This is a genomic window from Streptomyces sp. iso_384, assembly GCF_056172905.1.
This window is the reverse complement of record NZ_JBWBTT010000001.1, coordinates 3,680,454-3,906,752: the sequence shown is the minus strand read 5'-3', so window position 1 is coordinate 3,906,752 and position 226,299 is coordinate 3,680,454. Positions and strand designations below refer to the sequence as shown.

General features: G+C 72.2%; 190 protein-coding genes and 11 pseudogenes (2 of these 201 running past the window's edge). 92 read left to right on the top strand and 109 right to left on the bottom strand.

Going from position 1 to position 226,299, the window contains the following annotated elements:
* A protein-coding gene (locus AC0VY3_RS17425) for an MFS transporter (protein WP_475549974.1) crosses the window boundary here: on the top strand, positions 1-1,103 show its 3' portion. 616 nt of this gene lie to the left of the window's left edge; 1,103 of the gene's 1,719 nt are visible here — the last part of the coding sequence; its start codon lies beyond the left edge, outside the window; its stop codon occupies positions 1,101-1,103.
* A 59-nt stretch (positions 1,104-1,162) separates the two neighbouring features.
* On the opposite strand, the pseudogene AC0VY3_RS17420 reads toward AC0VY3_RS17425, so the two are convergent.
* Positions 1,163-2,505 (bottom strand): annotated as a pseudogene (locus tag AC0VY3_RS17420) (MFS transporter).
* 125 nt (positions 2,506-2,630) lie between these two features.
* On the opposite strand from AC0VY3_RS17420, the gene AC0VY3_RS17415 reads away from it, so the two are divergent.
* From AC0VY3_RS17415 to thpR, 5 genes are all read left to right on the top strand, one after another.
* Positions 2,631-3,566, top strand: a complete 936-nt coding sequence (locus AC0VY3_RS17415) for a LysR family transcriptional regulator (protein ID WP_103511104.1) — start codon at positions 2,631-2,633, stop codon at positions 3,564-3,566.
* A 132-nt stretch (positions 3,567-3,698) separates the two neighbouring features.
* Positions 3,699-4,418: an HD domain-containing protein gene (locus AC0VY3_RS17410; protein ID WP_103511103.1), complete on the top strand. Its 720-nt coding sequence runs from the start codon at positions 3,699-3,701 to the stop codon at positions 4,416-4,418.
* On the top strand, positions 4,415-5,161 hold the full coding sequence (locus tag AC0VY3_RS17405) for a GlxA family transcriptional regulator (RefSeq protein WP_475549973.1): 747 nt from the start codon (positions 4,415-4,417) through the stop codon (positions 5,159-5,161). Before AC0VY3_RS17410 ends, AC0VY3_RS17405 begins: the two co-directional genes overlap by 4 nt.
* Positions 5,143-5,424: a helix-turn-helix domain-containing protein gene (locus AC0VY3_RS17400; RefSeq protein ID WP_475549972.1), complete on the top strand. Its 282-nt coding sequence runs from the start codon at positions 5,143-5,145 to the stop codon at positions 5,422-5,424. The genes AC0VY3_RS17405 and AC0VY3_RS17400 overlap by 19 nt, the downstream gene beginning before the upstream one ends.
* 263 nt (positions 5,425-5,687) lie before the next feature.
* Positions 5,688-6,317 carry an RNA 2',3'-cyclic phosphodiesterase gene (thpR, locus tag AC0VY3_RS17395; protein WP_103511102.1) on the top strand — a complete coding sequence of 210 codons (630 nt, stop codon included), beginning with the start codon at positions 5,688-5,690 and terminating at the stop codon, positions 6,315-6,317.
* Positions 6,318-6,589: 272 nt separating this feature from the next.
* Here the strand turns inward: thpR and AC0VY3_RS17390 are convergent, their stop codons facing one another.
* The 4 genes and pseudogenes from AC0VY3_RS17390 to AC0VY3_RS17375 form a co-directional block, all read right to left on the bottom strand.
* Positions 6,590-6,904 (bottom strand): hypothetical protein, encoded by a 315-nt coding sequence (locus tag AC0VY3_RS17390; protein WP_475549971.1) that lies wholly within the window; start codon positions 6,902-6,904, stop codon positions 6,590-6,592.
* Between the two features lie 160 nt (positions 6,905-7,064).
* Complete coding sequence (locus tag AC0VY3_RS17385; protein WP_475549970.1) at positions 7,065-7,205, bottom strand: hypothetical protein; 141 nt, start codon at positions 7,203-7,205, stop codon at positions 7,065-7,067.
* Between the two features lie 117 nt (positions 7,206-7,322).
* Positions 7,323-7,995 (bottom strand): annotated as a pseudogene (locus AC0VY3_RS17380) (maleylpyruvate isomerase N-terminal domain-containing protein).
* A 51-nt stretch (positions 7,996-8,046) separates the two neighbouring features.
* A complete protein-coding gene (locus AC0VY3_RS17375) occupies positions 8,047-8,673 on the bottom strand; it encodes a hypothetical protein (RefSeq protein ID WP_103512240.1) in 627 nt (208 codons plus the stop codon).
* Positions 8,674-8,824: 151 nt separating this feature from the next.
* On the opposite strand from AC0VY3_RS17375, the gene AC0VY3_RS17370 reads away from it, so the two are divergent.
* On the top strand, positions 8,825-10,333 hold the full coding sequence (locus AC0VY3_RS17370) for an MFS transporter (protein ID WP_475549969.1): 1,509 nt from the start codon (positions 8,825-8,827) through the stop codon (positions 10,331-10,333).
* Between the two features lie 123 nt (positions 10,334-10,456).
* Positions 10,457-11,041 carry a TetR/AcrR family transcriptional regulator gene (locus AC0VY3_RS17365; RefSeq protein WP_475549968.1) on the top strand — a complete coding sequence of 195 codons (585 nt, stop codon included), beginning with the start codon at positions 10,457-10,459 and terminating at the stop codon, positions 11,039-11,041.
* Here the strand turns inward: AC0VY3_RS17365 and AC0VY3_RS17360 are convergent.
* Positions 11,035-11,523, bottom strand: a complete 489-nt coding sequence (locus tag AC0VY3_RS17360; RefSeq protein ID WP_103512243.1) for a MarR family winged helix-turn-helix transcriptional regulator — start codon at positions 11,521-11,523, stop codon at positions 11,035-11,037. The two genes, AC0VY3_RS17365 and AC0VY3_RS17360, sit on opposite strands and share 7 nt — an antisense overlap.
* Before the next feature lie 112 nt (positions 11,524-11,635).
* Here AC0VY3_RS17360 and AC0VY3_RS17355 point away from each other — a divergent pair, with 112 nt between their 5' ends.
* Positions 11,636-12,046 carry an Ohr family peroxiredoxin gene (locus AC0VY3_RS17355; protein ID WP_475549967.1) on the top strand — a complete coding sequence of 137 codons (411 nt, stop codon included), beginning with the start codon at positions 11,636-11,638 and terminating at the stop codon, positions 12,044-12,046.
* Between the two features lie 121 nt (positions 12,047-12,167).
* Here AC0VY3_RS17355 and AC0VY3_RS17350 read toward each other — a convergent pair whose 3' ends face one another.
* Positions 12,168-13,700: an alpha/beta hydrolase gene (locus AC0VY3_RS17350; protein ID WP_475549966.1), complete on the bottom strand. Its 1,533-nt coding sequence runs from the start codon at positions 13,698-13,700 to the stop codon at positions 12,168-12,170.
* 93 nt (positions 13,701-13,793) lie between these two features.
* Between AC0VY3_RS17350 and AC0VY3_RS17345 the strand changes: the two genes are divergently transcribed.
* Complete coding sequence (locus tag AC0VY3_RS17345) at positions 13,794-14,765, top strand: MerR family transcriptional regulator (RefSeq protein WP_475551692.1); 972 nt, start codon at positions 13,794-13,796, stop codon at positions 14,763-14,765.
* Between the two features lie 109 nt (positions 14,766-14,874).
* On the opposite strand, the gene AC0VY3_RS17340 is transcribed toward AC0VY3_RS17345, so the two are convergent.
* Together AC0VY3_RS17340 and AC0VY3_RS17335 are read right to left on the bottom strand one after the other, a co-directional pair.
* On the bottom strand, positions 14,875-15,408 hold the full coding sequence (locus AC0VY3_RS17340) for a DinB family protein (RefSeq protein WP_103512247.1): 534 nt from the start codon (positions 15,406-15,408) through the stop codon (positions 14,875-14,877).
* Positions 15,409-15,474: 66 nt separating this feature from the next.
* Positions 15,475-16,245, bottom strand: a complete 771-nt coding sequence (locus tag AC0VY3_RS17335; RefSeq protein WP_103512248.1) for an SDR family NAD(P)-dependent oxidoreductase — start codon at positions 16,243-16,245, stop codon at positions 15,475-15,477.
* Between the two features lie 202 nt (positions 16,246-16,447).
* On the opposite strand from AC0VY3_RS17335, the gene AC0VY3_RS17330 reads away from it, so the two are divergent.
* Positions 16,448-17,056 carry a TetR/AcrR family transcriptional regulator gene (locus AC0VY3_RS17330; protein WP_475549965.1) on the top strand — a complete coding sequence of 203 codons (609 nt, stop codon included), beginning with the start codon at positions 16,448-16,450 and terminating at the stop codon, positions 17,054-17,056.
* A gap of 57 nt (positions 17,057-17,113) precedes the next feature.
* On the opposite strand, the gene AC0VY3_RS17325 is transcribed toward AC0VY3_RS17330, so the two are convergent.
* The gene (locus AC0VY3_RS17325) at positions 17,114-17,776 is read right to left on the bottom strand and encodes a TetR/AcrR family transcriptional regulator (protein WP_278191902.1); all 663 of its coding nucleotides are present in this window, start codon (positions 17,774-17,776) and stop codon (positions 17,114-17,116) included.
* 217 nt (positions 17,777-17,993) lie between these two features.
* On the opposite strand from AC0VY3_RS17325, the gene AC0VY3_RS17320 reads away from it, so the two are divergent.
* Positions 17,994-19,892 (top strand): RICIN domain-containing protein, encoded by a 1,899-nt coding sequence (locus AC0VY3_RS17320; RefSeq protein WP_103512251.1) that lies wholly within the window; start codon positions 17,994-17,996, stop codon positions 19,890-19,892.
* A gap of 115 nt (positions 19,893-20,007) precedes the next feature.
* On the opposite strand, the gene AC0VY3_RS17315 is transcribed toward AC0VY3_RS17320, so the two are convergent.
* Positions 20,008-20,748, bottom strand: a complete 741-nt coding sequence (locus AC0VY3_RS17315; protein WP_475549964.1) for an SDR family oxidoreductase — start codon at positions 20,746-20,748, stop codon at positions 20,008-20,010.
* A 150-nt stretch (positions 20,749-20,898) separates the two neighbouring features.
* Here AC0VY3_RS17315 and AC0VY3_RS17310 point away from each other — a divergent pair, with 150 nt between their 5' ends.
* Together AC0VY3_RS17310 and AC0VY3_RS17305 are read left to right on the top strand one after the other, a co-directional pair.
* On the top strand, positions 20,899-21,375 hold the full coding sequence (locus AC0VY3_RS17310; RefSeq protein ID WP_475549963.1) for an RrF2 family transcriptional regulator: 477 nt from the start codon (positions 20,899-20,901) through the stop codon (positions 21,373-21,375).
* A gap of 106 nt (positions 21,376-21,481) precedes the next feature.
* Positions 21,482-21,694, top strand: coding sequence for a hypothetical protein (locus AC0VY3_RS17305; protein WP_103512254.1), 213 nt, complete (start codon positions 21,482-21,484; stop codon positions 21,692-21,694).
* A gap of 22 nt (positions 21,695-21,716) precedes the next feature.
* On the opposite strand, the gene AC0VY3_RS17300 is transcribed toward AC0VY3_RS17305, so the two are convergent.
* Positions 21,717-22,163, bottom strand: a complete 447-nt coding sequence (locus tag AC0VY3_RS17300; protein WP_475549962.1) for an SRPBCC family protein — start codon at positions 22,161-22,163, stop codon at positions 21,717-21,719.
* A gap of 293 nt (positions 22,164-22,456) precedes the next feature.
* Between AC0VY3_RS17300 and AC0VY3_RS17295 the strand changes: the two genes are divergently transcribed.
* Both AC0VY3_RS17295 and AC0VY3_RS17290 read left to right on the top strand, forming a co-directional pair.
* The gene (locus AC0VY3_RS17295; protein ID WP_103512256.1) at positions 22,457-24,670 is read left to right on the top strand and encodes a HelD family protein; all 2,214 of its coding nucleotides are present in this window, start codon (positions 22,457-22,459) and stop codon (positions 24,668-24,670) included.
* Between the two features lie 59 nt (positions 24,671-24,729).
* Positions 24,730-25,851 carry an AI-2E family transporter gene (locus AC0VY3_RS17290; protein ID WP_103512257.1) on the top strand — a complete coding sequence of 374 codons (1,122 nt, stop codon included), beginning with the start codon at positions 24,730-24,732 and terminating at the stop codon, positions 25,849-25,851.
* A gap of 155 nt (positions 25,852-26,006) precedes the next feature.
* Here AC0VY3_RS17290 and AC0VY3_RS17285 read toward each other — a convergent pair whose 3' ends face one another.
* Positions 26,007-26,366, bottom strand: a complete 360-nt coding sequence (locus AC0VY3_RS17285) for a TetR/AcrR family transcriptional regulator (RefSeq protein WP_475549961.1) — start codon at positions 26,364-26,366, stop codon at positions 26,007-26,009.
* Between the two features lie 125 nt (positions 26,367-26,491).
* Here AC0VY3_RS17285 and AC0VY3_RS17280 point away from each other — a divergent pair.
* A pseudogene (locus tag AC0VY3_RS17280) lies at positions 26,492-26,977 on the top strand (FAD-binding oxidoreductase); the annotation flags it as partial.
* A 203-nt stretch (positions 26,978-27,180) separates the two neighbouring features.
* Here the strand turns inward: AC0VY3_RS17280 and AC0VY3_RS17275 are convergent.
* Positions 27,181-29,280, bottom strand: a pseudogene (locus AC0VY3_RS17275) (FUSC family protein).
* 376 nt (positions 29,281-29,656) lie between these two features.
* Positions 29,657-30,697, bottom strand: coding sequence for an NAD(P)-dependent alcohol dehydrogenase (locus AC0VY3_RS17270; RefSeq protein ID WP_475549960.1), 1,041 nt, complete (start codon positions 30,695-30,697; stop codon positions 29,657-29,659).
* A gap of 162 nt (positions 30,698-30,859) precedes the next feature.
* On the opposite strand from AC0VY3_RS17270, the gene AC0VY3_RS17265 reads away from it, so the two are divergent.
* Complete coding sequence (locus AC0VY3_RS17265) at positions 30,860-31,789, top strand: helix-turn-helix domain-containing protein (protein WP_475549959.1); 930 nt, start codon at positions 30,860-30,862, stop codon at positions 31,787-31,789.
* Here the strand turns inward: AC0VY3_RS17265 and AC0VY3_RS17260 are convergent.
* The 4 genes from AC0VY3_RS17260 to afsA form a co-directional block, all read right to left on the bottom strand.
* A complete protein-coding gene (locus tag AC0VY3_RS17260; RefSeq protein ID WP_475549958.1) occupies positions 31,752-32,495 on the bottom strand; it encodes a class I SAM-dependent methyltransferase in 744 nt (247 codons plus the stop codon). The genes AC0VY3_RS17265 and AC0VY3_RS17260 overlap by 38 nt on opposite strands.
* Before the next feature lie 56 nt (positions 32,496-32,551).
* On the bottom strand, positions 32,552-33,274 hold the full coding sequence (locus AC0VY3_RS17255; protein WP_103512260.1) for a ScbR family autoregulator-binding transcription factor: 723 nt from the start codon (positions 33,272-33,274) through the stop codon (positions 32,552-32,554).
* Positions 33,275-33,557: 283 nt separating this feature from the next.
* Positions 33,558-34,403, bottom strand: a complete 846-nt coding sequence (locus AC0VY3_RS17250; protein ID WP_103512261.1) for an NAD(P)H-binding protein — start codon at positions 34,401-34,403, stop codon at positions 33,558-33,560.
* Between the two features lie 12 nt (positions 34,404-34,415).
* Positions 34,416-35,321 carry a 2-oxo-3-(phosphooxy)propyl 3-oxoalkanoate synthase gene (gene afsA / locus AC0VY3_RS17245; RefSeq protein ID WP_475549957.1) on the bottom strand — a complete coding sequence of 302 codons (906 nt, stop codon included), beginning with the start codon at positions 35,319-35,321 and terminating at the stop codon, positions 34,416-34,418.
* Positions 35,322-35,516: 195 nt separating this feature from the next.
* On the opposite strand from afsA, the gene AC0VY3_RS17240 reads away from it, so the two are divergent.
* Positions 35,517-36,155 carry a ScbR family autoregulator-binding transcription factor gene (locus tag AC0VY3_RS17240; protein ID WP_103512263.1) on the top strand — a complete coding sequence of 213 codons (639 nt, stop codon included), beginning with the start codon at positions 35,517-35,519 and terminating at the stop codon, positions 36,153-36,155.
* 61 nt (positions 36,156-36,216) lie between these two features.
* On the opposite strand, the gene AC0VY3_RS17235 is transcribed toward AC0VY3_RS17240, so the two are convergent.
* On the bottom strand, positions 36,217-36,828 hold the full coding sequence (locus AC0VY3_RS17235) for a LysE/ArgO family amino acid transporter (RefSeq protein WP_137231282.1): 612 nt from the start codon (positions 36,826-36,828) through the stop codon (positions 36,217-36,219).
* A gap of 67 nt (positions 36,829-36,895) precedes the next feature.
* Here AC0VY3_RS17235 and AC0VY3_RS17230 point away from each other — a divergent pair, with 67 nt between their 5' ends.
* From AC0VY3_RS17230 to AC0VY3_RS17205, 6 genes and pseudogenes are all read left to right on the top strand, one after another.
* Positions 36,896-37,816, top strand: a complete 921-nt coding sequence (locus tag AC0VY3_RS17230; RefSeq protein ID WP_103512265.1) for a LysR family transcriptional regulator ArgP — start codon at positions 36,896-36,898, stop codon at positions 37,814-37,816.
* 98 nt (positions 37,817-37,914) lie between these two features.
* A pseudogene (locus AC0VY3_RS17225) lies at positions 37,915-38,181 on the top strand (methyltransferase family protein); the annotation flags it as partial.
* Positions 38,182-38,373: 192 nt separating this feature from the next.
* A complete protein-coding gene (locus tag AC0VY3_RS17220) occupies positions 38,374-38,682 on the top strand; it encodes a methyltransferase (protein WP_308462590.1) in 309 nt (102 codons plus the stop codon).
* An 82-nt stretch (positions 38,683-38,764) separates the two neighbouring features.
* Positions 38,765-39,439, top strand: coding sequence for a response regulator transcription factor (locus tag AC0VY3_RS17215; RefSeq protein ID WP_030082193.1), 675 nt, complete (start codon positions 38,765-38,767; stop codon positions 39,437-39,439).
* Positions 39,439-40,776, top strand: coding sequence for a sensor histidine kinase (locus tag AC0VY3_RS17210; protein WP_475549956.1), 1,338 nt, complete (start codon positions 39,439-39,441; stop codon positions 40,774-40,776). The genes AC0VY3_RS17215 and AC0VY3_RS17210 overlap by 1 nt, the downstream gene beginning before the upstream one ends.
* A 55-nt stretch (positions 40,777-40,831) precedes the next feature.
* Positions 40,832-41,692 (top strand): endo alpha-1,4 polygalactosaminidase, encoded by an 861-nt coding sequence (locus tag AC0VY3_RS17205; protein ID WP_475549955.1) that lies wholly within the window; start codon positions 40,832-40,834, stop codon positions 41,690-41,692.
* Positions 41,693-41,696: 4 nt separating this feature from the next.
* Here the strand turns inward: AC0VY3_RS17205 and AC0VY3_RS17200 are convergent, their stop codons facing one another.
* On the bottom strand, positions 41,697-42,494 hold the full coding sequence (locus AC0VY3_RS17200) for a VOC family protein (protein ID WP_103512268.1): 798 nt from the start codon (positions 42,492-42,494) through the stop codon (positions 41,697-41,699).
* A gap of 214 nt (positions 42,495-42,708) precedes the next feature.
* On the opposite strand from AC0VY3_RS17200, the gene AC0VY3_RS17195 reads away from it, so the two are divergent.
* Complete coding sequence (locus tag AC0VY3_RS17195; protein ID WP_475549954.1) at positions 42,709-43,293, top strand: DinB family protein; 585 nt, start codon at positions 42,709-42,711, stop codon at positions 43,291-43,293.
* Positions 43,294-43,360: 67 nt separating this feature from the next.
* On the opposite strand, the gene AC0VY3_RS17190 is transcribed toward AC0VY3_RS17195, so the two are convergent.
* Positions 43,361-44,038 carry a lysophospholipid acyltransferase family protein gene (locus tag AC0VY3_RS17190; RefSeq protein ID WP_475549953.1) on the bottom strand — a complete coding sequence of 226 codons (678 nt, stop codon included), beginning with the start codon at positions 44,036-44,038 and terminating at the stop codon, positions 43,361-43,363.
* Positions 44,039-44,309: 271 nt separating this feature from the next.
* Here AC0VY3_RS17190 and tsaD point away from each other — a divergent pair, with 271 nt between their 5' ends.
* Entirely contained in the window at positions 44,310-45,380 is a 1,071-nt protein-coding gene (tsaD, locus tag AC0VY3_RS17185) for a tRNA (adenosine(37)-N6)-threonylcarbamoyltransferase complex transferase subunit TsaD (protein ID WP_475549952.1), read from the top strand.
* Positions 45,381-45,485: 105 nt separating this feature from the next.
* Here the strand turns inward: tsaD and AC0VY3_RS17180 are convergent, their stop codons facing one another.
* The 8 genes and pseudogenes from AC0VY3_RS17180 to AC0VY3_RS17145 all read right to left on the bottom strand — a co-directional run bounded on the left by AC0VY3_RS17180 (position 45,486) and on the right by AC0VY3_RS17145 (position 53,110).
* A complete protein-coding gene (locus tag AC0VY3_RS17180; RefSeq protein ID WP_475549951.1) occupies positions 45,486-47,090 on the bottom strand; it encodes a glycoside hydrolase family 13 protein in 1,605 nt (534 codons plus the stop codon).
* A 119-nt stretch (positions 47,091-47,209) separates the two neighbouring features.
* Positions 47,210-48,199: a carbohydrate ABC transporter permease gene (locus tag AC0VY3_RS17175; RefSeq protein ID WP_475549950.1), complete on the bottom strand. Its 990-nt coding sequence runs from the start codon at positions 48,197-48,199 to the stop codon at positions 47,210-47,212.
* Between the two features lie 4 nt (positions 48,200-48,203).
* Positions 48,204-49,139, bottom strand: a complete 936-nt coding sequence (locus AC0VY3_RS17170) for a carbohydrate ABC transporter permease (RefSeq protein WP_475549949.1) — start codon at positions 49,137-49,139, stop codon at positions 48,204-48,206.
* An 84-nt stretch (positions 49,140-49,223) separates the two neighbouring features.
* Entirely contained in the window at positions 49,224-50,531 is a 1,308-nt protein-coding gene (locus tag AC0VY3_RS17165) for an ABC transporter substrate-binding protein (protein ID WP_475549948.1), read from the bottom strand.
* 654 nt (positions 50,532-51,185) lie between these two features.
* A complete protein-coding gene (locus AC0VY3_RS17160; protein WP_179889519.1) occupies positions 51,186-51,347 on the bottom strand; it encodes a hypothetical protein in 162 nt (53 codons plus the stop codon).
* 173 nt (positions 51,348-51,520) lie between these two features.
* A complete protein-coding gene (locus AC0VY3_RS17155; protein ID WP_475549947.1) occupies positions 51,521-52,060 on the bottom strand; it encodes a DUF6630 family protein in 540 nt (179 codons plus the stop codon).
* Between the two features lie 139 nt (positions 52,061-52,199).
* Positions 52,200-52,403 (bottom strand): annotated as a pseudogene (locus AC0VY3_RS17150) (hypothetical protein); the annotation flags it as partial.
* A 2-nt stretch (positions 52,404-52,405) separates the two neighbouring features.
* Positions 52,406-53,110, bottom strand: a complete 705-nt coding sequence (locus AC0VY3_RS17145; protein WP_475549946.1) for an alpha/beta fold hydrolase — start codon at positions 53,108-53,110, stop codon at positions 52,406-52,408.
* A 151-nt stretch (positions 53,111-53,261) separates the two neighbouring features.
* Here AC0VY3_RS17145 and AC0VY3_RS17140 point away from each other — a divergent pair, with 151 nt between their 5' ends.
* The 4 genes from AC0VY3_RS17140 to AC0VY3_RS17125 all read left to right on the top strand — a co-directional run bounded on the left by AC0VY3_RS17140 (position 53,262) and on the right by AC0VY3_RS17125 (position 58,511).
* The gene (locus AC0VY3_RS17140; RefSeq protein ID WP_475549945.1) at positions 53,262-54,269 is read left to right on the top strand and encodes an LLM class flavin-dependent oxidoreductase; all 1,008 of its coding nucleotides are present in this window, start codon (positions 53,262-53,264) and stop codon (positions 54,267-54,269) included.
* A 167-nt stretch (positions 54,270-54,436) separates the two neighbouring features.
* Positions 54,437-56,470, top strand: a complete 2,034-nt coding sequence (locus AC0VY3_RS17135) for an ATP-binding protein (protein ID WP_475549944.1) — start codon at positions 54,437-54,439, stop codon at positions 56,468-56,470.
* A gap of 114 nt (positions 56,471-56,584) precedes the next feature.
* The gene (locus AC0VY3_RS17130; RefSeq protein ID WP_103512279.1) at positions 56,585-57,088 is read left to right on the top strand and encodes a GNAT family N-acetyltransferase; all 504 of its coding nucleotides are present in this window, start codon (positions 56,585-56,587) and stop codon (positions 57,086-57,088) included.
* Between the two features lie 292 nt (positions 57,089-57,380).
* Positions 57,381-58,511: a serine hydrolase domain-containing protein gene (locus AC0VY3_RS17125; RefSeq protein WP_475551691.1), complete on the top strand. Its 1,131-nt coding sequence runs from the start codon at positions 57,381-57,383 to the stop codon at positions 58,509-58,511.
* 132 nt (positions 58,512-58,643) lie between these two features.
* Here AC0VY3_RS17125 and AC0VY3_RS17120 read toward each other — a convergent pair whose 3' ends face one another.
* On the bottom strand, positions 58,644-59,414 hold the full coding sequence (locus tag AC0VY3_RS17120; protein ID WP_475549943.1) for a PepSY domain-containing protein: 771 nt from the start codon (positions 59,412-59,414) through the stop codon (positions 58,644-58,646).
* Between the two features lie 197 nt (positions 59,415-59,611).
* On the opposite strand from AC0VY3_RS17120, the gene AC0VY3_RS17115 reads away from it, so the two are divergent.
* From AC0VY3_RS17115 to AC0VY3_RS17090, 6 genes are all read left to right on the top strand, one after another.
* Positions 59,612-59,860: a DUF6296 family protein gene (locus tag AC0VY3_RS17115; RefSeq protein WP_242740980.1), complete on the top strand. Its 249-nt coding sequence runs from the start codon at positions 59,612-59,614 to the stop codon at positions 59,858-59,860.
* Positions 59,861-60,049: 189 nt separating this feature from the next.
* Complete coding sequence (locus AC0VY3_RS17110; protein WP_475551690.1) at positions 60,050-60,811, top strand: DeoR/GlpR family DNA-binding transcription regulator; 762 nt, start codon at positions 60,050-60,052, stop codon at positions 60,809-60,811.
* The gene (pfkB, locus tag AC0VY3_RS17105) at positions 60,808-61,755 is read left to right on the top strand and encodes a 1-phosphofructokinase (protein WP_475549942.1); all 948 of its coding nucleotides are present in this window, start codon (positions 60,808-60,810) and stop codon (positions 61,753-61,755) included. The genes AC0VY3_RS17110 and pfkB overlap by 4 nt, the downstream gene beginning before the upstream one ends.
* A gap of 151 nt (positions 61,756-61,906) precedes the next feature.
* Positions 61,907-63,910, top strand: coding sequence for a PTS fructose transporter subunit IIABC (locus tag AC0VY3_RS17100; protein ID WP_475549941.1), 2,004 nt, complete (start codon positions 61,907-61,909; stop codon positions 63,908-63,910).
* A gap of 50 nt (positions 63,911-63,960) precedes the next feature.
* Complete coding sequence (locus AC0VY3_RS17095) at positions 63,961-64,233, top strand: HPr family phosphocarrier protein (protein ID WP_030082147.1); 273 nt, start codon at positions 63,961-63,963, stop codon at positions 64,231-64,233.
* Positions 64,234-64,294: 61 nt separating this feature from the next.
* Positions 64,295-64,741 carry a protein-tyrosine phosphatase family protein gene (locus tag AC0VY3_RS17090; RefSeq protein ID WP_103512284.1) on the top strand — a complete coding sequence of 149 codons (447 nt, stop codon included), beginning with the start codon at positions 64,295-64,297 and terminating at the stop codon, positions 64,739-64,741.
* On the opposite strand, the gene lepB is transcribed toward AC0VY3_RS17090, so the two are convergent.
* The 3 genes from lepB to AC0VY3_RS17075 form a co-directional block, all read right to left on the bottom strand.
* The gene (gene lepB / locus AC0VY3_RS17085) at positions 64,738-65,436 is read right to left on the bottom strand and encodes a signal peptidase I (protein ID WP_103512285.1); all 699 of its coding nucleotides are present in this window, start codon (positions 65,434-65,436) and stop codon (positions 64,738-64,740) included. The two genes, AC0VY3_RS17090 and lepB, sit on opposite strands and share 4 nt — an antisense overlap.
* 99 nt (positions 65,437-65,535) lie before the next feature.
* The gene (locus AC0VY3_RS17080; RefSeq protein WP_103512286.1) at positions 65,536-65,826 is read right to left on the bottom strand and encodes a hypothetical protein; all 291 of its coding nucleotides are present in this window, start codon (positions 65,824-65,826) and stop codon (positions 65,536-65,538) included.
* A gap of 136 nt (positions 65,827-65,962) precedes the next feature.
* Positions 65,963-66,472 carry a mycothiol transferase gene (locus AC0VY3_RS17075; RefSeq protein WP_475549940.1) on the bottom strand — a complete coding sequence of 170 codons (510 nt, stop codon included), beginning with the start codon at positions 66,470-66,472 and terminating at the stop codon, positions 65,963-65,965.
* An 82-nt stretch (positions 66,473-66,554) separates the two neighbouring features.
* Here AC0VY3_RS17075 and AC0VY3_RS17070 point away from each other — a divergent pair, with 82 nt between their 5' ends.
* Positions 66,555-66,926: an iron chaperone gene (locus AC0VY3_RS17070; RefSeq protein ID WP_475549939.1), complete on the top strand. Its 372-nt coding sequence runs from the start codon at positions 66,555-66,557 to the stop codon at positions 66,924-66,926.
* A 27-nt stretch (positions 66,927-66,953) separates the two neighbouring features.
* Here AC0VY3_RS17070 and AC0VY3_RS17065 read toward each other — a convergent pair whose 3' ends face one another.
* The 7 genes from AC0VY3_RS17065 to AC0VY3_RS17035 all read right to left on the bottom strand — a co-directional run bounded on the left by AC0VY3_RS17065 (position 66,954) and on the right by AC0VY3_RS17035 (position 72,671).
* Positions 66,954-67,982 (bottom strand): alpha/beta fold hydrolase, encoded by a 1,029-nt coding sequence (locus tag AC0VY3_RS17065; RefSeq protein ID WP_475549938.1) that lies wholly within the window; start codon positions 67,980-67,982, stop codon positions 66,954-66,956.
* 158 nt (positions 67,983-68,140) lie between these two features.
* Positions 68,141-68,374 (bottom strand): hypothetical protein, encoded by a 234-nt coding sequence (locus AC0VY3_RS17060; RefSeq protein ID WP_137231253.1) that lies wholly within the window; start codon positions 68,372-68,374, stop codon positions 68,141-68,143.
* A 6-nt stretch (positions 68,375-68,380) separates the two neighbouring features.
* Positions 68,381-69,055: a TNT domain-containing protein gene (locus tag AC0VY3_RS17055; protein WP_364886472.1), complete on the bottom strand. Its 675-nt coding sequence runs from the start codon at positions 69,053-69,055 to the stop codon at positions 68,381-68,383.
* A 197-nt stretch (positions 69,056-69,252) separates the two neighbouring features.
* Positions 69,253-69,768, bottom strand: a complete 516-nt coding sequence (locus AC0VY3_RS17050) for a lytic polysaccharide monooxygenase auxiliary activity family 9 protein (RefSeq protein ID WP_103512292.1) — start codon at positions 69,766-69,768, stop codon at positions 69,253-69,255.
* 275 nt (positions 69,769-70,043) lie between these two features.
* Positions 70,044-70,748: a DUF4230 domain-containing protein gene (locus AC0VY3_RS17045; protein ID WP_475549937.1), complete on the bottom strand. Its 705-nt coding sequence runs from the start codon at positions 70,746-70,748 to the stop codon at positions 70,044-70,046.
* Between the two features lie 128 nt (positions 70,749-70,876).
* Complete coding sequence (locus AC0VY3_RS17040; protein WP_475549936.1) at positions 70,877-71,977, bottom strand: winged helix DNA-binding domain-containing protein; 1,101 nt, start codon at positions 71,975-71,977, stop codon at positions 70,877-70,879.
* Positions 71,978-72,101: 124 nt separating this feature from the next.
* Positions 72,102-72,671 (bottom strand): DinB family protein, encoded by a 570-nt coding sequence (locus AC0VY3_RS17035; RefSeq protein ID WP_475549935.1) that lies wholly within the window; start codon positions 72,669-72,671, stop codon positions 72,102-72,104.
* Between the two features lie 99 nt (positions 72,672-72,770).
* On the opposite strand from AC0VY3_RS17035, the gene AC0VY3_RS17030 reads away from it, so the two are divergent.
* On the top strand, positions 72,771-73,775 hold the full coding sequence (locus AC0VY3_RS17030; protein ID WP_475549934.1) for a helix-turn-helix transcriptional regulator: 1,005 nt from the start codon (positions 72,771-72,773) through the stop codon (positions 73,773-73,775).
* On the opposite strand, the gene AC0VY3_RS17025 is transcribed toward AC0VY3_RS17030, so the two are convergent.
* Together AC0VY3_RS17025 and AC0VY3_RS17020 are read right to left on the bottom strand one after the other, a co-directional pair.
* A complete protein-coding gene (locus AC0VY3_RS17025) occupies positions 73,772-74,563 on the bottom strand; it encodes a DUF4389 domain-containing protein (protein WP_475549933.1) in 792 nt (263 codons plus the stop codon). The two genes, AC0VY3_RS17030 and AC0VY3_RS17025, sit on opposite strands and share 4 nt — an antisense overlap.
* A gap of 112 nt (positions 74,564-74,675) precedes the next feature.
* A complete protein-coding gene (locus AC0VY3_RS17020) occupies positions 74,676-75,377 on the bottom strand; it encodes a VanZ family protein (protein ID WP_475549932.1) in 702 nt (233 codons plus the stop codon).
* Positions 75,378-75,524: 147 nt separating this feature from the next.
* Between AC0VY3_RS17020 and AC0VY3_RS17015 the strand changes: the two genes are divergently transcribed.
* Both AC0VY3_RS17015 and AC0VY3_RS17010 read left to right on the top strand, forming a co-directional pair.
* Complete coding sequence (locus AC0VY3_RS17015) at positions 75,525-76,025, top strand: tetratricopeptide repeat protein (protein ID WP_103512299.1); 501 nt, start codon at positions 75,525-75,527, stop codon at positions 76,023-76,025.
* A gap of 165 nt (positions 76,026-76,190) precedes the next feature.
* Positions 76,191-76,874: a YoaK family protein gene (locus AC0VY3_RS17010; RefSeq protein WP_475551689.1), complete on the top strand. Its 684-nt coding sequence runs from the start codon at positions 76,191-76,193 to the stop codon at positions 76,872-76,874.
* Positions 76,875-77,097: 223 nt separating this feature from the next.
* Here the strand turns inward: AC0VY3_RS17010 and AC0VY3_RS17005 are convergent, their stop codons facing one another.
* Together AC0VY3_RS17005 and rpmG are read right to left on the bottom strand one after the other, a co-directional pair.
* Positions 77,098-77,358, bottom strand: coding sequence for a type B 50S ribosomal protein L31 (locus AC0VY3_RS17005; RefSeq protein ID WP_086778364.1), 261 nt, complete (start codon positions 77,356-77,358; stop codon positions 77,098-77,100).
* Positions 77,359-77,441: 83 nt separating this feature from the next.
* Positions 77,442-77,606, bottom strand: a complete 165-nt coding sequence (gene rpmG, locus AC0VY3_RS17000; protein WP_030086513.1) for a 50S ribosomal protein L33 — start codon at positions 77,604-77,606, stop codon at positions 77,442-77,444.
* A 311-nt stretch (positions 77,607-77,917) separates the two neighbouring features.
* Here rpmG and AC0VY3_RS16995 point away from each other — a divergent pair, with 311 nt between their 5' ends.
* Complete coding sequence (locus AC0VY3_RS16995) at positions 77,918-79,348, top strand: PP2C family protein-serine/threonine phosphatase (protein ID WP_475549931.1); 1,431 nt, start codon at positions 77,918-77,920, stop codon at positions 79,346-79,348.
* A 91-nt stretch (positions 79,349-79,439) separates the two neighbouring features.
* On the opposite strand, the gene AC0VY3_RS16990 is transcribed toward AC0VY3_RS16995, so the two are convergent.
* Positions 79,440-80,927, bottom strand: coding sequence for a DNA-binding protein NsdB (locus AC0VY3_RS16990; RefSeq protein ID WP_242740885.1), 1,488 nt, complete (start codon positions 80,925-80,927; stop codon positions 79,440-79,442).
* 231 nt (positions 80,928-81,158) lie between these two features.
* On the opposite strand from AC0VY3_RS16990, the gene AC0VY3_RS16985 reads away from it, so the two are divergent.
* The 3 genes from AC0VY3_RS16985 (at position 81,159) to AC0VY3_RS16975 (ending at position 85,849) form a co-directional block, all read left to right on the top strand.
* A complete protein-coding gene (locus AC0VY3_RS16985; RefSeq protein WP_475549930.1) occupies positions 81,159-82,295 on the top strand; it encodes an aminoglycoside phosphotransferase family protein in 1,137 nt (378 codons plus the stop codon).
* A 520-nt stretch (positions 82,296-82,815) separates the two neighbouring features.
* Positions 82,816-83,484, top strand: coding sequence for a transglycosylase SLT domain-containing protein (locus AC0VY3_RS16980; RefSeq protein WP_242740884.1), 669 nt, complete (start codon positions 82,816-82,818; stop codon positions 83,482-83,484).
* Positions 83,485-83,635: 151 nt separating this feature from the next.
* Positions 83,636-85,849 (top strand): terpene synthase family protein, encoded by a 2,214-nt coding sequence (locus AC0VY3_RS16975; RefSeq protein WP_103512305.1) that lies wholly within the window; start codon positions 83,636-83,638, stop codon positions 85,847-85,849.
* Between the two features lie 431 nt (positions 85,850-86,280).
* On the opposite strand, the gene AC0VY3_RS16970 is transcribed toward AC0VY3_RS16975, so the two are convergent.
* The 5 genes from AC0VY3_RS16970 to AC0VY3_RS16950 all read right to left on the bottom strand — a co-directional run bounded on the left by AC0VY3_RS16970 (position 86,281) and on the right by AC0VY3_RS16950 (position 90,842).
* Positions 86,281-86,781, bottom strand: a complete 501-nt coding sequence (locus AC0VY3_RS16970) for a hypothetical protein (RefSeq protein WP_475549929.1) — start codon at positions 86,779-86,781, stop codon at positions 86,281-86,283.
* Between the two features lie 76 nt (positions 86,782-86,857).
* On the bottom strand, positions 86,858-88,024 hold the full coding sequence (locus AC0VY3_RS16965) for a thiolase domain-containing protein (RefSeq protein WP_103512306.1): 1,167 nt from the start codon (positions 88,022-88,024) through the stop codon (positions 86,858-86,860).
* Entirely contained in the window at positions 88,017-89,069 is a 1,053-nt protein-coding gene (locus AC0VY3_RS16960) for a thiolase domain-containing protein (RefSeq protein ID WP_103512307.1), read from the bottom strand. The genes AC0VY3_RS16965 and AC0VY3_RS16960 overlap by 8 nt, the downstream gene beginning before the upstream one ends.
* On the bottom strand, positions 89,070-90,026 hold the full coding sequence (locus AC0VY3_RS16955) for a Zn-ribbon domain-containing OB-fold protein (protein WP_103512308.1): 957 nt from the start codon (positions 90,024-90,026) through the stop codon (positions 89,070-89,072).
* Positions 90,027-90,041: 15 nt separating this feature from the next.
* Positions 90,042-90,842, bottom strand: coding sequence for a crotonase/enoyl-CoA hydratase family protein (locus AC0VY3_RS16950; RefSeq protein WP_103512309.1), 801 nt, complete (start codon positions 90,840-90,842; stop codon positions 90,042-90,044).
* Positions 90,843-91,008: 166 nt separating this feature from the next.
* Here AC0VY3_RS16950 and AC0VY3_RS16945 point away from each other — a divergent pair, with 166 nt between their 5' ends.
* Positions 91,009-92,631: an acyl-CoA synthetase gene (locus AC0VY3_RS16945; RefSeq protein WP_103512310.1), complete on the top strand. Its 1,623-nt coding sequence runs from the start codon at positions 91,009-91,011 to the stop codon at positions 92,629-92,631.
* Between the two features lie 139 nt (positions 92,632-92,770).
* Here AC0VY3_RS16945 and AC0VY3_RS16940 read toward each other — a convergent pair whose 3' ends face one another.
* Complete coding sequence (locus tag AC0VY3_RS16940) at positions 92,771-93,784, bottom strand: AraC family transcriptional regulator (protein WP_103512311.1); 1,014 nt, start codon at positions 93,782-93,784, stop codon at positions 92,771-92,773.
* A complete protein-coding gene (locus AC0VY3_RS16935) occupies positions 93,778-95,328 on the bottom strand; it encodes an alpha/beta fold hydrolase (RefSeq protein ID WP_103512312.1) in 1,551 nt (516 codons plus the stop codon). Before AC0VY3_RS16935 ends, AC0VY3_RS16940 begins: the two co-directional genes overlap by 7 nt.
* Positions 95,329-95,497: 169 nt before the next feature.
* On the opposite strand from AC0VY3_RS16935, the gene paaK reads away from it, so the two are divergent.
* The 3 genes and pseudogenes from paaK to AC0VY3_RS16920 all read left to right on the top strand — a co-directional run.
* Positions 95,498-96,805, top strand: a complete 1,308-nt coding sequence (gene paaK, locus AC0VY3_RS16930; protein ID WP_103512313.1) for a phenylacetate--CoA ligase PaaK — start codon at positions 95,498-95,500, stop codon at positions 96,803-96,805.
* Between the two features lie 49 nt (positions 96,806-96,854).
* Positions 96,855-97,034, top strand: a pseudogene (locus tag AC0VY3_RS16925) (amino acid ABC transporter substrate-binding protein); the annotation flags it as partial.
* 85 nt (positions 97,035-97,119) lie between these two features.
* Positions 97,120-97,782 (top strand): annotated as a pseudogene (locus AC0VY3_RS16920) (amino acid ABC transporter ATP-binding protein); the annotation flags it as partial.
* Between the two features lie 9 nt (positions 97,783-97,791).
* Here AC0VY3_RS16920 and AC0VY3_RS16915 read toward each other — a convergent pair.
* The 7 genes from AC0VY3_RS16915 to AC0VY3_RS16885 form a co-directional block, all read right to left on the bottom strand.
* Positions 97,792-99,291 (bottom strand): acyl-CoA synthetase, encoded by a 1,500-nt coding sequence (locus AC0VY3_RS16915; protein ID WP_475549928.1) that lies wholly within the window; start codon positions 99,289-99,291, stop codon positions 97,792-97,794.
* Between the two features lie 331 nt (positions 99,292-99,622).
* Positions 99,623-99,832, bottom strand: a complete 210-nt coding sequence (locus AC0VY3_RS16910) for a hypothetical protein (RefSeq protein WP_103512315.1) — start codon at positions 99,830-99,832, stop codon at positions 99,623-99,625.
* Between the two features lie 2 nt (positions 99,833-99,834).
* On the bottom strand, positions 99,835-100,227 hold the full coding sequence (locus AC0VY3_RS16905) for a carboxymuconolactone decarboxylase family protein (RefSeq protein ID WP_146065958.1): 393 nt from the start codon (positions 100,225-100,227) through the stop codon (positions 99,835-99,837).
* Between the two features lie 682 nt (positions 100,228-100,909).
* A complete protein-coding gene (locus AC0VY3_RS16900) occupies positions 100,910-101,911 on the bottom strand; it encodes a TIGR00341 family protein (protein WP_103512317.1) in 1,002 nt (333 codons plus the stop codon).
* Positions 101,912-102,424: 513 nt separating this feature from the next.
* Positions 102,425-103,687, bottom strand: a complete 1,263-nt coding sequence (locus AC0VY3_RS16895; protein ID WP_475549927.1) for a YncE family protein — start codon at positions 103,685-103,687, stop codon at positions 102,425-102,427.
* Between the two features lie 571 nt (positions 103,688-104,258).
* On the bottom strand, positions 104,259-105,809 hold the full coding sequence (locus AC0VY3_RS16890; protein ID WP_475549926.1) for an acyl-CoA synthetase: 1,551 nt from the start codon (positions 105,807-105,809) through the stop codon (positions 104,259-104,261).
* Positions 105,806-106,915 carry an NAD(P)H-dependent flavin oxidoreductase gene (locus AC0VY3_RS16885; RefSeq protein ID WP_475549925.1) on the bottom strand — a complete coding sequence of 370 codons (1,110 nt, stop codon included), beginning with the start codon at positions 106,913-106,915 and terminating at the stop codon, positions 105,806-105,808. The genes AC0VY3_RS16890 and AC0VY3_RS16885 overlap by 4 nt, the downstream gene beginning before the upstream one ends.
* Before the next feature lie 224 nt (positions 106,916-107,139).
* Here AC0VY3_RS16885 and AC0VY3_RS16880 point away from each other — a divergent pair, with 224 nt between their 5' ends.
* Positions 107,140-109,077, top strand: coding sequence for a serine hydrolase domain-containing protein (locus tag AC0VY3_RS16880; RefSeq protein ID WP_475549924.1), 1,938 nt, complete (start codon positions 107,140-107,142; stop codon positions 109,075-109,077).
* A gap of 119 nt (positions 109,078-109,196) precedes the next feature.
* Here the strand turns inward: AC0VY3_RS16880 and AC0VY3_RS16875 are convergent, their stop codons facing one another.
* Positions 109,197-109,397 carry a hypothetical protein gene (locus AC0VY3_RS16875; RefSeq protein WP_258047397.1) on the bottom strand — a complete coding sequence of 67 codons (201 nt, stop codon included), beginning with the start codon at positions 109,395-109,397 and terminating at the stop codon, positions 109,197-109,199.
* Positions 109,398-109,417: 20 nt separating this feature from the next.
* On the opposite strand from AC0VY3_RS16875, the gene AC0VY3_RS16870 reads away from it, so the two are divergent.
* Positions 109,418-111,130, top strand: a complete 1,713-nt coding sequence (locus tag AC0VY3_RS16870; protein ID WP_475549923.1) for a polysaccharide lyase family 8 super-sandwich domain-containing protein — start codon at positions 109,418-109,420, stop codon at positions 111,128-111,130.
* A gap of 4 nt (positions 111,131-111,134) precedes the next feature.
* Positions 111,135-112,109 carry an acetylxylan esterase gene (locus tag AC0VY3_RS16865; protein WP_475549922.1) on the top strand — a complete coding sequence of 325 codons (975 nt, stop codon included), beginning with the start codon at positions 111,135-111,137 and terminating at the stop codon, positions 112,107-112,109.
* A 9-nt stretch (positions 112,110-112,118) separates the two neighbouring features.
* Here the strand turns inward: AC0VY3_RS16865 and AC0VY3_RS16860 are convergent, their stop codons facing one another.
* The 3 genes from AC0VY3_RS16860 to AC0VY3_RS16850 form a co-directional block, all read right to left on the bottom strand.
* Positions 112,119-113,738: a phytoene desaturase family protein gene (locus AC0VY3_RS16860; RefSeq protein WP_475549921.1), complete on the bottom strand. Its 1,620-nt coding sequence runs from the start codon at positions 113,736-113,738 to the stop codon at positions 112,119-112,121.
* A gap of 94 nt (positions 113,739-113,832) precedes the next feature.
* The gene (locus tag AC0VY3_RS16855; RefSeq protein ID WP_475549920.1) at positions 113,833-116,055 is read right to left on the bottom strand and encodes a serine/threonine-protein kinase; all 2,223 of its coding nucleotides are present in this window, start codon (positions 116,053-116,055) and stop codon (positions 113,833-113,835) included.
* A gap of 48 nt (positions 116,056-116,103) precedes the next feature.
* A complete protein-coding gene (locus tag AC0VY3_RS16850; RefSeq protein WP_475549919.1) occupies positions 116,104-117,000 on the bottom strand; it encodes an oxygenase MpaB family protein in 897 nt (298 codons plus the stop codon).
* Between the two features lie 137 nt (positions 117,001-117,137).
* Between AC0VY3_RS16850 and AC0VY3_RS16845 the strand changes: the two genes are divergently transcribed.
* The 5 genes and pseudogenes from AC0VY3_RS16845 to AC0VY3_RS16825 form a co-directional block, all read left to right on the top strand.
* The gene (locus AC0VY3_RS16845; protein WP_475549918.1) at positions 117,138-117,587 is read left to right on the top strand and encodes a hypothetical protein; all 450 of its coding nucleotides are present in this window, start codon (positions 117,138-117,140) and stop codon (positions 117,585-117,587) included.
* Positions 117,588-118,281: 694 nt separating this feature from the next.
* On the top strand, positions 118,282-118,797 hold the full coding sequence (locus tag AC0VY3_RS16840) for a TetR/AcrR family transcriptional regulator (protein ID WP_181011090.1): 516 nt from the start codon (positions 118,282-118,284) through the stop codon (positions 118,795-118,797).
* Positions 118,798-118,889: 92 nt separating this feature from the next.
* Positions 118,890-119,585, top strand: coding sequence for a TetR/AcrR family transcriptional regulator (locus AC0VY3_RS16835; RefSeq protein WP_103512327.1), 696 nt, complete (start codon positions 118,890-118,892; stop codon positions 119,583-119,585).
* Between the two features lie 49 nt (positions 119,586-119,634).
* Entirely contained in the window at positions 119,635-120,786 is a 1,152-nt protein-coding gene (locus AC0VY3_RS16830) for an FAD-dependent oxidoreductase (protein WP_475549917.1), read from the top strand.
* 30 nt (positions 120,787-120,816) lie between these two features.
* Positions 120,817-121,029, top strand: a pseudogene (locus AC0VY3_RS16825) (hypothetical protein); the annotation flags it as partial.
* Between the two features lie 260 nt (positions 121,030-121,289).
* Here AC0VY3_RS16825 and AC0VY3_RS16820 read toward each other — a convergent pair.
* From AC0VY3_RS16820 to AC0VY3_RS16805, 4 genes are all read right to left on the bottom strand, one after another.
* A complete protein-coding gene (locus tag AC0VY3_RS16820; RefSeq protein ID WP_475549916.1) occupies positions 121,290-122,249 on the bottom strand; it encodes a hypothetical protein in 960 nt (319 codons plus the stop codon).
* A 70-nt stretch (positions 122,250-122,319) separates the two neighbouring features.
* The gene (locus AC0VY3_RS16815; RefSeq protein ID WP_475549915.1) at positions 122,320-124,329 is read right to left on the bottom strand and encodes a DUF8189 domain-containing protein; all 2,010 of its coding nucleotides are present in this window, start codon (positions 124,327-124,329) and stop codon (positions 122,320-122,322) included.
* 23 nt (positions 124,330-124,352) lie between these two features.
* Positions 124,353-125,858, bottom strand: coding sequence for a DUF8189 domain-containing protein (locus AC0VY3_RS16810; protein WP_475549914.1), 1,506 nt, complete (start codon positions 125,856-125,858; stop codon positions 124,353-124,355).
* A 16-nt stretch (positions 125,859-125,874) separates the two neighbouring features.
* Positions 125,875-126,861 carry an alpha/beta hydrolase gene (locus AC0VY3_RS16805; RefSeq protein WP_475549913.1) on the bottom strand — a complete coding sequence of 329 codons (987 nt, stop codon included), beginning with the start codon at positions 126,859-126,861 and terminating at the stop codon, positions 125,875-125,877.
* 523 nt (positions 126,862-127,384) lie between these two features.
* On the opposite strand from AC0VY3_RS16805, the gene AC0VY3_RS16800 reads away from it, so the two are divergent.
* From AC0VY3_RS16800 to AC0VY3_RS16790, 3 genes and pseudogenes are all read left to right on the top strand, one after another.
* Positions 127,385-128,986 (top strand): PLL family lectin, encoded by a 1,602-nt coding sequence (locus AC0VY3_RS16800; protein ID WP_475549912.1) that lies wholly within the window; start codon positions 127,385-127,387, stop codon positions 128,984-128,986.
* A 323-nt stretch (positions 128,987-129,309) separates the two neighbouring features.
* Positions 129,310-129,624: a hypothetical protein gene (locus AC0VY3_RS16795; RefSeq protein ID WP_103512410.1), complete on the top strand. Its 315-nt coding sequence runs from the start codon at positions 129,310-129,312 to the stop codon at positions 129,622-129,624.
* Positions 129,625-129,705: 81 nt separating this feature from the next.
* Positions 129,706-129,940, top strand: a pseudogene (locus AC0VY3_RS16790) (IS630 family transposase); the annotation flags it as partial.
* A 138-nt stretch (positions 129,941-130,078) separates the two neighbouring features.
* On the opposite strand, the gene AC0VY3_RS16785 reads toward AC0VY3_RS16790, so the two are convergent.
* From AC0VY3_RS16785 to AC0VY3_RS16775, 3 genes are all read right to left on the bottom strand, one after another.
* Complete coding sequence (locus tag AC0VY3_RS16785) at positions 130,079-131,257, bottom strand: acyl-CoA dehydrogenase family protein (protein WP_103512333.1); 1,179 nt, start codon at positions 131,255-131,257, stop codon at positions 130,079-130,081.
* A 99-nt stretch (positions 131,258-131,356) separates the two neighbouring features.
* Entirely contained in the window at positions 131,357-132,511 is a 1,155-nt protein-coding gene (locus AC0VY3_RS16780; protein WP_103512334.1) for a methyltransferase, read from the bottom strand.
* Between the two features lie 128 nt (positions 132,512-132,639).
* The gene (locus AC0VY3_RS16775) at positions 132,640-132,852 is read right to left on the bottom strand and encodes a hypothetical protein (protein WP_030086423.1); all 213 of its coding nucleotides are present in this window, start codon (positions 132,850-132,852) and stop codon (positions 132,640-132,642) included.
* Positions 132,853-133,010: 158 nt separating this feature from the next.
* On the opposite strand from AC0VY3_RS16775, the gene AC0VY3_RS16770 reads away from it, so the two are divergent.
* A complete protein-coding gene (locus AC0VY3_RS16770; RefSeq protein WP_103512411.1) occupies positions 133,011-133,562 on the top strand; it encodes a GH25 family lysozyme in 552 nt (183 codons plus the stop codon).
* Between the two features lie 256 nt (positions 133,563-133,818).
* Positions 133,819-134,637 (top strand): endonuclease I family protein, encoded by an 819-nt coding sequence (locus tag AC0VY3_RS16765; RefSeq protein WP_103512336.1) that lies wholly within the window; start codon positions 133,819-133,821, stop codon positions 134,635-134,637.
* A gap of 7 nt (positions 134,638-134,644) precedes the next feature.
* Here AC0VY3_RS16765 and glsA read toward each other — a convergent pair whose 3' ends face one another.
* Genes glsA through AC0VY3_RS16750 form a run of 3 tightly spaced genes read right to left on the bottom strand, consistent with a single transcriptional unit; the run spans position 134,645 to position 137,123 of the window.
* Positions 134,645-135,994 carry a glutaminase A gene (glsA, locus tag AC0VY3_RS16760; protein WP_103512337.1) on the bottom strand — a complete coding sequence of 450 codons (1,350 nt, stop codon included), beginning with the start codon at positions 135,992-135,994 and terminating at the stop codon, positions 134,645-134,647.
* Between the two features lie 12 nt (positions 135,995-136,006).
* Entirely contained in the window at positions 136,007-136,570 is a 564-nt protein-coding gene (locus tag AC0VY3_RS16755) for a hypothetical protein (protein WP_103512338.1), read from the bottom strand.
* Between the two features lie 58 nt (positions 136,571-136,628).
* Complete coding sequence (locus tag AC0VY3_RS16750) at positions 136,629-137,123, bottom strand: DUF1269 domain-containing protein (protein WP_242740842.1); 495 nt, start codon at positions 137,121-137,123, stop codon at positions 136,629-136,631.
* A gap of 117 nt (positions 137,124-137,240) precedes the next feature.
* Here AC0VY3_RS16750 and AC0VY3_RS16745 point away from each other — a divergent pair, with 117 nt between their 5' ends.
* Positions 137,241-138,356 (top strand): baeRF3 domain-containing protein, encoded by a 1,116-nt coding sequence (locus AC0VY3_RS16745; RefSeq protein ID WP_475549911.1) that lies wholly within the window; start codon positions 137,241-137,243, stop codon positions 138,354-138,356.
* Between the two features lie 28 nt (positions 138,357-138,384).
* Here the strand turns inward: AC0VY3_RS16745 and AC0VY3_RS16740 are convergent, their stop codons facing one another.
* The 8 genes from AC0VY3_RS16740 to AC0VY3_RS16705 form a co-directional block, all read right to left on the bottom strand.
* A complete protein-coding gene (locus AC0VY3_RS16740; protein WP_475551688.1) occupies positions 138,385-139,344 on the bottom strand; it encodes a D-2-hydroxyacid dehydrogenase family protein in 960 nt (319 codons plus the stop codon).
* An 85-nt stretch (positions 139,345-139,429) separates the two neighbouring features.
* Positions 139,430-141,826, bottom strand: a complete 2,397-nt coding sequence (locus AC0VY3_RS16735) for a phosphoketolase family protein (RefSeq protein WP_475549910.1) — start codon at positions 141,824-141,826, stop codon at positions 139,430-139,432.
* 46 nt (positions 141,827-141,872) lie between these two features.
* Positions 141,873-143,285: an NADP-dependent succinic semialdehyde dehydrogenase gene (locus tag AC0VY3_RS16730; RefSeq protein ID WP_475549909.1), complete on the bottom strand. Its 1,413-nt coding sequence runs from the start codon at positions 143,283-143,285 to the stop codon at positions 141,873-141,875.
* Positions 143,286-143,446: 161 nt separating this feature from the next.
* The gene (locus AC0VY3_RS16725; protein WP_242740838.1) at positions 143,447-143,905 is read right to left on the bottom strand and encodes an ATP-binding protein; all 459 of its coding nucleotides are present in this window, start codon (positions 143,903-143,905) and stop codon (positions 143,447-143,449) included.
* Positions 143,906-144,099: 194 nt separating this feature from the next.
* Entirely contained in the window at positions 144,100-146,199 is a 2,100-nt protein-coding gene (locus AC0VY3_RS16720) for a xanthine dehydrogenase family protein molybdopterin-binding subunit (RefSeq protein WP_475549908.1), read from the bottom strand.
* Between the two features lie 87 nt (positions 146,200-146,286).
* Positions 146,287-147,288 (bottom strand): FAD binding domain-containing protein, encoded by a 1,002-nt coding sequence (locus tag AC0VY3_RS16715; RefSeq protein ID WP_475549907.1) that lies wholly within the window; start codon positions 147,286-147,288, stop codon positions 146,287-146,289.
* Positions 147,285-147,869 (bottom strand): (2Fe-2S)-binding protein, encoded by a 585-nt coding sequence (locus AC0VY3_RS16710; RefSeq protein WP_103512413.1) that lies wholly within the window; start codon positions 147,867-147,869, stop codon positions 147,285-147,287. The genes AC0VY3_RS16715 and AC0VY3_RS16710 overlap by 4 nt, the downstream gene beginning before the upstream one ends.
* Before the next feature lie 62 nt (positions 147,870-147,931).
* Positions 147,932-148,321 (bottom strand): hypothetical protein, encoded by a 390-nt coding sequence (locus AC0VY3_RS16705; protein WP_103512346.1) that lies wholly within the window; start codon positions 148,319-148,321, stop codon positions 147,932-147,934.
* A gap of 229 nt (positions 148,322-148,550) precedes the next feature.
* Between AC0VY3_RS16705 and AC0VY3_RS16700 the strand changes: the two genes are divergently transcribed.
* From AC0VY3_RS16700 to AC0VY3_RS16690, 3 genes and pseudogenes are all read left to right on the top strand, one after another.
* On the top strand, positions 148,551-148,880 hold the full coding sequence (locus AC0VY3_RS16700; RefSeq protein ID WP_103512347.1) for a DUF6479 family protein: 330 nt from the start codon (positions 148,551-148,553) through the stop codon (positions 148,878-148,880).
* Between the two features lie 49 nt (positions 148,881-148,929).
* Positions 148,930-149,482: pseudogene (locus tag AC0VY3_RS16695) on the top strand (cation efflux transmembrane domain-containing protein); the annotation flags it as partial.
* Positions 149,483-149,660: 178 nt separating this feature from the next.
* Positions 149,661-150,473, top strand: coding sequence for a VOC family protein (locus AC0VY3_RS16690; protein ID WP_475549906.1), 813 nt, complete (start codon positions 149,661-149,663; stop codon positions 150,471-150,473).
* 6 nt (positions 150,474-150,479) lie between these two features.
* Here the strand turns inward: AC0VY3_RS16690 and AC0VY3_RS16685 are convergent, their stop codons facing one another.
* A complete protein-coding gene (locus AC0VY3_RS16685; protein WP_103512415.1) occupies positions 150,480-151,052 on the bottom strand; it encodes a DUF6328 family protein in 573 nt (190 codons plus the stop codon).
* A gap of 155 nt (positions 151,053-151,207) precedes the next feature.
* Between AC0VY3_RS16685 and AC0VY3_RS16680 the strand changes: the two genes are divergently transcribed.
* The gene (locus AC0VY3_RS16680; RefSeq protein WP_103512348.1) at positions 151,208-151,588 is read left to right on the top strand and encodes a VOC family protein; all 381 of its coding nucleotides are present in this window, start codon (positions 151,208-151,210) and stop codon (positions 151,586-151,588) included.
* A gap of 86 nt (positions 151,589-151,674) precedes the next feature.
* Here the strand turns inward: AC0VY3_RS16680 and AC0VY3_RS16675 are convergent, their stop codons facing one another.
* Both AC0VY3_RS16675 and AC0VY3_RS16670 read right to left on the bottom strand, forming a co-directional pair.
* Positions 151,675-152,118 carry a GNAT family N-acetyltransferase gene (locus tag AC0VY3_RS16675; protein ID WP_103512349.1) on the bottom strand — a complete coding sequence of 148 codons (444 nt, stop codon included), beginning with the start codon at positions 152,116-152,118 and terminating at the stop codon, positions 151,675-151,677.
* 74 nt (positions 152,119-152,192) lie between these two features.
* Positions 152,193-152,609 carry a DnaJ family domain-containing protein gene (locus AC0VY3_RS16670; RefSeq protein ID WP_103512350.1) on the bottom strand — a complete coding sequence of 139 codons (417 nt, stop codon included), beginning with the start codon at positions 152,607-152,609 and terminating at the stop codon, positions 152,193-152,195.
* A 220-nt stretch (positions 152,610-152,829) separates the two neighbouring features.
* Here AC0VY3_RS16670 and AC0VY3_RS16665 point away from each other — a divergent pair, with 220 nt between their 5' ends.
* Positions 152,830-153,408, top strand: a complete 579-nt coding sequence (locus AC0VY3_RS16665; RefSeq protein ID WP_475549905.1) for a hypothetical protein — start codon at positions 152,830-152,832, stop codon at positions 153,406-153,408.
* Complete coding sequence (locus tag AC0VY3_RS16660; RefSeq protein ID WP_103512352.1) at positions 153,405-153,809, top strand: hypothetical protein; 405 nt, start codon at positions 153,405-153,407, stop codon at positions 153,807-153,809. Before AC0VY3_RS16665 ends, AC0VY3_RS16660 begins: the two co-directional genes overlap by 4 nt.
* Positions 153,810-153,934: 125 nt before the next feature.
* Here the strand turns inward: AC0VY3_RS16660 and AC0VY3_RS16655 are convergent, their stop codons facing one another.
* Positions 153,935-154,732 (bottom strand): tyrosine-protein phosphatase, encoded by a 798-nt coding sequence (locus AC0VY3_RS16655; RefSeq protein ID WP_103512353.1) that lies wholly within the window; start codon positions 154,730-154,732, stop codon positions 153,935-153,937.
* A 79-nt stretch (positions 154,733-154,811) separates the two neighbouring features.
* Positions 154,812-155,336 (bottom strand): SHOCT domain-containing protein, encoded by a 525-nt coding sequence (locus AC0VY3_RS16650; RefSeq protein ID WP_103512354.1) that lies wholly within the window; start codon positions 155,334-155,336, stop codon positions 154,812-154,814.
* A gap of 267 nt (positions 155,337-155,603) precedes the next feature.
* Between AC0VY3_RS16650 and AC0VY3_RS16645 the strand changes: the two genes are divergently transcribed.
* The 3 genes from AC0VY3_RS16645 to meaB are packed head-to-tail and all read left to right on the top strand — an operon-like array spanning position 155,604 to position 160,708.
* Positions 155,604-157,466, top strand: a complete 1,863-nt coding sequence (locus AC0VY3_RS16645) for a methylmalonyl-CoA mutase family protein (protein ID WP_475549904.1) — start codon at positions 155,604-155,606, stop codon at positions 157,464-157,466.
* Positions 157,466-159,691 carry a methylmalonyl-CoA mutase gene (scpA, locus tag AC0VY3_RS16640; RefSeq protein ID WP_475549903.1) on the top strand — a complete coding sequence of 742 codons (2,226 nt, stop codon included), beginning with the start codon at positions 157,466-157,468 and terminating at the stop codon, positions 159,689-159,691. Before AC0VY3_RS16645 ends, scpA begins: the two co-directional genes overlap by 1 nt.
* Before the next feature lie 12 nt (positions 159,692-159,703).
* Complete coding sequence (meaB, locus tag AC0VY3_RS16635; protein WP_103512357.1) at positions 159,704-160,708, top strand: methylmalonyl Co-A mutase-associated GTPase MeaB; 1,005 nt, start codon at positions 159,704-159,706, stop codon at positions 160,706-160,708.
* Between the two features lie 115 nt (positions 160,709-160,823).
* Here meaB and AC0VY3_RS16630 read toward each other — a convergent pair whose 3' ends face one another.
* Positions 160,824-161,615: an ABC transporter ATP-binding protein gene (locus AC0VY3_RS16630; RefSeq protein ID WP_475549902.1), complete on the bottom strand. Its 792-nt coding sequence runs from the start codon at positions 161,613-161,615 to the stop codon at positions 160,824-160,826.
* Between the two features lie 149 nt (positions 161,616-161,764).
* Here AC0VY3_RS16630 and AC0VY3_RS16625 point away from each other — a divergent pair, with 149 nt between their 5' ends.
* On the top strand, positions 161,765-162,772 hold the full coding sequence (locus AC0VY3_RS16625) for an ABC transporter substrate-binding protein (RefSeq protein ID WP_103512359.1): 1,008 nt from the start codon (positions 161,765-161,767) through the stop codon (positions 162,770-162,772).
* Positions 162,773-162,836: 64 nt separating this feature from the next.
* On the opposite strand, the gene AC0VY3_RS16620 is transcribed toward AC0VY3_RS16625, so the two are convergent.
* Positions 162,837-164,036, bottom strand: a complete 1,200-nt coding sequence (locus AC0VY3_RS16620) for a M20 family metallopeptidase (protein ID WP_475549901.1) — start codon at positions 164,034-164,036, stop codon at positions 162,837-162,839.
* 137 nt (positions 164,037-164,173) lie between these two features.
* Here AC0VY3_RS16620 and AC0VY3_RS16615 point away from each other — a divergent pair, with 137 nt between their 5' ends.
* The 3 genes from AC0VY3_RS16615 to AC0VY3_RS16605 are packed head-to-tail and all read left to right on the top strand — an operon-like array spanning position 164,174 to position 173,237.
* Positions 164,174-171,568 (top strand): amino acid adenylation domain-containing protein, encoded by a 7,395-nt coding sequence (locus tag AC0VY3_RS16615; protein WP_475549900.1) that lies wholly within the window; start codon positions 164,174-164,176, stop codon positions 171,566-171,568.
* Positions 171,569-171,573: 5 nt separating this feature from the next.
* Positions 171,574-171,777: an MbtH family protein gene (locus AC0VY3_RS16610; RefSeq protein ID WP_103512362.1), complete on the top strand. Its 204-nt coding sequence runs from the start codon at positions 171,574-171,576 to the stop codon at positions 171,775-171,777.
* Positions 171,774-173,237, top strand: coding sequence for a DHA2 family efflux MFS transporter permease subunit (locus AC0VY3_RS16605; protein ID WP_475549899.1), 1,464 nt, complete (start codon positions 171,774-171,776; stop codon positions 173,235-173,237). Before AC0VY3_RS16610 ends, AC0VY3_RS16605 begins: the two co-directional genes overlap by 4 nt.
* Positions 173,238-173,329: 92 nt before the next feature.
* On the opposite strand, the gene fes is transcribed toward AC0VY3_RS16605, so the two are convergent.
* Positions 173,330-174,613: an enterochelin esterase gene (fes, locus tag AC0VY3_RS16600; protein ID WP_475549898.1), complete on the bottom strand. Its 1,284-nt coding sequence runs from the start codon at positions 174,611-174,613 to the stop codon at positions 173,330-173,332.
* A 71-nt stretch (positions 174,614-174,684) separates the two neighbouring features.
* On the bottom strand, positions 174,685-177,075 hold the full coding sequence (gene fhuB, locus AC0VY3_RS16595; protein ID WP_475549897.1) for a Fe(3+)-hydroxamate ABC transporter permease FhuB: 2,391 nt from the start codon (positions 177,073-177,075) through the stop codon (positions 174,685-174,687).
* Between the two features lie 99 nt (positions 177,076-177,174).
* Between fhuB and AC0VY3_RS16590 the strand changes: the two genes are divergently transcribed.
* From AC0VY3_RS16590 to rho, 6 genes are all read left to right on the top strand, one after another.
* Positions 177,175-178,005, top strand: coding sequence for a 2,3-dihydro-2,3-dihydroxybenzoate dehydrogenase (locus AC0VY3_RS16590; protein ID WP_475549896.1), 831 nt, complete (start codon positions 177,175-177,177; stop codon positions 178,003-178,005).
* Positions 178,006-178,112: 107 nt separating this feature from the next.
* Complete coding sequence (dhbC, locus tag AC0VY3_RS16585) at positions 178,113-179,318, top strand: isochorismate synthase DhbC (RefSeq protein ID WP_475549895.1); 1,206 nt, start codon at positions 178,113-178,115, stop codon at positions 179,316-179,318.
* Positions 179,315-180,964: a (2,3-dihydroxybenzoyl)adenylate synthase gene (locus AC0VY3_RS16580; RefSeq protein WP_103512367.1), complete on the top strand. Its 1,650-nt coding sequence runs from the start codon at positions 179,315-179,317 to the stop codon at positions 180,962-180,964. The genes dhbC and AC0VY3_RS16580 overlap by 4 nt, the downstream gene beginning before the upstream one ends.
* Positions 180,965-181,019: 55 nt before the next feature.
* Positions 181,020-181,652, top strand: coding sequence for an isochorismatase family protein (locus AC0VY3_RS16575; protein ID WP_475549894.1), 633 nt, complete (start codon positions 181,020-181,022; stop codon positions 181,650-181,652).
* The gene (locus AC0VY3_RS16570; RefSeq protein WP_103512369.1) at positions 181,649-181,888 is read left to right on the top strand and encodes a phosphopantetheine-binding protein; all 240 of its coding nucleotides are present in this window, start codon (positions 181,649-181,651) and stop codon (positions 181,886-181,888) included. Before AC0VY3_RS16575 ends, AC0VY3_RS16570 begins: the two co-directional genes overlap by 4 nt.
* Positions 181,889-182,219: 331 nt before the next feature.
* The gene (gene rho, locus AC0VY3_RS16565; protein WP_475549893.1) at positions 182,220-183,359 is read left to right on the top strand and encodes a transcription termination factor Rho; all 1,140 of its coding nucleotides are present in this window, start codon (positions 182,220-182,222) and stop codon (positions 183,357-183,359) included.
* Positions 183,360-183,448: 89 nt separating this feature from the next.
* On the opposite strand, the gene pgm is transcribed toward rho, so the two are convergent.
* The 5 genes from pgm to AC0VY3_RS16540 form a co-directional block, all read right to left on the bottom strand.
* The gene (gene pgm, locus AC0VY3_RS16560) at positions 183,449-185,092 is read right to left on the bottom strand and encodes a phosphoglucomutase (alpha-D-glucose-1,6-bisphosphate-dependent) (protein ID WP_103512371.1); all 1,644 of its coding nucleotides are present in this window, start codon (positions 185,090-185,092) and stop codon (positions 183,449-183,451) included.
* Positions 185,093-185,333: 241 nt separating this feature from the next.
* Positions 185,334-186,407, bottom strand: a complete 1,074-nt coding sequence (locus AC0VY3_RS16555) for a chitinase (protein ID WP_475549892.1) — start codon at positions 186,405-186,407, stop codon at positions 185,334-185,336.
* 303 nt (positions 186,408-186,710) lie between these two features.
* The gene (locus AC0VY3_RS16550) at positions 186,711-187,154 is read right to left on the bottom strand and encodes a hypothetical protein (protein ID WP_475549891.1); all 444 of its coding nucleotides are present in this window, start codon (positions 187,152-187,154) and stop codon (positions 186,711-186,713) included.
* Between the two features lie 149 nt (positions 187,155-187,303).
* Complete coding sequence (locus tag AC0VY3_RS16545; protein ID WP_181011093.1) at positions 187,304-187,462, bottom strand: hypothetical protein; 159 nt, start codon at positions 187,460-187,462, stop codon at positions 187,304-187,306.
* The gene (locus tag AC0VY3_RS16540; protein ID WP_475549890.1) at positions 187,459-187,881 is read right to left on the bottom strand and encodes a TetR family transcriptional regulator; all 423 of its coding nucleotides are present in this window, start codon (positions 187,879-187,881) and stop codon (positions 187,459-187,461) included. The genes AC0VY3_RS16545 and AC0VY3_RS16540 overlap by 4 nt, the downstream gene beginning before the upstream one ends.
* Positions 187,882-188,195: 314 nt before the next feature.
* Between AC0VY3_RS16540 and AC0VY3_RS16535 the strand changes: the two genes are divergently transcribed.
* A complete protein-coding gene (locus AC0VY3_RS16535; RefSeq protein WP_475549889.1) occupies positions 188,196-189,173 on the top strand; it encodes a DUF3048 domain-containing protein in 978 nt (325 codons plus the stop codon).
* 63 nt (positions 189,174-189,236) lie between these two features.
* On the opposite strand, the gene AC0VY3_RS16530 is transcribed toward AC0VY3_RS16535, so the two are convergent.
* A complete protein-coding gene (locus tag AC0VY3_RS16530) occupies positions 189,237-190,976 on the bottom strand; it encodes a discoidin domain-containing protein (protein WP_475549888.1) in 1,740 nt (579 codons plus the stop codon).
* A gap of 354 nt (positions 190,977-191,330) precedes the next feature.
* On the opposite strand from AC0VY3_RS16530, the gene AC0VY3_RS16525 reads away from it, so the two are divergent.
* Positions 191,331-193,520, top strand: a complete 2,190-nt coding sequence (locus tag AC0VY3_RS16525; RefSeq protein WP_475549887.1) for a discoidin domain-containing protein — start codon at positions 191,331-191,333, stop codon at positions 193,518-193,520.
* Between the two features lie 136 nt (positions 193,521-193,656).
* On the opposite strand, the gene eno is transcribed toward AC0VY3_RS16525, so the two are convergent.
* Complete coding sequence (eno, locus tag AC0VY3_RS16520; RefSeq protein WP_242740801.1) at positions 193,657-194,958, bottom strand: phosphopyruvate hydratase; 1,302 nt, start codon at positions 194,956-194,958, stop codon at positions 193,657-193,659.
* Between the two features lie 201 nt (positions 194,959-195,159).
* Here eno and AC0VY3_RS16515 point away from each other — a divergent pair, with 201 nt between their 5' ends.
* The 3 genes from AC0VY3_RS16515 to AC0VY3_RS16505 all read left to right on the top strand — a co-directional run bounded on the left by AC0VY3_RS16515 (position 195,160) and on the right by AC0VY3_RS16505 (position 197,374).
* Positions 195,160-195,582, top strand: a complete 423-nt coding sequence (locus AC0VY3_RS16515; RefSeq protein WP_103512385.1) for a MarR family winged helix-turn-helix transcriptional regulator — start codon at positions 195,160-195,162, stop codon at positions 195,580-195,582.
* Positions 195,583-195,592: 10 nt separating this feature from the next.
* Positions 195,593-196,087, top strand: coding sequence for a MarR family winged helix-turn-helix transcriptional regulator (locus AC0VY3_RS16510; protein ID WP_103512386.1), 495 nt, complete (start codon positions 195,593-195,595; stop codon positions 196,085-196,087).
* A 177-nt stretch (positions 196,088-196,264) separates the two neighbouring features.
* Positions 196,265-197,374 (top strand): alpha/beta hydrolase-fold protein, encoded by a 1,110-nt coding sequence (locus AC0VY3_RS16505; protein ID WP_475549886.1) that lies wholly within the window; start codon positions 196,265-196,267, stop codon positions 197,372-197,374.
* A 42-nt stretch (positions 197,375-197,416) separates the two neighbouring features.
* Here the strand turns inward: AC0VY3_RS16505 and AC0VY3_RS16500 are convergent, their stop codons facing one another.
* The 8 genes from AC0VY3_RS16500 to AC0VY3_RS16465 form a co-directional block, all read right to left on the bottom strand.
* Positions 197,417-199,117: an ABC transporter ATP-binding protein gene (locus tag AC0VY3_RS16500; RefSeq protein WP_103512388.1), complete on the bottom strand. Its 1,701-nt coding sequence runs from the start codon at positions 199,115-199,117 to the stop codon at positions 197,417-197,419.
* 5 nt (positions 199,118-199,122) lie between these two features.
* Positions 199,123-210,048, bottom strand: coding sequence for a non-ribosomal peptide synthetase (locus tag AC0VY3_RS16495; protein WP_475549885.1), 10,926 nt, complete (start codon positions 210,046-210,048; stop codon positions 199,123-199,125).
* Positions 210,049-210,105: 57 nt separating this feature from the next.
* Positions 210,106-211,893, bottom strand: coding sequence for an ABC transporter ATP-binding protein (locus AC0VY3_RS16490; RefSeq protein ID WP_242740796.1), 1,788 nt, complete (start codon positions 211,891-211,893; stop codon positions 210,106-210,108).
* Positions 211,894-211,939: 46 nt separating this feature from the next.
* The gene (locus tag AC0VY3_RS16485; RefSeq protein ID WP_242740795.1) at positions 211,940-212,992 is read right to left on the bottom strand and encodes an iron-siderophore ABC transporter substrate-binding protein; all 1,053 of its coding nucleotides are present in this window, start codon (positions 212,990-212,992) and stop codon (positions 211,940-211,942) included.
* Between the two features lie 211 nt (positions 212,993-213,203).
* The gene (locus tag AC0VY3_RS16480) at positions 213,204-214,046 is read right to left on the bottom strand and encodes an ABC transporter ATP-binding protein (protein WP_103512392.1); all 843 of its coding nucleotides are present in this window, start codon (positions 214,044-214,046) and stop codon (positions 213,204-213,206) included.
* Positions 214,047-214,084: 38 nt separating this feature from the next.
* Positions 214,085-215,146 carry a FecCD family ABC transporter permease gene (locus AC0VY3_RS16475; protein ID WP_475549884.1) on the bottom strand — a complete coding sequence of 354 codons (1,062 nt, stop codon included), beginning with the start codon at positions 215,144-215,146 and terminating at the stop codon, positions 214,085-214,087.
* Positions 215,147-215,184: 38 nt separating this feature from the next.
* On the bottom strand, positions 215,185-216,243 hold the full coding sequence (locus AC0VY3_RS16470; protein ID WP_242740793.1) for a FecCD family ABC transporter permease: 1,059 nt from the start codon (positions 216,241-216,243) through the stop codon (positions 215,185-215,187).
* Between the two features lie 119 nt (positions 216,244-216,362).
* Entirely contained in the window at positions 216,363-217,709 is a 1,347-nt protein-coding gene (locus AC0VY3_RS16465) for a lysine N(6)-hydroxylase/L-ornithine N(5)-oxygenase family protein (protein WP_103512394.1), read from the bottom strand.
* Positions 217,710-218,103: 394 nt separating this feature from the next.
* Here AC0VY3_RS16465 and AC0VY3_RS16460 point away from each other — a divergent pair, with 394 nt between their 5' ends.
* Positions 218,104-219,201, top strand: a complete 1,098-nt coding sequence (locus AC0VY3_RS16460; RefSeq protein ID WP_475549883.1) for an NAD-dependent epimerase/dehydratase family protein — start codon at positions 218,104-218,106, stop codon at positions 219,199-219,201.
* Here AC0VY3_RS16460 and AC0VY3_RS16455 read toward each other — a convergent pair.
* Both AC0VY3_RS16455 and AC0VY3_RS16450 read right to left on the bottom strand, forming a co-directional pair.
* The gene (locus AC0VY3_RS16455) at positions 219,182-220,288 is read right to left on the bottom strand and encodes a sensor histidine kinase (protein WP_103512396.1); all 1,107 of its coding nucleotides are present in this window, start codon (positions 220,286-220,288) and stop codon (positions 219,182-219,184) included. The two genes, AC0VY3_RS16460 and AC0VY3_RS16455, sit on opposite strands and share 20 nt — an antisense overlap.
* Positions 220,285-221,058: a response regulator transcription factor gene (locus AC0VY3_RS16450; protein ID WP_475549882.1), complete on the bottom strand. Its 774-nt coding sequence runs from the start codon at positions 221,056-221,058 to the stop codon at positions 220,285-220,287. Before AC0VY3_RS16450 ends, AC0VY3_RS16455 begins: the two co-directional genes overlap by 4 nt.
* Before the next feature lie 124 nt (positions 221,059-221,182).
* On the opposite strand from AC0VY3_RS16450, the gene AC0VY3_RS16445 reads away from it, so the two are divergent.
* From AC0VY3_RS16445 to AC0VY3_RS16435, 3 genes are read left to right on the top strand one after another with little or no spacing between them, the layout of a single operon-like run.
* A complete protein-coding gene (locus AC0VY3_RS16445) occupies positions 221,183-221,944 on the top strand; it encodes a glycosyltransferase family 2 protein (protein ID WP_103512398.1) in 762 nt (253 codons plus the stop codon).
* Entirely contained in the window at positions 221,941-222,597 is a 657-nt protein-coding gene (locus AC0VY3_RS16440) for a TIGR04282 family arsenosugar biosynthesis glycosyltransferase (protein ID WP_103512399.1), read from the top strand. The genes AC0VY3_RS16445 and AC0VY3_RS16440 overlap by 4 nt, the downstream gene beginning before the upstream one ends.
* Positions 222,594-223,505, top strand: a complete 912-nt coding sequence (locus AC0VY3_RS16435) for a class I SAM-dependent methyltransferase (protein WP_242740787.1) — start codon at positions 222,594-222,596, stop codon at positions 223,503-223,505. Before AC0VY3_RS16440 ends, AC0VY3_RS16435 begins: the two co-directional genes overlap by 4 nt.
* Before the next feature lie 394 nt (positions 223,506-223,899).
* On the opposite strand, the gene AC0VY3_RS16430 is transcribed toward AC0VY3_RS16435, so the two are convergent.
* Positions 223,900-225,171 carry a molybdopterin-dependent oxidoreductase gene (locus tag AC0VY3_RS16430; RefSeq protein WP_103512401.1) on the bottom strand — a complete coding sequence of 424 codons (1,272 nt, stop codon included), beginning with the start codon at positions 225,169-225,171 and terminating at the stop codon, positions 223,900-223,902.
* Positions 225,172-225,347: 176 nt separating this feature from the next.
* On the opposite strand from AC0VY3_RS16430, the gene AC0VY3_RS16425 reads away from it, so the two are divergent.
* Positions 225,348-226,299 carry the 5' portion of a hypothetical protein gene (locus AC0VY3_RS16425; protein ID WP_475549881.1) on the top strand. The gene runs 488 nt beyond the window's last position, so 952 of the gene's 1,440 nt are visible here — the first part of the coding sequence; the start codon lies at positions 225,348-225,350; its stop codon lies off the right edge, out of view.

Genomic DNA, 226,299 nt, shown 5'->3' with positions numbered 1-226,299 from the left:
TGACGCTGCGCTTCGTTCCCGACTCCCGCGAGGTGTCCCGGCACGGGTTCGACGCCGGCGGCGCACTGACCTCGGCCGTGGCCGTGGTCGGGCTCATCTTCGTTCTCCAGGAGGGGCCGGAGCGCGGCTGGTCCTCACCCGTGACACTGGTCGGCCTCGCTGTCGGAGTACTCGCCGCCATCGGCTTCGTGGCCCAGGAGCTGCGCCGCGGGGATACCGCGCTCCTGGACGTACGTCTGTTCCGCGAGCGCGCACTGGCCGGGGGCTCGGTCACGCTTCTCGTCGTCTTCGGCGTCCAGGCGGGCATCTTCGTGGTCCTGTTCCCGTTCCTCCAGGCCGTCCTCGGCTGGTCGGGGCTGCTGTCCACGCTGGCCCTCATGCCCATGGCCGTCCTGATGATGATGGCCTCGGGCCTCGCACCCCACCTGACCGTACGGACCGGCGCCCGCGCGACCATGGCCACGGGCATCCTGCTGGCCGGAGCGGGGCTCGCGCTGATGGCAGGGATCGTCTCCGTGGACGGCGGCTACCTGTCCGTGCTGCCCGGCATGCTGGCGATGGGCCTGGGCATGGGGCTGGCGATGACGCCTTCCACCGAAGCCATCACCGGTGCGCTGCCCCGAGAGCGCCAGGGGGTCGCGTCCGCGCTGAACGACGTGACCCGGGAGTTCGGCACCGCGCTCGGGGTCGCCCTGCTCGGTGCGCTGCTGTCCTCCGGCTATCGCGGCGCCATCGACTCGCGGCTCGCCGATGCCCCCGACGGCCCGGCCGACAGCGCGCGCGAAGGCGTCGCCAACGCCGTCGAGGCGGCGGACGGAGCCGGCCCGTACACACAGGAGCTGATCCGCGCCGCGCGGCAGTCGTTCGTCGACGGCTGGCAGAACGCCATGTGGGCCGGGGTCGCCGTCATGGCCGCTCTGTTCGTCTATGTGCTGCTCCGGGGGCCGGTGCGTCGGGCCCACGCCGCAGAAAACCTCCACCTCGCGGAGAGCCCTCACCCTCCGGAGAGCCCTCGCACAGCGGAGGGCACTCGCACTGCGGAGGGCACTTCGCGGCCTGCCGGCCCGGACGCCCCGGAACGGGCCGACGCGGCCGCTTCCTGAATCCGGGCCGGGCGGGCGGCTCGGGCCGTGGACGGCGTCCGGGCCGGCTCGGGCCGTGGTCAGTGGCCGGAGCCCGGCGCGCCCGCTCGGGCCGTAATCAGGGCCGGCTCCTCCGGGCCGCTGGTACGGGGCCGGCCCTGGCCCTCGCCCCCACGCGGCAGCAGCCACGGCGTCGCGAGCAGCAGCACGCCGGCGACGCCGATCGCGATGCGCGCGTCGGTGAGGGCCGCCAGGACGCCCCACAGAGCGGTCAGCAACGCGATCGCCCCGACACCGGTCACCTGCCAGGCCGTCAGGACCCGGCCCACCCGGTCGGCCGGCACCCGCTGGAGGCGTTCCGTCGCGAACAGCGGGTTGAACACGCCCATGCAGGTGATCAGGGCCAGTTCGACGGCGATGACCAGGAGCACTCCGCCGGTCCCGGGCATGACGAAGAACAGCCCGACGGGCCACAGGGCCCGCAGGACCCCGGAAGTCCTCAGCACGCGGCGTCGTCCGTAGCGGGCTTCCAGACGCGGTGCGGCCTGGGCGCCGACGAACCCGCCGACGCAGGGCAGGCCGAACGCGAGCCCGTAGGTCCAGGCGGCCCAGCCCAGGTCGTCCAGCAGCAGGACCGCCATCAGCGGTTCGGTGGCCATGATCAGGGCGTTGACGGCCACGGTGTTCCGGAACAGCGGGCGCAGCAGCGGGTCCGCGTGGATGAACCTCCAGCCCTGGACCAGGTCCGCGGCCCGCAACTTCTCGGTCCGGGCGCGCTCGGGATCGGCCTCCTTCTGCCGGATCGCACCGATCCCGAGCGCGGACAGCAGGAACCCGACGACGTTGGCGATCACCGTGACGACGGGGCCGAACAGGCTGATCGCCGCGCCGCCCAGGGTCGGGCCGACCGCCGTCGCGGTCCAGGTGGTCGTCTCGAAACGGCCGTTGGCGACCAACAGATGATCCGGGCGCACGAGCTGCTTGAGATACGCGCCGGCGGCGGAGGTGAACGCGATGTTCGCCGCCGCACCGATCACGGAGACGGTCAGCAGCTGGGTGTAGGTCAGCATGCCGGTGAAGTGGGCGAGCGGATCGTCAGCAGGGCGCCGAACCGTACGAGGTCGGTGACGACCATGACCGGCTTCTTGCGCCGGGTCTCGGCCCAGGGGCCGAGCGGAAGCGCGAGGAGCGCTCCGACGGCGAGGCCGGCGGCCGCCAGCGCAGAGACCTCGGCCGGGCCGACGTGCAGCACCTGGATCGCGATCAGCGGGAACGCGCCGAATCCCAGCCAGGTGCCGGCCGTGGAGGCGCTGAACACGGCCCACAGCCATCCGAACGAACGCCCCAGCTCCGGCCGTGCCCTCTCTTGCCCCTCGGGCTCTTCCCTTGCCGGCTCCTGCCCCGCCGACTGTTGCCCTGCCATGAATCAACCTTCCGTCACAACCGATCGTTGACGGTGGGATTCGACCAGCCGAGCATGCCTGTGATCCAACAACCGTGTCGTCGGTGAGCCACAACCGACAGTTGAGGGGGCATAGGGTTCGGGGCGTGGACATCGAAGCCGTACGCACCTTCGTCACCGTCGCGGACACCGGACAGTTCCAGGAAGCCGCCGTGGACCTGCGCATCAGCCAGCAGGCCGTCTCCAAGCGCGTGGCGGGTCTGGAGCGCGCGCTCGGGGTGACATTGTTCGTCCGCACCGCCCGTGGGGCCCGCCCCACTCCGGACGGACAGGCCTTCCTCCCGCACGCCCGCGAGGTCCTGCGGGCCGTGGAGCGGGCCGCCGCCTCGGTGCGGCCCGGGGACCGGATGCTGCGTGTGGACGTGCTCCATCGGCGTATCGCCCCGGCACTGGCCGTACGCGGCTTCTACCAGGCGCACCCGGGCACGGACCTGGATGTGGTGACCCTCGCCGACGCGAACGTGGCCGGGGCGGCCGAGGCCGTGCGGGCCGGCGAGGTCGACGCGACCTTCCGCGCCGTGCCCGCGGGTACGCTGCCCGAAGGGATCGGCGCCGAGCGCGTCCTGGACGATCCGTTGCAGCTTCTCGTCGGGCCGCGCCACCCGCTGGCCGCCGCCCGGTCGTTGGCCCCGGCGGACCTGGCCGGGCACCGGATCTGGATCCCGGGCATCAAACGGGGCACCGAGTGGGCCGCCTACTACGACGAGCTCGCGGAGGACTTCGGTCTGCGCGTCGACGCGGTCGGGCCGGACTTCGGAACCGAGGCGCTGATGGACTCGATCGCCGACTCCGCCGCGCTGGCCACCCTCGTCGGGTCCCGGGACAGATATGTCTGGCCGACCACCCATGACCTGCGGCGGATCCCGGTCGTGGGGCCGACACCGGTCTATCCGCACACGCTCCTGTACCGGACGGACAACCTGCACCCGGTACTGGCGGCGCTGCGCAGATACCTCGTGCGGGTGCGGCCGGAGCCGCCGGCCGACGTATGGACTCCGGCCTGGACCCAAGCCATGTCCTGATCTGTGGGATGTACGGCCCTCGGGACATGGCGTGCTCCGTGCCGGAAGCCGATGCTGGAGTGAGCGGCCGGATCCTCGGCCATGTGGGGCATTCCGGATGTTCCGGAAGAAGACAGGAAGGGGTGGAGACTCATGGCCACCGATTTGTCGACCGGCCCGTCGAACCGCACGTCCGGCCACACGCCGACCGGCGCCTCGACGGGCGCCTCGACCGGTACATCGCTCACGTCCCGCGTACGCGTTCCGGACACCACGCTCGCCCGGGAGGCGACCGAGCTGGTGCGGGACACCACCAGTGAGCTGATCTACCACCACTCGTGCCGCGTCTACTGGTTCGGGGCCCTTCAGGGGCAGCACCGCGATCTGAGCTTCGATCCCGAACTGCTCTATGTGGGCGCCCTGTTCCATGATCTCGGTCTGGCCGAGCCCTTCCGCTCCAGCGGTCGGCGGTTCGAGGTGGACAGTGCGGACGAGGCGCGTCGCTTCCTCCAGGCCCACGGGGTTCCGGAGGACAGCGTGCGGCGGGTCTGGACCGCCATCGCCCTGCACACCACTCCGGGCATCCCGGCCTTCATGGAGCCCGAGGTGGCCCTGGTGACCGCCGGGGTCGAGTACGACGTACTCGGTATCGGGTACGAGGACCTCGCACCGGCCGACCGGGCGGAGATCGTCGCGCTCCACCCCCGGCCGGACTTCAAACAGCGGATCCTCGGGGCGTTCACCGACGGCATCCGTCCGAAGCCGGAGACGACGTTCGGCAACGTCAAGGCCGATGTCCTGGAGCACTACGTCCCCGGCTTCGAACGCGGCGACTTCGTCCGCACCATCCTCGACTCCCCCTGGCCCGAATGACCGGGGCCGCCCGCCCCCACCTGGTGGCCGTCGTGGCGTTCGACGGCGTTCAGCTCCTCGACGTCACCGGCCCGGCGGAGGTGTTCTCCACGGCCAACGGCCACGGGGGCCGCTACGACGTCCGGATCGTCTCGGTGACCGGCAAGGACGTCCGGACCTCCGGCGGGGTGAGGCTGGGGGTCGAGGGGACCCTGGACAGTCTCCCGGGGCGGCTCGGAACGCTGCTGGTGCCGGGCCGACGGGACTGGCGGCGGGCGGTGGCCGACGCCGAGCTGACGGCCGGGGTACGGGATCTCGCCGAGCGGTCCCGCCGGGTGGCGTCCGTGTGCGCGGGCGCGTTCGTACTGGCCGAGGCAGGTCTCCTGAACGGCCGCAGAGCGGCGACGCACTGGCGGCTGGCCGGTGAACTGGCCGCCGCCTACCCCGCGGTGACGGTCGAGGCCGACCCCCTCTTCGTACGCGACGGGCCCGTGATCACTTCGGCGGGCATCACCGCGGGCATGGACCTGGCGCTGTCCCTGGTGGAGGAGGACCACGGAGCCGATCCGGCCCGGGACACCGCGCGGGAGCTCGTGGTGTTCATGGCCAGACCGGGCGGCCAGTCCCAGTTCAGCGCCCGGCTGCGGCCCCGTGAGGCGACGCATCCCGCCGTGCGGGCAGCCATGGACGCGGTGAGCGCCGACCCGGCCGGCACTCCCCGGCCGCACTGGCCCGGCGCGGCAAGGTGTCCGCCCGGCATCTGAGCCGGCTGTTCCGCAACGAGACCGGGCTCACGCCCGCCCAGTACGTCGAGTCCGTACGTCTGGAGGCCGCCCAAACCCTGCTGGCCTCGGGCACCGATCCCGTCGAGGTGGTGGCCGACGGGGCGGGGTTCGGATCGGCCGAGACGATGCGCCGGGCGTTCCAGCAGACGCTGGGCCTCTCCCCCACCCACTACCGGGCCCGGTTCCGGACGACAACTACGGCGGCGGGCCCGGCGGGGACACCGGCACGGGCGGGCGGCTGAAGCTCGCGTGGCGCGGGCGTACCTGGGAGAACCGCTCGGCATGGTGGACGACTCTCAGCCACGGATTCTGCATCGTCCCCGGGGCCCCTTCGAGCTCGACGACGAGGGGCGCACGGACCATCTCGGCTGACGGCCGCGCCGAGCCGCTTCCTCGGTGCGCCGGGTTCGCCTCGGCGCGCGGCCCGGTACGGCGTCGGCCCGCCCGCGTACGTTGTCGACCCCGCGTTACGAGGTGGGCGTGGCCGGCACGTACGGTACGGCAGGTGAACGAACCGCTCGAAGCCGTGACCGGCGCCTCTGCGGACGAACGCGTCCAGGCCACGACGACCCGCGTGTTCCTGGCGCTCGCCCCGCCCGACGGAGCGAAGGAAGAGCTGGCGCAGGCGCTGCGACCGGCCTACGACGCTTACCCCCACATGCGGTGGAACCGTATCGAGGACTGGCACATCACCCTGGCGTTCCTCGGCGAGCTTCCGGTCACCGCCGTCCCGCCCCTGATGCCGCCGCTCGCCGCGCTCGCGACGCGACAAGCGCCGCTGCGGCTGGCACTGCACGGCGGCGGGCACTTCGACGAGCGGGTGTTGTGGACCGGGGTCACGGGGGACCTCGAAGGGCTGCACCGGCTCGCCATCGACGTACGCGCCCTCGTCAGGGAGTGCGGTGTCGCCTTCCCTGATCGGCCGCTCCGGCCGCATCTGACCCTGGCCCGCTCCCGCCGGGGCGACCATGCGGCCACGGTGGAGGCGGCCGCCGGGCTGGCCGGGTTCGAAGGCCGCAGCTGGGAGGCGGGGCGCCTCCACCTGGTCGGCAGCAACATCGGCCGTGGCCCGGGGCCGATCCACTACCGCGACATCGAGGCCTGGGACTTCCGGGCCGGGGCGGGCGGGGCCTGAAAGGGCGTTGCGTCCCAGCGGGGGTGTTTCGCCGCCGGAACGTCGAAGAAGGGTGATGGAAATGTTCGCGGGACGAACGGCACGGCGCCACCGTTGCTGAGCAGCGGTCGCGCTATCCCCTGGTGACCATTCCCGGCGCCCTTCCTTGCCTCCACGGACAATCCCGCCTTCAACCGCAGGCCGTACGGGCCCGCGATCACGCGCCCCAAGCCACTTCGTCGCCCGAGATATCAAACAGACCCGCCAGGACGAAACGCTCTTCGAGCCTGTTCTCAACCCACTGTCCGCGCCATAGGAGGGGATGGACGGCTCCAGACGGCGTCCGCCCGGCTGACAACCTTGCGGAGTTCGCGGGCACTTCGGGGTGACAGGGCCTGCATCACGGTGTCGAGGAGGGCTCGGGATTCGAGGGGGTTGCCGCAGCAGTGCCAGTGCACGTTGCCCCACTCGTAGTCGTGCCACAGATCCCGCTCGGGCTGGTGGACGTAGTTCTTCCACAGGCCCACAGCCGTGCTGACGTCGCCTGGCTGCAGATAGTTGCAGGTGTGCTCGAGGCGGCCGATCTCGGACAGTGCACGCGAGGACAAGCCGTCGATGACCGACGTCGCACCCGTTGCGAGGTGGCTGCCGCGGGCGCCGGCGCGGACCTGCCCCGGCCGTCTACGCGGCATGGACCTTTCGGTTCGTCATCATGCGACACATGGTGCCACGGTCTCCAACGGCGTCTCGATCCTCGCGAGGCCGGGCCTACCGGCGCCGTGCCATGGCCCGCTCGTCCTTGAGGAGTTCGGCCGGTTGCTCGTCCAGGGGGAACTCACCGTTGTCGATCGCCGCGAGCCGGTCGGTCGCGGCCCGGGCCTTCTCCTCGACCGTCGCCGGCCGGTCCATCCGTCGCCCCAACAGGCGTTTCGCCGCATCCGGCGTCCACCCAACCGCAGCTCCGGCCGAGAGCCGAAGACGGGGACCGCGTACTGGGCACCCGGGGCACCGGGCACCGGCGGGCGGCTAGCCGAGAACGAGTGGGAGGGCCTCCGCCAGGTCGCCCAGTTCGGATGTCTCGGCGTCGGTCGGAGCCCGCCGCCGGTGCCGACCAGCAACACGTCCTCGTCGGAGAACGAGGCGGGGAACGCGGCCCCGCTGATCCTCTCGACCACGTCACGGGACCGGGCGAGCCCTTCCGGGGGCGGCCCCGCCGCGTCCGGGAGGTGCATGACCAGGTCGAGGTGGTGCAGCGTCCACTCCCGTACGTACGCGGAGAGGTAGTCGCCCGCGGTGAGGACCTCGCCGCAGGTGCTGACCCGGAGATCCGCATCGGCGAGCCGGGCGGCGCGGCCCGCGGCGGAGCCCACGTCGTCGAGGTGGAACGTGAGCAGACCCGGGTCCGGGTAGGCGGCCGCCAGCCGCACGGTCAGGGCGTCGAGCGGATCGGCGCCCGTGGGTGGCGTACCGGAGACGGTCCAGTAGGTCACCGCGTCACGGGTCGGTTCCGTTTCGGCGGGTGTCACCAGGGTGATCAGGACGTCCTGCGCGTCGATGATCAGGTGACACACGAGGTCCCGCACGAGCCAGCCGGTGCAGCCGGACGGCCGGTGCAGCCGGGCGGCCGGTCGAACCCCTCGTCGGAAAGTCCGGCGACGGCCTCACGCAGCGCTTTCCACGAGTGTGCGGAGAGATCCACACCGGCAACGGTAGTGCGACGCCGGAACGACGGACAAGCCGAACTTCCCCGTCACCCGGTCTCGTTCCGCAACGGCCCGGCGTGGGTCAGCAGGAACTCGGTCGCCCGTGCGATGGCCTCGGCGGGCGTGCCGTGGACGGCCTCCGACTCTTCCTCCTGCAGGTCGGCGCCCGTGGCGGTGTACCACCAGGCGTCGGCGCCCGGGTCGTGGTGGATGACGGCGTCGCCGCCCGCGTAGTGGAGTGGGATGGACTCACTGGCGGACTTCTTGGGCACCGCGTGGGGCCACTTGAGGCGGGCCGACTGGCGCTTGATGCCACCCCAGGCCGCGCCGAGCTGCGCGTAGCTGGAGCCGCCACGTCCGGCGACGGTGGCCGCACTCTCGGCCAGCCGGTCGACGGACCGCTTGGCTTCGTAGAGCGAGCGCAGCATCGCCAGCTGCACATCGGGCGCGGCCATGAGCGCGGCGTCGAAGGGCTTACCGGCGGAGCGGTACGCGAGTGCGCGCGTCGAGATCCGTTCGGCCAGCGCCCGGGCCGCGTCGAGCACCTGCTCGTCCATGGCGAACGTGTCGTCGTCGCGGGGCTCGGTCCAGGCGGGGTCCACCGGGGTCAGGACCGTGGCCCAGAAGGTGTCATCGCTCTGATCAGGGGTGGGGATCGCCCTCACATCATCCATGCGACATCTTTAGCTGTCACCATTCCTATGAGCAATTCTTTATGTCTCCATGGCCTAACGACAGGATCACCTGTCATCACGCCCATAACTATACCTTTCGTAAGGTACAGTTACGGCGATCGGGGCGGTTATCACAGTGAGGCTCACGGGAATGATCATCAGTACGAAGCGGCGCTGGCTGCTCCTGGCCGTGGTGAGCGCGGGCCTCCTGTTGATCACCTTGGACAACTCCATCCTGTACTCGGCGTTGCCGACGCTGGTCGAGGATCTCGGCGCGAGCAGCTCCCAGGGGCTCTGGATCATCAACGCCTACCCGGTCGTGATGGCCGGCCTGCTGCTGGGCAGCGGCACGCTCGGCGACCGGGTGGGGCACCGGCGGATGTTCCTGATCGGCCTCGTGGTCTTCGGTGCGGCCTCGCTCGTCGCGGCGTTCTCCACCAGCCCGGAGGCGCTGATCGCCGCGCGGGCCTTCCTCGCCGTCGGGGCCGCCGCGATGATGCCCGCCACGCTGGCCCTGATCCGCGTCACCTTCGACGACGAGCGCGAGCGCAACGTGGCCATCGCGATCTGGGGAACCATGGCGGTCGTGGGCAGCGCGCTGGGCCCGATCGTCAGCGGGATCCTGCTGCAGCACTTCTGGTGGGGGTCGGTCTTCATCATCAACGTCCCCGTCGTCGTCGCGGCGGTCGTCGCCACGCTGGCCCTCGCTCCCCCGAACGATCCGGATCCCTCCAAGCAGTGGGACCTCCCCTCCTCGCTCCTGGCGCTCGTCGCCCTGGTCGGCCTGGTGATGGCGATCAAGGAGACGGCGAAGGTCGACCCCGCTCCGGCGGTCATCGCCGCCGCCCTCCTCGCGACCGCGGTCGGCGGGTGGGCGTTCGCCCGGCGCCAGCACCGCCTGCCCTACCCTCTGCTGGACTTCGCGATCTTCCGCAACCGTGCCTTCCTCGCGGGTGTGCTGGCCGCCGGATTCGCGCTGTTCGCCCTCGCCGGCATCCAACTCGCCACCACGCAGCGCTTCCAGCTCGTGGAGGGCTTCACCCCGTTGCGGGCCGGATACCTCGTCGCGGCCGTCGCCGTCGGCGCGTTCCCCACGGCGATGCTCGGGGGTGCGATCCTCCACCGCGTCGGCCTGCTGCCCCTCATCACCGGAGGCCTCACGCTCGGAGCCGTCGGCACCGTGGTGGCCCTGATGAACTTCGCCACCAGCACGCCGCTCCTCGTCACCGGACTGGTCATCACCGGCGGCGGCCTCGGTGCGGCCATGTCCGTCGCCTCGAGCGCGATCATGGGCAACGTTCCTGCCGCCAGGGCGGGCATGGCCTCGTCCGTCGAGGAGGTCTCCTACGAGTTCGGCGGCTTGGTCGCGGTCGCGCTCCTCGGCAGCCTGCTGACGGCCGTGTACTCCGCGACCATCAACCTCCCCGCCGGAGTCTCCGACCGGGCACGCGACAGCCTCGACAGCGCGCTCGCCCTGGCGGACGAGGGGGCACGGACCAACATCCCGCTGGTCACGGCGGCCTCGGAAGCGTTCGACGGGGCGTATCTCGCCGTGATGATCGTGGTCGCCGCCGCCCTCGCCATCGGCGCGCTGGCGACCGGGCTTCTGCTACGCCGCCACGGCCCCGGCTCGGCCATGTCCGGCCCCGCGCAGCACTGAGCCCCGCGTGCCGACGAGCCGCCCACATCACCGATCGGACAGCCCACCGACCCGACCGCGGCCCAACAACCCGACCGTCCACCGATCCGGCGGACCGCACCCCGACGGCAGCAGGGAGCAACCATGCGAACCAGCAAACGAACCCAGATCCTCGACGCCGCCACCCGGGTCGTGCAGCGTGAAGGCGTCAAGAGCGTCACCTTCGACTCCGTCGCCGCGGAGGCCGGACTGACGAAGGGCGGCCTCCTCTACCACTTCGCCTCGCGCGACGACCTCATCCAGGCGATCCACCAGCATCTGGCCGACCGGTGGGAAGCCGATCTGATCGCGGCTGCGGGGAAGCCCGCCGCCGAGGCCACCCGCGACGAGCGGCTCGCCGCGTACACACGGGTCGCCATCCAGAGCTCCACCCGGGCCGAGTTGCTGCTCATGCTCGAAGGGTCGACGAACACGGCACACGCGGCCGTCTGGGAAGCCGTGACGGAACGGTGGGCGCCGCCCCCACCCCCGGCACCGGGCCCTGCATCCGCATCGGCATCGGCATCGGCATCGGCATCGGCCACCGACGATCCTGCCGCGCTCGACCGGTTCATCCTCCGCCTGGCCGCCGACGGCCTGTGGCTGTACGAATCCCTCACCTCGGACCGGCTGGACCCCGCAATGCGGCAGGCCGTCGCCGAGCGCATCGCCGACGCCCTGGATCAGTAGGCGTCGGCAGCCTCCCCCAGGGCGGTGGTGAGACGGCCCAGCACGTCCTGCAGCCCGAGGACCTCGTCCAGGGAGAGGCCGGTCGCGGCCAGCACGCCACGGGGGACGGACAGTGCGCGCTCGCGCAGTCGCGTGCCCTCGTCGGTCAGGTCGATCAGGACGGAGCGTTCGTCCTCACGGCTGCGTTCGCGCCGGACCAGCCCGGCGGTCTCCAGTCGCTTCAGCAGCGGCGAGAGGGTCCCGGAGTCCAGCTTCAGACGCTCCCCGACGGCCTTGACCGACTGCGGGCCGTGCTCCCACAGGACCAGCATGACCAGGTACTGCGAGTAGGTGAGACCGAGGTCCTTCAGCGCCTGCCGGTAGAAGCCGCCGAACGCTCGCGACGCGGCGTGCAGCGAGAAGCAGACCTGATGGTCCAGCCGCAGCAGTTCCGCGTCGGGGACGGCGGGCAGTTCGGGCGAGGCGCTCGGAGCAGTGGTCATGGAACCAGCGTACCGTCGACCACGCCATTGAGTTGTGCACAATTCAGTTGTGTGCAATCTTTATGGCAGTGGCCGCGACCATCCCGGTCGGGGCTCCAGAGGAGGGTCACCCATGGACGCGTTGTACACCGCCGCCGCCACCGCCAACGGTCGCGAGGGCCGTGCCGTCAGCTCGGACGGTCAGATCGACCTGCCCCTCGCCATGCCCCCGGCCCTCGGCGGCAACGGCAAGGGAACCAACCCCGAGCAGCTCTTCGCCGCCGGCTACGCGGCCTGTTTCGCCAGCGCGATGGCCGCGGTCGGCCGCGAGATGAAGCTGGACACCAAGGACGCCTCCGTGACCGCCGAGGTCTCCATCGGCAAGGAGGGCGACGGCTTCGGGCTCGCGGTGGTCATGCGGGTGGAGCTGCCGGACTCCCTCGCGGGCGAGGCCGGGCAGAAGCTGGTCGAGGCCACGCACGCCTACTGCCCCTACTCCAAGGCCACGCGGGGCAACATCGACGTCGAGCTCGTCATCGAGTAGTCCCCCGGTTTCGCCCTTTCCGTCTTGCGCCCACCCGGATCCCACCGTTGCCGCAGCGGGGTCCGGCCGAGAACGCCATCGGCCGGGCCCCGCTCGTCGCGGCGCGACGTCGTCGCGACCGTCAGCCCTTCAGACGGGCCAGCACCGCGTCCACCGCGCGGTGCACGGCCTCGCGCGCCTCGTCGGTCGGGTCGAGCGTCTCGAAGCCGTGGCGTCCTTCCGGTACGTCGACGATCTCGACGTTCGCCCCGCAGCGGGCGGCCTCGGTCAGGAACTCCTCGACCGTCGCGGCGATCTCGACCATCTCGCGTCCGGCCCGGACCAGTACGACGGGCAGGTGACCGGCACCGGAAACCGCCCGGACCGGGTTGAAGCGGGTGTCGGCCAGTCCCCAGCTCGGCAGCGGCGCGAGGATCGGGTAGTTCGCCGCCACGCAGCGCAGCCACGCCGGGGGCTTCGCCAGCCAGTCCGCCGCGAGCGGGCCCCCGCCCGAGAAGAACCACAGCGCGACCCGGTCGGCGTCCACACGCGGATCGGCGCGCACCCGCTCCACCGCGTCGGCCACGTCCCCGGCGGCCGTCCCGTAGTCGGCCACGGAGCGCAGCCGGTGGTCGAGCGTCACGCCCACGGCTCCCCGCCCGGCGACGTACCGCGCGTATCCCGTCAGGGTCGGCCAGTCCCGGGGCGTGGGCCGCGCGTCGGCGGGCACCGGGCCGCCGTGCACGAACACCACCGCCGGGTGCGGACCCGGACCGTCCGGCGGATACAGGTCGGTGTTCCCGGTCCGCTCGCGGGGCCGCTCCGGTACGTCGAGGAGGAACGGCCGCAGATGGGCGGGCGGGCCGGCGGCGTCGGAGGTCAGTCTGTGGCCCGCACCGGCGGCGGCCTCGATCAGGGTGGCGGCCAGTTCGGCGGGGCAGGACAGCATCGGCCAGTGCCCCGTGGGCAGTTCGAAGAAGGCCACCCGGGCGTCGGCCAGGGCCCGGAGGGCGGGATCGCCGACGTCCACCATGATCTGGAGCATCCCGACGCCCGGCCCGTTGCCGGTGCACAGCACCCCGGTCACCGGCACCGCGGCCACGGCGCCGGTGAGTCGCAGCGGCTGGAGCAGCGTGCCCAGTGGCTGCGGCGCCGCGAGGGCGGTGAGCCCGTCGAGTGCCGCCTCGGAGAGGCCCGCGGTGCTGCCCCAGCGGGACCACGCGTCCCGGGCCGGGGGCGGCAGCTCACCGCCGCCCGCCCCCTCCCCGCTTCCGGCGGCCCGCTCCGCCACCTCCTCGCGCAGGCACTGATCGGGCACCGCGGCCAGGGCGGGAACACCGTCCTGCGGCATCCCGGCGTCGAGATGCACGATCCGGGCGATCGCCGCGGCCCGCCGGTCCGACGCGCCGAGCACCGGGTGGATGCCGTAGTCGTGGCCGACGAGCACGATCTCCTTCCCCGGCTCCCCCTCCGCCACCACCGCGTCGATCACCGCGAGCACGTCGTCGATGTGCGTCTCCAGGTCGATGGTCCCGCCGGGGCCGCCGGCGCGTCCGCCGAGTCCGGTGAGCGCCGCGATGCGCACCTCGGCGCCGTCCGCGGTCAAGCGCGCGGCGGTGTCCCGCCACACGTGCGGCCCGGTGAACGCCCCGGCCACCAGGATGAATACGGTCATGGCCCCTCCTCGTCACGATGTCTCCCGCGCACCGGCCCGAACCTCCGGCAGCGCTCGCCGGTACCGTAGGAACTCCCCCTGGTGGAGGTTCAAGTGTTCTCGTCGTACGACGGCCTGTGCACCATCGGTGAACTGGCCGAGCACGCGGGCGTCAGCGTCAAGACCGTCCGCTTCTACTCGGACCGCGGGCTCCTGCCGGAGGCGTCCCGCAGCGCCGGCGGTCACCGCAGGTACGCCCCGGAGGCCGTGGGGCGGCTGGCGCTGATCCGCTCGCTGCGCGGCCTCGACCTGCCGGTTCCCGAAGTGCGCCGCATCCTCGACGAGCAGGACGAGCGGGACGGGGCCGGGGCGGGAGGCGCGGACGGTACGGGTGGTGCGTTGGAGGATGCGGTGGCCGGGCGGCTGCGTCTGCTGGGCTCCGAACTCGCGGCGCTGCGCTGGCGAGAGGCGGCGCTCCGGCTGGTGCAGGAGTGCGCGCCGACCGAACGGCCCGCCCGGCTACGGCTGGTCGGCGCGGTCGCCGCCCCTCCCAGCACCGCGTCGCTGGCCCGTTTCTGGCGTTCATGGCTGCCGGCCCGTATGCCCGCCCGCTCCGTCACCGCGTTCCTGGAGGCGGCGGTGCCGCATCCTCCCGACGATCCCCGGCCGGCCCAGGTCCTCGCCTTCGCCTGGCTGCACGCCTTCGTGACCCGCCCCTGTGACGGTGGCGGCGGCTCCTCCCAGCCCCGGGCGCACGGCGTCGCGGGGGCCCGCGCGCCGGCCGTGCTGTACGCGGGGCTTGCCGAGGCGTACGACCTGGCGGGCGGTGAGCTGCGCCGTGGGGCGGAGCCCGCTCCCGGTGAGGCGCTGGACGGATTCGTGGACGCGTACGCCCGCACGTACGGCGCCCACGACACGCCTGCCTTCCGCCGGGTGCTGGCCGGCCGGCTGGCGGCCGATCCGCGCATCGACCGGTACTGGGACCTGACGGCCGAGGTGATCAGCGCTCCCGGCGGCCGTCCCGAGCCGACCCCGGGGTCCGCGCACGACTGGCTCCTTGCGGCGCTGGAGGAAACGACCGACTGAAGAAGCCCTGACAGCCTCACCGGCACCCGGCCTCGAGACTGGCCACGTTCGTCCGAGCAAATCGCCCGAGCGGATCGCCCGAGCGGTTCGTCCGAGGGAAGCCGGGGAGCTACTTCTCGGACCGAGCAGCGCGCAGGATCCGCAGCTGGCCGATCTCGGCCACGTTCTTCATCAGCTCGGCGTTCACCCAGGCCGCCATGTCGGCCACCGTGCGGGCCGGATCGTCCTGCCACGGGAAACGGGCCGGGGCGTCGAGATCAGCATCGGTGATGCCTTCCAGCACGACCAGCCACGCCGACCGGAGCTCCCGCAGCCACTCGATCACGCGGTGAGGATCACCGCTCCACGTCACGTCGGTACGAGGGCGCGGATCGCGGCCGTTGGCGTGCTCGATCGCGGCGTCCCACCACCAACCGATATGCCAGCCGAGCCAACCGATGGTCGGAACGGGCACCGGATCGGGCTCCGTCTCCGCCCAGTCCGGCACCCAACTTCCCTCAGGTGTTTGACGCACGGTCCAACAGCGCGTGGCCGGCGGTTCCCACAGGAAGTCGTCCGGCTGCAGCCGCTCGAGGTGGTACTCGAAGAGAGACCAGGTCAGGTCGAACTGCCGGCGCAACACGTCATATCGCACAGAACTCATGACGCGACCGTTCCACATCGGCACGGGCAAGCCCATCGCTTTTCGGAGGCGGCCCTCCCGGCGGGCTCAGGCGGCGATGACCGCGGCGCCGACCCGTCCGCCGTCGACGTCCACCACCGTGCCGTGCACGAAGGTCGCCTCGTCGCTCGCCAGCCAGACGGCGGCGTGAGCGATGGCCTCGGGGGCTCCGATGTCGCCGGCCGGGGTGCCCTTCATCATGACCTGGGCGGGGTGCGTCCCGCTGTCCCGGACCGCGGGCGCGGCGATCACACCCGGGGAGATGGCGTTGACCCGTACGCCCTGCGGGCCGAACTCGGCGGCCCAGCCCCGGGTGAGCGTCTCCATCGCGCCCTTGGTGGAACTGTAGAGGGTGCCGACCGGGATGCCGAGGCGGGCGACCCATGAGCCGAGGTTGATGACGGCCCCGCCGCCCGCCCGGGCCATGGCCGGGGCGACGGCGGCGGTCAGGAAGAACGGCGCCTTGACGTTCACCGCGTAGACGCGGTCGAAGGTGTCCTCGTCCGTGTCGACGGTCGTGGAGCCCGGGAAGATCCCGGCGTTGTTGACCAGGATGTCGACGCGGCCGTGCAGCACCCTGGTGGCCTCCTCGGCGAGCCGCCCGGATACCGCGGCGGTGCCGTCGAGGTCGGCCGCCACGAAGTCCGCGCGTCCGCCGGCCGCACGGATCGATCCGACGACCGCGAGCCCCCGTTCCCGGTGGCGGCCCGAGACGACCACATGGGCCCCTTCGGCGGCGAACGCCTCGGCGATGGCCTGCCCGATGTTGCTCGTCGAGCCCGTGACGAGCGCCGTCTTTCCCTGAAGTCGTCCACCCATGGCGCGTCTCCTCTTCTCATGACCGCGTGCACGCTCCCGCGTCCGGGGGCCTCGCCCGGCCGGATACGCGGGGCGGTCCGGTGCTCCGGACCACGGCACCGACTGTGCTCCGATCAAAATGGACCGGCAAGTCCAGTCCAGGCCTTCGGCCTGCCGGCGCCCGCCTAGGATGGACCCGTCGGTCCAGTCGAGGAGGATGCCGATGTCACAGGCTTCGACCGCGAAGGGGCGCGCCACACAGGCCCGTATCGTCGAGGGCGCCGCGAAGGTGCTGCGCGAGCAGGGCGTCGCCTTCACCACGCTGGACGACGTCCGGGACCGCACCGGTACGAGCAAGAGCCAGCTCTTCCACTACTTCCCCGGCGGCAAGGACGAACTGCTGCTGGCCGTCGCGGAGTTCGAGGCGGGCCGCGTACTGGCGGACCAGCAGCCGCATCTGGACTGCCTGGATTCCTGGGAGTCCTGGTACCGCTGGCGGGACGCGGTGGTGGAGAGGTACGAGCTGCAGAACGACCAATGCCCGCTGGGATCGCTGTTCCTGCAGGTGGGCCGTACGGAGCCGGGCGCGCGGGCCGTCGTCGCCGAGCTGATGCGCCAGTGGCAGGAGCGCATCGCGGACGGCATCCGCACCCTGCGCGCCCGCGAGCTGGTCCCGGCGTCCGTGGACGTCGACCGGAACGCCGCCGCGCTGCTGGCCGGGATCCAGGGCGGAGTGTCGATCATGATGTCCACCGGCAGCTCCGCCCATCTCAAGGCCGCGCTCGACACCGGGATCGAGCAGCTCCGCTCCACCCCGGCCGGTGCCCGCTGAGCGCCCGGTCCGGCTGCCCCGAAACCCGCTCCCCCGCCCCCTCCGGAACTTCCTCGGTCAGCCGGCGGCGTGCGGGCCGAACCGTTCGGGGGCGAGCTTCGCCAGCAGCGAGGTGACCACGAGATCGGTCGAGGCCGCCATGTCCACGGATTCCGGCGACAGCAGCCACTGGACCTGCAGCCCGTCCATGACCGCGATGATGGCGTTGGCCGCGTTGCCGGTCAGCTCCGCGCGGTCGGCGGGCAGTTCGCAGGCCTCGCGCAGGGCGTCGGAGACGAAGGCCCGCAGCCCGTGGTAGCGGTCGCGGAAGTAGTCCTGGGCGGGGTGGTCGTCGGTGACGGACTCCGCCGAGAGCACCGCGTACAGCCGGACGATGCCTTCCCGTTCCGCGTTGAGCAGCGCGGTGTCGACCAGGTGGCGCAGGAATTCCAGGCCCTGGGGGCGGTCGGGTCCGAGGTGCTCGATGTCCCTCTGGTCGCGCAGTTCGAGCACGCTGGTGAGGAGCAGGGCCTTGGAGCGGAAGTAGTGCAGCACTCCCGCCTGGGTGAGGCCGACCCGGTCCGCGATCTCGGCGAGCGAGGCGTTGTTGTAGCCACGGGCGGCGAAGGCGTCCATGGCGATGGCCAGGATGTCCTGCTGTCGCTGCCGGGCTTCCGGGCTGCGCGGCGTGCGGGGTCTGGCCTGGCTGCGTGCCGGTCTGCCCACTGACTGGTTGCTCACCGGGCCAGCTTAAGCCTGCCGGAGCACCGGTGAAGATCTTCCGGACAGCGCCGGAGAACACCGGAGCCGACTACTTACTAACCACTTAGTGGGTGTGCTTTCATGCCGTTGTCCCGCCCTCTTGTGACCGGCGCGCCCGGAGCGAGGCGTCCGCCGCGCCCTCCGGCGGCCGGGGTGCCACCTGTCAGCAGGTACGAACCCGAGGAGAGCCGCAACCATGCCAAGCCCCGCCCCCCTGCGTTCGAGAGCTCGCGCGGCAGGCGCCGCGTTCGTCGTCGCCGTCGCCGCACTCGGCGTCAACGGCGCCATCACCACCGCCCGGGCGGCCGACCCGGTCGCACAGGTCTGGGTCACCACCCCGGACGGCGCCAAGAAGCTCACCCCGGAAGGAAACGCCCCCTTCGACGGAACACCGCAGGCGGTCGACGTCCGCATCGACGCCGCCGACAAGCGCCAGAAGTTCACCGGTGCCGGGGCCTCGGTGACGGGCGCCTCCGCCCATCTCCTCCAGTCCCTCCCTCAGGCCCAGCGCACCTCGGTGCTCAAGTCGCTGTTCTCCACGGAGGGCGACGGCATCGGGCTCAACTACCTGCGCCAGCCGCTGGGAAGCACCGACTTCGACGCGAACACGGACGCGTACACCTACGAGGACGCCCGGGGATCCTTCTCCATCGACCGGGACCGGAGCCAGATCCTCCCGGTGCTGAAGCAGGCCACCGCCGTCAATCCCGCCATCCGCTTCATGGGCTCGCCCTGGTCGCCCCCGGCCTGGATGAAGACCAACAACTCCCTCAACGGCGGCAGTCTCCGCACCGAGCACTACCAGGCCTACGCCGACTACCTCGTCAAGGCGATCAGGGCGTACGGGCAGGAGGGCATCACCTTCACCGATCTCACGGCGCAGAACGAGCCGGAGTTCGCGACCAGCTACCCGTCCATGAGCATGACCTCGGCCCAGCAGGCGGACTTCCTCAGGGTGCTGGACCGGACGCTCACGGCGGCGAACCTGCCGACCAACATCCTGGCCTACGACCACAACTGGGACCATCCGAACTATCCGCTGGACGTCTTCGCGCGGACGGGCGGCATCCAGCGCATCATCGGCGCCGCCTTCCACTGCTACGGCGGAGCGCCCGCCGCGCAGAAGCAGATCGCCGACGCCGGAAAGCGGGTGTTCTTCACGGAGTGCTCGGGCACCGACAGCGCGAACCCGGCGACGACGTTCGGCGACACGCTCAAGTGGCACGCGGAGAACCTCGTCGTGCAGAACATGCGCAACGGCGGCGAGACGGTCGTCAACTGGAACCTCGCCCTCGACCGGAACGGCGGCCCCCACCAGGGGCACTGCACCAACCGCTGCAACGGCATCGTCGAGATCGACGGCGGCCAGGTGACCCGCAACGCCGAGTTCTACGTCCTCGGCCATGTCTCCAAGTTCGTCCGGGCCGGCGCGGTCCGGATCGGCTCCACCAGCCAGGGCGCGGGAGGGGTGCGGAACGTCGCCTTCCAGAACAGCGACGGCAGCCGCGCGGCCGTCGTCGTCAACACCTCTTCCGGGGCGCAGCGGTTCTCGCTGACGGACAACGGCAGGTCGCTGGCGTACACCCTGCCCGCCGGGGCCGTCGCCACCTTCACCTGGGACGGGAACGGCGGAACGACCGACCCGCCCGCGGGCTCCATCGATCCCGCCGCCTGGTACCAGGTGCGGAACGTCAACAGCGGCGCCTGCCTCGACGCAGCCGACTGGGGCACGGCGAACGGCACCGCGCTCCAGCAGTGGGCCTGCGGGACCGGGGCCAACCAGGGCTGGCAGTTCCGGCCGGCCGACGGCGGCCACTACCAGGTGGTGAACCGGCACAACGCGAAGGCCTGGGACGTCGACGGCGGTTCCGGGGCGACCGCGGACGGCACCAAGGTGCATCTGTGGTCGTACGAGGGCGGCCTCAACCAGCAGTGGCGGCCGGAGGTCCTGGGCGGCAGCGGGCAGTACCGCTTCGTCGCCCGCCACAGCGGCAAGTGCCTCGCCGTCGACGGCTCCTCGACGGCCGACGGGGCCAGGCTGTCGCAGCAGCCCTGTTCCGGCTCCGCTGCGCAGGCGTTCACCTTGACCGGCTGACGCCACGGGCGGCCGGCACCGCGGCGGCTCTCCGGACACATCGTGCGGGGGAGCCGCCGCGGTGCGCGCGTCCTCGGCGGCTCCCCACGCCCGGAGGGCCGCCGTCCGGGGCGGGTCAGGCGTGCCGCGCCAGCCAGTCGGCGTAGCGGGTGGGGGCGATACGGGCGCCGCCCTTCGGGGTGAGGACGTCGCCGTTGACCGCGGCGAACATCCCGGCGGTGTCGTCGGTGGTCACCGAGCGACCGTCACCCTTGGCGCGGAGCGTGATGAGGCCCAGTTCGTCCAGCGGGTAGGCGTCGGGCCCGGCGAGGTCGACGGTGCCCTGGAGCGGTGTGCCGGCCGCGACCTCGGCGACGGTGGCGGCGACGTCCGCGGCGGCGACCGGCTGGAGCCGGGTGCGCGGGAGGCGGACGGTGTCGTCGTCGGCGGTCCAGGAGAGGACGGCGTCGATGAACTCCATGAACTGCGTGGCGCGAACGATGGAGTAGGGCACGGGACCGGCCTTGAGGATGTCCTCCTGGAGTGTCTTGGCCCGGTAGTAGTCCAGTTCGGGCACCTGGTCGACCCCGACGATCGACAGGACGACGAAGTGCCCGACGTCCGCCTTCCGGGCGGCGGCGACGAGGTTGTCCATCGAGGTCCGGAAGAACGCCGGCGAAGCGTCGTCGAACGTCGGCGAGTTGGTGAGGTTGACGACCACGTCCGCGCCGGCGAGGGCGGCGTCCATGCCTTCGCCGGTGATCACGTCCACCCCGGTGGACTGGGAGTGGGGCACTGCGCGGTGACCGGCCGCGTCGAGATCCCGCACCACCTGGGATCCGATCAGTCCGGTTCCGCCGATGACGGCAATGTGCATGGTCCTGCCCTTCCTCGATCACGCGTCCCGTCCGACTGCCGGGGGCGTCGCACCACCCGGCAAAGAACGCGGACATTTCTTATCCGAGATACTACTCGGACATCGCGCATCCGGGTATACGGAGGCGTGGATTAGAGTGAAGAAGTGAAAATGTCTGGTGGCGTCGAGTGGGCACTGCACTGCTGCGTCGTGCTGACCGCGGCGGAAGAACCCGCGCCGGCCGCGCGGCTGGCGGAGCTGCACGACGTCTCGCCCAGCTATCTCGCCAAGCAGTTGCAGGCCCTGTCGCGGGCCGGACTCGTCCAGTCGGTCCAGGGCAAGGCCGGCGGCTACGTCCTCACCCGGTCACCCGCGCTCATCACGGTGCTCGACGTCGTCGAGGCGGTCGACGGCCCGGGGCCCGCGTTCGTCTGCACCGAGATCCGGCAGCGCGGCCCGATGGCCACTCCCCCGGAGGCCTGCACCGCGCCCTGCGCCATCAACCGTGCCATGAGCCGGGCCGAGGCCGCCTGGCGGGAGGCCCTCCGCTCGGTCACCGTCGCCGATCTCGCCGCCGACGTCACCTCCGACTACGGGACCGGCGCGCTGGGCAGGATCAGCACCTGGCTGAACCCGGCCGACACCTAGGGCCTCGCGCCGACACCGACGAAATCGGGCGCGCCGGAGTCTGTTCCTGACCGACGTGCCCTCATATGCTTCGCCTTCTGCGTGTTCGCCCGCTTCAGGAGGTCCCGTGCCGGCCCGCGCCATGTACTGCTACACCTGCGATTCCGACGAGCAGCACCGCTCGCTCACCGCCGCCGAGAAGACCTGGCTCCGGGGCCGGACGGGCCGCCGGAGCGCCGACGAGTTCTTCATGTGCCAGGCGCCGAGCTGCCGCAATGTGCGCAGCGGGTTCAACAAGCACCCCTTCGACCCCGTGATCCGCGTACCCCTGCCGGACTGAACGGCAGCGGGAGCGGCATCGCTCAGGGCGCTTCGACGGCTTCCTTGATGCGCTGTCCGAACGCCGGCGCGTCCTTGCGTGCCGCGCTTCCCGCGAAGCCGACCAGCAACTTGCCGACCCCGTGGCCCTCCAGGACGTTGAAGAGCCTCACATGCGTGCCACCGTCCGGCGTGGGTTCGAGGTCGTAGCCGCCCTCGGCCGCGGTGATGAGGTTCTTGGACTGCTCGTGCCAGCGGATGCGGGTCGGGGCGGACAGTTCGCTGATCTCGAAGTCGCGCCGGGTCGTCATGCCCGCGTCCTTGACGGTGCTGTGGAAGACAGTGCCGACGTGGGTCGGCCCGTCCGGCGATTTCTCGATGCGCTGCACCCGTGGGCTGAACTCGGGGTCGTGCGAGCCGTCCGCGAGATAGGCGAAGACCTCTTCGATGGGCCGGTCGATGTCGACCGTGGCTTCGAAACGTGTGCTCATGGCTCTCTCCGGTCAGCTGGGACGCGGCGACGCGCAGCGGGAGATACGACGGGAACGGTCACCGGCGGAGGCGCGACCGCGCTCGGCGCGTCGCTGGGTCCACGCTACCGGAGCCGGGCCAGGTCAGCCTGGCCGCCGGGCACGAATAGTCCCCGGACCGTAATTGCGGCCCGGGGATCAACGCGCGTATATTGGATTCTTCTGCGCTCACGCAGAAAGGCCCCGCTCGGGGACCTTATGAGTACGAACATATCTGGCGGGGAGCCGTTTTGTCAAACCGGGAAAGCGACGAATTGCGGGAAGAGCAGGAATTCATCGACCGGCTCCATGCCCGGGTCGACGAGCTGCGCGGCGTGGCGGCCGACGGTGTCGAGCACGCGCTGACGCCGGTCGGTACGGGACAGCAGGCGCGGCTGGAGCGCGACATCCTGGTCGCGGAGCGCTCGGGGCTGCTCGCCGCGCTCGACGCGGTCGACGGGTCCCTGTGCTTCGGTCGCATCGACCGCTCCGACGGGCTCGCGCACCATATCGGCCGGATCGGGATCCGTGAGGACGACACCGAGCACACCCCGGTTCTGATCGACTGGCGTGCGCCGGTGGCGCGTCCCTTCTATCTCGCCACCGGGCACACGCCGATGGGGCTGCGCCGGCGTCGGCACATCACCACCGAGGGCCGCACGGTCACCGAGCTCCATGACGAGATCCTGGATCTCGGGGACCGGGACCGCACCGGATTCGAGGACCCGAACGGTGACGCCGTGCTGCTCGCGGCGCTCAACTCCGCGCGCACCGGCCGCATGGGCGACATCGTGCGGACCATCCAGGCAGAGCAGGACGGCATCATCCGGGCCCCGCACCGCGGCGTCCTCGTCGTCGAGGGCGGCCCCGGCACCGGAAAGACCGCCGTCGCGCTGCACCGGGCCGCCTTCCTGCTGTACGAGCACCGCGAGCTGCTCGCCAAGCGGGCCGTGCTCATCGTGGGGCCCAACCCGGCGTTCCTGCGCTACATCGCGGAGGTGCTGCCCGCGCTCGGCGAGACCGGGGTGCTGCTCGCGACACAGGCCGAGCTGTTCCCCGGGGTGCACGCCACCGGAACGGACACCCCGCGCGCTGCCACCGTCAAGGGCGGCGAGCCGATGGCCGAGGCCCTCGCCCTTGCCGTACGCGACCGGCAGCGGCTGCCGGAGCCCGGGGCCGCGATGGTGATCCCGCACGAGGACGGCGGGGACCTGGTCCTGGACTGGGAGATCGCTTACGAGGCCCGGCAGGCGGCCCGGGACACCCTCCTGCCGCACAATCTCGCCCGGCCCCACTTCGTCTTCCGGGTCATCGACGCGCTCACCGCACAGCTCGTCGAGCGCATCGGTGCGGACCCCTACGGCGGGCCCAACTTCCTCGGCCCCGACGATGTGGCGCTGCTCGGCCGGGACGTCGCACTGAGCAAGGAGGTGCATGCGGCCGTCGACGAGCTGTGGCCGCCGCTGACCCCCGAGGGCTTCCTCGCCGACTATCTGGCCGACCCCGTGTACGTACCGGAGGAGGACGCCGACGCGATCCGCCTCCCGACCGGCGCCGGGGCCTGGACCCCCGCCGACGTACCGCTGCTCGACGAGGCCGCCGAGCTGCTCGGCATCGACGACAGCGCGGAGCGGGCGGCGGCCGAGGCGGCCCGTCAGGAGCGGGTCGGCTACGCGCAGGGGGTGCTGGAGCTGTCGCGGGGCTCGGAGAGTTACGAGTTCGAGGACGAGGAGTCCGAGGTCCTCGCCGCCCACGACATCATCGACGCCGAGCGGATGGCGGAGCGGCACGAGGAGGCCGACCACCGCACCGCCGCCGAGCGGGCCGCCGCCGACCGTACGTGGGCCTTCGGGCACATCATCGTCGACGAGGCGCAGGAACTCTCGCCGATGGCGTGGCGGTTGCTGATGCGCCGGGCGCCGACCCGCTCGCTGACCCTGGTCGGGGATCCGGCCCAGACCTCCGAGGAGGCGGGCGTCGGGTCCTGGGAGAAGATTCTGCGGCCGTACGTCGGCGACCGCTTCGAGCACGTCACGCTGGAGGTCAACTACCGTACGCCCGCGGAGATCATGGAGCTGGCCGCCGGAGTCCTGCGGGAGAAGGACCCGTCGTTCACCGCCCCCGTCTCGGTGCGCTCGACCGGCGAGAAGCCGTGGAAGCGGGCGGCCGGGGAGGATCTGGCGGGCACGGTGGCCGAGGCCGTCGTGGAGCTGACGCCCCGGGAGGGACGCCTGGCGGTGATCGCGCCGCGCGCGCTGCACGAGGAGATCGCCGCGCCGCTGGACGGTGTCGTGGCAGGTGAGGCCCCCGACCTCACGCACCCCGTGGTGCTGCTGGATCCGCGCCAGGCCAAGGGGCTGGAGTTCGACCATGTGCTGGTCGTGGAGCCGGCCCGGTTCGGCACGAGCGATCTGTATGTGGCGCTCACCCGTGCCACGCAGCGTCTGGGCATCGTCCACCGGGAGGAGCTGCCACCGGCGTTGCGTTGACGGACGTCGCGGGCAGCGGGGTGGCCGGAACACGGTGGGCGAACCCATAAGGTGACGCCATGTCTTCGCCATTGAGTTCGACCAAGACCGCGGCTGCTCTCCGCACCTCGGCACGGGTCTCCGCAGAGTTGTTGTTGGTCCTGGTGGCGGCGGCGGTCGCGCTGTGGGTGCTGGGCCGGATGTGGCCGGTCGTCTGGCCGCTGATAGTCGCTCTGTTCCTCACCACGCTGACCTGGCCGCTCGCCCGCTTCCTGCGCGGGCACGGCTGGCGGCCCGCGCTCGCCGCGTCGGCGGTGACGGTGTTCTCCCTGCTGGTGGGGGCGGGCATCGTGGCGCTGATCGCGGTGCCGGTGGCGGACCAGTCCGGGGAGCTGGCCGGCAGGGTGGTCGACGGCATCGAGAAGCTCCGCGAGTGGGCGGCCGGTCCGCCGCTGAACATCGGCGACGACCAGATCACCGGCGCCCTCGACACCGCGACCTCCAAGCTCCAGGACAGTGTCGGCAGTGTGGTCACCACCGCCGTCACCGGGGTGAGCACCGTGGTCAACGGGCTCGTCACGGCGGTACTGGCGGTCTTCCTGATGTTCTTCTTCCTCAAGGACGGCACGCGGTTCCTGCCGTGGCTGACGCGTCAGCTTCCCGGCAGGCTCGCCACCGACATCCCCGAGGTGGCCTCCCGCAGTTGGGACACCCTGGGCGCGTTCGTACGGTCCCAGGCATTCGTCGGTCTGCTGGACGCGGTCTTCATCGGGCTCGGCCTGTGGATCCTGGACGTGCCGCTGGTTCTGCCGCTGGCGGTGCTGACCTTCGTCTCCGCGTTCGTGCCGATCGTGGGGGCGCTGTTCGCCGGATTCGTGGCGGTGGTCATCGCGCTGGTCTCGAACGGGCCGATGGACGCCCTGATCGTGCTCGGGATCATCATCGTGGTCCAGCAGTTGGAGGGCAATGTGTTCCAGCCCATGATCCAGAGCCGTGGGCTGGGTCTGCACGCGGCGACGATCCTGCTCGCGGTGACGCTGGGCGGCAGTCTGGCCGGTGTGGTGGGAAGCCTCCTCGCCGTTCCGGTGGCCGCGCTGCTCGGGGTGGCCTGGAACTATCTCCGCGAGCAGCTCGCACAGGAGCCGGGGGAGCCGGAGGCCGAGGCCGAGGGTCTTCCCGCGGACGCACCGGTTCCGACGTAGCGTGCGTGACCGGCGGGCAGGCGGGAGTGGTCGGGACGGGGTGCGGATCGCGGCCAGGAGCCGGGCGCAGCGTGCGGCCATCTCCGTCGCGGACTGCTCGGGGTGGGAGATCCACCAGCCGACGAGCGCGCCGACCGTGCCGGTCCACACGTGCTTCAGCGCGTCGGCGTCCAGCGGGTCGCGTTGCCCTGTTCGTGCAGGTCGTCCGCCGTGCCGGAGGCCGCGAGGTCGTCGATGGCCGCGCGGTGGACGTGTGCGGCGGCGTGCAGATCGGAGCCGGGCTTCAACGTCCGGTCGTACAGCACGAACCAGGCTTCCCGCTGCACCTCCAGTACGTCGAAGACTGCTGCGAGGACGCGCGGCGGAACGCTCGACGCGGCGGGCGTGACGCCGGGTGGATCCGGCGTCATCGCCTCCTCGATCGCGGAGCGCAGCCGGGGCGCGATCTGTTCCAGGCAGGCGGGATAGAGCCCGTCCTTGGAGCCGAAGTAGGTGTACGGCATCGGCTTGGTCATCCCCGGAGACGAGGTGGGCGAACGTACGGGGTGCGCTCACGCGGACGGGCGGCAGCTCCAGGGAGGCGATGGAGGGGACGGGCAGCACGGTTCCGGCGGCCCCGGGAACCAGCGCCGCGAGCTCGGCGCAGTTGAGGCCGCACGGGCTGACCTTGCGCCACGTCCCGCAGAGCTTCGCGTTCTCGACGCTCGGTGGCTGGCTCGCCCCCGGGCGGGCGGGCACTACGCCACCCCTCCACACGCACATCGACGATCTCACCGCCGCCCCGCGCGTGGTCACGCCCGCCGGGGTGAGCGAGTCGCTGCGCCTGCCCGGGTCGGGGGCCGGGCCCTCACCCGACCGGCTCTTCCTCGGCTCGGAGGGCACCCTCGGGATCATCACCGAGGCGTGGATGCGGCTCCAGGACCGTCCCGGCCACAAGGCGTCGGCCTCGGTGGTGTTCGACCGCTTTCCCGCCGCGGTGGACGCCGTCCGGGCCATCGCGCAGTCGGGCCTGCATCCGGCCAACTGCCGTCTGCTCGACCCGGGCGAGGCCGCGCTGTCGGGGGTGGCGGGCAGAGGCAGCAGCGTCCTGGTGCTGGGCGTGGAGTCGGCCCACCACCCGGTGGAGCCCGTGTACGACCGGCAGCGCCCGGAGCCGTTCGCGCTCGCCCTGCGCGCGGCCAAGCAGGCCCTCGACCCGGCCGGGATCCTCGACCCTGGCGTGCTGTTCCACTCGGTGGGGTGACGGGCAGGCGACACGGCGGGGTGACAGCGGGTCGGCATGGCAGGCAACTGACGGCCGGTCGCCGCGGCGGCGGGTCTCCCGGCCGCTCATGCCGGGCGCGCGTCCGGCGGGTCCGTGCCGGGGGTCGCCTTCAGCGAGGCCTCGATGCGGGTGAGCTGGTGGGCGAGGCTCGTCATCCACACCCCCAGGTCCACGGACAGAGGCGTCGGCGGGTCCCGGTCCGGACCGGGACCGGGTGCGGTCCCTGGCGCGGGCCCCGGTCGCTCCTCGGCGAGCAGGGCGGCGATCCGGTCGGCCTCCGCCTCCAGGCCCGACGCGGTGCTCCGGGCCCGGACGGCGGAAGCGTCACTCGCGCCGGACTCCGGGCGGAGACCGAAGCGCGGCAGCCACTGCGCGCCGAGCAGCATGTGGTGGGCGGCGATGAGCAGGGCGTGCCAGTCGGCGCGGTCGGCTTCACCGGCGCTCGGGGCCTCCGCGCGGTACTGGGCGTACGCCGCCTCGGCGAGGCGCAGCCGGTGGACGCCCGGCAGGATCGCCGGCGCGGCCCGCGAACCGCCCGACGGCGCGAGCAGCGCCTGTGCCGTCACCGGCACCAGCGGGGCGCACGTTCTGAGCAGCCCGGCCATGGCCAGGCGGACCTCTCTTCGTGCCCCGGCCGGCCAGGCCAGCAGCCCGCACAGCAGACCGATCACGCTGCCGGTGACGACGTCGATCATCCGCGCCTCCGGCAGCCGCAGGGTGACCGGGGCGATCTGGGCGAACGCGGTGGCGACGACGAGCGTGAACAGCGCCTGCGCGTACGCGAGGCCCAGCAGTGGTCCCAGGGCGAAGGCCGCCGGCATGACGGGGGCGAGCAGGGCGGCGTACACATCGGTGTGCCGGCCGAGTCCGATCACGAGCGCCCCGGCCACCAGCGCGCCCGCCGCGTTGCCCGCCACCGCCCGGCGGACCGCCTGCCAGGTCGCGCCGGCGGTCCTACGTCCGAGGGCCAGGACGGCGAGGAGCACCCAGAACCCGTGGGTCAGGTCGAAGGAGCCGGCCACCGCGCGGGCCGCGGCGAGTCCGAGCGCGGTCCTTACGGCGTTCTGGAACAGCACCGACCGGAACGTCACATTGCCGAGGACGCGCCGGGCCCACAGCCTCGGCGTGGACTGTTCGGCGTACCAGAACAGTTCGCGCGGGGCGGCCGGCTCGGTGGGCCCTCCGTGCGTGCCGATGTCGACGGTGATCTCCACCATCCGCGCCGATTCGGCGAGCGCCAGCACCCGGGACTGCCGTCGCAGCCTCGACGGGGGGCCGCTCACCGGGCGGTCCGGTGGCCAGGCGCACCCGGTCCGTCTGGAAGCCCCGCATCGCCTCCTCCAGCGCACCGGCGGGCGGCTGCCGGTGCGCAGAAACCGGGCGCAGGCGGTGCACAGCTCCGCGACCCGGTCCAGGAGTGCGTCGGACTCGGGATCGGCGGGCGCGGGTACGGGTGTGGCTTCGGCGAGGGTGGCCAGCTGGTCGAGGAGTCTGCGAACGGAGCGGCCGGTCTGTTCGAACGCGCGGTCCGTCCGGCCCGCCCCCGCCGGGCGTTCCGCCGGTGGTACGTCCGCCAGGCGCAGCTTCGCTCCGGCGGCGCGCAGCCGTGCTGGTGGCACGCCGCCGGGAGCGGCCCCGCGCGCCGCCTCGTCGAGGGCGTCGGCCAGCCGTTCCCGGTAGGAGGGCGCGGCCGGATCGGGCAGCAGGACTTCGGAGGCGGCGAGGAGCAGCACACCGGCCGTGAGCCCCGACAGCCGCTCCACGAGCGTGTCGGGGGCGTACGGCGGAAAGCAGGCGAGGATGTAGAACAGCTGGAGTCCGGGGGCGGCGCCCGCGGGCCTGGGCCCGGCCACCGCCGCGAACGCCAGCAGGAACCCGACGAGGAGCATGCCGCCGACGGCGGCCCAGGTGTCGACGGCGAGCAGGGTGCCCAGGGTCGTCAGGGCCAGCGCCGGGGGCAGGGCCCGCACCATGACGGAAGCCCGCTGACGGCCGGAGCCGGGGACGGCCGAGAGGAGTCCCAGGGCGATCGGCGCGAAGAGGGCGTACAGCGCGGTGACCGGGAGCCCGGCTCGGTACAGCAGCGGGTAGAATCCGGCGCTCGCCGCGCCGGCGCCCCGGAAGGACCGGCGGAGGATCGTCGCCCGCTCCTGCCCGCCGATCACCCGCGCGCTCCCTCCGCGGGCGGGGACCCGCACCTCGCCCGGCGGGGCAGGCGGACGGCGGCGGGCGGGGGCCTTTGTGAGGGCCCGTCCGCGGGGAGCCGCTGTGCGCTCATGCCGCGCGCTCCTCTCCCGGGCCGGCCCCCGGTGACGCCCTCAGGACTGCCTCCGGCCATTGTCGGCCGGGACCGGAGCGCCCGCGCGATGGCGAAGGGCTCGGGGTGCGGGAGGCTCGATCGGTCCATGCCCGGCGATCGGTCGGGCGCTGTGCGCCGGACGGGAAAGGCGTCCGCCCCGAGCACCTGGTGCTCGGGGCGGACGCCGGCGAGGAGGACACGGCCGGGCGGTCGCCCGCACGGTGGGGGCGGGCCGTGGTGGCTCAGATGGTCGCCGTGTCGATCACGAAGCGGTAGCGGACGTCGCTCGCGAGAACCCGCTCGTACGCCTCGTTGACCTGGCTCGCGCCGATCACCTCGATCTCGGCGCCGAGCCCGTGCACGGCGCAGAAGTCCAGCATCTCCTGGGTCTCCGCGATGCCGCCGATCGCCGAACCCGCGATCGACCGGTTGCCCATGATCAGGGAGAAGAGGTTCAGCGAGATCGGCTCCTCGGGGGCGCCCACGTTGACGAGGGTGCCGTCCGTGCGCAGGAGTCCGAGGTAGGCGCCGAAGTCCAGCGGGGCCGAGACCGTGGAGAGGATGACGTCGAAGGTGCCGGCCAGCTCCTCGAAGGTCTCGGGGTCGCTGGTCGCGTAGTAGTGGTCGGCGCCCAGCTTGAGCCCGTCGTCCTTCTTCCGCAGGGACTGGGAGAGGACCGTGACCTCGGCGCCGAGTGCGTGCGCGATCTTGACGGCCATGTGTCCGAGACCGCCGAGGCCGACGACGGCGACCTTCTTGCCGGGGCCCGCGCCCCAGCGCTTCAGCGGCGAGTACGTGGTGATGCCGGCGCACAGGAGCGGCGCGGCCTCGTCGAGGGCGATGCCCTCGGGGATGGTGACGGCGAACTTCTCGGTCACGACGATGTGCGTCGAGTAGCCGCCGTAGGTGGGCTCGCCGCTGCGGTCGAGGGCGTTGTACGTCTGGGTGTTGCCCTCGGCACAGTGCTCCTCGCGGCCCATCAGGCAGGCGTCGCACTTTCCGCAGGAGTCGACCATGCAGCCGACGCCGACGCGGTCGCCGACCTTGAACCGGGTGACCCCGGAGCCGGTCTCGGCGACGATCCCGGCGATCTCGTGGCCGGGCACCATCGGGAAGATGCCCTCGCCCCAGCCGTCGCGGGCCTGGTGGATGTCGGAGTGGCAGATACCGGCGAACTTGATGTCGATCAGGATGTCGAACTCGCCCACCGGACGACGCTCGATCGTGGTGCGCTCCAGCGGGGCCTTGGCACGGGGAGCGGCGTAGGCGGCAACGGTGGTCATGCCGGAGGTTCTCCTCTGGGTGATGCGGTAGGAACGTGTCCCAGCCTCACTCCGTGTCCGACGTTTACCCAGCCCACCGCTTTGCCTACGTCCAGTGGTCCTACTACTGACGGGGACAGGCTCGGCCGCCTACGACCACGCATCGCAGGAATAATGGAACCCATGGACGATCAGCCGGAGGCCGCCGCACCCGAGCCGCTGGACCGGCGTGCCGAACTCAGTGAGTTCCTGCGCACCCGCAGGGCCAAGCTCCAGCCGCAGGACGTGGGACTGCCGGAGTTCGGCCGGGCCCGTCGGGTGCCCGGGCTGCGCCGGGAGGAGCTGGCGCAGCTGGCCGGGGTGTCCGTGGCGTACTACACGCGTCTGGAGCAGGGCAACGGGCGCAATGTGTCGGCCGAGGTGCTCGACGCGATCGCCCGCGCGCTGCGGCTCACCGACGCCGAGCACGCGCACCTGAACCATCTGGCGAGGCCGGCCCGGCACAAGAAGAAGCGCCGCCCGGCGAGGGTGCAGCGGGTGCGGACCGGGCTGCTGTATCTCCTCGACAACATGGAGGGCATTCCCGCGTACGTGGCCGGGGCGCGGTCCGACATCCTCGCCTGGAATCCGATGGCGGCGGCGGTGTTCGGCGACTGGGCCGCACTGCCGCAGGCCGAGCGGAACTGGGCGCGTCTGGTGTTCCTCTCCCCCGCCTACCGGGACCTGTTTCTGAACTGGGACTCCAAGGCCTCGGACATGGTCAGCTATCTCCGGCTGTACGCGGGCTGCCACCCCGAGGATCCGCAGCTGTCGGCGCTGGTGGGCGAACTCTCGCTGAAGAGCGAGGAGTTCCGGCGGCTGTGGGCCACGCACAACGTCAAGGAGAAGGGCCACGGCATCAAGCTGATCCGGCATCCGCTCGTCGGCGATCTGACCCTGTCGTACGAGACGCTGAACCTCCCGGACGACGAGGACCAGCAGCTGGTGACCTACCACGCGGAGCCGGGTTCGGAGTCGGCCCAGGCCCTGCGCCTGCTGGCGAGCTGGGGCGCCGACGCGGGCCGGGCGGATGTGATCAGCGGCGCGGGTCGGGGTCCGGACGACGAGCGATGAGGACGAACTCCCGGCCCGGCCGGTCGGGTGCGTCACGCACCTCGCGCACGACGAAGCCCCGGGCCGTCAGGTCCGCCTCGACCTCCTGACGCTCGCGGAACCGCAGCGTGGAGTCGGAGGTGAGGACCCGGCCGTCGACCGCGAAGACGTAGGTCCAACGGAACGACACGAGCGGCCCGGCGACCCCGGTCACCTCGACCCAGCTCTCGACGGGGCCGAGGCCGATGATCTCGGTGACACGGTGCGAACGCTTCCGGTTCCACGCCTCCCAGGCGCGCCGGGCCGGGTCCCGCGTCTCGAAGACCAGGTGCCCGCCCGGCCGTAGCGCCTCGTAGGCACCGCGCAGCGTCGCCCGCCAGTCGCGCGGGTCGGTGATCTCCTGTGCCACGTTGGCCGTCATGGTGGCCAGGTCGACCCGCAACGGCGGAAGAGCCGAAGCGTCACCGCTGATCCAGCGGACCCGGTCACCGCCCGGCTTGGCGCGCGCCACGTCGACCGAGGCCCGGGCGGGGTCGACGCCGACGACCTCGAACCCTCGGTCCGCCAGCAGCAAGGCGAACACACCGGTACCGCAGCCGATGTCCAGCACCCGCCGTGCACCGAACTTCTCGGCGATGCGGACGTACGGGTCCAGATCTCCTCGGTCGGGGTCGAGCGGATCGTAGAGCGCAGCCAGTCGGGGATCCGCGAACATCTCGTCAGCCATGCGGCGGAAGGTACCGAGCGGGCGGAGCATCGGCACGCGCCGGGCCGGCCGGCCGGTCAGTCGGCCTCGGCCACCGCCGCCACCTCCTCGGGCGCCACTCCTGCCGCCGCCTCCGCCTCATCGGTGGCGCACGCCGCAGGCGCGGAAATCCGGGTCGATGCCGTCGCAACCGTGCCGGCCGGGTCCAGGAGCGGCAGGGTCTGTGCGGCGGCGAGCCGGGGCAGCAGCAACTGCCAGAAGCCGGTGAGCATGTACGGGGAGAGCCACCCGGAATCGTGCCGGCCGAGCACCTCGAACCCGGCCGTCGCGGCGACCGTGGCGGCCGCCGCGTCCTCGCGGGAGACGTCCTCGGCGAGTGTTCCGGCGGCGGCCGCCTCGTCCAGCAGTTCCCGCACGCGGTGGTGCCACTGCGCCCTCAGGTCCGGGGCGGTGGTTCTCGCGGCGTCGCAGCTCAGCCGGAATCCGGCCCGGCTCACCGGGTCCTCGCGCAGCCGTTCCGCGAGAGCGTGCGAGCTGTCGACGAGCGCCTGCAGGGCGGTGTCCGTCCTGCTCCGGATCGCGCCGGACATCTCGCGCAGCTCCCGGGACGCCTCCACCACCACCGCTTCCGCGACCGCGGCCTTGTTCTCGAAGTGGAAGTGCAGCGCGCCGGTGCTGACGCCCGCGCCGGAACTGATCAGCGTCAGCCGCGCCTGCGCGTAGCCGTGCTGCTCGAAGACGGTGGCGGCGGATCGGATCAGTGACCGGCGGGTACGGGTGGCCCGCTCCTGTTTGGTCACCGGGGGCTCCGCTCGAAGAATGGGCGACCGGACAGGGGAACGGAAAAGGCGGCTGCCCCGGTGGAGGGCTCCCCGCCGGGGCAGTGGGACGGCTTCATGGAGTTATCAAACCAACTTACCGGTTTCATTTCCAGAGAACGGAAGAAGCCGGCGGAGGCTTCCGGGATCCTTTCCGGCCACTTCTTCCCTTCGGGCCATGAAATCTCTGCACTTCGGGCCATGAAACCGGGCCGGAAAGGGAAAGAGCGGATCATCGCACGTATTTGCGATCTGTCACGCGGTACTACACCGAGAACGCGTTCGCGTGATCGGCCGACCAGATCCGGAACGGCCGGGCCGGACGCCCTGTCAGTTCCTCGACGGTGGGCACCACCGTCGCCTTCGCGCCCGCCCGCTGCCGCTCCGCGCTCTCCAGGAAGGCTTCCGCGACGGGGCGCGGGTACGTCGCCAGCAGGGCCGTGCGCGCGGCGTCCACGCCCAGTTCCTCGAAGTGCAACGGCCGCTCCAGCACCCGGGAGAGCTCGGCCGTCTGCTCCCGCGCGGTGATCGCCTCCGGGCCCGACACGGCGTACGCCCTGCCCTCGTGCCCCGTACCGGTGAGCGCGGCGACGGCCACCGCCGCGACGTCGCGCGGGTCGACGCAGGCGACCGGCGCGTCGCCGTACAGGGCGCGCACCACTCCGGCCGACCGGATGCCGGGCGCCCAGGACAGCGTGTTGGACATGAACGTCCTGGGACGGACGAACGTCCAGGCGACCCCCGACTCCCGCACGGCCTGTTCGTTCTCCCGCTGACGCCGGGTGATGAAGTCGTCGGCCCCCGGCTCCTCCACCGCCATCATGGACAGCTTGACCAGGTGGCGGACGCCCGCCGCTGCCGCCGCCGCGGCGACCCACTCGTCGTGGGGCTCCGTAGGACTCTTCGTCACCAGGAAGACCGAGGTGACGCCCCGCATGGCCCGGTCGAGGGCGGAGCGGTCCCCGTACTCCCCCTCGACGACCTCGACCCCGCTCCCTCGTACCGTCAGCCGCTCGGGACTGCGCGCGAGAATCCGCACCGGGCCTGCCGCCGCCAGCTGTCCGGCGACCTCACGGCCCACAGCTCCGGTCGCCCCGGTCACGAGAATCATTCGGAAAACCTTTCAGCCATTGACCCGCGGGCCGGACAGAACGGTGGAGAACACCGGTTCGCCGCCCTGATGGCCTGCCACCTGGACCGTCACCGTATCCTCGACCGTCCCCGGCTGGACCACCGCCCCGATCGAGCACGGGCTGTCGAACTCGGCGTACCGGTGGAACCGGCTGCGCGCCTCCGCCGGAACGATTCCGCCGGGCCCCGCCGCCAGGCAGGCCGCCTGACGGGCCGCCTCCAGCAGCAGCATGCCCGGGACATGGTCGTTGGGTCGCTGGAACAGCGTCGGATGCCGGGTGTCCACGCGCAGTTCCCACACCCCGTCCCGGCCGGTCTCCGAGAGCACCACGTCCTCGGCCCTGGTGCGGCCCGCCCCGGCGGTGGAGACCGGCGTCGCCTGCGGTATCGCTATCGCCTCGGCGGGTGTGTCACCGCGCATCCGCCGGTACACCTTGGGGTTCGTGAAGCGGGTCGCGCCCGTCCCCGTCGCGGCCAGTTCCCCGTCGCGGTGGACCGCCCAGCCCACGCGCCCCTGTACGGGCAGTCCGCCCCGCCACTTCAGATCGGAGCAGAACACCTCCACGTCGATCTCGGCAGGGGCGCCGCCGACGCCCAAGTGGTCCAGGTCGCACGCGTAGTCGAGGTCCGCCATCAGGAAGTGGTAGCCCACCGGGACGCCGTACCCGGCGTGGAAGGAGAGCATGGCCGCCTGTCGCATCGCCTCCGCCACCAGCAGCGGATCGTGCCGGTCGCCGCTCACCGGGGCGAAGAACGGATGATCGTGCGGCAGGACCGCCGCGACCGAGAACCGATCGCTTGCCAGGCGCACCCAGTTACGCGGAAAGGCGTCCTCCGGCCTGGTCCGGTGCACCATGTCGATCCCCACGGGATGCACCACCTCGGCCTCCGAATCCATAGCCGGCACCGGATCGATCAAGACTGCTGCTTCGGGCATAACTCCCCCCAGGGGTCATGTGATGGCGAGCCGTTCCTGCGATGCACGTGCGCTGATAAGATACAGACTAATCGGTTTTTTTTCTATCCCCGGCAGGGTCGTCCCCCCACACCGTCCCAGCCGTTTCCCGGGCCCTCGCCCAGCAAAGGAGACAGGATGGCCAAGCAGGACCGGGCGATCCGCACCCGCCAGACAATCCTGATGGCAGCGGCGCAGGCCTTCGAGAAATACGGCTATCAAGCCGCGACGATCACCGAGATACTCAAGAGCTCCGGCGTCACCAAAGGCGCTCTCTACTTCCATTTCCCGTCCAAGGAAGATCTCGCGCTCGGTGTTCTCGATGCACAGGAGCCACCTCAGACCGTTCCGGACCAGGCTCTCAAACTCCAGGAACTCATCGACCTGGGCATGCTGTTCAGCCATCGTCTGCAGACCAGCCTCCTCGCCCGGGCGGGCGTCCGCCTCTCCATGGACCAGCAGGCACAGGGCCTCGACCGCAGCGGCCCCTTTCTCCGCTGGCAGGAAGCCACCCATCACCTCCTCAGCAGTGCCAAACACAACGGCGAGCTGCTCCCCCACGTCAAGCCCACCGAGACGGCGGACCTGTACGTGGCCGCCTTCGCGGGAACCCAGGCGGTCTCCCAGACTCTCACCAACTACCAGGACCTGCAGCGCCGCCACATCACGCTGCAGCAGCACATACTCCCCAGTATCGCCACGCCCTCCATCCTCACCGCCCTCGATCTGACGCCGGAACGCGCCGAGCGCCTCGGCCTGCTGGATCCGGTCGGCTGAACCGAGCCGGGGGAACGGCCACCCGGCTTTCAGGCTCGTACGCGGAACGGGCGCCGGGCGTTCAGGCGTCCAGCGCCAGTTTCGCGCCGAGGCCGATCATCATCACGGCGACCAGCGCGTCCAGCACCCGCCAGGCGGCAGGCCGCGCCAGGACCCCGCTCAGCATCCGGGCGCCGTATCCGAGCGCGACGAACCAGCACAGGCTGGCGAGGACCGCGCCGAGGCCGAAGGTCCAGCGCAGCGGACCCCGGTCGGCGGCGACGGACCCGAGCAGGAACACGGTGTCGAGGTACACGTGCGGGTTGAGCCAGGTCATCGCCAGGCAGGTCAGCACGACGCCCCGGCGCGACGTGGCCGGCGCGTCGGCGGCGTGCAGGGCCGACGGGCGCAGGACGCGGCGTGCGGCGAGCAGGCCGTAGCCGATCAGGAACAGGCCGCCGAGCAGCCCCACCGCCGTCAGCGCCGACGGCCAGGCCACGACGACCGCGCCGACGCCGGCGACCCCCAGCGCGATGAGCACCGCGTCGGACAGGGCGCAGATCCCGACCACCGCGAGCACACCGTCACGGCGGACGCCCTGGCGCAGCACCAGGGCGTTCTGGGCGCCGATGGCGACGATGAGGGACAGGCCGGTGCCGAATCCGGCGGCCGCGGTGGTCAGGGCGTTCATCATGCGGCCGACGCTACAAAGCGGGACAATATGATGTCCAGCTAAGGATTCTTACGTATCATTAGCTTTCATGATGTCCGAGCTTCCTCTCGACCAGGTACGGACGCTGCTGGCCGTGGTCGACGAAGGCACCTTCGACGCGGCGGCGGGCGCCCTGCAGCTGACGCCGTCGGCGGTCAGCCAGCGCGTGAAGGCACTGGAGCAGCGCACGGGCCGGGTGCTGCTGATGCGCACGAAACCGGTGCGGCCCACCGAGTCCGGCGAGGTGGTGGTGCGCTTCGCCCGCCAGCTGGCCAGGCTGGAGCGCGATGCGCGGACGGCGCTCGGGATGGCCGGACCGGACGCACCGACGCCCCTGTCGATCGCGGTCAACTCCGATTCCCTGGCGACCTGGTTCCTGCCCGCCCTGCGGCGGGTGCCGGAGCAGCTGGACCTCTGCTACGAGCTGCGCCGCGAGGACCAGGACCATACGGCCGCCCTGCTGCGGGAGGGGCTGGTGATGGCGGCGGTGACCTCGTCCCCGGAGGCGGTGACGGGCTGCTCGGTGCGCAGGCTGGGCCGGATGCGGTATCTGCCGGTGGCCAGCCCCGGTTTCGCCGACCGGTGGCTGGAACGGCGGGCGGGCACGGCGTTGCGCGAGCTGATCGGCGATGCCCCGGTGATCGGCTTCGACCGGCGCGACGATCTCCAGGACACCTTCGTTCGCCGGCTCGGCCTCGGGCCCCGGGCGAGCGCCCGGCGTCATCTCGTGCCCACCTCGGAGGGGTTCGTGAACGCGGTGACGGCAGGCATGGGCTGGGGCATGGTGCCCGAGGTCCAGGCGGAGCCGCTGCTGGGTGACGGCCGGCTGGTGCGGCTCACCTCGGACCGGACCGTCGTCGTACCGCTGTACTGGCAGCAGTGGAAGCTGGACTCACCAGCCTTGGCGGCCGTGGCCGATGCGGTGGCGGCCGAGGCGGCAGAGGCGCTCGACGGCGACCGGCCGGACTGACCGGGTCCGCCTCATCCCCGCCCACCGCTGCGCATGGGTGACTGCAGCACTCTCCAGGCGAGGTCAGGTTCACCCAACCGACCCGAGAGGGGCTTGTGATGACGGACAGTCAGGGTCAGGAGACCGGCAACGGCCGGGAGGCGGCGGTTGATCGGCAGGCACGGGGCACGGTCGCCGGGCTCGTTCTCGGTCAGATGGCCACCCAGGCACTCGGTACGGCGGTGCGGTTGGGGGTGTTCGACCGGATCGGTCCTGGCGAGCTGAGCGGCGACGCGCTCGCCGGTTCTCGCGGCACCCATCCGCAGGCGACGCTGCGTCTGCTGCGCGCGCTCGCCGGACTCCAGTTGCTGTCCGAGACGGAACCGGGCGTCTTCCGGACCCGACGGCGGGCGACGCCCTGCGCACCGACACGCCCGGCACGATGGCCGCCATGGCCCGGATGTTCACCGATCCGGTCATGCTGCGGGGCTGGGACCTGCTCGACGAATGCGTACGTACGGGAGAGACCACGTTCGGCACGGTGTTCGGGACGGACTTCTTCGGCCATCTCAAGGAGCATGCTGAAGAGCATCATCCACGACTGGGACGACGAGAGGTGCGCGGCCATCCTGCGGCACATCCGGGCCGTCATCCCCGACCACGGTTCGCTGCTGATCGTCGAGCCGGTGCTGCCCGCCACGGTGCCGCCGGACCCGGCGGGAGGCGTCTACCTCAGCGATCTCAACATGCTCGTCCATGTCGACGGGCGTGAGCGGACCCAGGACGACTTCGCCGCCCTGTGCGCGGCGGGCGGCTTCGCCCTCCGGAGCGTGACGTCGATGCCCGCGCCCGACATCTTCCGGATCATCGAGGCCTCACCGGTCTGACGGCCGCCTCGGGGCGGGGGCGCGGGACGCCTTAGGATGGCGGGTCTCTCCCCCTTGGAACGACATCGGAGGCGTCCTCCCCATGCGTGTGCTGCTGGTGGAGGACGACGACGACCTGCGGGAGGTCATCGCGTCCGGGCTGCGGGACGGGGGCTTCGCCGTGGACTGCGCGGCGGACTGGCCGGAGGCGGACGTGCTGCTGCACGTCACCGCGTACGACTGTGTGGTGCTGGACCGGATGGTGCCCTCCGGCGACACCCTCGTCCCGCTGGAGGTCAGGCGCCGGGCCGGCTGGTCGGTGCCCGTGCTGTGTCTCACCGCCCTGGACTCGCTGCCCGAGCGGTTGCGGGGGCTGGAGAGCGGCGCGGACGACTATCTGGCCAAACCGTTCGCGATGCCCGAGCTGGTGCTGCGGGTCCGGGGCCTGAGCCGGCGGGCGGCGGCCCGGCTGCCCTCCTTCCTGAGCTGTGCGGATGTGGTCATGGACGTGGCGCGGTACGAGGTGCGGCGCGGCGGCGTGCTGCTGTCGCTGAGCCCGAAGGAGTACGCCGTGCTCCAGCAGCTCCTCGTCCACCGGGACGCCGTCGTCACCCGTACCGACCTGCTGGAGCACTGCTGGGACGAGATGGCCGACCCGGTGTCCAATGTGGTGGACGCCGTCGTCGCGGGGCTGCGGCGCAAGCTCGGCTCCCCCGGCCTCGTGCACACCGTGCGCGGTCAGGGGTTCCTGCTGTCGGCGGAGCCGGGGCCGTCCTGATGGCGAAGCCCGTACGGCGTCGTTCCCCGGCCCGGAGGCGGCTGCGCCGGCTGCAGCTGCGGCTGACCGCCGCGTACACCCTGATCACCGTCGTCGGGCTGGCCGCGCTGTCCTGGCTGGTGATCCGTACCGACGACCGGGCGCGGCAGGACGCCGAGTACGACGAGATGCGCCGACGGGCGTCCGTCGCGGCCTCGCTCGTGTACTACGAGGACGACCGCATCCGGCTGGACGGCCTCGACGACGACGACGCGACCTCGGGCACCCCGCAGATCCTGGTGCTGGAGCGACGGCCCGGCGGTGATCCGGTGACCGTGTTCCGGGGCCGCACCGAGCGGTTCGCCGTACCGGCCGGAGATCTGTGGGCGGTGACCCGTACGGCGATGGACGAGGAGGAACCGGTACGGGCCGAGGCGCGCGACCGTACGGGAGAGCCGGTGCATCTGCTGGCCGTGCCCTTCTACCACGACGCCACCGACGAGGTGGCGGGCGCGGCCGTCGCGGTCGGCGATCCGGAGTACGGCGCGGCCGAGCACCGCAGTCTGGTGCTCTCCCTCGTCGTCGGGACCGGGGCGCTGACGGCGCTGGCCGCGCTGACCGGGCATGTGCTCTCCGGGCGGAGCATGCGGCCTGCCTGGCAGACGCTGGAGCAGCAGGAACGGCTGCTGGCCGACGCGGCGCACGAGTTGCGGACCCCGGTCGCGGTGATGCGCGGATCGGTGGATCTGGCCGCCGCCTCCCCGGACGGGCCGGCGGCGCATCTGCCCCGGATCCGGCGGGCGGCGGACCGGATGGCCGACGTCGTGGAGAACCTGCTGACCCGGGGGCGGTTGGAGGCCGACGTGGACGTCGTACGGGCGGAGCCGCTGCGGCTGGACCAGCTCGTCGAGGAGGTGTGCGCGGAGCTGCCGGACAGCGGTCGCGGCCCGGAGCTGCGGCTGACGGAGTCGGTGACGGAAGCCGACGCGGCCCTGGTGCGGGTCGCTGTGCGCAACCTCCTGGACAACGCCGTACGGCACGGCCGGGCGCCCGGTGCGCCGGCGGACCGGGCCGATCTGCTGGTGACCGTGCGCGGTCCGGAGGTGTGGGTCGCCGACCGGGGTCCGGGCGTGGATCCGGCCCGGCTGCCGGAACTGATGGAACGGTTCAGCTCGCCGGGCGGTGGAACGGGCATCGGCCTCTCGCTGGTGGGTCGGATCGCAAAGGCCCACCGGGGAACGCTCACCGTCCGGAACCGACCCGGCGGCGGCGCGGAGTTCGTCCTGCGGCTCGCCCCCGCCGGATCGCGGCAGGGCCGCCGGCGCGGCACGGGGCGGACGCTCACGATTCGCTCATGATCGGTCGTCCATGATGCGGGGGCAGGTTCCGAAGCCCAGCCCCGGGAGTCTTGTCATGCCCCAGCACGCCGTCCCCCCGTTCCTCCGCCGTCGCAGCACGCTCGCCGCTCTGGCCTGCGGGGTCGTGGTCGCGACGGGAGCGGGGCTGCTCCTGTCCCACGCCTTCGCCACGGGGTCGGCGGATGGGGCCGCGCCGGAGGTCGTGCCGCCCCGGGCGCATGTGACCTTCGACTACCAGATCGGCGGTGCGTACACCCCGCCCGCCGGGGTCGGGGCCGTATCGCGGGACCGCGGCGACTCGCCGGCCGAGGGCCTGTACAACGTCTGTTACGTCAACGCCTTCCAGACCCAGCCCGACGCGCTGGACCAGTGGCAGCAGGACGACCCCGATCTGCTGCTGCGCGACGGCGACGGGGAGCTGGTCAGTGACGAGGCCTGGGACGAGGTGCTGCTCGACACCTCGACCGCGGGCAAGCGCGCCCGGCTGGCGGAGATCGTCGGGGAGTGGATCGACGGCTGCGCGGAATCCGGCTTCCAGGCGGTGGAGCCGGACAACCTGGACTCCTTCGAGCGCTCCGACGGTCTGCTGACCCGGGCGGACAACGCGGCGTTCGCGAAGCTCCTGGCCGACCGGGCGCACACCGCCGGGCTGGCGATCGGCCAGAAGAACACCACCGATCTGCTGGACCGGCGGGAAGCGATCGGGTTCGATTTCGCCGTCGCCGAGGAGTGCGGCCGGTACGACGAGTGCGCCGACTACGCCTCCGCGTACGAGGACAGGGTGTTCGTCGTCGAGTACACCGACGACGACTTCGCGAAGGCGTGTTCGTCCGTGGGGGCGAAGGTGTCGGTGGTGCGCCGGGATCTCGACGTCCGGCCGGCCGGACGGCCGGGGTATGTGTTCCGCACCTGCTGACGGCTCACGGCACGTCCGGCGGGTGGGCGCAGACCGTGAAGATGCCGCCTTCGGGGTCGCAGATGACCAATTCGGTTCCGTCGGCGGGCGAGTCCACCGGCGGGCCGGCCGTTCCGCCCGCCGCGCGTGCCGCCTCGGCGACCGCTTCCAGGTCCGCGACCTGGAAGCGGACGTGCCAGCGCGGGCGCAGCCGGGGGTCCAGGGCCGACGCGTCCCCGCCGCCGCGCAGGGTGGCCACGGTCCGGCCGCCCTGCCGTACGACGACCGCGTCCTGCTGGTAGGCGTAACCGACCTCGCAGCCGCCGGGTTCCTGAGAGTCCCAGCCGAACACCCCGGCGTAGAAGATCGCACAGTCGAAGGCGTGGCTGGTACGCAGTTCGATGGAGGCGGGCATGTTGTCGCGGCCGAACGACCAGGGCGGGGTCCGGCCCTCCCAGAAGCCGAATCCGGCCCCTTCGCGGTCGGCGGCCACGGCTCCCCGGCCGGGGCCCAGCCGAATCGGGCCGACGGCGATGGTGCCGCCCCGTTCGCGGACCCGGGCCGCGGCGGTGTCGACGTCCGCGACGGCGAAGTACGGGGTCCAGGAGACGGTTGTCGGCAGGCCGGGGGCGATCTGTCCGATCCCGGCGACGGGCAGGGCGTCGGCATGGGCGACGGAGAAGCCCTCGCCGAGGGTGCCGGAGCGGAAGGTCCACCCGAGGACGGTCCCGTAGAAGTCCTGGGCGGCCCGCAGGTCCCGGGTCATGAGGCTGACCCAGCACGGAACCCCGTGTACGGGGGTGCTCTGCGCTGCCTCGGTCATCGGGATCCATCTCCTCGTCACCGCTGGTGAGCCGCCGCGCCGCAGACGCCGGTCCGGCGGGTGGGCCTGATGGTCACCGGCCGTTCGCAGGCCGGAGCGCTCCGGGGCGTCACACGTCCTCCGGAGCGGGCACGCCTCCATACCTACGCCGCCGGGGACGCCGCCGCCACCCGGGAGGGCCCTTGATGTCAGTGCACGGTGACAGACTTTCCGCATGAACGCTTCGCAGCCGAAGGCTGACCTCCAGCACTATCTGCAGTTCGCTCGCGACACGCTGCTGTGGAAGCTCGAAGGGCTCTCGGAGTACGACGTCCGCCGCCCCCTGACGCCGACCGGCACGAATCTCCTCGGGCTGGTCAAGCACGCGGCCGGGGTGGAGCTGGGCTATTTCGGCGAGACGTTCGGGCGGCCGTTCGGCGAGGCGCCGCCCGCCTACGAGGACGACGCCGAGGCGAACCGGGACATGTGGGCGACGCCCGACGAGTCGCGGGAGGACGTCCTCGGTCTCTACCGCCGGGTGGCGGAGCACGCGGACGCCACGATCGCCGAGCTGCCGCTCGACGCGGTCGGGCAGGTGCGGTGGTGGCCCGAGGAGCGGCGCCGGGTGACCCTGCACCAGATCCTGGTCCATGTGATCTCCGACCTCCAGCGGCACGCGGGGCACGCGGACATCGTCCGGGAGCTGGTCGACGGGACGGTCGGGCTGCGGTCCGGCACCGACAACATGCCGCCGGGCGACCGTGCCTGGTGGGAGGGGTACCGGCAGCGCCTGGAGCAGGCGGCGCGGGAGGCGAAGTAGTCCTCGCCGGATCGCCCGCCCGGTCGTGGTGCTCTCCGGATCGCTCGCCTACGTGGTGCTGTCCGGATCACTCGCCGGTTCGGCGTCCGGTGGGTGCGGCGGGTTCGCCGAGGTGGTGTGCGGCGGTGCGCCAGGCGGCGGTGACGGCTTCGCGGGCGGTGGCGGTCGCCGCACCGACCTCCGGCGGGAGGTGCAGCGGGGCGCCGACGTGGACGTGGAGCCGGGGGCGGCGGGCCGGGGCGGTGAGGAGCCCGGAGATCTGCTTGAGGCACGAGCCGGAGGTCACCCGGCGGGCGCCTGCCTGGCCGAGCGGCACGACGGGCGCCCCCGAGGCGTGTGCGAGGCGGGCGAGACCGCTGCGGAAGCTCTCCGGCGGGGCCTCCGCCGCGTCCGTGCGGCAGGGCAGCCGTCCTTCGCCGTAGATGAGCAGATGGCGGCCGTCCCTGAGCGCGACGGCCGCCGCGTCGAGGGCGCCCGCCGCCCGGTGGGTGTTGCGGTGCACGGGCACATGGCCGCCGCCCTCCAGGAGGTGGCCGAGGACCGGGATGCGCCAGAGGCCCGCGGTGGCCATGACGACGGGTTCGACGCCGAGGCGCAGCAGTGCGGCGAGGACGATGCCCGGGTCGGCCAGGGAGGTGTGGTTGGCGACGATGATGCTGCCGGCGGCCGGGGCCGTGGCGTGGTCGGAGGTGACCGTGAGGCGTCCGAGCGAGGGGACGACGGCGGCGGCGATTCGGCTGAGCACGGTTCTCCCGGGGTCCGGCGGGCGTGGCCGTCCTGGTGGACGGCGGTGCGGTCGGGGCCCGCCCGTTCCGGCTCGGCCCGCCACGCCCTCATCGTCCTGGCGGCCGGGGCGCGGGGCCTGAGTGCGGGTACTCACGCCTCCTGGGGCGATCACCCCTGCCCCTGCTCACCGTCCGGGCCACCGGCTGCCCCATGCGCTGAGCCGGTCACGTACCGTGGACCATCTTGTTGCATTCCTTACGCAATTACTTATTCATGGCAAGGAGGCTCCTGTGGGTTCTCCCGTGGTGCTCGGGATCGAATCGTCGTGCGACGAGACCGGGGCGGGGCTGGTGCGGGACGGGCGGCTGCTCGGTCACGCGCTCGCGTCCAGCATGGACGAGCACGCCCGCTTCGGCGGGGTGGTGCCCGAGATCGCGGCACGGGCCCATGTGCACGCGTTCGGGCCGGTCGTCCGGCAGGCGCTGGAGAGCGCCGGGCTGCGCATGGCGGACATCGACGCGGTCGCCGTGACCACCGGCCCGGGGCTCTCCGGGGCGCTCCAGGTGGGACTCGCCGGGGCGAAGGGGCTGGCGTACACGCTCGGTGTCCCGCTCTACGGGGTGCATCATCTGGCGGGCCATGTCGCCGCCGACACCCTGGAGCACGGGCCACTGCCCGATCCGTGCGTGGTGCTGATCGTCTCCGGCGGCCACACCTCGCTGCTGCTCGTCCGGGATCTGGCCCGCGATCCGATCGTGCATCTCGGGGACACCGTGGACGATGCCGCCGGGGAGTGCTTCGACAAGGTGGCCCGGGTGTTCGGGCTGCCCTATCCGGGTGGTCCGGCCATCGACCGGGCGGCGCGGGAGGGTGATCGGCGTGCGGTGGCGTTCCCGCGTCCGATGACCGGCGCGAAGGACGCCCCGTACGCCTTCTCCTTCTCGGGTCTCAAGACGGCGGCCGCGCGCTGGGCCGAGCAGCAGCGGATCGCGGGCCGGGAGCTGCCGTTGGCGGACGGTTCCGCGTCGCTCCAGGAGGCGGTGGCCGATGTGCTGACCAGCAAGGCCGTGGCGGCGTGCCGGGATCACGGGGTGGGGACGCTGGTGGTGGTCGGCGGGGTGGCCGCCAACTCACGGGTGCGGGAACTGGCGGAGCGGCGGTGCCGGGCGGCCGGGATCACGCTGCGGGTGCCGCCGCTGAAGCTGTGCACGGACAACGGCGCGATGATCGCGGCGGTCGGCGATCTGCTGGCGCGGGCCGGGGCGGAGCCCGCTCCGATGGATGTGTCGATCGATCCTTCGGCGCCGCTGGAGTACGCGGCGCTGCATCCGGTGGCGTGGAGCGCGAGCCGCGCTGCCTGAGGCGGGGCCCCGGGTTCTCCCGGTTCCGGACGCCGGGGGGCGTCCGGAACCGAGGCTTTCCACGGCGTCGGGACGGAGAGGTCCGGACGTTCCGGGCCCTTGCGGTCAGCGCCGCAGCCACACCGCCGTGTCGGACGGCAGGCGTCCGTCGGCGTCCAGTGGCCCGCTCGCCAGCAACTCTTCTTCGTGTACGGGCAGTTCGATGCTGCGGTCGAGAAGGTTCACCACGCACACCAGGCCGTCGGTGCGGGCGAAGGCCAGCACCCCGTCCTCGGAGGGCAGCCAGGTCATCGGGCCGTCGCCGAAGCCGGAGGTCTCGCGGCGCAGGCGCAGCGCCGCGCGGTACAGGCTGAGCATCGAGGCGGGGTCGGCGTCCTGCCGGTCGACGGCGTATGTCGGCCAGTCGGCGGGCTGTGGCAGCCAGGGCTCGGTGGTGGAGCCGAAGCCGCCGTACGGTTCGGCCGCAGCCCAGGGCAGCGGGACGCGGCAGCCGTCGCGGCCGGGGTCCCTGCCGCCGGAGCGGAAGTGCATCGGGTCCTGGATGCGGTCGAGCGGGATGTCCGCCTCGGGCAGGCCCAGCTCCTCGCCCTGGTAGAGGTAGACCGAACCGGGCAGGGCGAGGGTCAGGAGCGCTGCGGCGCGGGCGCGGCGGGTCCCGAGCTCCAGGTCGGCGGGGGTGCCGAACTCCTTCGTGGCGAAGTCGAAGGCGGTGTCCGTACGGCCGTAGCGGGTGACCGTCCGGGTCACGTCGTGGTTGCACAGGACCCAGGTGGCGGGGGCCCGGACGGGTGCGTGCTCGGCGAGGGTGTCGTCGATGGTGCGGCGCAGGCGCTCGGGGTCCCAGGGGCAGGCGAGGAAGGTGAAGTTGAAGGCGGTGTGCAGTTCGTCGGGGCGGAGATAGCGGGCGAAGCGCTCGGAGTCGGGGAGCCAGACCTCGCCGACGAACACACCGTCGTACTCGTCCGCTATCGCCCGCCAGGAGCGGTAGACCTCGTGGATCTCGTCCTGGTCGATGTACGGGTGCGGGTCGACGCCCTCGGTGAAGTCGGGAAGGTCGGGGTGTTTGGTGAGCAGGGCCGCGGAGTCGATGCGGACACCGGCCACGCCGCGCTCGAACCAGAAGCGCAGGATGTCCTCGTGTTCGCGGCGGACGGTGGGATGGGACCAGTTCAGGTCGGGCTGCTCGGGGGCGAACAGGTGCAGGTACCACTCCCCGTCGGGGACCCGGGTCCAGGTGTCGCCGGAGAACTGGGAAGGCCAGTTGTTCGGGGGGAGTTCGCCGTTCTCGCCGCGGCCCGGGCGGAAGTGGAAGAGCTCACGCTCCGGGCTGCCGGGGCCGGCCGCGAGGGCGGACCGGAACCAGACGTGCTGGTCGGAGAGGTGATTGGGGACGATGTCGACGATGACCTTGAGGCCGAGCCCGGCGGCTTCCGAGATCAGTTTCTCGGCCTCGTCGAGGGTGCCGAAGGCCGGGTCGATGGTGCGGTAGTCGGCCACGTCGTACCCGCCGTCGACGAGCGGCGAGAGGTACCACGGGGTGAACCAGACGGCGTCCACGCCGAGTTCGGCAAGGTACGGCAGATTCGCGCGGACCCCCGCGAGGTCCCCGGTGCCGTCGCCGTCGCCGTCCGCGAAGCTGCGGGGGTAGATCTGGTAGATGACGGCGTCGCGCCACCAGGTGTCGGTTCGGGAGAGGGGCACAGCTGCCACGTGAGGGTCCTTTCGGGCAGGTGGGGACTCCGCCGCCGGTCGCGGCGGGGCATGGATGACGTGACCGGCGGCGGAGAGCGTGTCGATGGTGGGGCGGAAGAAGGGTGCGGGGGCGTGGATCAGCCCTTGAGGCTGCCGGCGGTGAGACCGGCCATGATGCTCCGCTGGAAGAAGAAGAACACGATGATCATCGGGATGCTCGCGATCACCAGACCCGCCATGATCTGGTTCTGCGTGACGGCTCCGGCGGTCTGCGAGAGCCCCACGCTGATCGTCATCTTCTCGCTGTCCGGCAGGACGAGCAGGGGCCAGACGAAGTCCTTGAAGACCAGGACGACGGTGAAGATGGAGACCACACCGAGGATGGGCCGCGAGATCGGCAGGATGATCGAGACCAGAACGCGCCACGGGGGCACACCGTCGATCTCGGCCGCTTCGAGGATCTCGTCGGGTATCGAGTCGAAGAACCGTTTGAGCAGGAAGATGTTGAAGCCGTTGGCGGCCACCGGGAACCAGATCGCCCAGGGCGAGTTGAGCAGCTGCCAGCCGAAGATCGGCACATCGGCGACCGTGATGTAGGCCGGAATCATCACGACGATCGGGGGGATCATCAGGGTTGCCAGCATCGCGCCGAGGATCACATTGCCGAACATCGGGCGCAGCTTGGACAGCGCGTAGGCGGCGGTGACGTCGACGGCGAGGGCGAAGAGCCAGGCTCCGACCGCGTAGAAGAGGGTGTTCTTCAGGAGCAGCCCGATGTCGAAGAGCTCCCAGGCGTCCGAGAACACCGAGAAGTCGGGGTTCTCGGGCCACAGCGTGGGCGGCATCTGGGCTATCTCCTCGCCCGACTTCATCGCCCCGGTGACCATCCAGTACAGCGGGAAGACGAAGACCAGGGTGAAGACGAGCAGGATGGCCACGAGGACCGTCCAGTAGATGCGGCTGCCCCAGCGGGACTTGAGTTCCAGGGGCGAGACGATGGTCCGGGCATGACCGTCGGCCCAGGCGGCGCGGCGCCGCTTCGTCCTGTCGTGGGTCGGCGGCGGCGTCACCTCGGGGGTGCCTCCCGCCGTGTCGGGGTGGGCTGTTGTGTGGACTGCGTTGGCCACGGGACTACCTCTTCTCGTCACGGGTCAGCCGGAGCTGCACCGCGGCGACCGCAAGGAGAACGATCATGAGCATCAGGCCGAGCGCGCTGCCCGCCCCGTAGTTGCCGCCGTACACGAAGGCGTACTGGTACATGAGGTACGCGACGGTGACCGTCGCGTTCTCGGGTCCGCCGCCGGTGAGCATGTACGGCTCGATGAACACCTGCATCGTGGCGACGATCTGGAGCATCAGCATCAGGAGCAGGATCAGTCGGGTCTGCGGGACGGTGACGTTCCAGATCCGCTTGAGGATCCCGGCTCCGTCCAGTTCCGCGGCCTCGTACAGATCGCCCGGGATGTTCTGCAGGGCGGCGAGGTAGATGAGGACGCCGGATCCCATGTTCATCCAGGTGGAGACGATGACCAGGGAGATCAGCGCGGTGTCCGAGGAGTCGAGCCAGGACAGTGCCGGCAGGCCGGCGAAGTCCAGGACCTGGTTGAACAGGCCCGGTCCGGGATCGTAGAACCAGCGGAAGAGCAGCACCGAGACGATCGGCGGGAGCATCACCGGCAGATAGACCACGAAGCGCAAGTAGCCGCGGGCGTGCCGCAGTTCGTTGAGCACGATCGCCACCGCGAACGGGATCACATAGCCGCAGACCAGGGCGAGCAGGGTGAAGGCGACGGTGTTCTTCCAGGCCTGCCCGAAGGCCGGGTCCGCCACCACCGTACGGAAGTTGTCCAGGCCCACCCAGGTGGGTTCGTCGACGAGGTTGGTCTCCTGGAAGGAGAGGACGACCTGCCTGATGATCGGCCACCAGGCGAACATGGCGAAGCAGAACAGCGCCGCGCACAGGAAGCCGTACGCGGTGATATTGGCCTGGACGGTCCGTTTCCGTTTCGCCGCCGGTCTGCGAGGCGGCTTGGACGGCCGCTTCGGTTCGATGGTGAGTGTCTGCATGGTGATCTCCCGTTCACGCCGCTCCCGCCGGACCTGCTCGGGGTGCCGCCCTCCCCTCCTGGACGGCACCCGGGACAGTGGCCGTCAGCCCCTGGCCAGAATCCCGTTGGCCTTGGACTCGGCGTCCGCGAGCAGCTTCGCCATGTCCGCGTCCTTCCGCGTGAGGACCGCGGACATGGGCACGTCGAGCACCGCGTAGAGCTCCTGGGCCTTCGCCGGCTCCAGCTTCAGCTCGACGCCCTTGGAGGTGTCCACGTAGGGCTGGTAGTACTCGACCGGCAGGACGGCGTTCTCCTCGCGGGCGTCCGCGATCCTCTGACCGGTCGGGGAGTCGCCCATGTAGTCGTTGTTGGGCACGCCGACGGCCTCGCCGTTGGCCTTGCCGCGCGCGTAGTCGTGCCGGCCCTTGCCCGGGGTGTTGAACTGGAAGTCGATCCACTGCATGGCCGCCTCGGTCTGGGCGGCGTTCGCCTTCGGGTTGACCATGTAGGCCTCGCCGCCGGTCAGGGACGCCTCGCCCTCGGGGATGCCGGTGATGCCGTAGTCGTCCTTCTTCCCCTGGAACTTCTGGACCACGTCGGTGACGACGTCCGGGGCTCCGAGCATCATGCCCGTCTTGCCGGCGGCCATCTGCTGCATCAGCGTCTCCCAGCCGATCAGCACCTTCTTGCCGACGCTGTCGTCCTTCCAGCGCATGTCGTGCAGCGTCTGCAGCACGGCCTTGCCCTCCGGGCTGTTGAACGCGGCCTTGCCGTCGACGACCATCTCGCCGCCGCGGCTGAAGATGGACTGCGCGAAGTGCCAGCCGCCGACGTTGCCGCCGCCGTACTCGCCGTATCCGACGTAGTCGTCACCGAGGCCGGCGATCTTCTTCGCCGCGGCACGGACCTCGTCCCACGTCTTCGGCGGGGCGTCGGGGTCGAGACCTGCGTCCTTGAACAGCTTGCGGTTGTAGACCAGGCCGACGCTGTAGCTCACGTTGGGAACGCCGTAGGTCTTGCCGTCCTTGACGACCATGTCCCTGACATCCTGCTTGATGTCGCCGTAGTTCTTCACCAGGTCGGTGACGTTCGTGATGTCCTTCGCCTGCTTCTTGGAGATCACGTCGGCGTAGTTGGTGACCGGCACCATGAACACCGTCTCCATCTGTCCGCCGGCGAGCTTCGCGGCGAACGTCTTCGGGTCGAAGCACGGCTGCTGATCGGTGCTCTTGACCGTGACCCCCGGATGCGCCTTCTCGAACGCGGCGACGTCGTCGTTCCACGCCTCGCGCTGCTTCGGTGCGGTCTTCGGTGGCTGACAGGCCACGGTGATGGCCACCCCTCCTCCCGCGTCGGACTCCGAGTCGCTGCCACAGGCAGCGAGGCTCACGACGAGACCTGTGGTCAGCAAGATCGCAAGATTGCGCGGCTTCATTACGGCTCCTCCGGGGTGACACCCAAGCACGGCCTTGATCGGAGCGTCACGATAGAACGGCGAGCAGACCAACGCAATATTCCGATCCAAATTTGCAAGATTACGACCGCATCACGTTCTGTGAGTGTTGATGGGCCACCAGAACCGCACAGGGTTTCCTCGACCGTGCAGGCCGTGGCTACGGGTCGCGTACGGCCGACGCCAGGGAAGCGGGCATCGGTGACGGAGGAGAGGGAGATGCCGGGACAGGCTGGGGCACCTGGCGAAACGCGCGGGAAAGCCGCTCGGGAGAGGGCGGAGGTCCGGCCGGTGCGGCGTTCGGCACCGGATCTGCGGCCTCCCGCCCCTCGGCGGCCGGCTGGGAGCGCTCTCCACGCGGGTGCGTGGACCGCTCACCGAAGCGCGGCCGCCGGGGCGGTCACGACGGGCGGGCGGGGGGGCCGCGGGGGCATCGGGCGCACCGTTCGGCGCCCGGCCTGCCGCGGCCTCACCCACTTCCACTTGCGGCGGCTGTTCAGCAAGCCATCGCGTCGTGAACGCAAGAATATGGCAATAGTTGCAGGACGTTTATCGTCCCGTGATGGACTTGTCCGCCCTGGGGCGGCTGCGGCCGGGGGTTCCGGCTGCCGGCTAGCGGGCTGCGGCGGCTGTCCGCACCGCGCCGAAATCGATGGCGCGGTCGGCCTCGCGCAGGACCTCCTCGGCCACCCGGCGCACTTCGGCGGGCACGTCGCCGTGCTCCTCCACGAGGCCGGCGTAGATCGGTGCTTCGGTGCTGTCTGCGGAACTCATACGGATTTTCCCCGTCGGTCTGGTGCGAAAAGCCTCTGCCGGTCGGCGGAGGCGGGGGCGAGTGTACGTGGTGGGCGGCGGCGAGGGCGATTCGTCATCACGTGCCGGGACCACCCCGCACCTGCTGGAACGGCGCCCCGCCCCTCCCCCGGCGGCCGCGGGCGGCTGCTCCGTCACCGCCTGCGGCGGCCCGCGCCGAGATGCCGCACGGGAAAGCCCGCACGGGCGGCGAGGGCGGTCAGCTCGACGGCACGGGCCGCCCGCAGGCCCACCACCGGATAGCAGTCGGAGTCGATGTCCAGGACGGCCAGCGCCGCGCCGATCTCCCGGTAGTGGCGGCCGCAGGCGTCGAGGAACCTGTCGGTCGGCAGACCCGTCTCCCGGGCCTCGAAGAGCACCCACGGGTCGACGGAGGGCCGCGATTCCAGCTTCTGCAGCCGGGCCCGGATCTCCTGCGCGTCCTCCTTCCAGTCGAACTCCGCGAGCAGCCCGTGTGCGTCGAGCGCGTCGACGAGCGCGATCCAGGCGAGGTTGTCCACCGGCTCGTCGATGCCCCGGTCAGCCAGCCGGTCCGCGAAGGCGCTCACGTACTCGTGCGGGCTGTCGTGGGCGCGCAGCACCTCCTCGGCCACGGCGGGGTGCGCCGGGGCGAGCAGGGCGGCTGTATCGGCCAGGGACGCGCGGACCGTCCCGGTGTCGTGCGGGTCGGACATGTCGTGCTCTCCTCCTGCGGCGAGGCCGTCAGTCGTCGTCGGTTCGTGCGTTCCGAGCCGCTCTCGGCGGCGGGTTCCGCGCCGTCCCGGTGGACGGGCCGCTGTGAGCTGTTGCGGGAGCGGGCGGGGGTGCCCCCTGGGCGCGCCGCCGCCGCCGGGCCGCGGGCAGCGGCCGGTGGCCCTCGGTCCACTCGTTGACCCAGCCGCAGCCCGAGCAGGCGTACCGCCCGTCGAGGCCCGCGATCAGGGTGCCGCAGCGGGCGCATCCGATGTAGGTGATCTCCGGGTGCTCCGTGGCCGCTTCGGCCGGGGACCGCCGCTCCGGGCCGGAAGGGGTCGGCATCCTCACGCGGCCTGTCCCGCGGCGTCCAGCAGAATCCGGGCGAGCTCGCCCGGCTGCGAGAACATCGGCCAGTGACCGGTGTCCATGGTGACCAGCCGCCACCGCTCGCTCTTCAGCAGCTCGGCCACCTCGGCGCTCGGCTCGGGCCAGTCGAGCAGGCACTTGACGTACGTCGTGGGCAGCAGCCCCGGGGACCGGGTCAGGGTCGCGGGCTCGGTGAGGGTGGTGCCGGGGTGGGGGGTCGAGCCGGCGAGGAACCGGGCGATCTGTTCGTCGGTGAGGCCCTGGTCCGCGCAGTCGGCGGCGGCCGGCGGCGGCCAGAAGCCCCCGTTGGCGGCGATGGCGGCCTCCACGCCGGCCCGGCCGTCCGGCCAGCCGGAGACGAAGGACTCGCCGTCGGCCGGGACGTTGGAGTCGACGAACACGACGTGGGCGAGCCGGTCGCCGATCCGCGTCGCCGCCTGCCCGACCGGGATGCCCGCGTAGCTGTGTCCGACCAGCACCACGTCGCGCAGGTCGAGGCGCTCGACCAGCCCGGTGATGTCCTCGACGTGCGTCCGCTGCCCGGCCGCCACTCCCTGCTTCTCGGCGAGGCCCGACAGCGTCAGCGGGTGGACCCCGTGACCGGCCTCGCGCAGACCGGGCTCCACCTCACGCCACGCCCACGAGCCGAGCCAGGCCCCTGCCACCAGTACGAATTGCGTCATGCCAGCAACGTAGTGCAGGGGTACGACAACGCCGCCCGGCCGTACCGCCGCCCGGTCCGCCACCGGCTCTTCGCTATCTTCACCGGACACGGAACGGGGCGGCGGATGTACTGATCGCCGTCGCCCGGCCGCCTACCGAAGGAGACCACCTGTGCGTTCCCCCGCCACCGACCGGACCGTGGGCGTCCTGCTGCCGCGCGACCTGCCCGCCGACCGGATCCTGCCGTACGCGCGCCGGGCCGAGGAGCTGGGGTTCGGCTCCGTCTGGGTGGTCGAGGACCTCGGATTCCGCGGGGGCATCGCCCAGGCGGCCGCCGTGCTGGCCTCCACCGAGCGCATCCGGGTCGGCATCGGACTGCTGCCCGCCGGCGCCCGCAACGTGGCGTTCGCGGCGCTGGAGATCGCGTCGCTGGCGCAGCTCTTCCCCGGCCGGGTCGATGTCGCCGTGGGGCACGGCATGCCCCACTGGATGCGCAGCGTCGGTCAGTGGCCCCGGAGCCCGCTGACCTTCCTCCGCGAGTACGTCGACGCCCTGCGGGCGCTGTTGCGCGGCGAGCTCACGCAGCGGCGCGGGCAGTACGTCCACCTCGACGGCGTACAGCTCGACCCCAGCGCGCTGCCCGGGATCGTGCCGGACATCCTGGCCGGTGTCCGAGGCCCCAGGTCGCTGGCCGTCTCCGGCGAGGTGGCCGACGGGACGGTCCTCGCGGAGCCGGTCGCACCCGAGTACGCCCGGGCGGCGCTCGGGCACATCGCCGCCGACCGCCCCCACCGCCTGGTCGCGTACAACGTCGCGTCCGTGGACGCCGACCGGGGCACCGCGCTGGCCGCCGCCCGCCCCGCGCTGGAGTGGATCGGCGAGCCCGACTGGCACGCGCACATCGCGCCGCTCCCGTTCGCCGACGAGCTGGCCGCGCTGCGGGCCGGGTGCGCCGACCGTGGGGAGTTCGTCCGACGGCTGCCCGACGGCCAGGTCGCGCGACTCGCCGTGGCCGGCACCCCGCAGGAGGCCCGGGCCCGCCTCGACGGACTGTGGTCGGCGGGCGTCACCGACTCCGTCCTGGCCCCGGTCGGTCCCGATCCGGTGGCGTCGCTGGAGTCGCTGGCCACGGTTCTCGACGCCGGGTCATCGGCAGACGGCGTGGACAGGCACGGATAGCGCGGATACAGGTACGGCGGATGCGGCGGACGCCGGGGGGCCGGCGCCCCCATGACCTTTCGACCGATGCCACTTGACGATCGAACAGGATGCGTTGTCGGCCGTTTCTGACTGCTTTTCGCTATGAACGGAGGCGATGGGTCACGGCGAGGCAGGATGTCCCCGTGATGGGCAACCTCCCCGTCGTGACGACCAGCTTCGTCGGCCGCAACAGCGAACTGGTCAGCGTCGAACGGGCACTTCGAGATCATCGGCTGGTCACGCTCACCGGCCCCGGTGGGGTCGGCAAGAGCCGACTGGCCCTGCGCACGGCCGAGCGCGCCCGGGACCATTACGCCGACGGCGTCTGGTGGGCCGACCTTTCCCATCTGCACGACGAGCAACTGCTCGCCACGACGGTCTGCGACGGCGTCGGGCTCCTGGACCACAGCACCCGCCGGCCGGTGGCCGCGCTCGGCGAATGGCTCTCCGAGAAGAGCCTGCTCCTCGTTCTCGACTGCTGCGAACGGATCGTCGGCCCCTGCGGGCTGCTCGTCGCCGAACTGCTCGCCGCGGCCCCGGGGCTGACGGTCCTGGCCACCAGCAGGGAGCCGCTGGACGCCGCGGACGAGCTGTGCGTCGAGGTGCCGCCGCTGTCCGCGGGCGAGGACGGCGACGATGCCGTCCGGCTCTTCCACGAACGCGCGGCCGCCGTCGCCCCGGGCCTCGCGCTCGACGACCCCGGCAGCACGGCCGCCGTCAGCGAGATCTGCCACCGTCTCGACGGCATACCGCTCGCCGTCGAACTGGCCTGCGCCCAGCTCCGCGACAGCAGCCCGCAGGAGATCACCGGGCGGCTGGCCTCCCGGATGGAGGACCTCACCGACGACACCCTCTGGCCCCGCCGCCACCGTGCCCTGCGCACCACGATCGGCTGGAGCCACGAGCTCTGCGCACCGCTGGAGCGGCTGCTGTGGGCGCGGCTCTCCGTCTTCCGCGGCGTCATCACGACTCCGGACGCCGAGGCGGTGTGCGCGGGCGGACCGCTGGACACCGAGGCCGTCGCCCCCGCCCTGGAGCGCCTGGCCGACCAGTCCGTGCTCCGGCGTACCGCGGACGGCTACCGGATGCTGGACACTCTGCGCGAGTACGGCGCGATGTGGCTGGCCGAGCTGGCCGAGGACTCGCTCTTCGCGGACCGGCACGCCCGGCACTTCGCCCATGTCTCCGTCCAGGCGTACGCGGGCTGGCTGGGTCCTTCGCAGGTGCTCTGGTACCACCGGATCGCCGACTCCCACGCGGACCTGTGCGCGGCCCTGGACCATCTGCTGGCCGAGGACCCGGAGATGGCGATGGAGATGGCCGGGTGCGTCGGCCTCTTCTGGAGCTGCTGCGGCCATCTGCACCAGGCCCGTACGTATCTGCAGCGGGTGCTCGCCCTGCCGCTCTCCGCCGGTCCGCACCGCACCCGGGCGCTCTGGGCCCTGGGAATCACGCTGACCCTGCAGGGTGACCACGAGGCGGCCGGTCGTACCGGCGAGGAGTGCGGGCACGCGGCCCGCCGGGACGAGGACCCCGAGGCCATGCTCCTCGCGGCCCACTCCATGAGCTTCACGTATCTGATGATGGGCCGGCCGCTCACCGCGCACTCCGTCAGCGACCGCGCGCTGCGCCACCACCCGGGCGACCCGGCGGACGCGCCCTCGCAGCTGCGCTGCCGGGTGATACGCCTGTTCTCGCTGTCCGCGCTCGGCCGGCTCGACGAGGCGTACGAGGAGGCCATGCGGCTCCAGCGGATCAGCCTGCGGTTCGGCGAGCACTGGGCACGGGCCTACGCCGATCACCAACTCGCCCTCATCCACCTGCTCCAGGGCCGCCCCCGGCACGCCGAGAGCCACGCGCGGGCGATGCTCGCGAGCAAGCACGAGCTCCATGACAGCCTCGGCATAGCGCTCGGCCTCGATCTGCTCGCCGGCGCCATCGCCGCCCAGGGGAACGGGGTGGCCGCGGCCCGTGCCTCCGGTACCGGGCACGCGTACTGGCGCATGATCGGCCACCCGCACCGGGGCACCCCGGAGCTCGGGGCGATCCGTGAGCAGTGGGAGCTCCGGGCCCGGCAGGCCGCAGGCGACTCCGCGTACGAGCGGGCCTACCGGCGCGCCTCGGCCGACGACGCCGAACGCGGCCTGGCCCACGCGCTGGAGCGCGGGCAGCCCGGATAGGCCCGGAGATCGCGGACCGTCCGAGCCGGAACCGCCCGCCGCACCGGCACCCGACCTACGGCGGTGGGCGCCGGCCGCCGGACACCCCGGCGGGACAACGCCTAGCATCCCGGTATGACGTCCATCAGCCGGCTCCGTCCCGACCATGCCGAGGCTCTGCTCGCCTTCGAGCGGGAGAACCGGGCCTACTTCGCCGCGTCCATCTCCGACCGGGGCGACGACTACTTCGCCGCGTTCGCCGAACGCCACCGCGAGCTGCTCGCCGAGCAGGACGCGGGGCTGCACCACTTCCACCTCATCGAGGAGGACGACGGCGCCGTCCTCGGCCGGATCAACCTCGTCGGGGTGCGGGACGGTTCGGCCGAGCTGGGCTACCGGATAGCGGAGAAGGCCGCGGGGCGGGGGCTGGCCACCTGGGCGGTCCAGCAGGTCTGCGTCCTGGCGGTCGAGGAGTACGGGCTCACCGCGCTGCGCGCGGAGACGACGCTCGACAACACGGGATCCCGCACGGTGCTGGCGCGCACGGGGTTCGAGCCGCTGGAGGACGTCATGTTCGGCGACCGTCCCGGGCGGCGGTACGTCCTGGATCTGAGCGGGGGTGCTCCCCCGGTCCGCTGACCGGCGCTGCCGGAGCATGCCGCGGCGGAGGACGGAAGGGCGGTGCGCGCCGGACTCCGCCGGTGTGGCGGTGATCGGCCGGATGGTCCACCTCGGGGGCAAGCCCCGCGCGGCCGCCGGATGCTGGGGCTCGCGGGAGCGGACCGTACCGCTGCCGCCCGCCCGACGCCCACCGCTCCCAGGAGGCCCCGTGCCCGCAGGTTCCCTTCAAGACGCCCCGCTCCCGCGCAGTCGGACGCTGCGGCGAAGAGCCGTCGTCGCCGCTCTGGCGGCCGCGTCGCTCGCCGGGCTGATGACCGGCCCGGCCCATGCGGGCAGCGATGGGGGCGACGGCCGGCACGGGCCGGCCGACCCGGCGTTGCAGCGCGGGCTCCAGGCGCTCGTGGACACCCCGGGAGGGCCGCCCGGCGCCATCGCCGTCCTCACGGCGGGCGGCAGGAGCGAGGTGTACCGGGCCGGCACGTCGCAGCTCGGCACGGACCGCCCGCCCCGGACCACCGACCACATGCGGATCGCCAGCACGGCGAAGGCCTTCAGCGGCTCGGTCGCCCTGCAGCTGACCGAGCGGGGCGCGCTCGGTCTGGACGACACCATCGGCCGGCGGCTGCCCCGGCTGCCCGCCGCCTGGCACCGGGTGACGCTCCGCCAGCTCCTCAACCACACCAGCGGGCTCCCCGACTACACGGAGGACCCCACGTTCATCGCCGAGCTGACGGCCGACCCGCGCCGGCACTTCGACTCCCGCCGGCTGCTGGACTACGTCGCCGGTGACCCGCTGCGGTTCCGGCCGGGATCGGCGTACCGCTACTCCAACTCCGACAACATCGCCGTGGCGCTGATGGCAGAGGCGGCGACGGGGCAGCGGTACGAGAAGCTCCTCGCCGACCTCGTGTACCGGCCGCTCGGCCTGCGCGACACCAGCCTCCCGCAGGGCTACCGGCTGCCCGAGCCCTATCTGCACGGCTACGCGGTGGACCCGCCGGACGCACCGGAGGACGTCAGCACGGTGCTCAGCGCCTCGGGTGTGTGGGCGTCGGGCGGCATCGTCTCCACCCCCCGGGACCTGGGGGCCTTCATGCGCGGCTACGCGGGAGGGCTGGGGCTCGGTCCGTCGGTCCGCAGGCAGCAGTTGTCCTTCGTCGCGGGCAGCTCCGAACCCGCCGGTCCCGGACGCAACAGGGCCGGTCTCGCCCTGTTCTCGTACACGACGCGCTGCGGCACCGTGTACGGCCACACCGGCAACTTCCCCGGCTACACGCAGCTGGCCGCCGGGACGAAGGACGGCAAGCGGTCGCTGACCGTCTCCCTCACCTCGCAGGTGAACAGCACGACGAATCCGCGACTGCTGGCCACCCTCCGCGCGCTCCAGGAGGACTTCGTCTGCCGGCTGCTCGACCGCCGGAAGCCGGACGGCGCGTACTGAGGCCTGTCGTCATACTGCCGTCGTCGCCCGGCAGGCGGCAGTACGACCACAGGTCCCAGGACCTGTCCGGCATGGGGAAAGGGGTACGCCGGGTGTCCGGCGTACCCCTTCGCGGGTCAGGCGGGGCGACGGTCAGTCGCTGTCGGTCTCCTCGCGGATGATGGTGTCGTTCTTGGCGTCCACGTCGAAGGTCGTCTTCTTCCAGTCGGAACCGACCACATCGACCTGCCAGATGACGCCGTTGCCCTCGTTGTCGTCGAGGCTGACGGAGGTGACCGTCCCCTTCTTCTTCTCGGTGGCGACCTTGGCCGCCTGCTGCGGGGTCTGGGTGGCCTGGGCCAGCCGGTCGGCGGTCTCCTTCTTGTCGTCCGCGTCCTGATCCGCGTCGACACGGGCTTCGATCACCTTGCCGTCGACCGCGTTGATCCGGACGGTGTGGACCGTGCCGTCCTTCTCCGCGACCTCGGCGACCCAGGCGGGGCCCTCGGCGCCCGGGCTCGCGCTGGGGCTCGCCGTTCCGGTGGGGCTGGCCGTGCCGGTCGGGCTACCGGTGGCGGTGGGGCTGGGGCTCTCGCGGTCGTCGTCGTCCACGCCTTCCAGGTCCAGATCGACCAGCTTGCCGCCGGCCACCTCGCCGGTGGCCGTGGTGGCCGCGTCGTCGAAGGTGACCTTCGTGGCGTCGAGCGCCTTCTTGCGCTCCTGCTGGTCCTCGGTGAGCTCGGCACTGGCCGAGGGCGAGGTCGTCTGCTTCTGCGGAACGACCTTCGCGGCCTCGGAGGTGGCCGCGCTCGTCGCGCTGTCCGAGCTCTGACCGCATCCGGTCATCAGCACGGCCGCGGCGGCGGCCATGCCGAGGGCGCCGACCGTCTTGAGGGTGCGGGAACGGGAGGAGGCACTGTTCATTCGTCGAGGCTCAAGTCTCATGCACGCATGCCTAGCCTTCCGAGCCATCGGTCATGTTGTCCTACCGGGGAACCACCCGATCGACCGGGCGGGTCCGCCCGTTGGCCGTCGCTCCCCGGGCGACGGACGCCGAGGTGCGAAACAATGGCGGCAGGGCCGTATTCCCCGCGCCCGGCCCGGAGGCCGTCATGGATCACATGGTGCACACCGAGCGTTATGAGCTCATCTTCCAGATGTCCGGCGCCGCGGACGACGTGGTCTCCGTCCGGATCACCGACCGGCTGGGGGCGGGCGGATCCCCCGTGTACGAGGACGAGACGGGGATCGTGCGCGCCGAGATCAGCGACCGTGGCGAAGTCCGGATGCTCGCCAGCGGCGGCCATCAGGTCCCGGGGGCTCCCCTGCTGGCCCGCCCTCTGGGCAAGGACGCACCCGAGCCGCAGTGACCGGACCAGCCGGGCGGGGCGCGCCGTGCACCTGGGCGCGCCCCGCCCGGCTGTGCGCGCACACGTCCGCCGACGAGCCGGGCCTCCGCTCATGCCCACTCCTCGCCCGAATGTGTTTACATTCCCGCACCTCGGACGTAACCTGAGCGCGAAACCACAGACTCGGGCATGAAACGGAAACGAAACCACATGTACGCACCGGAGCGTCAGCAGGAGATACTCCGCCTCGCCCAGGAGAGCGGCCGGGTCGACGTGCTGTCGCTGGCCGAGGAGTTCCAGGTGACGGCCGAGACCGTCCGGCGCGATCTCAAGGCCCTGGACCGGGCAGGGCTGCTGCGCCGGGTGCACGGTGGGGCGATCCCCGTCGGGCGGCTCGACTTCGAGCCCGACCTCACCGAGCGCGACGCCCTCGCCGCCGACGAGAAGGACCGGATCGCGCAGGCCGCCCTCGCCGAACTGCCCGCCGACGGCAATGTGATCGTCGACGCCGGCACCACCACCGCGCGGCTCGCCGCCGCCGTCCCCGTCGACGCGGCACTGACCGTGGTGACGCACGCGCTGCCGGTGGCCGCCCGGCTCGCCGACCACCCCGGCATCGCGCTGCATCTGGTGGGCGGCCGGGTCCGGCACCGTACCCGCGCGGCGGTCGACGCCTGGGCGCTCGGTTCGTACGCCGAGATCAACGCCGACGTGGTCTTCCTCGCCACCAACGGCTTCTGTCCCGACCGCGGTCTGACCACGCCCGACCTCGCCGAGGCCGCGGTGAAGCGGGCCGTGGTCAAGGCGGCACGCCGGGTCGTCCTGCTCGCCGACTCCGGCAAGTTCGGGCAGGAGCACTTCGCCCGCTTCGGTGATCTCACCGATGTGGACCTGCTCATCACCGACACGGGCCTCAGCCCCGACGACGCCCGCTCCATCGAGAGCCGGGGCACGGAAGTAGTACGCGCATGATCCTCACCGTCACCCCCAACCCCAGCCTGGACCGCACCTACGAGCTGCCCGCACTGACCCGCGGCACGGTGCTGCGCGCCACGGCCGACCGCGTCGACCCGGGCGGCAAGGGCGTCAACGTCTCGCGCGCGGTCGCGGCGGCCGGGCACCGCACGGTCGCCGTCGCCCCGATGGGCGGCCCGGAGGGAGCACTGCTGGCCCGGCTGCTCGGCGATCTCGGCATCGAGGCGGCCGGTGTGCCGATCGCCGGGAAAACCAGGATCAACGTCACGCTCGTCGAACCCGACGGCACCCTCACCAAGGTCAACGCGACGGGCCCCGAACTGAGTCCGGCCGAGGCGGAGGACGTTCTGGAGGCGGTACGGGTCCGCTCGCCGGCCGCCGACTGGATCGCCTGCTGCGGGAGCCTGCCGCGCGGACTGCCGCCGCAGTGGTACGCGGAGCTGGTCGAGCGGAGCCACCGCGCCGGTGCGCGGATCGCGCTGGACACCTCGGGTGCGGCGCTCACCGCCGCGCTCGCCGGAGGGCCCGACGTGATCAAGCCCAACGCCCAGGAGCTCGCGGAGGCCGTCGGCCGGCCGCTCGCCACGTTGGGCGACGCGCTGAAGGCGGCCGAGGAGCTGCGTGAGCGCGGCGCCCGGTCGGTGCTGGCGAGCCTGGGCGCGGACGGGCAGCTGCTGGCCGAGGCCTCGGGCGCGTATTTCGCCACCGCCCCGGTGACCGCCGTACGCAGCAATGTCGGCGCCGGGGACGCCTCGCTCGCCGGGTTCCTGGCGGCGGGCGGGCAGGGCCCGGACGCCCTCACCTCGGCCGTCGCCCATGGGGCCGCGGCCGTACAGCTGGCCGGAAGCCTCATGCCCACCCCGGCCGACCTCGATCTGCCGTCGGTCGTGACGACCTCCGACGTGCCCCTGGACCGCGCGCTGACGGAGCCCGCCCCATGACCCCCGCACCACCCCCCGCAACTCCCGCAACTCCCGCAACTCCCGCAACTCCCGCAACTCCCGCAACTCCAGTACGGACCCCACCCGTACGAGCCCGCCGCCCCGTCCCCCCGAGCCGCCGCACGGCGGTCCCCGAGCAAGGAGCACCGCGATGAGTGAGCTGATCACCGCGGAACTGGTCGACCTCGATCTGTCCGCCGCAACGAAGGACGCCGCCGCGAGGTCGCTCGCCGAGCGGATGGTGGCCGCGCACCGCGTCACCGATATCGACGGCTTCCTGGCCGATGTCGCGGCCCGCGAGGCGCAGATGCCGACCGGTCTCGACGGCGGCATCGGCATCCCGCACTGCCGCAGCGAGCATGTGAGCGCCCCGACACTGGCCTTCGGGCGCAGCGCGGCGGGCATCGACTTCGGGGCGGCCGACGGTCCGGCCGACCTGATCTTCCTCATCGCCGCCCCGGCCGGGGCCGACGACGACCACCTCACCATCCTGTCGGCCCTGGCCCGCAGGCTGATGGACCCGGAGTTCACCGCCGCGCTGCGCGCCGGGACGGACCCGGGGGCGGTGGCCGCGCTGATCCGGGGCGAGGAACCCACCGAGGAGCCCGAGCCGGAGCCCGAGCCGGAGGAGGATGACGCCACCGCGGCCGGGTCCGCGCCGTTCCGGATCGTCGCGGTCACCTCCTGCCCCACCGGCATCGCCCACACCTACATGGCGGCCGAGTCCCTGGCGGCCGCGGGCCGTGCCGAAGGGGTCGAGGTGACGGTGGAGACCCAGGGCTCGGCCGGCTTCAGGAAGCTGGACCCCGCGGTCGTCGCGGCAGCGGACGCCGTGATCTGGGCGCATGACGTGGAGGTCCGGGAGAAGGGCCGCTTCCGGGGCAAGCCGCTGGTCGACGTCGGGGTGAAGGCGGGCATCAACCGGCCCGCCGAGCTGATCGCCGAGGCCCGCCGCAAGGCGGAACGCGGAGAGATCGCCGCCGTGTCCGAGGACGGCGGATCCACGGACTCCGGCGACGGGGGCGGATCCGGCGCGGATCACGCGCACTTCGGCGTCCGGCTCCGTACGTATCTGATGTCCGGCGTGAGCTACATGGTGCCGTTCGTCGCGGCGGGCGGTCTACTGATCGCCCTGTCGTTCGCCATCGGCGGCTACGAGATAGCGAGCGCCAAGTCGGTGGCCGACCACTTCGTCTGGGGCGAGGCGGACAGCTGGGCGGCGCTGCTCAACCAGATCGGCTCGGCGGCCTTCGCGTTCCTGGTGCCGGTGCTGGCCGGGTACATCGCGTACGGGATGGCGGACCGGCCTGCGCTGGTGCCCGGTTTCGTCGGCGGCGCCATCGCGCTCACGGTGAACGCCGGGTTCCTCGGAGGTCTGGTCGCCGGTCTGCTGGCCGGTGCGGTGGTGATGGCCATCCAGCGGGTCCCGGTCCACGCGACCCTGCGCGGCATCATGCCGGTCCTGGTGATCCCCCTGATCGCCTCGGCGGTCGTGGGCTTCCTGATGTTCATCGTGGTCGGCAAGCCCATCGCCTCGCTGCAGAACGCGCTCACGGACTGGCTGAACGGTCTGTCGGGCTCCAACGCGGTGATCCTCGGCGTCGTCCTCGGGCTGATGATGTGCTTCGACATGGGCGGCCCGCTGAACAAGGTGGCGTACGCCTTCGCGGTCGGCGGTCTCGCCGACCCGACCGACGGCAGCCTGAAGGTGATGGCCGCGGTGATGGCCGCCGGAATGGTCCCGCCGCTGGCGATGGCGCTCGCCACCACCGTACGCAGGAAGCTGTTCACGAAGACCGAGCGCGAGAACGGCCGGGCGGCCTGGGTGCTGGGCGCCTCGTTCATCACCGAGGGCGCGATCCCCTTCGCCGCCGCCGATCCGCTGCGGGTCATCCCGTCGGTGATGGCGGGCGGTGCGGTCACCGGCGCGCTGTCGATGGCCTTCGGCGCGACGCTGCGCGCCCCGCACGGCGGCGTCTTCGTCGTCCCGCTGATCGGCGAGCCGTTCCTCTATCTGCTCGCCATCGCCGCCGGGACGCTCGTGGCGACCGCACTCGTCGTCCTGCTCAAGGGCGCCCGCCGGAAAGCGCCGGAAAGCGCCGGGGACGCGGAGGCCACGGGCTCCGACGACCCCCGGGTCACCGTCGCCGCCTGAACACCCCCGCACACCGATCCGTGTCCGCAGTTTCTTCCGAGGAGTGATCCATGCACCAGCAGACCGTCGCCATAGCCTCGCGCAGCGGGTTGCACGCCCGTCCGGCGTCGCTGTTCGTCAAGGCCGCCGCCCGCCAGCCGGTCAAGGTGACCATCGCCCGCGAGGGCCGTGACCCGGTCGACGCCCGCAGCATGCTCGCGGTGCTGGCCCTGGCCGCCCCGCACGGCGAGACCGTGGTGCTCAGCGCCGAGGGCGACGGGGCGCGGGCGGCGGTCGAGGAGCTGGCGGAGCTGCTCGCGCAGGATCTCGACGCCGCCGTCTGATCTTCGCCCGCCCGTTCCGATGCGTACCACCGGCGGCTGCCGGGTCGTTAGGTTGGGACGTATGACCGAGACGTGGAACGCCTCCGACCCGGCCGTACTGGCCCTGCCCTCCGGACGCCTGGTACGCGGCCGTGGTCTGCGCAAGCCCGGGCCCGCGGGCCCCGAACCCGACTTCGCCGTCTACCTCCTGGGGCGGACCCCGCCCCCGGTCGCCTGGGAGTCACGGTGGCTGCGGTGGCCGGACTTCCGGCTGCCGGCGGACCGGGCGGCGGCGCGGGACCTCCTGGAGGAGGTATGGGACCGGGCCGCCGGGAGCCGGGTCGAGGTGGCCTGCGGCGGTGGGACGGGGCGCACCGGGACGGCCCTGGCCTGCCTGGCCGTCCTGGACGGGGTACCCGCCGACGAGGCGGTGGCGTTCGTGCGCGCCGGCTACCGCCCGCGTGCGGTGGAGACGCCCTGGCAGCGCCGCTACGTACGGAACTTCCCGGCGCGCCGGGGCGTCCTCTAGGGCCTGTCGGGCACGTTCTTGAAGGTCTCCGGCACCGGCAGAGTGCTCCAGCGGCCGACCGGCCAGGCGACGACGACGGCCCGTCCGACGACCTCGTCGACCGGGACCATGCCCCGGTTCGGGTCGTCCTGGTGGTAGCGGGAGTCCGCGGAGGCCTGGCGGTGGTCCCCCATCACCCAGATCTTGCCGTCGGGCACGGTGACCTTGAAGCGGCCGCCCTCGTCGTTGCTGCAGGGGGTGTTGCCGGGGAAGACGTACGGCTCGTCCAGGGCGGTGCCGTTGACCTTCACCGGCCCGTCGCCCGCGCACTCCACGGTGTCGCCCCCGACGCCGATGACCCGCTTGATGAGGTCCTTCTCCTCCGCGGAGGGCATCACGCCGATGAAGCTCAGTACTTTCTGCACGGTGTTGGGCTCGTCCACGGGCACGCCCGCGAGCCAGTCCGCCGGGTCGTGGAAGACGACGACCTCACCGCGCTCCGGCTCGGACCCGAACCAGGGCGTCAGCTTGTCGACCAGGACCCGGTCGCCCTGCTGGAGGGTGTTCTGCATGGAGTCCGAGGGGATCGAGAAGGCCTGCACCAGGAAGGTCTTGATGAGCAGGGCCAGCACCAGGGCGATACCTATGAGGAGCGGCAGCTCCACCCAGAACGGCCGGTTCTTCCGCGTCCTCGACCGCCGTGTGGCACGCCCCATTGCACCGCTCCTCGCCCCGTGTACCGCCGCCCGTCCCTGGGGGAACGGATCCGGTGATCCACTCTATGGGGCGCGGTGAGCGGTGCGGTGCGCCAGGGCCTAGGCGGGTCCGGCGCCGACCGGCGGGACCGTCGCACCCTCCCCGGCGCGGACGGCTTCGACCACGCTCTGGTGGAAGCGGCGGCTCTCCTCCTCGGAGGGGCACGGCACGGGGCTGCCGGTGAGCGTGAACCAGTCCGACGAGCCGCTGTACTGCACGGCCACCGCCGCCTGTCCGTCGAACCAGGTCGTGTGCACCGTGAGATCGCCGCTCAGGATGCCCGCTTCCTCGGTGCGTACTCCGCCGGTGCCCGTGTAGACCCCGCTGGTCGTCCAAGATGCCCAACCCATGACGGTCACCTTTCGGACGATGACAAGCCTGTCCAGCCGACTTCTTCCGAGTATGGCACCGCCGGTGGGACCGTGCACGGGTGTCCGCGGTCCCGGTCCGGACACCCCCGGGCAACGGGTTCCCGGGGGCGCCGTCTCAGGCGCGTTCCAGCATCCCGCGGACGAAGGCGGCCTGGCCAGCGTGCTGCAGGTCCTCCGCGAGGACGCTGATCAGCCGGACACCCAGCGTCACCGGGGGCGACCAGCCCTGGTCGACGATCCGGTCGAGGGCGTGGCCCTCCAGACCCGCGATGTAGTCCAGGGTCCGCTCGTGGACGGCGTCGAAGTAGCCGAGGAGGGGTTCGGCGGAGTCCACGCGGACGGCGGCGACCTCGTCGGCGGTGTGTCCGTAGCCGGTCGCCGTCTCGTCGAACGGCAGCCCGAAGCGCTCGGCCCAGCCTTCGGTGAGCCAGATCTGTCCGATTCCGGCGGCGTCGGCGACGTGGTCGTCCTGGACCCGGGTGAGATGCCAGACCAGCCAGGAGATCGAGTTCGCCTCCGCGTCGACGCGGGCGTTGAGGTCGTCGGGCGCGAGTCCTTCGACCGCCGCGTGGACCGCTTCCCCGACCCGGTCGAACGCTTCGGCCAGCATGCCTGCGGTATTCATCCGCCCACCTTGGCCCGAAGGTCCGGCGGCCCCGGGGCGCGACACACCGCCGGGCCGGCGGAAGCCGCCGTACGATCTCCTCATGGTCCGAAGCAGCGCGGAGAACGTCGACCAGTACCTCGCCGAGGCCCCGGAGGCCCGCCGGGAGGCCCTCACGGCGCTGCGCGCACTGTGCCGGGAGGAGCTGACGGGGTTCCGTGAGGTGATGGCGTACGGCATGCCCGCCTATGAGCGGGAGGGGCCGGGGACGGGGGAGATCGCCTTCGCCGATCAGAAGCAGTACATCTCGTTCTATCTGCTGCGCACGGACGTCCGCGACGCGTTCGCGGACCGGCTGGCCCCGCACGACATGGGCAAGGGCTGTCTGCGCTTCCGCAACCCGAAGGAGATCGACTTCACGCTCGTCCGCGATCTGCTGCGGGCGACGGCGGCGACCAGCGGTACGGCCTGCTGACGCGGGGCGTCGCGGACCGGGGGTGCCTCAGCGCAGGCCCTGCAGCCAGTCGGTCAGCAGCCGGTTGACCTCGTCGGGGCGTTCCTGCTGGATCCAGTGGCCGCAGCCTTCGAGGATGTGGGCGGCGGAGAGGCCGGGGAGGGTCTTCGGGTAGGCGTCGATGGCGTCGGACATCCAGGTGGTGGAGGCGTCCAGGGCGCCGCCGATGAAGATCGACGGCTGGGTGAGCGGTGCTCCGTCCCAGGCGGCGAGGTCCTCCCAGTCCCGGTCGACGTTGCGGTAGCGGTTGAGCGCACCGGTCAGGCCGGTGCGCTCGAACTCCTCGCTGTAGACGTCGAGGTCCCGCTCGTCGAGCCAGCCGGGCAGCCGGCCGGTGGGGAACCGGTCGGCCATGCGTGCGCCCGGCGGTACGAAGAAGAGGCTGGGCCGGTCGGCGGGGGTGGCGGTGTCGCCGGAGAGGCCCGCGTAGAAGCCTGCGAGCCAGCTGCGTACGTCCGGTTCGATCTCCGCCTCGGCGCGGCCGGGGGTCTGGAAGTAGCTGACGTAGAACTCCTCCTCGCCGCCGATGCCCGCGAAGCCGTCGGTGGGGCGGGGGCCGCCGCGGGGTGCGTAGGGGACGCTGAGCAGGGCGACCGCGGTGAAGACGTCCGGCCGGAGCAGGGCGCTGTTCGCGGCGATGGGCGAGCCCCAGTCATGGCCGACGACCGTGGCGGTCTCCTCGCCGAGTGCGTGGACGACGGCGGTGTTGTCGGCGACATGGGCGAGCATGCGGTAGGCGTCGGCGGCGGCGGGTGCGCTGGAGCGCCCGTAGCCGCGTACGTCGATGGCGACGGCCCGGTGTCCGGCGGCTGCCAGGGCGGGGAGCTGGTGACGCCAGGAGTACCAGGACTCGGGGAAGCCGTGGACGAGAAGGACGAGGGGGCCGGTGCCCTGTTCGACGCAGTGGATCCGGCCGCCGGGGACGCCGACCGTGCGGTGCGTCGCGCCGGGCAGGACGGTGGAGGGGCGGACGGAACGGTCTGTGGGCGGCGTGGGTACGGCGGTGGGCTCCGGCATGGCTTCTCCTCGGGCGCCCCGTGCGGGCGGGGCGGTCGTGACGCTTCGGCGTGCGGCCGGGCCGGGAGGCCCGGCCGCACGATCACGATCATTCGGCCGGTGCGGGCGCCCGGACAAGGATTTTTGCCAATGCCGCAAAACGGTGGGGCGGGGGCGGTTCAGACGAGGAGGCCGAGCAGGTGGGCGCAGGCGGCTGCCTCGTCCGGGTGGTGGGCGAGGACTTCGTACGTACCGCGCTCGAACGCCCCGGTCTCCCAGCCGCCGCTGTCGCCCCGCCGGACGAAGAGGAAGTCCGGCGGGGTGGGTACGGGCTCGTGGACGCCCTCGATCCGGTAGTAGCCGCCGGGGATCCGTGCCTCGACGAGTGCGGCGTGCAGTGCCCGGCGGTCCATGGCCGGTTACGCGCCCGCGGGCGTCAGATAGGCGTTGTCCAGCAGCCACTTCACATTGAGCCGCTGCCCCTCGCCCGGGTCGAGGAACACGGCGTCGAGCTTGATCTGCTGGCCGCCGCCGGGCTGCTCGAACCACGGGGCGATGGAGCCCTGCCAGACCCAGAAGGGCTTGGCGACCTTGTAGACGCGGTAGTCGCACGGGGTGTCCGCGTCACGGGTGTTGAGGTTCTGCGGCGGCAGGGCGCGCTCGGCGTAGGCGTCGCCCGCGGGGGCCAGGTAGCCGCCGTACTCCGAGCCGAAGCGGTCCAGGCGCTGGCCGGTACGGAGCTTGACGGGCTCCTTGTCGAGCTCGCCGTTCACCTCGGCGAAGCCGTCGTTGGGCGGGTACTTCCAGCTGCCGGTGTCCGCGGGCCCTTCCCAGTACTTCTTCAGGAAGTCCTTCGGTGTGAGGTCGCCGGTGCGCTGGTAGCCCTTCAGGAGCGGGCCGACCGGGGCGAGCCGCTTGTTCGGCAGCCACTTGGGGCCGAGGCGGGCGTCGCCGCGGAACTCTCCGGTGCAGGGTTCATGGCGTTCGGCGGCGGGCGCGGGCCGCTCGGGCCCGGGTGCGGCGTTCGCCGCGGGAGCGGAGAGCAGTCCGGCGGTGATGCCGAGCGCGGCGAGTACGGTACGCATGCGGTTCAAGTCAGGAGTCCCCTCGAGCACTGATGATCCATCAGGACAGCTGACGTAGGGTAACCGCTCACCTACATGAAGTTGCCGCGCCATGCCGCTTTCCGGCCACCGGGCACCGCGCCCGGCACAGCACCACGCCCCGGACGCGCGGCGGGCACGACCGGGGCGTGCTGGGCACGGGAGCATGGGCCCCGACCCGGGTGGCGCTAGCCGACGTTGACGTCGATGCAGGCGTAGAACGCGTTCGAGGTGTCGGCGATGTTCCAGACGGCCAGGACCTTCTGCCGGCCGGTCTTGTTGCCGAAGTCGACCTGATGGGTCACGGTCGCGCCGGGCTGCGCGCCGCCGTCGTCGAACTCGGCGATCTTCTCGCCGCCCACGAAGTACTGCCAGGTGCTGGTCGAGTGGCGGGCGGTGAGCTTCCACTCGAACTGCTGGGAGCGGTTCACCGGAGTGACCGACCAGCCCTTGGAGTCGTCGTCCAGTTCGGCGAAGCCGCTGTTGCCGCCGCTGCAGCTGCTGAGCCCCTTGGGACCCTCGACGCTCTGCGGTTCGTACTTGATCGCACCACAGCTGACCGTGCCGGCGGCACACTGCGCCTGCCTGCTCGGCGGGTTGGAGATGTAGCCGTGGGCGCCGGCGGAGCTCGCCGGAAGGCTGAGGGCGAGGACCGGGGCGAGCATGGCGCCGACGGCGAGTGCGGTCTTCCTTTTCGCGTGCATGCTTCTCCTTCACATGAGACCGCACCGCGCGGTGGCGGACCGTGGGGGGTCCGGCTTCGACGGCGAGGCCTCGCGAGTGTGGGGCCAAGAGGCGCGAAGGGCTGCAAGCCCCTTGCCGGACAAACCTGATGACGGATGTCCGGAAAGGCCTTGCACTTGGACTAGACCATACCGATCGACGCGTTCACGTCAAGGGTGGTACGCGGCGGTCGGCCGCCCGCCGGATGGGCCCGGGCGGGCGCGCGCAGCCCGGCGCACCCGCCCGGGTGACGCGATCACTCCTGGTCCTCGCCGTACCGGATCGTGACGCGCTCGAAGCCGAGCGAGCCGAGCAGTCCCTTCAGCATGGCGGCGGTGTTCTTCTCCGCGCGGGCGGTCAGTCCGCTCTCCTTCGCCGCTTCCGATATGTGCTGGGCGGCGAGCTTGTTGACCGCCTGCTCGCTGCCGGGGTTGTCGGAGAAGAAGTCGCCCAGCCGGTCGAGGAGACCGCGCTGCTTGGACACCGCGTAGGAACGGTCGGGGTCGAGCGCCGGCTTGCCCAGCACCGCGTGCGGCAGCCGGATCTCGGCCGCGGTGCGGTCCTCGTTCACCACGACGCCGTTGCCGGCGACCTTGCCCAGGTCGACGGAGGCGCCGACCGTGCCCGCGCCGACGAACAGGGTGCGGGTGCCGCGCACCACGTCGGGCAGGAACTTCGTGTCCTTCTCCAGATCGACGACGACCTGGAAGTTGCCCGAGGCGGCCTCGTACGCGCTCATGTCCTGGATCGACTTGAGCACGGCCGGGCCGGACCGGTCGTGGGTCTCCTCGCCGAAGAGGTCGCCCAGTCCCGGCAGCAGACTCAGCCGGCTGCCGGCGAACAGCAGGACGAGGACGGCCGCGCCGACGCCGAGGACTTTCAGACACCCCCGGGCGGGGCGGGTGTTCCGCTTTCCGCCGCTGTGCGGCGCGGGCTCTGTGGTTACGTCGCTGGACGTCATGTTCTGCGTGTGACCCGCGCGCGGTGCTTTCAGTCCCGCTCTCGCCGCCCCCCGTACGAACTCCCGCACAAAATAGGCCCGTTCCGGTACGCACGGGCAGACGCGGTCCCTCCCGGCGACCGGTCCGCTCAGCGCGGCGAGGCCGCCACCCGTACGCGGTCGCTGCCGCCGTCGGAGAGGAACGACGCCAGCTCGCTCCCCTGGTCGGCCACGGCGGCGCGGTCGGCGCGGGAGAAGGCGCCCAGGGGGTCCACCGTGACGACGTCCTCGCTCACGCTCCAGGTGGCGGCCACCCGGCCGTCGACCAGGACGACGCGCTCACCGGCCACCGAGAGCCCACGGTGGGCGTCGTCGACGATCCGGCTCCGGTCCTGATAGCCAAGGATCGCGTTGTCGAAGGCCGGCAGGAACCGCACCGGGGCGGGAGTGTCCGGATCCGGTCGCGGCGCGTCGGGCAGATCGAGCAGTTCCCGGCCCCGCTCGTCGCGGAAGGAAACCAGTTCGTCGCGTACGGCGGTCACCGCGCCGGGCAGCCCGGCCAGCCCGGACCAGGCGCGCAGGTCGGCCGTGGCGGCCGGACCATGGGCGGCCAGATAGCGCCGCACCAGCGCCTGGCCGACCGGATCGAAACCGTCGGCGGCGGGCGGGTCGACCGGGCGGCCGAGCCACGAGGAGAGCGCGACATTGCGCACCCCGCCCTTCGTCCGCCACAGCCCCCGGGGCGGCGTCTGGGCCATCGGGACGAGGGCGGCGACCACCATCTCGCCCAGGGCCCGGGGCCCGGGGCCAGGCCGGCCCGGGGCGAGCTCCCGCACGATCTCGGCCGCCGTGCGAGGCTCCCCGTCCGCCATCAAGTCCCTTGCCTCTGAAGCGAGTTCGTCGAGGTCTACCCCTTTCAGCTCGTCGCGGTAGACGCCGAGCACCCGTTGCCGCAGCATCGCGTCGTGGCGGGACCGCCAGGCGAGGACGTCGTCGGCGGTGACCAGATGGACCGTGCGGCGCATGAGATGGGTGCGCACGACGCCGCGCCGGGTCAGCAGATCCGAGAGGGCCGCCGGATCGAAGGCGGTCAGCCGGGACCAGAGCCCGACGAAGGGCTCCTGCGGCTCCTGCGCCTGGAGGCCGCAGAGGTGGGCCACCGCGTCCACGACCGGCAGGTCGGCCCGGTCGAGCAGCAACTGCCGCGCGAGCATGGCACGGTTCAGCGCCCGGTTGTCGAGGACGGTCATCGTGTCGCTTCTCCCTCTCGATCGCCCGCGGGCGCTTCCTCGCACATCCTCGCGCAAGCGTTGCGCCCTGTTGTCGTGACGCCCCGGGCGTCCCGGCGCCCGGGGCGCCACGGTGCCGCGTCGGTCAGGTCGCCCGCCGCCCGTCGAGCGTCTCGCGCAGGATGTCCGCGTGGCCGGCGTGCTGTGCGGTCTCGGCGATGACGTGGGTCAGCACCCGCCGCGCACTCCACTCCCCGCCCGGCTCGTTCCAGGGCGCCTCGGGAAGCGGATGCGTTGCCGAGAGGTCGGAAACCTCAAGGATGATTTTCTCGGTGCGGGCGGCGACCTGCTCGTAGGCGTGGAGGACCCCGGCCGTCGTCTCACCGGGCAGCATCCGGAACTCCTTGTCCCGGTCGGTCATCCACTTCGGGAGCTCGCGTGCGGTGCCGGCCGCCAGGTCGTCCCAGGTGACCCCGTCGGGCAGCGCGAAGGACATCGCCGACGGGCCCTCGGCCAGGAAGCGCAGCCAGTTCTCCTCCATGGCCGTGACGTGCTTGACGAGACCGCCCAGGCACAGCGCGCTGACCGTCGGACGCTCACCGGCCTGCTCGTCGCCGAGGCCTTCGACCGAGCGGATCAGGGCGGCTCGCACGGTGGCCAGGGCGGCGAGGAGGTCGGTGCGTTCGGCGTCGGGGGACGTGGGTGCTGCGGACATGGTGATCGGGTCCTTCCGGTGTTTCCGTCGTTCGGTACGGATCAACCTTCGCAAGGGAAGAGGACAGGGTGTGGCCTCTTCTCCGGTCATACTGGGCCCATGCCGAAGACTTCAGCGCGACTGCTGGCGCTGCTCTCCCTGCTCCAGGCGCGCCGCGACTGGCCGGGCAGCCTGTTGGCCGAGCGGCTGGAGGTCAGTCCGCGCACGGTGCGGCGTGATGTCGACCGGCTGCGGGAGCTGGGCTATCCGATCTCGGCGTTCAAGGGGCCCGACGGTGGATACCGGCTGGACGCGGGCGCGCAGTTGCCGCCGTTGCTGTTCGACGACGACCAGGCCGTCGCGCTCGCCGTCGCCCTCCGGACGGCCGCCGCGACCGGAGCCGGGATCGGGGAGGCAGCGGCCCGCGCGCTCACCACCGTCCGGCAGGTCATGCCCGCCCGGCTGCGCCATCGAGTGGACGCGCTCCAGGTCACCGCCGTCGAGCGCACGGGAGGGCGGACGCAGCCGCAGGCCGATCCGCGCGTGCTCCTGACGCTCAGCGCTGCGGTGCACGCCCGCGAGGTGCTGCGCTTCGACCACTCCCCCGCGTACGTTCCGCCCGACGCCGACCCCAACGCCGCGCCCGCGGTGCGGCGGGTGGAGCCGCACCGCCTCGTCACCTGGGGCGGGCGTTGGTATCTGGTCGCCTGGGACCTGGACCGCGAGGACTGGCGGACCTTCCGCGCGGACAGGATCACCCCACGCACCCCCACGGGCCCCCGGTTCACGCCCCGCGAGGTGCCCGGAGGCAATGTGGCCGCCTTCGTCGCCGCCCGCTTCCAGGGCTCCGACACCCCCGGGGAGTGGCCCTGCCGCGGCGAGGCCATCCTGGCCGCACCCGCCTTCGAGGTGGCCGGCCATCTCCGCAACGGAATCGTCGAGGAGCACGGCCCGGACCGCAGCCGGGTGATCCTGGGCGCCTGGTCCTGGCCCGGCCTGGCCGCCGAACTCGGCAGATTCGACGTGGACATCGAGGTCGTCGGGCCGGACGCCCTCAGGGACGCCTTCGCCCACCTGGCCCGGCGTTACGCCGACGCGGCGGGGGCGGCGGCCGACACCCCCTAGCGTCCGACGAGGCGGGTGTCGGAGGTGTCGTCGGTCGTCGAGGTGGTCACGGACGTGGTGATGTTGCCCGCGAGACCCAGCACCAGGAACAGCACCACGAGCCACTTCGCGGCGCTGCTCAGGACGAGCGGGCGGGTGGCGGAGCGCGCCGGCTCGCGGGCCACGGCGAGGTCGCCGTCGTCGCCGAACAGGCCCTTGGGGTAGGCCGGGGTGAGCATCATGACGTACGCGGAGAACCGCATCCGGTAGCGCAGGGTGGCCGCCGTCGCCTCGAACAGCGGACGGGGCATCCGGCCCAGGCACAGCGTGATCAGCCACCAGACGAAGGCCAGCGCCCACCACCCGTACACGGCGAGGCTCTGCACGATCGCCGCCGGGATCATCAGGAAGACGCGGAACAGCACGGCCAGGCGGTTGAGCGGGGTGGGCCGCACCTCGATCTGCGCCGGATAGTCGGCCGGCGGGGTCAGGGCGAAGGGCGGGTAGCGGTCGATGAGCAGCATGTCGCTCGCCGATACGCGCATGTCGTAGCCGAGGACGCCGGCCAGGAAGCGGAAGACGGGGTCGGGCAGCCGCCCCAGCACCAGGGCCGCGAACCAGCCCACGATCACGGTGAAGAACGCCGCGATGTGCAGGAAGAACAGCACGATGAAGTGCGGGATGAGCAGCAGAAGTCGCAGAAGGACGGTCAGCCGGCGCTGACGTGCCGGTGCGACGATGTCCAGGACGGGCCTGAACTCGTCCGCGTCCATCTCCTTGCGGCCCGGGCTCCACTGGCCTTCGGCCATGTCGCTCCTCCTCGGCAGGGGATCCGTACGGCATCCGCGCGCAGGACGTGCCCCCACCGTGCGCCCGGTCCCGGCCGCCCGCAAACGGCCCGGGCCCGAACGGGTGCCCCGCTCAGCGGCTGCGGATGCGGGCACGGGCGCGGTCGAGGAGGGAACGGGGCTTCTTCGTACCGGTGCCCTTAGTGGCGGCTGTCCTTGTGCCGGTGCCCTTCTTGCCGGTGGACTTCGCACTCGTGCTCTTCGTGGCGGCCGGCTTTGTACGAGCGGCCTTCGCACCGGCCGGTTCTGTACGAGCGGGCTTCGTGCGGGCGGTCGGCCTCGGTGTGCGCTTCGGCTCGGGCTCGGGCTCTGTCGGCCGTTCGGAAGAGGCGGGAACGTCGGCGTACATGTAATAGCGGTGGGTGATCCGGCGGCCCAGCACGAAGTACCCCAGCAGCGCGCCCGCCGTGTTGAGGATGACGTCGTCGATGTCGAAGGCGCGGCCCGTGACCAGCGCGCCCTGGATCAGTTCGACCACGGCCATGACGACGGCCGTCAGCAACGTCATCCGGATCATGCGCAGCCGGCGCGGTACGAAGAACGGCAGCAGGAGGCCGAACGGCACGCCGAGCAGCAGGTTTCCGCCCGCCTGTTTGCACGCGGCGAGGAAGGTGTAGTCCTCGGCGTACTGGCGCAGCGAGCGGCCGGGGCGCAGGTTCGAGGTCACGAGGTCCTCGGAGGCCGGTGAAGGCGTGAGCGTCACCTTGGCCAGCAGGACGGAGAACACCACCAGCCCCAGCAGCACCACCGTCAGGACTGCCCCGCGCACCAGCACACGTACCCATGTCCCCTGGCGTGTCCGGGGATTCGCCTCTGCTGTCATGGCCGACAAGTGCCCCCGCCCGGCCGGAACACACTCCTCGGCGGCCCCGTGGGACGAAATCTCACCCGCCTGTCCGCGACCTCCTGCGACGATGTGCGCATGAGCACACGTACGAAGAAGGACCTGTTGGACGAAGCCGACCGGTTGCGCACCGGAGGCCGGCCCGAGGAGGCGCGCGAGCGGCTTCTCGCCCTGACCGCCGAGTACCCCGACGACGCGGAGGTGGCCTGTCGCACGGCGTGGATCCACGATGTGCTGGGCCTGGAGTCGGAGGCGGTGCCGTACTACGAGCGCGCGCTGGCCAATCCGGAGCTCGCCGAGGAGGACCGGCGCGGGGTGCTCCTGGGGCTGGGCAGTACGTACCGGGTCCTCGGCCGGTACGGGCAGGCGGTGGAGACGCTGCGCCGGGGCGTCGAGGAGTTCCCGGACCACGGCGGGCTGCGCGCGTTCCTGGCGATGGCCCTGTTCAACACCGACGAGCACCACGAGGCGATGCGGCTGCTGCTGGAGCTGACCGCCACGACCAGCCAGGACCCGTCCGTCCAGGAGTACCGGCGGGCGATCGAGCACTACGCGAAGGATCTCCACGAGACCGTGTGATGACAGGCCCTGGACAGAGCTGTCGGCTGCGGCGCGCCGCAGCGTGGGCGACGCGCCGGTCCGGGAGGGGCGGGTGCCGAGAATGCTCGGGTGTCCACCGCTCCCCCGGCGCCTCCGCCGTCCCCGCACTCCTCGACCTCTTCCGCCGCGCCCCGGCCCGGTGATCTGCCGTGGCGCGGCGAGGGGTCACTGCTTCTCCTGTCCGCGGCTTCCGGGGCGGCGGACGCGTTCGTCTTCCTGTGCGTGGGGCAGGTCTTCGCCGGGGTGATGACCGGGAACCTGGTGCTGCTCGGGGCCTCGGCCGCCGGTGCGGGCGAGGACGGTGTGGCGCTGAAGGTGGCCGTGGCCCTGGGTGCGTACTTCTGCGGGGCGGCGGCGGGTGCGTTGATGACCGGGCGGCTCGGGCTTCGGGTTCCGGTGCTGTTGGGTGCGGAGGTCGCTCTGCTGGGGGCGGCGGCCGTGCTGTGGGGGCTGGAGCTGGTCCCGTCGTACGGGGACCGGCTCGGGCTGCTGGCCCTGGTGGCGGTCGCGATGGGCGTCCAGGGGCGCGTACGGGTGACGCCGACGAATTACTTCACCGGGACGCTGACCTCGCTCGCGGGCCGGGTGGCCCTGCGGGAGCTGCGGGGCGGGGACGGCTGGGTGCTGGGGCGGCTGGCCGCGGTGGTGGCCGGGGCGGCGGTCGCGGCGCTGGCCGAGCGTTGGTGGAGCCCCGTGGCCGCGTTGGGCGCGGTGGTGCTGGCTGCCGGTGCGCTGGTGCTGGAGACGGCCCCGCTCCGGGGCGTCCGGCCGCGGCCGGACAAGGGGAAGCCCCGGCCGGATCGGGGGAATCCAGCCGGGGCGGCTTGAGTGCGGGCGTGAAGGGCGGTCGCCTCTCGGCGAAAGGCTCCATGGGGCTTCGGTGGTCCGATCTTCCCCATGGGCTATAGGTGAGGCCCGGGGACACTGTCCCCCTCACACCCACGTATAGATGAACGATAAACCATCCCGGACTGTTCCCGGGAATCCGCCTCCGCGGATGTGATCCACGGCACGGAATCCCGGGCTCCGCCCCTGGTCAGCTCTCGTTCGGTCAGCTTCCGGACGTCTCGCCGGTGCCGTAGCGGCGCCGGAACTGTTCGACCCGGCCCGCCGTGTCGAGCACCTGGCGGCCGCCGGTGTAGAACGGGTGGCTCGCCGACGAGGTCTCGACGTCGATGACGGGATAGGTGTTGCCGTCCTGCCACTGCACGCGCTCGCCGGAGTCGGCGGTCGAGCGGGTCAGGAAGGCGACGTCGGCCGCGCGGTCGCGGAAGACCACAGGGCGGGAGACGGGGTGGATACGGGGCTTCATCGATGCGTTCCTTCCTCACCACGGAGAGCGGTGACAAACAGGAGATGGACTTCTTCCGGCCGGCCGGTCGGCGGACCGGTCGGTCAGCGGGTCTCGCGGAACAGGACGTGCCGGCCGGCGGCGGAGTCGAACTTGCGGAGCTCCAGCCGGTCGGGGGTGTTGCGGCGGTTCTTGCGCGTCACATAGCTCCGGCCCGTACCGGCCGTGGAGCGGAGAGTGACGACGGGCCTGATCTCACTGCGTGCCATGGGCGCCTCCCTGATGCCTCTGCCGACCCCACTCCCGTATCGGGAATGAGATTCGTTTTCGTTCTGGTGAGGTAACGCGAGCCACCCCCTCGGCATTCCCGCCCCACCACACGCCCCGAACCGTGTGGTCAACTCGCCCCGAACGCATGCCTGTTCGGATTATCATCGCGCCGGAGAGCCGCTGGCATATGCCAGACGCAACAACGCATCGAGTCTTGCCAAATCCCTTACGGCCTGCCGTGGCCTGTGCGACAGTCGGTGGCGGTCCACCCTTCAGAACCGGCTAGGCCGCGCCTGTATCGGAGTACGAGATGCCGTCCCCCCTCTTCGCGGACCGCCCCGCACCACAGCCTCCCGCGCACGACGCCGTCGACGACCTGATCCACCGGACGCGTCGGCTCCGGGGGGACGTGGACGCCGTGCGGCGGGACGCCGCCCTGTTCGACGAGGACGATCCCCAGCTGCGCTGGCAGCGCGCCCTGTGCGAGCTGGCCGTGCACCACCTGGACAACCTCGACGAGCACCTGGGCCAGCTCAGGGCGGGTCTGCCGGGTCCGCGCACCGAGGACCCCGCCCCCCGGGACGACGAGGCCCCGGCCGGGCCGGGAGCCGGTTCCCCGCTGAACCGGGTGGGCAGCGCCGAGTGGAACCTCCTCACCGACGAGTCCAGCTGGTCCGATGAGCTGTACGAGATCTTCGGCAGGCCGCCCGGGTCCACGCCCCTCTCGCTGGACGACCTGCCGTCCGTGCTGCTGCCCGAGGACCAGCCACTGCTGACCGCCATGGTGACGGGCTGCCTCGTCGACGGCCGGCCGATGGACGGCGAGTTCCGCATCGTGCGCCCCGACGGCGACACCCGCACGCTGCACATGACGGGCGAGCCGGTCCTGGACGCCGAGGGCTGCACCGCCTCGATGTGGGCGGTGCTGCGGGATGTCAGCGAGCTGCGCCGCGGCGAGCAGGCAGTGAGCAGGAGCCGTGCGACGGTGCGGCACAAGAAACACATCGAGCGGACCGAGCACCGCATGGCCGTGGAGCTCCAGGAGACCGTCCTGCCGCCGTGGCGCGGCTCGCTCCGCCTCCCGCCCCAGGGCCCCGGTGCCCTGGACATCGCCGCGCACTACCTCCCTTCCGCGTCGAGCGGGCTCATCGGCGGCGACTGGTACGACGCGATGGAGCTCCCGGACGGACGCACCCTGCTCACCGTCGGCGACCTCACCGGGCACGGCATCCCCGCCACCTCGGCGATGGCGATGATGCTGGGCGCCCTGCGGGGCATGGCGGTCGCCGGTATCGCGCCGGGCGCGCTGCTGGGCCACCTCAACCAGGTCCTCGAAACGTCGGTCCAGCCCGCGCTGGGCAGCGCCCTGTGCTGCCGTTTCGACCCCGGCACCTCCCTTCTGTCCTGGGCGCAGGCCGGACACCCCGCACCGCTGCTCTTCCGCGACGGTTCGGGACGGATCCTGCCGCCGCCGGACGGCGTGCTGCTCGGCGCCGCGTCCAACGTCGTCTTCGAGCAGGACGACGTACGGCTGCTCCCCGGCGACGTGCTCGTTCTGCACACCGACGGCCTGACCCGACGCGGCGACCGGGGTGCGGGCCCGGAGGCATTGCTCGCCCTCGCCCCCCGCTTCGCCGAGGCCCGTACGGCACAGGAGTGCGTCCGGGGCGTCGTCGAGGAGTTCGGCGGGACCGAGCGACCGGACGACGCGTGTGTGCTGGTCGCCCGTATCGGGGCATGAGGAAGCGCTGACGTGTCGGGGCTGTGTCAAAGCCCTGTCGGCGAGCCCTGTCAGGGCGTGACGGAGCGCGGAACGGCGCGGCCGGGCCGGGTCAGATCTGCGTGCCCTTGGCCTTCTTCTGGTTCGGCATCGAGAGCTCGATCTCCTCACGCAGATCCTGGATCCCGGCATATCCCGCGAACTGACCGGTGAGCCGGTACATTTCGCGGAGCCGGTCCCAGGTGCGGTGCGAGGAGGTCTCCCCCATCGACACCAGCGCGAGCCGGGCGTAACGGTCGGCCTGTTCGGGGTCGTTGGCGATGAAGCAGGCCGAGGCCAGCGAGATGTAGTCGAAGATCTTCGACCGCTGGCGCCCGTTGATCCGCAGTTCCAGGGCCTGCTTGGCATGGCGTTGGGCGATGATCGCGGCCCCGGGGTCATGCTCGGCCAGGGTGCGGAAGGCGAGCGCCTGCATGCCGTGCATATCGGCCTCGTCGAACATCTGCATCCAGCTGGGCGGCGGCACATCGCCCTTGTCCGACACGAAGAGCTCCTCGGCCTCCCCGAGGGTGCGCCGCATGGCCTGGCCGCGGCCCATCGACGCCTGTGCCCAGGCCTCGATGGTGCGCAGCATCGCCTGCGTACGGGGCAGGGTCTCGTGGCCGGAGCCGGACTTGGCGAGCTTCATCAGGTCGAGTGCGTCGTCGGGCCGGCCCAGATGCACCATCTGGCGTGCCGCCCGGGAGAGCGCTTCGCCGGCGCGTGGCCGGTCGCCGCCCTCGCGAGCCGCGTGCGTGGCGATGACGAAGTACTTCTGGGCGGTGGGTTCGAGGCCGACGTCGTGGGACATCCAGCCCGCCAGGACGGCGAGGTTGGCGGCGACGCCCCACAGGCGGCGCTGGAGATGGTCGGGGTGGCGGTAGGCGAGCATGCCGCCCACCTCGTTGAGCTGGCCCACGACCGCCTTGCGCTGAAGTCCGCCGCCCCGGGACGCGTCCCAGGCGCGGAAGACCTCGACCGAATGCTCCAGGGCCTCGATCTCCTCGGAACCGACCGGAGCGGCCTCGTACCGGTCGAAACCGGCGGGATCGGCGTGCAGGGGATCGTTGGTACGTGGAGCGTCGGCCGCCAGAGCGGGGTCGCTGTGCAGCCAGTCGTACATGGGGCCGGCGATGGTTGAGCCGGCGGCGAGCGCGGCGCCCGCACCCACCAAGCCGCGTCGGTTGAGCATGAGGTCCATTCCCGTGAATTCGGTGAGGACCGCTGCCGTCCGTTCGGGCGCCCACGGCAATTGATCGGGATTGTGTTCCGTCCCGGAGTCTCGCCGTTTCCCCACACGCCCGCGTCGGCCGAACCCGAGGTCCTCGATGGTCACGACACGGCCGAGCCGCTCGGTGAACAGAGCCGCCAGCACTTCGGGCACGGGATCACGGGGGGATTCCCCCATGTCGATCCAGCGCCTGACCCGCGAGGTGTCGGTGGCCAGCTGCGGGTGGCCCATGGCCGCCGCCTGCCGGTTCACCATTCTCGCGAGTTCGCCCTTGGACCAGCCGGCCAGGCCGAACAGGTCGGAAAGACGGGTGTTGGGTTCTCCGGTCACTTCAAGCCCCCAGGTTCTCGGCTGACTTGACACTAACCCCCTGTCAGATGCGCTGTGACTATTCGCCAGGGTTCGCCAGGGTCCGCCAGATGGTCTGCCACCCGCGACCCGGTGTCAGGTAGGAAAGCGCCACCCCGCCCGGCAGCCCTAGGTACTCCCCAGGGTGCCGAACGGCCGTCGGCCGGGTTGGCGCACGTACCTTGTCGGCGCACGAAGGGATCTGTCTCGCCCATGTACACAGCATCGTCCTCCGTGTCCGCCCCGCCTCGTCCGCTCCGCCCGATGGGCGCGGGCGGCGGCCCCTATCTCGCTCCTCACGCCGGCGGACCGGCGCAGGGTCCGGGCCGGGCCCGACGGGCCGCGGGACCGGGCGCCGGACCGCTCAGCGGAAGAATCGACCTGTCCGGCCCGCAGGGCGCGCAGGTGCGGATGGCCATCGCCTCCGTCCAGCGCATCTGCCCCGAGTTCAACCCGGTCCAGGTACTGCGCCGCAGCGGCCGTTCGGTCCTGATCGTCGGATCGACCGGGCGGGCCACCGCCGTCGCGAAGTGTTTACTGGACCACTCGCCGGCGTGGACCGAGCGGTTCCGGCACGAAATAGCGGCGTACCGCGCGTTCGTCCGGCACCGCCCCCCGGTTCGGGTGCCCCGGCTGATCGCGGCGGACCCGGAGAACTGCACGCTGGTGATCGAGCGGATGCCCGGCCGGGTCGCCGCCCTCACCCGGCATCCGGCGGAGGCGCCGCCGCGGGCCGACATCCGTGCCGCGCTGGGCGCGATCGCCCGGGTGAACGCCTGGCGGCCGCCGCCCGGGCTGTTCGAGGCGCCGCTCGACTACGCCTCGCGGATCGCGCGCTATCACGAGCTCGGTCTGTTCACCGACCGTGACCTGGGCGACCTGCAGAAGCTGCTGCACGGCCTGGCCCACGCGGGCGGCCGGCAGGGCATGGGGCAGTTCTGCCACGGGGACGCGCTGCTCTCCAACATCCTGCTGTCGCCGACCGGACCGGTGCTCGTCGACTGGGAGCACGCCGGCTGGTATCTCCCGGGGTACGACCTGGCGACGCTGTGGGCGGTCCTGGGCGACGCGCCGGTGGCGCGCCGCCAGATCAGCCAGCTCGCCCAGGCCAGGGGCCCGGCCGCGCGGGACGCGTTCCTGGTGAACCTGATGCTGGTGCTGACCCGCGAGATCCGTAACTACGAGACGGCCGTGCAGCGCACCATGCGCGAGGCGCCCTCGGTGGGCGCGGGGCAGGACCGTCCCGGTGCGCTCTCCTCGGGCGAGGAGCAGCGGCTGCTGCTGCGGAGGCTGCACGACGACTGCGCCATGGCGCGGCGGGCGGTGCGGGCGGCGGTCGGCACCCGCTGAGCAGGACGAGGACGACGACGCAGGACGACGCGGGCCGACGGCCCGCCTGCCGAGAACCACAGTGACCAGACCACTGTGAAGAAAGCGCGCTGCGGGACCGGTGCCGACACACCGGTCCCGCAGCGCGCTGTTGTGTGTTCCGGGGCCCGTACGGGCGGTTGCGACCGCCGTACGGCCCCGTCCGCCCGTGACCGGGTGCTGACCCTGTGCTGTCCCGGGGCCCCCGGCGGGTGAGGCCCGCCACGAGACCCACGTCACCTACGACCTCCGGTAGTAGGCGCGAACGGCCCCGTCCGGCGTAACGAACAGCCCATATGGCTCATAAATTGGCATCTCACGATGAAGAGTAGTAAAGGCGGTCATTGCTTCCCATGTCGGACAGCGCTAACCATGGATCTCGGCAAGCACCGAGTACGAGCCAGCGTCGATCGCCCACCGGCGGCCGCGGCCCGGACACCCCGGTTCCTGCCGACGCGGCGCGAAGGCCGCGAAGCCCGTCCCCCACAGGAAGAGCTCACGCATGCCCCGCATCTCCACCCTGCGCATCACCCGCTCGCACAAGATCGCCACCGCTGTGCTCGTCGCGGCCGGTTCGGTCACCGCCATAACCGCCACCGGCGGTGCGAGCGAGGCGCAGACCTCCCAAGCCCGCTCCTCCATCTCCGTGGAGCCGGTCGCCGCCGCGGGCATCCCCACGGCGAAGGACGCCGCGGCCAAGAAGGCCGCCGAGGAGACCGCCGCCAAGGAAGCCGCCGCGAAGAAGGCAGCTGCCAAGGCCGCCGCGGAGAAGGACGCCGCCGAGGCGCGCTCCGAGAAGCAGGCCGCCAACCGCTCCACCGAGCGCAAGGCCGTCACGCCGAAGAAGTTCGCGAACAACCTCGACGGCTGGATCCGCGAGTCGCTCGACATCATGAAGAAGAAGAACATCCCCGGCTCCTACGAGGGGCTGCACCGCAACATCATGCGCGAGTCCAGCGGCAACCCGAACGCCGTCAACGACTGGGACATCAACGCGCGGAACGGCATTCCCTCCAAGGGTCTCCTCCAGGTGATCCAGCCCACCTTCGACGCGTACCACGTCAAGGGCACCCCGAAGAAGCTCACCGACCCGGTCGCCAACATCACCGCCGCCGCGAACTACGCCGCGGACCGGTACGGCTCGATCGACAACGTCGACTCCGCCTACTGAGCGACCGACTTCCGAGCACGCACCGGCCAAGCTGCGATGATCTGACTAATCGCCGTCGTGCGTGCTCCGTATGGCCGAAGGGTAGTGCTGCGCGGACACCACCGGTCCGCGCGTTTCCCCGCGCGGAGGCTTCTGGAAAGGCCTGACGCACATGGCACAGCCCTTCTCACTGCCGGACTTCTATGTTCCGTATCCGGCGCGGCTCAACCCTCATGTGGAGGCGGCACGCACGCACACCCGGGCGTGGGCCCGCTCCATGGGGATGCTGGAGGGGTCCGGCATCTGGGAGGAGAAGGACCTGGAGGCGCACGACTACGCCCTGCTGTGCGCCTACACCCACCCCGACTGCTCGGCCGAGGCCCTGTCCCTGGTCACCGACTGGTACGTGTGGGTCTTCTTCTTCGACGACCACTTCCTGGAGCTGTTCAAGCGCACCCCCGACCGGGAGGGCGGCAAGCGGTATCTGGACCGGCTGCCCGCCTTCATGCCGATGGAGCGAGGCGCCCCGACCCCGGAGCCTTCGAACCCCGTCGAGGCGGGGCTCGCCGATCTGTGGGCCCGGACGGTCCCGGCGATGACCGACGCCTGGCGGGCCCGGTTCGCGGAGTCGACGGAGAACCTCCTCAACGAGTCCCTGTGGGAGCTCGCCAACATCCACGAGGGCCGCATCGCGAACCCCGTCGAGTACATCGAGATGCGCCGCAAGGTGGGCGGCGCGCCCTGGTCCGCGGGCCTGGTCGAGTACGCGGCGAACGCGGAGGTACCGGCGCCGGTCGCCGGGTCCCGGCCGCTGCGGGTGCTGCGGGACGCCTTCTCCGACGCGGTGCACCTGCGCAACGACCTCTTCTCCTACCAGCGTGAGGTGGAGGACGAGGGGGAGAACAGCAACGGCGTGCTGGTGCTGGAGAAGTTCCTCGACTGCTCCACGCAGGAGGCCGCCGATGCCGTCAACGACCTGCTGACCTCACGTCTCCAGCAGTTCGAGAACACCGCCCTCACCGAACTCGGTCCGCTCTGCGCCGAGAAGGGCCTGGACCCGACCGAGACCGCCGCCGTGCTGGCGTACGTCAAGGGGCTCCAGGACTGGCAGTCCGGCGGCCACGAATGGCACATGCGCTCCAGCCGCTACATGAACGGCGGCGGCGCGGGCGAGGCCGTGGCCGGCTTCGGCATGTCCGCCGCCTCCATCAGGTTCACACTCCGCTCGGAGACCGCGCGGGCCCGCAGCCACAGCCATGTGCCGTACCAGCATGTGGGCCCTTCGCTGCTGCCGGACTTCGACCTGCCGTTCGGCACCACGCTGAGTCCCCATCTGGAGGGGGCCCGGGTCCGGCTCGTCGAGTGGGCGCGGCGGATGGGCATCCTGGAGGCCCAGCCGGGCGTGCCGGGTTCGCACATCTGGGACGAGCGGCGGATCGTCGCGATCGACCTGCCGCTGTGCGCGGCGGGCCTGCATCCGGACGCGACCCCGGACGAACTGGACCTGTCCTCAGGCTGGCTGGCCTGGGGAACATACGGGGACGACTGGTTCCCGGTGGTGCACGGGCGGGCCCGGGATCTGACGGGGGCGCGGCTGGCCAACGAACGGCTGTCGCTGTTCATGCCGCTGGACGGCGAGGGGACGCCGGAGCCGGTGAACGCCCTGGAGCGGAGTCTGGCCGACCTGTGGCGCAGGACGGCCGCGCCGATGGACCTGAGCGCGCGGCGCACCTTCCGGACCTCGATCGAGTCGATGACCGAGAGCTGGCTGTGGGAGCTGGCGAACCAGGCGCAGAACCGCATCCCCGACCCGGTGGACTACGTGGAGATGCGACGGGCGACGTTCGGCTCGGACCTGACGATGAGCCTGTGCCGGCTCGGGCACGGCAGGACCGTTCCGGAAGAGGTCTACCGCAGCGGTCCGATGCGTTCCCTGGAGAACGCGGCGGCTGACTACGCCTGCCTGTTGAACGATCTGTTCTCGTACCAGAAGGAGATCGAGTACGAGGGCGAGGTGCACAACGGCGTCCTGGTCGTGCAGAACTTCTTCGGCGTGGACTATCCGACGGGCGTGGCGATCGTGCACGACCTGATGAACTCACGGCTGCGCCAGTTCCTGCATGTCGCCGAGGTCGAACTCCCGGTGCTGTACGACGACTTCGACCTCGGTGCCGAGGCTCGGGAGATCCTGGCGGGCTATGTGCAGGAGCTCAAGCACTGGATCGCGGGGATCCTGATCTGGCACCGGGGCTGCCGTCGCTACCGCGAGGAGGATCTGCGGCAGGGGCACGACACCCCCTGGCACCTGAGCGGCCCCACGGGGCTCGGCACCTCGGCGGCGCAGGTGACCCGACTGATGGCTCAACTGGCGGGTAGTGCCGTGTAGTTGACGCTTCCGCGGCCCGCCGCACGGAGGAACGTCCGGCGGGCCGCGACCGGCCGGAGCATGCGGTCCGCGTCCTGCTCCACGCAGCGGGCGAGTGCGGCGGTGAGCAGGTCGTCGATGCTCCTGAAGCGGTGGGCGGAGGCGGTGGCGGGCAGGCCCCCGCCTCGCGTGCGATCGCGCGACGGCTGACGCCGGCGACCCCTTCGCGGGCGACCACCTGGAGCGTGGCCCCCATACGCGACCCTCCGGAGGAGAGAGGTCGGGGCAATCCATCGAAGTGAACGATCACTACACATCGAACATTCGTTTCATTTTCCGCCCCACCTCTCCCCCGGGTCCGTCGCCCACCCGGGCGCCGGGATGGCCGGATACCGCCCCCGGGCAACGAAAAAGGCCGCCCGGCATATGCGGGCGGCCTATGGAGATACGTTTCAGCCTTGCTGGAACAGCTCCGCGGGCAGGGGCTTGAGCAGGGTGTACAGATCGTCGGTGATCGGCCGGTCCCAGCTGGCGATGGTCACCAGGACGCCGTCGCTGCGGTCGAACTGAACGCAGGCGATGCGGCTCTCGGAGAGCTTCACCCGGCGGACGATCAGCAGATTGTCGCCCTGCATGACCGGGACGTCCTCGGAGCTGACGACCTCGATCGGCTCGTCGTTCTCCAGGGCGAGGAGCAGCTGGGCGACCTCGAAGGGGACCTGGCCCTTCTCGGTCTCGCGGGCGGGCGAGCCTTCCGGGAGGTTGCCGATGATCATCGCCGGGCCCCGGCCGCCGTACAGGTCGTAACGGAGGAAGACGCCCTGACAGCTGCCGTCGGGGGCGGGGAGCAGACCGGCGCCGAGGTTGCCGGGCCAGTCCCCGGGGTCCATGGCCAGGACGTCGAAATCCGGGCCCGCGGGTGTTGCGGCGCTACGGCGGCGGAGGAAGGACATGCTGCCATGTTACGTGTCCCGGCTCACGTTGCGGAGCCGGGCCCGGGCCCCGCGGGACCGGGCCCGCCGCGCTCTCTCAGCCGGGCGGGGGCTCCGCTCCCACGAGCCACATGGCGAAGAACTGCGCCCCTCCCCCGTAGGCGTGCCCGAGCGCTCTGACGGCCCCGTCGATCTGGTGCTCGCCGGCCCGCCCGCGTACCTGGAGGGCCGCCTCGGCGAAGCGGATCATCCCGGACGCGCCGATGGGGTTGGTGGACAGCACGCCGCCCGAAGGGTTGACGGGGAGGTCGCCGTCGAGTTCGGTGACGCCCGCCTCGGTGAGCTTCCAGCCCTCGCCCTCGTCGGCGAAGCCGAGGTTCTCCAGCCACATCGGCTCGTACCAGGAGAACGGTACGTACATCTCGACGGCGTCGATCTCACGGCGCGGGTCGGTGATCCGGGCCTGCCGGTAGACGTCGGCCGCACAGTCCTTCCCGGCCTGCGGGGAGACGAAGTCCTTGCCGGCGAACAGGGTCGGTTCGCTGCGCATCGCCCCGCCGTGCACCCAGGCGGGCCGGTGGGGCGAGCGGGCCGCGCCTTCCCGGTCGGTGAGGATCATGGCGCAGGCGCCGTCGGAGGAGGGGCACGTCTCGGAGTAGCGGATCGGGTCCCAGAGCATGGGGGCGGCCCGGACCTTCTCCAGGGTGATGTCATGGTCGTGGAGGTGCGCGTAGGGGTTCTTCAGCGCGTTGCGGCGGTCCTTGTACGCGACGAGCGATCCGACCTCGTCGGGCGCTCCGGTACGCCGCATGTACGCGCGCACGTGCGGGGCGAAGAAGCCGCCCGCCCCGGCCAGCAGCGGCTGCTGGAAGGGAACGGGCAGGGAGAGCCCCCACATGGCGTTGGACTCGGACTGCTTCTCGAAGGCGAGGGTGAGGACGGTGCGGTGCACGCGGGCGGCGACGAGGTTGGCGGCGACCAGGGCGGTGGAGCCGCCGACCGAGCCGGCCGTGTGGACGCGGAGCATGGGTTTACCGACGGCGCCCAGCGCGTCGGCGAGGTAGAGCTCCGGCATCATGACGCCCTCGAAGAAGTCGGGCGCCTTGCCGATCACCACGGCGTCGATGTCGCTCCAGGTCAGCCCGGCGTCCGCCAGTGCACGGACGGCGGCCTCGCGGACCAGTCCGGCGATGGACACGTCATGCCGGGCGGCGACGTGTTTGGTCTGGCCGATGCCGACGACGGCGACGGGCTCCTTAGGCATGAGGGCTCTCCCCTTCCAGGACGGCGACCAGGTTCTGTTGCAGGCAGGGTCCCGAGGTGGCGTGCGCGAGGGCCCGGTCGGACTCGCCGCGGTGGATGCGGGCGGCGGCCTCGCCGAGCCGGATCAGTCCGGCGGCCATCACGGGGTTGGCGGCGAGCGCCCCGCCGGAGGGGTTGACGCGGACGGCGTCACCGAGCCCGAGAGCCTTGCGCAGAACGACCTCCTGCGAGGTGAAAGGGGCGTGCAACTCGGCGGTGTCGACGGGCCGTTCGAAGGCTCCGGCGTGCTGGGCCGCGAGCCGGGCGGAGGGGCTGTCGGTCAGGTCGCGGACGCCGAGGCCGTGCGCCTCGATGCGGTGGTCGATGCCCCGGATCCAGGCGGGCCGCTCGCACAGCTCTCGGGCGGTGTCCCCTGCGGCGAGGATCACGGCGGCCGCGCCGTCGCCGATGGGCGGGCAGTCGCCGGTGCGCAGTGGCTCTACGAGGTAGTCGCCGGCCGGGACGTCGCCGGTGAGCTGGGCGTGCGGGTTGTCGGCGGCGGCGGTGCGGCTGCGGGCGGCGACCTCGGCGAGGGCCGGTTCGTCGGTGGCGCCCGCGTCGATGAGGGCCTGCGCCTGGAGGGCGGCGAGCGCGACGGAGTCCGGCCAGAGCGGGGCCAGGTAGTAGGGGTCGAGCTGGCGGGTGAGGACGTCGCGGACCCGGCCGGGCGAGGACTTGCCGTAGGAGTAGACGAGCGCGGTGTCCGCCTCCCCGGTCTGGATCTTGACCCAGGCCTCGTACAGCGCCCAGGCCCCGTCCATCTCGACGTGCGACTCGGAGATGGGCGGATGGGCGCCGACGCCGTCGAGCGCCATGGTGAAGGAGAAGGCCCGCCCGGCGAGGTAGTCGGCGGAGCCGGAGCAGGTGAACCCGATCTGGTTCGCTCTGAGGCCGGTCGCGCCCAGGACCTCGTGGAGGACGGGCATCAGCAGGTCGACCTCGGACAGTTCGTCGGTGCGCCGCCGGTGCGCGCTCTGCGCGAAGGCGACGATGGCCACGTCCCGCATCTACACCAGCTCCTTGTACGTGTCGTAGTCGGCGTCGGGCTCTCCGGTGGGCCGGTAGTGGTCGGGGTGGTGGGACCCCCGGCCAGCACCGGCCCAGACGGGTTCGACGCGCAGTCCCATGCGGACCTGGTCGTAAGGGATGCCGGCGATGCGTCCGTGCAGCGCGAGGTCCGCGCCGTCGAGGGCGATGTGGGCGTAGACGTACGGGACTTCGATGTCGAGATTCTTCGCTTTGATGTTGACGATGCAGAACGTGGTGACCGTGCCGCGCGGTCCGACCTCGACCTGTTCGGAGGTGGCGACCCCACAGGTGGGGCAGGCTCCGCGTGGCGGTACGTAGACCTTGCGGCAGGAGGGGCAGCGTTCGCCGACGGTGCGGTGTCCTTCGAGGGCGGTGAGGTAGGCGCTCTGGGCGCGGCCCGGGGTGTGGACGTAGTCGAGGCGGGCCGGGGTGACGATGCCGGTGACGGGGTCGGCGAACTCCCCGGTGTGCGGGGTGGGTTCAACTTCGCCGGGCTCGCCCTCGTACGGTTCGAAGCAGGCGATGTCGGTGATGGCGCCGGTGCGGGTCGCGGCCCAGCGGATCCGGACGCGCATCCCGGTGCGCACGGCGTCAGGTCCGGGCGCGTCGAGGGCGTGCAGGAGCGCGGTGCCGGCCCCGTCGAGGCGGACGAGGACCCAGGCGAAGGGGGTGTCGAGCGGCTGGTCGCGGCGGGGGGCCGGGTTCCAGGCCCAGGTGGTGACGGTGCCGGTGGGGGCGACCTCGACGAGGTCGCGGATCTCGTTCGCGGTGACGGGGTCGTACTCGACGGGCGGCACGAGCACCGTGCCGTCCTCCGTGCGGACGCCGAGGACGGTGCGTTCGCGCAGTCCGGTGAGGAAGGCGCTCTGCACCGGCCCGAGCGAGCGGGTGAAGGGGAACTCGACCACCAGCGGGGCGCTGAGGACGTCGGTCATGGCTCTCTCCTGGGGTCAGGCGCGCCGGTAGACGGGCGGGCGCTTCTCGGCGAAGGCGCGGGCGCCCTCCTTGGCGTCCTCGGTGGCGAACACGGGCCAGCCGCGCTTGAGTTCGGCGGCCAGCGCCTCGGTCTCGGTCAGCTCGGCGCCCTCGTAGACCGAGGCCTTGACCGCCTCGACGGCGAGCGGCCCGCAGGCGTTGACCCGCTCGGCGACGGCGAGAGCCTCCTCCAGTGCGGTTCCGTCGGGCACGACCCTGCCGACGAGCCCGATGGCGGCGGCCTCCTCGGCGGTGTAGGAGCGGCCGGTGAGCAGCATTTCGAGGGCGTGGGTGCGGGGGATCTGGCGGGGCAGCCGGACGGTGGAGCCGCCGATCGGGAAGAGGCCCCGGCGCACTTCGAAGAGCCCGAAGGTGGCGCCCGCTCCGGCGATGCGGATGTCGGTGCCCTGCAGGATCTCGGTGCCTCCCGCGACACAGGGGCCTTCCACGGCGGCGATCACCGGTTTGCGAGGACGGTGGTGTCGCAGCATCGCCTTCCAGTGGAGGTCCGGGTCGGCCGCCATCCGCTCCCGGTACTCCTCCCCCGCCATTCCGCCACCCGCCAGCGCCTTGAGGTCCATGCCCGCGCAGAACGCGCCGCCCGCGCCGGTGAGGACGACGGAGCGGATCGCGTCGTCCTCGTCGGCCTCGATCCAGCCGTCGTGAAGGCCGACGAGCATCGGCAGCGAGAGCGCGTTCCTGGCCTGTGGTCTGTTCAAGGTGAGCACCAGCGTGGCGCCTTCACGCCGCACGGTGAGGTGTTCCGTACCGCCCATGACCGACTCCTGTCTCCAGACCTGGAACAGGTTGCAGGAGGAGGGGTCGCAGTTCAATAGTTTTCTGACAGCTCGTCAGATTGTTTCGACGCCACCTCTTCCCACTTGTGCCGCACGGCGCTCTAATGACGGCCGAGTCGCCAGTCATCCGGGGTCAGGAGGAACGGTGGAGTACAACCTTGCCGACCTGTTCGAATCGGTCGTCGACGCGGCGCCCGACCGCGAGGCGCTCCTGTACGTCGACCATCCCGGTACGGGCGCGGAGCGGCGGCTCACCTACGCGGAGCTGGACGCCGCCGCCAACCGGATCGCCCACCACCTGATCGACGCGGGCATCCGGCCGGGCGAGCACCTGGGACTGCACCTCTACAACGGGGTCGAATACCTCCAGACGGTGCTGGGCGCCCTCAAGGCCCGGATCGTTCCGGTAAACGTCAACTACCGTTACGTTGAAGAGGAGTTGGTTTATCTCTACCGGGACGCGGACCTGGCGGCGCTGGTCTTCGACGGCGAGTTCGACGAGCGGGTCGCGGCGGCCGCCCCGCAGGCCCCGGGGCTGCGCCATCTGATCCGAGTGGGCCCTGCCCCCGCCGATCCTCCGGCCGTGCCGGTCGTGCCGTTCACCGAAGCGGAGGAGTCGGGCGCGGCCGGGCGCGGCTTCGCGGCCCGCTCCGCCGACGACCAGTTCATCATCTACACCGGCGGCACGACCGGCATGCCGAAGGGCGTGATGTGGCGTCAGGAGGACCTGTTCTTCTCGGGCCTGGGCGGCGGTGCGCCGACCGGCGAGCCGGTGAAGGCCCCGCAGGAACTGGCGGAGCGGGTCGCCGCGGGCGGCGACGGGATCACCTTCTTCCCCACCCCGCCGCTGATGCACGGGACCTCCACGCTGACCGCGTTCATCGGCTTCAACTTCGGCCAACGTGTCGTCGTACACCGCAAGTTCGTCCCCGAAGAGGTGCTGCGGACGATCGAGAAGGAGAAGGTCACCAGTGTGTCGCTGGTCGGCGACGCGATGCTGCGTCCGCTGATCGACTGCCTCAAGGGGCCACTGCGCGGGACGGACTGCTCGTCGCTGTTCTCCGTCTCCAGCTCCGGGGCGATCATGTCGGACTCGGTGCGGGCGGAGTTCCAGACGCTGGTGCCGACGGTGATGCTGCTGAACAACTTCGGCTCCTCGGAGTCCGGCTTCAACGGCACGGCCACCGCCGACTCAGGGCCGGAGAAGGGCTTCCGGGTGCAGGTCAACGCCCGTACTGCGGTGGTCGATCCGGTGACGTACGAGCCGGTGGCCCCCGGTGAGCCGGGCCGCATCGCCCAGCGCGGGCATGTCCCGCTCGGCTACTACAACGACCCGGCGAAGACCGCCGACACCTTCTTCCGCAGGGGCGAGGAACGGTGGGTGCTGCTGGGCGACATGGCGACCGTGGACGCGGACGGCATCGTCACCGTGCTCGGCCGGGGCTCCCAGTGCATCAACACCGGGGGCGAGAAGGTGTATCCGGAGGAGGTCGAGCAGGCGCTGAAGTCCCATCCGGACGTGTACGACGCGCTCGTCGCGGGCGTTCCGGACGAGCGCTGGGGCAACCGGGTCGCCGCTGTGGTCCAACTCCGCGACGGAGCGGATGCGTTGACTCTTGAGTCGGTGCAGACGCACTGCCGGACGCGGCTCGCCGGTTACAAGATCCCCCGCGCCCTGGTGCTGGCCGACCGGATCCAGCGCTCGCCGAGCGGGAAGGCGGACTACCGGTGGGCGAAGACGGTGGCGGCGGGGGCCGCGCGGAGCTGAACGGCCCGCGGGCCGACGGCCCCGGTCGCTGATCGTCAAACGCCCCGTCGCCCATCGTCAAGGACAGAGCGGGAGGCGAACCGCAGACTGGTGGGGCGGGCGTCGGGGTGCCCGGTGCCACGGGGGTGTGCCGAGCACCTCACCCGCCTTCGCCGGCGCGCCGGTTCCGCCCCGCCCCGTCCCGGAGTCCGGCGTCGCGGTAGTCACTGGGGGACATGCCGTGGGCGGCCCGGAACACCCGGCTGAAGTGGGCGGGCGCGCCGAAGCCGCACCGGGCGGCGATCGTGTGCAGCGGTGTGTGGACCAGGGCGGGGTCGGCGAGGTCCCGGCGGGCCCGTTCGAGGCGTCGGCTGCGGATGAGGGCGGCCACCGTGGTGCCCTCCTGCTGGAAGAGCCGGTGCAGATGCCGGGTGGAGATGTGGTGCGCGGCGGCGACGGCGGCCGGGGTGAGCCGGGGGTCGTGGAGATTGCGGCCGATGAAGGTACGGATGGTCAGGACGAGGTTGCTGGTCCGGGTCTCCGGCGGCAGGGCCGTCTCCCGGTCGAGCCCGCCGGCCAGCAGTCCGGCCGCGAGATCGAGCAGGACCCGGTTCAGCCGGGGCCCGTCGGCGGGACCGTAGGAGTCCGACTGGTCCACCAGATGGGTGACGAACTGGCTGAACAGTGCGCCGAAGCCGTGCCGGCCGGAGAGGCGCCGGCCGAGCAGCTCGTCCAGTGAGGTGCTCATCGGCAGGGGCAGCAGCGATCGGGGGAAGTCCACGCCCACCCCCACGATCGGCTCGTCGTCGGTGCCGACGTCGCCGGGTCTGGACAGGTCGAGGACGTAGAGGTCGTACGGTCCGACGGCGCTGCGCAGCCCGCCCTGTTCGACGAGCACGGTCCCACTGCCGGGCAGGACCAGCGTCATGTGGAGCAGTCCCGGGTCGGACTGCCGGATCAGCCGGGGTGTGCGCCGGTAGCGGGAGGCGTGCAGGCAGGTGGGCCAGAGCAGGGTGTCCTCGACGCGCAGGAGCCGGTGGTCGGCCCAGAAGTCGTCGGCGTACGGGCTCGTGATCTCCATGGGCGCGACGACATCGGTCATGCACTGCTGCCAGCGGGCGAACCGGTCGCTCCGCGGCAGGGCATCGGTCCTGAAGCGTCCTTCGGTCAGCACGCGTCGCCGCTTCCTTTCCGGTCGGTGAGCCCGAACGACCGGATCGCCGCGAGGAACTCCTCCGGCCGGTCCGTGTGGATCAGATGCCCGGCGTCGATGGTGAGCGGCTCGGCGTCCGGTATCGCGCGGACCATCTGCGCGAGCTGTTCCTGGTCGATGTGGCTGGCGGGGCCGCCGCCGATGACGAGGGTGGGCGTGGTGATCTCCGGGAACCGCCCGGGGACGGCCGGGTCGGGGTCGTTCAGCTGGGCGTCGATGTCGGGGACGACGGACCAGTCGAAGTCGAGGTCGCCCGCCGGGCGGACGGAGAGCGGCCGGGGCGGGTCGAGCGGGAACAGGGGCGGCGCGTCCTCGATGATCAGCCGCCCGATCAGGTCCGGTTCCCGCTGGGCCAGGAGGTAGGCGGCGACCCCGCCCATGGAGTGTCCGACGACGGTCGCGCCGGCCAGGTTGCGGGCCTCCAGGAAGGCGTGCAGGTCGTCGCGGAACATCTCGAAGGAGTAGCGGCCGGGCCAGTCGCTCAGCCCGTGGCCCCGGAAGTCCGGGGCGTACACCCGGTGGTCGGCGGCCAGGTCCTCCGCGATCCGGATCCAGGTCGCGCCGGAGCCCGCCCGGCCGTGCAGCAGGACGACGGGCGGGGCCTCGGGGGCGCCCCACACCCGGTAGGCCAGCCGGACCCCGCCGGCCTGAACGCTCAGGATCTCCGGGTCGAGGAAGGCCGCCACCGTACGGGCGAAGGCGCCGGGGTCGTCCAGCCACGGGAAGTGCCCCGCGCCGCGCTGGACGACGAACTCGGCGTGCGGGAAGAGCGCGGCGAGCTCGGTGGCCCGGTCCGGGCTCGGGTGGCCGTCGTACTCCCCGGCGAGGACGAGCACCGGCGCGGTCACCTCGCGCAGGGCGGCGGCGGTGGCGGCGGGGTCGAACGCACCGTCGGCGGCGTAGTGGGCGCGGGCCTCGTGGTTGGTCTGTCCGGCGGAGGCCGCGGCGTGGGCGCGGGCCGCCTCGTCCCACCGGCCGTAGGTGAGCGGCCGGACGGCGGGCCACAGCTCGGCGAACGGCCCGCCGGCGAGCAGCGCCTCCTGAGCGGCCCGCGCCTCGGGGTACCAGGGCTCGTCGCGCCGCAGTTCGGCGGACTCGCGCAGGTCCTGGTCGGTCACCTCGATGCCCACGGCCCGGGTGCTGGGCGTGATCAGGGTCAGGGTGCGCAGCCGTTCCGGGTGGCGGGCGGCGTACAGCAGCGCGAGGTCCGCGCCCGCGGAGTGGGTCAGTACGTCGATCCGGTCGAGGCCCAGGTGTTCGCGCAGCGCCTCCACGTCGCCGACGAGGCGGTCGCAGCGGTACGTCGAGGGGTCGTCGGGCACCCCGGACTCGCCGGTGCCGCGCAGATCCGCGAGGACCAGCTGCCGACGGGCGGCGAGCCCGCCCAGGTCCCCGAGGTACGCGCTCGCCCGCATCGGCCCGCCGGGCAGACAGATCAGCGGTTCGCCCTCCCCCACCAGGCGATAGGCGAGCGGGGTCGTGTCGTACGCGGAGAAGATCGGCATACGCCCCATCCAAACAGGAACCCGTGTGCGGACGCACCGGACTTCGCGGGGAGCTGATCCACGGCGATGTGTGCGCCCCTCTTGCCAGCGCCCCCGGCCTCCTGAATTACTGCTCCCAGGAAGATCGACCGAATGATCGGTCGCCCGCTTCGGGAGAGGAAGGGTCCTTATGACGGCCATGCTGGACGCGGCGGAACGGCTCGGCCGGGGCGAGCTGGAGGCCCTGCAACGGGAGCGGCTGCGGACCACGCTGCGGCACGCGTACGACAAGGTCCCCTTCTACCGGAACGCCTTCGACCGCGCCGGGCTGAAGCCCGAGGACTGCCGGACGCTCGCCGATCTGGCCCGGTTCCCGTTCACCGCGAAGACGGACCTGCGGGACAACTACCCCTTCGGGATGTTCGCCGTACCGGAGCACGAGGTGCGCAGGATCCACGCCTCCAGCGGCACGACCGGACGTCCGACGGTCGTCGGGTACACCGAACGGGACCTGGATCACTGGGCGGACGTGGTGGCCCGTTCGATCCGGGCGGCGGGCGGACGGCCGGGCCACAAGGTCCATGTGGCGTACGGATACGGACTGTTCACCGGCGGCCTCGGGGCGCACTACGGGGCGGAGCGGCTCGGCTGCACGGTGATCCCGGCCTCCGGGGGCATGACCGCGCGCCAGGTCCAGCTGATCCAGGACTTCCGGCCCGAAATCATCATGATCACGCCGTCTTACATGCTGACGCTGCTGGACGAGTTCGAGCGGCAGGGCGTCGATCCGCGGTCGACGTCCCTGAAGGTGGGGATCTTCGGCGCGGAGCCGTGGACCGAGGGGATGCGCCGGGAGATCGAGGACCGGTTCGCCATCGACGCGGTCGACATATACGGGCTCTCCGAGGTGATGGGCCCGGGGGTCGCGCAGGAGTGCGTGGAGACGAAGGACGGGCTGCACATCTGGGAGGACCACTTCTATCCGGAGGTCGTGGACCCGTTCACCGGTGAGGTGCTGCCCGACGGCGATGAGGGGGAGCTGGTCTTCACCTCGCTCACCAAGGAGGCGATGCCGGTGATCCGCTATCGCACCCGGGACCTGACGCGGCTGCTGCCGGGGACGGCGCGGACGTTCCGGCGGATGGAGAAGGTCACCGGGCGCAGCGACGACATGGTGATCCTGCGCGGGGTGAACCTCTTCCCCACCCAGATCGAGGAGATCGTGCTGCGTACGCCCGCCGTCGCCCCGCACTTCCAGCTGCGGCTGACCCGGCACGGGCGGCTGGACGCGCTGACGGTCCTCGCGGAGGCGCGGGCGGACGCGACGAGCGATGAGCGGGAGAAGGCGGCGCGGTCCATCGCGGCGGCGGTGAAGGACGGCGTCGGGGTGTCGGTGAGCGTCGAGATCGTGGATCCGGAGTCGCTGGAGCGCTCGGTGGGCAAGATCCGGCGGATCGTGGACCTGCGGGAGTCCGGCACGGGTGAACGGCGCCGGTGACCGGCGTGTTCACACCACCGCAACACCCGTTCCCCCTGTGCGGACAGAGGTGGCGGGCCAGTTCGCCGACTCCCCCGGCGATCCGGAGCAGTTCGGGCGGGTCCTCGACAAGGAGTCCGCGCTGACCTCCTGCGTGAGCGGCGCGGTGGACGCCCTGCGGAAGGACGACACGCCGGCCGCCCTGGAGAAGGAGTGGCTCTCCGACGCCGTCGACGCGCCGGTACTCAAGTGCCCCTGCACAAGACGCCGGCCGTCGTCGAGGACGGCTACGTCCCGTCCGAGCGCCGGATCGCCCGCGTGCGCCATCGGCGGGCCCGCACCCGGTGACCGCGCTGATCGGGGCTTCCGGCTCCGGGAAAACGACGCTGCTGTGCTGTGCCAGTCTCCTGGAGGAGGTCGACGACGGGGCGATCTGGCCGGAGGGCGAGGAGATCACGGCCCCCCGGGCCGACGCGGACGCGGTGCGCCGCCGGATCGGCGTGGTGTTCCAGGCGTACAACCTCTTCCCGCATCTGACCGCGCTGCAGAACATCACGCTGGCCCAGCGCCGGGTCCACGGCCTGTCCCGGCCCCGGGCCGAGGCCGAGGCCCGGGAGCTGCTGGAGCGGCTGGGGCTCGGGGCGAAGGCGGACGAGTATCCGGACCGGCTCAGCGGCGGACAGCAGCAGCGGGCGGCGATCGTGCGGGCGCTGGCGGTACGGCCCCGGCTGCTGCTCCTGGACGAGGTCACGGCCGCCCTGGACCCGGAGCTGGTGGGCGAAGTGCTCGGTCTCGTACGGGAGGTGAAGGACGACGGCATGACAATGGTGATCGCCACCCATGAGATGGCGTTCGCGCGCGAGGTCGCCGACCAGGTGTGCTTCCTGGACGCCGGAGTGGTGCTGGAACGCGGCAAGCCCGAGGAGGTGTTCGGCGCGCCCCGCGAGGAGCGCACCCGGCGGTTCCTGCGGCGGATCGTGGCGGCGGGGCGGCTGTAGCGGCCGGGTTCAGGCGAGCTCGTCGCGCAGTTGCCGCTTGAGGACCTTTCCGCTCGCGTTGCGCGGCAGTTCGTTCACGAACACGACGCGCTTGGGGGCCTTGAAGGCGGTGAGCTTCTCGCGGGCGTGGGCGATGAGTTCGGTGTCGCTCGCCTCGCCGCGCAGGACGACGACGGCGGTGACGGCCTCGATCCAGCGGTCGTCCGGCAGGCCGATGACGGCGGTCTCGGCGACGGCGGGGTGGGTGTAGAGGGCGTCCTCGACCTGGCGGGAGGCGACGAGGACACCACCGGAGTTGATGACGTCCTTGACCCGGTCGACGACGGTGTAGAAGCCCTCGGCGTCACGGACCGCGAGGTCGCCGGAGTGGAACCAGCCGTCGCGGAAGGCGGCCGCCGTCTCCTCGGGCTTGTCCCAGTAGCCGGAGCACAGTTGGGGCGAGCGGTAGACGACCTCACCGGGGGTGCCGTCGGGGACGTCCTGGCCCTTCTCGTCGACGACGCGGGCCTCCACGAAGAGGACGGGACGGCCGCAGGAGTCCATCCGGCCCTCGTGCTCGTCGGGGCCCAGCACGGTGGCCAGCGGGCCGATCTCGCTCTGGCCGAAACAGTTGAAGAAGGCCAGGTGCGGGAGGCCTCTCCGCAGCCGCTCCAGGACGGGCACGGGCATGATCGAGGCCCCGTAGAACGCCTTGCGCAGACCGCCGAGGTCGCGGGTGGCGAACTCCGGGTGGTTGGCGAGGCCGATCCAGACGGTGGGCGGGGCGAACAGGCTGTCGGCCAGGCCCGCTTCGACGAGGTCGAAGATGCGGGCGGCGTCCGGCGCGTCCAGGATGGTGTTCTCCGCCCCGACCGCCAGATAGGGCAGCAGGAACACATGCATCTGGGCCGAGTGGTAGAGCGGCAGCGAGTGCACGGGCCGGTCGGCGGCAGCGAGGCCGAGCGCGGTGATCGCGCTGACGTACTCGTGGACCAGGGCCCCGTGCGTCATCATCGCGCCCTTGGGCAGGGCGGTGGTACCGGAGGTGTAGAGCAGCTGCACCAGGTCGTCGGAGGCGGGCGGGCGCTGCGGGGTGAACGGCCGTTCCGTCTCCAGGGCGTCGAGGAGCGCGCCGGGAGCGTCGCGCAGCGCGCGCACCGGGATTCCGTCGGGGAGCCGCCCGGCGAGGTCCGGGTCGGTCAGGACGAGGGCGGAGCCGGACTGGTCCAGGAGGTAGGTCAGGTCGTCGCCGGTGAGGTTCTGGTTGACCGGCACATGGACGAACCCGGCCCGTGCGCACGCGAGGAAGCCGATGAGATAGGCGTCGGAGTTGTGCGCGAAGGCGGCCACCCGGTCGCCGGGGGCGAGGCCGTGTTCCTCGGTGAGGACGGCGGCGGCCGTGGAGACGGCGGCGTCCAGCGCGCGGTAGGTCCAGGCCCGGTCGGCGTACCGTACGGCGGTCCGGGCGGGGGTGCGCCGGGCGCTGCGGGTGAGGACGCCGTCGACTGTGCTGCTGCGTACACCTGTCATGGCGTGATCCTGTGCGGCCCGGGCCCCGGGGTCAAGTGGCTGGATGCCGACCGGACGGTTGACCGTTCCCGGGGCTCCCTGGCTGAGTGGCGCGTGGCTGTCCGGACGGTCCGGACGACGAAGATCCCCATCGGGCACAACCCGGATGTGGCGTGATGGGGCACGGTCGCCACGTGCGACACGCCGAATCCGCGGCAGCTGACGCGCGATCCTGCCGCCCATCCGGTGGACGGCGAGCGGGCACGGATGACGCAGCGAACGGTGAGCAACCCTGTGAAGGACGCGGATCCTGTGCCCCAGACCAGTGGTGGACCCGTTACGGCCCCGTCCTTCACTGCCCGTCAGGGGCGAGGGGGCCATGCAGCCGGCGTGTCTGGGTGTCGTAGTCGCGCAGTACGCGCTCCAGTTGCTCCAGCGACTCCTGTGGGATGTCGGGTGGAGCGGACTCGGCCACGTAGCGGGCGGCGGACACCAACGTCGCGAACTCGAAGGCGTGACCGGTCGCCCGCAGGACGCCGGGGCGGGCCCAATCCAGTTGCATGGTCAGCCCTTCGACGACAGGTATTCCTTGATCTGGCCGAGTTCCTTCTCGAAGTCGTCGTAGTCCTCACGGATACCGTTGAGGTATCCGCTCCAGCCGAGGCTGTTCTTCGCGTAATGGACCGCTTCCTGGATCTCCTCGTCCGTGGCCCCGAACAGCTTCGCCGCCTCGGTGTGGAAGAGCGTGCAGTAACGGCACTTCGTCTCCGAGTGCAGCGCGATCCCGATCAGTTCCTTGTACTTGTTCGGGATCAGCGTCTCGCCGAGCTCGAGTTTGCTGAATATCGCCCACTCGTAGTCCAGCAGGTCATCCGGGATCCGGGAGAAGAAGTGGGGCACGAGTCCCAGAGTCTCCTTGATCTCCGCCTCCACGTCACTCCGGCTACGTCCCGTCATGGCGACCACTCCTCTCAGCCGAGCGGAACTTCCCCCTCCTTCCAGGCTAGGCCTCACATGTCGCCAACAGCGAGCCCTGCGGCCCCCTCGTGGAGGGAAAGAAGCGGCACGGACACGGTCGGGAACAGGCGCCTCGATGCGCAGGAAGCGGTTATCACGCCAAGCCGCTCGATCGGCGACATAGAAGCGGACAGGAGGGAACCCAACAGTTCGGCAGCAAGCGCCCCGGCGGCTTCGAGGGACCCCACCGTCACCCAGCCGAGAGCTCCGCACGGAGGCCGCTGATCGCCTACGCAAAAGGCGCAACAAACACGCAGGTCAGGGCTAGTTCTCCGGCTCTTGGACGCCACATACTGATGTCCGGAGCGTCGGACGAGCGTCACGACGTCGGTTCCCGCCAACCTGGCCGACTGACCGACCTGGGCACGGATGCGGAGTGCTCAGCGGCTGCTCCGGCCTCGTTCGCTTCTTACTCTCGGCCGCAGCGGACGACTCCGTGAAGGCGTCGTCGGCCGCGCGCGCGAAGCCGTACTGAGGTTCGTGGAGCCTCTGACGCCGGGGTTACGGTCCAGGCGAAAGGGCTCTGCCCAGGGTCGCGGCAGCACCTTTGGATACCCCCGAAAGGCTCCGCGAGCGCTCCATACTTGAGGTCCGGCACGGCTGGACGGAGCCGGTCCGGCACTCAGTCGCCGACCGCCCCGGCCTCGATGCGCCGACCGCGTGACGCGTCCACCACGACGGGGATGCCGTCCGGGATCCGGCCCTCCAACTGTTCGAGCAGAGACTCCACCGGTGGCAGGTCCCCGGGGATGCGGACGTGGATGTACATCGTCCGGGAGGTCGCGTCCACACGTGTGACGGACGCACCCGGCTCGTCGGCGAGCCACTGCTGCGCCACACTCCTGGTCCGCCCGGTCCAGACGTTGAGCAGCAGCGTGGCCACGGTATTGGCCGTCAGGGGAACGAACACGACGGCGAACAACAGGACCATGGCGGCGTATGTTCTGCGGGCGGGCCGTCCCGCCTTCTTGTCGGCCTCCGCGGCGTAGCCCAGCGACGCGAAGACCACGATGCCCCCGAAGACGAGGGCGAAGAGGTTCGACACGAACAGCACCAGCGCGCCCAGCGCCAGCCATCCCGAGAACTGTCCCAGGCATACTCCGGCCACCACAAGGGGCGGAACCAGGGAGATGGCGATCGCGACCCCGGGCAGCACGGCGGCGACGTCCCGGCGGGCCAGCGCCACCGCCCCGGCGAAGCCTGTCGCCAAGGCGGCGATCAGGTCCATCAGACCAGGCGATGTCCGCGACGAGATCTGACCGTTGGACAACAGGTCGTAGTCACCGGGGAGGACCACCGACATCCCCATCCCGATCCCGATCACCAACAGGCATGCGAAGAGGACAGTCCAGGCCGATCCGGTGCGGCGGCGCTGCACCGAGCCCAGGGCGATTCCCATGATCGGCGTGGACAGCGGTGCGATGATCATCGCGCCGATCACGGTGGCCGTCGAGTCCGTGAGCACTCCCCCCGCCGCGATGACCGACGACAGCCCCAGCATGGTCCAGAAGGCCGAACGCTTGGACGTGGTGTCCCCGGACGACAGGTCCAGATCCTCGGTCAGCTCATCGAGCGACCGACGCTGAGAGGCAGGCAGAACACGGGCGCGAACTTTGCTGATCACGTCCCCAAACAACCACGGTCAGCACGGTTTCCGCGGGCAGGACACGAGCAGGAACACATCCGGCCCGGACCTCTCCCGGGTTCAGTCAAAAGCTCGACGCTTCGCCTTCTCGAAGGCGAAGGGCGCACCCCCTCGGCCCCGGCGGACGATCGCGGCGCCGAAACGCTCCATCAGCCGGCTCGTGGGGGTGCAGGCCTCCCCATAGCAGGCCCTCAACGTCCACGAGGGCCGGTGCACACCGGTCAACCCCCCGCATGCCGTTGCTGGGCGACATGGGGAGGTTGATGCGCACGGCCCACTACGGCTGAACGAGAGGCAGTCCTCCCAGCGCGGAAGCCGCCGCCCTGTTGCTCCGCGACAGCCCTGGCAGAGGACCTCCCGCAGGCGCGATCACCGTCCAGCGTGCTTCGCGATCCTGGTCGGGAGCGGCCGCGGAAGCTCCGCCCACCCGTACCGTCGGAAGTGGTCGGCGGGTTCGGGCCGGAGCGGCGTGGGGCTCGGGTCCGGTGTGTCTCAGCCGGTGGGGCCGGTCCAGTTCGTCGGGACGTGGCCGAGGCGGACCCGCTGCGGATGGTCGCCGACGGGGATGGAGGTGACCTTCTCGCCGGTGGCGAAGTCGATCGCCGTCACCTGGTCGGCGCCGCTCTCGGACACCACGCAGTGCTTTCCGTCTCCGCTCACCGTGGCCCAGTACGGCTTGGAGGCGGTGACGAGAGGGCCCTGTTGAAGGGACTCGCGGTCCACGACGGTGACGTAGTCGTCCATGGTCCCGGCGATGCAGAGCTTGTCGCCCCGGGGGCTCATGGACATGCCGTGGTGACGGGAGTCGTTGACATAGGTGGTGCGTTCGTCACTGGTGTCCGGGTTCTTCGGCAGCGTCTTCACCCGGGTGATCTCGTCCGTGTGCACGTCGTACTCGACGAAGCCGTTGAAGAAGGAGACCTGGAAGTACATCTTCGACTCGTCAGGCGTGAAGGCGACGGGGCGCAGCGCGTCGGAAAGGTCCTCGCGGCCGAACGCGTCGAGCCGCTCGCGCATGTCGATGATCTTCTTGACCTGGAAGGTCTTCGCGTCGGCGACGGTGATGCGCCGGTCGCCCTTGGTGAAGTCCTGCCAGGGCGCGTCAAGGTCGGTGTTGACCTCGCCGATGGCCATGTTCCAGAGGTGCTTGCCGCCATCGGTGTAGACGTTCTCGTGCGGCTTGTCACCCGCCTTGAACCTGCCCGCCTCCTTGCCCGTCGCCATGTCGAGGACGTGCACGGTGTTGGAGGTGGAGGCGGAGACGGCGACCTGGGTACCGTCGGGGGAGACCGCCATGTGGTCGGAGCGGAAACCGGACACCGGGAATCTCCAGTTGATCCTGCCGCTCTCCACGTCGATGGAGACCACGTCGGCGAAACTCGGCCGGGAGGCGACCACGGACCTGCCGTCCTTCGTGGTGTACATGTCGTCGACGTACTGGTCGTGACCCTCACCCGGGCCGCTCCGGATGCCGAGGAAGAAGGCGAGCTTGACGGGGTTCAGGTAGATCTCCCACAGGCGCTCCTTCTTGTCGGGGATCATGTCGATACGACCGATCCTGGCGTAGTCGCCACGGGAGTCGATGACGTCGGCGGTGCCCTCCCAGTTGTTGCCCACGAAGAACACCTCCCTGAGCCCATCCGAGGTCGCCCGCACGTGTTCCCGCGCCTGCTTCGGGACCTCGCTCGCGCCGGCCGAGGCGGGGACGCCGGGCAACGCACCTGCCGTAAGCCCCACGGCGAGTAAGGCGGCCATGCCGAAGGGGTGTCGGCGGCGAGGACGACGAGCGGGAGAACGCGTCATGGTGAACTCCAGAGGCAGGGGGCAGCCGGCGCGCCTTCAGACACAGGGCCCGCAGCTATTACTGGAGGTAACGTAGTCAGGCGAGCGAAACGTGAACAGAGTCCGATCGCAATTCCTCGACGGGAGCGATCAAGCCTTCCCGATGGTTCGCCACGGGCGGCCTCATCCGAGCCGCCTTGTCGCGGGCATCGCGCATGCCGTCAGCAAGGTGCCGCCCTCTGCGCGCGCAGGGAGTCACGTTGACCAGATCCGGCTGTACGCGGGTGAGCGCAGGACGACGTGGCAGTTCCGCGAGAAGGGCACACGCGCTCACCGGCTCTGCGGGGGCGGGCGGGTGCACGAGCGGCGGCAGCGCGCCGGACGGGAAGACCGGCTCGTCCACCGTGAGTACGGCGTCCGCCTCGGCGGATGCCCACATTCACTCATCCCGTCCGACCGTACTGCCGTCCAGCGGGGACGCGTCCGGTGAACACCGCACCGGGCCCGCGAGCGGCGGGCGGCCCTCTCGGACCCACCCGGTGCTCTACAGAAGGCGCCGACGCCCCTCCCAGTACGGTTCGCGCAGGCGTCGTTTGTAGAGCTTGCCGTTGGGGTCGCGGGGCATCGCGGTGATGAAGTCCAGGCTCCGGGGCCGTTTGTAGCCGGCGAGCCGCTCTTCGCAGTGGGCGAGGATCGCGGCGGCGAGTTCGGCCGACGGCTCGTGGCCGTCGGCCGGTTCGACGACGGCCTTGACCTCCTCGCCCCGGTCGGCGTGTGGGATGCCGAAGGCGGCGGCGTCCGCCACGGCGGGGTGGGTGAGCAGGGCGGACTCGATCTCGGCGGGGTAGATGTTGACGCCGCCCGCGATGATCATGTCGATCTTGCGGTCGCGGAGGAAGAGGTAACCGTCCTCGTCCAGCACGCCGAGGTCGCCGACGGTGAAGAAATCGCCGATGCGGTTCTTGCGGGTCTTGGTCTCGTCCTTGTGGTAGCTGAAGCCGCCGGTGCTCATCTTCATGTAGACGGTCCCCAGTTCGCCCGCCCCGAGCCGGTTGCCGTCGTCGTCGAAGACGGCGAGTTCACTGATCGGCCAGGCCTTGCCCACGGTGCCGGGCTTCTTCAGCCAGTCCTCGGCGGTGGCGAACGCTCCGCCGCCCTCGCTGGCCGCGTAGTACTCCTCGACGCAGCTCCCCCACCAGTCGATCATGGCGCGTTTGACGTGGTCGGGGCAGGGTGCGGCCCCGTGGATGGCGTGCCGCATGGAGGAGACGTCGTAGCGGCCCCGTACGTCTTCGGGGAGTGCGAGCAGGCGGTGGAACTGCGTCGGGACCATGTGGGTGTGCGTGCAGCGGTGGGTGTCGATGAGGCGCAGCATCTCCTGCGGGGCCCAGCCGTCCATCAGGACCAGTGGGTGTCCGATGTGGAGTGCGGCGCCCGCGAACTGGAGCACAGCGGTGTGGTAGAGCGGCGAGCAGACCAGGTGGACGTTGTCGTCGAACGGCCGGATGCCGAAGATGCCGAGGAACCCGCCGAGATAGGTCTCCTCGGGCTGTTTGCCGGGCAGCGGACGCCGGATTCCGCGCGGGCGGCCGGTGGTGCCGGAGGTGTAGTTCATGACCCAGCCGAGGGTGCGTTCCTGGGGTGGGGTGGTGGGGTGGCCGTCGAGGAGTTCGGCGTAGGGGCGGCTGCCGGGGACCGTGCCGACGCCGTAGCGGTGGGTGGCGGGCAGCTCCGCCTCGTCGGCGGCGGCCGTCGCGGTGGCCGCGAAACGTTCGTGGGCGATGAGGACGCGGGCCCCCGAGTCGGCGACGATCCAGGCGATCTCGGGGCCGACAAGGTGGTGGTTGACCGGGACGAGGTAGAAGCCGGCCTGCGAGGCGGCGAGGTAGGCGGTGAGGAGTTCGACGCCGTTGGGCAGGACGACGGCGAACGCGTCGCCCTCGCGCAGCCCGGCCGCGCGCAGTCCGTGGACCATGCGGTTGACGTCGGCGTGCAGCCGGCCCGCGCTCCACTCCTCGCCGTCGGGGGCGATCAGGACGGTGCGGTCGGGGTCGGCGGCGGCCTGGGCCCAGAAGCCGTTGGGCGGCTGGTTCACGTGGCGCTCCTTCCGGCGATGCGGTTCATGCGGGTGACGGCGCGTTCGAAGCCGCGGGTCAGGTCGTCGACCACGGCCCGGACGCTGCGTTCGCTGGTCATCCGGCCGACGATCTGCCCGACGGGCGTGCCCAGCAGCTCCCCGACCTCGTACTTCTGGATCCGCGAGACGGCCTCGGCGACCAGCAGCCCCTGGAGCGGCATGGGCAGGGTGCCCGGTCCGGCCGCGTCGTCCCAGGCGTCGGTCCATGCGGTACGGAGCTGGCGCGCGGGTTTCCCGGTGAGGGCGCGGGAGCGGACCGTGTCGCCGGAGCTCGCGGCGAGCAGTTTGGCGGTCAGGGCCTCGGAGTGCAGGTCGGCCTCCTCGGTGGTGAGCCAGAGGGAGCCGAGCCAGACGCCCTGCGCGCCGAGGGCGAGTCCGGCGGCGACCTGTTCGCCGCTGCCGATGCCTCCGGCGGCGAGCACGGGCAGCGGGGCGACCGCCTCGACGACCTCGGGGACCAGCACCATGGAGCCGATCTCCCCGGTGTGGCCGCCCGCTTCGTACCCCTGGGCGACGACGACGTCGATGCCCGCCTCTGCGTGCCGCCGGGCGTGCCGGGCGCTCCCGGCCAGGGCGGCGACGAGGACACCGTGGTCGTGGGCGCGCTCGATGACGTCGGCGGGCGGGGAGCCGAGGGCGTTGGCGAGGAGTTTGATCGGGTAGTCGAAGGCCACGTCGAGCTGGCTGCGGGCGACCTCCTCCATCCAGCCGGTGATGCGCCAGCCGGACGCCTCTCCTTCGGCCAGCTCGGGCACGCCGTAGCGGGCCAGGAGGTCCTGCACGAATCCGCGGTGCTCGGCCGGGATCATCGCCTCGACGTCCGCCTCGGTGACGCCTTCGACCTTTGTGGCCGGCATGACCACGTCGAGGCCGTAGGGCTTGCCGTCGGCGTGCTCGTGCAGCCGGTCCAGGTCACGCGCGAGGTCCTCGGGCGCGGTGTAGCGGACCGCCCCGAGCACGCCGAAACCGCCGGCTCTGGTGATGGCCGCGGCGACCTCGGGGAACGGCGTGAAGCCGAAGATGGCGTGCTCGATTCCCAGTTGGCGGCTCAGTTCCGTCTCCATGGGCGGCAGGATGCCGCAGCCGGGCGGCCGAGGGAAGAGATTTCCTGATGCAGTGTCAGATTCTTTGCGGGCCGGGAGGCACCCGGGAGCGCGGGGGTGACAGTAACCTCTGCGGCGGCAGGAACTTTCACTGCTTGGCGAGATTTCGGAAGTTACTTTCGCGCGGGCTCCGGCCCCCGGGTGCGACCCGGCGACCGGACGTCGGGCGCGGGAAGGAGTTGCGGATGACCGGGGACACGCAGGGGAACGGACGGACGGCGGACGGCCGGGGCGCGCCGGGGGGCGGGGGCCCGGCCGGGAGCGGAGGCGGCTCTCCCTCCGGATTCCGTGCGGCCGGGAGCGGCATCGCCCGGCGGCGGCTATGCGGCGGGATACTGGCGCTGGGCGGTGCGCTCGCGCTGACGCCGATTCCGCTCGCGGCCGCGGCCGCCCGGAGCGGGCCGGGCGCGGGCGCTGCGGACAAAGCGGCGGACACGGGAGCGGGCATGGAGTCAGGGGCGCACCGGCCCACGCTGCGACGCGGGAGCGCCACGCGCGCCGGGCTGCTCCAGGGGCCGCTGGACCAGCTGGTGCGGGACGCCGAGACCTACCTCGCCGACTCCCCCGAGCACCCCTGGTACGCGGGAGCGGTGCTGCTCGCCGGGCGGGGCGGCACGGTGGCGCTGCACCGGCCGATCGGCAAGGCGGTGCGCTATTCCGCTTACGACGAGAAGACCGACACCGGGGTGGAGTTCCCGGCGGACCAGCAGATCGCGATGGCCGAGGACACCGTCTTCGACCTGGCCTCGATCTCCAAGCTGTTCACCTCGCTCCTGGCGGTCCAGCAGATCGAGCGCGGCCGGCTGGAGCTGGAGGCGACGGTTGCCTCGTACCTCCCGGACTTCGCGGGCGGCGGCAAGCAGGACATCACGGTCCGTCACCTGCTGACGCACACCTCGGGTTTCCGTGCCTGGATCCCGCTGTACCAGGAGCCGACGCGTGAGGGCAAGCTCCGGATGCTGTGGGAAGAGGTTCCCGCGAGCACCCCGGGCAGCGCCTACCTCTACTCCGACCTCAACCTCATCTCGCTGCAACTGATCCTGGAGCACCTCACCGGCCGCCCGCTGGACGCCCTGCTCCGCGAAGAGATCACCGGCCCGCTCGGGATGCACCGCACCCGCTACAACCCGCCCGCCTCCTGGAAGCCGAAGATCGCGGCCACCGAGGACGCCCGGCTCCCCTGGTCCGGTCTCGATCGCGGTCTCGTCTGGGGCGAGGTGCACGACGAGAACGCCCACAGCTTCGGCGGGGTGGCGGGCCACGCCGGGGTGTTCTCCTGCGCCTGGGATCTCGCGGTCCTCGCCCGGACGCTCCTCAACGGCGGGGTGTACGGCCGCTCCCGCATCCTGTCCGAGGACTCGGTCGACCTGCTGTTCACCGACTTCAACACCGCGTTCCCGGGCGACGAGCACGGCCTGGGCTTCGAGCTCTATCAGCACTGGTACATGGGCGCGATGGCGACCCCGCGCAGCGCGGGGCACACCGGGTTCACCGGGACCAGTCTGGTGCTCGACCCGTCGACCGACACCTTCCTCATCGTGCTGGGCAACTCGGTTCATCCCGTCAGGAGTTGGCGCTCGGGCAGCGCGCCCCGGGTGGCGGCCGCCAACCAGCTGGCGCGGGCCGTCCCGGTCCGGCCCGGGCGCGGGCGCACGGCCTGGTTCTCAGGGATGGCGAGCGCGTCCACCGCCACCCTCACGCTGCCCGCGCTGCGCCTGGACTCGGCGCGGACCCGGCTGGAGTGCGCACTGTGGTGGGACACGGAACCGGGCTCCGACGAGCTCGTCCTGGAAGCGTCGGCGGGGCAGGGCTGGCAGCCGGTGCCGTTCACCACCGTACGTCCGGGACCGGGCCGCCGGCCGGACCAGCAGCCGCATCCGGCCGGATCGGTGAGCGGCTGGTCGGGGCGCGTCTGGCACCGGCTGGAGGCGGACCTGACGGCCTGGCGCGGCCCGGACGTCACCCTGCGGTGGCGTTACACCACCGACCAGCTGTACGTGGGACGCGGCGCGTACGTGGACGGCCTGCGGGTCCGGGACGGCGTCCGAACGGTCTTCGACGCGGAACGGCCCCGGGACGCCGGCCGGATCGAGGCGACGGGCTGGACGCCGTCGGCCGACTGACCTGTCGTCCGTCCTGAACGGACAGCAACGGACAGCAACGACTAACAACGGACAACGAGGCGGGTCAGCCGCTCCGGGTGACCGCCCGGAGCGGTCGGCGCGTCAGCCGCCGGCGCTCCTCACACCGTCGGAGCGACCTCGTCCGGGGCGAGCGCACCCGGAGCGTCCGGAGTCTCCGTGTCCGCCGACGCGGGCTCGGCCCCGGGCACCGGCGCGGTCGACTCCCGGACCACCAGCCGCGGCCGGATCAGCAGGGAGCGGCCGGCCGAGGGCGCCGACTCGATCCGGGCGCGCAGCTGCTGGAAGGTCTCCGCCGCCATCTCCGGCAGCGCTGGCCCGGGTGCGTGACGCTCTTTCGGACGTCGAGGGTTCGGGCGCCAACAGCGTCCTCGCCTTCAACGACACGGGCGGCGCGGCGGCGGGCACGGGCGAGGGCTTCTCGTCCGACAGCTCGTTCCTCCAGCACTACAAGCATCCGTACAACGGCGGTTACGGCAAGGAGCTGCTGGGCAATCTGTCCCGGCTGCTGAATCTGCTGGCCGGTACGGCGTGGGAGGTGACCGATCCCGATCTCGGCAACGTGCGCGGCTGGGTGGACGACGGCTTCGACCCGCTGATGTTCCGGGGCGATGTGATGGCGTCGGTGTGCGGGCTGGAGATCGCCCGGCCGAGCAAGCAGGGGCACGCCTCGGCGCGGACGGTGATCGAGGCGGTGCTGCGGCTGATCCCGTGCTTCCCCGGTGCGCCGGCGGACCGGTTCACGGCGCTGGTGAAGCAGTGGATCGCCGAGGACGGCTACCGCGACTTCCTCGCCGCGACGGACCTCGCCTCGCTGGTCGCCGCACAGCGGGCGATCGCCTCCGCCGTCCCGGCGCGCGGCCCGCTGGTCGCCCACAAGCAGCACCCCCGGATGGACAAGGCGGCCCACCACCGCCCCGCGTTCGGCCTCGGCATCTCCGCGTACTCGACCCGGATCTACAACTACGAGTCGATCCAGAACGAGAATCTGCACGGCTGGCATCTCTCGGACGGGATGGTGCTGCTGTACACCGACGATCTCGGGCACTACAGCGAGGACTACTGGCCCACCGTCGATCCGAAGAGGCTGCCCGGCACCACCGTCCTCGCCGGACGTCCGGCCGACGCGGCGGGGCAGCGCACCACCAGCACCGCCGACTGGGCCGGCGGCACCGCGCTCCCGGGCACGACGCTGGGCGCGTACGGGATGGAGCTGCGGGCCTTCGGCAGCACGCTGCACGGGCTCAAGAGCTGGTTCTGCCTGGACGACGTCATCGCCTGTGTCGGCTCCGGCATCACCGCGGAGGCGGGAACCGCGGAGACGGGAACCGCGGAGACCGTGGTGGAGAACCGCAAGCTGCGCGACCCGCGGGCCGCGCTCCTGGTGAACGGCAAGGCGGCCCCGGACGCTCCCGGCTGGTCCGCCGGGCTGAGGGACGTCCGGTGGCTGCACCTGGCCGGAACCGGCGGGTACGTCTTCCCGAGGCCCGCCTCCGTACGCGCCTTGCGCGAGGAGCGCACCGCGACCTGGCGGGAGATCAACCTCAAGTACGGCACCGACACCCCGGTCACCCGCCCGTACCTGACGCTCTGGCACGACCACGGCCCGGCCCCGAGCGACGCCGGCTACTACTACCTCCAGCTCCCCGCCGCCTCCGCCGGGCGCACCCGGCTGCTGTCGGCCGCGCCGCCGGTGGAGCTGGTCGCCGACTCGACCGCCGTGCACGCGGTGCGGCGCGGCACGGACGGGCTGCTGGCGGCCAACTTCTGGCGGGCCGGCTCGGCGCGCGAGCTGCGCTGCGACGGTCCGGCGTCCGTCCTGGTGCGCCCGAAGGGGCGGACCGTGGGCATCGCCCTGTCCGATCCCACCCAGCTGCGGTCCACCGTGGTGGTCGAACTGGCCGGGCGCGGGCTGACGCTCGCCTCGGGCGGCCCCCGGGTGAGCGCGGCGCGCACGCCGGGCGGCATCCGGATCACCGCCGACACCTCGGGGCTGAACGGCGCGACCCTCGACCTCACCCTGAAGAGGAGCTAGAGCCTTGCTGTTCGACATGGATCTGGAGCGGCTGCGGGAGTACCGCCCCGAGCCGCAGGAACCGGCCGACTTCGACGCCTTCTGGGCGAAGACCCTCGCGGAGACGGCCCGGCACGACGTCGACGCCCGGTTCGTGCCGCACGCGACGGGCCTGGCCACCGTCGACGTACTCGATGTGACGTTCAGGGGCTGGGAGGGGCAGCCGGTGAAGGCGTGGCTGCTGCTGCCGAAACAGCGTTCGGGGCCGCTGCCCGCCGTGGTGCAGTACATCGGGTACAACGGCGGCCGGGGCGTCCCGTACGCGTGGCTGACCTGGAGCGCGTTCGGCTACGCGCACCTGGTGATGGACAACCGGGGGCAGGGCGGCGGCGGCAAGAACACCGCCGACACCCCGGACATCGGGCCCGAGGGCCACGGTTCGTCCTCGCCCGGCTTTCTCACCCGGGGTATCGAGGACCCCCACCGGCACTACTACCGGCGGCTCATCACCGACGCGGTCCGGGCCGTCGACGCGGCGAGGGCCCATGAGGCGGTGGACGCCGGACGCGTCGCCGTCCTCGGCGGCAGCCAGGGCGGCGGGCTCGCGCTCGCCGTCGCCGGGCTGCGTGACGATGTGTCGGCGGCCGTCGCCGATGTGCCGTTCCTCTGCCACTACCGGCGGGCCTCGCAGATCACGGACGCCGGACCGTACGCGGAGATAGCCCGCTGGCTGTCGGGGCACCGCTTCCGGATCGAGGAGGCGATGGAGACCCTGTCCTACTTCGACGGGGTCAACTTCGCCGCCCGAGCGAGCGCTCCCGCGTGGTTCTCGGTGGGGCTGATGGACCGGGTCTGCCCGTCCTCCACGGTGTTCGCCGCCTACCACCGTTACGCGGGAGAGGCCGAGATCGAGGTGTTCCCGTACAACGGGCACGAGGGCGGGGCGGAGTACGACCTGCCGCGCAAGCTGGGTGCGCTGCGGGGCGTGTTCGGGGCCTGAGCCACGGTGTCACCGGCCCAGCGCGGCCATCGCCGCGTTGTGGCCGGGGACGCCGCTGACACCTCCGCCGCGCACCGCGCCCGCCCCGCAGAGCAGGACGTTGGCGTGCGCGGTCTCCACGCCCCAGCGCCCGGTGCCCTCCTCCGCGTACGGGAAGGAGAGGTCGCGGTGGAAGATGTGGCCGCCGGGCAGCCGCAGATCGCGCTCCAGGTCGAGCGGGGTCTTGGCCTCGATGCAGGGTTCGCCGTTCGCGTCGAGGGCCAGGCAGTCGGTGACCGGCTCCTCCAGATGCGCGTCCAGTTCGGCCAGGGTCGCCTTCAGCAGGGCCGCGCGGGCGGCGTCGTTGTCGGCGGCGAACAGCCGGGCCGGGGCGTGCAGACCGAAGAGAGTGAGGGTCTGGTAGCCGCGCGCGACGAGCTCGGGGCCGAGGATCGACGGGTCGGTCAGCGAGTGGCAGTAGATCTCGGACGGCGGGGCGGTGGGCAACCGGCCGGCCGCAGCGTCCCGGTAGGCGTCGGCGAGCTGCCCGTACCCCTCGGCGATGTGGAAGGTCCCGGCGAACGCCTGCCGGGGATCGACGGACCGGTCGCGGAGCTTCGGCAGCCGGGCGAGCAGCATGTTCACCTTGAGCTGGGCGCCCTCGGCGGGCGGCGGCGGGGTGTCGCCGAGGAGGGCGGCGAGCGCCTGCGGGGAGGCGTTGACGAGCACCCGGCGGGCGGCGACGAGGTGTTCGCCGTCGGGGGTGCGGACGGTGACCTCGGCGGCGCTGCCGTCGGTCTCGATCCGGGTCGCCTCGTGCTGTACGCGGATCTCGGCGCCCGCCGCGCGGGCGGCTCCGGCCAGCGCGCCGGTGAGTGCGCCCATGCCGCCGACGGGGACGTCCCAGTCGCCGGTGCCGCCGCCGATCACGTGGTAGAGGAAGCACCGGTTCTGGAGCAGCGAGGTGTCATGGGCGTCGGCGAAGGTGCCGATCAGGGCGTCGGTGAGGACGACCCCGCGCACCAGGTCGTCGGTGAAGTTCTTCTCCACGGCGACGCCGAGCGGCTCCTCGAAGAGCACACGCCAGGCGTCGGCGTCGTCGATCCGCTCGCGCAGCGCGTCCCGGCGGGGCAGCGGTTCGGTGAGTGTCGGGAAGACCCGCTCGGCGACCCGCTGGGTCATCGCGTAGAACCGCTGCCACGCCGCGTACTCCCGCTCGCCGCCGGTGAGCGCCGCGAACGACTCCCGGGTGCCCTCGCCCGCCACGAGCAGCCCGGTGGGGCGTCCGTCGCGGACGGCGGGGGTGTAGGAGGAGACGGTCCGCTTGCGGACGGCGAAGGCCAGGCCGAGATCGCGGACGATCTTGTCGGGCAGCAGGGACACCAGGTACGAGTAGCGCGAGAGCCGGGCGTCGACCCCGGCGAAGGGGCGGGTCGAGATCGCCGCTCCCCCGGTGGTGCCGAGACGTTCCAGGACGAGGACCGACTGTCCGGCGCGGGCGAGGTAGGCGGCGGCGACCAGGCCGTTGTGGCCGCCGCCGACGATCACCGCGTCGTAGCGGTCCCGGGCGGGCGCGCCGGGCCCTGAGGACTCCCGGGTGGCGGGCTGACCTGCGGATGTGCGGGGTGCGGGTGTCTGGGGTGGGGGCATGCACCTTCGTAACACGCCGCCGTCCGTCCCGGCCAGAGGCGGCGGGAGGCTGCCGCCGGCGGACGCGGCGGGAGGCTGTCCCGGGACAACACACCTAGACGGTGTCCGGCCGGTCGGCCCCGGTCGCGATCGACGGGACGCCTCCGGCGGCCTCCGGCGGCCTTCCGAGCCGCGCCAGGCAGTGCGCCTCGTCGTCACGGGCCGCCAGCGTCTGGGGGTGGTCGGGTCCCAGCACCCGGGCGCGCGCCTCGGCGACCTGGCGGTACGCCACCAGCGCCTCGCTCCACCGGCCGAGCCAGCCGAGCCCGGCGGCGACCTCCCGGCAGCTGATCACCGTGTCCGGGTGGTCGGGTCCCAGGGTGCGTTCCCGCAGCGCGCAGACGTCACGCGCCTCCGCCAGGGCCTCCTCCCAGCGGCCGAGCCGCCCGAGGTTGACCCCGAGGCCGTGGCGGGCGCGCAGCGTCTCCGCGTCGGCCTCCCCGGCGGTCCGGGTACGGTCGGCGACCAGGGACCGGTACAGCTCCAGGGCCTCCGCGTCGCGGCCGAGCCGGCCGAGGCTGATGCCGGCCTCGTAGCGGGCGGCGAAGGTGTCGGGGTGGTCGGCCCCGAGGGTGCTCGCCCGGGCCCGGGCGACGTCCTGGTAGGTCTCCAGCGCCTCCGCCCAGCGACCCAGTCTGCCGAGGGTGTACGCCACTTCGTAGCGGGTCGCGAGGGTGTCGGGGTGCGTCGGGCCGAGCAGCCGGGCGCGGGCCTCGGCGACCTGGCGGGCCACCCGCCAGGACTCCTCGGGCCGCCCCAGCCGGCAGAGGTTGAACGCCAGGTTGTGGCGGCAGCGCAGGGTGTCGGGGTGGTCCGGGCCCATGACGCGTTCGCGGACGGCGAGGACCGCCTCGTACACCTGGTGGGCCTCGGCGTGCCGGCCGAGGCGGCCCAGGGCATGGGCGGTCGCCTGGCGGGCGGCGAGCGTCTGCGGATGCTCGGCGCCCAGGGCCCGTTCGCGGCCCTCGGCGACCCGGGTGAACTCGCGCAGCCCTTCCTCGGCCCGGCCCGTACGGCTGAGGGTGAGGCCGATCTCGTAACGGCTGGCGAGGGTGTCGGGGTGGTCCGGGCCGAGGACGCGGTCACGCTGGGCGGCGACCTCGCGGTGCACCTCGCCCGCCTCCTCCCAGCGGCCCAGCCGGCCGAGGTCGATGCCCGCGCTGTGCCGGCCCTCCAGTGCGGCGAGGAGGTCCGGGGCGGGCGGCGGGGCCGACAGCGAGACGAAGGTGTGGGCGTGCGGGGCCGTGGAGGCCGCCGTGGTCCACTGGCCCGTCAGCCCGGCCGCCGGGTCGGGCCGTTGGGCGACGGGGTCGCTCGCGCCGAACGCGCGGTGGCCCGCGGTCATGGTCCGGGTCCAGGCGGGCAGGGCCGGCGGCCGGGCGGGCCCGGAGTGCGCGAGGGGGCCCGGTCCGAGCGCGGGTTGTTCCCCGGTCCGGCCGAGGACGATGCGGCGGCGCAGGTCGCCCGCGTCCACGGGCCGCTCGTCGGGGGCCTTGGCGAGCAGGTCGAGGACGACACGGTCGAGGAAGCCGGGCAGCTCGGCCCGGTGGGTGCGCAGCGGTTCCGGCGGGGTGTCGCGGTGTCCGACGAGCACGGCCCAGGCGTCCTCCTGGTCGAACGGCGGTACGCCGGTGGCGATTTCGTACAGCACACAGCCCAGTGAGTAGAGGTCGCTGCGGTGGTCGACCTCCCTGCCGCTGATCTGCTCGGGCGACATGTAGTGCGGGGTGCCCATGGCGAGGCCGGTGGTGGTGAGCCGGGAGGTCATGCCGATGTCGTGGCCCAGGCGCGCTATGCCGAAGTCGCAGATCTTCACCGTGCCGTCGGTCAGCCGCATGATGTTGGCGGGCTTGAGGTCGCGGTGGACGATGCCCTGGCGGTGGGTGTACCCGAGGGCGTCGGCGACCTGTTCCGCGATGTCGACGACATGGTCGACGGGCAGCGGGTGCTGTTGGTTGTCCGCCAGGAGCTGGCTCAGGTTCTGCCCGTCGAGCAGCTCCATGACGAGGTACAGCACGCCCTCGTGCTCGCCGAAGTCGTGTACGACGGTGACGCCCCGGTGCTGGAGGGACGCGGCCACCCGGGCCTCGCGCCGGAAGCGTTCGCGCAGGATCCGGGTGAACGCCCGGTCGTGCTGGGGGCCCATGGGCTTGAGGCATTTCACGGCGACCTGACGGGCCAGCGACTCGTCGCGGGCGCGCCACACCTCGCCCATGCCGCCACGCCCGATCAGTTCGAGCAGTCGGTACCGGCTCTGGATCAGCCTGGTGTCCGCCATCTGCCGCTTCCCGCCCCCGTTTGTTCCCCGCTGTTCCCGCTGCTGGCGCTATGCCCTCCCCGGCCCGTCCAGTATGGCGGCCGGTCCGCGGAGTTTGTACGCGGCGGGGCGGCTGCCGGGTCCCAGCCGTGCCATCGCCCCGAGGATATGACCGGGCGGCAGCTGCCAGCGCACCCGGTCCGGGATCGCGCGCAGGACGGCGCCGGCAGCACGCAGCCGCCGGTCGACGGTGGCCGGCGGCGGGGCCGGTCTGCCGTACAGCTCGTGGGCGTACGGGGGCAGGGACTGGTAGGCGAGGGCCGCGACGCGCCGCCAGAACAGGGCGCGCGCCGGGACGAGCCAGGGGCGCACGGGCGGGCTGCGGAGGAAGTCGTCGACGTCGGCAGCCTCGGCACCGGCGGCGAGTTCGGGGCGTACGCGGTCGAAGTAGGCGGCGAGCGCGGCGGCGGTGGCGGGCACCCGGTCCGGGTCGAGGCCGACGAGGCGGGCGCCGGTGCGGTGTTCGTCGATGTACCGGTCGGCCTGCGCGTCGGTGAGGGGGAAGCCGGAGCGGCGCTGGACCTGGAGATAGGAGTCGGCCTCGGCGCAGTGCACCCAGAGCAGCAGCTCCGGTTCGTCGACGCCGTACGTCTCCCCGGTGTCCGGGTCGGTGGCCTTGAGCCCGCGGTGGATCCGGCGGACGCGGGCGCCGGCCTGTTCGGCGGCGTCGGTGGTGCCGTAGGTGATGGTGCCGACGAAGGAGGCGGTACGCAGGAGCCGCCCCCAGGCGTCCCGGCGGAAGTCGCTGTTCTGGGTGACCCCGCGCACGGCGCGCGGGTGGAGCGCCTGGAGGTAGAGGGCGCGGATGCCCGCGATCCACATCATCGGGTCGCCGTGCATCTGCCAGGTGACCGACCGGGGCCCGAAGAGCCCCGGGTCGGGGCGTCCGGGAGTGGTGTCGTTCATCCGCGGTTACCTCCGGCTCAGCGGTGCACGGGGGCGGTGCCGGTACGCGTACAAGATCGGGAACAATGGTACGCCGGGGAGGTCGCTTCCGGCAGGGGCGCTTCCGCAAGGTGGGACGGACGACGATCGGGGGGACGATGCCCAGGTGGGGGCTGATCGTGGAGCAGAATCTCGGGTTCGGGGGTCAGCGCCGGGTGTGGTCGGCCGGTGTGCTGGGCCATGTGGACGGCACGCGCGAGGAGGCGTTGGAGGCTCTGCGGGTGCGCGCCGAGACCTTCGCGCCGACCCATCCTTTCAGTCCCCGGCGCCGGCGGATCTACCGGGAGCAGGACGGCTTTCTGCTGGTCCTGGACGGGTCCTGGCAGAGCTTCCACTGCCGGTTCACGGTGGCCGAGCAGCTCCTGGACAGTGCGGCTCCTGAGCCGTCCGCCGCGCGGGAGCCCGCCCCGGAGGAGGGGCCGGAACCGTCCGCATCGGCCCCGGTGCGCCGGACGCCTCCGCCTCCGCCGCCGCCCGAGCCGCCGAAGGCGTGGGACGCCGATGTGCCGGAGGTTCCTTCGTGGTTCGGCCGCGAGGACCTGTCCTGACGCACGGTCCGGCCGGGTCCTGCCGGGTCCTGCCGCTTCCCGCGCATCGGGTCAGGCGGCATGGGCGGGCAGCGACACTCCGGTGAGCCGTTCGGACTCGGCCCGGAGCCGGGCGTCGGCGGCCGGGTCGAGGGCCCGGCGGGTGATGCGGGCGGGGGCGGTGGGACCGACGAGTCCGAAACGTCCGCCGGGGCCGTAGTGGCTGCCGGGGCGACGTCGGCGGCAGTGGCCGCGTACAGCAGGGGTTCGGCGCCCTGCTCGGGAAGCCGGGACGGCAGGATGTTCATCGAGTTGAGCATCGAGCGCTTGGGCCTGTCCCGGCCCAGACTCGCGCCCGCCGTCTGGAGATCGGTGCGGGTGTACCCGGGGTGGGCGCCGGTGCTCAGCAGCTCCCAGCCGCGCTCGGCCGCCACGTCCGGCAGCTGCCGGGTCATCATCAGGTCGGCGAGCCTGGACTGCGCGTAGGACAGATTGGCGCTGTAGCGGCGGCGCTCCCACTGGAGGTCGTCGAACCGGATCCGGCCGTAGTCGGCGGTGCCGCTGCTCATCGTGACGACCCGGGGCGCGGGGGCGGCGAGCAGCAGCGGGAGCAGCGGGAGCAGCGGGAGCAGCCGGACGGTGAGCGCGAACGGGCCGAGGCAGTTGCTGCCGAACTCGTTCAGGCTCACCTGGGCCTCGGGCAGCTCCGTGAGACGTGCTCCGCTGTTTCGAGTCCCGCGAGGCCGTACTGCTGGAGCTGCTGGGCAGCGCCCAGCGCGACTGGCCGGCCGGTCTGGACGCGGAGTTCGCGGCGACGGTGGACGCCGGGGCCCCGGCCGCCGAGCGCACGGACCGGGTGGCCGCGACCCTGGCCGCGTCGCTCGCCGCCCGCCCGGTGCTCTGCGATCTGATCAGCGCCCAGGCGGCGGTCCTGGAGCGCAATGTGTCCCCGGAGGTGGCAGCGGCCCACAAGCGCGCCGCCCTGGCGAACGTCACCGACCCGGCCCGGCTCGTGCGCGAGCGCATGCCGGAGCTGGACGAGCACCGCGCGGGGCGGTTCGCCGCCGGGGTGCTTCTGGTGACCGGCGCGATCTGGACGCACGCCCAGCCCTCGGCCGCGCTGCTGGCGGCCTACGAGGCGGATCCTTCACTGGCGGCCCTGCGGCTCGACTTCACCGCGCCGCTCGAAGAGACGCTGGCCGTCCTGCTCACCGGGGTCGCCCGCCCCTGAAACTCGCCAAGCGCAGCACCCGCACCGCCCCGCACCACCCGACGGTCGCGAACGAACTTGTTCGTAACGAACATGTTCGTTACGGTTGTGGCATGACCCCTTCCTCCTCTCCCGCCCCCCGGAGCCGCCGGGAGCGTCCGGCGAAGCCCGCCCTCAGCCACGGGGCGATCGTCACGACGGCCGTACGGATCATGCGGTCCGAGGGGCTGCAGCGTGTCACCGTGCGGCGGCTGGCGAAGGAGCTCGACACCGGACCGGCCTCGCTGTACGTCTACTTCTCCGGCACCGCCGACCTGCACGCGGCGATCCTGGAGGAGTTCCTCGGCGCGGTCGATCTGGGCCCCGTGACGGGTCCGGGCGACTGGCGCGACCGGCTCGCCTCGGTGCTCGTCTCGTACACGGGCGTCCTGTTCGAGCACCCGAGCCTCGCGCACTCCGCGCTGGTGGTGCGCCCGTCCGGCGCTCACTACCTCGCCCTGGTCGAAGGGATCCTGTCCCTCCTCCACGAAGGCGGCGTCCCCGACGGGCAGGCGGCGTGGGGGGTCGACCTGCTGCTCCAGGTGGCCACCGCGACCGCCGCCGAGCACTCCGCCCGGGACGAGAGCGCCGCGGCGGGCGAGGAGTGGAACGCCCTGGCCGAGGCCCTGCGCGCAGCACCGGCCGACACCCATCCCCGGATCGCCGCCCTCGGCGACGACCTGATGTCCGGAACCCCGGCGCAACGCCTGCGCTGGCTGTTCCACGCGGTCGTCAACGGCGCCCTCACCACCCCGCGCGACCCCGCCTGACCCGGCTCCCCGCCGGACGGCGGCCGCCCCCCGCGAAAGGACCCACACCATGGCCACCACCCCCCACCACCCGATCGCCGTCATCGGCGGCGGACTCGGCGGTCTCACGCTCGCCCGCGTCCTGCACGTGCACGGCATCCACGCGACCGTCTTCGACCTGGAGGCGTCCCCGGCGGCGCGGACCCAGGGCGGCATGCTCGACATCCACGAGGAGACCGGCCAGGCGGCCCTGCGCGAAGCCCGCCTGTACGAGGAGTTCACCGGCCGGGTCCACCCCGGCGGCCAGGCGATGCGCGTCCTCGACCGGCACGGCGTCGTCCGGCGCGAGGAGCCGGACGGCGGCAGCGGCGGCCGCCCGGAGATCGACCGCGGGGACCTGCGGGCCCTGCTGCTCTCCTCGCTCCCGGACGGCGCCGTGCGCTGGAACGCCAAAGCGGTGTCCTGCCGCCCGCTGGACGGGGGTGGGCACGAGGTCGAGCTGGCCGACGGCTCGGTGTTCACCACGGATCTGCTCGTCGGCGCCGACGGCGCGTGGTCGCGCGTCCGCCCTCTGGTGTCCCCGGCGACCCCCGCGTACACCGGTGTCTCGTTCGTCGAACTCGACCTGAACGACGCGGGCGTACGCCATCCGGGGGCGGCCGGGCTGATCGGCGGCGGTATGTTCTTCGCGCTCGGCGAGGAGAAGGGCTTCCTCGGCCACCGCGAGACGGACGGCAGCCTGCACATCTATGTGGCGCTGCGCGCGGACGAAAGCTGGCTGGGCACCGTCGACTTCACCGACACCGACGCGGCGAAGGCGACCCTCGCGAAGCACTTCGACGGCTGGGCGCCCGCCCTGCGCGATCTCATCGACGCGGCGGACGGCCCGCTCGTACCCCGCCACATCCACGCCCTGCCCGCAGGTCACCGCTGGCCCCGGACCCCGGGCGTCACGCTCCTCGGCGACGCGGCCCATCTGATGTCGCCGTTCGCCGGAGAGGGCGCCAACCTGGCCCTGATCGACGGCGCGGACCTCGGGCGCTGCCTGGCCGCGCACCCCGGCGACACCGAGACGGCGCTGACCGCCTACGAGGAGATCATGTTCCCGCGCGCCGAGGACACGGCCCGGGAGTCCGCCGAGGGCCTCGAAGTCATCTTCGACCCCCGCGCCCCGCAGCCGCTGGTCGACATGTTCGCGCGATTCGACGGCGGTCAGCACTGACCACGACCGGCCGTGCCGGGTCTCGGGGTCATGGATCGATACCGGCTTCGTCGTTGCCGCGCGGCGGGCGCACGGGAAGACCGAGGCGCACCGGGGCGGGGAGTGCCGGAAGCCTTCTCGGATGTGACGGGCAACGGTCATGAGTATGCCGATGGGGTACGTGGCGTCGACGGCGATCCTCAGGTCATCGCCTGGGCCCGCGAGCACGCCGCCGCCCGAGACGCCGATCCGTCGAAGCTGTTCGTGGCGGGCCGTTCCGCCGGATCCAACCTGGCGGGCCTGTGCGCGTTCACCCGGAACGACCCGCGGTCCCAGCCCGGATTCGAGTCCGCCGACACCTCGGTCACCGCCGTGATCTGCCTCTGCGGATGCTACGGGCACCACTTCGGCGACCGGCCCGACGGGGCGCCGTCCCGAACCAGCCGCAGGGCTACCTCCGTTCCGCTGCGCCGCCACCCGCCCGCGCGGAATTGTCAGACACCCCCTGGTCCCTGGCCGGCAGGTCAGGACCGGGCGCGGCCCCGGCGGACGGGGTGGCCGCCGGGGCCGTCGGTGAGCCAGGAACCGTCGCCCAGGGGCACCATCTCGTACGGTCCGGCCGCTTCGACGGTGACCGCGCCGCCGGGCGTGCCCGTGCGCACGTCGACCAGGTGGTGGCGGAACCACTCCTCCTCGTCCTCGCTCTCACCGCCCAGGGTGACGACGGCCGTGTCCTCGGTCAGGTAGCCGCCGCTCCATTCCAGGAAGGTCTCCTCCGGGTCGTATCCGAAGGACTCGACCGGGAGCGTGAAGAGCACCTCCCCGTCGGGGTGGTGGTGAAAGGCCACATCCGCCTGTCCGTGGTCGACGGTCATGAACTGCCGCCCGGACGGCGCCAGATCGATCAGGCAGCGGTCCCGCCACGGGTACGTCACGAACTCGGCCTCCCCGTCTCCCCCGGCCGCCCCGGCCCTGCCCCGGAGAACCACGGAACCGTCCTGCCCCTCGCCGATGTCGAGGTAGACGCTGCCGTCCACGGGGTGCACGTGGTGGCCGGCGCCGTGCCCGACCGTCCCCAGCTCCCGGCGGGCGAGAACCGCTCCGCTGTCGGCGTCGTGCACCACCCACTGGTCCGCGCCCGCGCGTCCCGCCATCGCGTCGGGCCGGTATACCCATACCGTCCGGCCGTCCGCGGACAGGGCACAGCCGGGCCGGTGGCCGCGCCTCACGTCCGAACGGGGCTCGAAGTCCGAGGCCCACACCGGGTCGCCGGCGCGCGTGAGGCAGACGACACCGTTCAGCGTCGTGTACACGACCCTCTCCAGATCGTGCCGGACCGCCGACTCCACGACCTCGTCACCGGCCCGTGGCCGGAACACCGCGGCGGGCTCCAGCGTCCCGTGGGCGCCGGAGTCCACGACGTAGGCGTGGATCCGCCCGTCGTGGTGGCGCGTGATGACCTTGGTCGGTGGCGCGGAATTCATCCGCCGAGGATAAGGCCCGCCGTGTTCCTGGTTCATCAGCGCGAAGAGGGCGGACCCGGTACGGCTTGCGTCAGGCCCAGGGGTCCACGGCGCGGTCGCCGAAGGAGGTCCAGGGCTGCCAGCCACCGCCCGGGCGGGCCTGCACCCGCGTCCGCACCCGGCCGTCGGTGGTGACCGCGAAGACATGGATCCGTCCGGTCGCGTCTACGGCCGCGGAGGGGGTCGCGGCGAGCACGGTGTCCGGTTCGCCGAACGCGCCGCCGGGGCTCCAGCCCTCGCCGGGCGCGGTCTGCCGGCGGTGATCGATCCGGTCACCGCCCGGGGACAGGACGAACGCCTCCATCCGGCCGTCGGCGCCGGTCACGAGCAGCGGGGCCGCGGCCGACCAGCCGAACAGAGGCAGCCAGTCGTCCCATCCTCCGCTCGGCGCCGACTGGCGGCGCTGGAAGGACCCCAGACCGGACGGCCCGATCGCGGCGACGGTGAGCCGGCCGCTGCCGTCGCGCATCACCCGTGGAGCCGCTCCGGCCGCGGTGCCGAACCGTTGCCACGGGGACCAGTCGCCGCCCGGCGCCAGCTGCCACCGGTGCCGCATCTCCGCGCCTCCGCGTACGAGGGCGAACACCTCCAGCCGGCCGTCCGCGTTGACCGCGACGACCGGTGGCGCGCCCGTCGGCCCGCCGAATCCGGCTTCCCACGGGTCCCAGGTCAGCGACCCGGGCGACCGCTGCCGCCGCCGGGAGACGACGCTGCCGTCGGGGTTCGGCGCGAAGACCTCGAGCCGTCCGTCGGCTGCGCGGGCCACGGCGGGGGCGGCCCCGGCCGGCCCGCCGAACTCCTCCCACGCGTACCAGCCGCCGTCCGGTCGCTGCACCCGGTGGTGCAGGTTGGCGCCGCCGGGAGCGAGGGAGAACACCTCCAGTCCGCCGGAGGAGTTGTGCCCGAGGGTGGGGACCGCGCCGGCCGGCCCGCCGAACCGCTCCCACTCCGACCAGGTGCCGGCCTCCGGGTCGAGCTGGACGCGCCGCAGCATCGAACGGTCTCCTGCGTCGAGGGCGAACACGGTCAGACGGCCCTGTACGTCCACGGCGGCGACCGGGTTGTCCGGGCTCCGCCACGAAGGGGGCGTGGCACGCCAGTGCAGCGGGGCCAGGTACAGGCCGTCGCGGAACCAGCCCGCGGCGCTCGTGTACCACTGGTCCCCGTCGGCGACCGGTTCCACGGCGTGACCGGGCACATGGCCGGCGTATCCGTCGAGCGCGAAGCGGAAGGGATCCCGGGAGGCCAGGACGTCGGTGCCCTCGTACCCTCCCCTCGGCCCGATGAACAGGTAGTACCAGCCGTCCCGTTCGACCACGAAGGGCGACTCGGTGACCGAGACGCCGGTGGCGCCGGTGCTCGCGTCGGTGTACGCGATGCCGGGCTCGCTCCAGTGCAGCAGATCCGCGGAGCGGCGGTAGCAGACCAGGTGGCGGTCGTCGGTGGCGGAGAGCTCGGTGTAGTACATGACCCACTCGTCGCCGATCCGCACGACCATGGGGTCACGCGCGACGTGCCCGCGGAAGAGGGGGCCGGAGGGCAGGCGGGTCCAGCTGAACAGGTCGGTGGAGGTGGCGAGATTGATGGCGGCGCCGGCGCTGCCGCCCGCGGCGTAGAACATCCAGTACCTGCCGTCGGCCTCGATGACGTGCGGGGCCCACAGGTGCTCCTCGCCGTGGTGGCCCGGGTCGACGGTCAGTGCGTCGGCGTGGGTGGTCCAGGGTCCGTGGAGGGCGGGCGCGGAGGCGTGGGCGAAGGAGATCTCCGCGGCGCTGTCCGGGGCCTCGCCGGGCGCCGCGCTGTCGCCGACGATGCTGAACAGGTGCCACCGGCCGTTCGCCCGGATCAGGGTGTGGTCGTTGAGGTAGCGGCGCCGGCCCGGTGTGGAGGGGTCGTAGACATGGGTGAAGGATCCGGCGCCGACCCACTGGGCCGCCGGCCCCGGGACGGAGGCCGCGGCTGGGGCACGGCCCGTGAGCGGGAGCACGAGGGCTCCCGCTCCGGCCGCGCGCAGCAGGTGGCGCCTGCTGAACGGATGCACGAGAACGCTCCAGAGGTTCGTCGTCAGTTGACCGCGGGTCCGGCGGTCTCCTTGAGCCAGCCCCACTGGGACCAGGTGGAGAAGCCGGTCTGCCAGCGGTGGTAGACCCCGGTGGGATTGGTCCCGAAGACCTCGATCCGGCCGTCGGCGTTGGCCGCGGCGGTGATCTCCGTGCCACCGGTACCGAAGGTCTCCCACGGGCTGTACGAGGCGTTCACCCCGGTCTGCCACATGTGCTGGGCATCGCTTGCGTTGATCGCGAACACCTCGACCCGCCCGTCCACGGTGCGCTGACTGGTCAGCTGGGAGTTGGCGAGGCCACCGGTCTCCTTCCAGCCGGACCAGCTCGTGGGACCGGTCTGGTACCGGTGGAAGACACCGACGGGCCCGGAGGCGAACACTTCGATCCGGCCGTCCTGGTTGTGGTCGACGGTCAGGTCATGCCCACCGGTACCGAAGTCCTCCCAGGGTGACCAGCCGCCGTTCACGGACGTCTGGTACAGATGCTGGAAGACCTCACCGTTCAGGGCGAACACCTCCAGCCGGCCGTCCGGCGCCTTCGCCAGCTCGATACGGCTCCTCCCCGGGCCGCCGCCGGTCCCTTCCCAGCCCGACCAGCCGCCGTTGGGGGCCGTCTGGAACCGGTGGAACACGTCCTCGGGGCCGGAGGCGAAGACCTCCAGGCGGCCGTCGTTGTTGGAGCCCACGGCGAGGTCATGGCCGCCTTCGCCGAAGTTCTCCCAGCCGGACCAGCCGCCGGAGGGCCGGTCCTGGTAGCGGTGCTGGAGGATCCGGTCGTTGATCGCGAACACCTCCAGCCGACCGTCGGCGTTCGGCCCGATCGCCAGCTCCGCTCCTGCGGGCCCGGCGATGAACTCCCACTCCGACCAGGTGCCGTTGATGTTCTCCTGCCAGGCATGGTGCACCCCGTCGGCCCCCGCGGCGAACACCTCAAGACGCCCGTCCGAGGACCGCGCCGACACCACTCGGCCCGACTCCGCCGGATGGACCAGCGGCGCGGGACCGGGTCCGGGGTGGTCGAGACGGTCCACGGCGGCCCGCGCCGTGCCCATGTGCCGCTGGTGGTGACCCTGGTTGTAGGTGGACCAGGGGCTCCAGTTCGTACCCCTGGAGGAGATGCGGAAGGCCTCGTTCGCATTGCACTGCGCGTCATAGGCACAGGCGTCGCTGACTTCGGCATGCCAGTAGTCGTTGATCTGCCACAGTCCGCGGTCGGTGGACGGGGGCGTGTTGTTGGTGCGGTTGTACGCCTGCGGATTGCAGCTGGACTCCGCCAGGGCGACGGCGACGGCGGTCACCAGGCTCTCGCCCCGGAAGCCGGCGTTGTAACCGACCTCGGCGCACAGGTCGCTCGCGGCGGCGACGCCGGCGGCCCGGGCCGGGACCGGGGAGGAAACGGTCTGCGCCCCGGCAGGTGAGCCGGCGGCGAGCCCCGGCAGAAGGATCACGGTCAGCGCGACAAGCAGCCCGAGCACCCGCCCGGAGATGCCTCGGAAGACGACGGACATCACGCGAGGCCCCCCGTCATGCCTTGCGCAGGCGGGCGATGACACCGTTGATGTCGCGCTCCAGCAGATCCCGGCGGACCCAGTGACCGCCGTCCACCTCATGCGGCTCGTAGGGGATGCGCGCGCGGTCGAGGTGCCACCTGAACTCCCGCTGGGTCGCGAGCACCACGGTCTCGTTGGCGTATCCCTGGATGTCCTGGGGGCTCGTGCCGGCGACCAGGAAGACCCGCTTGTTCCGGTAGCTCTCGACGCGCTCGCACGGGTTGTCCGCGCTGACCCGGGCCTGGTCCCAGAAGGGCACTCCGTAGATGGTGCCGCCGCCCAGTTCCACGGCGGCGGAGGACGCGTTGGCCCAGTGGGTCACCAGATCGCCGTTGCCCCCGCGCAGGTTGGCCGGGCCGGAGTGGGCGCTGACCGAGGCGAAGTGACCGTAGTACTTGGCCGCGTACTTCAGGGCGCCGAAGCCGCCCATCGAGAAGCCGGAGACGGCCCGGCCGTCGTACTCGGCGTACGTACGGAAGTTGGCGTCGATCCACGGGAGGAGCTGCGCGATGTGGAAGTGCTCCCAGTCCCGGGCCCCGACGTTGGTGTTCACCGGGTTGGAGTACCAGCCGGCGCGCCCGCCGTCGGGCATCACGACGATGAGGTCCTTCCAGGCGGTCAGACCCCGGATGTCGTGATGCGCGTCGAAGGTGATGAAGTCCTCCAGGCCGCCGTGGAACAGGTAGAGGACGGGGTAGCGGCGCCCGCTGGTGTGGTAGCCGTCGGGCAGCAGTACGTTGACGGCCGGGGTCCAGCCGCCGATGGCGGAGGTCTGGAACCGGTAGGACCACATCCGGTGATCCTGCTCGCCGCGCTCCGTGATGCGCAGGCCGAATCCGTCGCCGACCGCCGCTGCCGGAGACGCCGACGCGAGAACGCCGCCGGCTCCCAGGGCCGCCGCGGCGGTGAGCCCGCCGGCGGACTTGAGGATGCTTCTGCGGGTGGGGGGCTGCGCGGTCAAGGTGACCTCCTGAGGGCGGGCTGGCTGAGAACCCGGCTGCCTTCACAGCGACACCGGCGTTCGGAAGCTAGCGACCCACGCCCGGGAGGAGTATCCGGAACCTTACGGACTGACAGAACCGGCTCACGTCCTCTAGGCCGACGGGACTGGCGGGGCTGGCGGGGCTGGCGGGGCTGGCGGGGCTGGCGGGGCTGGCGGGGCTGGCGGGGCTGGCGGGCCGAGGGTCGGCGAGCCAAAGGGACAAGGGGCCGAGGGGACAAAGGGACAAGGGGACAAGGGGACAAGGGGACAAGGGGACAAGGGGACAAGGTTCCTGACGGACCGAAAGGCTTCGCCTCGCCGGTCCTAGCCGGACCGGCCGCGACCGTCCATCCGCAATTCTCCGGATCCCCGGGCCGTCCCCCTCTCGGCTACCTTCGGCGCGACCACACCGTCACCCGGCGCGACCACTGGGCGACCGGGCGCGATCACGGCGGTCCCCCTCTCGTACGTGCCTCGTACCGCTACCGACCAGGAGCCCGTTGTGAGCGCACCCCATCCCTCCCGCAGAGCGCTGCTCAGAGCCGCCGGTGGATTCTCGGCCGCACTGTCCCTCGCCGGCGCGACCGTCCTCGCGACCGGATCCGCGGCCGGTGCCACCGGACACGGCAACGGCCTCCGCTCCGCCCAGCGCGTCCGGTCGGACGTGGGCGGCCCGATCAGCCGCGACGAGATCCTCCTCCGGGCCCAGCACTGGGTGGATCTGAACGTCTACTACAACCAGAACGACTCCCACCCGGACCTGCAGGGCAAGCACTACCGCACCGACTGCTCGGGCTTCGTCTCCATGGCACTGCACCTCGCCTCGTCCCCCAGCACGGTCACCCTGCCCGAGTTCATGGACCCGATCGGCTGGGAGGATCTGAAGCCCGGGGACGCCGTCGGCACGCTGGGGCCGGGAACCGGTGGCGACGCGGGGCATGTCGTGCTGTTCGCCGGCTGGGCCAACCAGCAGCACACGCGCTTCTTCACCATGGAGGAGATGGGCGGGAACGGGTCCGTCCGCTATGAGCGGCCGATAAACTACACCACGAGCGGTGGCCGGTTCGTCGCCAAGCCGTTCCGCTACAAGAAGGTCGTCGAGGCTCCCGCCCACCGCGTCGTCAGCCCGTCCGAGACGGGCCGGGTGGTGTCGGCACGGTCGGCCGACGGCCGGCTGGAGACCTTCGCGGCCGGCGCCGACGGGGTCCATCACGCCTGGCAGACCGAGGTGAACGGCGGCTGGTCGGCCTGGCGGCCGCTCGGCGGACCGCGCAACGCGCAGATGGCGATCGCGCCCAACGCGGACGGCCGGCTGGAGCTGCTGGCGATCAACGGCGAGACGGCCCAGCACATCTATCAGACCGGCCCGTCCAAGGAGTGGTCCGGCTGGGAGGAGTTCGGCACCGCCGGCCGGTACATCGCCGCCGGAACGAACGCCGACGGCCGTATCGAGGTCTTCGCTTCCGGCCCGAAGGGCGTGTACCACCGGTACCAGACCGGGCCGAACGCCGGCTGGTCGGGCTGGGAGTTCACCGGTGGCGGTCCTGTCGACGCCCGGCTGGAGATGGAGAAGTCCCCCGACGGTCGCCTGGAGGTGTTCGCGCTCAACGGCACGATCTTCGAGCACCAGTACCAGCTGGCCCCCAGTGGCGGCTGGTCCGCCTGGGAACGCTTCGGCGAGGGCGGCCACGATCTGACGGTGGACCACAATGCCGACGGTCGCCTGGAGGTGTTCGCCTCCGGACCTGAGGGCATCTTCCACCGGTACCAGGAGAACCCGACCTCCTGGTCGGGGTGGGTGGGCACCGGCGGCCCGGCCGACGCGAAGCTCACCAGCGAGCGGACCGCCGACGGCCGGGTGGAGGTCTTCGCGATCAGCGGGGAGACCGCCGTCCACGCCTGGCAGACCGGGATCAACGCGCCCTTCAGCGACTGGGCCACCATCGGCACCGGCGGCACGGACATCACCGCCGCCACCAACGCCGACGGCCGCCTAGAGGTCTTCGGGACCAGCCATGCGGGCGTCTACCACACCTGGCAGACCGGCTTCTCCGACTGGGCACCGTGGGTGTGGCTCAACGGCTCCGGCCCGGCGATCAACTGACGGCGACGGGGCCGGCTGGGCCGGGCGCCGCCCGGTGCTCCGGCACCGTTGTGACCAGGATTCCTAGTTGGCAACAGACAACATCGGCGACCTGGACTGATGCCAAGTAGCTGAAACGGCTGGAGGCACCGGACCGAAAGGACAGTTGGCACTTCGGTACAGCACAGGTCGCCAGGCGTGTCGCCGTAGCCGGGCATCCACCGCACCTAGTTCTGTGTCCGCAGAGGTTCACCGGGTTGCGGTCGGTGCTCCTGGACATGCCGTGAGGTCTGGTGCGGCGCAGGAACGGCCCCTCACCGCAGCACACCTGGCAGAATCTCCGCGTGATTCAGAAGAAGCTCGACGCGCTCTCGCAGATGGTGGCCGAGTGCGGGGCCATGCCGTTTCCCAAGGGGTTCCGCGGCTTGGACGTTGAGGACCAGGACATGGTCATGCTCGACGCGGACACCGCCGGCTACGCCTCCCGCGTTCTCAAAGGCCCCCTCCCCGAACCGGCCCGAGAAGGCTTGATCAGGTTGGTGGGGGTGTTCGAGAGGGTTCTTCCGGCAATCAGCGACGAGTACGCGAGCAAGTACTACACGCATGCACGCGACGTGGCCGTGCTGGCTGCCGAAACCGAAGCCGCACGCGACAAGTAGCCCCCTGGCGGGAAACGTTCGCCGGCCGGCGGTCGTGACGGTTGGATGTCCGGTGACGTCCGATCGACGGGTGGAGGTGCAGTGGCCGAGTCTGTGCTTGTGCGCAGACTGACCGATCAGGAGGGACAGCGGCCGCAAAGGAGCGTGCGCCGGGGCAGCACGAGTTCGGTGCGCTACCGGCGTGGCACGATGCTGCCGGCCTCGGCCTGCGGGAGCCGTGTCCCGGTGATCGCCCGGCTCGTCCAGGGACGAAGGCACCGTCCGGGACGTGATCCACCCGTCCAACGGGATCGGTCCGGCCTGCCTGGATCCTCAGTAATGCCGGCGGAGGACTCGGGAGTGTTGGCGGAGCGGGCCGCAAGGCGGTAGCGGTTGCAGTAGCTGTCGTGGCAGAGGTAGGAGCCAAGCCACCCCGGGTGACGCGGGCGGCGCTGAACGGCCTCGTCACACGTGTTCACCGCCGCACACGCGGCATCCCCAGCCCGATCCACGAGATGATCTCCCGCTGGATCTCGTTGTTGCCGCCGCCGAAGGTGAAGATCACGGCCGAGCGGTAGCCGCGTTCCAGTTCGCCGTGGAGCACCGCGCCGGCCGAGCCCTCCTTCAGCGCGCCCGCGGAGCCGACGATCTCCATCAGCCAGGCGTAGGCGTCCCGGCGGGCCTCGGAGCCGTAGACCTTGACGGCCGAGGCGTCCTGGGGGGTGAGGGTGTTGTCCTGGAGGGCGGCGACCATCTGCCAGTTGAGGAGTTTCATCGCGTCGAGGCGGGTGTGGGTGCGGGCGAGCAGGGCGCGGACCCAGCCGAGGTCGATGACCCGGCGGCCGTCGGCGAGCTTGGTGCCGGCGGCCCAGCGCTGGACGTTGTGCAGGGCGCGGACCGCCATCGTGCCGTGGGCCGCGAGGGTGACGCGTTCGTGGTTGAGCTGGTTGGTGATGAGCCGCCAGCCCTTGTTCTCCTCGCCGACGCGGCGGGAGACCGGCACGCGGATGTTCTCGTAGTAGCTGGCGGTCGTGTCGTGCGAGGCGAGGGTGTTGATCAGGGTGCAGGAGTAGCCCGGGTCACTCGTGGGGACCAGGAGCATGGTGATGCCCTTGTGCGGCGGGGCGTCGGGGTCGGTGCGGACGGCGAGCCAGACCCAGTCCGCGGTGTCGCCGTTGGTGGTCCAGATCTTCTGGCCGTTGACGACGTAGGTGTCCCCCTCGCGGACCGCGCGGGTCTTGAGGGCGGCGAGGTCGGTACCCGCGTCGGGTTCGCTGTAGCCGATCGCGAAGTCGATCTCGCCGGCCAGGATGCCGGGCAGGAAGTGGGCCTTCTGCTCGTCGGTGCCGAACTGCATGATCGTGGGGCCGACGGTGTTGAGGGCCATCAGCGGCAGCGGTACGCCGGCCTGGGCGGCCTCGTCGAAGAAGATGAACTGTTCCATCGGGGTCAGCCCCCGGCCGCCGTACTCCTTCGGCCAGCCGACCCCCAGCCAGCCGTCGGCGCCGAGCCTGCGGACCGTCTCGCGGTAGAAACGTTTCTGGGCGGCGGGTTCCGCGTAGCGGGCGTAGGCGTTGTCGGGCACCAGGGTCGCGAAGTAGGTGCGCAGTTCGGTACGCAGCCGCTGCTGCTCAGGCGTGTATTCGAGGTGCACGGCCCCTCCAGAGTCTCGCGTCGGCGTCCCCGTGTGCGGCGGCGCACACAGTAGAACCTGTTGCAAGAATCCGGAAGGGCCGGGACGCGGGGATCGGCGTCAGCGCTTGACGGCGCGCAGCACCACGAACTTCGGGTCGCCCGCGACCGTGGTGCAGTTGCCGAAGATCCGGCGCAGATGGGTGTGGTACGAGAGGTGCCGGTTGCCGACGACCCACAGTTCGCCGCCCTGGCGCAGCGCGGTCCGCGCACCGGCGAACATCGTGCGGGCGGTGGCGTCGGTGGTCGCCAGGTGCGAGTGGAAGGGCGGGTTGTTCAGCACCAGGTCGACGCTGCCCGGGTCGAGGTCGCCGAGGCCGTCGCCGACCAGGAAGTCGGCCTTCGCGCCGTCCGGCGCGCCGGCCCGGAAGGTCTCCTCCGCGGAAGCGACCGCGCCGTAGGACTCGTCGACGAAGGTGAGGTGCGCGTCGGGGTTGGCGCGGGCGGCGGAGAGCCCGAGGACGCCGTTGCCGCAGCCCAGGTCGACGACCCGGACGGCCCCGCCGCGGGTGGGCAGGTGCTTCAGGAAGAAGCGGGTGCCGATGTCGAGGCGCTCGGCGCAGAAGATTCCCGCGTGGTTGACGGTGGTCAGGCCCGCGACGGGGCCCACGTCGGCGGGCAGCTCGTAGCGGTACGGCCAGGGGCTCGGCGTACGCGGCAGTCCGGTGTCCGGGGTACTGAAGATGAGCCGCGCCTTGCGCACCGCGAGGGAGGTGCGGGTCGGGCCGATGATCCGCTCGAAGAGCTTGAGCGTGGAGGTGTGGATCTCCTTGACCATGCCGGTGCCGATGACCACGGTGCCGGAGTGGACGGCCGGGGCGAGCCGGTGGAGCTGGTCCTCCAGGAACGCCAGGGACTTGGGCACCCGGACGATCAGGACGTCGATCCGGTCCGGCGGGGTGTCGCGGGAGGACAGCAGACGTACGGCATCGGCGTCCAGGCCGTTGCGCGCGAGGTTGGCGAGGGTGGCGCGCCGGGCCAGGTAGGAGTCGCTGATCTGGACCGGCCGGTGGGCGGCCAGCGCGGTGGCGAGCGCCCCCCACCGGTCCCCCACGACGGCGACCGTCCCCGAGAGGTCGACCGGGCCCGTCTCGGGGTCCGTCAGCTGCCGGAGCAGATATTCGTCGGCGGCGTCCCACGCCCGGAAGGGATCGCGCGGGTGCTCGGGGAAGCGGGCGAGCTCGAAAGCGCCCTGTGAGGTCGTCAAACGGTTCATATGTCACTCAGGCTAGCCGAGGGAACCGGGGGCGCCCCACACACTCCCCGGCTCCTCGGCCGCCTTCACATCGGCGCTACTGCTCCGCGCACCGCCCGCCGGACGCTCCCACGGGCCCTCGGGAGCCGTCAGGGCAGTTGTTTGTCGATGGCCGACCGCCCCTCGGCGGCCAGCTTGCGCCTCGCCCATTCCAGGGTCTCGGGCGTCAGGTCCCGCCCGGAGGCGAGCACCAGGTCCTCCGCGCTCGGTCGGTCGCTCGCGCCGGTGTGCAGGAACCGGTCGGGGGTGACGCCCCCCGGCCCGGACACCGGCGCGGATACGGATTCGGGCTCTTCGCTCATGCCGCCTCCTCGTCCTTGCGGCAATTCTCGCGCCGCACGGACCCGATCGCATCCGAGGGGCCCGCGGACTCTTGCCCGGAAGGGTGAATCAGCCCTTGGCACGCCCGGGGAGTGGGCAGGAGAGGGACGCTCCTGCTCCATCTCCCGAGGCGGTGCCCATGCTCCACGGCGTCGATGTCAGCGCTTATCAGCCCTCCTACGACACGGACGGTCTCGACTTCGTCCTCGTCAAGTCCACCGAAGGCCGCACCTATGTCAATCCGCGTATGGACGCGCAGGTGAAGCGGGCCCGGGACGCCGAGTGCGTCGTCGGCTTCTACCACTTCCTCTGGCCGGGGGACGTGGCGGACCAGGTGGCGTACTTCCTGGCCAAGACCCCGGAGAAGGCGGCCGATCTGCTCGCGGTCGACTGGGAACAGACCGGCGGCGGGACGCGGGCGAGCAACGCCGAGAAGGACCGGTTCATCCGCGAGGTGAAGCGGCAGCGGCCCGGTCACCGGGTCCTGCTGTACTGCAACCGCACCTTCTGGCTCAACCACGACACCACCGGCTACGCGGGCGACGGGCTGTGGATCGCCGACTACGTCGCCGCGGGCAAACCCCGCATCGAGGCGGACTGGCGCATCCACCAGTACACCGACGATCCGCTCGACCGGAACGTGGCCGACTTCGCGTCGGTCCGGGCGCTGCGCGACTGGGCCGCCGGATAGCGCCCGCCAGCGCCGGACCACATCAGGCACAGCTGTCCCGTCCGCCCCCGGAGGCCCGTGCGCCGGGGGCGGAGTGCCGTCCGCGACCGGTTCCGGCCAACCCATTCTTGACCTGCACATGATAGATACAGAGTGTTCACTCCTGGAGCACGGTACGTGTGGAAGGCTCCCGGCTGACCACCTACCGCACGGCCGCCGCGCAGGCCCCCACCCAGGGCCCCGTCGCGACGCCCGCGTTCCGGAGAGGACACCCCACATGTCCCGTCGTCATTCGTTCTACGCGCGTCCACTGCTGGCGGCCGTAGCGTCCGTCACCGTACTCACCGGCACCGCCGCCGCGGCACCCGGGGGCGACGCGCCCGACCGTTGCACCGCCACCTGCGCCGCCCTCGACGACACGTACTACCAGGACGCGCTCGGCAAGACCGGAGCCGAGCTGAAATCCGCCCTGCACACGATCATCAGCGACCAGACCAAACTCTCCTACAGCCAGGTGTGGGACGCCCTCAAGGCCACCGACGAGGATCCCGCCAACTCCTCCAACGTCGTCCTGCTGTACACCGGGCGCTCCCGGTCCAAGAACGACAACGGCGGCAACTCGGGCCAGTGGAACCGGGAACACGTCTGGGCCAAGTCGCACGGCGACTTCGGTACGGCGACGGGCCCCGGCACCGACATCCACCATCTGCGGCCCGAGGACGTCCAGGTCAACTCCACCCGCGGCAACAAGGACTTCGACAACGGCGGCGGTGAACTGGGCAACGCGCCCGGCAACTTCACCGACGGCGACTCCTTCGAACCGCGCGACGAGGTCAAGGGCGACGTCGCCCGCATGATCCTCTACATGGCCGTGCGCTACGAGGGCGACGACTCCTTCGCCGACCTCGAACCGAACGACCAGGTGAACAACGGCTCCGCCCCGAAGATGGGCAAGCTGTCCGTCCTGAAGCAGTGGAGCCAGGAGGACCCGCCGGACGCCTTCGAGAAGCGCCGCAACGACGTCATATTCGAGCAGTTCCAGCACAACCGGAACCCGTTCATCGACCACCCCGAGTGGGTCGGCTCCATCTGGTAGGGCCGGCTCAGCCCTCCCCGGCCAGGGCCTGCGCGCAGCCTTCGACGGCAGCCTCACGGGTGGCGAAGCGCGGCAGGTCCTGGCCGGTCCCCCGCCGGACGACATCGGGCGGACCCAGCAGATCGCGTGGATCGACGACCGCCGCGCGCCGCCCGTCGGAGGCGAGCCGCGCGAGGCCGGTGTGCAGCATGGCCAGGGCCACCGAATCGATGGCCGTGACGTCGTGCAGGTCGAGCACCACGGAGCCGCCGTCCGGACCGGACTCGTCCAGGGCGTACAGCACGCGTTCGGCGGCCGTGAAGTCGATGGCGCCCTGGGCGACGACGACACCGACCTGTTCGTGCAGGCCCCGTTCGCGCTCGGCCGACGGCGCGGAGGGCAGATCGTCGGCGGTCGTGACGAGGGTGACGGTGGAGCCGGGCAGCGCCGGATTGAGCATGAGGTGCAGTCCGTACCGTTGCGACAGCGTCTCCAGCGCGGCGTGGCCGCGTACCGAACCGCCGGTGGCGTCCAGCGGCGGGCTGTACGTGGCGACCCCGAAACGTGCGGGGCCCACCGCGATGAGGCCGCCGGACACCCCGCTCTTGGCGGGCAGCCCGACGCGCAGCAGCCATTCGCCGGAGCCGTCGTACATGCCGCAGGTCGCCATGACGGCGAGGACCCGGGCGGCGACCTCGGCGGAGACGACCTCCTCGCCGGTGACCGGGTTCACGCCGCCGTAGGCCAGGGTCGCGGCCATCGTGGCGAGGTCGATCGCGGTGACGCGGATCGCGCACTGGCGGAAGTAGCGGTCGACGGCGAGGACCGGGTCGACGGGCATGGTGCCGGTGGAGCGGATCAGGTAGGCCAGCGCGCGGTTGCGGTCCCCGGTCACCGACTCGGAGCTGAACACCTCTTCGTCGACGTCGAGTTCACGCCCGGCGAACCGGCCGAGGCAGCGCAGGATCCGGTCGAAGGCGGGCTCGTCGGGGGTGTCGGGGATCAGCGCGGTGGTGACGATCGCGCCGGCGTTGACCATGGCGTTGGCGGGCCGGCCCGTATCGGGTTCGAGGCTGATGGCGTTGAACGCCTCGCCGCTCGGCTCGGCGCCCACCCACCGGCTCACCTCGTCGAGGCCGAGGAGGGAGAGCGCGAGGGCGTAGACGAACGGTTTGGAGACGGACTGGAGGGTGAAGGGGATCTCGGCCTCGCCCGCGCTGTAGCGGTGTCCGTCCATGCTGACCAGTGCGAGCCCGAAGGCGTTCGGGTCGGCGAGGGCCAGCTGGGGGATGTAGTCGGCCGGCTTCCCGTCCCGTACGTCCACGAACTGGGCGCGCAGGTTCTGGAGCGAGTCGGTCACCGCGTCGGCGGCACTCATGGGCGCCGCCCCTCAGCCGCGCTCGGCCTGGGCGACCCGGGGGAAGGTCTTCACCCCGGCGGCCTTGCGGCTGTTGGCCTGGACACTGACCGTGCGGTCCGGCGGCGCGTCCTCGACGCCGACGACCACGGTGTCCAGGACCTTGTCCTCGGCGTCGACGAACTCGACCTTCACGGCGTAGAACGCGGCCTCGTCGGTGGGGTTGGTGATCCGGACGAGCGCGCCGCGGACCTCCTCGGACGCGGTGACCGGCAGTCCGTTGACGGAGACGTCGCCGACCGCGTTGCCCCGGCCCTCGACCTCGTCCAGCCGCTCGGCCGCCTCCTGACGTACGCGTTCGGACTCGGCGGACACCGAGGCCGCGAAGCTCTGCTGGGTGCGTGGGCTCGGTGAATCGGCGGGCGACTCCTCCGGCTCGGGTGTGAGGGTGTGGACGCCCCGGTCGGTGCCTTCGCTGCTGGTGTCGGAGTCGCAGGCCGTCGCACCGGCGAACAGCAGGGCTGCCGCCGCGAGGGGGGCCAGGGTGCGGGCGGCGCGGCGGCCGCGCGCCCGGCGCACAGGGAGGTTCGCTTTCACGGACGGTCCGTCCAATCCAAGAGAGGGGATCCGGGTGAGGAGAGGGGGTGCGCGCGGGTCACGCCGTCTCGTCGCCGAAGATGTCGCGGAGCTTCGCCTCGCGCTCGGTGTCGAGGTTGCTGTGGAGGAGTTCGGCGCCGTCGCCGGGCAGCTGCGCGCCGATCCGCTCGGGCACCTCGTTCATGGTCAGCAGGAACAGCGCCGAGGTTCCGGGCGTCACCTTCTCCTTCACCTCGGCGATGAAGTCGTCGTCGATGCCGACGTCCGCGAGCTTCCCGCCGAGCGCTCCGGCGGCTGCCCCGATCGCGGCGCCCAGCAGCGGCATGAGGAAGATCAGCCCGAAGAGCATGCCCCAGAAGGTCCCACTGAGAGCCCCGGCGCCGACGAGGTTGAGCAGCTGTCTCGTGCGCGGTTTGGCCCGGTCGGCGGGCCAGCTGACCACCGCGGCGTCGAGGATCTTGATCAGCCCTTCCTTCTGAAGGGCTTTCAGCGCCTCCTCGACGCTCTCGGCGCCTTCGGCCGTCCGGAACTTCCACACCGTGAGGGTGGACATCGCGCAACCTCCCGCACTCCAGGAGCAACAACTCGCTCATACTAGGATCAAAAGGTATGAATTGACTCGTCGAAGCATCCGCTCAGACGGAGCGGGTTCGAGCCCCGGGAGGGAACGATGGATACGGACGCCCTGACCGCCGACCTGTTGCGGGAGCTGCGGGCGACCCGGCCCTATCCGGCCCTGTCCCTGACCATGCCGACCCATCGCAAGGCCCCGGACAACGCCCAGGACCCGGTCCGCCTGCGGAACCTGGTCGCCGAGGCCGGACACCGCCTCGACGCCGACCCGCAGGTCAGCCGCGAGGTCGCGGCGGCTCTCCGGGCTCAGCTGGAGCGGGCGGCGGCCGAGGTGGACGCGCGCGGGGCACTGGATTCCCTGGTGCTCCTGGCCACCACCGACGAGTACTGGATCTGGCAGCTTCCGCGCACCGCACCCGAACGGGTGGTGCTCAGCGACACCTATCTCACCCGCAACCTCGTCGCGGCCAAGGCCCAGACCCGGCCGTTCCGGGCGCTGACCGTCGCCGCCGACCACGCCACGCTGTGGATCGGCACGGGCGACGGCATCCGGCCCGAGAAGACGGGCGGCTTCCCGCTGACCGCGCCGAAGGAGCCGCCGAACCCGCAGCGCGAGGAACGGATCGGCGACACCCCGAGCACCTTCACCGACGAGGAGACCCGGAACTTCTTCCGTGACGTCAACGAGAAGCTGCGCGCGGTGCTCGCCGACGATCCGCGTCCGCTGTATCTGATGGGCCTGGCCCCCGCTCTCGCCCTGCTGGACGAGGTCGGCGCGGGCTCCGGGTCCGCCCTCGGCCGGGTCGCCAAGGGCGCGCCGGCCGATCTGACGCCCGCCGAGGTTCTCCGGGAGCTGCGGCCCGCCCTCGACGAGGGCGTACGCCTGGCGGCCGCGGAGGTGGAGACCCGGCTCGACCACGCCCGGGGCGCGCACTCCTTCGCCGGGGGTCTCGACGAGGTGTGGGCCGCCGTCCAGGAGGGCCGGGCGGGTCTGGTCGCGGTGGAGGAGCATTTCCAGGCGGCCGTGCAGGTGACCGACGAGCATCTGGAGCCGGTGCCCGAGGGGAGCACACAGACCGCTGACGGCACGATCCGTGAGGACATCGTCGACGAGCTGGTCGAAGCGGCGCTGGACAGCGGCGCCGACGTGGTGTTCGTCGAGGACGGTTCGCTGGCGGAGTACGGCCGGATCGCGGCGGCGCTGCGCTACTGACCGGGACCGCCCACGGGGGCCTTGGCCGTCAGCCCAGGCGGCGCACGGGCTGCCCGTCGAGGAACGCCCTGATGTTCTCCACGGCCTGGCCGTAGTAGGTCTCGTAGTTGGCGCGCGACACGTAGCCCAGGTGCGGGGTGGCCAGCAGGCGCGGGGCCGTGCGCGCCGGATGGCCGGCCGGGAGCGGCTCGATGTCGAAGACATCGGTCGCGGCCCCGGCGATGGAGCCCGCGTGCAGCGCGGCGAGCAGGGCGTCCGTGTCGACGATGGCCGCCCTGGAGGTGTTGATCAGATACGCGGTCGGGCGCATCCGGGCGAGTTCGGCCGCGCCGATCAGGCCGCGGGTCCGGTCGCCGAGCGCCAGGTGGACGGAGACGAAGTCGCTGTCGGCCAGCAGTTCTTCCTTGGAGGCGGCCAGGACCACGCCGGCCTCGTCGGCACGTTCCTTCGTGAGGTTCTGGCTCCAGGCCACCACGTCCATGCCGAAGGCCAGGCCCACCTGCGCCACCCGGGCGCCGATCTTCCCGAGCCCCAGCAGACCGAGCCGCCGGCCGTGCAGATCGGCCCCGAGGGTGGACTGCCAGGGCCCGCCCGTGCGCAGGGCCTCCGCCTCGGGGACGATGCCGCGTGCCAGGCCCAGGAGCAGCGCCCAGGTGTGCTCGACGGGCGGGGTGGAGGAGCTGGCGGTGCCGCAGACGACGACGCCGTGCCGCTCGGCGGCGTCGAAGTCGATGACGGAGTTGCGCATGCCGGAGGCGATCAGCAGCCGCAGCCGGGGCAGCCGGGCGAACAGCTCCGCCGGGAACGGCACCCGCTCGCGCAGGGTGACCACGATGTCGAAGCCGGCCAGGGCGGCGGCCGCTTCGTCCTCGGTGGCGAGGTGCTCGGTGAACGACACCACCTCGACATCGGCGGTGACGGCCGACCAGTCGACGACGGTGGTGGCCACGGACTGGAAGTCCTCGATCACGGCGCAGCGCAGCTTCATGGCGGCCTCTCCGGTGGGTGTCGGGTCGCCGTCCATGATCGCTCATCGGCCGGTACGGAAGAACGGCGGCCGGTGGAAGCCGCGGTCAGCCGCCCCACTTCCAGTCCACGACCTCCGGCAGGTCCGTGCCGTGCTCGCGGATCCAGGCGTGGTGGCGGGTACGGGTGTCCGCCATCTCCTGGCGTACGGCGACGGCGCGGACGCCGAGCCCCGGCACCCGGTCGATGACGTCCATGACCAGCCGGTAGCGGTCGAGGTCGTTGCGGACGACCATGTCGAACGGCGTGGTCGTGGTGCCCTCCTCCTTGTAGCCGCGGACATGGAGGTGGGCGTGGCCGGTCCGGCGGTAGGCGAGCCGGTGGATCAGCCACGGGTAGCCGTGGTAGGCGAAGATCACCGGCTTGTCGCGGGTGAACAGGGCGTCGTACTCGGAGTCCGGCATACCGTGCGGGTGTTCCGTGCCGGGCATCATGCGGGCGATGTCGACGACGTTGACGACCCGGACGGCCAGCTCCGGCAGATGGCGGCGGATCAGATCGGCGGCGGCCAGCGTCTCCTGGGTGGGTACGTCCCCGGCGCAGGCGAGGACCACGTCCGGTTCGCGCCCGCCGTCCTCGGACCCGGCCCAGGTCCAGGCTCCGGCCCCGCGCGCGCAGTGGGCGCGGGCCTCCTCGGGGGTGAGCCAGTCGAAGGTCGGCTGCTTCCCGGCGACGATGACGTTGACGTAATCCCTGCTGCGCAGTGCGTGGTCGGCCACCGAGAGCAGGGTGTTGGTGTCCGGCGGGAGGTAGACGCGGACGACCTCGGGGCTCTTGTTGAGGATGTGGTCGACGAAGCCCGGGTCCTGGTGCGAGAAGCCGTTGTGGTCCTGGCGCCAGACGTGCGAGGTGAGCAGGTAGTTGAGCGAGGCGATGGGCCGCCGCCAGGGCAGCCGGCGCGAGGTGCGCAGCCACTTGATGTGCTGGTTGACCATGGAGTCGACGATGTGGGCGAACGCCTCGTAACTGGAGAAGAGCCCGTGCCGTCCGGTGAGCAGATAGCCCTCCAGCCAGCCCTGGCAGAGGTGTTCGGAGAGCACCTCCATCACCCGGCCGTCGTGGGCGAGGTGTTCGTCGGTGGGCAGGGTCTCGGCCTGCCAGGCCTTGCCGGTGGCCCGGTAGAGGGCGTCCAGCCGGTTGGAGGCGGTCTCGTCGGGGCCGACCACCCGGAAGTCCCTGCGGTCGGCGGTGGCGGCCATGACGCTCTCCAGGAGGCCGCCGAGCGCCTTGGTGGGCTCGTGGAGCGTGGTGCCGGGCCTGTCGACCCTTACGGCGTGGTCCGCCGGGTCGGGCAGCGGGAGGTCTCGCAGGAGCAGCCCGCCGTTGGCGTACGGGGTGGAGCCGAGCCGGGCGTCGCCCTCGGGCACACAGGCGAGGACCTGTTCGGTGGGCCGGCCATCGGCGTCGAAGAGTTCGCCGGGGCGGTAGGAGCGCAGCCAGGTCTCCAGCTGCCGCAGGTGATCGGGGTGGTCGCGGACGCCGGAGAGCGGGACCTGGTGGGAGCGCCAGGTGTTCTCCACCGGCTGTCCGTCGACCTCTTCGGGGCCGGTCCAGCCCTTGGGGGTGCGCAGCACGATCATGGGCCAGCGGGGGCGTTCGGTCGCGCCGTCCTCGCGGGCCGCCCGCTGGTAAGCGCCGATGCGGTCCAGGGCGGAGTCCATGGCGGTGGCCAGCGCCCGGTGGACAGCGGCCGGGTCGTCGCCGGTGACGTACAGGGGGTCGTGCCCGTAGCCGCGCAGCAGGTGGTCGAGCTCCTCCTCGGGGATCCGGGCGAGGACCGTCGGGTTGGCGATCTTGTACCCGTTGAGGTGAAGGACCGGCAGGACGGCTCCGTCGTGGACCGGGTCGAGGAATTTGTTGGCGTGCCAGGACGCGGCGAGCGGTCCCGTCTCGGCCTCGCCGTCGCCGATCACGCAGGCCACGAGCAGGTCCGGGTGGTCGAAGGCGGCTCCGTAGGCGTGGGCGAGGGCGTAGCCGAGTTCGCCGCCCTCGTGGATGGAGCCGGGGGTCTCGGGGGCGACATGGCTGGGCACACCGCCGGGGAACGAGAACTGCTTGAACAGCGCGCCCATGCCCTCGGCGTCCCGCCCGACGTCCGGATAGGTGTCGGAGTAGCTGCCCTCCAGCCAGGAGTTGGCGAGGACGGCGGGTCCGCCGTGGCCGGGGCCCCAGACGCACAGGGCGCTCAGATCACGGGACTTGATCACGCGGTTGAGGTGGGTGTGGACGAGGTTGAGCCCCGGCGAGGTGCCCCAGTGGCCGAGCAGCCGGGGTTTGACGTCCTCGGGGGCGAGCGGCCGGGTCAGCAGAGGGTTGGCCATCAGGTAGATCTGGCCGACGGCAAGGTAGTTGGCCGCGCGCCAGTGCGCGTCGAGCGCTGCGAGTTCGTCGTCGCAGAGCGCGGTGGTTCCGGAGGGCGCGGATGCGGTACGGGGGTCGCTCACGGGGCAGGTCTCCTCGTCGGGTGACGGCGCACGGGCGGGGGTGTCGTCAGGACGTCTCGGGGCCGTACCAGAGCGTGGTGGCGTTGCAGAACTCCCGGATGCCGTGTCCGGCGAGCTCACGTCCGTAACCGGAGCGCTTGATCCCGCCGAAGGGCAGGGCGGGGTGCGAAGCGGTCATCCCGTTGAAGAAGACCCCGCCCGCCTCCAGATCACGGGCGCAGCGTTCCCGCTCGCCGGGGTCGCGGGTCCAGACGTTGGAGCTGAGGCCGAAGGGCGTGTCGTTGGCCAGCTGGACCGCCTCGTCGAGGTCGGTGACCCGGTAGAGGGTGGCGACCGGTCCGAAGGTCTCCTCGCGGTGGATGCGCATGGCGGTGGTGATGCCGGCGAGCACGGTGGGCTCGTAGAACCAGCCGTTCTCCAGGCCGCCGCCGAGCTTGTCGGGCCGGCGTCCGCCGCACAGTGCCCGGGCCCCGCGTTCGACGGCGTCGTCGACGAGTTCCTCCAGGTCGGCGCGGCCCTGTTCGGTGGAGAGCGGGCCGATGTCGGTGGCGTCCTCCAGCGGGTCGCCGACGGTCAGGGCGCGCATGCCCGCGGTGAAGTGCTCGGCGAACGTGTCGTAGACGTCGGCGTGCACGATGAAGCGCTTGGCGGCGATGCAGGACTGGCCGTTGTTCTGGACCCGGGCGGTGACGGCGGTGGCGGCGGCCTTCTCCACGTCCGCCGAGGGCAGCACGAGAAAGGGGTCGCTGCCGCCGAGTTCCAGCACGGTCTTCTTGACCTCGTCACCGGCGGTGGCGGCGACGGCGCGCCCGGCCGGTTCGCTGCCGGTGAGGGTGGCCGCGACGACGCGCGGGTCGCGCAGGACCGCCTCGACCGCGCCGGAGCCGATCAGCAGCGTACGGAAGCAGCCCGCCGGGAATCCGGCCCGGTGGAAGAGGTCCTCCAGGTAGAGGGCGGTCTGCGGGACGTTCGACGCGTGCTTGAGGAGTCCGACGTTGCCCGCCATCAGCGCGGGGGCGGCGAAGCGCACCACCTGCCAGAGCGGGAAGTTCCACGGCATCACGGCGAGGACCACGCCGAGCGGACGGTAGCGGACCAGCGCGCGGGAGGCTCCGGAGTCCTTCACATCGGCGGGGTCCGGGTGTTCGTCGGCGAGCAGCCCCTCGGCGTGGGCGGCGTACCAGCGCATGGCCTTCGCGCACTTGGCGGCCTCGGCTCGGGCTGCCGTGATGGGCTTGCCCATCTCGACGGTCATCGTGCGGGCGATGGTGTCGCGGTCCTCGTCGAGGAGGTCGGCGGCACGGTTCAGCCAGGTGGCGCGCTGTTCGAAGGGGGTGGTGCGGTACTGGTGGAAGGTCTCCGCGGCGGCGGTGATCCTGCGGTGCGTCTCCTCGTCGCCCAGGGCGTCGAAGGACCTGATCAGTTCGCCGTTCGCGGGGTTGACCGTCGCGATGGGCATGGCAGTGGCCTCCTAGCATCGGTACTTCGACCGTGCCGCGCCGCACCGGTCCGCGCAACGCGGCCCTCCCCTCCCCCGCACGTACCCGGCCGACGCGGATCATGCGTGCCCAGGGGGCACGTTCCGCGTCGGCCGGTGTGCGGTCCGCCCTGCCGGGGCGGTTATACGAGCGCTGCAAGGGGCAGGTCGCGGGCGGTACGGACGCCGGGCAGCGGGGCGTACGGGAGCAGGCCCGCGGCCTTCGGCGCCTCGGCGTAGCGGGTGAACCAGACCACCTTGCCGTCCGTGGTCCGGCAGGTGCCCCAGCTGTCGCTCAGGGCCATCACCCGGCTCAGCCCGCCGCCGGCCGGCAGCAGCCGGGGCATCCGGGCACTGTTGTCCGCGACGGACACGGTCACGTGCCGTCCGGTCCAGCGGAGTTCGAGGACGCAGGTGTTGCCGTCGCCGACATGCCGGTGGACGTTGGTCAGGAGTTCGTCCAGGGCCCGGCCCACCGGCCGGACGTGCAGATCGAGACTCCAGTGACGAAGGTGTGCGGCGACGATCCGCCGCAGCTGGGAAACGCGCTCTGCCGACACCTGCAGTTCGACCGAGTAGTGCCGGTCGAGTGGAACGGTCATCGTCGAGGCTCCTCACCACGAGGCCCACGCGCTTCACCCCGTCGTACTTTCACCCCGTCGTACGAACGACCCCCGAACACGAAGCGTGAGCACTGATCACTTCTGGGTCACTCCTCAGGGTGAGGCCGGTACGCCGGACGCGCAACAGCTGGGCCGTCCGTGCTGGTCGGAGCCGATGTCCGGGCTCAGGACGATCACAGCAGGTAGGGCAGCAGGGTGTCCGGGGTGAGGGGCAGTTCGCGCAGCCGGGCGCCGGTGGCGTGGCGGACGGCGTTCCCGACGGCGGCCGCGGTGCCGACGATCCCGATCTCACCGATGCCCTTGCTGCCCATCGGGTTGAGGTGACGGTCGTCCTCCTCGATCCAGTGGGCCTGGATGTCGGCCGTGTCGGCGCAGACGGGCACGTGGTAGGCGGCGAGGTCCTTGGCGGTGAAGTCGCCGAAGTCGGGGTCGAGGCCGCAGCCCTCGGTGAGTGCCATGCCGATGCCCATCACCATGCCTCCGGTGAACTGGGAGCGCGCGGTGCGGGCGTTGAGGATCCGCCCGGCGGCGTACACGCCGAGCAGCCGGCGTACGCGCACCTCGCCGGTGACGGAGTCCACGGCGGTCTCGGCGAAGTGGGCGCCGAAGGCGTGCCGGGCGTACGGGGACTCCTCGCCGGTCTCCTGCTCGGTGTCGGCGGTGGTGGTGATCCCGTCGGGCGGCAGTGGTCCGGTGTGTTCCGCGAGACGGGCGGCCAGGTCGGCGGCAGCCTTGTGCACGGCCCAGCCCCAGGAGGCGGTGCCGGAGGAGCCGCCGGCCAGCGGGGCGGTGGGCAGATCGGTGGAGCCGATGTCGATGTGCACGGCCCCGGGGTCGACTCCGAGCGCGTCGGCGGCGATCTGGGCCAGCACGGTGCGGGCCCCGGTGCCGATGTCGGTGGCGTTGACCGCGATGCTCAGCGCGCCGTCCGGTGCGGCGTGGGCGCTCGCGGTGGAGCGGGAGACGAGCACGGGGTACGTCGCCGAGGCCACGCCCGTACCGATGAGCCAGCGGCCCTCCTGGCGGGCGGCGGGCCGGGCGTCGCGGTCGTGCCAGCCGAACCGCGCGGCGCCGTCGCGCAGGCAGGCGGCGAGGCCGCGGCTGCTGAAGGGGCGGTCGCTGTCCGGTTCGGTCTCCGGTTCGTTGCGCAGCCGCAGCTCCACGGGGTCCAGGCCGAGCGCCGAGGCGAGTTCGTCCATGGCGGTCTCCAGGGCGTACATCCCCGAGGCCTCCCCCGGGGCGCGCATCCAGGAGGGACTGGGGACGTCGAGGGCGGTCACCCGGTGCGCGGTCCGGCTGTACGGCGAGGCGTACATGGTGCGGGCGGGCACGGCGGCCTGCTCGACGAACTCCTTCACGGTGGAGGTCTGGGTGACGACCTCGTGGCTGACCGCGGTGAGCACCCCGTCCAGGCCCGCGCCGAGCCGGACCCGCTGGATCGTGGGGGCCCGGTGGCCGATGACCTCCGCCAGCTGGGCGCGGGGGAACACCAGCTTCACCGGCCGCCCGGTGTGCCGGGCGGCCATCGCGGCCAGGACCGCCTGGGGACGGGTGGTGCCCTTCGAGCCGAAGCCGCCGCCGACGTGCTCGGAGACCACGGTGATGCGATCCGGCTCCAGGCCGAACGCCCGGGCGAGGCTGCCGCGCACCTTGTCGGAGCCCTGGCTGGAGTCGTGGACGGTGAGGTGTCCGTCCTCCCAGACGGCGGTGGCGGCGTGCGGCTCCATGGGGTGGTTGTGGAGTGCGCCCATCCGGTACGTGGCGTCGACCTGGACGCGCGCCCCGGCCAGGGCCCGTTCCACGTCGCCGCGGACCCGGACGGCGGGGAAGCCGCCGTTGGCCTCCTCGGGCGTGTAGAGGCCGGGGTGGTCCTCGGTGAGGGTGACGTCGAACGGGTCGCGCTCGTAGTCGACGTGGAGTTCCCCGGCACCGGTCCGGGCCGCTTCGAGGCTGTCGGCGATCACGAGGGCGATCGGCCAGCCGTGGTGCGGGACCCGGTCGTCCTGGAGCACGGCGAGGATCGGGTCGTCGGGCTCCCGGAGCCGGGGCGCGTTGTCGTGGGTGAGGACGGCGTGGACGCCGGGTACGGCGAGGGCGTCGACGGCCCGTACGGCGGTGACGCGACCGGCCGCGACGGTGGCCGGGACGGTCCAGGCGTACAGACACCCGGAGGGTGTGCGGTCGGCCGCGTAGCGGGCGCTGCCGGTGACCTTGTCCCGGGCCTCTCTGCGGACGACGGGCGCACCGGGGAACTGCGGGGCTCGGGTGGTCATGGCGATGGGTCCTCGGGGGTCGGTGGTGCGGGCGGGCGCGGTCGGGTGCCCCGGGCGGTTACGGCCGGTCCCGGCGGTCCGGGCGGTTCAGCCGGTCCCGGCGGGCTGCAGGGCGGTGAGTTCGCCGAGCACGTCGAGAGCGAGGCGGCGGGCGAGGTCCACCTTGAACGCGTTGTCGCGCAGCGGCCGGGCCTCGGCCAGTTCGGCGATCAGGGCGTGCTGGAGGACGGCGGGCGTGGCCGGTGCGCCGCGCAGCTCGGCCTCGGTCCTGCGGGCCCGCCAGGGACGGTGGGCGACGCCTCCGAACGCCAGCGTGGCGTGCTCGACGCGGCCGGCGGCCACCCGGACGGTGGCGGCGACGGAGACCAGCGCGAAGGCGAACGAGGCGCGGTCGCGGGCCTTGCGGTAGCGGGAGACCGTGCCGGGAGCCGGCGGCGGGAGCAGCACCTCGGTGATCAGCTCGCCGGGCCTGATCACGGTGTCCTGGTCGGGGTTCTCCCCCGGCAGACGGTGGAATTCCGTGAGGGGGACGGCCCGTTCGCCCTCGGGGCCGAGCAGCAGCACGGTCGCGTCGAGCGCGGCGAGGGCCACGGCCATGTCGGACGGGTTGGTGGCCACGCACTCCGGCGAGTGCCCGAGGATGGCGAGGTCGCGGTGGGTGCCTTCGCGCGCGGGGCAGCCGGAGCCGGGAAGCCGTTTGTTGCAGGGCTTGGAGACGTCCTGGAAATAGCGGCACCGGGTGCGCTGGAGCAGGTTGCCGCCGGTGGTGGCGGTGTTGCGGAGCTGGCCGGAGGCCCCGGCCAGCAGCGCCTGGGACAGCACGGGGTAGCTCTCGATGACGTCGGGGTGGGCGGCGAGGTCGCTGTTGCGCACGGTGGCGCCGAGGCTCAGGCCGCCCTCGGCCGTCCGGGTCACCCGGTCGAGCGGCAGCCCGGCGACGTCGATGAGGATCCGGGGCGTCTCCACGCCGAGTTTCATCAGGTCCACCAGATTGGTGCCGCCGCCCAGGAAGCGGGCGCCGGGGCCGGCCGCGCAGAGCCGGACGGCCTCGTCGGTGGAGGCGGGGCGCGCATAGCCGAACGGTTTCACTCGATCACGTCCTCGATGGCTTCGACGATCCGGGGGTAGGCCCCGCACCGGCACAGGTTGCCGCTCATCCGTTCCCGGATCTCGTCGGCGTCGAGCACGACGGCTCCGGCGACGGTCCCGTCCGGCCCGGCGGCGAAGGAATCCGGTGCGGTGGCGTGCGAAGGGTGGCCGTCCGCGGCCTCGCGGAGCATGCCCACGGCCGAGCAGATCTGGCCCGGGGTGCAGAAGCCGCACTGGAGGGCGTCCCGCTCGACGAACGCCTGCTGCACCGGGTGCAGGCTCTCGCCGTCGGCGAGCCCTTCCACGGTGATGATCGTGGCTCCGTTCCGGGCGACGGTGAGCAGCAGACAGCTGTTGACCCGGCGTCCGTCGACGAGGACCGTGCAGGCTCCGCACTGGCCGTGGTCGCAGCCCTTCTTGGCGCCGGTGAGTCCGAAGTCCTCCCGCAGCGTCTCCAGGACGGTGGCACGGTGGTCGACGGTCAGCGTCGTCTCCTCGCCGTTGACGTACAGCGTCACGGCGGAGCGTTCGTCGACGACCGGTTCCGGTTCGAGGTCCGCTCCGAGAGCGAGGGAATCCATGCGCGCGCCTTTCGCTTCGCCGTGCGGCCGGGCCACCCCGGCCGGGTTCTGGTCCGGTCCGGTCAGCGGCTCTCCAGCCGCAGCCTGACCTCCTGCTCCTGGTCCCCGGCGGCCGTACCGACGACGCTCACCACGAAGGCTCCGGTGAGGTGGGTCCGCAGCCGGTCGACGGCCCAGTAGCCGCCCTGGGCGTCCACCGTGACCGGTGCGGTGAGGCGGGCGGGGGTGACGTCCGCCCGCGGTTCGGACACGTCGACGGTGGTGACCCAGGCGGTGGGCCGGGGGCCGGAGACCGGTGCGGGGGTCTCGCCCATCGGGTGGTCGGAGGCGAAGGCGGTGGCGAGCACGTCGAACACGGTCCGCGCGTCCTGGGTGTCGCAGCGGCCGAGCGAGACCACCACCTCCCGGCCCGCCGGGTGATCCTCGCCGCTCTGCTCGGGGGTGCTGTTCACCGTGGTTCCTTCCACTGGGGTGCCGGCCTTCGGGACCACTCCAGGCTGACCCCGCATCCGGCCGACGGCGACACGGGAAGCACCCGAAAGAGGCCTGGAACACCTGGAGGGCGGGCAGGAGGGCTGTCCTGGCCCACGGTCTTGAAACGCGTTTCCCACGAGATACCCATAAAACATGAATTGATGTGAATAGCTGACTGATGCCCTCCTCCCGGGGTATCCGCATTGCATGGATGTTCTGAATGCAGTCACCGCGGCCGAGGTCCCGCTCGCTGCGACCACGGGCGCCCTCGGGGTCGTCATGCCCATCGTGGCGCTGGCCGTCGTCGCCCTGCTGATCGGCGGCTTCATCCTCAGCAAGCGCAAGCACGACGCCGAGCCGCCGCCGCCCCAGCCCCATGAGCAGCCGGAGAAGCCCGAGCGGCGCACCCACGTCGAACAGCACGACCCGCATTCCTCCGATCAGTTCCCCGAGGACGGCCACGCCCTGTCGCCGTACGAGCTGAAGGACCACGGCAACGGCCCGCTGCCGCCGGACGAGGAGCGGCCGAACGGCTGACCGGCCCGTCCCGCGGGGGCGTCACGTCGGCCCCTCTGCTCAGGAGGCTGTGACGGCCGGCTCGGCCGCCGACCGACGTACCCGACTCACGGTTCTGGTGGCGCTCGCCGCCGATCTCGTGATCGCGGCGGCCAAGACCGTGGGCGGGCCGGCTTCCGGCTCCCCCGCCCTTGTCCGAGGCCGCCCGCTCGGTCGCCGACAGCCTCAACGAGGTCTTCCTCCTCGCCGCGCTCCGGCGCAGCCGGGTCCAGCGCCCCGCGCCTCTCGCCGCGCGCCTGGCGCAGGGCCCGGGTCAGCGAGGTGGCCTCGGCGACGAAGGCCACGCCGGGCACGATCAGCCCCGCTGTGTAGCCCTCGGGCGGATCGTGGTCGCCCCGGCGGAGGGCGGAGAGGCCTTGGTAGAACGAGAAACAGCCGCCCCCATCACGAAGATCCCGGTCAGCGGTCAGCAGCGCCCAGAAGTAGCGCTCCTTCCGTCATCGCCGAGGACAGCACGGCGGTCCTGGGGGCCACCCTGGCGATGGCGGGCAGGGGCCACCCTGGCGATGGCCGGCATGGAGCTGCATCTGGCCACCGGCAGCGTGGTCTGGGAGGCGATGGCCGACCGGCGGCCGCAGGCCGACCAGATCTTCCACGACATCACGAACGCGCCGCCGCGCGCCGTTCTGTGACCCCGCAGGCGTCCCGGCCCGCGTTGCGGGACCGGGCGGGCCGTTCGAGGCTGGTGGCTGGACCGCAGCGGCCGGGCAGAACGCCGCTCCCCGAAGAAGGCAGTGGACCATGACCGGAAGCGATCCCCGTACGGCCTCATCGGCGGCCCCGCTGACGGGCCCGGCCGCACCGTGCTGGGTCACCCTCATGACCCGGGACCTGGAGACCGCCGAGCGGTTCTACGCGCAGGTCCTGGGCTGGTCGTTCCGGCCCGGGCGGCTCGGGTCGGACTACGCGGTGGCCTACCGCGACGAGGTGCCGGTGGCCGGTGCCTTCGCCGTCTCCACGGCGTTCCAGGTCGCGGTGGCCTGGACGCCGTACTTCGCGGTGGAGGACGCGAACGTGGCCGCCGCCCGGATCCGTGAGCGCAGCGGGACGGTGGCGGTGGGGCCGCTGACGCTCGGCAAGGGGCGCGGTGTGCTGGCGTCGGACCGGGACGGGGCGGCGTTCGGCCTCTGGGAGCGCACCGAACCCTCCGCCTCGCCGCCGGCCCCGGCCGACCACGCGCACGCCTGGCTGCGGCTGCGGACCCGTAATGCCTTCGACGCGGCGATCTTCTACGGCGAGGTACTCGACTGGGCGAGCGGACGGCCGGGCTGCTGCGATGTGGCGTACGAGGGCGACGAGGTCATCGTGCGGTGCGAGGGGCATGCGCTGGCCCGGATCAGCTCCGGCGCCGAGGAGAGCGCGGCCGAATCGGTGGTGCGCCCGCACTGGCAGGTCCAGTTCCCGGTGACGGACCTCGCGGCGACGGTCTCGGCCGCCGAACGGCACGGGGGCGGTCTCGTCGAGGAGCGCACCGGCTTCGGGGGTACCGAGGTCACGCTGCGGGACCCGAACGGCGCGCTGTTCGCGGTGACCGATCTGCGCAGCCCGGCCTGACACGCTCTAGGAGGCGCCGCTCCGCCGGTCGGGCGACGCGTCCCCGGCCCCGTCGTCCTCGTCCTCGCCCCGGGCAGCGCTCCCCCGGGCCAGGGCCCACACCGGGAAGACGAACCAGCAGGCCAGGAACCACAGGGCCATCGCACCGACCAGCCACAGCGCCAGCTGGTTGTGCAGGGCGACGCGGAGGATCAGCAGCAGCGCCGAGCACATGGTGCAGAAGAGCAGCACCAGGCCGAGGACGGTCATCCTGGAGGCCCAGATGACCGTCTCGGGCTTCATCCGGCGGCCGGTGAGGAGCCGGTGGTACGAGACGGGGCCGATGAGCGACGCCGCGGTCGCCGAGCCCAGCATGACCGTGATCACGTAGATGGTCCGGTCGGTGTCCCCCAGGTCCTCGAAACGCGACTGGAAGACCACCGCGAGCAGAAAGCCGAAGAGGATCTGGACGCCGGTCTGTGCGACGCGCAGTTCCTGGAGGAGTTCGGACCACTGCCGGTCCGCCCGCTCCTCCTGGGTCTCCTGACGGCCTCTGCTGAATGTCACGTGACCTCTCTTCCCGCGTGGCGGCGCGCTCATGGCCGGATCCCACGGGTTCCCCGCGGTCACGGGCGTATTCCCGTGGACCGGTGGGACGCGGCCCGCCTAGGATCACCGCAGGGCATCGCGCGTCGGTCACCGGCCGGGTGAGGCGTGGAGGTAGCCCGTGAGATGCCCGTTGGAGGCATTCCACCGTGTCAGTCGAGTTGAATCACACCATCGTCCATTGCCGGGACAACCGCGAGTCCGCGGAATTCCTGGCGGATCTGCTGGGCCTGACGGTCGGAGAAGAGTGGGGGCCGTTCATTCCGGTCGTTCTCGCGAACAGCATCACGCTGGATTTCGCGACGATTCCCGCCGCTTCGATCACCCCGCAGCACTACGCGTTCCTCATCTCGGAGGCGGAGTTCGACACCGCGTTCGCGAAGATCCAGGAGCGGGGAATCGACTATTACGCCGATCCCCATCAGAAGATTCCCGGCGAGATCAATCACAACGACGGCGGGCGGGGCGTGTACTTCCCCGATCCGAACGGTCATGGGATGGAGCTGATCACTCGCCCGTACGGCGGCTGATCACCGCCCGCAGCACCCAGTCCGGGCCCGGAGCCCGGCCGCGCACCCGTGCGGCCGGGCTCCGGTCGTCCCCGGGGCGGCGCGCCTCAGCCGATGCGCAGCAGGAACTCGAGGCGGTCCCACATCACCGCGGGCGGGGCGGCGCGGACCGTGCCGACGGGTTCGGCGCCGATGCTGCGGTAGAAGCCCTCCGCGGGCGGATGGGAGACGATCCGGATGCCCGTGAGCCCGGCGTTGCGGGCCTCCTCGCGCAGATGGCCGGCGAGCAGCCGGCCGATGCCGAGGCCCTGGGCGGAGTCGGCGACGAACATCAGGTCCAGTTCCGGCGGGTCGAGGAGCAGCGCGTAGAAGCCGAGGATCTGCCCCGTGTCGCCGTCCGCGGCGACGAAGACCCGGTGCGCGGCGATGTAGTCCGGCCCGACCCGGTAGCCCTCGACCATCGGTGCGTACGGGCCCTCGTAGGCGCGTGAGGTGCGGACCAGCCGGGTCAGGCGGCCCGCGTCGCCCGCCTCGGCCCGGCGGACCACCACATCGGCGCGCCGCGCGGCGGCCCCGCGCCGCCGCCCTGTTCCGTCCGATCCCCGACGGCGAGTATGCGGCACGGTCACGACGGTCCTCGGGTCGTGCGACGTTCCTCGCGCCAGCGCCGTACGGTCCCGTCCACGTCGAAGGGGATCAGTCCCAGCGGCGGGCCCTCGGGCGGCCTCCGGATCGCGCGTTCGATCTTCTCGTTCACCTCGGTCAGGATGTGCCGCACCTCGGCCTCGGTGCGAGCGGCGGAGACCGCGGCGGGAACGTCTTCCGCCTCTTTGCGCAGGGCCAGGGCGGGCGGCAGCATCGACACGCCTTCCCGCTGCATCTTCTGCTTGATCCACCAGGTCTCGTCGTACGGGCGTTCAAGACCGGCGATCGGCTTGCCGAAGCCCGGGAGCGCGGAGAAGTCGCCGCGCTGTTCCGCCTCGTGAATCTGCCGGTCGACCCAGGATTCGAAACTGACTCCTGGTGGTTTGCGCTCCGTCATCGCGTGTCCCTCCGACCTGCAGCCGATCCGACTCCTTCACCCTACCCAGGGCGCCGCTCGGGACCTCCTGCCGGAGGGCGGCGGCCTCGAACGGGCAACCGGGGGTACACGAACTCCATCACACCGCCCGGCGATTGCCGCCGGGCCCGGACCGAAAGGGGTTGACCACTGTGCGACAGCAGAGCTACGTACCGGCCGATGGACGTTGGGGGCGGTAGCCGTGACGACAGCGATCATCATCATCGCCGTGGTCGTCGTGGCGGCCATCGCCGCGTTCTTCCTGCTCCGTGGAGGTCCGGTCGGCGGCCGGGGGCTGCGCAGCCGCTTCGGACCGGAGTACGAGCGGGTGGTCGCCCGGCACGACGGCGACACCGCGGCGGCCGAGCGGGAGCTCGGCGACCGGGTGAAGCGGCACGGGCGGCTGGAGAAGCGCCCGCTGACCGACGAGGCCCGCGCACGCTACGCCGCCCGCTGGGCGAGCGCCCAGGAGCTCTTCGTCGAATCGCCCGGGCGGGCGCTCGCCGAAGCCGACGCGCTGCTGGCGGATCTGTCGCGCGAGCGCGGCTTCCCGGCCGGCGAGGACTTCGAGGACCGTACGGACGCGCTCTCCGTCCACCATGCCGCGCACGTCCACGGCTATCGGCGGGTGCACTCCGCGGGACGCGGGGACGCGAGCACCGAGGAGATGCGCGGGGCACTGGTCGATGCCCGCGGGCTCTTCGACTCCCTGCTCACGGACGGCCCGTCGGGGCGTGAGCACGGCAACCGGCATCTGGTGAAGGGACGCGGCACATCATGACGCGGACGACGGACGAAACGACGCAGACGCCCGACAGCACGGACCGCCCCGAGGGCGCCGGGCCCGTGGACACGGGTACGCCCGTGCGGAGCCCGGGCCCCGCCGAGGTCGGCCCGCACCCCGGGCGGCCGCTGTTCGCCCCCGAGGAGCAGGAGGCGTTCACCGCCCGGATCCAGCAGGCGGTGGCCGGGTTCGTGGCGGATCCGCACCGGGCGGTGCGGGATGCCGACGCCACGTTCGAGGAGGTGGTGGCGGACCTCGGGGCCGCCCTGGCGGAACGCGGGCGGCGACTGCGCGCGGGCAAGGGCGAGCGCGACGCGCCCACCGGGGCGGAGACCGAGGATCTGCGGATCGCCCTCCAGCACTACCGCGACCTGACGGAACGCCTCGTACGCCTCTAGGAACCTGTCGTCGAACTGCCGCCTGCCGGACGACGCCTGGCACGCACGGTCGCCCGAAGCGCGTACGGAAGGGGCCGGTCCCGCCGGACCGGCCCCTTCCCGCGCTCGCGTAGCTTCCGTACGGGTCAGCCGCGGATCACCAGGCCGTCGCGCAACCGCTCCAGTACGGCGTCGGGCACCCGCAGTCCGTTGCGCACATAGCCGTCGAGGCCGCCCCAGCGCTCGTCCATGGCGTCGAGCGCCAGGTCGAGATAGCGGGGGCGGACCTCGATGATCGCCGCGGCGACGGCGGGGTCTCCACCGCCGTCCAGGAACTTCGCCACGTACGGGGCGAAGGCGGCCCGTACGGCGGGATTGACCGCGACGAAGTCCGACCGCACCGTGGCGCGGGCCGCTCCGAGGATCATCAGCAGGACGGCCGCCGCCCAGCCCGTACGGTCCTTGCCCGCCGTGCAGTGGAAGAGCACCGGGCGGGCGCCGGAATCGGCCACCGTTTCCAGGAACGCCCGGTAGGCGGCCGCCGCGCCGGGCGAGAGGACCATCTTCCGGTAGGTCTCGGCGAACAGTTCCTCGGCCCGGCCGCCGCCCAGCGTCCGCTCCGCCTCGACCGGGTCGGCCAGCAGGGACCGCAGCCGGGCCGGCGCCACGCCCGGGTGGTCGCCCAGTACATCGGCGACGAAGAGTCTGGCCCGGTCCGGCAGCCGGTCCGGGGCCCACCGGCGCTCGTCGGCGGTGCGCAGGTCCACGACGGTGCGGATGCCGAGTGCCGACACCGCCCGGTCGCTCGCCGGGTCGAGCTCGCTCAGCTGCCCCGAGCGGAACAGCACGCCCTGCCGCACCCGACGGTCACGGCCCAGGGCGATGCCGCCCAGGTCGCGCAGATTGACAACGGTGGCGGCCGGAACGGTCCGGGCGGTCTGCACGATGAACTGCCTCTTTCCCTGATGAATTCCAAGAATTCCGCATATCAGGATCAACGACGCATGCAGCGAGGAAAGGACGTCAGTCCGACAGGAGTTTCGTCTTCTGCTCCACGAACTCGTCGTCGGTGAGGACGTCCCGCTTCCACAGTTCGGCGAGCCGTTCCAGCCGGGCGATGATGTCGTCCCCCGCGCTCTCCTCACCGGCATCGCCGGCGCCGCCCGGGGTCAGCCGCTCGTGCGCGACGAAGGCGCCGCCCGCCTCGCGGGCCGTGCGGGCGAGCCGGGTGGTCCACAGGTCTTCCCGGACCACGATCGCGACGACATCGCCCGTCGGCACTCCGCCGTCGAGCTGTTCGATGTCCTCCGCGCCCAGCACCACCGCCGCCCCGCCCTCCTCCGCATCGGCCGGAACCACTCCTTCGGGGTCCAGCTCCCGCAGGCCCACCGGGGTCAGCGCGCCGCCCTCGGCCCGGCGGACGAAGGCCAGGTCACCGGCGCGTACGGCGCCGGACGACACGGCGTCGGCGAGGGCGGGGACGACCGACCCGGTGAAGCGACTGCCGGGGAAGGCGATGACGAGGTATTCCACAGGTCCGACGGCCACGGTCGCGTCCTCTCCGTATCCCGGCGGCCACAGGGGCGCCGGGGTGGATACGGCATTCCAGGGATGACATAACAAATCAGGAAACTTCGCACATAATATGCACCTCTGTCCCGATTCATCCCGATCTCGAGGACCGTCGTGTTGCCGCCCGCCGTCCGCCGCACCGGTTACGCGACCGCATGTAAAGGATCAAGTGCATACCCGAGAGGGCAAGGTCACAGCACGTGCCCCTGCTGCTCATTCCGCACACTGGCCTAGCATCTGAGCATGACGGTCCAGCCTGCTGACGGGCTCTCTCCGGCCGCCGCGTTCCCCGACCCTTCCCATGACCAGTGGCAGAGCCTCGTCGAAGGCGTACTGCGCAAGTCGGGCAAGGAAGTCACGGGCTCGGCCGCCGAGGAAGCGCTGTCCACCACACTGGAGGACGGGCTCACCACCCGCCCCCTCTACACCGCGAGCGACGAGTCGCCGGACACCGGTTTCCCCGGCTTCGCCCCCTTCACCCGGGGCAGCAGGGCCGAGGGGAACGCGGCAGGCGGCTGGGACGTGCGCCAGCGCCACACCCTGTCCGACCCGTCCCGGCTGAACGAGGCGCTGCTCGGCGATCTGGAGAACGGGGTCACCTCGCTCTGGCTCCCGGTGGGCGGCCCGGCGGGCGTCCCCGTCGACGGGCTCGCGCGGGCGCTGGAGGGCGTGTACCTCGATCTCGCACCCATCGCGCTCGACGCCCCGGCCGATCCGGACGCCGCGGCGACGGAACTGCTGCGGCTGTACGAGGAGCGCGGCGTCGCCCGGCACGAGGCGCGCGGCACGCTGGGCGCCGACCCGCTCGGCCACGAGGCCCGGGCGGGCGTCGAGGCGGATCTCGCCCCCGCCGTGCGCTGGGCGCAGCGGTGCGACGCGGAGTACCCGGGACTGCGGGCGATCGCCGTGGACGCGCTGCCGTACCACGAGGCGGGCGGTTCGGCGGCCGAGGAGCTGGGGCTCTCCCTGGCCACCGGCGTCGCCTATCTGCGGGCCCTCACCGCTGCCGGGATGAGCGTGGCGGCGGCCTGCGGGCAGCTGGAGTTCCGTTACGCGGCCACCGCCGACCAGTTCCTGACCATCGCCAAGCTGCGCGCGGCGCGCCGGCTGTGGGCGCGCGTCGCCGAGGCCTCCGGGGCTCCCGCCGCCGGGGCCCAGCGGCAGCACGCCGTCACCTCTCCGGTGATGATGACGCGCCGCGACCCGTGGGTGAACATGCTGCGCACCACGCTGGCCACGCTCGGCGCGGGCGTCGGCGGCGCGGACTCCGTGACCGTGCTGCCGTTCGATCACGCACTGGGCCTGCCGGACGCGTTCGCGCGGCGGATCGCCCGCAACACCTCGACGATCCTCATGGAGGAGTCGCACCTGGCGCGGGTCATCGACCCGGCGGGCGGCTCCTGGTACGTGGAGCGGCTGACGGACGAACTCGCCACGGCCGCCTGGGCGTTCTTCCAGGAGACCGAGCGGGCGGGCGGGCTGCCCGCAGCTCTGCGCTCCGGGCTGGTCGCGGAGCGGCTGGCGGCCACCTGGGCGACGCGCAGTGCGAAGCTGGCGCGCCGCAAGGAGCCGATCACCGGGGTCAGCGAGTTCCCGATGCCCGGCGAGCGCCCGGTGGAGCGCGAGTCCGCCCCCGACGCGTACGCCGGGGCTCCGGGCGGTCTGCCCCGGGTCCGGCGGGACGAGGCGTTCGAGGTGCTGCGGGCCCGGTCGGACGCGCACCTCGCGGCGACCGGAAGCCGCCCGAGGGTGTTCGTCGCCGCGCTCGGCCCGGCCGCAGCGCACACCGCGCGGGTCTCGTTCGCCGTCAACCTCTTCGGGGCGGGCGGGATCGAGGCGGTGCACGACCCGGTCTCCGTGAACGCGGACACCGCCGCCGGTGCGCTGGCCGCCTCCGGGGCGTCGGTCGCCGTGCTGTGCTCGTCCGACGCGCTCTACGCCGAGCAGGCGGACGCGGTGGCCGGTGCGCTGAAGTCGGCAGGCGCGGCGCAGGTGTTCCTCGCGGGGCGCCCCGGCGAGTACGCCGACGTCGACGCCTATGTCTTCGCGGGCTGCGACGCGGTCGCCGTTCTCACCTCCGTACTCGACCGCATGGGAGTGGCGTGATGCCGACACCGCCCACGGAACGCACCACCTCCGTTCCCGACTTCTCCGACCTGCCGTTGGCGTCCACCGCGCCGCCCGCCGGTTCCGCCGAGGAGTGGCAGGCGGCCGTGACCAAGGCGGCCGACGGCGCCGAGGCCCCGCTCTGGGAGACGCCCGAGGGGATCACGGTCAAGCCGCTCTACACCGGTGAGGACCTGGAGGGTCTGGACGCGCTGCACAGCTACCCGGGCATCGCCCCGTATCTGCGCGGCCCCTACCCGACGATGTACGTCAACCAGCCCTGGACGATCCGGCAGTACGCCGGTTTCTCCACGGCCGAGGAGTCGAACGCCTTCTACCGGCGCAACCTCGCGGCCGGGCAGAAGGGTCTGTCGGTCGCCTTCGACCTGCCGACCCACCGAGGCTATGACAGCGACCACCCCCGGGTGACGGGTGACGTGGGCATGGCCGGGGTGGCGATCGACTCGATCTACGACATGCGCCAGCTGTTCGACGGCATTCCGCTGGACCGGATGTCGGTGTCGATGACGATGAACGGCGCGGTGCTTCCCGTGTTGGCGCTGTACATCGTGGCCGCCGAGGAACAGGGCGTACCGCCTTCGAAGCTGGCCGGGACCATTCAGAACGACATTCTGAAGGAGTTCATGGTCCGCAACACCTATATCTATCCGCCGTCGCCCTCGATGCGGATCATCTCCGACATCTTCGCTTTCACCTCGCAGAAGATGCCGCGCTACAACTCCATCTCGATCTCCGGCTATCACATCCAGGAGGCCGGGGCGACGGCCGATCTGGAGCTGGCGTACACGCTGGCCGACGGGGTGGAGTATCTGCGCGCCGGGCAGGAGGCCGGTCTGGACGTCGACGCGTTCGCGCCCCGGCTGTCGTTCTTCTGGGCGATCGGCATGAACTTCTTCATGGAGGTCGCGAAGCTGCGGGCGGCCCGGCTGCTCTGGGCGCGGCTGGTCAAGCAGTTCGACCCGAAGAACCCCAAGTCTCTTTCGCTGCGCACCCATTCGCAGACCTCGGGCTGGTCGCTGACCGCGCAGGACGTGTTCAACAACGTGACGCGTACGTGTGTGGAGGCGATGGCCGCGACGCAGGGCCACACCCAGTCGCTGCACACCAACGCTCTCGACGAGGCGCTGGCGCTGCCCACCGACTTCTCGGCGCGGATCGCCCGTAACACCCAGCTCCTGCTCCAGCAGGAGTCCGGTACCTGCCGGGTCATCGACCCGTGGGGCGGCAGCGCGTACGTGGAGAAGCTGACGCGCGACCTCGCGGACCGGGCCTGGCAGCACATCGAGGAGGTGGAGGCGGCCGGCGGGATGGCGAAGGCCATCGACGCGGGCATCCCCAAGCTCCGGGTGGAGGAGGCCGCAGCGCGGACGCAGGCGCGGATCGACTCCGGGCGGCAGCCGGTGATCGGGGTGAACAAGTACCGGGTGGAGACCGACGAGCAGATCGACGTGCTCAAGGTCGACAACTCCTCGGTGCGCACCCAGCAGATCGAGAAGCTGCGCCGGCTGCGCGAGGAGCGCGACGAGACGGCGTGCCGGGAGGCACTGCGGGCGCTGACGGCGGCCGCCGAGCGCGACCCGGGTCCGGGCCTGGAGGGCAATCTGCTGGCACTGGCGGTCGACGCGGCGCGGGCGATGGCGACGGTCGGGGAGATCTCGGACGCGCTGGAGAAGGTGTACGGCAGGCACGCCGGGCAGATCCGTACGATCTCCGGTGTGTACCGCAAAGAGGCAGGAGAGTCCCCTTCCGTGGACCGGACCCGTGCGCTGGTCGACGCGTTCGAGGAGGCGGAGGGCCGTCGCCCGCGCATCCTGGTCGCCAAGATGGGCCAGGACGGCCACGACCGGGGCCAGAAGGTGATCGCCACGGCCTTCGCCGACCTGGGCTTCGACGTGGACGTCGGCCCGCTGTTCCAGACGCCGGGCGAGGTGGCGCGGCAGGCCGTCGAGGCCGACGTGCACATCGTGGGCGTCTCCTCGCTGGCGGCCGGGCATCTGACGCTGGTTCCGGCGCTGCGCGAGGAGCTGGCCGCCGAGGGGCGCGAGGACATCATGATCGTGGTGGGCGGGGTGATTCCGCCGCAGGACATCGAGGCCCTGCACGAGGCGGGCGCCGCCTCGGTCTTCCCGCCGGGGACGGTGATCCCGGACGCGGCCCACGACCTGGTGACGCGGCTCGGCGCCGCGCTCGGCCACGAGCTGTGAGCCGCTGACCGGATGGCTGCGAAGATCGACATCGACGGTTACGTGCAGGGAGTGCTCGACGGGAAGCGCGCGTTCGTGGCGCGCGCGATCACACTCGTCGAGTCGACGCGGGCCGAACACCGGGTGCTGGCCCAGCAGTTGCTGAGCCGGCTGCTGCCGCACGCGGGGGCGGCCCGGCGGATCGGGATCAGCGGGGTGCCGGGCGTGGGCAAGTCCACGTTCATCGACGCGCTCGGCACGATGCTCACCGGGCTCGGGCACCGGGTGGCGGTGCTGGCGGTCGACCCGTCCTCCAGCCGTACGGGCGGTTCCATCCTGGGCGACAAGACCCGGATGGAGCGCTTGGCGGTGGACCCGGCCGCCTTCGTCCGGCCCTCCCCCACGGCGGGCACGCTGGGCGGGGTGGCCAAGGCAACCCGGGAGTCCATCGTGGTGATGGAGGCGGCGGGCTACGACGTGGTGCTGGTGGAGACGGTGGGGGTCGGGCAGTCGGAGACGGCGGTGGCCAACATGGTCGACACGTTCCTGCTGCTGACCCTGGCCCGTACCGGCGACCAGTTGCAGGGCATCAAGAAGGGCGTCCTGGAGCTGGCGGACGCCATCGCGGTGAACAAGGCCGACGGCCCGCACGAACGCGACGCCCGCTCGGCGGCCCGTGAACTGGCGGGCGCGTTGCGGCTGATGCATCCGGCGGACGCTGCCTGGACGCCCCCGGTGCTCACCTGCAGCGCACGCGAGTCGACCGGGCTGGACACCCTGTGGGAACGACTGGAGCAGCACCGTACGGTCCTGGAGTCGACGGGCCGGCTGGCGGCCAAGCGGCGCGACCAGCAGGTGGACTGGACCTGGGCCATGGTCCGGGACGAGCTGCTGGACAGCCTGTACAGCAACCCGGCGGTGCGGAAGCTCGCGCCGGAGCTCGAACAGCGGGTCCGCGAGGGCACGTTGACGGCGACGCTGGCCGCCGAGGAGATCCTCGGCGTCTTCCGCGGCGACGGCTCGGGCACGTCCGCCTGAACGCGTCGGCGCAGTAGGCGTAGCTGTCGCGAGGCAGTGGGCCGAGGGGCCCCCGGACGGAGGGGCCCCTCGGCGTTCTCGGGCGCCCGCGGGCGCTTGCGCGGTCGGCTGCGGCTCAGACGGCGGCGGCGGGCGTGCGTACGGTCGGTACGACGACGGGCGCCCCGTCGGAGGTCGCGGTGAGGATCTCCGCCTCGATGCCGTAGAGCTCCTGGACCAGGGCCGCGTCCACGGTCTCGCGGGGCGGTCCCGTGGCGATGATCCGCCCGTCGCGCATGGCGACCAGGGTGTCGGCGTACCGCGCGGCGGCGGCGAGGTCGTGGACGACCATGACGATGGTGCGACCCTCGGCGGCGACCTCGCGCACCAGGTCCAGGACCTCCACGGCGTGGCCGATGTCGAGGGCGCTGGTGGGCTCGTCGAGCAGGACGACGGGGGTCTCCTGGGCGAGGGCCATGGCGAGCCAGCAGCGCTGCCGCTGGCCGCCGGAGAGCTGGTCGAGCCGGCGTCCGGCCAGAGCGGCGGTGCCGGTGGCCTCCAGGGCGCGGGTGACGGCCTCCTCGTCCTCCCGCGACCACTGGCGGAACAGCCCCTGGTGCGGGTGGCGTCCGTACCGTACGAGTCCGGCCACGGTGACCGCCTCGGGGGCCTGCGGGGCCTGGGGCAGCAGGGCGATGCAGTGGGCGGCGTCGCGCTGGCGCAGCTGCCAGATGTCGGCGTCGCCGACGAACACCGTGCCGGAGCGTGGCTGGTGGAGGCGGGCCATGGAGCGCAGGAGGGTCGATTTGCCGCAGCCGTTGGGGCCCACGATCGCCACGACCTGCCCCGAGGGGACCGTCAGGTCGACCTGATCCACGGCGGTATGACCGGTGTATCCAGCGGTGAGCTGTTCGACACGGATTTCCACGAGGACCGGCCTTTCCGAAGGAATGGGGCATCACCTTGCCCGATGCCGCTAAAGTAAGGCTAACCTTAGCTCGCTCACGAGCCGACGGCCGCATCCGTGTGACCGTACGGCCGTCACCGCTTCATGTCCCGTTGAACCCGGAGTCCTTGATGAACCTGCCCCACCGCCCCGCCCGCACCGTCGCCCGAAGAGCGGCGCGAGCCGTCGCCACGCTCGGGGCCGCGGCCCTCCTCCTGACGGCCTGCGGAACGGACTCCGACTCGGGCAAGTCCTCCGGCGACAAGGCCGGCAAGGCGGACTCCGCCTCCTCCGCGACCCGTACGGTCAAGGACGCCACCGGCAAGGCCGTGGAGATACCGGCGGAGCCCAAGCGCATCGTCACCCTGACCCAGGAGGACCTGGACGCGGTCCTGGCGCTGGACATCAAGCCGGTCGGCATCACCAACGGGCAGGGCCTGGACAAGCCCCCGGCCTACCTCGCCGACAAGGTCGAGGGCATCGACATCGTGGGCAACCTCCTCCAGCCGGTCATGGACAAGGTCGTCGCCGCGAAGCCCGACCTGATCCTCGCCGGCGACATGCAGGACGAGCAGGTGCTCAAGCAGCTCCGCGAGATCACCCCGGCCACGCTGGTGACGATGGCGCCGGCCGACGACTGGAAGCTGTTCTTCCGGGGCATCGGCAATGCCGTCAACAAGCTCGACGCGGCCAACAAGTTCATCACCGACCACGAGGCGTCCGCCAAGGCCGCCGGGGAGAAGCTCGGCGAGAACAAGGGCGCCGAGGTCTCGATCGTCCGCTGGAACCCGGACGGGCCCAGCTGGATGGAGAACAAGCAGTTCGCCAGCGGCGTCGCTCTGGAGATGGGGCTGAAGCGGCCCAAGTCCCAGAACAAGGACGGCAACGCGCACACCCCGTCGCTGAGCCTGGAGAAGATCAACGAGATCGACGGCGACTGGCTGTTCCTGTCGACGCTGACCTCGGACGGCGAGAAGGCCCTCAAGGACGTCCAGTCCAAGCCCGCCTACAAGGAGCTGGGCGCCGTCAAGAACGGTCACACGGTGACCGTCGACGGCTCGGTGTGGTCCACGCGCGGCGGCCCGCTCGCGGCCGACGTCGTCCTCGCCGACTACGTCAAGGCGCTCTCCGCCAAGTGACCTTCGGGTGAATTCCCGGCGAGGCGTGCGGCCCTGACCGGGCCGCACGCTTCGCCGCTCCCCGTCAGACGGAAGCGCGCGCGGCGGCGAAGTCGGCTGCCGTCCAGGCCATGCCCACCGCTCCGTCGAGCAGCGCCTGTTCGGCCGCCGGGGAGATGGCCGCCTCGGCGAACGCGGCCTCGTGCGGGCCACAGGCTCCCCCGCTGATGTCGAGCACCGGGTGGATGGACGGCACCACGTGCGAGACATTGCCCATGTCGGTGCAGGCGAACGGCGGGCGCTCGACCGGTTCGGCGCGGCCCAGCTCGCGGGCGTTGGCGGTCCAGAGCCGGATCAGCTCCGGGTCGCCCCGGAAGTCCAGATAGTCGGGCTCCGGGCGCTCCAGGGTCACCTCGCAGCCGGTGGCGAGCGCCCCGGCGCGGAAGCAGTCCTCGATCCGCTGCCGCAGCTCGCGCAGGTCCTCGGCGGCCAGCGCCCGTATCTCGTAGGTGGCGGTGGCCCGGTCGGGTATCGCGTTGGGCGCGGTCCCGGCGGCGGTGGTGATGCCGTGCACCCGGCACTGCGGGGGCAGTTGCTGGCGCAGAAGGCCCAGGGCGACCTGCGCGACGGTCAGCGCGTCGGCGGCGTTGCGGCCCTCGTGGGGATTGAGGCTGGGGTGCGCGGCGCGGCCGGTGTAGGTGACGTCGAGGGTGCCGAGCGCGAAGGAGCGGAAGTCGGCCATCTCGAAGGGGCAGGGGTGCACCATCATCGCGGCGTCGACCCCGTCGAACGCCCCGGCGTCCAGCAGCAGCGCCTTGCCCGCCCCGCGTTCCTCGGCGGGCGTTCCGATGACCCGTACGGTCAGGCCGAGTTCGTCCGCGTGGGGGGCGAGGCCGAGGGCCGCGCCGACTCCGGCGGCGGCGATCAGATTGTGCCCGCAGGCGTGACCGAGGCCGGGCAGTGCGTCGTACTCGCAGGCGATGGCCACGGTGACGGGCCCGGAGCCGATCGTGGCACGGAACGCCGTGTCCAGGCCGTGGGCGGGGGCGGTGACCTCGAAGCCGTGCGCGGCGAGGAGTTCGGAGCAGAGCGCGGCGGACCTGTGCTCCTCGAAGGCGGTCTCGGGCTCGGCGTGCAGGCGCCGGCTCAGGTCGAGCAGGGCCGGGGCATGGCCGCCGACCGTCTCCCGCACGGCGGTCCTGAGGACGCGCGTCCGCTCGTCGGCCACCGTGTCGGCCACCTCCTCGGCCCGTGTCTCGGGGCGTGGGGCTGCGGGGACGGTCATGGACTCTCCTTGCGTTCCGGACCGCTCGGGGACGGTCGCCTGCGCTGTCGGAAATAGGTTAACTTAGCCTTACCTAAGTGTGCGCCGAGTGCCCGTTGGCCCGGTGTCCGTTGTCCTTCAGGGGAGTCGTCACACCCATGCATGAGCGTCCGAACCGCCCGACCAGCTCTTCGGCAGCACACTCCGGCAGCGCACCGTCCCCCGGACTCCCGCTCCTGACCGCCCAGTCGGGCATCTACTACGCGCACCAGCTGGCTCCTCTCGGCACCGAGCTGAACACGGCGGACTGTGTGGAGGTCGACGGGCCGCTGGACGCGGATCTGTTCGTGGCGGCGCTGAGACGGACGGTGGGCGAGGCGGAGACCCTCGCCCTGCGGGTGTCGGAGGCGGACGGTGTGCCGGTGCAGCGGGTCGTGCCCGCCGTCGAACCCGTGGTGCACCGGCTGGAGCTGACGGAGGACCGGGCCGAGGCGTGGATGCGGGAGGACCTGGCCCGGCCGGTGGATCTCGCCGCCGACGGCTCGCTGATGACGCAGGCGCTGATCCGGGTCGGCGAGAACCGCCACCGGTGGTATCGCCGTGTGCACCACATAGCCGTCGATGCCTACGCCCTGTCCCTCATCGGTGAGCGGGTCGCCGAGGTCTACCGTGCGCTGGTCGCCGGACAGCCGCTGCCCGAGAGCCGGTTCGCCCCGCTGAGCAAGCTGACCGGCGAGGAGACCGCGTATCTGACGGGTGAGGAGTACGCGGCGGACCGCGCTTTCTGGTCCGCGCGCATGGCGGGCTCCTTCGTCACCGCGCCCCACCGCGCGCCCGGCCTCGCGGAGACGCGCGGCGGCGGCCTCCTCCACCGGGCCACCGACCTGCCCGCCGCCGCCCTGGAGCGGCTGTCCGGGGCGGCGCGTGCGGCGAAGGCGACCTGGGCCGAGCTGGTGATGGCCGCGACCGCCGGTCATCTGCACCGGCTCACCGGCTCCGAGGACATCGTGCTGGGCCTGCCGCTGACCAACCGGCGGGGGACCGCGGCCCTGCGGACCCCCGCCATGACCGTGAACGTGCTGCCGCTGCGGATCGCCGTACGCCCGGCGGACACCGGGGCCGAACTGCTGCGCCGGGTGGTGCTGGAGATCCGTGCGGTCCGCCGCCACCAGCGCTATCCGCAGGCCGATCTGCGCCGCGATCTGGCCCTGGAGTCGGCCGACACCCCGCTGACCGGTCCGATGGTCAACGTCAAGCCGTTCGACGACGCCCTGGACTTCGCCGGGGTCACCGGCACCGTGCGCAATCTCGCGGCCGGCCCCGTGGAAGGGCTCGCGGTCGGCGCGGCGCCCGGTCCGGACGGAGGCCTGCGGCTCACCCTGGACGCCAACCCCGCCGCGTACGGAGCGACGGACCTCGCCGCCCACGAGAACACCTGGCTGCGCTATCTGGACGGCCTGACCGAGTTGTTGCTGACCGACCCGGAGCGGCCGATCGGCACCCTGGACCTGCTCACCGGCGACCAGCTGCGCGAGGCCACCTCCGGCCGCGCCGAGCCCGCCGCCGCACTCCCCCTCCCCCGGTCGTTCACCGCGCAGGCGGCCCGGACCCCCGAGGCCGTCGCCGTGCGCTCCACGGTGGCGGGCACATTCCGCGGGACGGCAGGGACGGCAGGGACGGCAGGGACGGCGACGTACCCGAGCGCGGGCACGCCGGAAGCCGCCGCGTCCGGGGCCCGGCTCACCTTCGCCGAACTGGACGCCGCCTCCGACCGTCTGGCCCACCTGCTGACCGGCCTCGGCGCGGACAGCGCGGACCACGCGGCCGGTGCGGGCGGCACGGTGGCGCTGGCGCTGCCCCGGACCGCCGACATGATCGTCGCCCTGCTGGCCGTGCTCAAGGCGGGCCGGGTCTGCCAGCCGCTGGACCTCGGCCACCCAGCCGCCCGGACCCTGGCCGTCCTGGAGGACGCGCGGCCGCTCTGTGTCATCGGCACGGCCGCGACGCTCGCCGCGCTGCCCGAGCACGGGCTGCCGACCGTCGCGCTCGACGCCCCGGCCACGGCCGACGCCCTCGCCGCCTGCCCCGACGGGCCGCTGCCCACCGGGCCCGCGCTCGCGGACCCCGCCTATCTCATCCACACCTCCGGTTCCACGGGCCGCCCCAAGGGCGTCCTCGTCAGCCACGCCTCGCTCGCCAACCTCTGTGCCGGGCACGGCACGGACCACATCGCCCCGGCCGTCGCCCGGACCGGCCGGGAACGCCTGCGGGTCGCGCACAGCGCCTCGTTCGCCTTCGACGCGTCCTGGGACCCGCTGCTGTGGATGGTCCACGGACACGAGCTGCATCTGCTGGACGACACCGCCTACCGGGACCCCGCGGCGCTCACCGCGTACGTCGGCACGCATCTGGTCGACTATCTCGATGTCACCCCCTCCTACGCCGAAGCGCTCATCGTCGAAGGCCTGCTGGACGAGGGCCGGCACCACCCGGCCCATCTGGTGGTCGGCGGGGAGAGCGTGCCGCCGGCCCTGTGGGAACGGCTTACCGAGGCCGGGGCCGTGCACCCGGTCAACCTCTACGGGCCGACCGAGACGACGGTCGACGCCTACTACTGGGTGCCCGGCAGCTCCGCCGCCCGTCCCGACGGCCGCCCCGTGCGCGGCTCCCGGGTCTATGTCCTGGACTCCTCCCTGCGTCCGGTGCCCGCCGGTGTGACGGGTGAGCTGTATGTCGCCGGGGCCTGCCTGGCCCTCGGCTATCTGGGCCGCCCCGACCTGACCGCCGAGCGGTTCGTCGCGGACCCGTTCGGCGCGTCGAACGGCGACGCCGGGGGCCGGATGTACCGCACCGGGGACCTGGTGCGCCGCCGCGAGGACCACACCCTGGAGTTCCTCGGGCGCAGCGACGACCAGGTGAAGATCCGCGGCTTCCGGATCGAACTGGGCGAGATCCAGGCCCGGCTGGCCACCCATCCGCAGGTCGCGGCGGCCGCGGTCATCGCCCGGGACACCGGACACGGCAAGCGGCTGCTGGCCTACGCTGTCCCGGTGCGGACTGCGGGCGACGCCCCGGCCGCCGACACCGCGCCGCCCACCCCCGCCGAGCTCCGCGACCATCTGGCCGGGGCCCTGCCCGAGCACATGGTGCCCGCGACCGTGACGCTCCTGGACGCGCTGCCCCGTACGGCCAACGACAAGCTCGACCACCGGGCCCTGCCCGACCCCGAACCGCTCCCGCCCGCCCCGGGCGGCCCGGACAGCACCGTCGGCGGGCCGCACACCGAGATCGTGCGCGGGCTCTTCGCCGACGTGCTCGGTATCGCCGAACCCCCGGCCGCCGACGCGGGCTTCCTCGACCTGGGCGGGCACTCGCTGCTGGCCGCCCGGCTGGCCGCCCGGATCCGGGAGCACTTCGGCGTGCCGATGAGCATCGCCGACGTCTTCCGCCACCCCACGTCCGGCGCCCTGGCCGCGCTGGTCCGCACCCGTGGTGGCGCGACCACCGCGTCCGTCCCGCTCTCCCCCGTACCGCGCACCGGTCCCCTCCCCCTTTCACCGGCCCAGCAGCGGCTGTGGTTCCTCCACCGTCTCGAGGGCCCCAGCCCCACCTACAACATCCCGCTCGTCCTGAGCGTCAACGGCCCGCTCGACCGCGACGCACTCCAGCTCGCCCTGCACGACCTGGCGGAGCGTCACGAGACACTACGAACGGTATATCCGCCCACTGACAACGCCTCCGAAGGCGCGGTCGGCGCCGGTGCTCCGGACGACACCCCCCATCAGCGGATCCTCGCCCCCGACGACCCGGCGGGCCGCCCGGTGCTGCGGATCGCGGAGCCGGGCAGCGATCTCACCGAGGCGGTGCGTCACTGCTTCGACCTCGCCGCCGAACCCCCTCTGCGCACGGTCCTGTTCAGCGATTCGCCCGACCACCACACCCTGCTCCTCCTGCTGCACCACATAGCGGGCGACGGGGCCTCCACCACTCCCCTGGCCCAGGATCTGGCCATCGCCTACACCGCCCGCGCCGAGGGCCGCGTACCGGAGTTCGCGCCGCTGAGCGGCCAGTACGTGGACCACGCGGCCCGGCTCCAGCAGCTGCTGGGCACCCCGGCGGAGCCGACCGCGCTCGCCGAGGCCCAGCTCGCCCACTGGCGCGAGGCGCTCGCCGGGCTGCCCGACCAGCTGGAGCTGCCCACCGACCGGCCCCGGCCGCCGGTGGCCACGTCGGCGGGCGACACCGTGCCCTTCGCCGTGGACGCCACCGCGCACGAGGCGCTGCGCCGGCTCGCGCGGGCGCACGGGGCGACCGTGTTCATGACCGTGCAGGCCGGGCTCGCCGCGCTGCTGACCCGGCACGGCTGCGGCACCGACATCCCGCTCGGCACCCCCGTGGCGGGCCGCGACGACGACGCCACGGCCGGGCTCGTCGGCTTCTTCACCAACACCGTGGTCCTGCGCACCGACACCTCCGGCGACCCCGCCTTCGGCGAGCTGCTGGACCGGGTGCGGGCCACGACGCTGGCGGCGTACGAGCACGACGCGCTGCCCTTCGACCACCTGGTCGAGGCGCTGAACCCGGCGCGTTCGCTGGCCCGGCACCCGCTGTTCCAGACGATGCTGGCCTGGCAGTCGATCGCGGACGGGCCCGTCGCCCTCGGCCCGGACACCACCGCGCGGCTGACCGCCGTGCCGTCCGGCACCGCGAAGTTCGACCTGACCCTCAACGCGGGCGAGCTGCCCGACGGCGGGATCGGAGGCTTCCTGGAGTTCCGCACCGACCTCTTCGACCGGTCGACCGCCCAGGCCCTCGCGGACCGGCTGTCCCGGCTGCTCACCGCGGCGGCCGAGCACCCCGAAACACCGGTCGGTCTGCTTCCGGTGCTCGGCGACGACGAGGTCCACCGCGCCCTGGTCGAGGCCAACGGCGTCAACCACGACCGGCCGGTGCCGCTCACCCTCGCCGAGGTCTACGCGGTCGCGGCGCGCCGCCATCCGGAGCGGACGGCCGTGAGCTGCGAGGGCGTGTCACTGACGTACGCCGAACTGTCCTCCCGGGCCCAGTCGCTGGCCCGGCTGCTGGCGGCCCGGCAGATCGGTCCCGGCTCGATCGTCGCGCTCGCGCTGCCGCGCTCCCCCGACCTGGTGGCCGGGCTGCTCGCGGTGTCGCTGGCGGGCGCCGCGTATCTGCCGATGGACCCGGACTATCCGGCGGACCGGCTCGCGTACATGCTGGACGACGCCCGACCGGCCGCGCTGATCACCGACGCGGCGACGGCGGAGCGGCTGCCCGCGCACGAGCTGCCCCTGATCACCGTGGACGAGGCGGCCGGCTTCCCGGACGGGCCGCTCGGACAGGCGGACCGCACCCGGCCGCTGAGCCCGCAGGACCCGGCGTACGTCATCTACACCTCGGGTTCCACCGGCCGCCCGAAGGGGGTCGTGGTCACCCAGCACAATGTGACGCGGCTGCTGACGGCGACCGAGCACTGGTTCTCGTTCGGGCCGGACGACGTGTGGACGCTGTTCCACTCCTACGCGTTCGACTTCTCGGTGTGGGAGCTGTGGGGCGCGCTGCTGTACGGCGGCCGGGTCGTCGTCGTCCCGTACGCGACCAGCCGTGACCCGCACGCCTTCCTGCGGCTGCTGGCCGACGAGCGGGTGACCGTCCTCAACCAGACACCGTCCGCCTTCTATCAGCTGGCGGCCGCCGACCGGGAGGCGCCCGGGCACGAACTGGCGCTGCGGTACGTGGTGTTCGGCGGCGAGGCGCTGGAGCTGGGGCGGCTCGCGGACTGGTACACGCGCCACCCCGAGAACGCTCCGACGCTGGTCAACATGTACGGCATCACGGAGACCACGGTCCATGTCTCCTACCTGGCGCTGGACCGGGCGACGGCCGCCTCCGCGGTCTCCAGCACCATCGGGGTGAACATCCCGGACCTGCGGGTCTACGTCCTGGACGAGCGGCTGCAGCCGGTGCCGCCCGGGGTGACCGGTGAGATGTACGTGGCCGGTGAGGGGGTGGCGCTCGGTTATCTGGGCCGCCCGGACCTGACCGCGGGGCGCTTCGTCGCCGATCCGTTCGCGCATCTCTTCGGGGAGAGCGGGCGGCGGATGTACCGTTCGGGCGACCTGGCCCGGCGGCGCGCGGACGGCACGCTGGAGTATTTCGGCCGAGGTGACCAGCAGGTCAAGATCCGTGGGTTCCGGATCGAACTCGGCGAGATCGAGGCGGTTTTGGCCGACCACCCGGAGGTCTCCGATGTGGCGGTCGTGGTCCGCGAGGACACCCCCGGTGACAAGCGGCTGGTCGGCTACGTCGTTCCCGCGCCCGGCACGGAGCCGGTCCCGGCGGCGCTGCGCGAGCATGGAGCCGCCACGCTGCCGGTGCACATGGTGCCCTCGGCCGTGGTGGTGCTGGAGCGGCTGCCGCTGACCGGCAACGGCAAGCTGGACCGCAAGGCGCTGCCCGCGCCGGGCGCTCCGGTGATGGCCGGTGGGCGCGCACCGCGCACGGTCCGTGAGGAGCAGCTCTGCTCGGTCTTCGCGGAGGTGCTGGGCCTGCCGTCGGTCGGGGTGGAGGACAACTTCTTCGACCTGGGCGGCCATTCGCTCCTCGCGGTGCGCCTCGCCGGGCGGATCAGGTCGGCGTTCGGCATCGAGGTGTCGATCGGCACGGTCTTCCAGGCCCCGACGCCCGCCGCACTGGACACGGCGCTGGACGTCTCGCGCGAGGAGGACCCGCTGGATGTGCTGCTGCCGCTGCGGCCCGCCCGCCCCGGCGACCGCGCCCCGGTCCACTGTGTGCACCCGGCGGGCGGTCTCAGCTGGTGCTACGCCGGCCTGATCCGCCGTCTGCCGGCCGATGTGCCGATCTACGGGCTCCAGGCCCAGGGCGTCGGCGAGGCCACCGCCGAGGAGCCGCTGCCCACCACGCTGGAGGAACTGGCCGCGCACTACGCGTCCCGGATCCGCGAGGTCCAGCCCCAGGGCCCCTACCGGCTGCTCGGCTGGTCGACCGGCGGCATCATCGCGCACGCCATCGCGGCGGTGCTGCAAGAGGCTGGCCAGGAGGTGGAGTTGCTGGCGATCCTGGACGCGTACCCCGCCGAAGGCTTCCGCGATCTGCCGGTGCCCGACCGGGCGGAGGCGCTCGAATCGCTGCTCACCATGGGCGGTTACGGCCCCGAAAGCCTCGGGGACAGGGAGCTGAACACGGCGAACGTGGTCGAGGTGCTGCGCCGTGAGGGCTCCCCGCTGGCCACGCTCTCCGCCGCGAAGATCGAGGCGCTCGGCGAGGTGTACCTCAACACCAACGACCTCGTACGCGCCTACGGCCATCGGGTGTTCCGGGGCGATGTGCTGTTCTTCCGGGCCACGGTGGACACCATCGACGACACCCTGACGCCGGAGACCTGGACGCCGTACGTGAGCAGGCGCATCGACAACACGAACGTCGCCTGCTCCCACAAGGACATGACCCTGCCCGAGCCGATCGCGCACATCGCGCGCGTGGTCGCCGACCGACTGACCGAGCTGGAGAAGTGACACCGATGAGCGACGCATCCGCCAACCCCTTCGACGCGGACGGGGAGTTCCTCGTCCTGACCAACGCGGAGGGTCAGCACTCGCTGTGGCCGCTGTTCGCGGCGGTGCCGGAGGGCTGGTCGACGGCTCACGGTCCGTGCGCCCGGCAGGACGCGCTGGACTGGATCACCGCGCACTGGTCCGGTCCTCTCCCCGTCGCCGCCCGGTGAGCGGGCTGCTGATCCGGCCCCGGATACGTCCCCGGGTCGCGGTCGTCCTCGTCTACACGGCCGCGATGTGCATGAACGGCCTGGACTCGACGATCGTGAACCCGGCGCTCTACACGATCGCGGGCGACTTCGGGCGTCCGCTGTCGGCGGCGAACACCGTGGAGACGGCCTTCCTGGTCGCGCTCGCGGTGGGGCTGCCGGTGGCGGGGTGGCTGGGCGACCGGTTCGGGACGAAGCGGGTGTTCCTCGGCGCGCTGAGCGCGTTCACGATCGCCTCGGCGGTCTGCGGTCTGGCGCCGGATCTCCCTACGCTGGTCGTCGCGCGGGCCGTGCAGGGCCTGGCGGGCGGGTTGTTGACGCCGGTCGGGATGACGCTGCTGTTCCGGGCGTTCCCGCCGCACGAGCGGATGAAGCTGGCCAAGGTGCTGATCGTGCCGACGGCGCTGATGCCCGCGCTCGGTCCGCCGCTGGGCGGGCTGCTCACCGAACACCTCTCCTGGCACTGGCTGTTCTTCGTGAACGTGCCGATCGGCGCGGCGGCGGTGCTGCTGGGCGTGTTCGGTCTGCGCGAGCATGTCGAGGGCCCGGAGGGGCGGTTCGACACCGTGGGCTTCTGGCTGGCCACTCCGGCGCTGGGGCTGCTGACGTACGCGCTCGGCTTCGGCCCCTCGCAGGGCTGGACGCGGCCCGCCGTCGCCGTGAGCGCGGCGCTGGGATCCGTCCTGCTGGTGGCGGCCGTTCTGCACCAGGTGCGGGCGAAGACGCCGTTGCTGAAGCTGCGGCTGTTCGCCGACCGGGTGTACGGGTCGGCCTCGGCGCTGGCCGGGGTGACCGCGGCCGGGCTGATGGGTGTGCTGTTCGTCTTCCCGCTGCTCTACCAGGCGAGCCTGGGGGCTTCGGCGCTGGACGCCGGGCTGAGCGTGTTCCCGGAGGCGGTCGGGCTGATGCTGGCCTCGCAGGTGGTGGACCGGCTGCTGCCGCGGCTCGGCCCCCGGCTGCTGACCGTGCCGGCGCTGCTGGTCGCTGCGGCCGTCTTCGGGGCGCTCGCCGTGCCCGGGGTGGCGGAGAACGTGTGGAGCGTGCGCGGGCTGATGTTCCTGATCGGTCTGGTGCTGGGGACGGCGGTGCTGACGGTGCAGATCTCCGGGTTCGAGTCGATCGGGCCCGCCGACATGGGCCAGGCGATGGGCCTGTTCCAGATCGTCCGCACGCTGGGCGGCGCGTTGGGCATCGCGGCCTGCGCAGCGGTGATCGGCGGCGGCCATGTGACGGAGACCGCCGATCCGGGCCCGTACCGTACGGCGGTCTGGGTGACGGCGGCGCTCGTCGCGGCGGGCGCGCTGATCGCGCTGCGGTTGCCGCGCGAGGCCCCGCAGCCGCCGCCGTTCGACGACGCGGACGGTCCCGAGGCGCCCGGTGAGTGCCTGGCTACGGAGGAGACTCCGGCCGTCAAGGGCTGAGCGGGCACACGAGAAGGGGGGCGGGGCGGCATCGGAGAGGGGATGCCGCCCCGCCCCCTCCTGTGGTCGGGGTGCGGGGTTACGGAGGAGGCTCAGCCCTCGCCGAGCAGCGCCGCCAGGCCGTCCGCCAGGCCGCCGCGCCAGCAGGCGTAGTCGTGGCCGCCGTTGAACTCGCGGTAGCGCACGTCGTATCCGCGGGCGCGCAGGACATTGCGGAATCTGCGGTTCTCCTGGAGGAGCATCCACTCCTGGAGGCCGACCTCCAGGTGGAGGGTGACCGGCCTGCGTTGCGCCCAGGCGTACTGCCCGGTGAGCCATTCGCTGCCGCGCTCGTCGTCGGGCCACCAGAAGGAGCCGGACTGGGAGAGCGCGAGGCCGAACCGGTCGGGCCGCCGGAACGCGGCGAACGCGGCGGTGAGGCCGCCCGCGCTCTGCCCGGCGACGACGGTGCGTGCGGCGTCGGCCCCGGCCCCGTACTCCCGTCCGGCCCAGGGCAGCAGGGTGTCGGCGAGCCAGTCGACGAACGGGCCGCTGCACGCGAGGTCCTGCATGCGCCGGCCCATGGTGTCGACCAGGACCGCCACGGTGGGCGGCAGGTCCCCGTCGGCGTACAGGTTGTCGAGGATGTCTCCGACGCCGAGGACCGGCCCCCACATCTCGCCGTCGAGGAGCACGGCGAGCGCGTACGGGCCGCCGTCCGGGCGGTGGCCGGACGGCAGGTGGACCGTGATCCGGCGGCCGTCGACCTCGGCGTCGAGCGTCCGGCCCCGGGCCACGTCGTCGCGACGCCGGGTGCACGACTGCTCGGGGGCTTCGGGCAGTTCGAGTACGGAGGCGGGGTTGCGGCCGTCCCGGGAGGGCAGCGGCGCGCGGTCGTTGAGCGGGTCGGGTACGGCGTGGTCGAGGACCTGGAGCCAGGAGGCCCGGTCGGCGCGCAGGGCGTCCTCGCGGGTGCCTTCGGTGGCGTGGAACTGGTACGAGGCGCGGTGGTCGGCGCGCAGCCGGTGGCTGATCGCCCAGACGCCGGTGCCCTCGATCCGTTCCATCAGGTGCGGGGCGAGGTCGCCCGCGTGCCGGTCCTTGTCGGTGACCGTGTGGACGAGGGCCAAGACATGGGTGGCGGGGCGCTCGGGGTCCTCACGGCGGACGAAGGTGACGAGCCGGTGGTCCGGGTCGCCCTCGGGGTCGGGTTCGACGAGCGGGGTGCCGGAGGCGGCCGCCCGGAGCCAGAACTGCTCCTCGGCGCCGGGCTTGTCGTCACGGACGTCCGCGAGGAGCGTACGCAGCAGCGGGCTTCGTACGGCGGTCGCCTCGGTTCCGGTCGGTCCCTCGGACGCGGGAGTGGCCGGGGGGTTCCTGCGCGGCGGGTAGGTCATGGATGTCTCGCTCTTCTACGCGGGCGGCGGGCGGTTTCTCTGCGCGTGCGGTCGCTCTGCGCGGGCGGCTGCTACACGCGGGTGGCCGCGGAGCGGCCGAGCAGCACCCAGAGCAGGAAGGGGCCGCCGAGGACGGTGGTGACGATGCCGACGGGGAGTTCGACGCCGTCGAAGGCGATGCGGCCGAGGGTGTCGGCGGCGACGACGAGGACGGCTCCGGTGAGCATCGAGCCGACGAGCGGGACGCGCAGCGGTCCGGCGAGCCGGGAGGCGATGACCGGGGAGGCGAGCGCGACGAAGCCGACGGGGCCGCAGATGCCGACGGCGAGGCCCGCGAGGGCGACGGCGAGGACCAGCGAGAGGGTGCGGACCCGGCCGGGGGCGGAGCCGAGCGAGGAGGCGGTCGCGTCGTCGAAGCGCAGGACACCCAGATGGCGGGCGACGGCGAGGCTGACGGGGACGAGGACCGCGAGGCCGATGAGGACGGGGACGGCGACGGAGTAGCTGCGTCCGTTGAGGCTGCCGGAGGTCCAGACGTAGAGCGAGCCGGCGGAGGAGAGGGACCGGCGGGAGAGGACGACCTGGGTGATGGCGGAGGCCAGGGCGGACATGGCGAGGCCGACGACGAGGACGCGGTAGCCGCGTCGGCCGAGGCCGCCGGAGACGGTGGTGACGACGATGACGGCGACCAGGGCGCCGATCGGCCCGGCCCACCACGCGCCGAACGTTCCGGTGGCGCTGAGGGTGACGGAGAGCAGGACGGCGGCGGTGGCCCCGTCGTTGACGCCGAGGAGTTCGGGGGTGGCGAGGCGGTTGCGGGCCAGGGTCTGGGTGAGGCAGCCGGCCAGGCCGAGGGCCGCGCCGGCGGTGAGTCCGGCGACGATGCGGCCGAGGCGGAACTTCTGGACGAGCAGCACGTCGAAGCGGTCGCCCTGGCCGAGCACCGCGCGGAAGGTGCGGCCGACGCCCATGTCACTCTGGCCCGCGTACGCGGAGAGGACGACGGCGAGCAGAAGGGCCCCGGTGAGCGCGACGGCGGCGAGGGCGGCGCGCCGGGTGACGAGGAGCGAGAGCGGTCCGCGGCGCAGGACGAGGGTGTCGGCCGGGCGGACCCGCAGGGTCTTCGGGGTGCGGCGCGCGGGACGGGGCAGGGCGATCCGGAAGCGGCGGGGGCGGTCGGGGGCGCGTTCCTCGGTGGCGGGTTCCGTCATGCCCATCGAGGCCAGCTGCTTGGAGCGGACGATGGCGATGAGGACGGGGGCGCCGATGAGGGCGACGATGACGGAGACGGGCGCCTCGAAGGGCCGGGAGACCACCCGGGCGGCGATGTCGGAGACCGTCAGCACGCAGGCGCCGATGAGTCCGGCGAGCAGGATGCGGGCCGCGAGGCGGGTGCCTGCGAGAGCGCGGGCGAGGAAGCCGGCGAGCAGGCCGAGGAAGGAGATGGGCCCGGCGAGCGCGACGGCTGCGGCGGTCAGGAGGGTGACGCCGATGGCGACGACCGTACGGATGACGGGGGGCCGGTGGCCGAGGCTGCGGGCCAGGTCGTCGCCGAGCGCCAGGGCGGAGAGCGGGCGGGCGACGAGGAGGGCGACGAGGAAGCCGATGGCGAGAACGGGGGCGAGGCGGCCGAGTTCGCCGAAGCCCTCGACTCCGGCGAGGGAGCCGAGGACCCAGAAGCGGAATCTGTCGTAGGTCTCGGCGGAGTTGACGACGATGACGCTGGTGAGTCCGCCGAAGGTCGCGCCGAGCGCCGCGCCCGCGAGGACGAGGCGCATGGGAGAGCCGCCGCCGCGTCTGCCGGATATGAGGAGAACGAGGCCGCTGGCGACCACCGCGCCGACGAAGGCGCAGACGAGGTAGGCGTAACCGGAATCGAAGCCGAGCAGCGCGATGCCCGCGACGACGCCGAGCGAGGCGCCCGCGTTGACGCCGAGCAGTCCGGTCTCGGCCAGCGGGTTGCGGGTGACCGCCTGGAGCAGACAGCCGGCGACGCCGAGGGCGGCTCCGACGAGCAGGGCGGTGAGGGTGCGCGGCAGGCGCAGGTCGCCGACGACGAGGGAGAGCCGGGCGTTGTCGCGTGCGCCGTCGCGGCCGAGGAGGTAGTCCAGGACGCCGCCGGGGCCGACCTCGCCCGCGCCGATCGAGAGGGAGAGGGCCGTCAACAGCAGGACGGCGAGGGCCAGTCCGGCGACGGCGATCACGACGGTCCGCCGTCGCGGGTCGGCGGTGGAACGGGACGCGTCGGGTGCGTCCGGGGCGGCGCGCCCGCCGGGGGCCGACCGGGAGCCGGAGGGCTGTCCGGTTCCCGACGTTGTTCCCTTTTCGGTTCCCGGGAGTGTTTCCTCGCGCCCGGCGGGCGGGGCCTCCGTCCGGCGGTCGGCTTCGCCCCCGTCCAACTGAACGGTCGAGGAGTCATGTTCGGGAGCCGAGGCCGTGGTCCCCGTGCGCGGCGTTTGCATAAGGTGAGGCTAGCCTAAGTAGATATCGGCGGCTCGACCCCGTTCTGGGCGGTCGAGTGAATTTAGGTTACCCTTACCTAACAACGGAGGAGGTTGCTCATGCCTGAGCACATACCGGGCAGAAGCGGCGAGTTCACCGGCCGCACTGCTCTGGTCACCGGTGCCGCACAGGGCATCGGGGCGGCAGTCGCCGACCTGCTCGCCACCCTCGGCGCCCGTGTGGCCGCCACCGATCGCGCCCTGCCCGGCATCGAGGCGCTGGCCGCCGAGTGGACCCGGACGCAGGAGAAACTGCCCGGTGGCGAGCGTTCGGCAGGCAGCCTGGACCCGTATGTGATGGACGTCACCGACCGCGGCTCGGTGGAGAGCACCGTGGCCCGCGTGGAGCGCCAACTGGGCCCGGTCGACGTCCTGGTGAATGTCGCGGGCATTCTGCGCACCGGACCGGCGGCCGCGCTCTCCGCGCAGGACTGGGCGGACACCTTCGCGGTGAACGCCACCGGCGTCTTCCATGTCTCCCAGGCGGTCGCCCCGCTCATGGCGGCCCGCGGATCCGGCGCGGTCGTCACCGTCGGGTCCAACGCCGCCGGAATCCCTCGCACCGGCATGGCCGCCTACGCCGCCTCCAAGGCGGCCGCCGCCATGTTCACCAAGTGCCTGGGCCTCGAACTGGCCGGCAGCGGCGTCCGCTGCAACGTCGTCGCGCCCGGCTCCACCGACACGCCGATGCAACGCGCACTGTGGACCGATCCGGGCGCCGAACAGCGCGTCATCGACGGCGACCCCTCGACGTACCGGACCGGTATTCCGCTGGGCCGGATCGCCGACCCCGGGGACATCGCGGAGACGGTGGCGTTCCTCGCCTCGGACCGCGCCCGCCACATCACCATGCAGGAGCTGTACGTCGACGGCGGCGCGACCCTGCGCTGACCGCTCGCCCGCCTCCTCCCCTTCTTCTCCCGCCTTCCTTCGCCTTCCTTCACCCTCCCATCCAGCCCCCCGCACCCGCTGACGGGACCATCGAGAATGGAGTCCCCGTGTCGACGGCATCCCAGGTCGCCACGCACACCGCCCCGGCCGATCCGGCCCACCCTGCCGTAGGAGCGGCCACGTCACTGCTGGACGCCTACACACCGGGCGACCACTTTCTCGCCACCCCCGGACGCACACTGCTCGCACGGGGGCCGGGGCGTCATGTCCCGCACGACGAGAGACCGTTGACCGAGCGGGTGGACGCCACGCTCGCCACGGCGGTCGCCGCCGGGCAGGAATCGCCGGTGGTCGTCGGCGCCATCCCCTTCGACCACACCGCCCCGGCCGTCCTCCGGGTCCCGGAGTCCGTGCGCACCGCACCGCCGCTCGCCTCCGACCCGCTCATCGCCCTGCCGGCGAGCGCGCCCACCGCCGGGGCCTGGGAGATCCGCCAGGTGCCCGAGCCGGAGATCTACGGCAAGGGCGTCGCCTCCGCCGTGGAGCGCATGTGGCGCGGCGAGTTCAGCAAGGTCGTCCTGGCCCGCACCCTCGAACTCACCTCCGGCGACCCGCTCGACCTGCCCGCGATGCTCCAGCGCCTCGCCCGCCGTGACCCCTCGGGCTACACCTTCGCGCTGCCGACCGGCCCCGACCGCACCCTGATCGGCGCCAGCCCCGAGCTCCTCGTCTCCCGCCACGGCGAGCAGGTCGTCGCCAACCCGCTCGCCGGGTCGACCCCGCGCAGCGCCGACCTCGCCGAGGACGTACGCCGGGCGGCGACGCTGCTGGAGTCCGTCAAGGACCTGCACGAGCACGCCGTCGTCGTGGACGCCGTCCACCAGGCGCTCGCGCCGCACTGCACGCGGATGACGGTCCCGTCCCGCCCGACGCTCATCCGCACCGCCACCATGTGGCACCTGTCCACCACGGTCACCGGCACCCTCACCTCTCCCGACGCCTCGGCGCTGGAGCTGGCCATGGCGCTGCACCCGACGCCCGCCGTGTGCGGGACGCCGACGCAGACGGCCCGTCAGGTCATCGCCGAGACCGAGCCGTTCGACCGCGGCTTCTTCACCGGCGTGGTCGGCTGGGGCAACGCCGAGGGCGACGGCGAATGGGTCGTCACGATCCGCTGCGCCGAGGCCGAGGAGCGCACGCTGCGCCTGTACGCCGGAGCGGGCGTCGTCGCCGCATCCGAGCCCGAGGCGGAGACCGCCGAGACCGCGGCCAAGTTCCGCACCTTCCTGAGCGCCGTGGGAGCCGAACTGTGAGTACGGACGCGGCGGCGCCCACCTGGCCCGCCGAATTCGCGGAGAAGTACCGGGCGGCCGGCTGGTGGCGCGGCGAGACCTTCGGGGAGATGCTGCGGCAGCGCGCCGAGGCCCATCCGGACCGGGTCGCGATCGTCGACCCGGTGGCGGGCAGCCGGTGGACGTACGCCGATCTCGACCGGCGCGCCGACCGGCTGGCGGCGGGCTTCCTCGCCCGCGGCATCGTCAAGGGCGACAAGGTGGTGGTGCAGCTCCCCAACATCGCCGAGTTCTTCGAGGTGATCTTCGCGCTGTTCCGGATCGGCGCGCTGCCCGTCTTCGCGCTGCCCGCGCACCGCGAGAGCGAGATCACCTACTTCTGCGAGTTCACCGAGGCGGTGGCGTACGTCATCGCGGCCGAGCACGGCGGCTACGACTACCGTGAGCTGGCGTCGAAGACCCACGCCAATGTGGGCACGCTGCGCCATGTGTTCGTGGCCCAGGGGGACCCCGGTGAGTTCGAGGCGCTGTCCGAGGTCGCCGAGGAGCCGGTCGGCTACGGCGGCCCGCGCCCGGACGACCTGGCCTTCCTCCAGCTCTCCGGCGGCAGCACCGGCATCCCGAAGCTGATCCCGCGCACCCACGACGACTACATCTACTCGCTGTGGGGCTCCAACGAGATCTGCGCGGTCGACGAGAGCAGCGTCTATCTGTGCGTCCTGCCCGCCGCCCACAACTTCCCGCTCTCCTCCCCCGGTTCGCTCGGCACGCTGTACGCAGGCGGCCGTGTGGTGCTGTGCCCCCAGCCCTCGCCGGAGGTGGCGTTCCCGCTGATCGAGCGCGAGGGCGTCACGATCACCGGGCTCGTGCCGCCGCTGGCCCTGCTGTGGACGGAGGCCGCGCCGGGCACCGCGCACGACCTCGGCAGCCTGGAGGTCCTGCTGGTGGGCGGCGCCAAGTTCAGCGAGGAGGCGGCCCGACGGGTGCGGCCCGCGCTCGGCTGCACGCTCCAGCAGGTGTTCGGCATGGCCGAGGGGCTGGTCAACTACACCCGTCTCGACGACCCGGTGGAGACGGTCGTCACCACGCAGGGCCGGCCCATCTCGCCCGACGACGAGATCCTGGTCGTCGACGACGAGGACCAGGAGGTGGCCCCGGGCGGGACGGGCCACCTGCTGACCCGGGGCCCGTACACCATCCGGGGCTACTGGAACGCCCCCGAGCACAACGCCCGCTCCTTCACCGAGGACGGCTTCTACCGCACCGGTGACATCGTGCGGGTCACCGAAACCGGGCACATCGTCGTCGAAGGGCGCGCCAAGGACCAGATCAACCGGGGCGGCGAGAAGATCGCCGCCGAGGAGGTCGAGAACCACATCCTCGCTCACCCGGCCGTGCACGACGCCAATGTGGTGGCCGAGCCCGACCCGTATCTGGGCGAACGCGTCTGCGCCTACGTGATCCTGCGCTCGGGCGCGGGCCCGCTCAAGGCGGTGGCCGTCAAGCGGTTCGTACGCGAGCGGGGCCTGGCCGCCTACAAGGTGCCGGACCGGGTCGAGTTCGTCGACGCGTTCCCGCAGACCGGCGTGGGCAAGGTCTCCAAGAAGGACCTGCGCAACGCCGCCGCCCGCACCACTCCTTCCTCCCCGTCCCCGTCGTCCCACTGAACGACTCCCCGTCCCCGTCCCACTGAACGACTCCCCGAACGGAACCTTCTCCACCATGGCTCTGCCCGCCGTCGTCCCCTACCCCATGCCGGCCGCCGACGAGCTGCCCGCCAACCGGGTCGACTGGACCGTCGACCCCGCGCGTGCGGTGCTGCTCGTCCACGACCTCCAGAACCACTTCCTGTCGGCGTACGACCGCGAGGCCGCGCCCGTGCCCGAACTGCTCGCCCATGTGGCCGAGTTGAAGAAGGACGCGGCGCGCCTGGGCGTGCCGGTGCTCTACACCGCGCAGCCCGGCGGCCAGAGCGCACAGGAGCGCGGTCTCCAGCAGGACTTCTGGGGTCCCGGCCTCCCGGCCGACGAGCATCTGGCGGCCATCGCGGGCGAGGTCGCGCCCGACGCGGGCGACACCGTACTCACCAAGTGGAAGTACAGCGGCTTCGTCCGCACCGATCTGCTGGAGCGCCTGCGCGAGCAGGGCCGCGACCAGATCGTCATCACCGGTGTCTACGCCCACATCGGCGTGCTGATGACCGCGTGCGACGCCTGGATGCAGGACATCCAGGCGTTCGTGGTGGCCGACGCGGTGGCGGACTTCTCGGCCGAGGACCACGCCATGGCGCTGCGGTGGGCCGCGGGCAAGTGCGCCGTCGTCACCACCGCCCGGACCGTCTTCGAAGGGAAGTGACCGCTGTGGCGCTCACGCTCGAACAGCTCCGTGCCGAGGTCGCCGATGTGCTCGGCGAGGACCCCGAGGAGATCCCGGTCGACGAGAACCTCGTCGACTACGGTCTCGACTCCGTCCGTCTGATGTCGTTGGCCGCCGCCTGGCGCCGCGACCACGGCATCGAGGTGGCCTTCGCCGACCTCGCCGAGAAGCCCGCGCTGGAGTCCTGGGCGCCGCTGCTGGGCGTGACCGGCTGACCCTGCGGCCTCTCCGCGACCCCGCAGCGGTCACCGAGGGCGGTGGGAACCCGGGCATCGGGTTCCCACCGCCCTCGACGCATGTCCGGCGCGTAGTGGTACAGTGCGATGAGCACATGTGCATGCCCCTTCTCTTCGGGCACCGGTGCTGATTCCTCTCCACCACTGTCGCGCCCGTCCTTTCCGACCGGCGATCAGCTTCTTCCCAGCGTTCTCGCTGTCTCTCCGGCGACCTGCCCCGGGCCTCCGTGCCCCCGGTGTGTGGCGTGATTCCCACCGCCTCTCCGTACGCCGGTCCCCTCGTTCGCCTGTCCGCGAAAGGACCCCTCCCATGACCACCACACTCGAACGCCCCGTAACGGGTGAGCGGCGCCCCGTCCGGGTCGCCGGACTCCTCGACACCACCGACAACGGACACGGCATGCTCCGGGTCCACGGCGGCCACCCCTCCCCCGGCGACGTCCAGGTGTCGTCCGCGCTGATCCGGCGCCACGGGCTGCGCCAGGGCGACGCCGTCGAGGGCGGCTGCGACCGGCCGCGCGTCCTGTCCTCGGTCGACCGCGTGAACGGGCTCGCCCCGGAGGCCCTGCGGGGCCGTCGCCGGTTCCACGAGCTGACCCCCGTCCACCCCCGCGAACGGCTGCGGCTGGAGACGCCGCACGGCGGGCCCGCGCCGCGCGTCGTCGATCTCGTCTCTCCCGTCGGCAAGGGCCAGCGCGGCCTGATCGTCGCACCGCCCCGGACCGGAAAGACGGTGCTGCTCCAGCAGCTGGCCGCGGCCGTCGCCACCAACCACCCCGAGGCGCACCTGATGGTGGTGCTGCTCGACGAACGGCCCGAGGAGGTCACGGACATGCGCCGCTCGGTACGCGGCGAGGTGTACGCGTCGACCTTCGACCGGCCCGCCCGGGAGCACATCGCCCTGGCCGAGCTGGCCGTCGAGCGCGGCCGGCGCCTCGTCGAGCAGGGCCGGGACGTGGTGATCCTGCTGGACTCCCTCACCCGGCTGTGCCGGGCCCACAACAACGCTGCCCGCGCGGGCGGCCGGACCCTGAGCGGCGGCGTCGACGCGGCAGCGCTGACCGGCCCCAAGACGCTGTTCGGCGCGGCCCGTTGCGCCGACGAGGGCGGTTCGCTGACCATCCTGGCGACGGCCCTCGTGGAGACCGGTTCGCGGGCCGACGAGTTCTTCTTCGAGGAGCTGAAGGGCACCGGCAACTTGGAGCTGCGCCTGGACCGCTCCGCCGCCGAGGCGCGGATCTTCCCGGCCGTCGACATCGCCCGGTCCGGCACCCGGCGCGAGGAACTCCTTTTCGGTCCGGGCGAGTTGGCGGCGGTTCGGGCGCTGCGCCGCGCCCTGAACACACGCGACGGCCAGGGCGCCCTTCAGGTGCTGCTCGACAAGGTCCGGCGCACCCCGGACAACGCGGCCTTCCTGCGCCAGGTGCAGCCCACCGTGCCGGGCGCCTGAGGACCGACACGGTCCGCCGGGGCCGGGACATGGCCCGACAGGGGCCGGGACGCTGCGTCCCGGCCCCCATCGGCATGCGCGCCGTCGGTTCAGTCGTTGCCGAGCGCGTCGGACACCAGCGCCCTGGCCTCCTCCTGGACCCGGGCGAGATGGCCGGGGCCCTGGAAGCTCTCCGCGTACACCTTGTAGACGTCCTCGGTGCCCGAGGGGCGGGCGGCGAACCAGGCGCTGTCGGTGCAGACCTTGAGGCCGCCGATCGGGGCGCCGTTGCCGGGAGCCTCGGTGAGGACGGCGGTGACGGGCTCTCCGGCCAGGGTGTCGGCCTTGACCTGCTGCGGGGAGAGCTTCGCCAGAACGGCCTTCTCCTCACGGGTGGCGGGTGCGTCGATGCGGGCGTACGCCGGGTCGCCGAAGCGGTCGGTGAGGCGGGCGTAGTGCTGGGAGGGGGTGTCTCCGGTGACGGCGGTGATCTCGGAGGCGAGGAGGGCCAGCAGGATGCCGTCCTTGTCGGTGGTCCAGACCCGGCCGTCGCGGCGCAGGAACGAGGCCCCGGCGGACTCCTCGCCGCCGAAGCCGAGGCTGCCGTCGTGGAGGCCGTCGACGAACCACTTGAAGCCGACCGGCACCTCCACCAGGGTGCGGCCGAGGTCGTGGGCGACCCGGTCGATCATGGAGGAGGAGACCAGGGTCTTGCCGATGCCGGTCCCGGCGGCCCAGCTGTCGCGGTGGGTGTAGAGGTAGTCGATGGCGACGGCCAGATAGTGGTTGGGGTTCATCAGACCGCCGTCGGGGGTGACGATGCCGTGCCGGTCGGCGTCCGCGTCGTTGCCGGTGGCGATGGCGTACGTCTCGCGCTGTTCGATCAGCGAGGCCATGGCGTGCGGCGACGAGCAGTCCATCCGGATCCTGCCGTCCCAGTCCAGCGTCATGAACCGCCAGGTGGGGTCGGCGAGCGGGTTGACGACGGTGAGGTCGATCCGGTGGCGTTCGGCGATCCGGCCCCAGTAGGCGACGGACGCGCCGCCGAGCGGGTCGGCGCCGATGCGGATGCCCGCGTCCCGAACGGCGTCGAGGTCGAGGACGGAGGGCAGGTCGTCGACGTACGCGGTCAGGAAGTCGTGGCGGCGGGTGGTGCCGGCGGCCAGGGCGCGGGCGTACGGGATCCGGCGGACCTCGCCGAGCCCGGCCTCGATCAGGGCGTTCGCCCGGTCCTGGATCCAGGAGGTGGCATCGGACGCGGCCGGCCCTCCGTTCGGCGGGTTGTACTTGAAGCCGCCGTCGGCGGGCGGGTTGTGGGACGGGGTGACCACGATGCCGTCGGCCAGGTGCTCGGTGCGCCCCTGGTTGTACGTGAGGATCGCGTGCGAGACGGCGGGGGTCGGGGTGTAGCCGTCCTCGCTGTCGATGAGGGCGGTGACGCCGTTGGCGGCGAGCACCTCCAGGGCGGTGACCCGGGCGGGTTCGGAGAGCGCGTGGGTGTCCGCGCCGAGGAAGAGGGGTCCGTCGGTGCCCTGGCGGGTGCGGTAGTCGCAGATCGCCTGGGTGGTGGCGGCGATGTGGTCCTCGTTGAACGCGGCGGCGAACGCGGAGCCCCGGTGGCCGGAGGTGCCGAAGGCCACCCGCTGGGCGGGCTCGGCCGGGTCGGGGTGGAGGGCGTAGTAGGCCGTCACCAGCCGGGCCACGTCGACCAGGTCTGCGGACTGCGCCGGGTGACCGGCCCGTTCGTGCACCATCGGGTCTCCTCGTACGTCTTCGTCGTCGGCCGGCCCGCGGGGAGACGGGCCCGGCGCACCGGGGAAACGATCACCCCGGTCCGTACCCGATTCTGCTCTCTCGGCCGCCCCGGTGCGCGACCGGTTCACGCCTTCCTCGTGTCGCCGCCCGGCCCGAGCGACACCGCGCCCCCGGTCATCGGCAAACCGGGGGCGCGGAAACCCGTACGGGCAGGGGGCGCGGGAGCCGTACGGCAGGGGCTCAACGGCCCTGGAGGGACTTCACGTTGTCGCCGAAGGTCCAGCCCTTGGAGCCGTCCCAGTTAAGGGACCAGGTCATCAGCCCCTTGAGGGAGCCGTTGTAGTGGTTCCAGGCCTGTGCGACCAGTCCGGTGGACATATGGCCGCCGCCCGCTCCGATCTGGGCGGGGAGGCCGGGGACCTGCTTGTCGTAGGGGACCTTGATGGTGGTGCCCTGGATGACGAGCCCGTTGTTCAGGCAGTCGGTCTGAGCGGTGAAGCCCGCGACGGTGCCGGCGGAGTAGGAGTCGCCGGAGCAGCCGTACATGCTGCCGTTGTAGTACTGCATGTTCAGCCACCACAGGCGGCCGTTGTCCGCGTACTTCTTGATGATCGGGAGGTACGAGCCCCAGATCGAACCGTAGGCGACGCTGCCGCCGGTGACGTACGCCGTCTCGGGGGCCATGGTGAGGCCGAAGTTCGACGGCATCGCGGAGAGGACGCCGTCGATGATGCGGATGAGGTTGGCCTGCGACGGGGAGAGCTGGCTGATGTCGCCGCTGCCGACGAGTCCGGTCTCGATGTCGATGTCGATGCCGTCGAAGTTGTACTTCTTCAGGATCGGCACGATCGTCTCGACGAACCGGTCGGCCACCGCGCTGGAGCTGAGGTCGATCCCGGCCGTGGCTCCGCCGATCGACATGAGGATGGTGCCGCCGGCGGCCTTGGCCTGACACATCTCGGCGGGGGTGGCGACCTTGACGGTGCTGTCCATGCCGTCCTCCCAGAGGACGGTGCCGTCGGAGCGGATGACGGGGAAGGCGGCGTTGATGACGTTGTAGCCGTGCTGGGCGATGCGTGAGTCGGTGATCGGGATCCAGCCGAGCGGCGGGTGAACGCCGTTGGCCGCCCCGTCCCAGTTCTCCCAGTACCCCTGGAGCACCTTGCCCGTGGGCTTCGACTTGACCGCGCAGGTCTCGTCGGCCGCGACGACGGCGCCCGCGTCGGGGGCCTTCGGCGGAGCGGCTCCGACCAGCATCGGCACGACGAGCGCTGCGGCCAGGCCGAGGCCCAGCAGTCGTGAGGTACGACCCATGATCCGTACGTCCTTCCAGCCCGGGCCCGCCGCCGACGGTGCGAAAGGTTCGCCCCGTCCCGCCCCATGTCGTGACCCTGCCAAACCGTAGAATGGTCCAGACCTTCGGTCAAGAGGTCTGGACCAGACCGTCCGCCTTCCGAGCTGCCGGCTCACGGCGGCCTCGCTGACGGGCGGCGGGGCTCTGGTGGGGCTGCGGGACGGCCGGATCGTGGAGGCCGCCACGACAGGGCCGAGGCGGGACCCCGCACTGCCCGCGTCAGCCGTCTACGCGCTGCGGCACGTCGCCGGAACTAGGGGTTGTCACGCGGTACCCGGCCCCCGCCGGGGCGTGGGGGGTACGCCGTCGTTGACCCACTGAGCCATGATCACCGGGGCGTTGTAGTGGCCGCCGTGGATCGTGTTGTGGTTGATCGCCACAGTGGGGCCGGCAGCCTGCTGGGGCACCAGGTCGTCGAGGATGGCCCGCAGTTCCTGCTCGGCCTCGGGATTGTCGCGCAGGGCCCGGCGGATCCTGATCCGCCACTCGGCCGCGACGTCCGCCGCGCCGTCCTCGTCGCCGTTCCGCCGTGCGGCGATCAATTCCTCACGGGACTCCTCCAACTCGGCGTCGATCGTCTCGTCGTCCTCGCCCCGGCCCAGGAACCGGGCCACGCGCCCGCGCACCTGCGTCCAGGCCTCCGTCGCCATCAGCCCCACGAACGTCGTCGCACCCGATGCCGCCAGTGCCGTCAACTCGGCTTCCACCGAAACCCCCTCCGCCTCACTTGTCGCAGCGTACGGGCACGTGAACCGTCGCTGATGCAACCGTAGAGAGCGACCAGCGCCTTCGGAAGCGGAATCGGGTGCGCGGCGCAGAGCAGTTCCGGCCATGCGGTCCGGAATGCCTCCCGACGCTACGACGCCGGGCGCTCCGGTGCGTCCGGCGCCTCCGGTGCGTCGCGCCGGGTCGGCAGTCCGGCCAAAACGGTTGCTCCCACGGTGATGTGCATCAGCGCGAGCGTGGCGACCAGGATCGTGGTGGTCCGGGCGGCGTCGGGGCGAGGGGCGGTCATCGGTCCGCTCCCGGTGCCGGGGCGAGCGCGCCGTGGAGGAAGACCTCCGCCAGCCGGCTCCCGGTGAGACGTGCCGGGTCGTCCGGGTGCGGGCGGGTGAACAGCAGGCCCAGGAAGAGCGCGGCGGCCTGATCCACGGGCAGCCGTAGGGATGCGGCGTCGGGTGCCAGGAGCTCGGCGACCGCGCTCCGGATCGCGGCCATCGACTCCTCGCGCCCCGTGCCGCGAACCTGTTCGCCCGCCGGGGTGTCGCGGCGGCGGTGGCCGGAGGCGTGCAGTGATCCCGCGATGGCGCCCATCCGGTCCAGGTGCGCCTCCAGGGCGTCGGCGGCCTCGGCGAGGCGGTCGGCGGTCGGGAGCTCCGCGGGGATGGACATCAGCTCGCGTACGGCGTGGTCGTGGCGCATCGCCTCGGCCATGCAGGCGTCCAGAAGCTCCTCCTTGTCGGCGAAGACGCGGAAGATCGTCGCCTCAAGGTTCCGGGGCCGTTCCCAGGCCGTTCCCGGGCCGTCCCGGGCCGTTCCCGGGCCGTTCCCGGGCCGTTCCCGGGCCGTTTTCGGGCCGTTCCCGGGTCGTTTTCGGGCCGTTCCCGGGTCGTTCCCGGGTCGTTTTCGGGCAGCTGCCCTTCCCGGCGCAACCACCGGCGCGCCGGACGCGTGATGATGGATGAGGGGCCGCGACACGGCAGTGCTCCGCCATCACCGCCGGCCGACGCCCCGGAAGGGCGGTCGCCATGTCCGCAGCCGGAGTGAAGACCTCGGTCGCAGCGCTGTTCACCGCGCTGCTGCTGGCCGTGACCGCCGCGTGCACGGGCGGGGACGGTTCGTCGCCGTCGCCCAGCAGCAGTTCCCCGTCCGGTGCGGGCAGGACCGCCGACGTACTCGCCGTGAAGATCGACAACGTGGCGCCCGCACGCCCCCACACCGGCCTGGAGCGGGCCGACATCGTCTACGTCGAGCAGGTGGAGGCCGGTCTCAGCCGGATCCTCGCCGTCTACTCCTCCGAACTGCCGCCGGTCATCGGCCCGGTGCGCAGTGCGCGCGAGACCGATCTGGAGCTGCTGCGGCAGTTCGACCGGCCGACACTGGCCTTCTCCGGGGCGCAGAGCAGGCTGTTGCCGGTCATCGACCGCGCACCGCTGGAGGCCGTGCCGCCCTCGAAGGCGCCGGGGGCGTACTTCCGCGGCCGGGACCGGCCCGCACCGCACAATCTCTATCTGCGTCCGGAGCGGATCCCGTTCACCGCCTCCGGCGTGGACGCCGTCGAGGAGCTGGGGCTGAAGGAGGGCCCGCCGCCGCCCGGTGGCGAGCCGGAGGACAGCCGTACGGTCCGCTATCCGTCCGCGTCCGTGACCTTCACCTGGTCCGCCGAACGCGTCCGCTGGCTGGTCTCCCAGGACGGCTCCCCCGCCCGCACGGCGGACGGCGAGCGGATCGGGGCCGGCACGGTCGTCGTCCAGGACGTGACCGTCCGCCCGTCGGACTTCAGCGACCGGTCCGGGAACGTCACCCCGTTCACCGAGACCGTGGGGTCGGGCAGCGCGGTCGTCCTGCGCGACGGCCGGACGTACGAGGCGCGGTGGTCGCGGAGCTCGGCCGACGCGGACACGGTGTACACCGGCGCCGACGGGCGGCGGATCGATCTCGCGGACGGGCCGCTCTGGATTCTGTACGCGCCGCGCGGGGGCGCGGACACCGGGGCGAGCGGCTGAAGCAGGGGCGAGCGGCCGGGCGGCGGGTTCCTCCCGCCGCCCGGCCGCCCGGTGCGCGGCCCGCTACTGCCAGACCTTGACGTAGTCGATGCTCAGCTTCTGCGGGAAGCGGGTGGTGGCGTCCGGCGATCCGGGCCAGTCACCGCCGACCGCATTGTTGAGGATGAGGAAGAAGTCGTGGTCGAACACCCAGGGTCCGCGGGTGCTCTCCAGCTCCTCCTTGTCGACCGTGTGCGACACCTGACCGTCGACCCGGAACGTCATGCCCTTGCTGTCCCAGTCCACGGCGAAGGTGTGGAAGTCGTCGGCGAAGTCCGCGCCCCCGGGCAGGGAGTACGGGGCTCCGTAGCCGGCCGCGCCGTTGTACGCGGGCGCGTGGAGGGTGGAGTAGGTGGTGTTCGGCTCCTTGCCGACGTGTTCCATGATGTCGATCTCGCCGGTGTAGGGCCACGGGCGACCCTGGTCGAAGTAGTCCGCGCCCAGCATCCAGAACGCGGGCCAGAGCCCCTGCGTACCGGAGACCTTGATGCGCGCCTCGACCCGGCCGTAGGTGAACTGGAACTTCCCGTACGTGTTGAGCCGCGCCGAGGTGTACTGGCACGTGGTGCTGCCGCTCAGCGGGTCGGGCGGGCAGGCGGAACCCGGAGTCTCCTCGCGGCGGGCCTCCAGGACGAGACTGCCGTTGCCGTCCTGGACGGCGTTCTTGTTGTTCGTGTAGTACTCCAGCTCGTTGTTGGGGCCGGTGCCCGTCTCCGGGACCCACTTGGCGGGGTCGGGCGCGGCGCCCGCGGGCCCGTCGAACTCGTCGCTGAACACCAGCCGGTCGTATGTGGGGTCGGCCGGCAGCGGCGGTGCGGGGTTCGGGGCTCCGCCGGTGCCCCAGACCTGGAACTCCCAGAGCGAGTAGCCGTATTCGCCGCTGCGCTGGGTGGCGTACAGGCGTACGTGCCGGCCGGCGCCGCTGACGTCCAGCGTCTCCTTGAACCCGGTACCGGTGGTGGTGGAGTGGATCGTCGTCCAGTCGGTCCCGTTGTCGGAGACCTCGATCCGGTAGGCCCTGGCGTGGGCCGGGTCCCACTGGAGGACGACCCGGTGGATCTCGGCGCGGGCGCCGAGGTCGACCGCGATCCAGCCCTGGTCGGTCCAGCCGCCCTCGGGGCTGGTGGCCCAGCGGCTGGCCGGGTCACGGTCGAAGGCCTTGTCCGGCGAGCACTCCCAGCAGGTGCCGTCGTGCTGCGAGGTCGAGGCGGAGCCGGCCTTGCCGTAGGAGAGCAGGACGTCGTCGTCGCCGGGGGCGGTGCCGCCGTCGGTGGTGGAGTAGACCTGGAACTCGTGGAGGGAGTAGCCCCAGGCGGTGGCGCGCTCGGTGCCGTGCATCCGGATGTAACGGCCGGTTCCGGAGACCGTCAGGGTCTCGACGCCGCCGGAGCCGGTCGTGGTGGAGTGGATCGTCGTCCACTCGGTTCCGTCGGCGGAGACCTCCAGCCGGTAGCCCTTGGCGTACGCGGCCTCCCAGTCGAGGACGACCTGCCCGATCGACGTGCTCGCGCCCAGGTCGATACGGATCCACTCGTCGTCGGCGAAGGCGCTGGACCAGCGGGTGGCCCTGTCACCGTCCACGGCCGACGCGGCGGCGAACGGCGCCTCGGTACTGGAGGCGGTCGTCGGCTTTCCCTGGGAGACGAGAACGGCCGCGGCTGCGGCGCGTTCCGGGGCGACGGCCACCGAGAGGGTGAACAGGAGGGCCACGGCGGCCATGACCGCCAGGGCACCGCGCAACCGTGGTGTTCCACGGGCTTCCATGCGAACTCCTTGCTCTGTGAGGGGGCGGGGCCGGGCCGAGAGAGCGCTCCCCCGCAGTGGGGAGACTGGCGGGAGCGGAGTGAACCGTCAAGAGTCGCGGCCGAGTTGATTCAAGAGACCACGGCCACCGAGGTCCGACTTGTCGTTCTGATGCCCGGTCAACTACCTCTGAACTTACGAGAGATGAAACATCGGGCGGTCCGGCCTACAAGGCGCGGCCTTTCTGTGCACAACTCTTGACGTGACGGAAACACGGGAGAATCATTCGGCTACCGAGAGAGCGCTCTCTACCTTGTGGGAGCACGAGTCCGCACCCGTTCCACCCCGCCCACCTGACCTTTCAGGAGATCAGACATGCCCGTTGCCCTCGTCAAACCCTCGCGGCCCCCGATGGCCGCATCCCCTCGATGGCGCACCCTTGCCCTCGCCCTCGTCACCACGCTGGTCGCGGCGCTCCTCGCGACCGTGCAGGCGGCTCCGGCGCAGGCCGCTCCCGTCCTGCTCTCCCAGGGCAGCGCGGTGACCGCGTCGAGCGAGGAGAACGGCGGCACGGCCGCGGGGAACGCCGTCGACGGGGACGGCGGGACACGCTGGTCCAGCGCCTTCGCCGATCCTCAGTGGATACGGATCGACCTCGGCTCCCCGGCCGCGCTCAGCCGGGTCGAACTCTCCTGGGAAGCCGCGCACGCGAAGAGCTACCGCATCGAGATCTCGGCCGACGGCAGCAACTGGACGACCGCTTACAGCACCACCACATCGGCGGGCGGCAACGAGACCCTGAACGTCTCCGGCGACGCGCGCCACGTGCGTCTGACCGGCACCGAGCGCGCCACCGGATACGGCTACTCCCTCTGGGAGTTCAAGGTCTTCGGCACCCGTGACGGCGGCGGTCCGGAGATTCCGGGCGGCGGCGACCTCGGTCCCAACGTCCACGTCTTCGACCCGTCCACGCCCGACATCCAGGGCAAGGTCGACGCGATCTTCGAGCAGCAGGAGGAGGCCCAGTTCGGCAGCGGCCGGCACGCGCTCCTCTTCAAGCCGGGCACGTACGACAACATCAACGCGCAGATCGGCTTCTACACGCAGATCGCGGGCCTCGGGCTCAACCCGAACGACACCACGTTCAACGGCGATGTGACCGTGGACGCGGGCTGGTTCGACGGCAACGCGACGCAGAACTTCTGGCGTTCTGCGGAGAACCTGACGCTGAACCCGGTCTCCGGCACCAACCGCTGGGCGGTCTCCCAGGCTGCGCCCTTCCGCCGGATGCACGTCAAGGGCGGGCTCAACCTCGCGCCCGACGGATACGGCTGGGCCAGCGGCGGCTACATCGCCGACTCCAAGATCGACGGCACGGTCGGACCGTACTCCCAGCAGCAGTGGTACACCCGCGACAGCTCCGTGGGCGGCTGGACCAACGCCGTGTGGAACATGACGTTCTCCGGCGTCCAGGGCGCACCGGCGGCGAGCTACCCGGACCCGCCGTACACCACGCTCGACACCACCCCGATCTCGCGCGAGAAGCCGTTCCTCTACCTCGACGGCAACGACTACAAGGTCTTCGTCCCCGCCAAGCGGGTCAACGCACGCGGCGTCTCGTGGGACGGCGGAGCCCAGCAGGGTGAGTCCATCCCGCTGAACCGCTTCTACGTCGTCAAGCAGGGCGCCACGGCCGCGACCATCAACGCCGCGCTCGCACAGGGGCTGAACCTGCTCTTCACGCCCGGCGTCTACCACATCGACCAGACCATCAACATCAACCGGGCCGACACGGTCGTCCTGGGCCTCGGTCTGGCCACGATCATCCCGGACAACGGCGTGACCGCGATGAAGGTCGCCGACGTGGACGGGGTGAAGCTCGCGGGCTTCCTCATCGACGCCGGTCCCATCAACTCGCCGACGCTGCTGGAGGTCGGACCGCAGGGTGCGTCCGCCGATCACTCGGCGAACCCGACGTCGCTGCAGGACGTGTTCGTGCGGATCGGCGGCGCGGGCCCCGGCAAGGCGACCACGAGCATCGTGGTGAACAGCGACGACACGATCATCGACCACACCTGGGTGTGGCGTGCGGACCACGGTGAGGGCTGGGGCTGGGAGACCAACCGGGCCGACTACGGCGTCCGCGTGAACGGTGACGACGTGCTGGCGACCGGGCTGTTCGTGGAGCACTTCAACAAGTACGACGTGGAGTGGTACGGCGAGCGCGGCCGCACGGTCTTCTTCCAGAACGAGAAGGCCTACGACGCCCCGAACCAGGAGGCGATCCAGAACGGCGACACCAAGGGCTACGCCGCCTACCGGGTCGACGACTCGGTGGAGCAGCACGAGGGCTGGGGCATGGGCAGCTACTGCTACTACAACGTCGACCCGACCATCATCCAGGGTCACGGCTTCAAGGCCCCCGTGAAGCCCGGCGTGAAGTTCCACAACCTGCTCGTCGTCTCGCTCGGCGGCAACGGCCAGTACGAACACGTGATCAACAACACCGGCTCCCCCACCTCGGGAACATCGACGATCCCTTCGACCGTCGTCAACTTCCCCTGACCCGGGCCTCTTCGGCCCGGACCCGGTGACCCGGGAGCGGTGAGCCGGTCCGGTACCCGGCGGCCCGGACCGGCCTCGCCGCGAACGGGCGGCCTCCGGCAGACGTAACCGTCCGCCGGAGGCCGCCCGTTCGCGTTCAGGAGCGCGACAGCAACGACCCGCCCGCGTACTGCGCCGACTTGCCCAACTCCTCCTCGATCCGGATCAGCTGGTTGTACTTGGCCGTGCGGTCGGAGCGGGACAGCGAGCCGGTCTTGATCTGGCCGCACCCCGTCGCCACCGCCAGGTCCGCGATCGTGGTGTCCTCCGTCTCTCCGGAACGGTGGGACATCACGGCGCTCCAGCCCGCACGGCGTGCGGTGGCGACCGTGGCAAGGGCTTCGGTCAGGGTGCCGATCTGGTTGACCTTCACCAGGACCGAGTTGCCGACGCCGGTACGGATGCCTTCGCGCACCTGGGCCTCGTCGGTGCAGAACACGTCGTCGCCGGTGAGCTGGCAGCGGCGGCCGACACGGGTGGTCAGCTCGCGCCAGCCGTCCAGGTCGTCCTCGGCCATCGGGTCCTCGATGGAGACGACCGGGTACGCGTCGATCAGCTTGGCCAGGTACTCGACCTGCTCGGAAGGGGTGCGACGCACACCCTCACCCGCGTACACGTAGGAGCCGTCGCGGAAGAACTCCGAGGAGGCCGGGTCCATGATCAGACCGATGTCCGCGCCGGGACGGTATCCGCTGCGTTCGACGGCGCTCATGACGAAGTCGAGCGCCTCCTCGGCGGTGCGCAGCGCGGGCGCGAAGCCTCCTTCGTCGCCGACACCGGTGGAGTGTCCGGCGGCGAGCAGGTCGCGCCGCAGGGTGTGGAAGATCTCGGAACCCATGCGTACGGCTTCCGCGAAGGTCTCAGCCCCGACCGGCGCGATCATGAACTCCTGGAAGTCCAGCGGATTGTCGGCGTGCGCGCCGCCGTTGATGATGTTCATCATCGGCAGCGGGAGCAGGCGGGCGTCGGCGCCGCCGAGGTAGCGGTAGAGCGGCTGGCGGTGCGCCGCGGCGGCCGCCTTCGCGGCGGCGAGGGAGACCCCGAGGATCGCGTTCGCGCCGAGCCGGGACTTGCCGGGCGTGCCGTCGAGCGCGACGAGCGCGGCGTCCAGGCCGGCCTGGTCGTCCGCGTCGCGGCCCACGACCGCGGCCGCGATCTCCCCGTTGACATGGGCGACCGCACGGTCGACCCCCTTGCCGTGCCACTGCCCGGCATCGCCGTCGCGCAGCTCCAGGGCCTCCCGGGCGCCGGTGGAGGCGCCGGACGGGACCGCCGCGCGGCCGAGGGACCCGTCGGCGAGGCGGACGTCGGCCTCGACGGTGGGGTTGCCACGGCTGTCGATGATCCGGCGGGCGGTGACGGACTGGATAGCGGTGGGCTCAGCTGCCTGGTGGGCCATGCGAGGTCCTTCCGGTAGTCACATGCCGCGGCGGTCTTGCGACAGCGCCGGCGCGAGCCGCGACGGGATAACTCTACAGCAATGCTGTTCAGATTGGCTGTTTAGCTTTGCTGTTCAGTTGTGCTGTCCAGTTCTCCGGTCCACGGCCACGGCAGGGGCGACCTGCGCAGACGCGTCGGCGACCGCGGGTTAAAGTGCCCTATGCCCACCCCGGAACCCGCCACCGTCGCCGCCGATCTGCGCACCGCCATGGGCAAACTCGCGCGGCGCGTGAAGCAGGAGGACCGGATCCCGCACGGCCAGGTCGCCGTTCTGGGCGTGCTCGACCGGGACGGGGCCATGACCACCAGCGACCTCGCGGCGGACCAGCGCGTACGACCCCAGTCGATGGCCCGCGCGGTCGGGCTCCTCATGGACCAGGGGCTCATCGTCCGCCGCGCGCACCCGACGGACGGCCGCAAGTCCCTCGTCGACCTCTCCGAGGTGGGGCGGGCGGCGCTGGAGGCGGAGCGCGACCGTCGGGCCGACTGGCTCGCCCGGGCCATCGACCTCGAACTCAGCGCGGAGGAGCAGGAGATGCTCGCGCGCAGCGTCGCCTTGATGGAGCGGCTCGCCGGGCACTAGTTTCGGGATCATGAACCAGCCGACCGACACCCGCACCGACCAGGCTCCGGCCGATCCGGGCGCCACCGACGACATGCTCGCCACCCAGCCGATCGGGTACTGGAGCGGACTCGTCCACACCGCCGTCACCAAGCGGCTGCGCGACGCGATGGCCGGGATCGACGTCACGCAGCCCCAGTACTGGGTGGTGAACTCCGTGCACGGCCGGCCCGACGCGCCCAGCCGCGAGGAGGTCGTCGGCTGGCTGACACCGCTCGCGGACGGGCCGCACGAGATCACGCGCGTCGTCGACCAGCTGGCCCACCGGGGCTGGCTGCGGATCGACGCGGGGCAGCGCCTCCACCTCACCGATGCGGGGGAGGCGGCGAGGGCGCGGGTGCGCGAGCTGGCGACCGAGGTGCGCGCGGTGGTGCACGCAGGCGTCAGCGACGAGGAGTACGTGGCCGCGCTCAAGGTGCTGCGCCGGATGGCCGCGAACGCCGAGGGCGACTCCGCGCAGGGGTGACCGCCGCGCAGCGCATCGGTGACCACGAGGGCATCGCATCGGCGCTCCCTTCCGGATCACCAACACCCCTTCACCGCAGCTGGGTTAGGCTGCCCTGATGTTCTGGGGCCCGGCCTTTCCCTCCTCCTCCCGCAAGGAGACGTTCATGCGTCCGGTGATCGAACGGGTACGCCGCTCATGACCGCTCCCCGCCCCGGCCCCGTGGCCGACACCGAGAGCCCTTTCGCCGCCTTCGGTCTGCCGGGCCGCCCCGGCACCGACGCGTTCTGGGCAGCGGCGCGTACACCCGCGTCGATTCCCGTCGACGACGGCTGGCTGACCCTCTTCCTGTGGCGCGGTTCCGGGGCGGTGCTCGACTTCGAGAGCTGGTCGCCGCCCGTCCCGCTGCGCCGCTGGGAGGACACGGACTGCTGGTACGCCGAGGTGCCCATGCCCGCGCGGCTGCGGGTGACCTACCGCGTCCTCGTGGGGGACGCGGCCCACGCCGATCCGTTCAACCCGGCCGGTGCGGGCGCCGATCGTTCCCTCGCCGCGACGCCGGACGCCCCGCCGCAGCCGTACTGGCCGGACCTCGCCGCGGACGATGTGCCGCCCCTCCCCCGTACCCGGATCCGCTGGAGCAGTGACCGGCTCGGCGGGCGGCGCACCGTGCGGGTCCACCCCGTGGCGGGTGGCGGTCCGGTGGTGCTGCTGCTGGACGGGGACGACTGGCTGTATCTGCACCCGGCCGTGGCCGCCTTCGACGCGGCCGCCGCAGCGGGTGCGATGCCTCCGGTGACGCTCGTGTTCGTCCCGGCGAAGGACCGGGAGGCGGAGTTCGCCTGCCGCCCGGCGCTGTGGGAGGCGGTCCGGGACGAGCTGCTGCCGCTGGTGGGCGACTGCGGCGTGCCGGTGGGCCTGGACCGGCCGGTGGTGGCCGGGCAGAGCCTGGGCGGGCTGAGCGCGCTCTACGCGGCGCTGGAGTTCCCGGAGCTGGTCTCCCGTGTCGCCTGCCAGTCGGGGTCCTTCTGGTGGGCGCCCGGGACCGCGGATCCGGCGGATCCGCTGGGCGGGGCCGTCGGCGGCGCCATCGCCGAGCGGCTGCGCCGGGGGGCCGATCTGTCGCGGCTGCGGTGCGCGTTCGACGTCGGGGAACACGAGACGCGGATGCTGCCCCACTGCGAGCTGACCGAGTCGCTCACCGAGCGGGCCGGTGCGACCGTGCGGGTCTCGCGGTCCGCCTCGGACCACGACCGGGCGGGCTGGCGGCACGCCCTGCTCAGGGATGTCGCCTGGGCGCTCGGCTGAGCCTCCGGCAGGGGCGAGCGGTTGCTCGCCCCTGCCGGAGCCTCACCGGGCCACGGCCAGGCAGTACGCCTCGTCGCTGGCGAGCAGGTTGCGGTGGGTGTCCTCGGCGGTGATGGCGCCGCCGTCCAGGACCAGCACCCGGTCCGCCGCGTCCAGCAGCGCCGGACTGCTGGTCAGCACGAGCGTGGTCCGGCCGCGGCGCAGCTTGGCGACGTTGCGCGCGATGAGCTGTTCGGTGACCGCGTCCACGGCCGTCGTCGGATCGTGCAGCACGAGCATCTCGGTGTCGGCGGCCAACGCACGGGCGAGTGACAGCCGTTGGCGCTGACCGCCGGAGAGATTCGCGCCCCGGTCGCGGACCACGTGGTCGAGCCCTTCACGGTGGAGGGCGACGACGTCGGTGAGCATGGACGCCTCGACGGCATCCGCGATCGACCGGCCACTGCCCGCCGGGTCGATGTTCGTCCGGAGGGTGCCGGCGAAGATCTCCCCGTCGTACGGGTTGACCAGGAGATACCCGCGCACCGCCTCGATCGACAGCTCACCGACCTTCCGCCCGCCGACCCGCACCACTCCCCCGTACGCCTGGGGGGCGACGTTCATCGCGAGGACGGCCGCGAGTTCGGCCGCCGCACGCGGCTGATAGGCGGCGATCGCGACGAACTCACCCGCCCGCACGGAGAACGTGACCCCCTGGAGCGTCCCGTGGCGTACGCCGTCGACCTCCAGGTCTCCGCCGGGCTCCGGGCGCTCGGGCCCCGGTGTCGTCACCGGCGGCGCGGTCAGTACCAGGGCCATGCGCTCGGCCGAGGCGCGGGCCATCATCACGTACTTGGGCATCTCGGAGAACATCCTGAGCGGTTCCATGATGAACTGCGCGAGGCCCACGGCCATGACGAGTTCCCCGATGGTGATCCGGCCCCCGAACGCCAGCCAGCCGGCCGTCAGCGAGACGGCCGCGGCGAGGACCGCGTTCAGGGCCAGTGCGGTGCCCGCGTAGGTGCCGTTCACCCGGGCGACGGTGATCGCCTGGCGCTTGGCGTCCGTGCTGACCTTGCGGTAGGCCCCGAAGGCGGCGTGGTTGCCGCCGAAGCCGTGCAGCGGGCGCAGCCCGATGATGAGGTCGGCGACCTTGGCGCCGGCCCGGGCCACCCGGGCCTGCTGTTCCTGGGTGCTGGCCCCGATCCGCTTGGACATCACGGCGAGGATCGACAGGATCGCTACGGTCCCCGCGATCACCAGCAGACCGAGCCGGAGGTCGGCGAGGCTCAGCGCGACCGCCGCGACCACCACCGCGACCAGCGAGCTGATCAGCAGCGGCACCACCTCGATGATGTCGGCGGTCTGGTCGGCGTCCTCGGTGGCGACGGTCAGGATCTCGCCGGACTTGAGGTCCACGTCCCTGGCCACCGGCTGGAGCCCGCAGGCGGCCACCTGGACCCGCCAGCGGTGCGCCTCGGTCGTGTTGGCCTTCTGCAGCACCCGCATGCCGAACCGCCACGACAGGGACACCGTCGTGATGATCACGGCCAGCGAGCCGATCGAGACGCCGAGCGAGCCGAGGCTGCGGTCCTGCATCGTGTGCTCGACGATCAGTCCGAGCGCGATGGGGAACGCGGTCTCGGCCGCCTGGTAGAGGCCCATGAGGACGGTGCCCGCGATCATGGCGCCGATGTTGCGGCGCAGTGCCGTCCGCAGGATGGCGGCCCCGGGTCGGGGCCGCGTGGTGTCAGGAGTTTTCATCAGGGTCAGGAGTTCTCATCGAGGTGGCGGGCAATCGCTTCGGGAGTGCGCAGGGTGAACAGGTCGCGGATGGTGATGACAGGACCGTACTCGCGGCGGAGCAGTCCGATCAGCCGCACCGCCAGCATGGAGTGCCCGCCGAGGAACACGAAGTCGCTGACCGCGCTGACCTCGTCGTCGTCGAGGTCGAGCGCCTCGGCGAAGAACTCGCAGACCACGGTCTCGGTCTCGGTCTCCGGGCCACGCTCGCCCGCCGTGGTCAGGGCGCCGAGCGGCCTGGCCTCGGGCAGCGCCTTGGTGTCGGCCTTCCCGTTCACGGTCAGCGGGATGCTGTCGACCTGGGCGAAGTGCGTCGGGCGCAGGAAGTCCGGCAGCCCGGCGCCCACCTCTCCGGCGACCTGGGCGAGGTCGGCGGAGCCCGCCAGGACGAGATAGGCGGCCAGCCGGTACGCGCCGTCGACGCCCGGGTCGGGCTGGGCGACGGCGGCGACGAAGCGGACCGCCGGGTGGGCCGCGAACACGGCCTCGACCTCGCCGAGTTCGACCCGGTGGCCACGGATCTTGACCTGTTGGTCGGTGCGGCCCAGGTAGGCGATGTTCCCGTCGGGCCGGCGGATCACCAGGTCGCCGGTGCGGTACATGCGCTCCCCGGGTGAGCCGAACGGGCAGGCCACGAAGCGGTGCGCGGTCTGGGCGCTGCGGCCCAGGTAGCCGCGGGCGATGCCGACGCCCGCCACGTACAGCTCGCCGGGCACGCCGTCGGGCAGCGGTCGCAGCCACGGGTCCAGGACGTACACCTCGGTGTTGTCGATGGCCACGCCGACCACCGGGTCCTGGCACTCGAAGGTGCCGACGCCGAGGGTGTTGATGGTGTACTCGGTGGGCCCGTAGAGGTTGTAGCCGACGGTGCCCTCGGTCTCGGCGAGCCGCTGCCACAGGGCCGGGGTGACGGCCTCGCCGCCCAGCAGCACGAGCGCGGGCCGCCGCTCCGGGTCCTCCAGGAGCCCTTCGGCCACCAACTGCTGGGCGTAGGTGGGTGTCACGTTGACGACGTCGATGCCGTGCTCGACGCAGTACTCCACCAGCCGGGGCGCGTCACGGCGCAACTCCTCGTCGCAGATGTGGACTTCGTGGCCGTCGGCGAGCCACAGCAGCTCCTCCCACGACATGTCGAACGCGAAGGACACGGTGTGCGCGATCCGGAAGATCCGGTGGTCGTGCTCGGCGAGGACCGGCTCGAAGATGCGGCGCTGATGGTTGATCAGCATATTGGTGAGCCCCGCGTACTCGGTCACCACGCCCTTCGGCTTTCCGGTCGATCCGGAGGTGTAGATGGTGTACGCGGGGTGGCGCAGCCGGTCCGGGTCGTCCGGTGCGAAGGTCGTGTACGGCTCCGCCGCGGGCAACGGGCTGTCCAGCTCGATGAGTTCGCCGGTCAGCCGGGGTGACACCGCGCTCACGGTGAGGATCACCTCGGGCCGGGCGTCCTCGACGATCGCCGCGATCCGCTCGTCCGGGTGGTCCAACTCCAGCGGTACATAGGCGGCTCCTACGCGCAGCACCGCGAACAGCGCGGCGATCCAGTCGAGGGAGCGCGGGATCGCCAGGCCCACGGTGGTCTCGGGGCCGATGCCCCGCCGGGCGAGGACGCCCGCCACGGCCCGGCTGCGGTCGCGGAGCTCGGCGAAGGTCATGGTCGTACCGTCGGCGACGAGCGCGACCCGCTCCGGATCGCGGTCGGCCGCGAGGTCGAAGCGGTCCACCACGGTGTCGGTGCCGACCTCGGTGCGCACGGCGGGCCCGGGGTCCGGTGCCAGGCCGCGCAACGCGCCCAGCGGGCCGGTCGCCCGCGCCAGATCCTCCAGGACGCGCAGATAGTCGTCGAGGAGCGCGCGGGCGCTGTCGGGGTCGCCGTGGCGGTGCTCCAGCTTGACCGTGAGCCGGTCGCCGGGCGTGACGACCCAGGTGTAGGGGTAGTGGGTGGAGTCGTCGGCCTGCACGGAGGCGATGCCGTGGCGGGCGTTCATCTCGGCGAACGCGTCCAGGTCCAGGAAGTTCTGCAGCACGAACAGGTTGTCGAACAGGGTGTCGTGCCCGCCGGCCCGCTGGATCTCACCCAGCCCCAGGTGCTCGTGGTCCATCGCCGCCACCCGCGCCGCCTGTACGGAGGACAGATATGTGTCGACCGAGTCATCGGGCCGGGCCCGTGTCCACAGCGGCACGGTGTTGAGCAGGACGCCGACGATGTCGCCGTGCCCTTCGCCCTCGCGGCCCGAGACGGTGACGCCGAACACGGCGTCGGCGCGGCCGGTACGGGCCCCGAGGAGGAGGCCGAAGGCGCCGGTCAGGACCGAGTTCAGGGTGACGCCCCGGTCCCGGGCGGTGTCGCGCAGCAGCTGGGACAGCTCGGCGGACAGGGTGCGCACAAGCGGCTGGGGCAGTTCCCCGGAGAGGGCCGGGGCCACTCCGGCGAGCAGCGTCGGCCCCGGCAGTCCGGCCAGGTGGTCCACCCAGAAGCGTTCCGCTACGGCGGGGTTCTTGGCGGCGAGCGTCCGGGCGTACTCCTCGAAGCTCGGCACGGCCGGGGTCGCGTCCCACGGCTCGCCCGCGACGACGGCCTCGTACGCGTCGAACAGGTCGCGCAGCAGGATCTCGCGGGACCAGCCGTCCCACAGCAGCAGGTGGTAGCTGAGCAGCAGGCCGTCGCGGCCGCCGGGCCGCCGGACCACGGTCAGCCGGACGAGCGGCGGCTCCCCGGGGTCGAAGCCGCGCTCGCGGTCCCGGGTGCGCAGGGCCTCGGTGTCGGCGTCGGTCGCCAGGTCGACGGTGTGGACGGGAACCCGGCGGCCCGCCTTGAGGACCTGGACCGGGTTTCCGTCGTCGTCGGTGGTGAAGCGGGCGCCGACGACGGGGTGGCGGGCGATCACGTACGCCATCGCCTCGGCCAGCGCGTCGGTGTCCAGGCGCCGGTCGAAGGTGAACCAGCTCTGCGCGACATAGTGCCCGGCCGTGCTCGCCGTACCGGAGCCGGCGCCGGCTCCGGCCATGTGGGCCTGGAAGAAGAGGCCGCGCTGGAGCGGGGTGACCGGGGCCGTGCGCTCGGCCGTCGCGGACGCGTCGCCGATCCGTTCCAGGGCGGCCAGCCAGTGTTCGGTGATCGAGTCGGGTACGCCGTCGGCGAGGGTGAAGGCCGCGTGGAGGGAGCCGGTGGCCTCGTCGGTCCAGGCGTTGACCTCGACGGCGTACGGGCTGTTGTGCTGGTCGCCGCCGGAGATGCGCAGGACATCCGACTCGCCGCCCCGGCCCAGATAGTTGAAGAGGACCTGAGGCCGGGCGGTCAGCAGGGGGGCCGTCTGCGGGTTGAGGTACCTGAGCCGGCCGTAGGCGACGTGCCCGTCCTCGTCCGGCTGCCGTTCGGCGGTCTCGCGCGCCGCGGCGACGGGGTCGGTGTGGGCGGTGAGGCGTACGGGGGCGATGGAGGTGAACCAGCCGACGGTACGGGAGTAGTCGTGGTCGGCGCGGACCGGGACCCGGCCGTGCCGCTCCAGGTCGACGGCGAGGTCGGTGGGCGCGGACTGGATGCGGGTCAGCGCGGTGCGCAGGGCTCCGCACAGCAGCTCGGTGAGGCCGATGCCGAGTGCTCCGGGCGCGCTGCGCGTCACCCGGTCGCTCGCCCCGGGCGGCAGGACCACCGTCCGCTCGCGCAGGCCCTGGACCGCGGGCAGCAGGGGCGGGGCCTGAAGGGTGGTGAGCCAGTGGGTGAGGCCCTCGGCCGATTCGGCGGAACGTACGGCCAGCGCTTCGGCGTAGGCGGCGTAGGAGGTGGTGGGCGGCGGCAGGGCGGCGCCGCTCAGGGCGGTGGTCAGGTCGTCGAGGATGACAAGCCAGGACACCGCGTCCACGGCGAGGTGGTGGGCGGTGACGACCAGGGTGCGGGTCGCCGCGAGCCAGGAGAACGCGATGACGTCTCCGGCCTCAGGATCGAGCCGTCCGGCGGCCTCGTCGGCGGCGGCCGTCGCGTCGGCGGTGCTCTCCGGTACGACGGCCACGAAGGCGGCCTCGCGGGCGGGCTCCGTGCGCAGGGCCCACACGCCGTGCTCGATGTGCAGCCGCAGCCGCAGGGCCGGGTGGGCGGCCACGACGGCGGTCGCGGCGCGCCGGATGTCGGCGAGGCCGGTGCCCTCGGCGACGGGCACCGCCCTGGCCTGGGCGAACCGGTCGAGCGAGCCGCCCAGTCGGCGTTGGCGCAGGATGATCGGTGTGAGCGGCAGGGGCCCGTCCTCACGGCGGGAGGGCGTTGTCGGCGCGGGTGCCGGGGTGTGAGTCGCGAGGTGGCCGGCGAGGGCCCGCGGTGTCTTGAACAGGAACACGTCGCGGGGCGCGATCGACAGGCCGAGCGCCCGGGCCCGGTTGATCACGGTGATGGCGACGATGCTGTCGCCCCCGGCGCCGAAGAAGTCGGTGTCGGCGTCCACGGCCGCACCGGGCAGGCTCTCGGCGAAGATGCCGGTCAGGGCGGTGAGGGCTTCGGTCGCGGTCGCGGACTCCTGGCTGTCCGGCTGTGCGGCCCGCTCGGTGAGCGCCTTGCGGTCCAGCTTGCCGTTGACCGTCAGCGGCAGCGCGTCGAGCGGCAGCACCCGGCCCGGCACCATGTGCCCGGGGAGCCTGGCGGCGAGCAGGGCGGTGAGATCGGCGGGCGGCTCCCCGACGACATGGGCGACGAGGTGGTCGCCGCTGTCCGCCACGGTGACGGCCACATCGACGACGCCGTCCACCTCCCGTACGGCGTTCTCGACTTCGCCGAGCTCGATACGGAATCCGTTGAGCTGCACCTGGTCGTCGGCGCGGCCCGCGAACTCCAGCTCGCCGTCGAGGGTCCGGCGAGCGAGGTCGCCCGTGTGGTACATGCGGGAGCCGTCGGCCGCGAACGGGTCCGCCACGAACCGTCCGGCGGTGAGCCCGGGGCGGCCCAGGTAACCGAGGGACAGCTGGTCGCCCGCGACGTAGATGGCGCCCACCCGGCCCGGCGGCACCGGTCGCAGCCGGTCGTCGAGGAGATAGGTGGTCAGGCCGGGGATCGGCCCGCCGATGGGGCTGACGTCGTCGCCCCGGGCGAAGTCCTCGTCGTTCAGGACCCGGTGGGTGACGTGGACGGTGGTCTCGGTGATGCCGTACATGTTGACCAGCCGGGGCGTTGCGGTGCCGTGCCGCCCGGCCCAGCCGCGCAGCCGCCCGAGGTCGAGCGCCTCGCCGCCGAAGATGACGCGGCGCAGCGCACCGGCCGGTTCGCCGGAGCGCAGGTCGGCCTCGATGAACCGGTAGAAGGCGGACGGGGTCTGGTTGAGGACGGTGACGCCGCGTTCCCGGACCAGCCGGTGGAAGTCGACCGGCGAGCGGGTCAGTCCGTACTCCGGCACGAGCAGTTCGCCGCCGTGCGCGAGTGCGCCCCACAGCTCCCAGACGGCGAAGTCGAAGGAGAAGGAGTGGAACTGGACCCAGACGTCGTCGGGGCCGAAGTCCATGTCGGGCCGGGTGTTGGCGAGGAGGGTGGAGACGGCGGAGTGGGGGACGACGACGCCCTTGGGCCGGCCGGTCGAGCCGGAGGTGTAGATGATGTACGCCGGGTCGCCGGGGCGGACCTCGGGGACGGTGGTGTCCAGCGGGTGGTCGTCGCCCTGGACCAGGACCCGGGCGCTCACGCCCGCGCGGTCCAGCAGCCGGGTGAAGCGGTCCTGCTGTTCGCGGTCGACGAGGACGACCTGCGGGGCGGCGTCGGCGAGGATGTACTCCAGTCGTTCGTCCGGATACGCCAGGTCCAGCGGGACGTACGCGCCTCCGGCGGTGACGACGGCGACGAGGGCGACGACCTGTTCCAGGGAGCGCGGTACGGCGACGGCGACCCGCTGTCCGGGCCCGACCCCGGCGGCACGGAGGGCGACGGCCAACTCCGTCTTCGCGTACGAGAGTTCGCCGTACGTGAGGGAGCGGGTGCCGCCGTCCAGGGCGCACTGGGTGACGGCGGTCGCCGCGGGGTCGCGGTGCGCGGCGGTGTCGAACAGCTCGCCCAGGGTCGACGGGGCCTCCTGTGCGGGGGCCCGGCCGGTCGCGGGGGCCAGGGTGTCGACCGGGGCGTCCGGTCGGCCGAGCAGGTCGGCGAGGCTCCGGGTGAAGGTGTGCAGGATCGCCTCGGCGCCGCCGGGGCGCAGGAGTTCCCCGTCGTAGATCAGGTTGAAGCGCGGGCGGCCCTCCGGCGTGCGTTCGACCACGAGCGTCAACGGGTAGTGCGGGGCGCCCTCGTTGACGATGTCGGTGATGACGAGGGTGTCGTCCGGGCGGCGCAGGGCGTCCACGTCGGTGGCGACGTCGAACACCACCAGGGTGTCGAAGAGGGGCCCCGGGCCGCTCCGGCGGCCGATCCGGGCCAGTGAGACGTGCTGGTGCGGCAGCACCGCGCCCTGGTGCCGCTTCACGGCGTCGAGCAGCTCGCTCGCGGTCCCGTCCGGGGTCCAACGGGCGCGCACCGGAATGGTGTTGATGAAGAGGCCGACCATGTCACGGATGCCGGGGACGTCGGCGTCGCGGCCGGAGACGGTGGAGCCGAAGACGACGTCCTTGCTGTGCAGGAGGCTGCCCAGGGTCGCCGCCCACGCGCTGTGCACGGCCACGCTCAAGGACACCCCGGCCGAGCGTGCGGCGATGTCGATGTCGTCGGCGGGTTCGACCGCGAGGTCGGCGAACCGTTCGGAGGGGGTGTGGCCCTCGGCGACCAGGGAGGGGCCCGGCAGTCCGGCGAGCTCTTCGTGCCACACCCGGTCGCTCTCGTCCTGGTCGCGTCCGGCGAGCCAGTCCACGTAGTCGCGGTAGCCGCCGGCCGGGTACACCGATCCGGGCGCGTGGTACTCGGCCAGCAGGGTGCGGAGCATCGGCGGCACCGACCAGCCGTCCGCGATGATGTGGTGCACGGTCTGCACCAGGACGGTGCGTCCTGCGTCGGCGCGGATGAGCGTGTAGCGCATCAGGGGCCCGGTGGCGAGGTCGAATCCGGCCCGGCGGTCCCGCTCGGCGAGGTCGCGGATCTCCTGGTCGGTGCGGGCGGGTCCGTCCAGCACGGTGAAGGGCGCGCTCCTGCCGCTCTCGACGACGGAGACGACCCGCCCGTCCGCGAGGGCCGTGAAGCGGGCGGCCAGATTGGGGTAGAGCGTGAGCAGCCGGGTGGCCGCCGTGGCCAGCCGGTCGGCGTCCACCTCGCCTTCCAGCGTGAGCAGTTGCTGCTCGACGTAGCTGCCCGTGGCATCGTCGTCGAAGACGGAGTGGAAGTAGAGGCCCTCCTGGAGCGGGGTCAGCGGCAGGACGTCGTGCAGGTCCTGGCCGCCCAGGGCGTCCACGTCGGCCTGGGTCAGCGGCACCAGCGGGAAGTCACTGGGTGTGTGGCCGCCCTCTTCGAGCGCCGCGAGTGCGGTGAGGGCGGAACGGAAGTGGTCGCCGATGGCGGTGATGTCCGGGTCGGTGAACACCCCGTCGGGCCAGGAGATGGTGGTGACCAGCTCATAGGCGCCGCTCGCGTCGGGTTCGGCGATGGCGTTGAACTCCAGGGCGCGTGGCAGCCGCATCAGGGGGTCGCGCTTCTCCCCCAGCTGTCCGGTCGTGCCCGCGAGTTGCCAGCTCTCCGTGCCGCCCGCGTCGAACCGGCCCAGGTAGTTGAAGAGCACCTGCGGGGCGGGGCCGGTCGGCACGTCGCCGGCGAGGTGGCGCAGGACGCCGTAGGAGAGACCATTGCCCGGCGTGCGGGCGAGGTCCTCCTTGACCGCCTTGAGGGCGGCGGCGAGGTAGGCGGGAGCGGTGAGGTCGGTGGCCGTGCCGGGGTCCACGGTGACCGGGAAGAGGGTGGTGAACCAGCCGACGGTGCGCGACAGTTCGGGTTCGAATCCGGCCGCGTCCGCGACGAAGCGGGCCTCGCGGCCGTGCCCTTCCAGCTCGATGTGGGCGAACGTCTGATCCTGCCCCCGGTCGCGGCGCCAGCGGGCGAGGGCGACGGCGAGTGCGGTCAGCAGGACGTCGTTGACGCCCGCGTGGAACTTCGCGGGAATGTCGCCGAGCAGCGCTGCCGTGACCTCGGCTCCGACGGAGACGGTGCGGGTCCGCTCCTGTTCCACGGTGTCGGCCGCGGTGAGGGCGCGCCTGCCGATCGGTGCGTCGGCGGCGGGCAGCGGCCTCGCGTAGTGGGTCCGGTCCGCGGTGAACGGCGTGCGGCTCAGCAGTTGGGTCCAGCGCCGGAACGAGGTTCCCACCGGGGGCAGTTCGACGGGGGCGCCCGAGGAGTGCTGCCGCCATGCGGTGGCGAGATCGTCCATCAGGATCCGCCAGGACACGCCGTCGGTCACCACATGGTGGGCGACCAGGACCAGCTGCCGTGCCTCGCGGCGCCAGACGGCCCGCAGCATGACGCCGTTGTCCGGGTCGAGCAGTTCGGTCGCGAGGGAGACGCATTCGGCCACGGGGGCGTCGCTCCGCTCCCAGCAGGAGGCGGTCTGCCCGGCGGGCGGGATGTCGAAGCCCCAGCGCTCGCCGCGTACCAGCTTGGCGCGGAGCATGTCGTGCCGGTCGAGCACGGCGGCGAGGATCTCGTCGAGGGCCTCGGCGGTCAGCTCCGCCGGGGTGTTGAGGACGACCGACTGGACGAAGCCGTCGATCGCGTCCGTGGTCTCGCCGAGCCACTGCACGATGGGCGACCCCACGACGGTGCCGGTGCCGACGTCGCCGTGGTCGACGGCGGCGGCGGACTCCCGGCTCGCCACCGCCGCCAGCGCCCCGACGACGGTGTGGGTGAAGATCTGGCGTGCGCTCACATGGAGGCCGACCTCGCGCAGGGCGCTGAGCAGGGAGATCGCCAGGATGCTGTCCCCGCCGAGCTGGAAGAAGTCCTGGTCCACGCCGACGTCGTCCACTCGGAGCACCGCCGCGACGGCCTCGCACACCAGGCGCTCGTTCTCGGTGGCGGGCGCCACGAGGGCTGCGGCGCCCACGGAAGGTTCCGGCAGGGCGTTCCGGTCGATCTTGCCGTTCGCGGTGAGCGGGAACCTCGTCAGCACGACCAGGTGGGCGGGCACCATGTACTCGACCATGTGGGTGGCGGCCCAGGCCTTGACCGCGTCCGCGCTCAGATCCCCGTGGCCGGCGGACGGGATGACGTAACCGACCAGGTAGGTGCCGCCCGCGGTGTTCTTCTTCGCGACGACGCAGGTGTGCCGTACGCCGGGGTGTTCGGCGAGAGAGGCCTCGACGTCCTCGATCTCCAGCCGCATGCCGCGGATCTTGATCTGGTTGTCGGCGCGGCCGAGGAAGTCCAGCGATCCGTCCGGGGCGTACCGGGCCAGGTCGCCGGTGCGGTACAGCCGGGAGCCGTCCGTGGCGAAGGGGTTGGCGACGAAGCGGGAGGCGGTGAGGCCGGGTGCTCCCACGTATCCGCGCCCCAGGAGGAGGCCGCCGACGTACAGTTCGCCGCCGACGCCGACCGGCACGGGGCGCAGTTCGTCGTCGAGGACGTAGAGCTGGGTGTTGGGGTTGGCCCTGCCGATGGAGGTCGACAGGCGTGTCGCGGCGCCCCGGTAGATGACGTGGGAGACGCCGATGGTCGTCTCGGCGGGGCCGTAGCCGTGGTAGAGCGGGATGTCGAGGCGGGCGCGGAAGCGCTCGTACAGCTCCGGGGTGAGGACCTCTCCTCCGCACCAGACGTGCCGCAGGCTGTCGAGACGGCCGGAGTCACCTGCGATCTCCAGGAGCACGTCCAGCATGGAGGAGACCAGGTAGGTGAAGGTGACGCGTTGTTCGGCGATGACGCCGAGCAGATGGTGCGGGTCGCGTTCGCCGCCGGGCCGCAGGATCACGAGGCGGCCGCCGGTGACGAGCGGCAGGAAGATCTCGTTGATGGAGATGTCGAAGGAGAGCGGGGCCTTGAAGAGCGACGCGTCGTCGTGGCCGAAGTGGAGGATCTCGCCGGACTGCCACAGCAGGCGCTCGCTGATCGCCTGGTGCCGGATCATGGCGCCCTTGGGCCGCCCGGTCGAGCCGGAGGTGAAGATCACGTAGGCCAGGGCGTCGCCGGGGACGGTCGCGTCGGGCGCGTCCACCGGGTGGGCGGCGTACTTCCAGTCGCCGAGGTCGACGGCGACGGCGTCCGGTTCCCCGGCGCCGGCCTTGCCGGTGGAGTTGAGCTGCAGTACGACCCGGGCGTCCTCGGCGACGACGGCCCGGCGGGCGGCCGGCCACTGGGGGTCGAGGGGGACGAAGGCGCCCCTGGCGCGGAGCACGGCGAGCAGGGCGACGACCATCTCGGCGGAACGGCCGAGCGAGATGCCGACGATCTGTTCGGGTTCGAGGCCGCGTTCCAACAGATGGTGAGCCAACTGTGCCGACAATGCGTCTACTTGACGATACGTCAGTGGACGGTGCGGGTCGACGATCGCGACGGCTTCCGGCCGCAGGCGCGCCTGCTCGTGGAACAGCTCCATGATGGTCGGGCGGTCCCGGTCGGCCCGGGTGTCGTTCCACCGGGCCAGCTCCGCGGTCCTCGCCCGGGGACCGGAAGGGCCTATGGTGCCGACGGGCCGGTCCGGGAAGTCGGCCAGGTCGTCCAGTGCCTGCTGGGCGTCGGCGGGGTCGACGCCGGGCGGCACGGTGATCCGGAGACGCTCCACGTCGGTCTCCCACCCTCCGGCCGCGCCGGCGCCGTTGTCGACCCACGCGAGGAGGTCGGGGAAGGGGGTGGCGGGGGTGAGGTGGAGGCAGGCCGGTCCGGTGCCGGTCGCCCAGTACGCGAGCCCGACGGCGCACGCCTCGACCAGGGTCCGGTCGCTGTGGTCGCCGGTCCGCCGGCGCAGCGCGGCCAGTCGGGTGGGTGACAGCAGTACGCGAGAAACGCTGGGTTCCGCCATCGACGTCTCAGCATCCTTCCGAGGTATGCGAGTTGACCTGACCTAGACCCGGTGTGTCTAACTTCCTTCTCGCCACGCACGCCACAGCCGGGCGTACCGGCCGCCCAGCTCCACCAGCTCGCCGTGCGTTCCTTCCTCCACCACGCGCCCCTCGTCCAGCACGGCGATCCGGTCCGCGCTCATCGCCTGGGTCAGGCGGTGGGCCACGAACAGGGTGGTCCGGCCGGAGCAGGCGGCCAGCACGGCGCGTTCGAGCTCGGCGGCGCCCTCGCTGCCCGCCTCCGCGGTCGACTCGTCGAGCACGACCACCGGTGACCGGCCGAGCATCAGCCGGGCCAGGGCGATCTGGGCGACCTTGGTGACGTCCAGGCGTTCACCGCCCTCGCCGACCATCGCGTGCAGCCCGTCGGGGAGCAGTTCGGCCCACTCTCCGGCGCCGACCGTACGCAGCGCGTCCAGCAGTTCTTCGTCGCTCGCGTCGGGGGCGGCGAGCCGCAGGTCGTCGGCGAGCGGGCCGGAGAAGACATGGGTCTCCTGGGTCAGGATGCTCACCAGGGCGCGCGCCCCGGCCTCGTCCATGTCCGCGAGGTCGTGCGACCCGATGCGCACCGACCCGGCCTGCGGCCTTCCGATGCCGGCGATGAGCGCGGCCAGGGTCGACTTGCCGGCGCCCGTCGCCCCGACCAGGGCGAGCGATCCGCCGGCCGGGATGGACAGGGACACCTCCCGCAGCACCGGCTCCTCGGACCCGGGGTAGCTGAAGGTCAGCCCCTCCACCGTGACCGGGTACGGCGCGACGTCGGCGGGCAGGACGGAGCCGTCGCCCACCAGCCGCTCCTCGGAGGGCTCGTGGAACACACCGACCAGGCGGGTGAGGCTCGCGCCGGACTTCTGCGCCTCGTCGAAGGTGAACATGATCGCGCCGAGCGGGGTGAACAGGCGGTGGAACATCAGCGGGGCCGCCGACACCTCGCCCAGGGTGGCGGCGTCCGCCTCCAGAAGGGCGTATCCGACGACCAGGATCAGGACCAGCCCGATGAACTCGGCCCGGTTCTCCCGGCCGACGAACCGTCCGAAGAAGCGGAACACCTCGATGCCGAGATTGCGCACCCGCCACGACTCGGCCGTGACCTTCTCGCGCACGCCGCCCTCCAGGCGGTACGCCCGGACCGTGTCGATCCCGTTGAGTCCGCTGATCAGGGCCTGGGCGCGGTCGGCCTGGGCCACCCGCTGCCTGCGGTAGAGGGGCGCCGAGCGGGGCAGGTACCAGCGCAGCGCCAGCGCGTACGCGGGCAGGGCGCAGGCTCCGGCCAGACCGAGGCGCCAGTCGAGTCCGAACATGCCGATCGTCGCGATGACGACGAGGACGCCCGCCGAGAACACGGTGGGGATGGCCGTCCGGATGCCCTTGGAGATCACGGCCACGTCGTCGCCGACCCGGGAGAGCACGTCCCCCCGGCCGACCTCCTCGACGCGTGCGCTGGGCATCCCCAGCACCGCGCGGACGGCTTCCTCGCGGAGCCGGGCGAGGAGTTCGGCCCCGAGCTTCCCGATCAGGAAGGTGGAGGCGGCGGTGGCTGCCGCGCCGAACAGCGCGGCAGCCACCATCAGCACCCCGACCGTGAGCAGTATCGAGCGTGGTTCACCACCGACCACCCCGTCGACGACCCGGCCGAGCAGCAGCACCGGGACCACCTGAAGCGCGGCCCCGGCCACCGTGGTGAGGACGGTGGAGAGCGTCAGCCACGGGGTCTGCCGGCAGTGCTCGGCCACCCAGCGGGTGGCCTCGCGTCCGGTAGCCGTACGCAGGGTCGTCGGGACGACGGGGGTGTCGGTGACAGTCACACGGATACCGAATCTCGCCGGGGAGCGGGGTGGCGGGTCGTCATCTCTACTCGACCGACTCGACGAGCTCGTCGATCGCGTACGGGAGGGAGAGCAGGGTGCCCTGGGACATCGCGGCGCCGACCGCCGGGCCCTCGCTGTCCAGCAGGTAGGAGACCTTGCCGTTCTTGACGGCGGGGAGGTTGTTGAACAGCTCGAACTTCTTGAGCGCGTCCGTGTCGGCCTGGTCGTTGACGACGAAGATGCGGTCGACGTCGATCAGGTCGATGCGCTCGGGCGAGAGCTCGGCGGAGAAGCCGCCGTCCGCGACCTTGTCGATCTCGGTCTGGTAGGTGAATCCGGTGCCCGTGACGAGGCGGCCTCGTACGTCGGTGGAGGTGAACGCCGAGATGGAGTCCTTGTACCAGGACAGCGCGACGGCCTTCTGCCCGCCGAATTCGGGGTGGGCCTTCTTGGCGGCGTCCAGCTTGGCCTGGATGCCCTTGACCAGTTCGGCGCCTTCCTTCTCCTTGCCGAGCGCCTTGGCGATGTGCACCGCGTTGTCCTGCCACGGGGCGCTGAAGAGTTCCTTCTCGGCCTTGGTGCGGCCGACGGTCGGGGCGATCTTGGACAGCTTCTCGTAGGCCGCCTTGTCGACCTCGGAGTAGACCGCGATGATCAGGTCCGGGCGCAGCGAGGCGATCTTCTCGAAGTTGGGGCCGGCGTCGCCGTTCTTCATGACGACGTCGGGGCGGGCGTCGCCCCACTTGTCCTTCACCCAGGGCCACTGCGTGTTGATGTCGGGCGACTGGCCGGCCGGGTTCGGGTACTGGTCGACCATGCCGACCGGCTTGATGCCGAACGCCAGGACGGCCTGGTCGTCGGTGTAGCCGACGGTGACGACCCGCTTGGGGGCCTTGGCGACCTCGGTGGAACCGAACGCGTGCTCCACGGTGACCGGGAACGCGCCCTCGGCCGCGGCCGGGGCGTCGTCCTTCTTCTTGTCGTCCGCCGAGTCGCTGCCGCATCCCGCGAGGAGACCGACGCCGAGGGTGGCGGCGGACAGGACCGCGGCCAGCCGCTGCCACGGCTTCACCAGCGTCGTTCTATGGAGAGACATCCGGAATCCCTTGCTTTCGCGCTGTCCACTGCGCCCCGGTATGAGGGCAGCCAGACTGTACCCCGAGCAAGTGAGGTCAGCCTAGCCTAACCAATGAACCTTCCACTGGCCACGACGAGTTGAGCGGCATCGTGGCGCCACGGGGCCGTCGCCTGCACATGACGTACCGTCAACGACGTTCCTGACGTACGGTGTCGGCGGCCGCGGGGCTCTACGGTTCGAGCCGGACGTGCGCTCTGCCGATCGGCACGATGAGCGGCCGGTCGCCCACCGGGTCCTCGATCACCTTGGCCTGCAGCCCGAACGCCTCGTCCAGCAGCTCGGCGGTGATCACGTCCCGGGGATGGCCCTGCGCCAGGATGGCCCCGTCCCGCATGACCACGAGGTTGTCGCTGTAGCGCGTGGCCAGGTTGAGGTCGTGCAGCACCATGACGACGGTGCAGCCCGACTCGTGCAGATCGTCGACGAGGTCGAGTACGTCGATGGCGTGCGCCAGGTCGAGATACGTGGTCGGCTCGTCCAGCAGCAGCAGATCGGTGCCCTGGGCGAGGGTCATCGATATCCACACGCGCTGACGCTGGCCGCCGGACAGCGAGTCGACGGGCCGCTCGGCCAGGTCCGCCACCCCGGTCATGGCCAGCGCGCGCCGCACCACGTCGGCGTCGTCCGAGGACCACTGCCGCAGCCAGCTCTGGTGCGGGTGGCGTCCTCGGGCGACCAGATCGGCGACCGTCAGCCCTTCCGGGGCCACCGGCGCCTGCGGCAGCAGTCCGAGCTTCTTCGCCACGTCCCTGGTGCGGAGCCGGCCGATGTCCTCGCCGTCCAGCACGACGGTGCCGCCGGCCGGTTTGAGGAGCCGGGTCAGGGTGCGCAACAGGGTGGACTTGCCACAGCCGTTGGGGCCGATGATCGTGGTGACCACGCCCGGCGGGATCGCTACGTCGAGCTCGTCGATGACCGGCCGGCCGCCGTACCCGACGGTGATGCCCCTGGCTGCCAGCCGTGCGGCGTCCTTGACTCCCGCATCGGCCTCGGCGGTGAACTGCGCGACCACAAGCCCCCCTTACTGAGGTTCGCCTTACTTCTTACCATTTACCGGAGGTTCGCCCGTACCAACAGGTAGACGAGGAACGGGCCGCCGATCACGGCGGTGACCACACCGACCGGCAGACCGATCGGCAGTGCCGCGCGGGCGACCAGGTCGGAGCCGATCAGCAGCAGCGCGCCCACCAGCCCGGAGGCGATGACCGGCGGCGTCGGCCACCTCGCCAGCCGCATCGCCACCTGGGGCGCCACCAGGGCGACGAACGGGACCGGCCCCGCCGCACTCACCCCCACGGCGGCCAGCAGGACGGCACAGAGCAGCAGGACCGCCCGCACCCGGCCGAACCGTACGCCGAGCCCGGCGGCGACGTCGTCGCCGAGGTGCATCGGCTTGAACTGGAAGGCCACGGCGGCCACGACGGCCAGCAGGACGAGGGTGCACCAGAACGCCACCCGGACCTCGTCCCAGGAGCGGCTGTCCAGCGAGCCGACCAGCCATACCTGGGCGCGCGCCACGTCCCGGATGTCGGCCGACGCCAGCAGCCAGGTCGTGATCGCCTGCGTCATCGCGGTCACCGAGATGCCGATGAGGATGAGCCGGAAGCCGTCGACGCCGCGCCGCCAGGCCAGGAAGTACACCAGCAGCCCGGTGCCGAGGCCGCCCACGAGGGCCGCCGCCGACAGCCCGATCGAGCCGGTGATCGCCGCGGCGGTGCCGCCCGTCGCCGTCACCAGGAACACCGCGACGGCACTGGCTCCGCCGGTGATCCCGAGGATGTCCGGGCTGGCGAGCGGGTTGCGTGCCACGGACTGGGTGATGGCCCCGGACATGCCCAGGGCGGCGCCCACGATGAGACCGGCCAGCGCGCGGGGCATCCGGAGGTCCATGACGACGAACTCGTCGACCTGTTCGCCCTGCCCGAAGATGGTGGCGATGACCCGGGAGAGGCCGATCGGGAAGTCACCGACGCTGATGGAGAGGCAGAAGACCAGGAAGGCCGCCGCCGCGAGCACCAGGGTGACCAGGACGAGCAGGGGCCGCCAGACGAACGACACGCTGCCCAGCCGTACGCCCGGCGCCATCACCGCTTTCGCTTCGGTCCCGCTCATGGGCTCCCGGGCTTCCCTCATGTGCTCGTGAACCTGCCTCATGCCTTCTTGAACTTCCCTCGCCACACCAGGACCGCGAAGAAGGGCGCCCCGAGAAGAGCGACCACGACGCCCGATTCCAGCTCGCCCGGCCGCACGACCAGGCGGCCCACGATGTCGCAGACCAGCAGGACGCAGGAGCCGAGCAGACCCGCGTACGGGACCAGCCAGCGGTAGTCGGGGCCGGTCAGATAGCGGGCCACGTGCGCCACCATGAGCCCGAGGAAGGCGATCGGGCCGCAGGCCGCCGTGGCGGCGCCCGCCAGCAGGGTGACGGCGACGATGCCGAGCGTCCGGCTCGCCGCGATGTTCACTCCGAGCCCGCGCGCCACGTCGTCGCCCAGGTTGAGCAGATTCAGGGCGGGCAGCGTGATCAGGGCCAGGACCAGCCCGACGGCGATGAACCCGGTCACCGGCCGGATGACGTCGAATCCGACACCGGCCACGGAGCCCGCGTTCCAGAACCGCAGTGCGTTCAGCGACTTCTGGTCGGTCAGCGCCACCGCCGTGGTCATCGCCGCGAGGAACACCGTGACGCCCTGCCCGGCCAGGGCCAGGGTCAGCGGATTGCCCGCTCCCCTGCCGATGCTCGCCAGGCCGAAGACGACGACACCGGCGAGGCCCGCGCCCACGAAGGCGAACCAGACGTACTGGAAGGGGTTGGTGAACCCGAACACGGCGATGACCGACACCACGGCGAAGGAGGCTCCGGCGTTCACCCCCAACAGCCCCGTGTCGGCTATGGGGTTGCGGGTGTACCCCTGGATCAGCGCCCCGCCGACCCCCAGGGCCAGGCCCGCCACGACCGCGAGGACCGTCCGGGGCACACGCACGGTCTGCACGATGAGCCGGATCTCGGTGAGCTTCTGGTCCGGGTCGGGGTCCGCGAACAGCCCGTGCCAGACCTCGCCGGGGCTGAGCGCACGCGCCCCGACGGCCAACGACACCGCCGCCGCGACCACCAGCGTCACGGCGAGAACGCCCAGCCCCGCGACCCGCCGTCCGCGGATGTCCGTCGTCCCCCCGGGCGCGGGACGCTCCACTGCAGTCGTGACCATGTCGACGAACGATATCCCTTTGATCAGAACGGTCGCGCCCGGCCCGTCCGGCAGCTCACCGGGCGGGCCGAGCACGGAACTCACGGCGGGTCGACGGGGCTTGTCGCCCCGTACGCCCCTCAGCCGCCGGTGCCCTCGGCGACCGGCCGGGACTCGTCGGAGGTGGACTTGACCCGGCGGTCGAGCAGCGAGTCCAGGATCTCGCCGACCCGTATCGCGGTGTTGGAGAGCAGCGATGTGGTGATGCCGTGGGTGTGTTCCGTACCGCCCTGGAGGTAGATGCCGCAGCGCAGCTCCGGGCCGGTCGAGATCCGGTAGTCGCGCTCCACCCGGACCCGGCCCGCGTCGTCGCGCAGGCAGCGGTCGCCGACCTCGCCGAGGAGTCCGAGCGGGTCGGCGGGGCTGTAGCCGGTGGCGAACACCACGACGTCGGCGTCCAGTTCCGTCTCCTCGTCGGTCACCAGTGATTTCACGGTGGCGCGTACGCCGTCGGGCTTCTCCTCCACTCCGGTGACCCGGGACACGTTGAGGAAGCGCAGCCGTTCGGTGCCGAGGACCTTCTCCCGGTACATCTGCCGGTAGAGGTCGTCGATCAGGTCGATGTCCACCACGGAGTAGTTGGTGTTGCCGTGGTAGGCCATCAGGCGGCTCTTGACCTCCTCGGGGGCGGCGAAGTAGTCGTCGACCGCTTCGGGGTCGAAGATCCGGTTGGCGAAGCTGCTGTCGTCGGCGGGGCTGTAGCCGTAGCGGGAGAAGACCGCGCAGACCTCGGCGTCGGGGAACCTGCGGTGCAGATAGGCGACGTTCTCGGCGGCGCTCTGGCCGGCGCCGACGACGACGAACCGCGAGGGCGAGGTGCCGTCCAGGCCGTCGACCTTCCGCAGCAGGTCGGAGTTGTGCCAGACGCGGTCACCGCGCTCCACGGCCTCGGGCATGACGGGGCGCAGGCCGGTGCCGATGACGAGGTTGCGGGCCCGGTGGACCGCGAGTCCTTCCGCGGACCGGACGGTCACGTCCAGGTGCTCCACGATGCCGTCGTGCAGATACGGGGTGACGGCGACGACTTCGTGGCCGTAGGAGACCAGGTCGTCGACCTTGGCCGCGGCCCATTCGAAGTAGTCGTGGAACTCCACCCGCAGCGGGAAGAGGTTCTTGTGGTTGATGAAGTCGATCAGACGGCCCTGGCTCTGCAGATAGCAGAGGAAGCTGAATTCGCTGGCCGGGTTCCGGAGCGTCACCAGGTCCTTGAGGAAGGACACCTGCATGGTGGCGTCGTCGATGAGCATGCCGCGGTGCCAGCCGAAGCTCGCCTGCTGCTCGAAGAAGTGGGCGGTGACCGAATCCTGCCTGCCGACTTTGCTGTTGTGCTCGCTGATCGCGATCGCCATGGCCACATTGGACGGGCCGAAGCCGATGCCGATGAGGTCGTGGATCAGTGGTGTGTCGCCAGGAAGAACCTGTGACATGTCACTCCCATCATCCGGGAAAGCCGCCTGTCAGGCGTGAGGGGAAGGTTTCGAGAAGTGGGCACGCCGAGGGGGTCACGCACCCGAACTTAGGTGAGCCTAAGCTCATCAACTCGCCTTGTCGATAGGGCACATGTGGAGATAGCACACTGATCTGCTGTCAATTCTGGCTCAAAAAAGGCGGTGTTACCGCCTCGTTCGAGCCCTCGGCGGCTCCTCGCACCACGGCACGACGAACACCCGGAACCGGCCGCCGTGGGAGTACGGCCGAATTTCGCACCGCCGGTCCTCCCCTTCGTACGCCTCGACGCGGCCCCGGACACGTTCTTACGGTCCTGTGACGTGCGCGCGCCGCGCCCGGCGCGAGGAATGGCCGGGCCCTAGCGTGGCGGTCATGCGCGTACTGGTCACCGGCGGAGCCGGGTTCATCGGGTCACATGTCGTCGACGCCCTCCATGCGGCCGGGCACGAGAGCGTGGTGCTGGACGCCCTGCTGCCCTCGGCGCACCGCGGCGCCACACCCCCGGAGCCGCCGGGCGACCGGGTGGTCTTCGGGGACGTCCGGGACCGGGAGGCGGTGGCGGACGCGCTGGCCGGGGTGGACGCCGTCTGTCACCAGGCGGCCATGGTCGGCCTCGGCAAGGACTTCGCGGACGCTCCGCTGTACGTCGGGTGCAACGACCTCGGTACGGCGGTGCTGCTGGCGGAGATGGCGGCGGCCGGGGTGCGGGATCTGGTGCTGGCCGGTTCGATGGTGGTCTACGGCGAGGGCCGCTACGACTGCCCCCGCCACGGCACGGTCCGCCCCGGGCCGCGCGCGGAGGCGGATCTGCGGTCCGGGGACTTCGAGCCGCACTGCCCGGACTGCGGAGCGGAACTGACACCCGGCCTGGTCGCCGAGGACGCGCCCGCGGACCCGCGCAATGTGTACGCGTCGACCAAGCTGGCCCAGGAGCACCTGGCCGCCGCGTGGGCGCGGGCCACGGGCGGCCGGGCGGTGTCCCTGCGCTACCACAACGTGTACGGGCCGGGGATGCCGCGCGACACCCCGTACGCCGGTGTCGCCTCGTTCTTCCGCTCGGCCCTGGCCCGCGGCGAGGCCCCCCGCGTCTACGAGGACGGACACCAGCGGCGCGACTTCGTCCACGTCCACGATGTGGCGGCGGCGAACGCGGTGGCGCTGGCGGCGGTACGGGAGCGGCGGCCCGCTTCCTTCGCCGCGTACAACACCGGCAGCGGCGAGCCGCACACCATCGGCGAGATGGCCGCCGCGCTGGCCGGCGCGCACGGCGGGCCGGGCCCGGTGGTGACCGGGGAGTACCGCCTCGGCGACGTACGCCATGTCACGGCGGACTCGCGGGCGCTGCGCGAGGAGCTGGGCTGGCGGCCCCGGGTCTCCTTCGCCGACGGAATGGCGGACTTCGCGGCGGCCCCGTTGCGCGGCGCGGCGGGCCACCGGGACGAGGGCGCCGTCACGCTGTCGGGAGCGTGACCGAGAAGCAGCAGCCGCCCTGTACGTTGCGGACCTCGGCCCGTCCGGCGTGCGCCTCGACGATGCCGCGCACGATGGCGAGACCGAGGCCCGCCCCGGCCGGCGGGGTACGCGCGTGGCTGCCGCGCCAGCCGGTGTCGAAGACCCGGGGCAGGTCCTCCTCCGGGATGCCGCCGCAGCTGTCGGTCACCGACACGACGACGCCGCCGTCCGACCGGTGCGCCGCGACGGCCACCGTGCCGTCGGGCGGGGTGCGGCGGATGGCGTTGATCAGGAGGTTGCCCAGCACCCGGCTCATCTCCTTGCCGTCGACCTCCACCGGCACTTCGTCCACCCGGTCGCCGACCAGCCGCACCCCGTGCTCACGGGCCAGCGGGTCGGCCCCGGCCAGGGCGTCGCCGACCAGGTCGTGGAGGGAGATCCGGGCCGGCGTCAGGGTGAGCGAACCGGCCTGGATCCGGGAGAGTTCGAAGAGGTCGCCGACCATGGTGTTCATCCGTTCGACCTCGGTCCTCATCTGCCGCAGATAGCGTCCGGAGTCGGCGGCCATGCCGTCCTCCAGCGCCTCGGCCATCGCCCGCAGCCCGGCGAGCGGGGTGCGCAGATCGTGCGAGATCCACGCGACGAGTTCGCGCCGCGAGGCCTCCAGCGCACGTTCCCGCTCCCGTGAGCTGTCCAGTTTGGCGCTGGTGGCGGCCAGTTCGCGGGTGAGCGCGGCCAGCTCGGCGGTCGGCTGCCCGGCGGGCGCGGCGAAGGTACCGCCGTCGCCGAACGACCTTGTCGCAAGCGTCAGTTCACGGCTCCGGTCGGCCACCCAGCGGCCCAGCAGTACGGCGGTGGCCAGCGAGACCAGGGCGGCCATGGCGACGACGGTCGTGACGACGTAGAGATCGTGGGACGACAGGAACATCGCCCAGGCGACGGTCAGCGTCCCGGCGAGCATCGCCGCGACGGCCACCCCGGCGACGACACTCACCGAGACCACCAGCGAACGGTGCCTCAGAAGACGCAGGACACCGGCGCCCAGCAGCCCGGCGGCCGCCGCACCCAGGAAGGCGAAGAGCGCGATGAGCAGGACGTCGGTCACCGCGGCCCGCCCCCGTCGGGCGAGGCGGCCGCGTCCGCGTCCAGGTCCAGCCGGTACCCCACCCCCCACACCGTGCGGATCAGCCGGGGGCGGGCCGGATCCTTCTCCACCTTGCCGCGCAGCCTGCGGATATGGACGGTGACCGTCGACAGATCGCCGAAGTCCCACCCCCAGACCTCTCGCATCAGCTCATCCCGCCCGAACACCTTTCCGGGATGCCGGAGAAGAAAGGCGAGCAGGTCGAACTCCCGCAAGGTCAGGGCGAGTCCCTGCCCTTCACGGTGGGCCTGCCGTGCCGCCGGGTCGAGGGTCAGCCCGCCGCCGGACAGCGGCCCGGCCCCGCCCGCCGGCACGGCGGCCCGGGCGCGGCGCAGCACGGAGTCGACCCGCAGGACCAGTTCGCGTGGGCTGAACGGCTTGGTGACATAGTCGTCGGCGCCGGTCTCCAGGCCGAGGATGCGGTCCTCCTCGTCGCCGCGCGCGGTGAGCATGATGACCGGGACCGGCCCGTGCTCGCGCATCCGGCGGCAGACCTCGAACCCGTCCATGGCGGGGAGCATCAGGTCCAGGACGACGAGGTCGGGCCGGCGTGCCACGAACCGTCCCAGCGCGGCGGGCCCGTCGCCGGCCTGCTCGACGGCGTAACCGGCGCGGTGCAGATAGCCGACGACGACCTCGGCGACGGTCGGGTCGTCGTCCACGACGAGGATCCGGCCGCGCTCCCCCTGGGGGACGGGTTCGGGATGCAGGGCGGGCGGGGTGTTCTCCATGGCCTTCACTCTGACACCCCCGTCTCGGCGCGTCGGTGGCCGACCGCCCCCATCCGGCCGATGTCCATGTTTCGTAAGAACCTCATGCCCTGAATGCCGGACTTGTCTCCGTAGGGTGAGGCGGGTGACCGATTCTTCTGCCGCTCTTCCGTTCCCGCCCGCCCCGCACACCGGTCTGCCGAAGGCCGACATCGTTCTGCCCTGCCTCGACGAGGCGGCCGCCCTGCCCTGGGTGCTCGATCGCATCCCCGACGGCTGGCGCGCGATCGTGGTCGACAACGGCTCGACCGACGGTTCCGCCGACCTCGCCCGTTCCCTCGGTGCGAGCGTCGTCACGGAGGAACGACGGGGGTTCGGCGCGGCCTGCCATGCCGGGCTGCTCGCCGCCGAGGCCGAGTTCGTCTGCTTCTGCGACTGCGACGGCTCGCTGGACCCCATGCTGCTGGCCGGCTTCGTGCGGCGGATCGCGGACGGCGAGTGCGATCTGCTGCTCGGCCGCCGCCGACCGGAGGGCCGGGGCGCCTGGCCGCCGCACGCACGCGCCGGAAATCTGGCGCTGGCCCGGATGCTGCGCCGCCGCACCGGCCTGCGCCTGCACGACCTCGGCCCGCTGCGGGCGGCCCGCCGCGACGACCTGCTCGCCCTGGACCTCACCGACCGGCGCAGCGGCTATCCGCTCCAGATGGTGGTCCGGGCCTCCGACGCCGGGCTGCGGATCGCCGAGAGCGATGTCCCCTACCGGCCGCGCACCGGGAAGTCGAAGGTGACCGGCACCTGGCGCGGGACCTGGCACGCGGTGCGCGACATGCGGGGCGTGCTGCGGGAACCACCGGCGGACCGCACGCCGGACCGGACCGCACGCGCGGGGACGGGGGCCCGCCGATGAGCGCGTACGGGCCCTTGGGGCCGACGGAGTTGCTGGTCATCGCGAAGGAACCGGTGGCCGGACGGGTCAAGACCCGGCTCTGCCCGCCCTTCTCCCCCGCCGAGGCCGCCGAGCTGGCCGCCGCCGCGCTCGCCGACACCCTGGAGACCGTGCTCGCCCTCCCCGCCCGGCGGCGCGTCCTGGTCCTCGACGGGCGGCCGGGCCCCTGGGTGCCTCCGGGGTTCGAGGTGGTGCCGCAGAGCGCGGGCGGTCTCGACGAACGTCTCGCGGCGGCCTTCGGCGGGTCTGCGGGGCCGGCCCTCCTGGTCGGCATGGACACCCCGCAGCTCACGGCCGCGCTGCTCGCCCCCGCTCTCGCCCCGGACGCCTGGGACGGCTGCGGAGCCTGGTTCGGTCCGGCCGAGGACGGCGGCTTCTGGGCCCTGGGCCTGGCGGATCCCGATCCCGCCCTGGTGCGCGGGGTGCCGATGTCGGTACCGGAGACCGGTGCGGTGCAGCGGCACAGGCTGGTGGAGGCGGGGCTCGTCGTACGCGATCTTCCGGTGCTGGTCGATGTGGACACCGTGGCCGACGCCCACCGGGTCGCGTCGGCCGCGCCGGGCAACCGGTTCGCCGCGGCGTTCGGCCGGCTGACCGGGGCGGGGGTGCGATGAGTACGACCGTGCCCTCGTCCGGACGCGCCGCACCGGCCGCCGCCGACCCGGCCGGCTCCTCCGCCTCAGCCGGGGCGCCCGACACGCACGAGGCGGCCGCCGACAGCGCGTACGCCTCCGACACGCCGGCCCGGCGGGGCCCGCTCCGCACCGCCACCTGGGGCGCCGGCCCGTACGCCAACGCCCTGCGCACCGGCCGGGGTCCGCTCTTCCTCCGCCGCAGCGACGGCTGGCTGCTGCCCCTGGACGTGGAGCGCTGGTGCTCCGACGCGGGCTCCGCCGATCTGTCCGCGCTGCACCGGTGCGAGGGGCCGGTGCTGGACATCGGCTGCGGGCCGGGCCGGCTGGTCGCCGAACTGGCCTCGCTCGGACACCGGGCGCTGGGCATCGACGTCAGCGAGGCGGCGGTGGCCCGTACGCGCGGTCTCGGCGGCGCGGCGTTGCTGCGCAGTGTGTTCGACCCGCTGCCCGGTGAGGGCCGTTGGGGCACTCTTCTGCTCCTCGACGGAAACATCGGCATCGGGGGCGACCCGGCCGCGCTGCTGGACCGCGCGGCCGACCTGCTCGGGGCCGGCGGACTGCTGATCGCGGAGACCGCCCCCGTCGACGTGGACGAACGGGTCCGGGTCCGGCTCGACGACGGCCGGGGCGGTCCGGACGGGAGGTCCGTGCCCGTGGCCGCGGGCGACGACGTGGCCGAGCCGTTCCTCTGGGCGCGGATCGGGACGCCGGCCCTGCTGCGGCACGCCCGTGCGGGCGGCTGGCGTACGGCCGATCAGTGGGGCTCGGAGGGACGGACCTTCGTCTCGTTGCGCCGGCCCGAACGGGAGCGGAGCGCCCGGACCAGCAGCCAGAGTGCGGAGAGCGCGAACAGCGCGCCGGTGATCAGCAGCCAGTTGCCGAGGTAGACGTCCGGGGTGGTGCCGGCGGCGGCCTCGTACCGCCGTTCGGTCCGCCGGGCGATCAGCGGGAACCAGATCAGCAGGAGCAGCCCGGAGAGGAACGCCGGCACCCGGACGAAGTTCACCAGGGCCGTCCGGGGGCCGAGCGCGGCGCGCAGGGCCCGGTCCGCCCCGGCGTACACCGGCAGCAGCACCAGGTCGTGCAGAACGGCCGACCCGGCGAACCAGAGCAGCACCCCGACGGTGTCCCCGTCCAGCAGCCGTACGCCCGCGTAGCCGGCCAGAGAGAACGTCGCGGCGAGCAGGAGCAGGTGGAGCGGGCCCTCGCCGTACGCACGGCGCGGTGAGATGCGCGGGCGACGGGGTGCGGTGGACGGCGGCGGTACGGCTCGGGTGGACATCACAGCTCTCCGAACGTCAGGGTCTCGACCCACTTGGTGTTCAGCACGCCGGGCGCGGCGGGGACGATGATCCGGGCCGGGTAGCCGTGGTCCGGTGACAGCGGCGCCCCGTTCACCTCCAGCGCGAGCAGCGAACGGCCGTCGCGGACCTGGTTGTCGCGCAGCGCGGCCTTGCGGAAGGAGCCGCTGCGCTGGAGCGACTCGACGAACACGCCCGGCGGCCGGTCCGGGTATCCGGCGAGCGCCGCCAGGTCGGAGAGCCGCACCCCGCGCCAGAGCTGGTCCGAGGTCGACCAGCCCTCCACGCAGGCGATCGGAAGCGCCGCGCTGTGCTGTTCCATGGCCAGCAACTCGGCCCGGGAGAAATGGAATTCCCCGGCCGGGCCCCGTACCGTCAGCCGCCAGCGCTCGCCGGTGTCGGCGGGCGTGATCCGTACGGCGGCGGCGGTCTTGTTGATCTGGAAGGCGTTCGGACCCGGCCCCGGGTCGGTGCCGCCGCGCGGGGTGAGGAGCGCGATGCGGCGCAGCGGTCCGTCGAAGCTGCGGCCGGCCGAGGTGATCAGCAGAAGGAGCGAACCGGCCCCCACGATGGCCAGCGCGCCGCGCCGGGACACGGTGGCGGGCAGCGGGTCGGGGGAAGCGAGGGTGTCCGGTTCGCCGCGCGGGATGCCGTTCCGCAACACCCGTACGGCCTGTGGCAGTTTGAGGGCCGTATGGGTGAGGAATCCGGCGAGGAAGACCCAGGCCCCGTAGAAGTGCAGGGTGTAGAAGGATCCGGGGAAGAGGTAGTCCAGCTGGATGTTGAGCAGCCCGGTGAGGAACTCGAACAGTGCCCCGCCCACGAGCAGCAGCAGCGAGATCCGCTCCAGTGCGTGGCCCACGGAACGGGCGGGCGGCAGCGCGAAGAGCCGGGGGACCACCGACCAGAGCTTGGCGAGCAGGACGGGCACGAGCACGATGCCGACGGTGACGTGCAGGCCCTGGGTCAGCCGGTAGAGCCAGTGCGGGCCGGTCGGCCAGGAGAACAGATAGAAGCCGAGCCACCCCTTGCCGGGGGTCTTGTCGTTCACCCGGTTCAGGTCCGGGTTGTAGGCGGCGTACGAGAGCAGACCGGTGACGAACAGCAGGGTGAGCCCGGCGAGCAGGACGACGCCGAGTACGGCGGTGAAGCGCGCCCCGCGCACGGGACTGCGCCAGAACCCCGGGTCGGCGGGGGTGCGCTGGGCGCGCAGGGAATCGGTGAGGGTGCGGATGCGGCGGCGTTCGGGCATGGGCCCGACGCTAAGCGGGGAACACCCCCGGCGGGCGGACGCGACTCCTGACGAAATTCTGACGTCGCGCCGCGAGGGACCCCCACCGGAGTGACGGTGGGCGGGAAATCTGACGGTTCGGTGACGCGGCCCCGCCGTACCGCCCGATTGCCGTCCGGTGTGCATAGCGTGCCAGCGTGAAGACCGAGGACATCACCCCCACGGACACCGCGGGCGGCACCGGGCACGGCCCGCCCGCGCCGCCGGACCGCACCGACGACCGAGCCCGGCGCGCGGGACGGGCGGACCTGATCGCCGCCGCAGCGGGCGTGCTGCTGGTCACAGCCGCGGTCGTCATCGGCCATGTCATCCAGAACCGGGACGGCAGTCTGCGCGCCCAGTGGCCGCCCCTGCTGGCCTCCTGGGACCCCCATCTGGGCCCCGGCACTCCGGCGGCCCTGGTCATGGCGGTCCTGGTGGTCGCCTACGGCCCGCCGCTCGCCGCCCGGCTGCCTTGGCGTGGGCTGCTGGCGGCGGCCTGGGCCGGGTCCATGGCCTGGGTCTTCTCGCTGGCGCTGATCGACGGCTGGCACCGGGGCGTCGCGAAGCGGCTCACCACGAAGCACGAGTATCTGCGGGTGATCGACCGCTTCGAGGACATCCCCGCCACCCTGCGCGACTTCACGAACCACATCGTCATCGGCGAGCCCGGCAACTGGCCCGCCCATGTCGCCGGGCACCCGCCGGGCGCGACGCTGACCTTCGTGTGGCTGGACCGTATCGGGCTCGGCGGCGGCGCCTGGGCGGCGCTCTGGTGTGTCGTGGTGGGCAGTTCGGCGGTGCTGGCCGCCCTGATCACCGTGCGGGTGCTGGCCGACGAGCGGCTGGCCCGCCGTGCCGCGCCCTTCCTCGTCCTCGCCCCGGCCGCCGTCTGGGCGGGCGTGTCGGCCGACGGCTACTTCACCGCGGTCGCCGCCTGGTCGGTGGCGCTGCTCGCCCTGGCCGCCACCCGCCGGGTCCGCTTCCCGGCCGTGGCGGCGCTCGGCGGGGGTCTGCTGTTCGGGTGGACCTGCTACCTCAGTTACGGGCTGGGGCTGATGGCTGCGGTCCTGCTCGCGGTGCTGGTGCTCGCCCGGACCGCCCGCCCGG

What these genes read in the sequence shown, in the direction of transcription:
- AC0VY3_RS16765 (WP_103512336.1), top strand. Translation starts at nt 133,819, where the DNA reads ATGTCCCGTCGTCATTCGTTCTACGCGCGTCCACTGCTGGCGGCCGTA.
- AC0VY3_RS17015 (WP_103512299.1), top strand. Translation starts at nt 75,525, where the DNA reads ATGAGCACACGTACGAAGAAGGACCTGTTGGACGAAGCCGACCGGTTG.
- AC0VY3_RS17310 (WP_475549963.1), top strand. Translation starts at nt 20,899, where the DNA reads ATGTCTGGTGGCGTCGAGTGGGCACTGCACTGCTGCGTCGTGCTGACC.
- AC0VY3_RS16460 (WP_475549883.1), top strand. Translation starts at nt 218,104, where the DNA reads ATGCGCGTACTGGTCACCGGCGGAGCCGGGTTCATCGGGTCACATGTC.
- AC0VY3_RS16770 (WP_103512411.1), top strand. Translation starts at nt 133,011, where the DNA reads ATGCTCCACGGCGTCGATGTCAGCGCTTATCAGCCCTCCTACGACACG.
- AC0VY3_RS16835 (WP_103512327.1), top strand. Translation starts at nt 118,890, where the DNA reads ATGACCCCTTCCTCCTCTCCCGCCCCCCGGAGCCGCCGGGAGCGTCCG.
- AC0VY3_RS16830 (WP_475549917.1), top strand. Translation starts at nt 119,635, where the DNA reads ATGGCCACCACCCCCCACCACCCGATCGCCGTCATCGGCGGCGGACTC.
- AC0VY3_RS16495 (WP_475549885.1), bottom strand. Translation starts at nt 210,048, where the DNA reads ATGGCGGAACCCAGCGTTTCTCGCGTACTGCTGTCACCCACCCGACTG.
- AC0VY3_RS17260 (WP_475549958.1), bottom strand. Translation starts at nt 32,495, where the DNA reads ATGGCTGACGAGATGTTCGCGGATCCCCGACTGGCTGCGCTCTACGAT.
- AC0VY3_RS16710 (WP_103512413.1), bottom strand. Translation starts at nt 147,869, where the DNA reads ATGGATTCCCTCGCTCTCGGAGCGGACCTCGAACCGGAACCGGTCGTC.
- AC0VY3_RS16730 (WP_475549909.1), bottom strand. Translation starts at nt 143,285, where the DNA reads ATGCCCATCGCGACGGTCAACCCCGCGAACGGCGAACTGATCAGGTCC.
- AC0VY3_RS16700 (WP_103512347.1), top strand. Translation starts at nt 148,551, where the DNA reads ATGGATGTTCTGAATGCAGTCACCGCGGCCGAGGTCCCGCTCGCTGCG.
- scpA (WP_475549903.1), top strand. Translation starts at nt 157,466, where the DNA reads ATGCCGACACCGCCCACGGAACGCACCACCTCCGTTCCCGACTTCTCC.
- AC0VY3_RS16475 (WP_475549884.1), bottom strand. Translation starts at nt 215,146, where the DNA reads ATGAGCGGGACCGAAGCGAAAGCGGTGATGGCGCCGGGCGTACGGCTG.
- AC0VY3_RS17230 (WP_103512265.1), top strand. Translation starts at nt 36,896, where the DNA reads ATGATGTCCGAGCTTCCTCTCGACCAGGTACGGACGCTGCTGGCCGTG.
- AC0VY3_RS16590 (WP_475549896.1), top strand. Translation starts at nt 177,175, where the DNA reads ATGCCTGAGCACATACCGGGCAGAAGCGGCGAGTTCACCGGCCGCACT.
- AC0VY3_RS17050 (WP_103512292.1), bottom strand. Translation starts at nt 69,768, where the DNA reads ATGCACGCGAAAAGGAAGACCGCACTCGCCGTCGGCGCCATGCTCGCC.
- AC0VY3_RS17320 (WP_103512251.1), top strand. Translation starts at nt 17,994, where the DNA reads ATGCCAAGCCCCGCCCCCCTGCGTTCGAGAGCTCGCGCGGCAGGCGCC.
- AC0VY3_RS17045 (WP_475549937.1), bottom strand. Translation starts at nt 70,748, where the DNA reads ATGACGTCCAGCGACGTAACCACAGAGCCCGCGCCGCACAGCGGCGGA.
- AC0VY3_RS16615 (WP_475549900.1), top strand. Translation starts at nt 164,174, where the DNA reads ATGCATGAGCGTCCGAACCGCCCGACCAGCTCTTCGGCAGCACACTCC.
- AC0VY3_RS16720 (WP_475549908.1), bottom strand. Translation starts at nt 146,199, where the DNA reads ATGACCACCCGAGCCCCGCAGTTCCCCGGTGCGCCCGTCGTCCGCAGA.
- AC0VY3_RS17035 (WP_475549935.1), bottom strand. Translation starts at nt 72,671, where the DNA reads ATGTCCGCAGCACCCACGTCCCCCGACGCCGAACGCACCGACCTCCTC.
- glsA (WP_103512337.1), bottom strand. Translation starts at nt 135,994, where the DNA reads ATGAGTGCCGCCGACGCGGTGACCGACTCGCTCCAGAACCTGCGCGCC.
- AC0VY3_RS17170 (WP_475549949.1), bottom strand. Translation starts at nt 49,139, where the DNA reads ATGCAGACACTCACCATCGAACCGAAGCGGCCGTCCAAGCCGCCTCGC.
- AC0VY3_RS17090 (WP_103512284.1), top strand. Translation starts at nt 64,295, where the DNA reads ATGACCGAGACGTGGAACGCCTCCGACCCGGCCGTACTGGCCCTGCCC.
- AC0VY3_RS17375 (WP_103512240.1), bottom strand. Translation starts at nt 8,673, where the DNA reads ATGGATGATGTGAGGGCGATCCCCACCCCTGATCAGAGCGATGACACC.
- AC0VY3_RS17285 (WP_475549961.1), bottom strand. Translation starts at nt 26,366, where the DNA reads ATGACCAAGCCGATGCCGTACACCTACTTCGGCTCCAAGGACGGGCTC.
- pfkB (WP_475549942.1), top strand. Translation starts at nt 60,808, where the DNA reads ATGATCCTCACCGTCACCCCCAACCCCAGCCTGGACCGCACCTACGAG.
- AC0VY3_RS17370 (WP_475549969.1), top strand. Translation starts at nt 8,825, where the DNA reads ATGATCATCAGTACGAAGCGGCGCTGGCTGCTCCTGGCCGTGGTGAGC.
- AC0VY3_RS16645 (WP_475549904.1), top strand. Translation starts at nt 155,604, where the DNA reads ATGACGGTCCAGCCTGCTGACGGGCTCTCTCCGGCCGCCGCGTTCCCC.
- AC0VY3_RS17315 (WP_475549964.1), bottom strand. Translation starts at nt 20,748, where the DNA reads ATGCACATTGCCGTCATCGGCGGAACCGGACTGATCGGATCCCAGGTG.
- AC0VY3_RS16530 (WP_475549888.1), bottom strand. Translation starts at nt 190,976, where the DNA reads ATGGAAGCCCGTGGAACACCACGGTTGCGCGGTGCCCTGGCGGTCATG.
- AC0VY3_RS17215 (WP_030082193.1), top strand. Translation starts at nt 38,765, where the DNA reads ATGCGTGTGCTGCTGGTGGAGGACGACGACGACCTGCGGGAGGTCATC.
- AC0VY3_RS16470 (WP_242740793.1), bottom strand. Translation starts at nt 216,243, where the DNA reads ATGGTCACGACTGCAGTGGAGCGTCCCGCGCCCGGGGGGACGACGGAC.
- AC0VY3_RS17125 (WP_475551691.1), top strand. Translation starts at nt 57,381, where the DNA reads ATGACCGGCCCGGCCCATGCGGGCAGCGATGGGGGCGACGGCCGGCAC.
- lepB (WP_103512285.1), bottom strand. Translation starts at nt 65,436, where the DNA reads ATGGGGCGTGCCACACGGCGGTCGAGGACGCGGAAGAACCGGCCGTTC.
- AC0VY3_RS17205 (WP_475549955.1), top strand. Translation starts at nt 40,832, where the DNA reads ATGCCCCAGCACGCCGTCCCCCCGTTCCTCCGCCGTCGCAGCACGCTC.
- AC0VY3_RS17335 (WP_103512248.1), bottom strand. Translation starts at nt 16,245, where the DNA reads ATGGGTGGACGACTTCAGGGAAAGACGGCGCTCGTCACGGGCTCGACG.
- AC0VY3_RS16435 (WP_242740787.1), top strand. Translation starts at nt 222,594, where the DNA reads ATGAGTACGACCGTGCCCTCGTCCGGACGCGCCGCACCGGCCGCCGCC.
- AC0VY3_RS17030 (WP_475549934.1), top strand. Translation starts at nt 72,771, where the DNA reads ATGCCGAAGACTTCAGCGCGACTGCTGGCGCTGCTCTCCCTGCTCCAG.
- rho (WP_475549893.1), top strand. Translation starts at nt 182,220, where the DNA reads ATGACCACCACACTCGAACGCCCCGTAACGGGTGAGCGGCGCCCCGTC.
- AC0VY3_RS16965 (WP_103512306.1), bottom strand. Translation starts at nt 88,024, where the DNA reads ATGCCTAAGGAGCCCGTCGCCGTCGTCGGCATCGGCCAGACCAAACAC.
- AC0VY3_RS16915 (WP_475549928.1), bottom strand. Translation starts at nt 99,291, where the DNA reads ATGACAGGTGTACGCAGCAGCACAGTCGACGGCGTCCTCACCCGCAGC.
- AC0VY3_RS17220 (WP_308462590.1), top strand. Translation starts at nt 38,374, where the DNA reads ATGCTGAAGAGCATCATCCACGACTGGGACGACGAGAGGTGCGCGGCC.
- AC0VY3_RS17270 (WP_475549960.1), bottom strand. Translation starts at nt 30,697, where the DNA reads ATGACCACCGTTGCCGCCTACGCCGCTCCCCGTGCCAAGGCCCCGCTG.
- meaB (WP_103512357.1), top strand. Translation starts at nt 159,704, where the DNA reads ATGGCTGCGAAGATCGACATCGACGGTTACGTGCAGGGAGTGCTCGAC.
- AC0VY3_RS17200 (WP_103512268.1), bottom strand. Translation starts at nt 42,494, where the DNA reads ATGACCGAGGCAGCGCAGAGCACCCCCGTACACGGGGTTCCGTGCTGG.
- AC0VY3_RS17145 (WP_475549946.1), bottom strand. Translation starts at nt 53,110, where the DNA reads ATGACGCAATTCGTACTGGTGGCAGGGGCCTGGCTCGGCTCGTGGGCG.
- AC0VY3_RS16885 (WP_475549925.1), bottom strand. Translation starts at nt 106,915, where the DNA reads ATGGAGACGGAACTGAGCCGCCAACTGGGAATCGAGCACGCCATCTTC.
- AC0VY3_RS16905 (WP_146065958.1), bottom strand. Translation starts at nt 100,227, where the DNA reads ATGACGGGACGTAGCCGGAGTGACGTGGAGGCGGAGATCAAGGAGACT.
- fes (WP_475549898.1), bottom strand. Translation starts at nt 174,613, where the DNA reads ATGACCTACCCGCCGCGCAGGAACCCCCCGGCCACTCCCGCGTCCGAG.
- AC0VY3_RS17360 (WP_103512243.1), bottom strand. Translation starts at nt 11,523, where the DNA reads ATGACCACTGCTCCGAGCGCCTCGCCCGAACTGCCCGCCGTCCCCGAC.
- rpmG (WP_030086513.1), bottom strand. Translation starts at nt 77,606, where the DNA reads ATGGCACGCAGTGAGATCAGGCCCGTCGTCACTCTCCGCTCCACGGCC.
- AC0VY3_RS17340 (WP_103512247.1), bottom strand. Translation starts at nt 15,408, where the DNA reads ATGAGTTCTGTGCGATATGACGTGTTGCGCCGGCAGTTCGACCTGACC.
- AC0VY3_RS16850 (WP_475549919.1), bottom strand. Translation starts at nt 117,000, where the DNA reads ATGAACGACACCACTCCCGGACGCCCCGACCCGGGGCTCTTCGGGCCC.
- AC0VY3_RS16540 (WP_475549890.1), bottom strand. Translation starts at nt 187,881, where the DNA reads ATGGCCGAGGCGATGCGCCACGACCACGCCGTACGCGAGCTGATGTCC.
- AC0VY3_RS16775 (WP_030086423.1), bottom strand. Translation starts at nt 132,852, where the DNA reads ATGAGCGAAGAGCCCGAATCCGTATCCGCGCCGGTGTCCGGGCCGGGG.
- AC0VY3_RS16430 (WP_103512401.1), bottom strand. Translation starts at nt 225,171, where the DNA reads ATGCCCGAACGCCGCCGCATCCGCACCCTCACCGATTCCCTGCGCGCC.
- AC0VY3_RS16975 (WP_103512305.1), top strand. Translation starts at nt 83,636, where the DNA reads ATGGCACAGCCCTTCTCACTGCCGGACTTCTATGTTCCGTATCCGGCG.
- AC0VY3_RS16525 (WP_475549887.1), top strand. Translation starts at nt 191,331, where the DNA reads ATGCCCGTTGCCCTCGTCAAACCCTCGCGGCCCCCGATGGCCGCATCC.
- AC0VY3_RS16625 (WP_103512359.1), top strand. Translation starts at nt 161,765, where the DNA reads ATGAACCTGCCCCACCGCCCCGCCCGCACCGTCGCCCGAAGAGCGGCG.
- AC0VY3_RS16810 (WP_475549914.1), bottom strand. Translation starts at nt 125,858, where the DNA reads ATGTCCGTCGTCTTCCGAGGCATCTCCGGGCGGGTGCTCGGGCTGCTT.
- AC0VY3_RS17210 (WP_475549956.1), top strand. Translation starts at nt 39,439, where the DNA reads ATGGCGAAGCCCGTACGGCGTCGTTCCCCGGCCCGGAGGCGGCTGCGC.
- AC0VY3_RS17235 (WP_137231282.1), bottom strand. Translation starts at nt 36,828, where the DNA reads ATGATGAACGCCCTGACCACCGCGGCCGCCGGATTCGGCACCGGCCTG.
- AC0VY3_RS16895 (WP_475549927.1), bottom strand. Translation starts at nt 103,687, where the DNA reads ATGGCCGCCTTACTCGCCGTGGGGCTTACGGCAGGTGCGTTGCCCGGC.
- AC0VY3_RS16910 (WP_103512315.1), bottom strand. Translation starts at nt 99,832, where the DNA reads ATGCAACTGGATTGGGCCCGCCCCGGCGTCCTGCGGGCGACCGGTCAC.
- AC0VY3_RS16740 (WP_475551688.1), bottom strand. Translation starts at nt 139,344, where the DNA reads ATGAAGCTGCGCTGCGCCGTGATCGAGGACTTCCAGTCCGTGGCCACC.
- AC0VY3_RS16955 (WP_103512308.1), bottom strand. Translation starts at nt 90,026, where the DNA reads ATGACCGACGTCCTCAGCGCCCCGCTGGTGGTCGAGTTCCCCTTCACC.
- AC0VY3_RS17290 (WP_103512257.1), top strand. Translation starts at nt 24,730, where the DNA reads ATGTCTTCGCCATTGAGTTCGACCAAGACCGCGGCTGCTCTCCGCACC.
- AC0VY3_RS16500 (WP_103512388.1), bottom strand. Translation starts at nt 199,117, where the DNA reads ATGAAAACTCCTGACACCACGCGGCCCCGACCCGGGGCCGCCATCCTG.
- AC0VY3_RS16575 (WP_475549894.1), top strand. Translation starts at nt 181,020, where the DNA reads ATGGCTCTGCCCGCCGTCGTCCCCTACCCCATGCCGGCCGCCGACGAG.
- AC0VY3_RS17075 (WP_475549940.1), bottom strand. Translation starts at nt 66,472, where the DNA reads ATGAATACCGCAGGCATGCTGGCCGAAGCGTTCGACCGGGTCGGGGAA.
- AC0VY3_RS17300 (WP_475549962.1), bottom strand. Translation starts at nt 22,163, where the DNA reads ATGAGCACACGTTTCGAAGCCACGGTCGACATCGACCGGCCCATCGAA.
- AC0VY3_RS16465 (WP_103512394.1), bottom strand. Translation starts at nt 217,709, where the DNA reads ATGTCACAGGTTCTTCCTGGCGACACACCACTGATCCACGACCTCATC.
- AC0VY3_RS17195 (WP_475549954.1), top strand. Translation starts at nt 42,709, where the DNA reads ATGAACGCTTCGCAGCCGAAGGCTGACCTCCAGCACTATCTGCAGTTC.
- eno (WP_242740801.1), bottom strand. Translation starts at nt 194,958, where the DNA reads ATGGCCCACCAGGCAGCTGAGCCCACCGCTATCCAGTCCGTCACCGCC.
- AC0VY3_RS16440 (WP_103512399.1), top strand. Translation starts at nt 221,941, where the DNA reads ATGAGCGCGTACGGGCCCTTGGGGCCGACGGAGTTGCTGGTCATCGCG.
- AC0VY3_RS17155 (WP_475549947.1), bottom strand. Translation starts at nt 52,060, where the DNA reads ATGTCCGACCCGCACGACACCGGGACGGTCCGCGCGTCCCTGGCCGAT.
- AC0VY3_RS17120 (WP_475549943.1), bottom strand. Translation starts at nt 59,414, where the DNA reads ATGAACAGTGCCTCCTCCCGTTCCCGCACCCTCAAGACGGTCGGCGCC.
- AC0VY3_RS17405 (WP_475549973.1), top strand. Translation starts at nt 4,415, where the DNA reads ATGACCGGGGCCGCCCGCCCCCACCTGGTGGCCGTCGTGGCGTTCGAC.
- AC0VY3_RS16535 (WP_475549889.1), top strand. Translation starts at nt 188,196, where the DNA reads ATGTCCGCAGCCGGAGTGAAGACCTCGGTCGCAGCGCTGTTCACCGCG.
- AC0VY3_RS16960 (WP_103512307.1), bottom strand. Translation starts at nt 89,069, where the DNA reads ATGCGGGACGTGGCCATCGTCGCCTTCGCGCAGAGCGCGCACCGGCGG.
- AC0VY3_RS16670 (WP_103512350.1), bottom strand. Translation starts at nt 152,609, where the DNA reads ATGACGGAGCGCAAACCACCAGGAGTCAGTTTCGAATCCTGGGTCGAC.
- AC0VY3_RS16660 (WP_103512352.1), top strand. Translation starts at nt 153,405, where the DNA reads ATGACGCGGACGACGGACGAAACGACGCAGACGCCCGACAGCACGGAC.
- AC0VY3_RS17110 (WP_475551690.1), top strand. Translation starts at nt 60,050, where the DNA reads ATGTACGCACCGGAGCGTCAGCAGGAGATACTCCGCCTCGCCCAGGAG.
- AC0VY3_RS16950 (WP_103512309.1), bottom strand. Translation starts at nt 90,842, where the DNA reads ATGGGCGGTACGGAACACCTCACCGTGCGGCGTGAAGGCGCCACGCTG.
- AC0VY3_RS17100 (WP_475549941.1), top strand. Translation starts at nt 61,907, where the DNA reads ATGAGTGAGCTGATCACCGCGGAACTGGTCGACCTCGATCTGTCCGCC.
- AC0VY3_RS16510 (WP_103512386.1), top strand. Translation starts at nt 195,593, where the DNA reads ATGAACCAGCCGACCGACACCCGCACCGACCAGGCTCCGGCCGATCCG.
- AC0VY3_RS16450 (WP_475549882.1), bottom strand. Translation starts at nt 221,058, where the DNA reads ATGGAGAACACCCCGCCCGCCCTGCATCCCGAACCCGTCCCCCAGGGG.
- AC0VY3_RS16485 (WP_242740795.1), bottom strand. Translation starts at nt 212,992, where the DNA reads ATGTCTCTCCATAGAACGACGCTGGTGAAGCCGTGGCAGCGGCTGGCC.
- AC0VY3_RS17240 (WP_103512263.1), top strand. Translation starts at nt 35,517, where the DNA reads ATGGCCAAGCAGGACCGGGCGATCCGCACCCGCCAGACAATCCTGATG.
- AC0VY3_RS16985 (WP_475549930.1), top strand. Translation starts at nt 81,159, where the DNA reads ATGTACACAGCATCGTCCTCCGTGTCCGCCCCGCCTCGTCCGCTCCGC.
- pgm (WP_103512371.1), bottom strand. Translation starts at nt 185,092, where the DNA reads ATGGTGCACGAACGGGCCGGTCACCCGGCGCAGTCCGCAGACCTGGTC.
- AC0VY3_RS17025 (WP_475549933.1), bottom strand. Translation starts at nt 74,563, where the DNA reads ATGGCCGAAGGCCAGTGGAGCCCGGGCCGCAAGGAGATGGACGCGGAC.
- AC0VY3_RS17095 (WP_030082147.1), top strand. Translation starts at nt 63,961, where the DNA reads ATGCACCAGCAGACCGTCGCCATAGCCTCGCGCAGCGGGTTGCACGCC.
- AC0VY3_RS17410 (WP_103511103.1), top strand. Translation starts at nt 3,699, where the DNA reads ATGGCCACCGATTTGTCGACCGGCCCGTCGAACCGCACGTCCGGCCAC.
- AC0VY3_RS17365 (WP_475549968.1), top strand. Translation starts at nt 10,457, where the DNA reads ATGCGAACCAGCAAACGAACCCAGATCCTCGACGCCGCCACCCGGGTC.
- AC0VY3_RS17070 (WP_475549939.1), top strand. Translation starts at nt 66,555, where the DNA reads ATGGTCCGAAGCAGCGCGGAGAACGTCGACCAGTACCTCGCCGAGGCC.
- AC0VY3_RS17160 (WP_179889519.1), bottom strand. Translation starts at nt 51,347, where the DNA reads ATGAGTTCCGCAGACAGCACCGAAGCACCGATCTACGCCGGCCTCGTG.
- AC0VY3_RS17330 (WP_475549965.1), top strand. Translation starts at nt 16,448, where the DNA reads ATGTCACAGGCTTCGACCGCGAAGGGGCGCGCCACACAGGCCCGTATC.
- AC0VY3_RS17130 (WP_103512279.1), top strand. Translation starts at nt 56,585, where the DNA reads ATGACGTCCATCAGCCGGCTCCGTCCCGACCATGCCGAGGCTCTGCTC.
- AC0VY3_RS16620 (WP_475549901.1), bottom strand. Translation starts at nt 164,036, where the DNA reads ATGACCGTCCCCGCAGCCCCACGCCCCGAGACACGGGCCGAGGAGGTG.
- AC0VY3_RS16725 (WP_242740838.1), bottom strand. Translation starts at nt 143,905, where the DNA reads ATGACCGTTCCACTCGACCGGCACTACTCGGTCGAACTGCAGGTGTCG.
- afsA (WP_475549957.1), bottom strand. Translation starts at nt 35,321, where the DNA reads ATGGATTCGGAGGCCGAGGTGGTGCATCCCGTGGGGATCGACATGGTG.
- AC0VY3_RS16745 (WP_475549911.1), top strand. Translation starts at nt 137,241, where the DNA reads ATGGATACGGACGCCCTGACCGCCGACCTGTTGCGGGAGCTGCGGGCG.
- AC0VY3_RS16845 (WP_475549918.1), top strand. Translation starts at nt 117,138, where the DNA reads ATGCCCAGGTGGGGGCTGATCGTGGAGCAGAATCTCGGGTTCGGGGGT.
- AC0VY3_RS16555 (WP_475549892.1), bottom strand. Translation starts at nt 186,407, where the DNA reads ATGGGTCGTACCTCACGACTGCTGGGCCTCGGCCTGGCCGCAGCGCTC.
- AC0VY3_RS16515 (WP_103512385.1), top strand. Translation starts at nt 195,160, where the DNA reads ATGCCCACCCCGGAACCCGCCACCGTCGCCGCCGATCTGCGCACCGCC.
- AC0VY3_RS16880 (WP_475549924.1), top strand. Translation starts at nt 107,140, where the DNA reads ATGACCGGGGACACGCAGGGGAACGGACGGACGGCGGACGGCCGGGGC.
- AC0VY3_RS17135 (WP_475549944.1), top strand. Translation starts at nt 54,437, where the DNA reads ATGGGCAACCTCCCCGTCGTGACGACCAGCTTCGTCGGCCGCAACAGC.
- paaK (WP_103512313.1), top strand. Translation starts at nt 95,498, where the DNA reads ATGACGGCCATGCTGGACGCGGCGGAACGGCTCGGCCGGGGCGAGCTG.
- AC0VY3_RS16995 (WP_475549931.1), top strand. Translation starts at nt 77,918, where the DNA reads ATGCCGTCCCCCCTCTTCGCGGACCGCCCCGCACCACAGCCTCCCGCG.
- AC0VY3_RS17385 (WP_475549970.1), bottom strand. Translation starts at nt 7,205, where the DNA reads ATGGACCGGCCGGCGACGGTCGAGGAGAAGGCCCGGGCCGCGACCGAC.
- AC0VY3_RS16610 (WP_103512362.1), top strand. Translation starts at nt 171,574, where the DNA reads ATGAGCGACGCATCCGCCAACCCCTTCGACGCGGACGGGGAGTTCCTC.
- AC0VY3_RS16935 (WP_103512312.1), bottom strand. Translation starts at nt 95,328, where the DNA reads ATGCCGATCTTCTCCGCGTACGACACGACCCCGCTCGCCTATCGCCTG.
- AC0VY3_RS16860 (WP_475549921.1), bottom strand. Translation starts at nt 113,738, where the DNA reads ATGCCCCCACCCCAGACACCCGCACCCCGCACATCCGCAGGTCAGCCC.
- AC0VY3_RS17005 (WP_086778364.1), bottom strand. Translation starts at nt 77,358, where the DNA reads ATGAAGCCCCGTATCCACCCCGTCTCCCGCCCTGTGGTCTTCCGCGAC.
- fhuB (WP_475549897.1), bottom strand. Translation starts at nt 177,075, where the DNA reads ATGCAAACGCCGCGCACGGGGACCACGGCCTCGGCTCCCGAACATGAC.
- AC0VY3_RS17060 (WP_137231253.1), bottom strand. Translation starts at nt 68,374, where the DNA reads ATGGACCGCCGGGCACTGCACGCCGCACTCGTCGAGGCACGGATCCCC.
- AC0VY3_RS16750 (WP_242740842.1), bottom strand. Translation starts at nt 137,123, where the DNA reads ATGTCCACCCTCACGGTGTGGAAGTTCCGGACGGCCGAAGGCGCCGAG.
- AC0VY3_RS16875 (WP_258047397.1), bottom strand. Translation starts at nt 109,397, where the DNA reads ATGGCGGCGGAGACCTTCCAGCAGCTGCGCGCCCGGATCGAGTCGGCG.
- AC0VY3_RS16685 (WP_103512415.1), bottom strand. Translation starts at nt 151,052, where the DNA reads ATGAGCGCGCCGCCACGCGGGAAGAGAGGTCACGTGACATTCAGCAGA.
- AC0VY3_RS17115 (WP_242740980.1), top strand. Translation starts at nt 59,612, where the DNA reads ATGGTGCACACCGAGCGTTATGAGCTCATCTTCCAGATGTCCGGCGCC.
- AC0VY3_RS16780 (WP_103512334.1), bottom strand. Translation starts at nt 132,511, where the DNA reads ATGAACCGTTTGACGACCTCACAGGGCGCTTTCGAGCTCGCCCGCTTC.
- AC0VY3_RS17250 (WP_103512261.1), bottom strand. Translation starts at nt 34,403, where the DNA reads ATGATTCTCGTGACCGGGGCGACCGGAGCTGTGGGCCGTGAGGTCGCC.
- AC0VY3_RS17265 (WP_475549959.1), top strand. Translation starts at nt 30,860, where the DNA reads ATGGACGATCAGCCGGAGGCCGCCGCACCCGAGCCGCTGGACCGGCGT.
- AC0VY3_RS17080 (WP_103512286.1), bottom strand. Translation starts at nt 65,826, where the DNA reads ATGGGTTGGGCATCTTGGACGACCAGCGGGGTCTACACGGGCACCGGC.
- AC0VY3_RS17065 (WP_475549938.1), bottom strand. Translation starts at nt 67,982, where the DNA reads ATGCCGGAGCCCACCGCCGTACCCACGCCGCCCACAGACCGTTCCGTC.
- AC0VY3_RS17350 (WP_475549966.1), bottom strand. Translation starts at nt 13,700, where the DNA reads ATGACCGTATTCATCCTGGTGGCCGGGGCGTTCACCGGGCCGCACGTG.
- AC0VY3_RS16980 (WP_242740884.1), top strand. Translation starts at nt 82,816, where the DNA reads ATGCCCCGCATCTCCACCCTGCGCATCACCCGCTCGCACAAGATCGCC.
- AC0VY3_RS17040 (WP_475549936.1), bottom strand. Translation starts at nt 71,977, where the DNA reads ATGACCGTCCTCGACAACCGGGCGCTGAACCGTGCCATGCTCGCGCGG.
- AC0VY3_RS16820 (WP_475549916.1), bottom strand. Translation starts at nt 122,249, where the DNA reads ATGAATTCCGCGCCACCGACCAAGGTCATCACGCGCCACCACGACGGG.
- AC0VY3_RS16855 (WP_475549920.1), bottom strand. Translation starts at nt 116,055, where the DNA reads ATGGCGGACACCAGGCTGATCCAGAGCCGGTACCGACTGCTCGAACTG.
- AC0VY3_RS16690 (WP_475549906.1), top strand. Translation starts at nt 149,661, where the DNA reads ATGACCGGAAGCGATCCCCGTACGGCCTCATCGGCGGCCCCGCTGACG.
- AC0VY3_RS16970 (WP_475549929.1), bottom strand. Translation starts at nt 86,781, where the DNA reads ATGTCCTTCCTCCGCCGCCGTAGCGCCGCAACACCCGCGGGCCCGGAT.
- AC0VY3_RS17355 (WP_475549967.1), top strand. Translation starts at nt 11,636, where the DNA reads ATGGACGCGTTGTACACCGCCGCCGCCACCGCCAACGGTCGCGAGGGC.
- AC0VY3_RS16505 (WP_475549886.1), top strand. Translation starts at nt 196,265, where the DNA reads ATGACCGCTCCCCGCCCCGGCCCCGTGGCCGACACCGAGAGCCCTTTC.
- AC0VY3_RS16545 (WP_181011093.1), bottom strand. Translation starts at nt 187,462, where the DNA reads ATGACCGCCCCTCGCCCCGACGCCGCCCGGACCACCACGATCCTGGTC.